At 67.2% G+C, this 225,384-nt stretch carries 201 protein-coding genes and 2 pseudogenes (2 of these 203 running past the window's edge); 105 read left to right on the top strand and 98 right to left on the bottom strand.

Going from position 1 to position 225,384, the window contains the following annotated elements; all coding sequences use genetic code 11:
• On the top strand, positions 1 to 907 hold the 3' portion of the coding sequence (locus AC1DX2_RS06115; RefSeq protein ID WP_477195397.1) for a sensor histidine kinase. 20 nt of this gene lie to the left of the window's left edge; only the last 907 of its 927 coding nucleotides appear in the window; the start codon falls outside the window, past its left edge; it ends in the stop codon at positions 905 to 907.
• 65 nt (positions 908 to 972) lie between these two features.
• Positions 973 to 1,278, top strand: a complete 306-nt coding sequence (locus AC1DX2_RS06110) for an NIPSNAP family protein (protein ID WP_477195765.1) — start codon at positions 973 to 975, stop codon at positions 1,276 to 1,278.
• Positions 1,279 to 1,314: 36 nt separating this feature from the next.
• On the opposite strand, the gene AC1DX2_RS06105 is transcribed toward AC1DX2_RS06110, so the two are convergent.
• Positions 1,315 to 1,629: a putative quinol monooxygenase gene (locus AC1DX2_RS06105; RefSeq protein WP_477195396.1), complete on the bottom strand. Its 315-nt coding sequence runs from the start codon at positions 1,627 to 1,629 to the stop codon at positions 1,315 to 1,317.
• A 135-nt stretch (positions 1,630 to 1,764) separates the two neighbouring features.
• On the opposite strand from AC1DX2_RS06105, the gene AC1DX2_RS06100 reads away from it, so the two are divergent.
• Positions 1,765 to 2,721, top strand: coding sequence for a GlxA family transcriptional regulator (locus tag AC1DX2_RS06100; protein WP_477195395.1), 957 nt, complete (start codon positions 1,765 to 1,767; stop codon positions 2,719 to 2,721).
• Between the two features lie 18 nt (positions 2,722 to 2,739).
• On the opposite strand, the gene AC1DX2_RS06095 is transcribed toward AC1DX2_RS06100, so the two are convergent.
• From AC1DX2_RS06095 to AC1DX2_RS06085, 3 genes are read right to left on the bottom strand one after another with little or no spacing between them, the layout of a single operon-like run.
• A complete protein-coding gene (locus tag AC1DX2_RS06095) occupies positions 2,740 to 3,975 on the bottom strand; it encodes a class I SAM-dependent methyltransferase (RefSeq protein WP_477195394.1) in 1,236 nt (411 codons plus the stop codon).
• Positions 3,972 to 4,778 carry a DUF1365 domain-containing protein gene (locus AC1DX2_RS06090; protein ID WP_477195393.1) on the bottom strand — a complete coding sequence of 269 codons (807 nt, stop codon included), beginning with the start codon at positions 4,776 to 4,778 and terminating at the stop codon, positions 3,972 to 3,974. The genes AC1DX2_RS06095 and AC1DX2_RS06090 overlap by 4 nt, the downstream gene beginning before the upstream one ends.
• Positions 4,775 to 6,163: an NAD(P)/FAD-dependent oxidoreductase gene (locus AC1DX2_RS06085; protein ID WP_477195392.1), complete on the bottom strand. Its 1,389-nt coding sequence runs from the start codon at positions 6,161 to 6,163 to the stop codon at positions 4,775 to 4,777. The genes AC1DX2_RS06090 and AC1DX2_RS06085 overlap by 4 nt, the downstream gene beginning before the upstream one ends.
• Before the next feature lie 99 nt (positions 6,164 to 6,262).
• Here AC1DX2_RS06085 and AC1DX2_RS06080 point away from each other — a divergent pair, with 99 nt between their 5' ends.
• A complete protein-coding gene (locus AC1DX2_RS06080; protein ID WP_477195391.1) occupies positions 6,263 to 6,925 on the top strand; it encodes a sigma-70 family RNA polymerase sigma factor in 663 nt (220 codons plus the stop codon).
• 2 nt (positions 6,926 to 6,927) lie between these two features.
• Positions 6,928 to 7,584: a ChrR family anti-sigma-E factor gene (locus AC1DX2_RS06075; protein WP_477195390.1), complete on the top strand. Its 657-nt coding sequence runs from the start codon at positions 6,928 to 6,930 to the stop codon at positions 7,582 to 7,584.
• Here the strand turns inward: AC1DX2_RS06075 and AC1DX2_RS06070 are convergent.
• From AC1DX2_RS06070 to AC1DX2_RS06055, 4 genes are read right to left on the bottom strand one after another with little or no spacing between them, the layout of a single operon-like run.
• Entirely contained in the window at positions 7,547 to 7,990 is a 444-nt protein-coding gene (locus AC1DX2_RS06070; protein ID WP_477195389.1) for a DUF2177 family protein, read from the bottom strand. The two genes, AC1DX2_RS06075 and AC1DX2_RS06070, sit on opposite strands and share 38 nt — an antisense overlap.
• Positions 7,991 to 7,999: 9 nt before the next feature.
• Entirely contained in the window at positions 8,000 to 8,677 is a 678-nt protein-coding gene (locus AC1DX2_RS06065) for a DUF6134 family protein (protein WP_477195388.1), read from the bottom strand.
• Entirely contained in the window at positions 8,674 to 9,465 is a 792-nt protein-coding gene (locus tag AC1DX2_RS06060) for a DUF1295 domain-containing protein (RefSeq protein WP_477195387.1), read from the bottom strand. Before AC1DX2_RS06060 ends, AC1DX2_RS06065 begins: the two co-directional genes overlap by 4 nt.
• Entirely contained in the window at positions 9,462 to 10,511 is a 1,050-nt protein-coding gene (locus tag AC1DX2_RS06055) for an SAM-dependent methyltransferase (RefSeq protein WP_477195386.1), read from the bottom strand. Before AC1DX2_RS06055 ends, AC1DX2_RS06060 begins: the two co-directional genes overlap by 4 nt.
• Before the next feature lie 121 nt (positions 10,512 to 10,632).
• On the opposite strand from AC1DX2_RS06055, the gene AC1DX2_RS06050 reads away from it, so the two are divergent.
• From AC1DX2_RS06050 to AC1DX2_RS06040, 3 genes are read left to right on the top strand one after another with little or no spacing between them, the layout of a single operon-like run.
• Positions 10,633 to 10,938: an ArsR/SmtB family transcription factor gene (locus AC1DX2_RS06050; protein ID WP_477195385.1), complete on the top strand. Its 306-nt coding sequence runs from the start codon at positions 10,633 to 10,635 to the stop codon at positions 10,936 to 10,938.
• Between the two features lie 19 nt (positions 10,939 to 10,957).
• Positions 10,958 to 12,220: an MFS transporter gene (locus AC1DX2_RS06045; RefSeq protein WP_477195384.1), complete on the top strand. Its 1,263-nt coding sequence runs from the start codon at positions 10,958 to 10,960 to the stop codon at positions 12,218 to 12,220.
• Positions 12,221 to 12,245: 25 nt separating this feature from the next.
• Positions 12,246 to 13,436: a tetratricopeptide repeat protein gene (locus AC1DX2_RS06040; protein WP_477195383.1), complete on the top strand. Its 1,191-nt coding sequence runs from the start codon at positions 12,246 to 12,248 to the stop codon at positions 13,434 to 13,436.
• Here AC1DX2_RS06040 and AC1DX2_RS06035 read toward each other — a convergent pair.
• Positions 13,433 to 14,002 carry a hypothetical protein gene (locus AC1DX2_RS06035; protein WP_477195382.1) on the bottom strand — a complete coding sequence of 190 codons (570 nt, stop codon included), beginning with the start codon at positions 14,000 to 14,002 and terminating at the stop codon, positions 13,433 to 13,435. The genes AC1DX2_RS06040 and AC1DX2_RS06035 overlap by 4 nt on opposite strands.
• A gap of 120 nt (positions 14,003 to 14,122) precedes the next feature.
• On the opposite strand from AC1DX2_RS06035, the gene AC1DX2_RS06030 reads away from it, so the two are divergent.
• Entirely contained in the window at positions 14,123 to 15,313 is a 1,191-nt protein-coding gene (locus AC1DX2_RS06030) for a M20 aminoacylase family protein (RefSeq protein WP_477195381.1), read from the top strand.
• 43 nt (positions 15,314 to 15,356) lie between these two features.
• On the opposite strand, the gene AC1DX2_RS06025 is transcribed toward AC1DX2_RS06030, so the two are convergent.
• Positions 15,357 to 16,094 carry a PEP-CTERM sorting domain-containing protein gene (locus AC1DX2_RS06025; protein WP_477195380.1) on the bottom strand — a complete coding sequence of 246 codons (738 nt, stop codon included), beginning with the start codon at positions 16,092 to 16,094 and terminating at the stop codon, positions 15,357 to 15,359.
• Positions 16,095 to 16,269: 175 nt separating this feature from the next.
• On the opposite strand from AC1DX2_RS06025, the gene AC1DX2_RS06020 reads away from it, so the two are divergent.
• From AC1DX2_RS06020 to AC1DX2_RS06010, 3 genes are all read left to right on the top strand, one after another.
• A complete protein-coding gene (locus tag AC1DX2_RS06020; protein WP_477195379.1) occupies positions 16,270 to 19,200 on the top strand; it encodes an ATP-binding protein in 2,931 nt (976 codons plus the stop codon).
• 76 nt (positions 19,201 to 19,276) lie between these two features.
• Positions 19,277 to 20,803, top strand: a complete 1,527-nt coding sequence (locus tag AC1DX2_RS06015) for a dipeptidase (protein WP_477195378.1) — start codon at positions 19,277 to 19,279, stop codon at positions 20,801 to 20,803.
• A gap of 21 nt (positions 20,804 to 20,824) precedes the next feature.
• Positions 20,825 to 21,238 (top strand): MmcQ/YjbR family DNA-binding protein, encoded by a 414-nt coding sequence (locus tag AC1DX2_RS06010; RefSeq protein WP_477195377.1) that lies wholly within the window; start codon positions 20,825 to 20,827, stop codon positions 21,236 to 21,238.
• Positions 21,239 to 21,254: 16 nt separating this feature from the next.
• Here the strand turns inward: AC1DX2_RS06010 and AC1DX2_RS06005 are convergent, their stop codons facing one another.
• Complete coding sequence (locus AC1DX2_RS06005) at positions 21,255 to 22,067, bottom strand: FKBP-type peptidyl-prolyl cis-trans isomerase (protein ID WP_477195376.1); 813 nt, start codon at positions 22,065 to 22,067, stop codon at positions 21,255 to 21,257.
• A 151-nt stretch (positions 22,068 to 22,218) separates the two neighbouring features.
• Here AC1DX2_RS06005 and AC1DX2_RS06000 point away from each other — a divergent pair, with 151 nt between their 5' ends.
• Together AC1DX2_RS06000 and AC1DX2_RS05995 are read left to right on the top strand one after the other, a co-directional pair.
• On the top strand, positions 22,219 to 23,811 hold the full coding sequence (locus tag AC1DX2_RS06000) for a glycoside hydrolase family 43 protein (RefSeq protein ID WP_477195375.1): 1,593 nt from the start codon (positions 22,219 to 22,221) through the stop codon (positions 23,809 to 23,811).
• Between the two features lie 128 nt (positions 23,812 to 23,939).
• Positions 23,940 to 26,606: a PAS domain S-box protein gene (locus tag AC1DX2_RS05995; protein ID WP_477195374.1), complete on the top strand. Its 2,667-nt coding sequence runs from the start codon at positions 23,940 to 23,942 to the stop codon at positions 26,604 to 26,606.
• A gap of 18 nt (positions 26,607 to 26,624) precedes the next feature.
• On the opposite strand, the gene AC1DX2_RS05990 is transcribed toward AC1DX2_RS05995, so the two are convergent.
• Positions 26,625 to 27,800 (bottom strand): AI-2E family transporter, encoded by a 1,176-nt coding sequence (locus tag AC1DX2_RS05990; protein ID WP_477195373.1) that lies wholly within the window; start codon positions 27,798 to 27,800, stop codon positions 26,625 to 26,627.
• A 192-nt stretch (positions 27,801 to 27,992) separates the two neighbouring features.
• Here AC1DX2_RS05990 and AC1DX2_RS05985 point away from each other — a divergent pair, with 192 nt between their 5' ends.
• Positions 27,993 to 28,796, top strand: coding sequence for an SDR family NAD(P)-dependent oxidoreductase (locus AC1DX2_RS05985; RefSeq protein ID WP_477195372.1), 804 nt, complete (start codon positions 27,993 to 27,995; stop codon positions 28,794 to 28,796).
• A 125-nt stretch (positions 28,797 to 28,921) separates the two neighbouring features.
• On the opposite strand, the gene AC1DX2_RS05980 is transcribed toward AC1DX2_RS05985, so the two are convergent.
• Positions 28,922 to 29,296, bottom strand: coding sequence for a PRC-barrel domain-containing protein (locus AC1DX2_RS05980; RefSeq protein WP_477195371.1), 375 nt, complete (start codon positions 29,294 to 29,296; stop codon positions 28,922 to 28,924).
• 333 nt (positions 29,297 to 29,629) lie between these two features.
• Here AC1DX2_RS05980 and AC1DX2_RS05975 point away from each other — a divergent pair, with 333 nt between their 5' ends.
• The 5 genes from AC1DX2_RS05975 to ku are packed head-to-tail and all read left to right on the top strand — an operon-like array spanning position 29,630 to position 35,910.
• Complete coding sequence (locus AC1DX2_RS05975) at positions 29,630 to 29,986, top strand: BON domain-containing protein (protein ID WP_477195370.1); 357 nt, start codon at positions 29,630 to 29,632, stop codon at positions 29,984 to 29,986.
• Between the two features lie 34 nt (positions 29,987 to 30,020).
• The gene (cls, locus tag AC1DX2_RS05970) at positions 30,021 to 31,409 is read left to right on the top strand and encodes a cardiolipin synthase (protein WP_477195369.1); all 1,389 of its coding nucleotides are present in this window, start codon (positions 30,021 to 30,023) and stop codon (positions 31,407 to 31,409) included.
• Positions 31,406 to 32,281 (top strand): hypothetical protein, encoded by an 876-nt coding sequence (locus AC1DX2_RS05965; RefSeq protein WP_477195368.1) that lies wholly within the window; start codon positions 31,406 to 31,408, stop codon positions 32,279 to 32,281. The genes cls and AC1DX2_RS05965 overlap by 4 nt, the downstream gene beginning before the upstream one ends.
• Positions 32,282 to 32,298: 17 nt before the next feature.
• Entirely contained in the window at positions 32,299 to 34,986 is a 2,688-nt protein-coding gene (ligD, locus tag AC1DX2_RS05960) for a DNA ligase D (protein WP_477195367.1), read from the top strand.
• An 18-nt stretch (positions 34,987 to 35,004) separates the two neighbouring features.
• Positions 35,005 to 35,910: a non-homologous end joining protein Ku gene (gene ku / locus AC1DX2_RS05955; RefSeq protein WP_477195366.1), complete on the top strand. Its 906-nt coding sequence runs from the start codon at positions 35,005 to 35,007 to the stop codon at positions 35,908 to 35,910.
• A 39-nt stretch (positions 35,911 to 35,949) separates the two neighbouring features.
• Here ku and AC1DX2_RS05950 read toward each other — a convergent pair whose 3' ends face one another.
• Together AC1DX2_RS05950 and AC1DX2_RS05945 are read right to left on the bottom strand one after the other, a co-directional pair.
• Complete coding sequence (locus AC1DX2_RS05950) at positions 35,950 to 36,294, bottom strand: hypothetical protein (protein ID WP_477195365.1); 345 nt, start codon at positions 36,292 to 36,294, stop codon at positions 35,950 to 35,952.
• A 36-nt stretch (positions 36,295 to 36,330) separates the two neighbouring features.
• A complete protein-coding gene (locus tag AC1DX2_RS05945) occupies positions 36,331 to 36,483 on the bottom strand; it encodes a DUF3309 family protein (RefSeq protein ID WP_477195364.1) in 153 nt (50 codons plus the stop codon).
• Between the two features lie 195 nt (positions 36,484 to 36,678).
• On the opposite strand from AC1DX2_RS05945, the gene AC1DX2_RS05940 reads away from it, so the two are divergent.
• Complete coding sequence (locus AC1DX2_RS05940) at positions 36,679 to 37,845, top strand: zinc-binding metallopeptidase family protein (RefSeq protein WP_477195363.1); 1,167 nt, start codon at positions 36,679 to 36,681, stop codon at positions 37,843 to 37,845.
• A gap of 46 nt (positions 37,846 to 37,891) precedes the next feature.
• Here AC1DX2_RS05940 and pgm read toward each other — a convergent pair whose 3' ends face one another.
• The 14 genes from pgm to AC1DX2_RS05870 all read right to left on the bottom strand — a co-directional run bounded on the left by pgm (position 37,892) and on the right by AC1DX2_RS05870 (position 55,039).
• Positions 37,892 to 39,655 carry a phosphoglucomutase (alpha-D-glucose-1,6-bisphosphate-dependent) gene (pgm, locus tag AC1DX2_RS05935; protein ID WP_477195362.1) on the bottom strand — a complete coding sequence of 588 codons (1,764 nt, stop codon included), beginning with the start codon at positions 39,653 to 39,655 and terminating at the stop codon, positions 37,892 to 37,894.
• A complete protein-coding gene (tal, locus tag AC1DX2_RS05930) occupies positions 39,652 to 40,737 on the bottom strand; it encodes a transaldolase (RefSeq protein ID WP_477195361.1) in 1,086 nt (361 codons plus the stop codon). Before tal ends, pgm begins: the two co-directional genes overlap by 4 nt.
• 52 nt (positions 40,738 to 40,789) lie before the next feature.
• On the bottom strand, positions 40,790 to 41,815 hold the full coding sequence (gene gnd, locus AC1DX2_RS05925; protein WP_477195360.1) for a phosphogluconate dehydrogenase (NAD(+)-dependent, decarboxylating): 1,026 nt from the start codon (positions 41,813 to 41,815) through the stop codon (positions 40,790 to 40,792).
• A 39-nt stretch (positions 41,816 to 41,854) separates the two neighbouring features.
• On the bottom strand, positions 41,855 to 42,271 hold the full coding sequence (locus AC1DX2_RS05920) for a hypothetical protein (protein WP_477195359.1): 417 nt from the start codon (positions 42,269 to 42,271) through the stop codon (positions 41,855 to 41,857).
• Between the two features lie 128 nt (positions 42,272 to 42,399).
• Entirely contained in the window at positions 42,400 to 43,263 is an 864-nt protein-coding gene (locus tag AC1DX2_RS05915) for a CheR family methyltransferase (RefSeq protein ID WP_477195358.1), read from the bottom strand.
• Positions 43,251 to 49,538 (bottom strand): HAMP domain-containing protein, encoded by a 6,288-nt coding sequence (locus AC1DX2_RS05910; RefSeq protein WP_477195357.1) that lies wholly within the window; start codon positions 49,536 to 49,538, stop codon positions 43,251 to 43,253. The genes AC1DX2_RS05915 and AC1DX2_RS05910 overlap by 13 nt, the downstream gene beginning before the upstream one ends.
• An 80-nt stretch (positions 49,539 to 49,618) precedes the next feature.
• Positions 49,619 to 51,460, bottom strand: a complete 1,842-nt coding sequence (locus AC1DX2_RS05905) for a putative bifunctional diguanylate cyclase/phosphodiesterase (RefSeq protein WP_477195356.1) — start codon at positions 51,458 to 51,460, stop codon at positions 49,619 to 49,621.
• Positions 51,461 to 51,849: 389 nt separating this feature from the next.
• Positions 51,850 to 52,806, bottom strand: coding sequence for an OmpA family protein (locus AC1DX2_RS05900; protein ID WP_477195355.1), 957 nt, complete (start codon positions 52,804 to 52,806; stop codon positions 51,850 to 51,852).
• Positions 52,807 to 52,841: 35 nt separating this feature from the next.
• Positions 52,842 to 53,243, bottom strand: coding sequence for a DUF4398 domain-containing protein (locus tag AC1DX2_RS05895; protein WP_477195354.1), 402 nt, complete (start codon positions 53,241 to 53,243; stop codon positions 52,842 to 52,844).
• Between the two features lie 67 nt (positions 53,244 to 53,310).
• Positions 53,311 to 53,535, bottom strand: coding sequence for a glycine zipper 2TM domain-containing protein (locus tag AC1DX2_RS05890; protein WP_477195353.1), 225 nt, complete (start codon positions 53,533 to 53,535; stop codon positions 53,311 to 53,313).
• A gap of 67 nt (positions 53,536 to 53,602) precedes the next feature.
• The gene (locus AC1DX2_RS05885) at positions 53,603 to 53,929 is read right to left on the bottom strand and encodes a BON domain-containing protein (protein WP_477195352.1); all 327 of its coding nucleotides are present in this window, start codon (positions 53,927 to 53,929) and stop codon (positions 53,603 to 53,605) included.
• Positions 53,930 to 53,956: 27 nt separating this feature from the next.
• Positions 53,957 to 54,106: a lmo0937 family membrane protein gene (locus AC1DX2_RS05880; protein ID WP_477195351.1), complete on the bottom strand. Its 150-nt coding sequence runs from the start codon at positions 54,104 to 54,106 to the stop codon at positions 53,957 to 53,959.
• A 45-nt stretch (positions 54,107 to 54,151) separates the two neighbouring features.
• Positions 54,152 to 54,793: a hypothetical protein gene (locus AC1DX2_RS05875; protein ID WP_477195350.1), complete on the bottom strand. Its 642-nt coding sequence runs from the start codon at positions 54,791 to 54,793 to the stop codon at positions 54,152 to 54,154.
• 24 nt (positions 54,794 to 54,817) lie between these two features.
• Entirely contained in the window at positions 54,818 to 55,039 is a 222-nt protein-coding gene (locus AC1DX2_RS05870; protein ID WP_477195349.1) for a CsbD family protein, read from the bottom strand.
• 172 nt (positions 55,040 to 55,211) lie between these two features.
• Here AC1DX2_RS05870 and AC1DX2_RS05865 point away from each other — a divergent pair, with 172 nt between their 5' ends.
• The 4 genes from AC1DX2_RS05865 to AC1DX2_RS05850 all read left to right on the top strand — a co-directional run bounded on the left by AC1DX2_RS05865 (position 55,212) and on the right by AC1DX2_RS05850 (position 59,965).
• Positions 55,212 to 55,616: a response regulator transcription factor gene (locus AC1DX2_RS05865; RefSeq protein WP_477195348.1), complete on the top strand. Its 405-nt coding sequence runs from the start codon at positions 55,212 to 55,214 to the stop codon at positions 55,614 to 55,616.
• 17 nt (positions 55,617 to 55,633) lie between these two features.
• Complete coding sequence (locus AC1DX2_RS05860; RefSeq protein ID WP_477195347.1) at positions 55,634 to 57,085, top strand: CHASE3 domain-containing protein; 1,452 nt, start codon at positions 55,634 to 55,636, stop codon at positions 57,083 to 57,085.
• A complete protein-coding gene (locus AC1DX2_RS05855) occupies positions 57,082 to 59,343 on the top strand; it encodes a hybrid sensor histidine kinase/response regulator (protein WP_477195346.1) in 2,262 nt (753 codons plus the stop codon). The genes AC1DX2_RS05860 and AC1DX2_RS05855 overlap by 4 nt, the downstream gene beginning before the upstream one ends.
• 169 nt (positions 59,344 to 59,512) lie before the next feature.
• Entirely contained in the window at positions 59,513 to 59,965 is a 453-nt protein-coding gene (locus tag AC1DX2_RS05850) for a BON domain-containing protein (RefSeq protein WP_477195345.1), read from the top strand.
• 127 nt (positions 59,966 to 60,092) lie between these two features.
• Here AC1DX2_RS05850 and AC1DX2_RS05845 read toward each other — a convergent pair whose 3' ends face one another.
• Positions 60,093 to 60,323 carry a hypothetical protein gene (locus AC1DX2_RS05845; RefSeq protein WP_477195344.1) on the bottom strand — a complete coding sequence of 77 codons (231 nt, stop codon included), beginning with the start codon at positions 60,321 to 60,323 and terminating at the stop codon, positions 60,093 to 60,095.
• Between the two features lie 191 nt (positions 60,324 to 60,514).
• On the opposite strand from AC1DX2_RS05845, the gene AC1DX2_RS05840 reads away from it, so the two are divergent.
• Positions 60,515 to 60,820 (top strand): hypothetical protein, encoded by a 306-nt coding sequence (locus AC1DX2_RS05840; protein ID WP_477195343.1) that lies wholly within the window; start codon positions 60,515 to 60,517, stop codon positions 60,818 to 60,820.
• Between the two features lie 41 nt (positions 60,821 to 60,861).
• Here the strand turns inward: AC1DX2_RS05840 and ppk2 are convergent, their stop codons facing one another.
• Both ppk2 and AC1DX2_RS05830 read right to left on the bottom strand, forming a co-directional pair.
• A complete protein-coding gene (ppk2, locus tag AC1DX2_RS05835; protein WP_477195342.1) occupies positions 60,862 to 61,713 on the bottom strand; it encodes a polyphosphate kinase 2 in 852 nt (283 codons plus the stop codon).
• A gap of 35 nt (positions 61,714 to 61,748) precedes the next feature.
• A complete protein-coding gene (locus AC1DX2_RS05830) occupies positions 61,749 to 62,486 on the bottom strand; it encodes a Crp/Fnr family transcriptional regulator (RefSeq protein WP_477195341.1) in 738 nt (245 codons plus the stop codon).
• A gap of 278 nt (positions 62,487 to 62,764) precedes the next feature.
• On the opposite strand from AC1DX2_RS05830, the gene AC1DX2_RS05825 reads away from it, so the two are divergent.
• The 5 genes from AC1DX2_RS05825 to AC1DX2_RS05805 all read left to right on the top strand — a co-directional run bounded on the left by AC1DX2_RS05825 (position 62,765) and on the right by AC1DX2_RS05805 (position 76,007).
• On the top strand, positions 62,765 to 63,022 hold the full coding sequence (locus AC1DX2_RS05825; RefSeq protein ID WP_477195340.1) for a hypothetical protein: 258 nt from the start codon (positions 62,765 to 62,767) through the stop codon (positions 63,020 to 63,022).
• A 25-nt stretch (positions 63,023 to 63,047) separates the two neighbouring features.
• A complete protein-coding gene (locus tag AC1DX2_RS05820; RefSeq protein WP_477195339.1) occupies positions 63,048 to 71,465 on the top strand; it encodes a glycoside hydrolase family 94 protein in 8,418 nt (2,805 codons plus the stop codon).
• An 83-nt stretch (positions 71,466 to 71,548) separates the two neighbouring features.
• Positions 71,549 to 73,462, top strand: coding sequence for a TOL_0244 family TonB-dependent receptor (locus AC1DX2_RS05815; RefSeq protein WP_477195338.1), 1,914 nt, complete (start codon positions 71,549 to 71,551; stop codon positions 73,460 to 73,462).
• Positions 73,459 to 74,040 (top strand): TOL_0243 family YfiR-like periplasmic protein, encoded by a 582-nt coding sequence (locus AC1DX2_RS05810; RefSeq protein ID WP_477195337.1) that lies wholly within the window; start codon positions 73,459 to 73,461, stop codon positions 74,038 to 74,040. Before AC1DX2_RS05815 ends, AC1DX2_RS05810 begins: the two co-directional genes overlap by 4 nt.
• Positions 74,037 to 76,007 carry a sensor histidine kinase, YfiR-like protein-associated gene (locus tag AC1DX2_RS05805; protein ID WP_477195336.1) on the top strand — a complete coding sequence of 657 codons (1,971 nt, stop codon included), beginning with the start codon at positions 74,037 to 74,039 and terminating at the stop codon, positions 76,005 to 76,007. Before AC1DX2_RS05810 ends, AC1DX2_RS05805 begins: the two co-directional genes overlap by 4 nt.
• 18 nt (positions 76,008 to 76,025) lie before the next feature.
• Here the strand turns inward: AC1DX2_RS05805 and AC1DX2_RS05800 are convergent, their stop codons facing one another.
• The 3 genes from AC1DX2_RS05800 to AC1DX2_RS05790 all read right to left on the bottom strand — a co-directional run bounded on the left by AC1DX2_RS05800 (position 76,026) and on the right by AC1DX2_RS05790 (position 77,727).
• Entirely contained in the window at positions 76,026 to 76,703 is a 678-nt protein-coding gene (locus tag AC1DX2_RS05800) for a hypothetical protein (protein ID WP_477195335.1), read from the bottom strand.
• A gap of 95 nt (positions 76,704 to 76,798) precedes the next feature.
• Complete coding sequence (locus tag AC1DX2_RS05795; RefSeq protein WP_477195334.1) at positions 76,799 to 77,350, bottom strand: hypothetical protein; 552 nt, start codon at positions 77,348 to 77,350, stop codon at positions 76,799 to 76,801.
• The gene (locus AC1DX2_RS05790) at positions 77,347 to 77,727 is read right to left on the bottom strand and encodes a hypothetical protein (RefSeq protein WP_477195333.1); all 381 of its coding nucleotides are present in this window, start codon (positions 77,725 to 77,727) and stop codon (positions 77,347 to 77,349) included. Before AC1DX2_RS05790 ends, AC1DX2_RS05795 begins: the two co-directional genes overlap by 4 nt.
• A gap of 395 nt (positions 77,728 to 78,122) precedes the next feature.
• On the opposite strand from AC1DX2_RS05790, the gene AC1DX2_RS05785 reads away from it, so the two are divergent.
• Positions 78,123 to 78,287 carry a hypothetical protein gene (locus AC1DX2_RS05785; RefSeq protein WP_477195332.1) on the top strand — a complete coding sequence of 55 codons (165 nt, stop codon included), beginning with the start codon at positions 78,123 to 78,125 and terminating at the stop codon, positions 78,285 to 78,287.
• 146 nt (positions 78,288 to 78,433) lie between these two features.
• Positions 78,434 to 78,814, top strand: a complete 381-nt coding sequence (locus AC1DX2_RS05780) for a hypothetical protein (protein WP_477195331.1) — start codon at positions 78,434 to 78,436, stop codon at positions 78,812 to 78,814.
• Positions 78,815 to 78,886: 72 nt separating this feature from the next.
• Here the strand turns inward: AC1DX2_RS05780 and AC1DX2_RS05775 are convergent, their stop codons facing one another.
• Together AC1DX2_RS05775 and AC1DX2_RS05770 are read right to left on the bottom strand one after the other, a co-directional pair.
• Positions 78,887 to 79,132 (bottom strand): hypothetical protein, encoded by a 246-nt coding sequence (locus tag AC1DX2_RS05775; protein ID WP_477195330.1) that lies wholly within the window; start codon positions 79,130 to 79,132, stop codon positions 78,887 to 78,889.
• Between the two features lie 8 nt (positions 79,133 to 79,140).
• Positions 79,141 to 79,749, bottom strand: coding sequence for a BON domain-containing protein (locus tag AC1DX2_RS05770; RefSeq protein WP_477195329.1), 609 nt, complete (start codon positions 79,747 to 79,749; stop codon positions 79,141 to 79,143).
• Between the two features lie 177 nt (positions 79,750 to 79,926).
• On the opposite strand from AC1DX2_RS05770, the gene AC1DX2_RS05765 reads away from it, so the two are divergent.
• From AC1DX2_RS05765 to AC1DX2_RS05750, 4 genes are read left to right on the top strand one after another with little or no spacing between them, the layout of a single operon-like run.
• The gene (locus tag AC1DX2_RS05765) at positions 79,927 to 81,051 is read left to right on the top strand and encodes an ABC transporter permease (protein WP_477195328.1); all 1,125 of its coding nucleotides are present in this window, start codon (positions 79,927 to 79,929) and stop codon (positions 81,049 to 81,051) included.
• 1 nt (position 81,052) lies between these two features.
• Positions 81,053 to 81,967: an ABC transporter ATP-binding protein gene (locus AC1DX2_RS05760; RefSeq protein WP_477195327.1), complete on the top strand. Its 915-nt coding sequence runs from the start codon at positions 81,053 to 81,055 to the stop codon at positions 81,965 to 81,967.
• Between the two features lie 23 nt (positions 81,968 to 81,990).
• Complete coding sequence (locus AC1DX2_RS05755) at positions 81,991 to 82,914, top strand: MlaD family protein (protein WP_477195326.1); 924 nt, start codon at positions 81,991 to 81,993, stop codon at positions 82,912 to 82,914.
• 2 nt (positions 82,915 to 82,916) lie between these two features.
• Positions 82,917 to 83,594: an ABC-type transport auxiliary lipoprotein family protein gene (locus AC1DX2_RS05750; protein WP_477195325.1), complete on the top strand. Its 678-nt coding sequence runs from the start codon at positions 82,917 to 82,919 to the stop codon at positions 83,592 to 83,594.
• A 66-nt stretch (positions 83,595 to 83,660) separates the two neighbouring features.
• Here the strand turns inward: AC1DX2_RS05750 and AC1DX2_RS05745 are convergent, their stop codons facing one another.
• Positions 83,661 to 84,065 (bottom strand): hypothetical protein, encoded by a 405-nt coding sequence (locus tag AC1DX2_RS05745; protein WP_477195324.1) that lies wholly within the window; start codon positions 84,063 to 84,065, stop codon positions 83,661 to 83,663.
• Between the two features lie 277 nt (positions 84,066 to 84,342).
• On the opposite strand from AC1DX2_RS05745, the gene AC1DX2_RS05740 reads away from it, so the two are divergent.
• Positions 84,343 to 85,503 (top strand): OmpA family protein, encoded by a 1,161-nt coding sequence (locus AC1DX2_RS05740; RefSeq protein WP_477195323.1) that lies wholly within the window; start codon positions 84,343 to 84,345, stop codon positions 85,501 to 85,503.
• A 148-nt stretch (positions 85,504 to 85,651) separates the two neighbouring features.
• On the opposite strand, the gene AC1DX2_RS05735 is transcribed toward AC1DX2_RS05740, so the two are convergent.
• Positions 85,652 to 86,206, bottom strand: coding sequence for a ferritin-like domain-containing protein (locus AC1DX2_RS05735; protein WP_477195322.1), 555 nt, complete (start codon positions 86,204 to 86,206; stop codon positions 85,652 to 85,654).
• A 184-nt stretch (positions 86,207 to 86,390) separates the two neighbouring features.
• On the bottom strand, positions 86,391 to 87,215 hold the full coding sequence (locus tag AC1DX2_RS05730) for a beta/gamma crystallin-related protein (protein ID WP_477195321.1): 825 nt from the start codon (positions 87,213 to 87,215) through the stop codon (positions 86,391 to 86,393).
• A 304-nt stretch (positions 87,216 to 87,519) separates the two neighbouring features.
• On the opposite strand from AC1DX2_RS05730, the gene AC1DX2_RS05725 reads away from it, so the two are divergent.
• Positions 87,520 to 87,918: a response regulator transcription factor gene (locus AC1DX2_RS05725; protein ID WP_477195320.1), complete on the top strand. Its 399-nt coding sequence runs from the start codon at positions 87,520 to 87,522 to the stop codon at positions 87,916 to 87,918.
• Here AC1DX2_RS05725 and AC1DX2_RS05720 read toward each other — a convergent pair.
• A complete protein-coding gene (locus AC1DX2_RS05720; RefSeq protein WP_477195319.1) occupies positions 87,912 to 88,547 on the bottom strand; it encodes a response regulator in 636 nt (211 codons plus the stop codon). The genes AC1DX2_RS05725 and AC1DX2_RS05720 overlap by 7 nt on opposite strands.
• A gap of 259 nt (positions 88,548 to 88,806) precedes the next feature.
• On the opposite strand from AC1DX2_RS05720, the gene AC1DX2_RS05715 reads away from it, so the two are divergent.
• The 3 genes from AC1DX2_RS05715 (at position 88,807) to AC1DX2_RS05705 (ending at position 90,192) form a co-directional block, all read left to right on the top strand.
• The gene (locus AC1DX2_RS05715) at positions 88,807 to 89,088 is read left to right on the top strand and encodes a hypothetical protein (protein WP_477195318.1); all 282 of its coding nucleotides are present in this window, start codon (positions 88,807 to 88,809) and stop codon (positions 89,086 to 89,088) included.
• A 61-nt stretch (positions 89,089 to 89,149) separates the two neighbouring features.
• Positions 89,150 to 89,554, top strand: a complete 405-nt coding sequence (locus AC1DX2_RS05710) for a hypothetical protein (protein ID WP_477195317.1) — start codon at positions 89,150 to 89,152, stop codon at positions 89,552 to 89,554.
• Positions 89,551 to 90,192, top strand: a complete 642-nt coding sequence (locus AC1DX2_RS05705) for a hypothetical protein (RefSeq protein WP_477195316.1) — start codon at positions 89,551 to 89,553, stop codon at positions 90,190 to 90,192. Before AC1DX2_RS05710 ends, AC1DX2_RS05705 begins: the two co-directional genes overlap by 4 nt.
• Positions 90,193 to 90,199: 7 nt before the next feature.
• Here AC1DX2_RS05705 and AC1DX2_RS05700 read toward each other — a convergent pair whose 3' ends face one another.
• The 3 genes from AC1DX2_RS05700 to AC1DX2_RS05690 form a co-directional block, all read right to left on the bottom strand.
• A complete protein-coding gene (locus AC1DX2_RS05700) occupies positions 90,200 to 92,395 on the bottom strand; it encodes an AsmA family protein (protein WP_477195315.1) in 2,196 nt (731 codons plus the stop codon).
• A gap of 199 nt (positions 92,396 to 92,594) precedes the next feature.
• Positions 92,595 to 94,136, bottom strand: a complete 1,542-nt coding sequence (locus tag AC1DX2_RS05695) for a hybrid sensor histidine kinase/response regulator (RefSeq protein WP_477195314.1) — start codon at positions 94,134 to 94,136, stop codon at positions 92,595 to 92,597.
• Positions 94,126 to 95,643 carry an ATPase domain-containing protein gene (locus AC1DX2_RS05690; RefSeq protein WP_477195313.1) on the bottom strand — a complete coding sequence of 506 codons (1,518 nt, stop codon included), beginning with the start codon at positions 95,641 to 95,643 and terminating at the stop codon, positions 94,126 to 94,128. The genes AC1DX2_RS05695 and AC1DX2_RS05690 overlap by 11 nt, the downstream gene beginning before the upstream one ends.
• A gap of 249 nt (positions 95,644 to 95,892) precedes the next feature.
• On the opposite strand from AC1DX2_RS05690, the gene AC1DX2_RS05685 reads away from it, so the two are divergent.
• The 14 genes from AC1DX2_RS05685 (at position 95,893) to AC1DX2_RS05620 (ending at position 108,339) form a co-directional block, all read left to right on the top strand.
• On the top strand, positions 95,893 to 96,084 hold the full coding sequence (locus AC1DX2_RS05685; RefSeq protein WP_477195312.1) for a hypothetical protein: 192 nt from the start codon (positions 95,893 to 95,895) through the stop codon (positions 96,082 to 96,084).
• A gap of 18 nt (positions 96,085 to 96,102) precedes the next feature.
• Complete coding sequence (locus AC1DX2_RS05680; protein WP_477195311.1) at positions 96,103 to 96,825, top strand: outer membrane beta-barrel protein; 723 nt, start codon at positions 96,103 to 96,105, stop codon at positions 96,823 to 96,825.
• A gap of 70 nt (positions 96,826 to 96,895) precedes the next feature.
• Positions 96,896 to 97,150, top strand: coding sequence for a hypothetical protein (locus AC1DX2_RS05675; RefSeq protein WP_477195310.1), 255 nt, complete (start codon positions 96,896 to 96,898; stop codon positions 97,148 to 97,150).
• Positions 97,151 to 97,465: 315 nt separating this feature from the next.
• On the top strand, positions 97,466 to 97,936 hold the full coding sequence (locus tag AC1DX2_RS05670) for a helix-turn-helix domain-containing protein (RefSeq protein ID WP_477195309.1): 471 nt from the start codon (positions 97,466 to 97,468) through the stop codon (positions 97,934 to 97,936).
• Between the two features lie 36 nt (positions 97,937 to 97,972).
• Positions 97,973 to 98,200, top strand: a complete 228-nt coding sequence (locus AC1DX2_RS05665; RefSeq protein WP_477195308.1) for a hypothetical protein — start codon at positions 97,973 to 97,975, stop codon at positions 98,198 to 98,200.
• A gap of 91 nt (positions 98,201 to 98,291) precedes the next feature.
• Positions 98,292 to 98,477: a hypothetical protein gene (locus AC1DX2_RS05660; RefSeq protein ID WP_477195307.1), complete on the top strand. Its 186-nt coding sequence runs from the start codon at positions 98,292 to 98,294 to the stop codon at positions 98,475 to 98,477.
• A gap of 429 nt (positions 98,478 to 98,906) precedes the next feature.
• Positions 98,907 to 100,610 carry a cation:proton antiporter domain-containing protein gene (locus AC1DX2_RS05655; protein WP_477195306.1) on the top strand — a complete coding sequence of 568 codons (1,704 nt, stop codon included), beginning with the start codon at positions 98,907 to 98,909 and terminating at the stop codon, positions 100,608 to 100,610.
• A 69-nt stretch (positions 100,611 to 100,679) separates the two neighbouring features.
• The gene (locus AC1DX2_RS05650) at positions 100,680 to 101,570 is read left to right on the top strand and encodes a GntR family transcriptional regulator (protein ID WP_477195305.1); all 891 of its coding nucleotides are present in this window, start codon (positions 100,680 to 100,682) and stop codon (positions 101,568 to 101,570) included.
• Between the two features lie 136 nt (positions 101,571 to 101,706).
• Positions 101,707 to 103,029 carry an omega-aminotransferase AptA gene (gene aptA / locus AC1DX2_RS05645; RefSeq protein ID WP_477195304.1) on the top strand — a complete coding sequence of 441 codons (1,323 nt, stop codon included), beginning with the start codon at positions 101,707 to 101,709 and terminating at the stop codon, positions 103,027 to 103,029.
• 13 nt (positions 103,030 to 103,042) lie between these two features.
• The gene (locus tag AC1DX2_RS05640) at positions 103,043 to 104,530 is read left to right on the top strand and encodes an NAD-dependent succinate-semialdehyde dehydrogenase (RefSeq protein WP_477195303.1); all 1,488 of its coding nucleotides are present in this window, start codon (positions 103,043 to 103,045) and stop codon (positions 104,528 to 104,530) included.
• 37 nt (positions 104,531 to 104,567) lie between these two features.
• The gene (locus AC1DX2_RS05635) at positions 104,568 to 105,110 is read left to right on the top strand and encodes a cytochrome b (RefSeq protein ID WP_477195302.1); all 543 of its coding nucleotides are present in this window, start codon (positions 104,568 to 104,570) and stop codon (positions 105,108 to 105,110) included.
• A gap of 32 nt (positions 105,111 to 105,142) precedes the next feature.
• Entirely contained in the window at positions 105,143 to 105,943 is an 801-nt protein-coding gene (locus AC1DX2_RS05630; protein ID WP_477195301.1) for a hypothetical protein, read from the top strand.
• Positions 105,944 to 105,962: 19 nt separating this feature from the next.
• Positions 105,963 to 107,282: a 4-aminobutyrate--2-oxoglutarate transaminase gene (gene gabT, locus AC1DX2_RS05625; protein ID WP_477195300.1), complete on the top strand. Its 1,320-nt coding sequence runs from the start codon at positions 105,963 to 105,965 to the stop codon at positions 107,280 to 107,282.
• 37 nt (positions 107,283 to 107,319) lie between these two features.
• Positions 107,320 to 108,339: an alpha/beta hydrolase family protein gene (locus AC1DX2_RS05620; RefSeq protein ID WP_477195299.1), complete on the top strand. Its 1,020-nt coding sequence runs from the start codon at positions 107,320 to 107,322 to the stop codon at positions 108,337 to 108,339.
• A 51-nt stretch (positions 108,340 to 108,390) separates the two neighbouring features.
• On the opposite strand, the gene AC1DX2_RS05615 is transcribed toward AC1DX2_RS05620, so the two are convergent.
• Positions 108,391 to 109,299: a GntR family transcriptional regulator gene (locus AC1DX2_RS05615; protein ID WP_477195298.1), complete on the bottom strand. Its 909-nt coding sequence runs from the start codon at positions 109,297 to 109,299 to the stop codon at positions 108,391 to 108,393.
• 102 nt (positions 109,300 to 109,401) lie between these two features.
• Positions 109,402 to 110,313: a GntR family transcriptional regulator gene (locus AC1DX2_RS05610; protein WP_477195297.1), complete on the bottom strand. Its 912-nt coding sequence runs from the start codon at positions 110,311 to 110,313 to the stop codon at positions 109,402 to 109,404.
• A 122-nt stretch (positions 110,314 to 110,435) separates the two neighbouring features.
• Here AC1DX2_RS05610 and AC1DX2_RS05605 point away from each other — a divergent pair, with 122 nt between their 5' ends.
• The 6 genes from AC1DX2_RS05605 (at position 110,436) to AC1DX2_RS05580 (ending at position 117,182) form a co-directional block, all read left to right on the top strand.
• On the top strand, positions 110,436 to 112,013 hold the full coding sequence (locus tag AC1DX2_RS05605; RefSeq protein ID WP_477195296.1) for an ABC transporter substrate-binding protein: 1,578 nt from the start codon (positions 110,436 to 110,438) through the stop codon (positions 112,011 to 112,013).
• A gap of 12 nt (positions 112,014 to 112,025) precedes the next feature.
• Complete coding sequence (locus tag AC1DX2_RS05600) at positions 112,026 to 112,985, top strand: ABC transporter permease (RefSeq protein WP_477195295.1); 960 nt, start codon at positions 112,026 to 112,028, stop codon at positions 112,983 to 112,985.
• A gap of 4 nt (positions 112,986 to 112,989) precedes the next feature.
• Positions 112,990 to 113,814: an ABC transporter permease gene (locus AC1DX2_RS05595; protein ID WP_477195294.1), complete on the top strand. Its 825-nt coding sequence runs from the start codon at positions 112,990 to 112,992 to the stop codon at positions 113,812 to 113,814.
• Positions 113,815 to 113,822: 8 nt separating this feature from the next.
• Positions 113,823 to 115,490 carry an ABC transporter ATP-binding protein gene (locus tag AC1DX2_RS05590; RefSeq protein ID WP_477195293.1) on the top strand — a complete coding sequence of 556 codons (1,668 nt, stop codon included), beginning with the start codon at positions 113,823 to 113,825 and terminating at the stop codon, positions 115,488 to 115,490.
• Positions 115,478 to 116,881, top strand: a complete 1,404-nt coding sequence (locus tag AC1DX2_RS05585) for a M20/M25/M40 family metallo-hydrolase (RefSeq protein ID WP_477195292.1) — start codon at positions 115,478 to 115,480, stop codon at positions 116,879 to 116,881. The genes AC1DX2_RS05590 and AC1DX2_RS05585 overlap by 13 nt, the downstream gene beginning before the upstream one ends.
• Positions 116,882 to 116,996: 115 nt before the next feature.
• Positions 116,997 to 117,182, top strand: coding sequence for a hypothetical protein (locus tag AC1DX2_RS05580; RefSeq protein ID WP_477195291.1), 186 nt, complete (start codon positions 116,997 to 116,999; stop codon positions 117,180 to 117,182).
• Between the two features lie 42 nt (positions 117,183 to 117,224).
• On the opposite strand, the gene AC1DX2_RS05575 is transcribed toward AC1DX2_RS05580, so the two are convergent.
• The 9 genes from AC1DX2_RS05575 to AC1DX2_RS05535 form a co-directional block, all read right to left on the bottom strand.
• A complete protein-coding gene (locus tag AC1DX2_RS05575; protein ID WP_477195290.1) occupies positions 117,225 to 117,527 on the bottom strand; it encodes an RNA recognition motif domain-containing protein in 303 nt (100 codons plus the stop codon).
• 81 nt (positions 117,528 to 117,608) lie between these two features.
• Positions 117,609 to 117,875 (bottom strand): translation initiation factor IF-1, encoded by a 267-nt coding sequence (gene infA, locus AC1DX2_RS05570; RefSeq protein ID WP_477195289.1) that lies wholly within the window; start codon positions 117,873 to 117,875, stop codon positions 117,609 to 117,611.
• 270 nt (positions 117,876 to 118,145) lie between these two features.
• Positions 118,146 to 119,399: an MFS transporter gene (locus AC1DX2_RS05565; RefSeq protein WP_477195288.1), complete on the bottom strand. Its 1,254-nt coding sequence runs from the start codon at positions 119,397 to 119,399 to the stop codon at positions 118,146 to 118,148.
• Positions 119,400 to 119,474: 75 nt separating this feature from the next.
• On the bottom strand, positions 119,475 to 119,696 hold the full coding sequence (locus AC1DX2_RS05560; protein ID WP_477195287.1) for a glycine zipper 2TM domain-containing protein: 222 nt from the start codon (positions 119,694 to 119,696) through the stop codon (positions 119,475 to 119,477).
• Positions 119,697 to 119,743: 47 nt separating this feature from the next.
• A complete protein-coding gene (locus AC1DX2_RS05555) occupies positions 119,744 to 120,055 on the bottom strand; it encodes a BON domain-containing protein (protein WP_477195286.1) in 312 nt (103 codons plus the stop codon).
• Positions 120,056 to 120,128: 73 nt separating this feature from the next.
• Complete coding sequence (locus AC1DX2_RS05550) at positions 120,129 to 120,278, bottom strand: lmo0937 family membrane protein (protein ID WP_477195285.1); 150 nt, start codon at positions 120,276 to 120,278, stop codon at positions 120,129 to 120,131.
• Between the two features lie 9 nt (positions 120,279 to 120,287).
• On the bottom strand, positions 120,288 to 120,506 hold the full coding sequence (locus tag AC1DX2_RS05545) for a CsbD family protein (protein WP_477195284.1): 219 nt from the start codon (positions 120,504 to 120,506) through the stop codon (positions 120,288 to 120,290).
• A gap of 160 nt (positions 120,507 to 120,666) precedes the next feature.
• Positions 120,667 to 121,947: an NRAMP family divalent metal transporter gene (locus AC1DX2_RS05540; RefSeq protein ID WP_477195283.1), complete on the bottom strand. Its 1,281-nt coding sequence runs from the start codon at positions 121,945 to 121,947 to the stop codon at positions 120,667 to 120,669.
• A 29-nt stretch (positions 121,948 to 121,976) separates the two neighbouring features.
• Positions 121,977 to 122,795: a beta/gamma crystallin-related protein gene (locus tag AC1DX2_RS05535; RefSeq protein ID WP_477195282.1), complete on the bottom strand. Its 819-nt coding sequence runs from the start codon at positions 122,793 to 122,795 to the stop codon at positions 121,977 to 121,979.
• A 437-nt stretch (positions 122,796 to 123,232) separates the two neighbouring features.
• Here AC1DX2_RS05535 and AC1DX2_RS05530 point away from each other — a divergent pair, with 437 nt between their 5' ends.
• The 3 genes from AC1DX2_RS05530 to AC1DX2_RS05520 are packed head-to-tail and all read left to right on the top strand — an operon-like array spanning position 123,233 to position 126,553.
• Positions 123,233 to 124,945 (top strand): PAS domain-containing hybrid sensor histidine kinase/response regulator, encoded by a 1,713-nt coding sequence (locus AC1DX2_RS05530; protein WP_477195281.1) that lies wholly within the window; start codon positions 123,233 to 123,235, stop codon positions 124,943 to 124,945.
• Positions 124,942 to 125,790, top strand: coding sequence for a response regulator (locus AC1DX2_RS05525; protein WP_477195280.1), 849 nt, complete (start codon positions 124,942 to 124,944; stop codon positions 125,788 to 125,790). Before AC1DX2_RS05530 ends, AC1DX2_RS05525 begins: the two co-directional genes overlap by 4 nt.
• A gap of 16 nt (positions 125,791 to 125,806) precedes the next feature.
• Complete coding sequence (locus tag AC1DX2_RS05520; protein ID WP_477195279.1) at positions 125,807 to 126,553, top strand: Crp/Fnr family transcriptional regulator; 747 nt, start codon at positions 125,807 to 125,809, stop codon at positions 126,551 to 126,553.
• Positions 126,554 to 126,564: 11 nt separating this feature from the next.
• On the opposite strand, the gene AC1DX2_RS05515 is transcribed toward AC1DX2_RS05520, so the two are convergent.
• Positions 126,565 to 127,563 (bottom strand): AraC family transcriptional regulator, encoded by a 999-nt coding sequence (locus AC1DX2_RS05515; RefSeq protein WP_477195278.1) that lies wholly within the window; start codon positions 127,561 to 127,563, stop codon positions 126,565 to 126,567.
• 196 nt (positions 127,564 to 127,759) lie between these two features.
• Here AC1DX2_RS05515 and AC1DX2_RS05510 point away from each other — a divergent pair, with 196 nt between their 5' ends.
• Genes AC1DX2_RS05510 through AC1DX2_RS05500 form a run of 3 tightly spaced genes read left to right on the top strand, consistent with a single transcriptional unit; the run spans position 127,760 to position 130,439 of the window.
• Positions 127,760 to 128,590, top strand: a complete 831-nt coding sequence (locus AC1DX2_RS05510; RefSeq protein WP_477195277.1) for a class I SAM-dependent methyltransferase — start codon at positions 127,760 to 127,762, stop codon at positions 128,588 to 128,590.
• Positions 128,591 to 128,600: 10 nt separating this feature from the next.
• Complete coding sequence (locus AC1DX2_RS05505) at positions 128,601 to 129,161, top strand: DUF3455 domain-containing protein (protein WP_477195276.1); 561 nt, start codon at positions 128,601 to 128,603, stop codon at positions 129,159 to 129,161.
• 54 nt (positions 129,162 to 129,215) lie between these two features.
• The gene (locus tag AC1DX2_RS05500; protein WP_477195275.1) at positions 129,216 to 130,439 is read left to right on the top strand and encodes a vanadium-dependent haloperoxidase; all 1,224 of its coding nucleotides are present in this window, start codon (positions 129,216 to 129,218) and stop codon (positions 130,437 to 130,439) included.
• 28 nt (positions 130,440 to 130,467) lie between these two features.
• Here AC1DX2_RS05500 and AC1DX2_RS05495 read toward each other — a convergent pair whose 3' ends face one another.
• Positions 130,468 to 131,595: a succinylglutamate desuccinylase/aspartoacylase family protein gene (locus AC1DX2_RS05495; RefSeq protein ID WP_477195274.1), complete on the bottom strand. Its 1,128-nt coding sequence runs from the start codon at positions 131,593 to 131,595 to the stop codon at positions 130,468 to 130,470.
• Positions 131,592 to 132,665, bottom strand: a complete 1,074-nt coding sequence (locus AC1DX2_RS05490; RefSeq protein WP_477195273.1) for an ornithine cyclodeaminase — start codon at positions 132,663 to 132,665, stop codon at positions 131,592 to 131,594. Before AC1DX2_RS05490 ends, AC1DX2_RS05495 begins: the two co-directional genes overlap by 4 nt.
• Positions 132,666 to 132,814: 149 nt before the next feature.
• Between AC1DX2_RS05490 and AC1DX2_RS05485 the strand changes: the two genes are divergently transcribed.
• Positions 132,815 to 133,237, top strand: coding sequence for an Lrp/AsnC family transcriptional regulator (locus AC1DX2_RS05485; RefSeq protein WP_477195272.1), 423 nt, complete (start codon positions 132,815 to 132,817; stop codon positions 133,235 to 133,237).
• 40 nt (positions 133,238 to 133,277) lie between these two features.
• Here the strand turns inward: AC1DX2_RS05485 and AC1DX2_RS05480 are convergent, their stop codons facing one another.
• From AC1DX2_RS05480 to AC1DX2_RS05460, 5 genes are all read right to left on the bottom strand, one after another.
• Entirely contained in the window at positions 133,278 to 134,483 is a 1,206-nt protein-coding gene (locus AC1DX2_RS05480; protein WP_477195271.1) for a PepSY-associated TM helix domain-containing protein, read from the bottom strand.
• Positions 134,483 to 136,747, bottom strand: a complete 2,265-nt coding sequence (locus AC1DX2_RS05475; RefSeq protein WP_477195270.1) for a TonB-dependent siderophore receptor — start codon at positions 136,745 to 136,747, stop codon at positions 134,483 to 134,485. Before AC1DX2_RS05475 ends, AC1DX2_RS05480 begins: the two co-directional genes overlap by 1 nt.
• 392 nt (positions 136,748 to 137,139) lie before the next feature.
• Positions 137,140 to 139,800, bottom strand: a complete 2,661-nt coding sequence (gene acnA, locus AC1DX2_RS05470) for an aconitate hydratase AcnA (RefSeq protein ID WP_477195269.1) — start codon at positions 139,798 to 139,800, stop codon at positions 137,140 to 137,142.
• Positions 139,801 to 139,834: 34 nt separating this feature from the next.
• Positions 139,835 to 140,854, bottom strand: a complete 1,020-nt coding sequence (locus AC1DX2_RS05465) for a Bug family tripartite tricarboxylate transporter substrate binding protein (protein WP_477195268.1) — start codon at positions 140,852 to 140,854, stop codon at positions 139,835 to 139,837.
• Positions 140,855 to 140,905: 51 nt separating this feature from the next.
• Positions 140,906 to 141,724: a GDSL-type esterase/lipase family protein gene (locus AC1DX2_RS05460; RefSeq protein ID WP_477195267.1), complete on the bottom strand. Its 819-nt coding sequence runs from the start codon at positions 141,722 to 141,724 to the stop codon at positions 140,906 to 140,908.
• Between the two features lie 156 nt (positions 141,725 to 141,880).
• On the opposite strand from AC1DX2_RS05460, the gene AC1DX2_RS05455 reads away from it, so the two are divergent.
• On the top strand, positions 141,881 to 143,032 hold the full coding sequence (locus AC1DX2_RS05455) for a YncE family protein (RefSeq protein WP_477195266.1): 1,152 nt from the start codon (positions 141,881 to 141,883) through the stop codon (positions 143,030 to 143,032).
• Between the two features lie 76 nt (positions 143,033 to 143,108).
• Here the strand turns inward: AC1DX2_RS05455 and AC1DX2_RS05450 are convergent, their stop codons facing one another.
• The gene (locus tag AC1DX2_RS05450) at positions 143,109 to 143,930 is read right to left on the bottom strand and encodes a hypothetical protein (RefSeq protein WP_477195265.1); all 822 of its coding nucleotides are present in this window, start codon (positions 143,928 to 143,930) and stop codon (positions 143,109 to 143,111) included.
• 167 nt (positions 143,931 to 144,097) lie between these two features.
• Between AC1DX2_RS05450 and AC1DX2_RS05445 the strand changes: the two genes are divergently transcribed.
• On the top strand, positions 144,098 to 145,798 hold the full coding sequence (locus tag AC1DX2_RS05445) for an alpha/beta hydrolase family protein (protein WP_477195264.1): 1,701 nt from the start codon (positions 144,098 to 144,100) through the stop codon (positions 145,796 to 145,798).
• Between the two features lie 14 nt (positions 145,799 to 145,812).
• On the opposite strand, the gene AC1DX2_RS05440 is transcribed toward AC1DX2_RS05445, so the two are convergent.
• Positions 145,813 to 147,303, bottom strand: coding sequence for a serine hydrolase domain-containing protein (locus tag AC1DX2_RS05440; protein WP_477195263.1), 1,491 nt, complete (start codon positions 147,301 to 147,303; stop codon positions 145,813 to 145,815).
• A gap of 327 nt (positions 147,304 to 147,630) precedes the next feature.
• Between AC1DX2_RS05440 and AC1DX2_RS05435 the strand changes: the two genes are divergently transcribed.
• The 4 genes from AC1DX2_RS05435 to AC1DX2_RS05420 are packed head-to-tail and all read left to right on the top strand — an operon-like array spanning position 147,631 to position 151,363.
• Entirely contained in the window at positions 147,631 to 149,001 is a 1,371-nt protein-coding gene (locus AC1DX2_RS05435) for an NAD-dependent succinate-semialdehyde dehydrogenase (RefSeq protein ID WP_477195262.1), read from the top strand.
• 22 nt (positions 149,002 to 149,023) lie between these two features.
• Positions 149,024 to 149,446: a cupin domain-containing protein gene (locus AC1DX2_RS05430; protein WP_477195261.1), complete on the top strand. Its 423-nt coding sequence runs from the start codon at positions 149,024 to 149,026 to the stop codon at positions 149,444 to 149,446.
• 30 nt (positions 149,447 to 149,476) lie between these two features.
• On the top strand, positions 149,477 to 150,553 hold the full coding sequence (locus AC1DX2_RS05425) for an isocitrate/isopropylmalate dehydrogenase family protein (RefSeq protein WP_477195260.1): 1,077 nt from the start codon (positions 149,477 to 149,479) through the stop codon (positions 150,551 to 150,553).
• A gap of 60 nt (positions 150,554 to 150,613) precedes the next feature.
• A complete protein-coding gene (locus AC1DX2_RS05420) occupies positions 150,614 to 151,363 on the top strand; it encodes a hypothetical protein (protein WP_477195259.1) in 750 nt (249 codons plus the stop codon).
• Here AC1DX2_RS05420 and AC1DX2_RS05415 read toward each other — a convergent pair.
• Positions 151,341 to 152,297, bottom strand: a complete 957-nt coding sequence (locus AC1DX2_RS05415) for a LysR family transcriptional regulator (RefSeq protein ID WP_477195258.1) — start codon at positions 152,295 to 152,297, stop codon at positions 151,341 to 151,343. The two genes, AC1DX2_RS05420 and AC1DX2_RS05415, sit on opposite strands and share 23 nt — an antisense overlap.
• Before the next feature lie 119 nt (positions 152,298 to 152,416).
• Between AC1DX2_RS05415 and ald the strand changes: the two genes are divergently transcribed.
• Complete coding sequence (ald, locus tag AC1DX2_RS05410) at positions 152,417 to 153,529, top strand: alanine dehydrogenase (RefSeq protein ID WP_477195257.1); 1,113 nt, start codon at positions 152,417 to 152,419, stop codon at positions 153,527 to 153,529.
• 15 nt (positions 153,530 to 153,544) lie between these two features.
• Here the strand turns inward: ald and AC1DX2_RS05405 are convergent, their stop codons facing one another.
• The 6 genes from AC1DX2_RS05405 to AC1DX2_RS05380 are packed head-to-tail and all read right to left on the bottom strand — an operon-like array spanning position 153,545 to position 160,246.
• Positions 153,545 to 155,374: an AMP-dependent synthetase/ligase gene (locus tag AC1DX2_RS05405; RefSeq protein ID WP_477195256.1), complete on the bottom strand. Its 1,830-nt coding sequence runs from the start codon at positions 155,372 to 155,374 to the stop codon at positions 153,545 to 153,547.
• Entirely contained in the window at positions 155,371 to 156,201 is an 831-nt protein-coding gene (locus AC1DX2_RS05400) for an ABC transporter ATP-binding protein (RefSeq protein WP_477195255.1), read from the bottom strand. Before AC1DX2_RS05400 ends, AC1DX2_RS05405 begins: the two co-directional genes overlap by 4 nt.
• A 6-nt stretch (positions 156,202 to 156,207) precedes the next feature.
• On the bottom strand, positions 156,208 to 157,401 hold the full coding sequence (locus tag AC1DX2_RS05395; protein WP_477195254.1) for an ABC transporter substrate-binding protein: 1,194 nt from the start codon (positions 157,399 to 157,401) through the stop codon (positions 156,208 to 156,210).
• 50 nt (positions 157,402 to 157,451) lie between these two features.
• On the bottom strand, positions 157,452 to 158,489 hold the full coding sequence (locus AC1DX2_RS05390; RefSeq protein ID WP_477195253.1) for a branched-chain amino acid ABC transporter permease: 1,038 nt from the start codon (positions 158,487 to 158,489) through the stop codon (positions 157,452 to 157,454).
• Positions 158,490 to 158,495: 6 nt separating this feature from the next.
• Positions 158,496 to 159,374 carry a branched-chain amino acid ABC transporter permease gene (locus tag AC1DX2_RS05385; RefSeq protein WP_477195252.1) on the bottom strand — a complete coding sequence of 293 codons (879 nt, stop codon included), beginning with the start codon at positions 159,372 to 159,374 and terminating at the stop codon, positions 158,496 to 158,498.
• Positions 159,374 to 160,246, bottom strand: coding sequence for an ABC transporter ATP-binding protein (locus tag AC1DX2_RS05380; RefSeq protein ID WP_477195251.1), 873 nt, complete (start codon positions 160,244 to 160,246; stop codon positions 159,374 to 159,376). Before AC1DX2_RS05380 ends, AC1DX2_RS05385 begins: the two co-directional genes overlap by 1 nt.
• A 113-nt stretch (positions 160,247 to 160,359) precedes the next feature.
• On the opposite strand from AC1DX2_RS05380, the gene AC1DX2_RS05375 reads away from it, so the two are divergent.
• From AC1DX2_RS05375 to AC1DX2_RS05360, 4 genes are all read left to right on the top strand, one after another.
• Entirely contained in the window at positions 160,360 to 161,133 is a 774-nt protein-coding gene (locus AC1DX2_RS05375) for a TetR/AcrR family transcriptional regulator (protein ID WP_477195250.1), read from the top strand.
• A 66-nt stretch (positions 161,134 to 161,199) separates the two neighbouring features.
• Positions 161,200 to 162,189, top strand: coding sequence for a Bug family tripartite tricarboxylate transporter substrate binding protein (locus tag AC1DX2_RS05370; protein ID WP_477195249.1), 990 nt, complete (start codon positions 161,200 to 161,202; stop codon positions 162,187 to 162,189).
• Positions 162,190 to 162,191: 2 nt separating this feature from the next.
• A complete protein-coding gene (locus tag AC1DX2_RS05365) occupies positions 162,192 to 162,596 on the top strand; it encodes a VOC family protein (protein ID WP_477195248.1) in 405 nt (134 codons plus the stop codon).
• A 181-nt stretch (positions 162,597 to 162,777) separates the two neighbouring features.
• Positions 162,778 to 163,458 (top strand): TetR/AcrR family transcriptional regulator, encoded by a 681-nt coding sequence (locus AC1DX2_RS05360; protein WP_477195247.1) that lies wholly within the window; start codon positions 162,778 to 162,780, stop codon positions 163,456 to 163,458.
• A gap of 13 nt (positions 163,459 to 163,471) precedes the next feature.
• Here the strand turns inward: AC1DX2_RS05360 and AC1DX2_RS05355 are convergent, their stop codons facing one another.
• Both AC1DX2_RS05355 and AC1DX2_RS05350 read right to left on the bottom strand, forming a co-directional pair.
• The gene (locus AC1DX2_RS05355) at positions 163,472 to 164,650 is read right to left on the bottom strand and encodes a response regulator (RefSeq protein ID WP_477195246.1); all 1,179 of its coding nucleotides are present in this window, start codon (positions 164,648 to 164,650) and stop codon (positions 163,472 to 163,474) included.
• A gap of 3 nt (positions 164,651 to 164,653) precedes the next feature.
• Complete coding sequence (locus tag AC1DX2_RS05350) at positions 164,654 to 165,880, bottom strand: GGDEF domain-containing protein (RefSeq protein ID WP_477195245.1); 1,227 nt, start codon at positions 165,878 to 165,880, stop codon at positions 164,654 to 164,656.
• Positions 165,881 to 166,163: 283 nt separating this feature from the next.
• Here AC1DX2_RS05350 and AC1DX2_RS05345 point away from each other — a divergent pair, with 283 nt between their 5' ends.
• Entirely contained in the window at positions 166,164 to 166,943 is a 780-nt protein-coding gene (locus AC1DX2_RS05345) for a transporter substrate-binding domain-containing protein (protein ID WP_477195244.1), read from the top strand.
• 65 nt (positions 166,944 to 167,008) lie between these two features.
• Positions 167,009 to 168,013, top strand: a complete 1,005-nt coding sequence (locus tag AC1DX2_RS05340) for a tripartite tricarboxylate transporter substrate binding protein (protein WP_477195243.1) — start codon at positions 167,009 to 167,011, stop codon at positions 168,011 to 168,013.
• Positions 168,014 to 168,073: 60 nt separating this feature from the next.
• Here AC1DX2_RS05340 and AC1DX2_RS05335 read toward each other — a convergent pair whose 3' ends face one another.
• A complete protein-coding gene (locus AC1DX2_RS05335; protein ID WP_477195242.1) occupies positions 168,074 to 171,001 on the bottom strand; it encodes an Ig-like domain-containing protein in 2,928 nt (975 codons plus the stop codon).
• A 140-nt stretch (positions 171,002 to 171,141) separates the two neighbouring features.
• Complete coding sequence (locus AC1DX2_RS05330; protein WP_477195241.1) at positions 171,142 to 172,116, bottom strand: threo-3-hydroxy-L-aspartate ammonia-lyase; 975 nt, start codon at positions 172,114 to 172,116, stop codon at positions 171,142 to 171,144.
• 126 nt (positions 172,117 to 172,242) lie between these two features.
• On the opposite strand from AC1DX2_RS05330, the gene AC1DX2_RS05325 reads away from it, so the two are divergent.
• Positions 172,243 to 173,082 (top strand): fumarylacetoacetate hydrolase family protein, encoded by an 840-nt coding sequence (locus AC1DX2_RS05325; protein ID WP_477195240.1) that lies wholly within the window; start codon positions 172,243 to 172,245, stop codon positions 173,080 to 173,082.
• A 42-nt stretch (positions 173,083 to 173,124) separates the two neighbouring features.
• Here AC1DX2_RS05325 and AC1DX2_RS05320 read toward each other — a convergent pair whose 3' ends face one another.
• The 3 genes from AC1DX2_RS05320 to AC1DX2_RS05310 are packed head-to-tail and all read right to left on the bottom strand — an operon-like array spanning position 173,125 to position 175,930.
• Positions 173,125 to 173,628, bottom strand: a complete 504-nt coding sequence (locus AC1DX2_RS05320) for a cupin domain-containing protein (protein ID WP_477195239.1) — start codon at positions 173,626 to 173,628, stop codon at positions 173,125 to 173,127.
• Between the two features lie 14 nt (positions 173,629 to 173,642).
• A complete protein-coding gene (locus AC1DX2_RS05315) occupies positions 173,643 to 174,881 on the bottom strand; it encodes an MBL fold metallo-hydrolase (protein ID WP_477195238.1) in 1,239 nt (412 codons plus the stop codon).
• Between the two features lie 5 nt (positions 174,882 to 174,886).
• Positions 174,887 to 175,930, bottom strand: coding sequence for a WD40/YVTN/BNR-like repeat-containing protein (locus AC1DX2_RS05310; protein ID WP_477195237.1), 1,044 nt, complete (start codon positions 175,928 to 175,930; stop codon positions 174,887 to 174,889).
• A 160-nt stretch (positions 175,931 to 176,090) separates the two neighbouring features.
• Between AC1DX2_RS05310 and AC1DX2_RS05305 the strand changes: the two genes are divergently transcribed.
• The 3 genes from AC1DX2_RS05305 to AC1DX2_RS05295 all read left to right on the top strand — a co-directional run bounded on the left by AC1DX2_RS05305 (position 176,091) and on the right by AC1DX2_RS05295 (position 178,305).
• Positions 176,091 to 176,582 (top strand): thioesterase family protein, encoded by a 492-nt coding sequence (locus AC1DX2_RS05305; protein ID WP_477195236.1) that lies wholly within the window; start codon positions 176,091 to 176,093, stop codon positions 176,580 to 176,582.
• Positions 176,579 to 176,956 carry a nuclear transport factor 2 family protein gene (locus tag AC1DX2_RS05300; protein WP_477195235.1) on the top strand — a complete coding sequence of 126 codons (378 nt, stop codon included), beginning with the start codon at positions 176,579 to 176,581 and terminating at the stop codon, positions 176,954 to 176,956. Before AC1DX2_RS05305 ends, AC1DX2_RS05300 begins: the two co-directional genes overlap by 4 nt.
• A gap of 128 nt (positions 176,957 to 177,084) precedes the next feature.
• Positions 177,085 to 178,305 carry a YybH family protein gene (locus tag AC1DX2_RS05295; RefSeq protein WP_477195234.1) on the top strand — a complete coding sequence of 407 codons (1,221 nt, stop codon included), beginning with the start codon at positions 177,085 to 177,087 and terminating at the stop codon, positions 178,303 to 178,305.
• A gap of 17 nt (positions 178,306 to 178,322) precedes the next feature.
• On the opposite strand, the gene AC1DX2_RS05290 is transcribed toward AC1DX2_RS05295, so the two are convergent.
• The 7 genes from AC1DX2_RS05290 to AC1DX2_RS05260 form a co-directional block, all read right to left on the bottom strand.
• Positions 178,323 to 179,165, bottom strand: coding sequence for a carbohydrate ABC transporter permease (locus AC1DX2_RS05290; protein WP_477195764.1), 843 nt, complete (start codon positions 179,163 to 179,165; stop codon positions 178,323 to 178,325).
• Positions 179,166 to 179,295: 130 nt separating this feature from the next.
• Positions 179,296 to 180,195: a carbohydrate ABC transporter permease gene (locus AC1DX2_RS05285; protein WP_477195233.1), complete on the bottom strand. Its 900-nt coding sequence runs from the start codon at positions 180,193 to 180,195 to the stop codon at positions 179,296 to 179,298.
• 60 nt (positions 180,196 to 180,255) lie between these two features.
• Entirely contained in the window at positions 180,256 to 181,587 is a 1,332-nt protein-coding gene (locus tag AC1DX2_RS05280; protein WP_477195232.1) for an ABC transporter substrate-binding protein, read from the bottom strand.
• A 76-nt stretch (positions 181,588 to 181,663) separates the two neighbouring features.
• The gene (locus AC1DX2_RS05275; RefSeq protein ID WP_477195231.1) at positions 181,664 to 182,737 is read right to left on the bottom strand and encodes an ABC transporter ATP-binding protein; all 1,074 of its coding nucleotides are present in this window, start codon (positions 182,735 to 182,737) and stop codon (positions 181,664 to 181,666) included.
• A gap of 241 nt (positions 182,738 to 182,978) precedes the next feature.
• Positions 182,979 to 183,734, bottom strand: coding sequence for an SDR family oxidoreductase (locus tag AC1DX2_RS05270; protein WP_477195230.1), 756 nt, complete (start codon positions 183,732 to 183,734; stop codon positions 182,979 to 182,981).
• A 34-nt stretch (positions 183,735 to 183,768) separates the two neighbouring features.
• Entirely contained in the window at positions 183,769 to 184,524 is a 756-nt protein-coding gene (locus tag AC1DX2_RS05265; RefSeq protein WP_477195229.1) for an SDR family oxidoreductase, read from the bottom strand.
• Between the two features lie 40 nt (positions 184,525 to 184,564).
• Positions 184,565 to 186,304: an IlvD/Edd family dehydratase gene (locus tag AC1DX2_RS05260; RefSeq protein WP_477195228.1), complete on the bottom strand. Its 1,740-nt coding sequence runs from the start codon at positions 186,302 to 186,304 to the stop codon at positions 184,565 to 184,567.
• A gap of 124 nt (positions 186,305 to 186,428) precedes the next feature.
• Between AC1DX2_RS05260 and denD the strand changes: the two genes are divergently transcribed.
• Both denD and AC1DX2_RS05250 read left to right on the top strand, forming a co-directional pair.
• Positions 186,429 to 187,442: a D-erythronate dehydrogenase gene (denD, locus tag AC1DX2_RS05255; RefSeq protein WP_477195227.1), complete on the top strand. Its 1,014-nt coding sequence runs from the start codon at positions 186,429 to 186,431 to the stop codon at positions 187,440 to 187,442.
• Positions 187,439 to 188,191 (top strand): SDR family NAD(P)-dependent oxidoreductase, encoded by a 753-nt coding sequence (locus tag AC1DX2_RS05250; RefSeq protein ID WP_477195226.1) that lies wholly within the window; start codon positions 187,439 to 187,441, stop codon positions 188,189 to 188,191. Before denD ends, AC1DX2_RS05250 begins: the two co-directional genes overlap by 4 nt.
• Positions 188,192 to 188,212: 21 nt before the next feature.
• Here AC1DX2_RS05250 and AC1DX2_RS05245 read toward each other — a convergent pair whose 3' ends face one another.
• On the bottom strand, positions 188,213 to 190,417 hold the full coding sequence (locus AC1DX2_RS05245; RefSeq protein WP_477195225.1) for a putative bifunctional diguanylate cyclase/phosphodiesterase: 2,205 nt from the start codon (positions 190,415 to 190,417) through the stop codon (positions 188,213 to 188,215).
• Between the two features lie 250 nt (positions 190,418 to 190,667).
• Between AC1DX2_RS05245 and AC1DX2_RS05240 the strand changes: the two genes are divergently transcribed.
• Positions 190,668 to 192,956 carry a putative bifunctional diguanylate cyclase/phosphodiesterase gene (locus tag AC1DX2_RS05240; protein ID WP_477195224.1) on the top strand — a complete coding sequence of 763 codons (2,289 nt, stop codon included), beginning with the start codon at positions 190,668 to 190,670 and terminating at the stop codon, positions 192,954 to 192,956.
• A gap of 35 nt (positions 192,957 to 192,991) precedes the next feature.
• Here AC1DX2_RS05240 and bla read toward each other — a convergent pair.
• Both bla and blaOXA read right to left on the bottom strand, forming a co-directional pair.
• Positions 192,992 to 193,768, bottom strand: a pseudogene (gene bla / locus AC1DX2_RS05235) (subclass B3 metallo-beta-lactamase); the annotation flags it as partial.
• A gap of 126 nt (positions 193,769 to 193,894) precedes the next feature.
• A pseudogene (gene blaOXA / locus AC1DX2_RS05230) lies at positions 193,895 to 194,710 on the bottom strand (class D beta-lactamase); the annotation flags it as partial.
• Between the two features lie 158 nt (positions 194,711 to 194,868).
• On the opposite strand from blaOXA, the gene AC1DX2_RS05225 reads away from it, so the two are divergent.
• The 6 genes from AC1DX2_RS05225 (at position 194,869) to AC1DX2_RS05200 (ending at position 201,297) form a co-directional block, all read left to right on the top strand.
• Positions 194,869 to 195,738, top strand: a complete 870-nt coding sequence (locus AC1DX2_RS05225; RefSeq protein ID WP_477195223.1) for a LysR family transcriptional regulator — start codon at positions 194,869 to 194,871, stop codon at positions 195,736 to 195,738.
• 114 nt (positions 195,739 to 195,852) lie between these two features.
• Entirely contained in the window at positions 195,853 to 196,374 is a 522-nt protein-coding gene (locus AC1DX2_RS05220) for a GAF domain-containing protein (RefSeq protein WP_477195222.1), read from the top strand.
• Positions 196,375 to 196,548: 174 nt separating this feature from the next.
• Complete coding sequence (locus tag AC1DX2_RS05215) at positions 196,549 to 196,872, top strand: hypothetical protein (protein WP_477195221.1); 324 nt, start codon at positions 196,549 to 196,551, stop codon at positions 196,870 to 196,872.
• A gap of 154 nt (positions 196,873 to 197,026) precedes the next feature.
• Positions 197,027 to 197,449: an ArsR/SmtB family transcription factor gene (locus AC1DX2_RS05210; RefSeq protein WP_477195220.1), complete on the top strand. Its 423-nt coding sequence runs from the start codon at positions 197,027 to 197,029 to the stop codon at positions 197,447 to 197,449.
• Complete coding sequence (locus AC1DX2_RS05205; RefSeq protein WP_477195219.1) at positions 197,446 to 197,934, top strand: SRPBCC family protein; 489 nt, start codon at positions 197,446 to 197,448, stop codon at positions 197,932 to 197,934. Before AC1DX2_RS05210 ends, AC1DX2_RS05205 begins: the two co-directional genes overlap by 4 nt.
• A gap of 231 nt (positions 197,935 to 198,165) precedes the next feature.
• Positions 198,166 to 201,297, top strand: a complete 3,132-nt coding sequence (locus tag AC1DX2_RS05200; RefSeq protein WP_477195218.1) for a diguanylate cyclase domain-containing protein — start codon at positions 198,166 to 198,168, stop codon at positions 201,295 to 201,297.
• Positions 201,298 to 201,325: 28 nt separating this feature from the next.
• On the opposite strand, the gene AC1DX2_RS05195 is transcribed toward AC1DX2_RS05200, so the two are convergent.
• From AC1DX2_RS05195 to AC1DX2_RS05160, 8 genes are all read right to left on the bottom strand, one after another.
• Positions 201,326 to 202,924 carry a DUF5060 domain-containing protein gene (locus AC1DX2_RS05195; RefSeq protein ID WP_477195217.1) on the bottom strand — a complete coding sequence of 533 codons (1,599 nt, stop codon included), beginning with the start codon at positions 202,922 to 202,924 and terminating at the stop codon, positions 201,326 to 201,328.
• 38 nt (positions 202,925 to 202,962) lie between these two features.
• Positions 202,963 to 204,591, bottom strand: coding sequence for a DUF5060 domain-containing protein (locus AC1DX2_RS05190; RefSeq protein ID WP_477195216.1), 1,629 nt, complete (start codon positions 204,589 to 204,591; stop codon positions 202,963 to 202,965).
• Positions 204,592 to 204,608: 17 nt separating this feature from the next.
• Complete coding sequence (locus AC1DX2_RS05185) at positions 204,609 to 206,456, bottom strand: glycoside hydrolase family 28 protein (protein WP_477195215.1); 1,848 nt, start codon at positions 206,454 to 206,456, stop codon at positions 204,609 to 204,611.
• Positions 206,453 to 209,107, bottom strand: coding sequence for a pectinesterase family protein (locus tag AC1DX2_RS05180; RefSeq protein ID WP_477195214.1), 2,655 nt, complete (start codon positions 209,105 to 209,107; stop codon positions 206,453 to 206,455). The genes AC1DX2_RS05185 and AC1DX2_RS05180 overlap by 4 nt, the downstream gene beginning before the upstream one ends.
• Positions 209,108 to 209,198: 91 nt before the next feature.
• Positions 209,199 to 209,984, bottom strand: a complete 786-nt coding sequence (locus AC1DX2_RS05175) for a rhamnogalacturonan acetylesterase (protein ID WP_477195213.1) — start codon at positions 209,982 to 209,984, stop codon at positions 209,199 to 209,201.
• Between the two features lie 10 nt (positions 209,985 to 209,994).
• A complete protein-coding gene (locus tag AC1DX2_RS05170; protein ID WP_477195212.1) occupies positions 209,995 to 211,866 on the bottom strand; it encodes a glycoside hydrolase family 28 protein in 1,872 nt (623 codons plus the stop codon).
• A 93-nt stretch (positions 211,867 to 211,959) separates the two neighbouring features.
• On the bottom strand, positions 211,960 to 214,806 hold the full coding sequence (locus AC1DX2_RS05165) for a TonB-dependent receptor domain-containing protein (protein WP_477195211.1): 2,847 nt from the start codon (positions 214,804 to 214,806) through the stop codon (positions 211,960 to 211,962).
• A 63-nt stretch (positions 214,807 to 214,869) separates the two neighbouring features.
• Positions 214,870 to 215,628: a FadR/GntR family transcriptional regulator gene (locus AC1DX2_RS05160; RefSeq protein ID WP_477195210.1), complete on the bottom strand. Its 759-nt coding sequence runs from the start codon at positions 215,626 to 215,628 to the stop codon at positions 214,870 to 214,872.
• Positions 215,629 to 215,817: 189 nt separating this feature from the next.
• On the opposite strand from AC1DX2_RS05160, the gene AC1DX2_RS05155 reads away from it, so the two are divergent.
• From AC1DX2_RS05155 to AC1DX2_RS05120, 8 genes are all read left to right on the top strand, one after another.
• Entirely contained in the window at positions 215,818 to 216,975 is a 1,158-nt protein-coding gene (locus AC1DX2_RS05155; RefSeq protein WP_477195209.1) for a mandelate racemase family protein, read from the top strand.
• 23 nt (positions 216,976 to 216,998) lie between these two features.
• Positions 216,999 to 218,624 carry an ABC transporter substrate-binding protein gene (locus tag AC1DX2_RS05150; RefSeq protein ID WP_477195208.1) on the top strand — a complete coding sequence of 542 codons (1,626 nt, stop codon included), beginning with the start codon at positions 216,999 to 217,001 and terminating at the stop codon, positions 218,622 to 218,624.
• The gene (locus tag AC1DX2_RS05145; RefSeq protein WP_477195207.1) at positions 218,621 to 219,655 is read left to right on the top strand and encodes an ABC transporter permease; all 1,035 of its coding nucleotides are present in this window, start codon (positions 218,621 to 218,623) and stop codon (positions 219,653 to 219,655) included. The genes AC1DX2_RS05150 and AC1DX2_RS05145 overlap by 4 nt, the downstream gene beginning before the upstream one ends.
• The gene (locus AC1DX2_RS05140; RefSeq protein ID WP_477195206.1) at positions 219,652 to 220,533 is read left to right on the top strand and encodes an ABC transporter permease; all 882 of its coding nucleotides are present in this window, start codon (positions 219,652 to 219,654) and stop codon (positions 220,531 to 220,533) included. The genes AC1DX2_RS05145 and AC1DX2_RS05140 overlap by 4 nt, the downstream gene beginning before the upstream one ends.
• Positions 220,530 to 221,372 (top strand): ABC transporter ATP-binding protein, encoded by an 843-nt coding sequence (locus AC1DX2_RS05135; RefSeq protein WP_477195205.1) that lies wholly within the window; start codon positions 220,530 to 220,532, stop codon positions 221,370 to 221,372. The genes AC1DX2_RS05140 and AC1DX2_RS05135 overlap by 4 nt, the downstream gene beginning before the upstream one ends.
• Positions 221,369 to 222,124, top strand: a complete 756-nt coding sequence (locus AC1DX2_RS05130) for an ABC transporter ATP-binding protein (RefSeq protein WP_477195204.1) — start codon at positions 221,369 to 221,371, stop codon at positions 222,122 to 222,124. The genes AC1DX2_RS05135 and AC1DX2_RS05130 overlap by 4 nt, the downstream gene beginning before the upstream one ends.
• Before the next feature lie 59 nt (positions 222,125 to 222,183).
• Complete coding sequence (locus AC1DX2_RS05125; RefSeq protein WP_477195203.1) at positions 222,184 to 222,390, top strand: hypothetical protein; 207 nt, start codon at positions 222,184 to 222,186, stop codon at positions 222,388 to 222,390.
• Between the two features lie 117 nt (positions 222,391 to 222,507).
• Positions 222,508 to 223,488, top strand: a complete 981-nt coding sequence (locus tag AC1DX2_RS05120) for an MBL fold metallo-hydrolase (protein ID WP_477195202.1) — start codon at positions 222,508 to 222,510, stop codon at positions 223,486 to 223,488.
• Here AC1DX2_RS05120 and AC1DX2_RS05115 read toward each other — a convergent pair.
• On the bottom strand, positions 223,471 to 224,649 hold the full coding sequence (locus AC1DX2_RS05115) for an MFS transporter (protein ID WP_477195201.1): 1,179 nt from the start codon (positions 224,647 to 224,649) through the stop codon (positions 223,471 to 223,473). The two genes, AC1DX2_RS05120 and AC1DX2_RS05115, sit on opposite strands and share 18 nt — an antisense overlap.
• 114 nt (positions 224,650 to 224,763) lie before the next feature.
• Between AC1DX2_RS05115 and AC1DX2_RS05110 the strand changes: the two genes are divergently transcribed.
• Both AC1DX2_RS05110 and AC1DX2_RS05105 read left to right on the top strand, forming a co-directional pair.
• Complete coding sequence (locus tag AC1DX2_RS05110) at positions 224,764 to 225,372, top strand: dioxygenase family protein (RefSeq protein ID WP_477195200.1); 609 nt, start codon at positions 224,764 to 224,766, stop codon at positions 225,370 to 225,372.
• 1 nt (position 225,373) lies between these two features.
• Positions 225,374 to 225,384, top strand: partial view of an ankyrin repeat domain-containing protein gene (locus tag AC1DX2_RS05105; RefSeq protein WP_477195199.1) — the beginning only. 676 nt of this gene lie beyond the right edge of the window; 11 of the gene's 687 nt are visible here — the first part of the coding sequence; it begins with the start codon at positions 225,374 to 225,376; its stop codon lies beyond the right edge, outside the window.

Raw genomic sequence — 225,384 nt, 5'->3', positions numbered from 1 at the left:
GCTGACCCTGGGGCCACCGGCATCGGCCCACGCATTGGTGGACTTGTGGAGTGGCCCGCCCCAGGCGGAGGCGGCGCTGCCGCGCCGGCGCGACACGCTGGAACGCGAGATCGTGCTGCAGCGCCAGGAGCTGGCGCGCTTGCGCCGCAGCCTGCAGCTGAAATGCGAGCAGTTGCGCAGCGTAGAGCAGGTGCTGTGTGCCGCCCAGAGCGACATGGAGCTGGCCGGCCGGATGGCGCAACTGGGCCAGCTGGCCAAGAGCATCACGCATGAGCTGAGCCAACCCCTGAGCGAGATGCGCACACTGGCGCGCAACGCGATGGCCTACTTGAGCAGCGGCAACCCGGACAAGGTCCAGCGCAGCCTGGCGCGCCTGGACGACGCCGGCGAACGCATGACCGCCAGCTTGGCGCGGCTGAAAATGCTGACCCGCCAAAGCAGCGAGGCCGCCAGCCCGCTGGACCTGTGCGACAGCGTGCGTGCCTGCGTGCAACTGCTGCAGACGGATTTTCGCCAGGGCGATGTACGCCTGCTGCTGCAGTTGCATGACGGCCCGGTGCGTGCCTGGGGCCATGGCGCGCGCGTGGCGCAGGTGCTGGTGTGCCTGCTGCGCAATGCGCTGGATGCGGTGCAGGGCGCGTCCAGGCGCCAGGTGCAGGTGGCGGTGCGGCATGAGGGCGACCAGGCGCTGGTCAGCGTGCGCGACAGCGGCCCGGGGTTGAGCGACGACGTGCAGCGGCGCCTGTTCGAACCCTTCTTCACCACCAAGCCCTGGGGCCAGTCGCTGGGCCTGGGCCTGTCGATTGCGCTGGGTGTGGCGCACACCATGCGCGGCACGCTGCAGGGCGGCAACCACGCCGAGGGCGGGGCCGAGTTCAGCTTCAGGCTGCCGCTGCACCCACCCTGAAGTGCCAACGCTACAGGTGGGCGGCACAATGGGCGAATGCAAACCACCCCATGGAACCCTGCACCATGATCACCTGCTACCTGCGCTACATCCTCGACCCCGACAAACTGGCCGAATTTGAAACCTACGGCCGCATGTGGATTCCGTTGGTGGCCAAGTTTGGTGGCACCCACCATGGCTACCTGATGCCCAGCGAAGGCGCCAGCAACGTGGCGCTGGCGTTCTTTTCGTTCGAGTCGCTGGCGGCTTACGAGCGGTACCGCATCGCCGCCGCCAGCGATGCCGAATGCCAGGCTGCGATGGCCTACTACCGGCAGACCAAGTGCTTTCTCAGCTACGAGCGCTCGTTCTTCCGGCCCGTGTTCAGCTGACCGCCGCCACGGGGCGGGCGGCGTTCCCGCTCGCTCTCAGGCGGCAACGGCCTGGTTCTTCAGCCCCAGCACCTCGATGGCCTCGATGCTGGGCGGCTTGGCGAACAGTTCGCCAGCCTTGGCCATCAGCGCCTGGGCGATCGGACCCTTCAGATGCGCCTGGCGCCCTTCTTCGCTGGTGAAGGCGTCGAACACGCCAAAGGTGCTGGGCGACAGCTTCAGCGCGAACCAGATCGGCGTGCTGGCCTCCTGGTTGGCCATGGCCAGACCGGCTTGCAGGAACTGGGCGACGTCGGCCTCCTTGCCGGGCTTGGCTTCGAGACGGGCGAACAGGGCGAGTTGAATGCTCATGAGGACTCCTTGGGTAGACAGATGAAAGTTGCTGTGTGTGACGCCCGGCGACGGGCGACGCAATGGACTTTACAGACGACCCGCCCTCTGGCACAGTGGCACGATTGACAACTTTGATACCAATCAGGACAACCCGTGAAAGTCGCCGTGGTAGCACTGCAAGGCGTGTTTGACACCGGCTTGGCCACCATGCTGGATGCGCTGGGCACCGCCAACGAGCTGGCGCCGCTGCTGGCTTTGCCCGCGCCGTTCGAGGTGGTGGTGGTGGGCGCCAACCGGCGCGTCAGCAGCGCGCAGGGCATGCGCGTGCCGGTGCAGCCGTTTGCCGCCTGCCCCCGGCCAGACTGGGTGCTGGTGCCGGCGCCTGGCTGCAAGATGCCCGACACCTTGGTGCCGGCGCTGGCGCGACCCGATGTGCGGCGCAGCGTGCAGGCGTTGCGCGACTGGTCGGCGCGCAGCGTGCCCATTGCCGCTGCCTGCATAGGCAGCTTCGTGCTGGCCGAGACCGGTTTGCTGGAAGGCCGCGAGGCCACCACCAGCTGGTGGCTGGCGCCACTGTTCCACCAGCGCTATCCCAAAGTGCGGCTGGATGCCGACCGCATGCTGGTGCGCAGCGGTCCGTTCGTCACCGCTGGTGCGGCGCTGGGCCATCTGGACCTGGCGCTGTGGCTGGTGCGCCAGGCCAGCCCCGAGCTGGCGGCGCTGGTGTCGCGCTATCTGATTGTGGATGCGCGGCCGGCGCAGTCAGCCTATGCCATCACCGACCATCTGGCGCACACCGATCCGCTGGTGCAGGGGTTCGACCGCTGGGTGCGTGGCCACATGGCTGGCGCCATCTCGCTGGACGATGCCGCTGCCGCGCTGGCCACCAGCAAGCGCACGCTGGCGCGGCGCGTGCAGCAGGTGCTGGGCAAGACGCCGCTGACCTACATCCAGGACTTGCGCATGGAGCGCGCCGTGCACCTGCTGAAGACCGGCCACCACAGCGTGGACCAGGTGGCCGACAGCGTGGGCTATGCCAACGGCTCCACGCTGCGCACGCTGTTGCGCAAGCGGCTGGGGCGCGGCATTCGCGAGTTGCGGGCGGCTTGACGGCGCCGCAGTGGTCGTTCAGTCCGCGTGGCGCAGCCGGTACAGCCCCACGTCCACCCGCCCACCCAGGAAGCCGGCTTCGCAGTAGCCCAGGTAGTATTCCCACAGCCGCTTGAAGCCCTCGTCAAAACCCAGCGGCGCAATCTGCGGCCAGGCGGCCAGGAAGCGGCGCCGCCACTCGGCCAGCGTGCGCGCGTAGCCGATGCCGAAGCACTGCGTTTCTTCGATCACCAGCCCGGCGCGTGCGGCTTGCTCGTGCAGCGCGCTGGGGCAGGGCAGCATGCCACCGGGGAAGATGCAGCGCTGGATGAAGTCTGCCCCCTGGCGGTAAGACGCGAACTGCGCGTCGTTGATGGTGATGGCCTGCAGCACGGCCACGCCACCAGGCAGCAGCCGTCGGCGCAGCGTGTCAAAGTAGGTGGGCCAATAGGCCTCGCCCACGGCTTCCACCATCTCAATGGAGACGATGCGGTCATATTGACCCTCGATGTCGCGGTAGTCCTGCAGGCGCAGGTCGAGCTTGTCGGCAACACCCCAGGCCTTTGCGCGGTCTTGGGCAAAGGCCAGTTGTTCGCTGGACAGCGTCACGCCGGTCACGTGGGCGTCGAAGCGCTGCGCCAGCGTGGCCGCCAGCGTGCCCCAGCCGCAGCCGATCTCCAGCACCCGGGCGCCGGGCTGCATGTCCATCATCGCCAGGATGCGTTCCAGCCGGCGTGCCTGCGCGGCCTCCAGCGTGTCGTCTGCCGCGTCGCTGTACAGCGCGCTGGAATACAGCATGCTGTCGTCCAGCCAGTGGCGGTAAAAGGCGTTGCCCAGGTCGTAGTGGGCAGATATGTTGTGGCGGCTGCCGCGCCGGGTGTTGGCATTGGCCAGGTGGGCCAGCCGCGCCAGCCAGCGCGCCGGGCCACTGCCGGCCAGCAGTGAGCCCCAGGCGGCCTCGTTGGCCAGGCCAAAGGCCAGCAGCGCGGGCAACTCGGGGCTGTCCCAGTCGCCATCGCGCCAGGCCAGCGCCAGGCCCAGGTCGCCTTCCAGCGCCAGGCGCCACAGTGCGCGCCAGCGGTGCAGGTGCACGCTGGCGTGTGGGCCGGGCTCGCTGCCCGTGGCTTCCAGCCGGCGGCCATCGGGCAACGTCAACGTCAAATGGCCCACGCGGGTGCGCGCCATCAGCTTGTGCAACAGGTTGGCGACGGGGGTGAAGCCAGCGCGCGGCAAGGCCTGTGTTGGAGCGTTCAGGGTAGGGGTGGGCAGGCTCATGGCTTGTCGGTCGTGGAAACAGTGGTCAATTCGTGAGCCGGTGCGGGCGGACGCGGCTGCAGCGGCACGCCCTTGAGCCACAGGCGCAGCGCTTCCCAGTGGATGGCGGCCACCACCTTCAGGGTCAACAGCGGGTGGCTGAGGAAGACGCGCAGCAGCGCGCTGTCTGTCAGCGCTTGGCGCTGTTCATCCAGTCGCGCATTCAGCACTGCGCCCTGCGCGTCATGCACGCTGACGCCCACCGACAACTGCTCGCCCGGCGGCTGGATGCGAAAGCCATAGTGCATCGCCATGCCCAGGAAGGGCGACACGTGCATGGCCTTGTCGCAACGCTGGCTGATGATGGGGCTGGCGGGATCGTCGACGGGCACCAGGTAGCTGTGGCGCTCGCCAAAGGTGTTGTTGACCTCGTAGATGAGGGCTTGCAGTGCGCCTTCGGGCGCATAACAAAACCACACGCTCAGCGGGTTGAACACATGGCCCAGCAGGCGTGGCATGGCCAGCAGGCGTATGGCGCCGCCGGTGGGCAGGCCGGCGGCCCGCTGGCGCGCATTGATTTGCGCGTGCAACGGCGTGCCGCTGCCGTCCCCATGGTCGCCTGGGTAAAAACTGAACAGGTTGAAGCGCCCCAGCGAGAACAGCCGCAGCCGTGCGGCGAGTGTCGGCAACTCGTCGATGTCGATCAACAGGTTGTAGACCCGGTAAGCCAGCCGGTGGCGGCGCGGCCGCAGCCGCTGGTGCATCACCGTGCCCACGTACAGGGCCGATGCCTGCTGCTGAGGTTCTGGCTGGATGCCGCTCATGACGTCGTGGCCTCCGAGTGGCCCGTCAGGTGGATGCGGCCGGACTCGTTGGCCACTTGCCAGGGCCGGCGCTGGCCACCCAGGGCTTCGGCCACGGCCAGTCCGGCCTGCAGTCCGTCTTCGTGGAAGCCGGCGCCGAAGTAGGCACCGCAAAACCAGGTGCGCCGCTGGCCCTGCAGTGACCACAGCTGGCGCTGCGCGGCCATGGCGGCGGCGTCAAACAGCGGGTGCTCGTAGACCTCGGTGCGTATCAGGTGCTCGGGCCGGGGCGGCACCGGCGGGTTCAGCGTCAGGAACAGCGGCCCGGCCGCCGGTCCCTGCGGCAGGTGCGGCTGCAGCCGGTTCATCCAGTAGCTGACGGTGGGTGGCGCGCTGCTGCCGCGCTGGGCCAGGTAGTTCCAGCTTGACCAGACGGCGCGGCGAGCCGGCATCAGCGCAGGGTCGCGGTGCAGCACCGCCAGGTTGCGGCTGTAGGCAAAGGCACCCAGCAGCCGGCGCTCCTCGGCAGAGGGCGCATCCAGCAGCGCCAGCGAGCGGTCGGCATGGGTGGCCAGCACCACGTGGTCAAAGCGCTGCGGCCACCAGCCGTCGCGGGTGCGCAGGCGCACGCCCTCGGGCTCGCGGCGCAGTTCCAGCACCGGTTGGTCCAGCCGCAGCTGGCCGGCAAAGGAGCGGCTGAGCCGGTTCACGTACTCACGGCTGCCGCCGGTCACGGTGCGCCAGATGGGCCGGTCGCTGATCTGCAGCAGGCCGTGGTTCTGGCAGAAACGCACAAAGGCTGCCACCGGGTAGCGGCCCACCTGTGCGGCCGGTGCCGACCAGATGGCCGCGGCCATCGGGTACAGGTGGTCGTCGCGCAAGGCGCGGCCATAGCCGCGCTGGTCCAAATAATCATCGAGTGTTTGATCGCCGGCCAAGGGGGCGTCGCGCGGGGCTTCCTTGTAGAAGCGCAACAGCTCTTGCAGCATGGACCAGAAGCGTGGCCGCAGCAGGTTGCGCTTCTGGGCGAACAGGCCGCGCAGGTCGGTGCCGGCGTATTCCAGCGCGCCGTTGTCCAGGCTGACGGCGAACGACATGTCCGACGCGGATGTGGGCACCTCCAGGTGACGGAACAACGCGCTCAGGTTGGGGTAGGCCGGCTCGTTGTAGACGATGAAGCCGGTGTCCACCGGCAGCAGACCGCGCGCATCGGGCACGTCCACTGTGTTGCTGTGGCCGCCTATGCGCGCATCGCTCTCGAACACGGTCAGCTCATGCCGACCGGCCAGCAGCCAGGCCGCGGACAGGCCGGCGATGCCGGTGCCCACCACGGCGATCCGCAGCCGGGGTGGGGTGCCGTCTGCGGTGTGCGCAGGGCTGCTTTGAGGGGTTTGGAGACGGGGCATGCCGGTATATACGCAGCAGGGCTGGCTTTGGATCGCTGGCGGTAACCCTGCATGACGCGGTTGGGTGATCCAGCCCCGGTTTTTGCGCGTATAAACGGCATGGCTACCCTCAAGCCCCTATTCCAAACCCGCAAGCTGATGGACGACACACCGCCCCGCAACCCCCGTGCGCCGGTGTTGACGGTCGTCTCGGTGGCTGGGGAGCCGCCCGCCCGCCCGGACGCCGAGTGGGTGCAGGCCTTGCGCGCGCTGGCCGAGCGGCAGGACCGCGAGGCCTTTGGGCGGCTGTTTGCCCACTTCGCACCGCGCGTCAAGCGCTACCTGATGCAAGGCGGCAGCCCCGAGGCGCAGGCCGAGGATCTGGCGCAGGAGGCGCTGGCCATTGTCTGGCGCAAGGCCGCGCTGTTCGACCCGGCACAGGCCGCGGCCTCGACCTGGATCTTCACCATTGCCCGCAACCTGCGCACCGACGCGCTGCGCCGCCGCCGGGGTGAGGAGCCCGGGGAAGAGAATTTCGACTTTGACCTGCTGGAAGCGCCGCAACCCGCGCTGGACGACGACTTGCACGCCGCCCGCATGGGCGAGCAACTGCGCGGCGCCATGGCCAAACTGCCTCCCGAGCAGGCGCAGGTGCTGCGCCTGTCCTATTACGACGACGAACCGCATGCGCGCATCGCCGCCCAGTTGGGTATTCCGCTGGGCACGGTGAAGTCACGCATGCGTCTGGCGGTCGCGCAATTGCGCCGCCTGCTGGAATGCTGACCATGGACATTCAATACCACCCCGACGACGACCTGTTGCTGGCCCGTGCCAGCGGCAGCCTGGGGCTGGGCCCCCGGCTGGTGCTCGACAGCCACCTGGAACTGTGCCCACACTGCCGTGAGCGTGCCCGCACGCTGGACACACTGGGCGGCGTGCTGCTGGACGAACTGGCGCCGGCAGAGATGGCTGGCGACGCGCTGGCCCGCACGCTGGCGCGCATCGATGCTGCCGAGGCTGACCAGGCCAACACCCGGCGTGTGCTGAAGGTCAGTGCGCCGCCGCCGTTGCCGCAGGGCGCCAGTTGGCCGCGTGCGCTGGTGCCATACAGCGCCACACCCTGGCGCTGGGTCGCCCCAGGCATGCGCTGGAGCCGGGTCGATGTGCCCGGGGCCAATGTGTTCCTGCTGCGCATCGGCGCCGGCAAGTACCTGCCGCAGCACACCCACAACGGCATGGAGCTGACCCAGGTGCTTTATGGCCGTTTCCACGACGGCCGCGCACTGTTTGGCCCGGGTGACCTGGACACCGCCGACGCCGACATCCACCACCAGCCGGTGGTGCAGGACGGCAGCGAGTGCATCTGCCTGGCCTCGCTGGATGGCCGGCTGCGCTTTGACGGTGTCATTGCCCGCGTGTACGGCGCCCTGGTCGGGATGTAGCCCGCAGGGCGATCCAGGCGGCCACCCCTGCCGAGCTGCCGGTGATGCAGGCACCCCAGAGCAGGTCGATCAGCGTGATGTGCCAGGGCCAGCCGCGCAGTGTGGCCTGGTTGGTCAGATCGTAAGTGGCATACGCCAGCAAGCCCAGCAACGCACCACGCAGCGCCGCGTTGGCGGCGCTTTGGATGGACATGGCTGGCAGCACGGCGAAATACACCACGCCCATCACATAGAGCGGGTAGAACAGCGCCACGGCCAGCCAATCCACCTGGCTGGCCATCAGCGGTCCCAGCGCGGGCTGGTACAGGCGTGCACTGGTGGTGCTGAGCCACAGCGCGTCCAGCGCGAGGAAGCAGACCAGGGCGACGGCATAGGCCAGCAGCAGGCGGCGCGGTGAAGTGTTCATGTTGATGTTTCAGGGTGGTACCGGGCCTGGCCCGGCAGGGGAGGAGGGGGCGGACGGATTGGCAGCGGCGGCAGGCAGCCGGTAGCTGAGCATGCGCCCGCCGGCCGCCACCGCATCCAGCGCGATCCAGCGGCCGCTGGCCGCGGCGTACCACAGCGTGATGCGTTGCTTGTCGGTCAGCAGCCGCCAGCCCTTGGCCGCCACTGGCTGGCCCTGCACGTCCACACTGGCGTCGGGCAGCCGCTCCAGGCGCACCGCCTCGGTGCGGCCGGTCTGCGGGTCCACCAGGCGCTGCTGCGTCAGCAGGCGCGGGTTCCAGTAGGCGAAGCCCATCAGGCAGTCGCCGTCAAAGCGCTGGTCCACCTGGATGGGCTTGCCGTCGTCGTCGGTGCTGGCGCGCAACTCGCGCAGGCAGTCGCCCCGCCAGCGCTCGCGTGCATGGTGGCGGTAGCGGTAGACCGTGAAGCCCAGCAGCCGGACGTCAAACTGCGCCCGGCTGTCCACCGTGCGCTCGGCACCCGTACCGGAACCGGGTCCCGTGCCGCTGACGGTGAAGCGGTGCATGCCTATGGGTCGGCCGTCCAGCGTGACGGCAAAATTCCACTCACCCGCTTCTGCTGTCGCCGGTTCGCCCTGCGCCAGGGCCAGGCCAGTCCACAGCAGCGCTGGCGCCAGCAGCCACCTCATGCCAAGGGACCTTGGCGCGGTGGCCAGGGGAAGAAGGCGCTGGTGCGCGCCATGTAGTCGCGGTAGGCCGGGCGGCGCTCGCCAATGTCCTGCTCCAACAGCGCCACGCCCGATACCTTCAGCAGCAGCCAGGTCATCAGCAGCGGCGAGGCCAGGCACCAGGCCACTGTCCAACCGCCCGCTGCGAAGCCCATGCACCCCAGGCCCCACCACATGCAGGCTTCGCCAAAGTAGTTGGGGTGGCGCGACCAGCGCCACAGGCCCTGATCCATCACGGCGCCTTCAGTGCGCGGTTGGCGGCGGAATTGGGCCAGTTGGGCGTCGGCCACGGTTTCAAACAGCAGCCCCATGGCGGCCAGCAGGGCGCCTGCAGCGTCCAGCATACCCAGCGGTCCTGGGTGGGTCAGCGCCGCCAGCACCGGCAGGCCCACGATCCAGGCCAGAAAGGCCTGCAGGCCGAACACGATGTAGACACTCTTGAGGCCGAAGTTGGGCTGGTTGCGCTGGCGCATGGCGGTGTAGCGGCGGTCTTCGCCATGGCCCCAGTTGCGCCATGTCACATGGAGCCCCAAGCGCAGCGCCCAGGCCAGCAGCAGCTCCAGCGCCAAGGCGCCGCGCGTGTCCACAGTCACTGCCCAGGCGTAGGCCAGCGCGGGTGCGGCGATGAACACCGGCCACCAGCGGTCGGCCAGGCTGGCGTCGCGCAACGGCAGGCTGGCCAGCCACACCGGCAGCGCCAGCAGCAGGGCGACCCCCAGGCCGGTGCCGGCGAGTTGCAGCGTGGTCATGCGCGCGGCTCGAACAGGTAATGGCTGACCCACCATTGGGCGCCCTGGTCATGGCCGAACAGCTCAGCCACCGACAGGAAGAACAGCCGCCAGCGCATCCACCAGATGTCGGCCTGCTCAGCGCCGTACACCTGGGTGAACAGCGGCATCAGCGCGTCGCGCTGCGCGTCCATGCGCGCCAGCCAGGCCTCGGCAGTGCGCTGGTAGTGGCGGCCGTCCCAGCGCCAGCGCTGCAGCAGGCGCAGGTCGTCCTGGCACAGCAGCGCCAGGTCGTCGCTGGGCATCATGCCGCCAGAGAAAAAGTGCCGGCTCATCCAGTCGCTGGCGTCGCGGTCCTCAAACGCATACGGGGCCTCGCGGTGCGCGAACACGTGCATGAAGAAGCGTCCGCCGGGCTGCAACCAGCCGGCCACCTTGGCAAACGCCTGCGGCCAGTTGCGCAGGTGCTCGAACATCTCCACCGACACCACGCGGTCAAAGCGGCGCGCAATGCTGAAGTGGTTGAAGTCGCCGGTCAACACCTCCAGGTTGCGCAGGCCGCGCGCGGAAGCTTGCGCCACGATGTGCGCGCGTTGCGAATGCGAGTTGGACAGCGCGGTGATGCGGCTGTTGGGGTAATGCTCGGCCATCCACAGGCTGAGCGAGCCCCAGCCGCAACCCAGCTCCAACACCCGCTGGCCGTCCGCCAGACCGGCGCGCGCGCAGGTCTCGGCGAGCGCGGCGGCCTCGGCCCCGGCCAGTGTGTCCACGCCCTCGGGCCACCAGCAACTGCTGTATTTGCGGTGGGGGCCCAGCACCGCCTCGAAGAAGGCGGCCGGCACTTCGTAGTGCTGTTCGTTGGCTTTCTCGGGCAGCGGGGCCAGCGGTGCCTGGTGCAGCGCATCAAAGAACTGCTGCGTCAGCGCTGCGCCGGCCTCCACGTCGCCATGGCGCATCTCGGCCAGTCGCTGGCGCAACAGCCGGCGTATGCCCACGCGCACTGCCGCATCGGGCACCAGCCCTTGTTCCACCCAATGGATGGCTGTCGAACTTGCCTGTGCGCCCATGGTGCATGCCTTTGGTTAGCCTTGATCCGTGCTTGTACGCAGACGGCAGCCTGCTGGATCATTGGCGGAATCGTGAAACATATTCCTTGACAGGAATATTCCAATTTGAGAATATATTGCCATGTCCGACATTTACGCCGCCATTGCCGACCCCGTGCGCCGCGACATCCTGGGCCTGCTGCGCGGCGGCGAGCACACGGTGGGCGCGCTGGTGGACCGGCTGACACTGGCGCAGCCCAGTGTGTCCAAGCACCTGGGCACGCTGCGCCAGGCTGGCCTGGTGCGCACGCGGGTGGACGGCCCACGGCGTTACTACAGCCTGGACCTGGCGCCGCTGGCCGAGGTGGATGCCTGGCTGAACGAATACCGCGAGTTCTGGGAGCGCCGGCTGGACGCGCTGAACGAGCACCTGAAACGAACCGGCTGAACAGAGGAAAGGCAACACCATGCGTGGCAAGCTTCATTACGGCTGGGTGGTGGTGGCGGTGGGCGCCCTGATCACCTGCACCGCCATGGGCGCGATGATGGCGCTGCCGGTGCTGTTGTCGCCCATAGGGGCGGACACCGGCTGGTCGCGCGCCGGCATCGGCCTGGCCATCACCTTCAATTTCCTGGCCATGGGCACGGCCTCGTTCGTGTGGGGCAGCCTGAGCGACCGGTTGGGCCCGGCGCGCGTGGTGCTGTGCGGTGTGCTGCTGCTGGGGCTGGGCCTGGCCTGGGCCAGCCGCGCGACCAGCCTGCTGGAGTTCCAGATTTCTTATGGTGTGGTGGTGGGTGTGGCCTCGGGCGCTTTCATGGCGCCGCTGATGGCCACCGTCACGCTGTGGTTTGACGAACATCGCGCGCTGGCGGTCGCGCTGGTGTCGGCGGGCATAGGCGTGGCGCCGATGACGGTGTCGCCCATCGCGGCGTGGCTGATCGAGTCCTACGGCTGGCGCCCCACGCTGCAGATGCTGGCCGGCGCCGTGGTGCTGTTGCTGGTGCCGGCGGCGTTGCTGGTGCGCCGGCCACCGGGCTTCGAAGTGGGGGGCGGCGCCCCTGCCAACGGCGGCCCTGGTGATGCTGTCGTCACCGCCAGCCTGGGCGAGCTGACCAAGCAGGCTTTCCGCTCCAAGCCCTTCATCGTGCTGGCGGCCACCTTCTTCGCCTGCTGCGCCACGCATGCCGGCCCCATCATCCACACCGTCAGCTACGCCATAGGTTGCGGCCTGCCCACCATGACAGCCGTCACCATCTACAGCGTCGAGGGCTTCGCCGGCCTGGTGGGCCGGCTGCTGCTGGGCGTGGCGGCGGACCGCTTTGGCGTCAAGCGCATCATCATCATCGGCCTGTTGGTGCAGGCACTGGCGGCCGGCGCCTACGCGGCGGTGTCGCGGCTGGGCGAGTTTTATGCGGTGGCCTTCATCTTCGGCCTGGCCTATGGCGGTGTGATGCCGCTGTATGCTGCGCTGGTGCGTTCGTACTTTGACCCCCGCATCATGGGCAGCGTGCTCGGTGGCCTGAGCATGATCTCCAGCCTGGGCATGGCCCTGGGGCCGGCCGCGGGCGGCTGGATCTACGACAACTGGCACACCTACAGCTGGATGTACCTGGGCTCGCTGGCGGTCGGGCTGGGCGCGGCGGCCATCGCGCTGGCGCTGCCGCGCGTGGTCCGTCATGGCGACAGTGGCGGTGCTGATGGCACTGGCCCCTCGGCGCAGCCCGCATGAGCCTGGCCGTGCAAGCGAGGGTGTCATGAGCAGCGCGCTGGAGCAGGCGGGCCAGCATTTCCAGCACGGCGTGCAGGCCGCCGAGGCCGGGCGCCTGGATGAAGCGTTGCACAGCTTCGAGGCCGCGCTGGCGCTGGCGCCGGGCCGGCCTTCGGTGCTGGTCAACCTGGGCATCACCTTGTTCCGCCTGGGCTGGCATACAGAGGCGCGGCCAGTGCTGCGGCAGGCTGCGGAGGTTGACGCCGCCAGTGCCGATGCCTGGGCCTACCTGGGGCTGACCGAGGAAGCCTTGGGGCAATGGCAGCCAGCGGTGGACGCACTGCGCCATGCGCTGGACAGGGCGCCGGCGCAGGCCGGATTGTGGTTGTCGCTGGCGCGTTGCCTGCTGCAGCTCGACCAGGTGGCGCAGGCCTTGCAGGCGTTTGACCAGGCGGTCACCGTCGGCCCCGGGTTGGCCTCAGCCTGGAGCGAGCGCGGCAGCCTGCTGCGCGAACTGGGCCGCCTGCCCGAAGCCGCCCAAAGCTTTGAGCAAGCGCTGGCGCTGGGCGCTGACCCGGCGCTGCATGCCTACTACCTGTCTTCGGTGCGCGGCCACGGCGCCCCGGCCAAGCCACCGCGCCAGTATGTGGAAACCTTGTTCGACAGCTATGCGGACGACTTTCAGCAGCACCTGGTGGGCCAGTTGCGCTACCAGGCACACGAGACGTTGGTGCGCCCGCTGCTGCAGATGGGCAAGCGCTACGCCTCTGTGCTGGACCTGGGCTGCGGCTCCGGCCTGTGCGGCCAATTGATCACGCCTTGCGCCGACGCCGTGGACGGCGTGGACCTGTCGCAGGCCATGCTGGCGCAGGCCCGCCGCTCGGGCGTGTACCGCGCGCTGGTGCATGCCGATATCGCTGCCTACCTGGCGCAGGCGCAGCGCAGCGACGACCTGGTGCTGGCCGCCGACGTTTTCATCTACGTTGGCGAGTTGGCAGACACCTTTGCCGCCGTGCGCCGCCTGCTGCGGCCCGGCGGCTGCTTTGCCTTTTCGGTTGAACTGGCAGACGGCGACCCCGGTGTGCAGCTGCGGCCCAGCCTGCGCTACGCGCATTCACAGGCCTATGTGCAAGGCCTGGCGCAGGCGCATGGCTTCGCGGTCAGTGCGCTGCTCACTGCGCCCCTGCGTTACGAGCAGGGCGTGGCGGTGCAGGGGCTGTATGTGTATTTGAATTAGGCGCGCGTCCAGTCCATCAGCCAGTTTTCTTCCCAGCTCTTGCCGTTGTCGCGCGACACCGCCTGGTACCAGCGGCAACTCTTGGGCGTGATGCGGTCCCACACGCCGCGCACGATGGTGGGCTTGCCCGCATCCTCCTCGTCCGAATCCCAGGTGCCCACGCCGTTGACAAAGCTGCCCCAGGCGGGTGGCGGCGTCAACACGCCGCTTTTGCCGTTGACCCAGTGGTCGGCCCACAGCTTCTTGTCCACGTCCAGCAGCCGCAGGCCCATGCCGCTGAACTTGCGCGCCGGGATGCGCAGTTCCTCCACGCTGGCGACGCCGGCCAGGATGCCGCGCACCGTGGCTTCGCCGTCAAACGTGTCCCAGGCGCCGTTCTTGCGCTGGCGGTTCTTGATCTTCCAGTCGCCTGTCAGAAAGTCGAAGTCGCCCGGCTTGCCGGTGGCGGCGGGCTTGGCGGCTGCAGCGCCGGCTGGGGCCGCGCCCAAGGCGCCACCGCCCGCCAGGCCTGCGGCTGCGGCTTGCAACAGGATTCTGCGCTGGGCGTTGGAGGCAAGTGTGGGCATGTGGGGCTCCGGGTGGTTGTTGGGTGGGGGCAATGTAAAGCTGAAATAGGGCAATCTGCGTCCTGTATCGCACCAGCCTGAAACGCCTATAGTGGCGGCTGACCTCTTCAGGACTGCTGCATGCCTCAAGCCACCATGAAACGCTACTGCCAGGTGACCGACCTGGCCGATGCCGAAGAACTGTTGACCGGCATACGCCGCCACATCCACCAGAACCCCGAGCTGTCGTTCAAGGAGGCGGCCACCGCCGAGCTGGTGGCCAAATACCTCGACGAGTGGGGCTACGAGGTGACGCGCAACGTCGGCGGTCACGGCGTGGTGGGCCGCATGCAGGTGGGCGGAGGCGCGCGCAGCGTGGCCGTGCGTGCCGACATGGACGCGCTGCCCATCCTGGAAGAAACGGCTGTGCCGCACGCCAGCCGCAATGCCGGTGTGATGCACGCCTGCGGCCACGATGGCCACACCACCATGCTGCTGGGCGCGGCGCGCCAGCTGGCCAAGACGCGCAACTTCAGCGGCACGCTGAACCTGGTGTTCCAGCCGGCCGAAGAAGCCGGCCGCAACAGCGGCGCGCAGCAGATGATTGACGATGGCCTGTTTGAGCGCTTCCCCTGCGACGCCATCTTCGGCATGCACAACAACCCGGGCGAGCCGGTGGGCACGTTCCTGTTTGGCAGCGGACCCTTCATGTCGGCCAGCGACCAGGTCCACATCACCATCCACGGCAAGGGTGGCCATGCCGCGCGTCCGCACCAGACGGTGGACCCGATACTGATCGCCGGCAGCCTGGTGATGGCGCTGCAAAGCGTGGTGGCGCGCAACGTGGCACCCACCGACACGGCGGTGGTCACCGTGGGCGTGCTCAACGCCGGTTTTGCCGCCAACGTGATCCCCGACAGCGCGCGCATGAGCCTGAGCGTGCGCTCCTTCAGCCATGCGGTGCGCGAGCTGCTGCAGCGGCGCATCACCGACCTCGTCACCGCGCATGTGCAGGGTTATGGCGGCACGGTGGAGATCGACTACGTGCGCGGCACGCCGGTGCTGGTCAACACCGAGGTCGAGACCGCCTTTGCACTGGGCGTGGCGCAGGAACTGGTGGGCGCGCAGCGGGTGATGCACCCGTACGGCCCCGTCACCGGCAGCGAGGACTTTGCCTATTACCTGTTGCACAAGCCCGGCTGCTTCCTGCGCCTGGGCAATGGCGAGGGCTCGGCCATGCTGCACAACCCGAAGTTCGACTTTGCCGATGGCAACCTGACCATTGGCGCGGCGTACTGGACGCGGCTGGTGGAGACCTACCTGCCGGCCTAGTGGGCGGCTGTGCAGGCCCTGAACCGTTCAGGCCCGGGCGGGTTCAGTGCGCGCGGGCGTGCCTGCGGCGCGTCCATGCTGCGGCGGCCAGGGCGCTGCCCAGCAACAGCAGATCCGAAGGCTCGGGCACATCCGTGGGCGGTTCTACCAGGGCCGTGAAGAGCACCTGGGGCGAGGTTTCCGAGTCACAGATGGCATAGTCGAGGTCAAAGGGGCAGCCGAAGACCGGATCGCCCTGCTGGTTGGTGTTGATGGCGCTGGCACGCAGCAGCGCCATGTCGCCCTCGATGGACAAGCCATAGCGGTAGAAGGCATAGCCCGGGTCGACCGGTCCGCCCAGCGTCCCCTGGGGCCGGGCCCAGTTTTCGCTGAACGTGCCACCCCAGTCACCGCCGGCGCTGTCGTAGTGTTGCAGCGAGGTGAAAATGCCGGCGAGGGTGCCGTCCGTGATGATCAGGTCATCCAGGTGCAGGCGCAGCGTGGGCGACATGAAATCCAGCAGCTCGTATTTGTTCTTGTCCGTGAGGTCGTACAGCTTGACGTAGCCGCTGACCATGTGGGCGCTCTGGCACTGGGCGTTGTCCAGGCTGGCGGCGCTCAAGGCCAGGCAGTCGTCGGGCATGTCGATGCGCACCTCGCCCATCCAGCCCAGCCCCGTGAAGCCATGGCCAAACGCCGGGTCATAGGTGCCCACGATGATGCCCGCCTGCGCGGGAACAAGCGTGCTCAAGGCCAGCCAGCAACCGGCGGCGGCAAGCAGTTTCTGGAGTCGTGAATGCATCGCGTGCTGTCCCAACGTGACGGATTGGTCCCTACCGGGGCGATAAGCACAATTCAAGCCACAAACATCATAATATGTAAAGCGTTGACGACAAATGGCTTTTTCGATCCCCGCCGGTGTGTTGGGCCGGGTCGCGGCTGCCACCGTCAAATTTCCCGACACCTGTGATATGCCCATGACCCTCGACGCAGTTGATGACACCGCGGCCCTGTCTGTGGGCACGCAGGTGGGGGATTTTGAAATCATCGCCGTCCTGGCCAGCAGTGTGTGCGGCCCTACCTACCTGGCCATCGACCAGGCGCTGTGCCGGCTGGCGGCATTGCAGGAGTTCGCGCCCCCGAAGCTGGCGGCGCGGGGCACGCAAGGGCAGGTCGAACCGAGATCCGGGCACGCTGCTGCGATCCCTTCTGGCGCTTTCGAGGCGGCGTTGGCGCGTTTCATGCGGCATGCCGAGTTGCTGGCCACGCTGGACCATCCGGCATTGGTCAAGGTCTACCGCGTGTTCCAGGTTCAGGGCACCGCCTATGCCGCCATGCCGTTTGCGATGGCCCGGACGTGGCAGGAAAGCCTGGACGACCTGGGTCACCCGCCAGACCCAGCCTGGCTGCGCCAACGGCTGGCGCCGCTGAGTCACGCGCTGGCCTGTCTGCATGCGCAGCAGCTTCACGGCTGCGCGCTGTCGCCGGCTGCACTGCTGGTGCAACCGGGCAAGCCGTTCGCACAGTTCATGGGGCTGTGGCCGGGTGACGGGGACGCCGCGGCGGACATCCAGGCGCTGGACGCGCTGGCCGGCCAGGCGATGCCAAGGCCGCTGCCCCAGGCGCAGCCCGCATCCGTCGCACAATGGCGCTCGGCGCTGGGTTTTGCCGAGGCGGATGGCGGCAGCCTGGCGCCAGCCGTGGCCAGCCACACGGGCGCAGCCGCCGAGCCGGTGCGTGACAACCTGCCGCAGCACGCCACGGCCTTGCTCGGCCGCGAACAGGAAACGCTGTCCGTGCGCGCCCATCTGGCGCGTGCGCGGCTGGTCACGTTGACCGGCATCGGCGGCGTGGGCAAGACGCGGCTGGCGCTGCAGGTGGGCCAGGACAGCCTGGGCGCGTTCACCGATGGCGTGTGGTTCCTCGACCTGTCCTCGGTGCGCGACCCGCAGCGGGTGGTGCCCCAGGCGGCGCAGGTGCTGGGCGTGCGCGAGGTGCCGGGCCAGACGCTGGTGCAGGCTCTGCTGGCCTTCTTCAAGGGCAGGTACCTGCTGCTGATCGTCGACAACTGCGAGCATCTGATTGCTGCCGCCTCCAGCTTCATCAACCAGGCGGTGCGAGGCTCGCCGGGCCTGCGCGTGCTGGCCTCCAGCCGGGAGGCCCTGCGTGTGCCCGGGGAGGTGGCTTATCCTGTGCTGCCGCTGCCCGTGCCCGACAGCGGTGCAGCGCTGGATGCCCTGCAGGCCTGCAGTTCGGTGCGCCTGTTCGTGGCGCGCGCGCAGGACTACCGCCACAGCTTTCGCCTGACGGAAGACAACCGGCACACCGTTGCCGAACTGGTGCGCCGGCTCGAAGGCATTCCGCTGGCGCTGGAGCTGGCGGCGGCGCGCGTGCGCACCCTCAGCGTGGCCGATATCAACCGCCGGCTGCAAGACCGCTTCCAGCTGCTGACGCGCGGCCCCCACGTGCTGCATGCGCGGCAGCAGACGCTGCGCGCCACCGTGGACTGGTCGTATGAGCTGCTGCACGACGACGAAAAGACGCTGCTCAGCCGCTTGGGCGTCTTCGTCGGCGGTTTGGACCTGGAGGCGGCCGAAGCGGTGTGCGGCACCGCGCCGCTGGACCCCGCTGACGTGATGGATCTGCTGCGCCTGCTGGTTGACAAGTCGCTGGTGATGCTGGATGAGCGCGATGGTGGTACCCGCTACCAGCTGCTGGAGACGCTGCGCGACTATGCATTGGAGAAGCTGCGCGACAGCGGCGGCAGCGAGCCGGTGGCGGCGGCGCACGGCATGCACTACTTTGCGCTGGCCAAGCAGTTGCGCGATGGCCTGCAGGGCAAGGACCAGGGCGAATGGGTACGACGCGGCGAGGCAGACCTCGACAACCTGCGCGCCGCGATGGCGCTGGCATTGGCTGGCGGCATAGACCCCTTCATCAGCGTCAAGATGGCTGTGGCGCTGCAGGGCTTCTGGGGCTTGCGCGGCTACATGACGGAAGGCCGCGCACTGGTGCGCCAGGCGCTGGCGCGCCCCGACGTGCAGGCCGACCCGATGCCCTATGCCCATGCGCTGTATGTGGGCGCTGCGCTGGCGCTGATGCAGGGCGATCTGGATGCCGCGCACGACCAGTTGGTCACCTGCCTGGCGTTGCGCCGCGCGCTGGGCAACCCGGCCGACATCGCCGCCACGCTGTCCACGCTGGCGCACGCGCACATCCACGACACCGTGCAGGCCAGGGCCTGGGCCAACGAGGCGCTGGAGCTGTTGCGGGCGCTGGGCATCAAGCAGCACCAAGCCATCGTGCTGCAGGACCTGGGTCGCATCGCGCAGTTCGACGGCGACCTGGCGCTGGCGCGTGACCACTTCATGCAATCGCTGGCCCTGGCCAGGCAGGTGCGGCACCCTGAAACCGAGGCCGAGTGCGAACGCTTGCTGGGTGAGCTGGCCCTCGAACTGGAAGACCTGACCGCCGCGCAGCAGCACTTGCAAAAATCACGTCAGGTTTGCACGGCCGCTGGCGACATGCGCGGCGAGGCCAGCGCGCGGCTGTGGCTTGGCAAACTGGCCATGGCATCGGGGGACCAGCCCACGGCGGCCGGCCATCTGGCCGCGGCGCTGCAGTTTTTCCAGTCCCACGAGATGCGCGCCGAGTGGCTGGACTGCCTGGCCGCCATCGCCGCACTGGGCGCGCGGCGGCCGGACACAGCCCAGGCCCTGCAACTGCTGCGCGCGGTGGAGGCGCTGGTTCAGCAGTTGCGGCTGGTGCGCCCGCAGCGGGAGGTGGCGTGCAATGCGCGGCTGCTGCAGGCGCTGGCTGGAGGGCAGGCCACCGGTGCCGCCCCTGTGGCCGAACCCTGGAACCTGACGGCCGCCACTGCGGTGGCACTGCAGATGGCCACCGCCTGATAGGCCCAACCGGCCACGCGGGCTGGACGTGCAGCTTGCTCCGTACAATGGCGTTCCCCTGTTAGCCGAGGCCACGATGCGTCCCTTTTCCTCTTTGTTGCTGACCCTTTGCGCGCTGTGCTGTGCCGCCAGCACCCACGCCGCCAACCCCACCCCCAGCGAACCCGCGCAAAAGGCCGCCCGCCATGCGCTGGCCACCTACCAGACCGAGGTGGTTGGCACGCTGGCGCGCATGGTGGCCTTCAACACCGTGGCCACCAGCAAGGTGGCGTTCGAGGCCAACCCACAGTTCATCGGTTTCAAGAAGGTCATCAAGGACGAGGCCGAGCGCCTGGGCCTGGACTTTGCCGACCATGGCTATGTGCTGGTGGTGGGGCTGGGCAAGGGCACGGATCGTCTGGGCATCATCACCCACGGTGATGTGCAACCGGTGGACCCCAGCAAGTGGGCCAAGTCGCCGTTCGAGCTGGACAGCACCAGTGAGCCCGGCAAGCTGCTGGGCCGCGGCACCGAGGACGACAAAGGGCCCATCGCCACCGCGTTGTATGCGATGAAGGCGATCAAGGACCAGGCGATTCCGCTGAAAAAGCGCATCGAACTGTACATCTACCTGGCCGAGGAATCCGACTGGAAGCATCTGGAAGAATTCCTGAAGACGCACCCGGCCCCGGGCATGAACATCACGCTGGACGCCGAATACCCGGTGGTCACGGCCGAGAAGGGCTACAACACCATCAGCGTCACCTTCCCCAAGCAGGCACTGGTGCCGCCGGCCGGCACACCGTATGTGGCCGAGTTTGCCGGCGGCTTCTTCGGCAGCCAGATTCCCGAGGATGCCAAGGCCACCATTGCCAATGCCACCCCGGCGCTGGAGGCGCAGATCAAAGCCCGCGGCGCGCAGCAAAAGGGCATGCGCTACGAGTTCGCTTGGGCTGGCAGCAGCCTGCGCATCACCGCGCGTGGCGTGTCAGCCCACTCCAGCAAGCCCGAGGATGGCGTCAACGCCATCGCCATGCTGGCCGATGCGCTGGCCGTCACCCGCTGGCCGGCCACCACCGCCGGCGCGTTGGTCAACTTCACCAATGACATGATTGGCACCGGCCTGTATGCCGAGAAGTTCGGCGCCATCGCCTACAAAGACGCCTTCATGGGCCCGATGAGCTTCGCGCCCACGGTGATACGCCAGCCGGCCGAAGGCCTGCAGCTCAACATCAACGCCCGCCGCCCGCAGGGCAAGCCCCAACAGCAACTGCGCGACGAGATCAACGCCGCGCTTGCCGCCTGGCAGGCCCGCGCCGATGGCGGCGTGGTGAAGCTGGCCGATATCAAGCTGGTCATCACCGACGCCTGGGTGCAGAAGTCCGCCCCGCAGGTGGACACGCTGCTGGGCGTGTTCTCTCACTACACCGGCATCAAGGACGCCAAGCCGGTGTCGATTGGCGGCAGCACCAACTCGCGCCTGTTTCCGCACGCGGTCAGCTTCGGCCCCAGCATGCCGGGCGAGGTGTACACCGGGCATTCGGAACATGAATTCATCAGCACCAAGCAGTTGCTGTTGAACCTGCAGATGTACACGGCTGTGCTGGTGGAGCTGGCGCGCTGAGGCGCAGGCAGGTCCACACCCATGGCCGCCTCCCACGCCGCCGCGCTGAAAAAGCTCAAGGCCTTTGGCCTGTCGCTGCCCGGCACCCAGCCCAAAAGCCCCTGGCCCGGGCATGAGGACGTGGCCGTCAACGACAAGACCTTCGCTTACCTGGGCACACATGATGGTGGGTTGACCGTGTCCGCCAAGCTGCCGGTCAACGGCCCTGCCGTGCTGGCGGCGCTGCCGCAGGCCAAGCCCACCGCCTACGGCCTGGGCAAGAGCGGTTGGGTGACGGTGGCCTTTGCGCCCGGCGCGGTGGTGCCCTTGGACACCGTGATGCGCTGGATGATGGAGAGTTACCGCGCCCAGGCGCCCAAGCGTCTGCTGAAGGCACTGGAAGAAGCGCAGCCCTGGGTCAAGGCGGGCGAGTTGCCGGACCCGAAACGCCGTTGACAGCTGCCGGCGCGCCTTACTTGCCTGGCGTGCCCGACTGCATCTCGTTCAGCACCTTCCGGGCATTGTCATTGGTCGGGTCCAGCACCAGCGATTTTTCATAGCTGGCCTTCGCCGCGTCACGCTGGCCAGCCTTCAACTGCGCTTCTCCCAGGCTGTCGTGCACATTGCCCGAGTTGGGGAACAGCGCCACCGCCCAATGCAACACGGCCAGCGCCTCGGGCAGCTTGTCCTTGCCCATGTAGCGGTAGCCCAGGCCATTGAGCTGCGATTCAGACACGTAGGCGTCGCCAAACTTGTTGGCCTGCAACACCTTGAAGCGCTGCTGGGCCGCTTCCAGGCTTTCGGCGTCGATGACGTCACCCAGCACGTCGGCCAGGCTGGACGGCTTGACGTCCAGCAGCTCGACATCGAAGCGCAGTGTGGAGTTCGGCGGAATGGGGCCGCGCTGCTTCTCGCCATAGGCCAGTTGCGGCGGGATGATGAAGGTGGCCTTGTCACCCACGCGCAATTGCGCAAAGCCTTCGTCCCAGCCCTTGATGACCTGCTTGCGCCCCAACGTGAAGGCGAACGGCTGGTTGCGCTTGTAGGAGCTGTCGAACTCCTTGCCGTCCTGCAGCGTGCCACGGTAGTGCGCGATGACCACCTGGCCCGGCTGCGGCTGCAGGCCGCTGCCGCGCAGGGTGACGCCGATCTGCAAGCCAGAGGCGAAGGAGGTCAGACCCACCGGCGCGGGCGGTGCCACGGCCAGTGTTTGAGCCTGCACAGGCCCAATGGTCAGGGCCAGCAGCAGGGTTGCGAGGGGAGCGAAAGCCGTGCGTTGTGTCATGGTGTTGGAAAGGACTGCTGCAAATGATAGACCAAGCCACGCGCACCAGCGGCGTCGACTGCCACGGACCTGTCACGCCAGCGGCTTCTGCGACACTTGATCCATGGCGGCGACGACTTCCCGGTGTTTTGAACGCATCACACGAGGCCTGATGCTGGGCCTCGCGCTGTGCACTCAGCAAGCACTGGCCGCCGATCCACCTTGGGTCGCCGACCTGGGTGAGGGCCGCTACCAGAACCCGGTGCTGTTTGCCGACTATTCCGACCCCGACGCCATCCGCGTGGCCGACACCTACTACCTGACGGCCTCCAGTTTCAACAGCGCGCCCGGCTTGCCGTTGCTGACGTCCAAAGACCTGGTGAACTGGACACTGGTAGGCCATGCGCTGCCGCGCCTGGTGCCCGAGGCGCATTTCCGCGTGCCGCGCCACGGCGAGGGCGTGTGGGCGCCGTGCCTGCGTTACCACGACGGCCAATTCTGGATCTTCTACCCCGATCCGGATTTTGGCATCTACGTCATCACCGCCGCGCGCTTTGAAGGCCCGTGGAGCGCGCCGCACCTGCTGCTGCCGGGCAAGGGCATCATCGACCCCACGCCGCTGTGGGACGACGACGGCAAAGCCTACCTGTTGCACGCCTGGGCCAAGAGCCGCGCGGGCATCAACAACCTGCTGACGCTGCGCCGCATGTCGCCCGACGGGCGCCGGCTGCTGGACCTGCAGGGACAAACCGTCATCGACGGCAACAAACTGCCTGGCTACCGCACGCTGGAAGGCCCTAAGCTGTACAAGCACCAGGGCTGGTACTACGTGTTGGCGCCGGCTGGCGGCGTGGAGGAGGGCTGGCAAGCGGTGTTCCGGGCCCGCAGCATCGAAGGCCCGTATGAGGAGCGCATCGTGCTGGAGCAAGGCGACACGCCCACCAACGGGCCGCACCAGGGCGCCTGGGTGCGCGCGCAAGACGGCAGCGACTGGTTCCTGCATTTCCAGGACCGCCAGGCCTATGGTCGCCTGGTGCACCTGCAGCCCATGGCCTGGCAGGACGGCTGGCCGCTGATGGGCCAGCCCGGCACCCGGCCGGGCACCGGCAACCCGGTGCCCAGTTGGCGCAAACCGGTGGCGGGCCAGCCCGTCGTGGTGCCGGCCACCGGTGATGAATTCGAGGCGCCTCAGTTGGGTCTGCAATGGCAGTGGAACGCCAACCCCGGCCCGGCCTGGTATTCGCTGAGCGAGCGCCCCGGCTGGCTGCGCCTGCACACGCAAGCGGTGCCGGAGGCGCGCGGCCAGCTGCGCCTGGCGCCCAACATCCTCAGTCAGAAGCTGCCGGGGCCGGCCTTCACCGTGGACGTGCGCCTGTCCGTGGCAAACGCCACCGAGGGCGATCGCTCAGGCCTGGTGCTGAACGCGTTGAGCCCGGCCTGGCTGGGCCTGCGCCGTCAGGGTGGGCAGCATCAGCTGGTGTATGCCAGCTGCGTGGCCGCCGCTGGGCGGTGCGAGGAACAGGCCGCAGTGTTGCTGGCCGACGCGCCGCCCACGGTGGATTTGCGCCTGCGGGTGCAGGCAGTGAAAGAGGGCGCCCAGGTGCAGTTTTTCTACAGTGTGCAGCCTGGTGCTGTCGTGCCGGCGGCGCCCGCGTTCACGGCCAGCAAAGGCCGCTGGGTGGGCGCGCAGATGGGGCTGTTCAGCGTGGGTGACACCCCTGGTGCCGGTTTTGCGGATGTGGATTACTTTCGCGTTACACATTGAATGTTTCACGCTTGCGCCGACTGCCCCGTCTATCGGTGTAAGCGGCAGGCCGCTGGGCGCGAAATCTTGTTATAACGCGGCAAGACAAACAAAAAACGGGCAGCACCCTTCTTCCAAGAGCTTGGGACATGACCCCTCAGAACCGGGCGAGACGTCATCATTTGCGCGTGTGGCTGTGGGTCACGGCCGCGGTGTTGCTGCTGTCGCTGCTGGCCCTGGTCGCTGCTGCCGTGCGCTTCACGCGTTACGCCGAGCGAGCCGATCTGGAGGCCGCGCGCCAGGCTGAACTCGAGACCAGCGTGCGCCAGCTCCGGGCCGTGCTGCTGCGCCTGGGTGAAGCCGAGACCAGCCAGCGCGGCTACCTGCTGACCGGCCAGCGGGACTACCTGGTGCCATACACCCAGGCCGTGGCACAGATGCCGGCCTTGCTGCAAGGCCTGGACCGCATTCCCGTGGCTGCGGACAAGCTGGCTGGCCGTGCTCAGAGCGTCACCCGGCTGGTGCACCTGAAGTTCGACGAGATGGCTGAGACCCTGCGCCTGCACGACGACGGCCAGCGCGACGCGGCCTTGCGGCTGGTACAGACCGGTACCGGGCGAAGCTTCATGGATGGTGCCCGCAAGGAGTTGGTGTCCCTGCTGGAGCTGGTGCGCGAAGACCGCGATGCCGCCTCCGCCGAGCTGTTGCGCGACAACGCCAGCGCGCGCCAGTCCGCGGTGTGGACCGTTGCGGTGATGAGCGGCTGCGTGCTGCTGGCGGCCTTGCTGCTGGCGCTGCTGGGGCGCGCGCAGCGCCGCCTGGTGGATGACTTGTCCGACAGCGAGCGTCGCCACCGCAACCTGGTGGAAGAGCAGCAGGAACTGGTGTCGCTGGCCGCTGCCGATGGCCGGCTGCTCTATGTCAACCCGGCCTACGCGCGCCACTACCACCGCAGTGTGGAGCAGATGCTGGGCGACAACCTGTTCGACCACGTCGCGCCGGGCGATCTGGAGGCCGTGCGCCGGCATGTCCAGGCCGTGCTGGACAGTGGCGAGCCCGCGCACACCGAGAACCGCATCGTGACCCCCGACGGCAGCGAGCGCTGGCTGGCCTGGACCAACACCATGCAGAAAGACAGCGCCGGCCGGCGGCAGCTGCATTCCGTGGGCCGTGACATCACGCGCCGCAAACACGTAGAGGAGGCGCTGAAGGCCAGCGAGGCCTTCCTGACGCGCACAGGCAGGTTGGCGGGTGTCGGCGGTTGGGAGGTGGACCTGGCCACCAGCCAGGTGCGCTGGTCCGAGCAGGTCGAGCGCACCCTGGAGGCGCCGCCCGGCTTTGTGCCCCAGCTGGACAGCGTCATCGCCTTCTTCGCCCCGGACGTGCGACCGCGGATCGAGGAGGCGGTTCGCCTCAGCCGCGAGCAGGGCCTGGGCTTTGACCTGGAGTTGCCCCTGGTCACCGCCAGCGGGCGCTCGGCCTGCGTGCGTTCGGTGGGCGAGGTGGAGCGCGACGCCCAGGGCCAGCCGGTGCGCCTGGTGGGCGCGCTGCAGGACATCACCGAACGCAAGGCGCTGGAAACCCGCCTGCGTGAACTGACTGACATCCTGGAACACACACCCGACTTCATTGTGCAGACCGACTGGAAGGGCCGGGTGCAGTACATGAACCCGGCGGCGCGCCGTTCGCTGGGATTTGGCGCCGATGAGCCGCTGGATGCGCACAGCTTCACCGCATTCAACACGCCGCAGACCAATGAGCGCTACGCCACGGAGATCATGCCCGCCGTCAAGCGCGACGGCGTGTGGGTGGGTGAAACCACGGTGCTCCGCGCCGGTGGCGAGGTGCTGCAGGTCAGCCACACGGTGATCGCCCACCGGGATGCCGATGGACGGGCCCTGCGCTATTCGGCGGTGATGCGCGACATCAGCCGGCAGGTGGCCGACCGCCAGGCGCTGCGCCGGCAGACCGCTACGCTGGGGGCGGTGGTGGAGGCCATCCCGGCCATGGTGGCGGTGTTCGACGCCGAGCTGAACTACCGACTGGTCAACCGCGCCTTCGAGCGCTGGCGTGGTCTGGACCGCACCGTGCTGACCGGGCACAACGTGGCCGAGTTCATGGAGCCGGCCGAGTACGCCAGCAGCGAGCCCTGGGCGCGGCGCGCGCTGGCCGGCGAAACCGTGCAGTATGAGAAGGACTACACCGAGGCCGGCCACGAACGCCACATCAACGTCAGCTACGTGCCGTTGCGGCTGGACGACGGCACGGTGGACGGCATGATAGGTGTGGCCCAGGACATCACCCTGCACCGACAGGAGACGCGCCGCCTGCTGAACATGGCCGAGCACGACCCGCTGACCGGCGTGCTCAACCGCGCCGGCTTTCACCAGATGCTGTCCAAGACCTGCGGCAACGGCGAGGCGGCCGGCCTGGCCCTGCTGTACATCGACCTGGACCGCTTCAAGCCTGTCAACGACAACCATGGCCACCCGGTGGGCGACGTGCTGCTGCAGCAGTTTGCGCAGCGCCTGCAAGGGCTGGTGCGTCCCAGCGACGCGGTGGCGCGCCTGGGGGGCGACGAGTTTGCCATCGTTCTCAGTGGCCTGCGCAGCCGCGGCAACGCCGACGCGGTGGCCGACAAGGTGGTGGAGGCGGCACGCGCGCCGTTTCAGGTCGGCGAGTTGATGCTGGAGATTGGGGCCAGCGTGGGCGTGGCCTTTGATGCCTCTGACGCACACGGTTGGAAAGGGCTGGTGCAGCGCGCCGACGCGGCGGTGTACCAGGCCAAGGCGGCGGGGCGCGGGCGGCGCGTTTAGCGCTGTGCCGACACGGCTTCAGCCGCCGTCTTCACCCAGCAGTTCGCCCACCGGCTTGAGCCCCTCGACCCGGTCGCACACCGCCTTCACCACCATCAGGATGGGCAGGCCCAGCAGCAGCCCCCAGGGCCCCCACAGCCAGCCCCAGATCAGCACGCCCATGAACACGGCCAGCGGGTTCATCTTGCCGGCGCGGCTGCTCAGCCACGGCGTCAGCACCATGCTCTCGGCCGTGTGGATCAGCACCGAGACGCCGGCCACCAGCAGGCCCATCTGCAGGCTGCCAAATTGCATGAACGCCACCAGCGCCGAGCCGCCCGCCAGCAGCGCGCCGCCCACATACGGCACCAGGTCCAGCACGCCGGCGGCCAGTCCCCACATGCCGGCGTTTTCCACCCCCAGCAGCCAGAAGCACAGCCAGGTGGCCAGACCCACCAGCACGCAGGTCACCAGCTGCACCAGCAGGTAGCGGCGTACGGTGTCGTTCACCTCGTTGAGGGTCTCCAGCGTGATGCGCTTGTGCGTCAAGGTGGGGCCGGCCAGCTTGACCAGCTTGCGCCGGAAGCTGTCCCCAGAGGCCAGCAGGAAAAAACTCAGCAGCGCCACCGCAGTCAGCTGGGTGGCGAAAGCCACCAGGCCCAGCGTGCCGGTCCAGATGTAGTCCTTGATGGCGAAGCGCGGCTTTTCCACCACCACACGCTGCACACCACGTGTGACGGTGGGGGCCGTGCCGCCTGCGGCGGTTTCTTCGGCCACCCGCTCCAGCTGGTTCGCGGCTTTTTGCATCGTGTTCAGCGGGCTGTCACGCTGGCTTTGCGTTGCGCGCACCGCCTCGCCCAGTTTCTCGGCGGCGCGCGGCAGATTGTCCATCAGGCGGGCGGCGTCGTCGCTGAAGGCGTACGCCACCCAACCAATGCCGCCCATGAGGCCCAGCAGCAGGGCGGCAGCTCCCACGAGGCGCGGCAAGTGGTGCGCCTGCAGCCAGTCCACCACCGGCGTCAGTGCGTAGCTGATCAACACGGCCACCAGGATGGGAATGATGATGGGCGCCGCCCAGTGCAGCGCATAGATGCTGGCCAGCACCGCCAGCAGCACCAGCGGGGTTTTCAGGGCATTGGCCGGGTGCGGGGGCGCAGGGTGCAGGTTGCCGGCTTGCGGCGGTGCGCCCGGCCGCCAGGGGTTGGATAAGCGCATCAGGTTTTCCTCGGGTGCTGGCTGAATCTTGCGGCCTGTGCGCTGGCAAGCGTGTAGGACGGCGCTGCGAGACTTTGTAGGACAGCCGGCGGCGTGTCAGCCGTGTACCTATGTCGGGCAGCGCACAGTCAGCGGGCTCTGCGACCAGGAAGATGTTCTCCAACACACCCCAAGCACAACCGGAGCACCCCTATGGACACCACCGATCTGCGCCCGCTTGCCATCGTCACCGGCGCTTCTTCAGGCATCGGCTTTCAGCTGGCGCAGTGCTGCGCCCACGGCGGCTTCGATCTGTTGATTGCCGCCGATGAGCCCGATGTGGAGGAGGCCGCCATCCTGCTGCGCGGTCTTGGCGTGGACGTCAGCACCGTGCAGTGCGACCTGGCCCGCCGCGACGGCGTCGAGCAGCTGTGCCGCAAGCTCGATGGCCGGCCGGTGGCCGCCTTGTTGGCCAATGCCGGCCATGGCCTGGGTGGTGCCTTTCTGGACCAGGAGTACAACGATGCCCAGCATGTGGTGGACACCAACATCAGTGGCACGATTTACCTGGTGCACACGGTAGGGCGCATCATGCGCGCGCAAAAGCGCGGCCGCATCCTGATCACCGGCTCGGTGGCCGGCTTTTTCCCCGGCTCCTTCCAGGCGGTCTACAACGCCAGCAAGGCGTTCATAGATTCCTTTGCCGTCGCGCTGCGCAATGAGTTGAAGGACAGCGGTGTGACGGTCAGCTGCCTGCTGCCCGGCGCAACGGATACCCACTTCTTCGAGCGCGCCGACATGCTGGACACCAGGCTCGGCGTCGACCCCGACAAGGCCGACCCGGCCGAGGTGGCTCGCCTGGGTTACCAGGCCATGATGGACGGCGAGGCCGACGTGGTCACCGGCATCAAGAACAAGCTGGCCGTGGCCATGTTGCGCATCATGCCGGCGCAAATGGCGGCGGAGCAGCACCGTCGCCTGGCCGAGCCGGGCACGGCAACCAGCGCGGCAGGCTGAGTGGCCTGAACCGTCCTGAGCACGGGCTGTCAACAAAAAAGCCGGGCAGAGCCCGGCTTTCCTTTGGCTGGCGGGTGCAAACTTGTAAAAAGTCCGCCGGCCAAAGCTGGCGTGCAGCGCTGTACTCAGTTCTCCCAGTACGGCGTGCGCTTGTAGTAGTTGTAGACCTCGCGGTTCCAGCGTTCATCGGCCATGCTGGGCCAGTGCTGGGGGTCAAAGCCGGGGGCGTTCTTCAGCTCTTCCTTGGACACGTCCAGCACGTACTCGTTGTCCTGCAGGTCGTAGTCCAGTGCCGCATAGGGCACGGCGAACAGCTTTTCGCCCAAACCCAGGAAACCGCCGAAAGAGACCACGGCGTAGGCGATTTTTCCGGTGGTTGGGTCCAGCATCACTTCCTTGATATCGCCCAGGCTGTCGCCCTCGGGGTTCACCACGTCCTTGCCGATGATGTGGGACGCCTTGACGGGGCAGCCGTTGAATTCGTTTGCAGTGAGGGTCATGTCGGTTCTCCATGAATGGGGCATTGAGGGTGAGGGGAAATCCATGGCAATCGCCGTCAGTTGCCATCGGGCGTCATGGGGATTTCATCTTGCCCGCTGTCTGCTGCCGCGTCTGTAGCCGACGGGCTGACTTCCCTGTCGGACGATGGCTATTGCGTTGAACGGGGGCTGCCACAGCATGCAACGGGATATGGGCCTACACGCTTGCGTGCGTCATCGCACCGACCGGCCGTCCTACAGCGGGCACGCTGGCATCAGCGCCATGAGGCATGCCTTCCATGAGATGGCACATGACGCGCAACACTCGTTCAACCATTGAAAAAAGAGATCATCATGAAGAAAAATTCGCGCATCATCATTTCCACGTTCCTGCTGACCAGCGCCTTGGCCTTGGGTCTGGGCACTGCGCAGGCGCAGACCACTTCCGGCGCCAGCACTTCGGCGTCCACCGAAGTCAAGAAGGCCGAGCGCGCCGTGTCTGACAGCTGGATCACCACCAAGGTGAAGTCCGAAATCGCCGCCAACAGCATCTCCAAGGCCTTCAAGGTCAGTGTCAAGACCAAGAAGGGCAATGTGACGCTCAGCGGCAAGCTGCCCAACCAGGACGCCATCGACCTGGTGAAGATGATTGCCGAAAAGGTCAAGGGCGTGAACAGCGTGAACGCCTCCGGCCTGAGCGTGGGCACCTGACCTCTTGACGCACCGGCACGCACAAGCGCACCCCGTGGCCACTTGCACTGCCTTGCGTCGCCTGGGTCGGCTGATTGGCCTGGCGCTGGTTGCCACGTTGGCGGGCGCATGCACTGCGTTACCCGAAGTGAACTACCTCGACACCCGTCTTGCTGCGCCGGCGGCGCCCGCGATGGCCGGGTCGGCCAGCCAGCCGCAGGTGGCACGCTATCGGCTGAGCAGCGCTTGGCGCCAATCCAGCGCCGCCAAGGCCGCGGTGGAAGAGGCCGCCACCGGCAGCCCGCTGATCGCCGGCAACAAGGTGGATCTGCTGTACGACGGTCCGCAGACCATGGCCGCCATGATGGCGGCCATCCGCGAGGCCAAAAGCCACATCAACCTGGAGACCTACATCTTCGACCAGGACGCGCTGGGCCAGCAGTTTGCCAACCTGCTGATGGAGCGTCAGCGCGCCGGCGTGCAGGTCAACATCATCTACGACGGCGTGGGCACGCTGGAGACGCCCAAGGCCTTCTTTGACGACATGGGCCACGCCGGCATACGGCTGCAGGCATACAACCCGGTAGGGCCGCAGACGCTGCTTGCGCCGGCAAGCGCCAATCAGCGCGACCACCGCAAGATACTCGTCGTGGATGGCAAGGTGGCTTTCACCGGCGGCATCAACATCAGCGTGGACTATGCCAGCAGTTCGCCATTTCGTGGGCGCGGCACCAGAACCTCCACCGGCAGCGCCAAGCCTGGCTGGCGCGACACGCATCTGCGCATCGAAGGCCCGGCGGTGGCGGCGTTGCAAGCCGTGTTCCTGGAGACCTGGGCGTTGCTGAGCAAGGACGATCCCGGCGGTGCCCCTTTCTTCCCGCCGCTCAAGAACGTGGGCGACAAGGCCGTGCGCGTGCTGGCCAGCGAGCCGGGGGGCGACTTTGACATCTACAAGGCCTATGTGCTGGCCATCCAGCAGGCCAGCAAGAGCGTGCATATCACCAGCGCCTACTTCGTGCCCGACAAGCAGATCCTGCAGGCGCTGAAGGACGCCGCCGCGCGCGGTGTCGACGTCAAGCTGGTGCTGCCCGGCGTCAGCGACATCGGCATGGTGCTGTATGCCGCACGCTCGTTCTACGCCGAGATGCTGGCCAGCGGCATCCAGATCTACCAGATGAAGGTCACCGTGCTGCACGCCAAGACCGCCGTCATCGACGGCAACTGGGCCACCGTGGGCTCCACCAACATCGACACCCGCAGTTTCCTGCACAACCAGGAGATCAACGTGGTGGTGCTGGGCGAGACCTTCGGCGCCGCCATGGAGAGCGCCTTTGCCGAGGACCTGCGCAACAGCGAGCGCATCACCCCCGACCAATGGGCACAGCGCCCCGCTGGCGACAAGCTGAAGGAATGGTTCGCCCGCCGATTCGAGTACATGCTATGAAGACGTTGCTACTTTCCGCTTTGCTGGCCTTGGCTGCAGTCCTGCCGACGGCCCGGGCGGCTGCGCCCGCCGATGCGCTGCGCGCCCAATACACCGCGTTGGCCCAGCGCCTGGCCGCCAACCAGTTCAGCCGCCCGCTGGTGCTGGATTCGAAAGAGACCCAGGGCCACGTGCAGGGCGACGTCTATGCGGTGGTGGACTACCCGTTCGAGCAGGTCAGCACCAACTTAGGGCAAGCCGAGCGCTGGTGCGACGTGATGTGGCTGCACATCAACACCAAGTACTGCCACCCGGTGCAGGCCCCTGCCAAACCCACCGTGCTGCGCCTGTACGTGGGCAAGAAGACGCCGCAGGAGCTGGCCGATGCGGACCGGCTGGACTTCAACTACCTGCCGCAGGCCGTCAGCCGTGATTATTTCGAGACCGTGCTGGACGCGCCGCAGGGTCCGCTGGGCACCAGCGGCTACCGCATTGTGCTGCGCGCGGTGGCGCTGGACGGCAGCCGCACCTTCCTGCACCTGAGCTATGGCTACGACATGGGCTTTGCCGCCCGCCTGGCCACACGCGCCTACCTGGGCACACTGGGCCGGGACAAGGTGGGCTTCACCCCCACTGGCAGACGAATCAATGGGCAGGATGAGCTGGTGGGCGGCGTGCGCGGCATCGTCGAGCGCAACACCATGCGCTACTACCTGGCGGTGGACGCCTACCTGGCCGCCGCCAACGCCGGCCCTGCCAAGCAGGTGGAGGCCAGTCTGCAGAACTGGTTCAACGCCTCCGAAACCTATGCCCGCCAGTTGCACGAGATGGATCGCGGCCCCTACCTGGCCATGAAGCGCGCCGAATACGCGCGCCAGCAGGCACTGCGCTGACTGCTTGGAAGACCGCCATGCGCAAAGCCAGCGAACGCCCCAGCGCACGTGCCGATGACGCGCTGGCCACCTACCAGGCCAAGCGCAATTTCACAGTGTCGCCCGAACCCAAGGACTCCGGCGCGCGCCGGCGCAGCGCCAAAGGCGCGCTGTCCTTCGTCATCCAGAAGCACTGGGCCAGCCGGCTGCATTACGACTTCCGGCTGGAGCTGGATGGCACCATGAAGAGCTGGGCCGTGCCCAAAGGCCCCAGCTTTGACCCGCATGACAAGCGCCTGGCCGTGCAGGTCGAAGACCACCCCACTTCCTACGCCAGCTTCGAGGGCACGATACCGGCCGGCCAGTACGGCGCCGGCAAGGTGATCGTCTGGGACAAGGGCACCTGGCTGCCGCTGGGCGATGCCCGCGCGGGCTTGCGTGAGGGCAACCTGAAGTTTGAGTTGCAAGGCCACAAACTGCATGGCAAGTGGGCACTGGTGCGCATCAAGAGCAAGGACGGCGACAAGCAGCCGGCCTGGCTGCTGATCAAGGAAAAGGACAGCCTGGCACGCGCTGCCGCTGACTTCAGCGTGGTGGACGAGCTGCCCGACAGTGTGGGCAAGCTGGCGATGCCGGCGGCTGTGGCGGCACGGCCCGTCGTTGCCCAGCCCGCGGCCAAGGCCGGCGCCAAACGGACTTCAAAGGCCAGAGCACCTGCCAAGCCCGTCCCCGCGTCAGACCTCACCAGCCTGGGCCGCAAGGCCAGCCTGCCGCACACGCTGGCGCCGCAATTGGCCACGCTGGTGGATGCGCCGCCGCCCGAGCCGGCGGACTGGCTGTTCGAGATCAAGTACGACGGCTACCGCATCCTGACCCGGGTGGACGGCAGCGACGTGCGCCTGTTCACCCGCACCGGCAAGGACTGGAGCGCCAAGCTCCAGCCCCTGCACCAGGCATTGACCCAGCTGAAGCTGCCCACCGGCTGGTACGACGGCGAGATCATCGTTGCCGATGACCAAGGCCGTCCTGACTTCAGCGCACTGCAAGCCAGTTTCGATGAAGGAAGCGGCAGCAACGTGGTGCTGTACCTGTTCGATCTGCCTTACTGTGCGGGCCGCGACCTGCGGCAGGCGCCGCTGGCGCAACGCCGCGCCCTGTTGCAGCAGTTGCTGGAGCAGGCTGGTGCCGACACGCAAAACGGCCAGGTGCGCTTCAGCGCCGCGTTTGAAGAAGACCCAGCCAGCCTGGTCGCCTCGGCCTGCAAACTGGGGCTGGAAGGGGTCATTGGCAAGCGGCGCGACGGGGCCTACACCGAAGGCCGCTCCAGCGCCTGGATCAAGCTCAAATGCCACCTGCGGCAGGAGTTCGTCATTGGCGGCTACACCGACCCGCAGGGCTCGCGCGTGGGGCTGGGTGCACTGCTGTTGGGCGTCTACGACGACCAGGGCGAACTGCACTACGCCGGCAATGTAGGCACCGGCTTCAACCAGCGCCTGCTGGCCGACCTGAAGAAGCGCCTGCAGGCGGTGGACAGCGCCACCAGCCCCTTCGGCAAGACCCGCATTGCCGGCAAGCCGCACTGGGTCAAGCCCGAACTGGTGGCCGAAGTGGCGTTTCAGGAGTGGACCGCCAGCGGCCATGTGCGCCAGGCGGTGTTCCACGCATTGCGCACCGACAAGCCGGCCACCGCCATCGTGCGCGAGCAGCCGCAGCACCAGCCCAAAGGCCGCGCCACCCAACGAACGCGTGCGTCCAGCGAACCGCTGTCGGCGAACGCCATGGCGCCGGCCGCCGCATCCAAGCTGTCCGCCAAGCACAAGCCCTTGCCCGCCGACTTGCGCGTCACGCACGCCGAGCGCGTCATCGACGCCAAATCGGGCGCCACCAAGCTGGACCTGATCCGCTACTACCACGAAGTCACGGCGCTGATGCTGCCGCACCTGCTGCAGCGACCGCTGTCGGTGGTGCGCGCGCCGGCCGGGGTGGCCGGTGAGCTGTTTTTCCAGAAGCACTTGGGGCTCGGCAAGTTGGAGGGGGTTCGTACAGTGAATGCCGACCGCGCCGCCGGCACCTCGGCCATGGTCGAGGTGGCCGGCGCCGCCGGCCTGCTGTCAGCGGCGCAATGGAACGTCATCGAGTTTCACACGTTGAACGCCCAACTGCCGAAGCTGGCCTGCCCGGACCGCATGGTGTTTGACCTTGACCCCGGCGAGGGCGTGCGCTGGCCGCAGGTGCAGGAGGCCGCGCAGCTGACGCAGGCGTTCCTGGCGCAACTGGGGCTTCAGAGCTTCCTGAAAACCAGTGGCGGCAAGGGCTTGCATGTGGTGGTGCCGTTGCGCCGGCTGTATGGCTGGGAGGCGATGAAGGGTTTCTCGCAAACCATCGTCGAGCATCTCGCGGCCACCATTCCGCAGCGCTTCGTGGCCAAGAGCGGTCCGCGCAACCGCGTGGGCAAGATCTTCATCGATTACCTGCGCAACGGCGCCAGCGCCACCACCGTGTGCGCGTGGTCGGTGCGTGCGCGCCCGGGCTTGGGCGTGTCGGTGCCGGTGACCTGGGACGAGCTGACAACGCTGACCGCCGCCGACCATTGGACGATGGCCAACGTCAGCCGCCGCTTGGCCGTCGGCAACCAGCCCTGGAGCGGCTACACCAAGGCCGCCGCCGCCCTCGGCCCGGCCATGAAGATGTTGGACTACAAGCCGCCTGGCGGCACCAAGCATTAACCCACAGAAGGAGCCCCCATGGCATCCCGCATCATCTGGAAAGGCGCCATCAGCTTCGGCCTGGTGCACGTGCCGGTGGCACTGTACCCGGCGTCCACCGAAACCGGCGTCGACTTCGACTGGCTGGACAAGCGCAGCATGGACCCGGTGGGCTACAAGCGCATCAACAAGCGCACCGGCAAGCTGGTGGAGAAGGACGACATCGTCAAGGGCGTGAAGCTGGACGATGGCGACTACGTGGTGCTGAGCGAGGACGAGATCAAGGCCGCCTACCCGCAGAGCACGCAGACCATAGAGATCGAGGCCTTCGTGCAGGCGGCCGAAGTGGGCTTCATGCTGCTGGAGCGGCCCTACTACCTGGAGCCCATAGGCAAGGGTGAGCACGTGTACGTGCTGCTGCGCGAAGCCATGCGCCAGGCCGGCGTGATCGGCATCGCGCGGCTGGTGATGCACAGCAAGGAGCACCTGGCCGCGCTGGTGGCCACCGACCGCGGGCTGATGGTCAACACGCTGCGCTGGGCGAGCGAAATCCGCGCGGCCGACGATCTGTCGTTGCCGGCTGGTGGCGGTTCGTCCAAGCTCAAACCCAATGAGATGAAGATGGCGCGCCAGCTGATCGCCGAGATGACCACCGAATGGAAGCCCGCAGAGTACGCCGACAGCTTCAGCGACGCCATTCATGCGCTGGTGCGCAAGAAGGCCGCGGCGGGCAAGACCGAGCAGGTGACGCCGGTGGAATCTGCACCTGACACCGCCGCGCCGTCCAATGTGGTGGACCTGACCGAGCTGTTGGCCAAGAGTCTGGCTGGCCGCCGGCCTGCGGCTGGTGCCGCGGGCAAACGGGCGTCGGCAAAGACAGCTGCGAAGGCGTCGTCAAAAACACCGGCACCGGTCAAGCGCGCCGCACGTGCCGCGCGGCACTGAGGCGAAGACACTGAGCCGTCAGCGGCGAACCCTCGGCACTCAGTCGTCCCATTGGCGCACCAGGTCCCTGAGCTGGCTGGCCAGATCGTTCAATTCCGCCATTTGTTCCTGGTGGCGCAGTTGGCGGCGCCGGTCGTGCAGGTGGCGCACCGCGGGCATCATGCGTTCGGGCGGCAGCCCCAACTTCTCGGCGGCGCCGAACAGCACCTCGGGATGCGGGTGGTCCTGCGTGAAGCTGCTGTCGTCCAGCAGGCACATGGCGTACATGTAGATGGCGTCGAACGCCAGTTCGGCGCGGCTGCGGGGTGTCAGAGCGTCATTGCGCGCGTCTTGCAGGTAGGCGTCGCCCAGGTCCCGAAAGGCCTTGGTTCTGTTGGATGTCATGGCATCCTCCCTTCCACTGTGCTGATTTACCGGTGCTCACACATAGCCGGCGAGCATCATCAACAGCAGCGCCAGCAGCAGCAGGCCCAGGCCGCCGCTGGGGTAGTAACCCCATGAGCGGCTGTGGGGCCAGGCGGGGGCGACGCCCACCATCATCAGCAAAAGCAAGATCAGCAGCACGGTTGCCATGGTGTTCCTCCTTGAGGTGTTGTGGTGCCTTCAGCTTAGGCAGTCCGCCCGGCAAATTGGGTGCGAAGCCTCACACAAGGCAGCCCCGGCCGTGACAAGCCGCGCCACTCCTACAGGAACCCGCGCAAGCTTCCTACACCCCGGCGGCGTGGTTGGCGCCATCATCAGGCCCATGGTCTGCACACTTTTCCTGCCATGCCGCCACCGGTGATCTGGCGCATCTTCCATTGCCATTGTGGGCACCCCGTGTTCTTCCGTAATAGCGTGTGCCTGCATTGCGAGCGCGCGCTGGGCTATGACCCGCAGGCGGCCTTGCTGCTGGCGCTGGAGCCAGCAGAGGTGCCGGCCGGGGCAGACGCGCCGCCGCCCGAGCCGCTGAACCAGTGGCGCGTGGCGGGCAGCACGGACGGTACCCTGTACCGCCGCTGCGCCAACAATGCCCAGGCCGCGCGCTGCAACTGGCTGCTGCCGGCTGATGAAGACACCGCGCAGACCTTGTGCCGCTGCTGCCGCCTGAACCGTACCGTGCCCGACCTCAATGACCCAGCCCACGCCGCGCTGTGGGGCCGCGCCGAGATGGCCAAGCGCCGGCTGGTGTCGGCGCTGATCGCGCTGGGCTTGCCGGTGGCCTCGCGCGTCAGCGAAGACACCGAACGCGGCCTGGCCTTCGATCTGTTGATGGACGTGCCCGACGCGCCGCCGGTGATGACCGGCCACCACGACGGCCTCATCACGTTGAACCTGCTGGAGGCTGACGACGCTGCCCGCGAGACGGTGCGCGCGCAGATGCACGAGCCCTACCGCACCGTGCTGGGCCATCTGCGCCATGAATCCGGCCACTACTACTGGAGCCGGCTGTTGGATGGCGGCGCCTGGATGGAGCCGTTTCGCGTGTTGTTTGGCGACGAGCGGGCCGACTACGGCCAGGCGCTGCAAAGGCACCACGCGCAGGGGCCACCGGCCGATTGGCGCGACCGCTTCGTCAGCGCCTACGCCAGCGCCCACCCATGGGAGGACTGGGCCGAGACCTGGGCCCACTACTTGCACATGCTGGACGCGCTGGACACCGCCGCCAGCGCCGGGGTGGACAGCCGCCCCGCTGGCTTGCTGAAAGACCCATTCCCCGCCGACGTGTTGTGCACCGGGTTGCCGGGGGGAGAGGATGGCCAGGCCGAGCAGCAACTGCACGCGCGTGAGCAGGACGATCAAGATTTCCTGGTCTTCGTCAACAACTGGGTGGAGTTGACCAATGTGCTCAACGAGCTGTCACGCAGCATGGGGCTGCCGGATTTCTACCCCTTCGTGCTGAGCCGCCAGGCGGTCACCAAGCTGCACTTCGTGCACCGCTTCATACGGCAGTGATGGGGCGGGCGGCGCGCGCCCGACCGGGACAAGCAGGCTGGCTGCGTCACGGCGCCGCGCGCTGTACGGCTGCGCGCTGGTGCGTGCCGGCCGCCACGCCACCCCGGGCGGGGCGCGCTTCCAACGCGTCGTCCACCATGGTCTGGGCCTGCTCCAGCAGCCGCTCCAGGTGCTGCTCGTCGACGAAACTCTCCGCGTAGATCTTGTAGATGGCCTCGGTGCCCGAGGGCCGCGCCGCGAACCAGCCATTGGCGCTGGTGACCTTGATGCCGCCCATGGGGGCGCCGTTGCCGGGGGCGTTGGTCAGCACCTGGGTGACGGGCTCGCCGGCCAGGCTTCGGATGGTGCCCAGTTGCCGTGCCGTCAGCGCCGCCAGGCGCGCTTTCTGCGCTGGCGTGGCGGGCGCGTCCAGCCGGCGGGTGTGGGGTTGGCCCAGGCTCTGCGTCAGCTCATGGTGCAGCTCGCCCAGGTCGCGCCCGCTGTAGGCGCAGACTTCCGCGGCCAGCAGCGCGGCGGTGATGCCGTCCTTGTCGGTGGTCCAGACCTGGCCATTCCTGCGCAGGAAGCTCGCGCCGGCACTCTCTTCACCGGCAAAGCCCAGTGTGCCGTCCTTCAGCCCAGCCACAAACCACTTGAAGCCCACTGGCACCTCGTACAGGCCGCGGCCCAGGCGCTGGGCCACCCGGTCCAGCAGTTCGGTGGAGACCAGCGTCTTGCCCACGGCTGCATGGGCCGGCCATTGCGGCCGGTTCTGGAACAGGTAATCCACTGCCAGCGGTTGGAACTGCGCCGCGCTCAGCAAACCCATCTGTGGCGTGACGATGCCGTGGCGGTCGTGGTCGGTGTCGCAGGCAAAGGCGATGTCGTAGTTGTCCTTTTGCGCCAGCAGCTTGACCATGGCCCAGGGGGAGGAGGGGTCCATGCGGATCTGGCCGTCCCAGTCCAGCGGCATGAAGGCGAACTGCGGGTCCACCGCGCTGTTGAGCACGCTCAGGCGCAGGTGGTAGCGCTGGGCAATGGCCGGCCAGTAGTGCACGCCGGCGCCACCCATGGGGTCCACAGCCAGGTGCAGATCGGCGTCGCGCAGCACCGCCATGTCGATCACCTGGCCCAGCTCGTCCACATAGGCGTGCAGGAAATCGTGCGCGTGGGTGGTCGGCGCCTTCATTGCCGAAGCCAGTGGCATGCGTTTGACGCCCGCCAGCTTGGTGCGCAAGTAGACATTGGCGGCCTGCTCTATGGCCTGGGTCAGTTGCGGGCCGGCCGGGCCGCCGTGTGGCGGGTTGTACTTGAAGCCGCCATCGCCCGGTGGGTTGTGCGAAGGCGTCATCACAATCCCGTCGGCCATGCGCTCTGTGCGTCCGTGGTTGTGCGCCAGAATGGCATGCGACAGCGCCGGTGTGGGCGTGAACTCCCCACCGGCGGCCAGCATCACCTCCACGCCGTTGGCCGCCAGCACCTGCAGCGCGCTGTCCAGCGCCAGGGCCGACAGTGCATGCGTGTCCATGCCGAGGAACAGCGGACCGGTGACGCCGTCACGCTGGCGCTGGTCGCACACCGCCTGCGTGATCGCCAGCACATGCCATTCGTTGAACGAGCGCGTCAGCGACGAGCCGCGGTGGCCCGATGTGCCGAATGCCACCCGCTGCGCCTCCTCGCGAACGTCGGGCTTGAGCGCATGGTAGGCCTGGCGCAGCGCGTCCAGGTCCACCAGCTGTTCGGGCGCGGCCGGCTGGCCGGCACCCCCGGGGCTGTCAACAGCAGTGGAGGGCGAGGGTGCGTGTGTGGGAGCAAGGTGTTGTATCGTCATGCTGTGAAGGGTTCGGCCAGTTTGTCGCGCAGGCTGGTCAACAGCGAGCGCCAAGACACATTGAAGGCTTCCAGGCCCTCGCGTTGCAGCCGGGCGGCCAGCAGGTTCAGGTTGACACCGGCGTTGCGGAACTGCTGCAGTTGGGCTTCCACATCACCCCCATCGTGTGGCAGCACCGTGCCGGGCTTGCCATGGTCGGCGAAACTCAGCAGCGTTTTCTCCGGCAGGGTGCTGATGGTGCGCGCCGCCACCAGGGCATCGGCGTACAGGGTGTCGGGTGCGTTCTTGTCCTTGGTGCCCATGCTGGCCCACAGCAGGCGCTGCGGGCGGGCGCCGGCTTCGGCCAGGCGTTGCCAGCGCGGGGAGGCCAGCAACTCGCTGTGGCTGCGGTAGGTTTGCCGTGCCACTGCCAGGCCCAGGCGGTTGCGCAGCCGGGGCCCCACCGTGTCGTTGACCGCCGCGTCCCAGCGGCTGACGAACAGCGAAGCCACGCTGGCCACCCGCAGGTCCTGACCGTTGGCCAGCCGCCGTTGCAGGCCGCGCTGGTAGGCATGGGCCGCCACCTCGTACTGCTCGGGCGAGAACAACAGCGTCACGTTGATGGGAATGCCCTCGGCGGTGCACTGCTCGATGGCGCTGGCGCCCTCGGGCGTGCCCGGGATCTTGATGAACACATTGGGTCGCTGCGCCTGCGCATGCAGTTGCCGGGCCATCAGCACGCTGGCGGCAGTGTCCTCGGCCAGTTGGGGCGGCAGTTCCAGCGACACCCAGCCGTCCAGCTGGTCGCTGGCCTCGAAGCAGGGGCGCAGCAAGTCGGCGGCGCGACGCAGGTCCTGCAAGGCCAGCTCGAAGAACAGGGCCTCGCCCTGCAGGCCACGCGCCGCCAGCTCGCGCATGGCGGCGTCGTGGCGGTTGCTGCCGGCAATGGCCTGGGCAAACAACGTCGGGTTGGAGGTCAGGCCGGTGACGTGCAGCTCTTCGATGTAGCGCAGCAGCCAGCCGCCATCGAGCAGCTCGCGGCTGATGGCATCCAGCCAGACGCGCTGGCCCAGGTCATGCAGTGTTTGTGTGGGGTTGTACATGTGGGTCTCCTGGGGGTGTCCTGTGGACCACGGTGTCTGATGTGCCCGGCGCTCACTTGGCCAGCGGAGAGGGTGCTTCGGCGTGGCCGCCGAATTGCCGGCGCGCTGCTGACAGCAGGCGGTTGGCGAAATCAGCCTGGCCGCGCGAGGCAAAGCGCTGGTGCAGCGCAGCGCTGAGCACCGGTGCGGGCACCGCCAGGTCCACGGCGGCCCGCAGCGTCCAGCGGCCTTCGCCGGAGTCGGGCACATGGCCGGTGAAGCTGGCCAGCTCGGGGTCGCGCAACAGCGCCGTGGCTGTCAGGTCCAGCAGCCACGAACTGATGACGCTGCCGCGCCGCCACACCTCTGCAATGTCGGCCACCTTGAAGTCATAGGCATACAACGCGGGCTCACGCAGCGGCATGGTGTCCACCTCCGGCCCCTGGGTGTGGCTGCCCAGGTTGGCGTGGCGCAGCAGGTTCAGCCCCTCGGCATAGGCGGCCATGATGCCGTACTCGATGCCGTTGTGCACCATCTTGACAAAATGGCCGGCACCCGCCGGCCCGCACAGCAGGAAACCGTCTTCGTCGTCACCCTTGGTGCCTTTGCGGCCTGCCGTGCGGGGCGCCGTGGCAGCACCGGGCGCCAGCGCGGCAAACAGGGGGCGCAGGTGCTCGAACACCTGCGGGCTGCCGCCCACCATCAGGCAGTAGCCGCGCTGCGGGCCCAGCACGCCGCCACTGGTGCCCACATCCATGTAGTGAATGCCCCAGGCCTGCAGCCGCTCGGCGCGGCGTATGTCGTCGGGGTAGTGCGAGTTGCCGCCATCCACCACAATGTCGCCGGCCTGCAGCAGGGGTGTGAGCGCATCCACTGTGGCATCGACCGCCGGGGCCGGCAGCATCAGCCACACCACACGCGGCCGGCTCAGTTGCTGCACCAAATCGGCCAGCGAGCCGGCTCGTGCAGCGTCCTCGCGCACCAGCACGTCCGCGGCGGCGGGGTCACGGTCATAGACCACGCAGGCGTGGCCATGGCGCATCAGCCGCCGGGCCATGCCCTGGCCCATGCGGCCCAGCCCCACCATGCCTAGCTGCATTTGTGGCTCGTGAGCATTGTGGGCACAGCGCGCGCGGCTTCAGTTACGCTTCTCGCTGCCCGGGACGATGGTGGTGATGGTCTCGCGCAGAATACCGCCGCCGGCAACACTGCCTTCCTGCAGGCCCTCGCCGCGCGCGCGCGACAGGCAGTCGCGGCGGTCGTCGCCCTCCAGCGCCTCACAGCGTTGGCGGGCGTTGGCGTTCAGGTTGCCACTGGTGTCGAGTCGGCCGCGTTTGTACTCGGCCAGTGCATTGCGCGCTTCGCGCTGGCAGGTGGCCAGGTCCTGGCTGGAACGCCCGGTGTTGCAGACGGACATCTCCTGGCGGAAGCGTGCTTCGGCCTCGGCCAGGCCCTGGCTGGTCACGGGCATGGGCAACGCCATCGCGGCGCTGCCGCACAACAGGCCGAACAAAATCAGTGCGGCGCGCGGGCCGCGGTTGGATGTCTTGGTCATGGTGGCCTCCTAGGTCAATGAATCTTGATCCTAGGCACCGCTCAGTCAGCCATCTGTGCACGAACCCACATAACTGCGTAGGTCAATGCCGCGTGCCAGCCGCTACGTCACCAGGTTTCACACTTGGCTCAGCGCAACCGCTTGTAGACGCCCTGGTTGGCGGCCAGCGGCCGGTAGCTGGCGGCGAACGGTGCCGCTTGCACCGCATGGGCCTCGTCCACGCTGAGCAGGCCGAAGCTGGCCATGCTGTCGTCAAACAGCTGCAGCGTGCGGCGCTGCAGCACCGGGCCAAAATCGGCCAGCACACCACGGCAGACGATGAGCTGGAACTCATTGAACGAGGCATCCGTCACCAGGTTGTGCTGGGCCCAGGCGATGCGCTGGCGCAGGGCGGGCTTGAGGGTGGCGCGGTCCAGCTCGACGTCGAAGTAGCTGCACAAGGTGCCGGTGCCGCCGCAGCGGCCATAGTTTTCCTCGCAACTGGCCAACTCGCCCAGGCTGATGCTGGCGCCCTGCGCCTCGTAGGCCAGCAGCGCATTGGCACCGGTGGCGAAGATCAACGGCGCGCGGCTGGGCAGCTCTTCCTCCATCAGGATGGCCAGCGTCCACGCCACCTGGGCGCTGCCGCATTCGGCCAGCCATACCTTGGGCTCGGGGTAAGACTTCAGGTTGCCGCCCAGCGTCTCGCGCAGCGCGCGCAGGTGCTCGGGGTCGTCGAACAGCTGGCCCTGTGCGCCGCTGGCGATGCGCAGCACCGCTTCGCCCATGCGCTCGTCATGCAGCACCTGTTCCTGCAGCGCAGACACGGTGGGCAGGCCGTGGTCACGCATCAGCGCACGCAGGCGCCGCTTCAAGGGGGCGCGCTGGTAGCCCCGGAAGTCGTAGCCGAAGTGCTGGTAGACGCCCTCCAGCAGCAGGTCGACCTCCAGGTCCTCCAGCGCTTGTGCGCTGCCGCCCATGATGACCACCCTGTCCTGCCTCAGTTCAGCCACACCCGCATCAACGACAGCAGTTGGGCCACGTTGACCGGCTTGGTGATGTAGTCGGACGCGCCAGCGGCAATGCATTTGTCGCGGTCGCCCTTCATGGCCTTGGCGGTCAGCGTGATGATGGGCAGGGATTTGAACTCCGGTATGCGGCGTATCGCCCGCATGGTGTCGTAGCCGTCCATCTCGGGCATCATGATGTCCATCAGCACGATCTCTATGCTGGGGTCCTTCTCCAGCACCTCGATGCCGTCGCGCCCGTTTTCAGCGAACAGCACCTGCATCTGCTGGCGCTCCAGCAGCGACGACAGCGCGAAGATGTTGCGCAGGTCGTCGTCCACGATCAACACCTTGCGGCCGGCCAGCTTGCCCTCGGCCACATGAATGTCGTCCAGCATGGCGCGTTGCGGCTCGGACAGCGAGGCGTGCGAACGGTGCAGGAACAGCGCGGTCTCGTCCAGCAGCCGCTCGGGCGTGCGCGCGTCCTTCAGCACGATGGTCTTGGCCACCCGCTTGAGCTTGGTCACCTCCTTGCGGTTGAGCTCCTTGGCGGTGTAGATCACCACCGGCAGGTCGCGCAGCGTGGCATCCTGGCCAATTTTTTCCAGCAGGTCGAAGCCGCTGATGTCGGGCAGCGTCAGGTCCAGCACCATGCAGTCGAAACGCTCGCCGGCCAGCGCGTCCAGCGCGGCCTGGCCGGTCTCCACCGCCACCACGCGCAGGTCCTTGGAGCCGACCAGGTTCACGATGCTGCTGCGCTGGGCGGCGTCGTCCTCCACGATCAGCAGGCTGCGCTTGCCGCCCACCAGGAATCCCTGGATGCGGTCGAACTCCTCCTGCAGCCGCTCGTTGCTGACCGGCTTTTCCAGGAACGAGATCGCCCCCATGCGCAGCACGCGTTCGCGCTCGTGCAGGCTGGAGATCACGTGCACCGGGATGTGGCGTGTGCCGGGGTCGCGCTTCAGACGCTCCAGTACCGCAAAGCCGTCGATGTCGGGCAGGTCCAGGTCCAGCAGGATGGCCGAGGGCAGGTAGTCGCGCGCCAGGCTCAGCGCCGAATCGCCCTGGGCGGTGATGACGCTCTTGAAGTTGTTCTGGTGGCCGCAGTCCATCAGAATCTGGGCAAAGCGCTTGTCGTCCTCCACAATCAGCACGGAAGGCTCGCCCGGGCTGAGCGACTGGCGGTCGTCATCGCCGACGTAGTCGTAAGGAAACTCGGAGATGTGCGCGTCTTCCTGGACTTCGGGCGCGGCATACACCACCGGTGCGGTGCCGTTGGCGATGCTCATCAGCTTGCGCTCGCCCGCCGGCAGCGACACCGGCTGCGGCCGGTGCACCTCATAGCTGACGAAGCCCGAGCGGTTGTGCGGCAAGTACAGTGTGAAGGCGCTGCCGGTGCCCACCACGCTTTCCACCCGAATTTCGCCGCCCAGCAGGCGTGCCAGTTCGCGGCTGATGGACAGGCCCAGGCCGGTGCCACCGTAGCGCCGCGCGGTGCTGCCGTCGGCCTGCTGGAAGGCCTCGAAGATCAGCTGCAGCTTGTCTGCGGGGATGCCCACGCCGGTGTCGGTGACGCAGAAGGCCAGCACCGCATCGGCCTGGCTCAGGCTGGGCAGTTCGCTGTTCCAGCCGACCTGCACCAGGCTGATGCGCAGCGCCACCTCGCCGCGTGCGGTGAACTTGAAGGCGTTGGACAGCAGGTTCTTCAGCACCTGCTGCAGCCGCGTGGTGTCGGTCATCATGGAGACCGGCAGGCTGGGGTCCAGATCCACCTGGAAGGCCAGGTGCTTGGCTTCGGCCATGTGGCGGAAGGTGCGGTCCACGTAGCTGCGCAGGTTCTGGAAACGGTACTCGCTGACCTCCAGCGTCACCGTGCCGGACTCGATCTTCGACAGGTCCAGGATGTCGTTGATCAGCGTCAGCAAGTCGCTGCCGGAGCCGTGGATGGTCTTGGCGAATTCCACCTGCTTGCCCGACAGGTTGCCCTCGGGGTTGTCGCCCAGTTGCTGGGCCAGGATCAGCAGGCTGTTCAGCGGTGTGCGCAACTCGTGCGACATGTTGGCCAGGAACTCCGACTTGTATTTGGAGGACAGCGCCAATTGCGTGGCTTTTTCTTCCAGCGCCAGCTTGGCCTGTTCCACCTCGCGGTTCTTGCGTTCCACCTCGATGTTCTGCTCGGACAGCAGCCGCGCTTTCTCGGCCAGCTCCAGGTTGGTCTGCTGCAACTCCTGAGCCAGTGATTGCGACTGGGTCAGCAAGCTCTCCGTGCGACTGTTGGCCTCGATCGTGTTGAGCACCACGCCGATCGATTCCATCAGCTGGTCCAGGAAGGACAGGTGGGTCTCGGTGAAGCGGTCCAGCGAGGCGATTTCGATCACCGCCTTCACCTGCTGCTCGAACAGGATGGGCAGCACCACGATGTTGGTCGGCGGCGCCGCGCCCAGGCCGGAAGAGATGGCGATGTAGTCGCGCGGCACATTGGTCAGCCAGATGCGTTGCTTCTCCAGCGCGCATTGCCCGACCAGCCCCTCGCCAGGCAGGAAGGCGGTATGCAGCTTGCGGCTGGAGCGGTAGCCATAAGAGGCGATCAGGCGCAGCCGGCCGCTTTGCTCCACCGAGTCCATCATGTAGAACACACCGTGGTGGGCCGACACCAGCGGCGCCAGCTCGGACAGGATCAGCCCGGTCACCGCCTGCAGGTCGCGCTGGCCCTGCAGCAGCCGGGTGAAGCGCGCCAGGTTGGTCTTCAGCCAATCCTGCTGGGCGTTCTTCTGCGTCGTTTCCTTCAAGTTGCGGATCATCTCGTTGATGTTGTCCTTCAGGTAGGACACCTCGCCACGCGCCTCCACCTGGATGGAGCGCGACAAGTCGCCGCGCGTCACCGCCGTGGCCACCTCGGCAATCGCGCGCACCTGGTTGGTCAGGTTGGCGGCCAGTTGGTTGACGTTCTCGGTCAAGTCTTTCCAGGTGCCGGCCACGCCGGGCACATTGGCCTGACCGCCCAGCTTGCCTTCCACGCCCACCTCGCGCGCCACCGTGGTGGCCTGGTCGGCGAACACGGCCAGCGTGTCGGTCATCTCGTTGATGGTGTTGGCCAGCGCGGCAATTTCGCCCTGGGCGGCCACCGTCAGTTTCTTTTTCAGGTCGCCATTGGCCACGGCCGTCACCACGCCGGCAATACCGCGTACCTGGGCAGTCAGGTTGGCGGCCATGAAGTTGACGTTGTCGGTCAGATCCTTCCAGGTGCCGGCGGCGCCCGGTACATTGGCCTGGCCGCCGAGTTTGCCTTCGGTACCCACCTCGCGCGCCACGCGGGTCACTTCCGAGGCAAATGACGAGAGTTGGTCCACCATCACGTTGATGGTGTCCTTCAGTTCCAGGATTTCACCCTTCACGTCCACCGTGATTTTTTTGGACAAGTCGCCGCGCGCCACAGCCGTGGTCACTGCGGCGATGTTGCGCACCTGGCCGGTCAGATTGGAGGCCATGAAGTTCACGTTGTCGGTCAAATCCTTCCAAGTGCCGGCCACGCCGGGCACATTGGCCTGACCACCCAACCGCCCTTCGGTACCCACCTCGCGCGCCACCCGTGTCACCTCGGAAGCGAAGGCACGCAGTTGGTCCACCATCACGTTGATGGTGTCTTTCAGCTCCAGGATTTCGCCCTTCACGTCCACCGTGATCTTTTTGGACAAGTCGCCATTGGCCACGGCGGTGGTCACGTCGGCGATGTTGCGCACCTGGCCGGTCAGGTTCGACGCCATGAAGTTGACGTTGTCGGTCAAGTCCTTCCAGGTGCCGGCCACACCGGGTACATTGGCCTGGCCGCCCAGCTTGCCCTCGGTACCCACCTCGCGCGCCACCCGCGTCACTTCCGAGGCGAAGGAGTTCAGCTGGTCCACCATCACGTTGATGGTGTCCTTCAGTTCCAGAATTTCACCTTTCACGTCCACGGTGATCTTTTTCGACAAGTCGCCGCGTGCCACGGCAGTGGTCACCTCGGCGATGTTGCGCACCTGGCCGGTGAGGTTGGAGGCCATGAAGTTGACGTTGTCGGTCAAGTCCTTCCAGGTACCGCCCACGCCTTTCACCTGGGCCTGGCCGCCCAGCTTGCCTTCGGTACCCACCTCGCGCGCCACCCGTGTCACCTCGGAGGCGAAGGAGTTCAATTGGTCCACCATCACGTTGATGGTGTTCTTCAGCTCGAAGATCTCGCCCTTCACGTCCACGGTGATCTTCTTGGACAGGTCGCCATTGGCCACCGCGGTGGTCACTTCGGCGATGTTGCGCACCTGGCCGGTCAGGTTGGCGGCCATGGAGTTCACGTTGTCGGTCAAGTCCTTCCAGGTGCCAGCCACACCGGGCACGTTGGCCTGGCCGCCCAGCTTGCCTTCGGTACCCACCTCGCGGGCCACGCGGGTCACTTCCGAGGCAAATGACGAGAGTTGGTCCACCATCACGTTGATGGTGTCCTTCAGTTCCAGGATTTCACCCTTCACGTCCACCGTGATCTTCTTGGACAGGTCGCCCCGTGCCACAGCCGTGGTCACCGCCGCGATGTTGCGCACCTGGCCGGTCAGGTTGGAGGCCATGAAGTTCACGTTGTCGGTCAAGTCCTTCCAGGTGCCACCCACACCGGGCACGTAGGCCTGGCCGCCGAGCTTGCCTTCCGTACCCACCTCGCGCGCCACGCGGGTCACTTCCGATGCAAAGGAGGACAACTGGTCCACCATCACGTTGATGGTGTTCTTCAACTCCAGAATCTCGCCGCGCACGTCCACCGTGATTTTCTTCGACAGGTCGCCGTTGGCCACGGCCGTGGTCACGTCGGCGATGTTGCGCACCTGGCCGGTCAGGTTGGCAGCCATGGAGTTCACGTTGTCGGTCAAGTCCTTCCAGGTGCCGCCAACGCCAGGCACGTTGGCCTGGCCGCCCAGCTTGCCTTCGGTACCCACTTCGCGCGCCACCCGCGTCACTTCCGAGGCGAAGGAATTCAACTGGTCCACCATCACGTTGATGGTGTTCTTCAGCTCCAGGATTTCGCCCTTCACGTCCACGGTGATCTTTTTCGACAAGTCGCCCCGTGCCACGGCGGTGGTCACCTCGGCGATGTTGCGCACCTGGCCGGTGAGGTTGGAGGCCATGAAGTTGACGTTGTCGGTCAAGTCCTTCCAGGTGCCGCCCACGCCGCGCACCTGGGCCTGGCCACCAAGTTTGCCTTCCGTCCCCACCTCACGCGCCACCCGCGTCACCTCCGAGGCAAATGAGGAGAGTTGGTCCACCATCACGTTGATGGTGTTCTTCAATTCCAGAATTTCGCCCTTCACGTCCACGGTGATCTTCTTGGACAGGTCGCCATTGGCCACGGCGGTGGTCACGTCGGCGATGTTGCGCACCTGGCCGGTCAGGTTGGCGGCCATGGAGTTCACGTTGTCGGTCAAATCCTTCCAGGTACCGCCCACACCCGGCACATAGGCCTGGCCGCCGAGTTTGCCCTCGGTGCCCACCTCGCGCGCCACCCGCGTCACCTCGGACGCGAAGGAGCGCAGCTGGTCCACCATCACGTTGATGGTGTCTTTCAGTTGCAGGATTTCGCCGCGCACGTCCACGGTGATCTTCTTCGACAAGTCGCCGTTGGCCACGGCGGTGGTCACCTCGGCGATGTTGCGCACCTGCGAGGTCAGGTTGCCGGCCATGGAGTTCACCGAGTCGGTCAAATCCTTCCAGGTGCCGGCCACGCCTTTCACCTGGGCCTGGCCGCCCAGCTTGCCCTCGGTACCCACTTCGCGCGCCACCCGCGTCACTTCCGAGGCGAAGGACGACAACTGGTCCACCATGGTGTTGGCGGTCATGGCCGCGCGCAGGTATTGGCCCTTCAGCGGGTGGCCGTCCACCTCCAGCTCCATGGTCTGCGACAGGTCGCCCTTGGCCACAGCGCCGATCACGCGCGCCATTTCGGTGGTGGGGCGCACCAGGTCGTCGATCAGCGTGTTGACAGAGTTGACAATGGTGGCCCAGCCGCCAGCCACATTGGGCACCTCGGCACGTTGCGTCAGCCGGCCCTCGCGGCCTACCACCCGGCTGACGGTGGTGACGGACTTGACGATGTGCTGCTTGGTTTCGATGATTTCGTTGACGGTGTCGGCGATCTTGCCGGCCACGCCGGTCCAGTCGGACGGCAGGCGCGCGGTGAAATCGCCCTTTTTCAGCGCGATCAGCGTGGCCAGCAGCAGTTTGGTGTCCAGTTCTTCGATTTGACCGTCGTCGTTCATCACGTTCATGCGAGACTCCATTTGCTCGTTGTTCGTTGGCACAAGGTGGGGGCCGATCCGTTTGCCGGGTTTGGTGGTGGTGTCCATGGCTAGGCGGAGGTGGTGAGGGTGGCAGAAGTGTCCTGGAGCCATTGCTCCAGAGCCGGGGCGGAAAGGGGGGGCGACAGCAGTTCGCCCTGGTAGTCCTGGCAGCCCAGCGTGCGCAGTGTGGCCAGCTGGCGCTCGGTGACAACGCCCTGGGCCACCGAGCGCAGGTTCAGCGCCTGGGCCAGACAGATGACCGCGCCCACCAGCTGGGCATCGCGCGGCTGGTTGTCCATGGCGTGTATCAGTTGCTCGTCCACCTTGAGCACATCCAGTGGCAATGTCTTCAGCAGCGCCAGCGACGAATAGCCGGTGCCGAAGTTGTCCAGGGCCAGCGTGACGCCGGCCTGACGGAACTGGCGCAGCACCTCGGGTGCCTTGACGGCATCGCGCATCAGCAGCGATTCGTCCACCCCGAGTTGCAGCAACATGTGTGCTGCCTTTTGCCGGCGCAGGCTGGCCAGCGTGGTCTGCGGCATTTCATGCGGTATGAAGGGCAGGGCCACGTCGATGGCCAGCGGCAGGCGGGCCAACGGCGAGCCGGCCGCGTCCCAAGCCTTGGCCTGGCGGCACACCGCGGCCAGCATCCACTCGGCCACCTGCATCAATTGCGTGCCTTCGGCCTGGCCTATGAAGTCGCGCCCGGCCATCAGGCCCTGGCGTGGGTGGCGCCAGTAGAGTTGCGCCTGCAGCGCTGTCAGCCGGCCGCTGGCGATCTCGCAGCGCGGCAGGAAGTGCAGCGTCAGCTCGTCGCCTTTCAGTGCCGTCTGCAACTCCTGCTTGAAGCGCTCGCGCTGTTGCTCCAGCAGGTTCAGCTCGTCATGGAAGAACTGTATGCCGCCGTCCTTGTTGCGCTTGGCGTGGTACATGGCCTTGTCGGCCTTGTCCATCAGGCAGCGGGCGCTGACACCGTCTTGCGGGTACAGACCGATGCCAATGCTGGCCGAGGTCTTCACCTCGCGCTCACCCACCTGGTAGGGCAGGGCCAGCGATTGCGCGATCTTGGACGCCACCCGTGCCGCCATGGCGGATGATGACAGGGCCTCGATCAGTACCACGAACTCGTCACCCCCCAGGCGCGCCACCAGGTCAGAGCCGCGTACCGCATCCAGCAGCCGCGCCGCCACCTGCTTGAGCAGCACATCGCCCACCTCGTGGCCCAGCGTGTCATTGATGGATTTGAACTTGTTCAGATCCAGGAACAGCAACGCAAACTGCTCGCGCCGGCGTGCCGCATTGACCACGGTGTGGTCCAGCTGCTCCAGCAGCGAGCGGCGGTTCAGCAGTCCGGTCAGCGGGTCGCGCGTGGCTAGCTCGTGCTCGCGCTGCTGCGCTTTCTTGCGCTCCACCACCTCGGCGGCCAGCTCGGTGTTCAGCCGTTCCAGGTCCTGCACGCGCTGCATGCGCAGGTCCTTGTTCATCAGCGCCAGCGTTTCGGCTTGGTGGCGCAGTTGCAGGTTCAGCTTCTTCAGCTCCACAAACACCGCCACCTTGGCCTGCAGGATCTCCGGGACGACGGGGGTGAACAGATAGTCCACTGCGCCTTTCTGGTAGCCCCGCACGCGGTACATGTCGTCGTCATGGTGCGCGGTGACGAAGATGATGGGGGTGGCAGCGCTGCGCGGGTGGGAGTGGACGGCGGCAGCGGTCTCGAAGCCGTCCATGACTGGCATGCGCACATCCAGAACAATGACGGCGAACTCGGCATGCAGCACCTGGCGCAACGCTTCTTCGCCAGACCGGGCCGTCCGCACCTCGTAGCCCACGCGCTTGGCATGGTGTACCAGCAAGCTCTCCAGAGCCGTCAGGCTGGCCGGGTTGTCATTGACCACCAGCACCTTGGGCATGACCAGGTCGTTGGCGGGTGGAGAAGGGTCTGGCGGCTCTGGGGATATGGCTGCAGGCGGCGCGGCAGGCGTCGCGTCCACTGCTTTGTAGACCGTTTGTTTTGTGCGAGTTTTCTGCAATTGGGCCATGCGATCACCTTATGCTCCCAGCGCCACACTCCCGGCGCGTCAAACAACCAAGACGCCGGCAGACTGTCGTCCACCGGCGCCTATCAGAGCCGTACAGCCGTCGCATGTCAAGTCGCGGCGGTTGCAAACCCTGTCGCCTTCGCGCTTGGCCGGTGATCCAGCCCTGGCGCTTTCCCTGTCAGCGACACCCTGGCAGGGGCGTCGCTGTGCTGACTGTTACAAGTCTTCTTTTTTATCCTTACACGTACATTCGATTCAGGTCAGCGCGAACTGATCACACGGCCATTGGCATCTGACAGCACGATTTCAACCCGGCGGTTCAGCTGACGGTTGGCGGATGTGTCGTTGCTGGCCACCGGGTAGGCTTCGCCGTAACCGCGGGTGATCACACGCTCGCCGGCCACACCCATCTGTTGTAGCGCAATACGCACCGCGCCGGCACGCCGTTCGGACAATTCCTGGTTGTGCGCGTGGCTGCCGGTGCTGTCGGTGAAACCTTCCACCATCACAGTGCGTTGGGGGTTTTGCGTCAGGATCAGCGCCAGCTTCTGCACCGTTGTCATGCCATTGGCCGTCAGTTGCGCCTGGTCCACGTCAAACAGCACATCGCCCAGGGTGATGACGATGCCGCGCACCGTACGTACGGCGGACAGTTCGGCCAACTGGGCTTCCAGCTGCGCGGCCTTGTCCTTGGCTTCTTGCTCGCCGCGTTGGGCAATTGCAGCCTGGGCCTGGGCATTGGCTGCTTGGGCTTGGGCGCTGGCGGCCTGCGCCTGCGCATTCATGGCCTGGGCCTGGGCAGCGTTGGCTTCAGCCTTGGCTTGGTTGGCGTTGGCCACGGCCTGGTTGGCCTCGGCGGTGCGCTGCGCCAGGCGTATCTGGTCGCGCTCGCGGGCGGCGTTGGCGGCATCGGCTTCAGCCAGTTTCTGCTTGGCCACTTCCTGTGCCAAGCCTATTCTCTGGCGCGCCAGATAGGCCAGCTTGTCCACCGATTCGGTGCTCTCGTTCTTGTTGGCGGCGGTATTGGCCTGGTCCATGGCGTCGCCAGCCAGTTTCATCTCCAGTGGCGCATAGGTGGCCACATAGGGGTTGTTCTGGGCTTGGCGGTAGTCCATGCGGGCCTGCTCCAGCAGGCTGGTGACCCGCGGACCGCTGGCGCAGGCGCCAAGCGCCAGTGCCACGGTCAGCAGTAAGGATGTGAGTGACAGCTTTTTCATTTCAGTGCTCGCTTTCGTTGTTGTTGGTACCCAACTTACCGCGGGGTGCTGTTGGCACGTGCCAACTCTTCGCGCAGCACACGTATGTCGTCTTGCAAGGCATTGGCTGCAATCTGGGCCTTGGTGGAATTGGCCTTGCCCTGGGCCAGTTTGGCATCCGCCTGGGCCTGGTTGGCCAGATCGGTTGCACCCTTGTAATCCTTGGCGGCCAGGGCCTGGTTGGCCATGGCCAGCTTGTCGCGCGCCGCGGCCATCTCGGCCGGGGCCAGCTCTGCAGCACCCGCTTGGGTGGCGTTGTCCAGCGTGGCCTTGGTGACCGCGACATCGGCGGTGGCCGGCGCCTTCAGGCTGCTGGTGCAACCGGCGCTGGCGGCCAATGCAAAGGCCGCCAGCAGCGGCAGCCAGGGGGCACGTGAGTGTGTGTTGTTCGTGTTCATGGTGGTTCCTCGTGTGCCGCGGGGCCGGCGGCGCGATTCAACGCGCCGCCGGCCCTGCCTGTTTGGGTTAACGCTTCTTGCCGGCCTGGTCACCGATCACGCCGCCGACGACGGCGCCACCGATGGTGCCGGCAGCACTGCCGTCGGTCAGCACGCTGCCGACCACCGCGCCGGCGCCAGCGCCCAAGGCGGTGTCACGGTCACGGCGGGACATGTCGGCGCAGCCGCCCATGCCCAGCAACAGGGCCACGGCCAGGGAACCGGCGGTCAAACTTTGAATGGTCTTTTTCATGATGCTCTCCTTTGGGGGAAGATGGCCGGACGGACATGCCGTCGTGGCCGGGGTGGGTGCGGCTGAATTACTTCAGCCGCATGTCGTCCTTGACTTCGACCACGCCGGGGACGTTGCGGGCGATGTTCATGGCCGCTGTTTGACGGTCCTGTGAGCTGACGAAACCACTCAGCTGCACACGGCCCTTGAAGGTCTCGACGTTGATTTCCGAGGACTTCAGCGTCGGGTCGTTGAAGATTGCTGCCTTGACGCGTGTGGTGATGACGCTGTCATCCACATACTCGCCCGTGCTTTCGCGGGTAGGGCTGGATGAACAGCCCACCACAGCAACCAGCGCCAGCGCGCCCAGTGCCGAGGTGAAGACAGTTTTGAAAGGGGGAAGGTTCTTGGTCATGGTGTTCTCCTTGAGAAGGGTTGATGCTTACAACGGCGGGCGGCCCTGGATCACGCGCAGCAGCACGGCCACGATGGCGATCGCCAACAGGATGTGGATCAGGCCGCCCAGTGTGTAGGACGTGACAAGGCCCAGCAGCCACAGGATGATGAGAATGACAGCAATGGTGTACAGCATGGTGGTTCCTCTTGTTGTTGGCGTTGGTGGTGGTGATTCAGCGGTTTAGCGCATGCCGTAGCGGGCCTTGGCGTCGCCCAGGCACAGATCCTTGGCACTGCCGGCCAAAACGTCGCACTTGACCTTGGCCACCGCGAAATCGGCTTCGCGCTTGTCGGCGGCGGCGTCCTTGCGGGCTTCAGTGATCTTGTCCATGGCCTTCACATTGGCGTCGGTGGTCTTTTCCACCGCCACCTGGTTGGCGTCGTTGGTCTTCAGCCGGGCCTTGGCGTCGGCCTCGGCGTGCACGCGGGCGGCCTTGGCCTCCTTCACGCAGACGTCCTTGTCGTTGCCGGCGCGGTCATCGCACTTTTGCATCCACACGCCGTAGTCGGCTTCGGCACGCGCCAGGCTCAACTCGTAGCGGTGCTTGGCGCTGGGCTGGTGGCGCAGCTCAAGATCAGCCTTGGCGACGGCGCGCTTGCCCTTGGCCTCGGCCATGCAGATGTCGCGTGTGTTGCCGGAGAAGGAATCGCAACCGTTTTTCGCGGTGTCGTAGTCGGCCGCGATGGCCTTGCTGGCGACCTGGTACTCTTCCTTGCTCAAGGCCTGGGCTTGGGCCAGTGCTGCGCAACAGGCCAGGCCCGACACGGCCACCCAGGCGACCAGGGCCTGGACTTTCAGCGTGGGTTTGTTGTTGTTGCTCATCGCAGTTGCTCCTTGCAGGTCAATTCAGACGCGGGCGTCTTCGCGCTCCTGCTGGGCCTTTTGCCACGCATTGAGCTGGGTTTCAGCTTCGTCGCGCGTCAGGCCATAGACCTCCTGGATCTTGCCGGCCAACTGATCGCGCTGACCTGACAGTTCAGCCAACTGGTCGTCCGTCAGCTTGCCCCATTGCGCCTTCACTGCGCCTTTGAATTGCTTCCAGTTGCCTTCTATGCGGTCCCAGTTCATGTTGTGCTCCTTGACTTGCGTGTGACAGCTTGTGTGTAATCGTTGGACAGAGTATGAAAAAACGGGCCGCCAAGCAGTAGCGGACAGGGGCTGGAAAGCTTGTAGTCGCTGTCCTACATACCCATCGCATATAGTGCGGTTGCCATGGCCTGGTGCCAGGGCAAATACACCCATGCCCGCGTTGCAAACCTTCATCGTCGAGGACAGCCCCGTGATCCGGGACAGCCTGATCGCGACCCTGGAGGAACTGGTGCCCATCGAGGTGGTGGGCATGGCCGAGGAGGAGGCCACTGCCGTCGCCTGGCTGGCTCGCCATGCGCAGGAGGTCGACCTGGCCATCGTCGACATTTTTCTCAAGAGCGGCTCTGGCCTGGGCGTGGTGCGTGCCGCCGCCGGCCAGGCCCGCCATGTGGTGGTGCTGAGCAACTACGCCACGCGCGAAATCCGCCAAAAATGCCTGGAGCTGGGCGCGGACCGCGTGTTCGACAAGTCTACCGAGATCGAAGCGCTCATGCTGTACTGCGAAGCGCTGGCCGCCGGCCGCAGTGGCGACACCGGCACCGTGGGCCTGGGCTGAGTAAAGGGAGAACCCAGATGCCCTCCCGCATGCTCGCCACCCTCAAACGCAGCCCGCTGGCCATCTTCCTGGTCATCGTTGCCGTGGTGGTGATGGTGTATGTCAGTCACAACGCCAACCAGCGGGCCGTGGCGAAGGTGCAGCAACTGGGCTCGCAAGGGCAGGTGCGCATGCAGTTGCAGGCCATTGCCCAGAGCGTGCTGGAGGCGGAATCGGGCCAGCGCGGCTACCTGTTGACCGGGCGCGACGAGTACCTGCGCGCCTACCAGGAAGCCCGGCCCAGGATAGACAGTGGCTTTGTCGCGCTGCGCGGTTTCTACGCCGGCGACAACGCCTCGCTGGTGCGCATCGAGGCGTTGCATGAGCTGACAGAGACCAAATTGTCGGAACTGTTGCTGACCGTGCAGCTGGCGCAAAGCGGCAAGCGCCAGGCCGGCGTGGACTTCGTGCTCAACGGCCTGGGCAACGACTACATGGTTGCGGTGCGCAAACTCAGCGCCGACCTGGTGGCGCTGGAGACCCGCAAGATAGAAGCAACCAGCCAAAGCATCTTCGACACCCTGCTGTTCTCTTGGCTGGCGGTGGCTGCACTCTCGGCCCTGAGCCTGCTGACCATTCTGGTCGGCCTGCGCCAAAGCGCCGCGCTGGAAGCCCATCAAGAGAGCCACAAGCAGTCGCTCAAGGCCGAGCAGGAGCGGCTGGAGCGCGAGGTGGTCCAGCGCACCGCCCAGTTGCGCGAGCTCAACAACCACCTGCAGACCGCGCGCGAGGACGAGCGCCACCGCCTGGCGCGCGACCTGCACGACGAGCTGGGCGCGCTGCTGACCTCTGCCAAGCTGGACGCCGCGCGCATACGCTCGCGCATCGCCGGCACCTCGCCCGAGGCGATTGAGCGGCTCAGCCATCTGGTGGAGACGTTGAACACCGGCATCGCGCTCAAGCGCCGCATCATCGAGGACCTGCGCCCCTCGGCGTTGAGCAACCTGGGCCTGGTGGCCACGCTGGAGATCCTGGCGCGCGAGTTTGCCGAGCGCTCCGGGTTGCAGGTGCACTGCGCGCTGCAGCCGGTGCGCTTGGGCGCCAGCGCCGACCTGGTGGTGTACCGGCTGGTGCAGGAGGCCATCACCAACATCACCAAGTACGCCAAGGCGCATGAGGTGTGGATCACGCTGAGCAGTCAAGGCGGGTGGGTGGACATTTCGGTGCGCGACGACGGCGTCGGTTTCGACCCCGCCCGCGTGGGCGCCACTGCCCACGGCCTGCTGGGCATGCGTTACCGGGTGGAAGCGGAATCGGGCACGCTGGAGCTGTTGTCAACCACCGGTCAGGGCACGCAGATTCACGCGCGGTTGCCACAAGCTGCTGATACCGCTGCAGAGTTGGCCGCTGATTCGGCTGCTGATTCCGCATCTGCTCTCACCGCCGACACTGCCGCCGCCCCCCCGGCCGAGGAAGGTGCCAAGCCATGAACACCCCTGCCGGCGACGAAGCCTCGCGCAATGCCGCCGAGTTGCTGCGTGCGCACCGGCCGGGCGAGGTCGAAGCCAGGGTGGCGCTCGAGCACCAGGGGCGGGAACTGGAGCTGGCGTTGGCGCGCCTGCACGCCACGCTGGACGCCGCCACCGATGGCATTTTGATCACCGACGAGCAGATGCGCGTGACAGACTTCAACGAGCGTTTTGTGCGCATGTGGCAAATGCCCGACAGCGCGCTCAAGCCCCAGCACCATGCGGCGCTGATGGAGGTGATCAGCACACTGCTGCCCGACCCCGAGGAGTACAAGGCCCGGGTGGCTGCCATTTACCGGGACAGCCCGCCCGTCAGCTTTGACGTGCTGCTGCCGCGCGGCGGTCGCGTCATCGAGCGGCAATCGCGCCGCCAGGTGGTGGGGGGCAGGGTGGCAGGCCGGGTCTGGATCTACCGCGACGTCACCGAGCAGCGCCATGCCGAGGAGTCGTTGCGCGACGAGACACGCGCACTCGAACTGCTGAACCGCGTGGGCCGCCAACTGATCGCCACGCTGGACCTGAAGTCCATCGTGCAGGCCGTCACCGATGCCGGCACACAGATCAGCGGTGCGCGTTTCGGTGCCTTTTTCTACAACGCTGACGACGAGCGGGGCGGTCGCCTGCTGGGCTACGCCGTGTCCGGGTTGCCGCGCCAGGCCATGGGGCGGTTTGGCCGGCCGGACACCGCCGACGTGTTCGCGTCCTCCCCGGGTGGCTACCAGCCGGTGCGCAGTGATGACCTGCCGCATGACGCTGCCTTGGGCGCATCCAGTCCGCACCGCCTGCTGCTGGTCACCGACACGCCGGTGCGCAGCTACCTGGCCGTGCCCGTGGTGTCACGCTCGGGCGACATCATCGGCGGGCTGTTCTTCGGCCACCCACGTCCGGGCGTGTTTGGCGAGCGCGGCGAAAAGACGCTGCTGGGCATGGCGGCGCAGGCGGCGGTGGCGATTGACAATGCGCGCCTTTACGAGGCCGCCCAGCAGTCGGCCGAGGAGCGCAAGGTGCTGCTGGAAAACGAGCGCTCGGCGCGCGCCCTGGCCGAGCACATGAGTGCGCTGAAGGACGAGTTCCTGGCCACGTTGTCCCACGAACTGCGCACGCCCTTGAGCGCCATCCTGGGCTGGGTGCATGTGCTGCGCCGCGGCGTCAAGAGCGAGCAGGACCTGCACAACGCGTTGGCCACCATAGAGCGCAATGCGCGCCAGCAGGCGCAGTTGATCGACGATCTGCTGGACATGAACCGCATCGCCTCCGGCAAGGTGCAACTGGACATCCAGCCGGTGGACCCGATACGTTTCATCGAAGCGGCACTGGAAACGGTGCGCCCCGCAGCCGACAGCAAGGAGCTCGTCATCGAGTGCGAGCCCAATTCGACGGTGGTGCCGATACCGGGCGACCCGGGACGGCTGCAGCAGGTCATCAGCAACCTGCTGTCCAACGCCATCAAGTTCACACCGCGCGGTGGCCGCGTGCGGGTGAGCCTGCGCAGTCTGGAGCGCATGCTGGAGATCAAGGTCAGCGACACCGGCGTCGGCATTCGGCCGGACTTTGTCGCCCATGTGTTCGAGCGCTTCCGCCAGGCCGATGCCTCCACCACCCGACAATACGGCGGCTTGGGGCTGGGGCTGTCCATTGTCAAGAACCTGGTCGAGCTGCACGGCGGCCGGGTCTATGCCGCCAGCGCGGGGCTGGGCCAGGGCGCCACGTTTTGCGTGCAGTTGCCGCTGGTGTCAGCCGGTGCTGGCGCTGCCCCGGCGCGCGTCGGGCCGCTGGTGGCCGCGCCCGTGGCCACCGCCTTCACCACCTTGGACCTGTCAGGCCTGACGGTGCTGGTGGTGGACGACGACAACGACGGCCGCGAACTGGTGCGCTGGGTGCTCAGCGAGTGCCAGGCCCAGGTGCTGGTGGCGGCCAATGCGCAGCAGGCGCTGGAACAGTTGGCTGCGGGGCACCCACAGGTGCTGGTCAGCGACATCGGCATGCCGCAGGTCGACGGCTTCGCGCTCTTGAAGCGGGTGCGCGCGTTGCCCCCGGAGCAGGGCGGGGCAGTGCCGGCCATTGCGCTGACCGCCTTTGCCCGGCCCGAGGACCGCGCCCGGGCGCTGCACGCCGGCTTCGCCGCGCACCTGACCAAACCGCTGAACCCAGCGGAACTGCTGGCCACCGTGGCCCGTGTTGCCGGCCGCGACACCCCAGCCAGCCCTGAGACCCCATAAAACTGCGCCGTGTGGCCCCTGTGGGGCTAGGGAGCCACACCCAGTGGTCGACCATGGGGGTCCACAATCTGTACGACATGTCCGACGCCCGCTCGCGCCACTGGACTATAGGAGGCGCCCGGCCGCTTCCTTAAGCTTGCCTCATCGTCAACCACGAAGGAGAGTTGTGATGAAACAAGCTATGAAACAAGCACGCGCACTGCTGCCGGCCACGCTGGTGGCACTGGCGGTGCTGTCCTTGAGCGCCTGTGACCGCCGTACCGATGATGAGCGTACTGCCGGCCAGAAGCTGGATTCCGCCATTGCAACCGCCAAGGAAAAGACCGATCAGGCCACCGCAACCGCCAGCGCCGAGATGGACAAGGCCAAGGTCGCCAGCAACCAGGCCATGGACTCCGCCGGCACCCAGGTGAAGGATGCCGCCATCACCGCCGCCGTCAACGCTGAGCTGGTGAAGGACCCTGGGCTGAGCGCCTTGCAGATCAACGTGGACACGCACAGTGGCCGGGTGGTGTTGCGCGGCAACGCGCCCGACACCTCGTCGCTGGACCGTGCCACCCGCCTGGCGCAAAAGGTGGATGGTGTCGCCAGTGTGGACAACCAGCTGGTCATCCGCAACTGAGTTGCGGCCAGGCAGCTCGTGAAGTAACCGTAGCGAGGGGGTGCAGCCCCCTTGCCGGAAGGCACCGTGACGGTGCCTGGCGTGCCGGAGTGCGTGAGCGCTCCGGCACTTTTTTTGGCGGCGCTTGTCAGTGCCGAGTGCCCGGCAGATCGTCATCCACTTGGCCGACCTGGCCCACCTGGGTTTGCGGGCCATCAGGCAACGCGCCGCCTTCGCCTTCCCAGCGGGTTTCTTCGCGTGGCTTGGCCAGCGGTCTGGCCTGTTGGCGCTGCAACTGGTGCTGTCGCCAGTCGCCGCCCAGCCGCCACAGGGCGTAGCCGGCCAGCAAGGTCATCACGGTTTTGCTCATGGGGTTCATGGCGATCTCCTTGGGTTGAATCACGTCACCCATGCTAGGCCTCGAGACCGTGCAAGCCCAGCCCATGGACACGCAGTCCTGGCGTGGGACAAATCCCACGGCAGCTTGCGCGCAATGCTGATGGGCGCCTGACCACGGTCTGACTAGCATGGGGAGGCCATTCACCCTTCACCCCTCAAGGAGGCTTTTCCATGACATCCCGCAGCAAGAAGTCCGGCACCGGCAAGGACGACAGCCGCAAGGCTGATCCCGCGCAGGCCGGCGGCAATGACCAGATTCAAGGTGAGGGCGATTACCGCTCAGCCCAGCGCTATGACCAGTCGGCTCGCGCCTTTGCCGAGTCGGGCAAGGTGGATGAGGCCGCGCGCAACGCCAAGCCCGCCAATGGCGCGCAAGCGCAGGATTTGCGCGATGCCGAGGCGCAGGGCCTGTCTCACAGCAAGGGCGAGGACCCGGCGTTGCCGCATGCGGCGCGCAGCAAGGAAGACAAGCGCTGACAATTGCCGCCGCCCTCCGGTCACGCCGTCAGCCGGCGTGCCTACAGGCTCAGCGGTGTGAACTCGAACAGCAGGCGGGGGTCGGTGTGCAGCAGCGCCGGCTTCTTGCCCTGGTAGGGCAGGTGTGCCAGCAGATCGCGCATCAGGTTCAGGCGCGCCAGCAGCTTGTTGTCGGTGCGCACGATGCGCCAGGGCGCATGTTCGGTGTGGGTGCGCAACAGCATGGTGTCGCGCGCTGTGCTGTAGGCCTTCCAGTGTTTGACGGCCACCGCGTCTATGGGGCTGATCTTCCATTGCTTCAGCGGGTCGCGCGCACGGTCAGCCAGGCGGCGCTTCTGCTCGTCCTTGCTGATGTCCAGGTAGTATTTGAACAACCGGATGCCGGAGTGGACCAGCAGTTCTTCAAAGCGTGGCACCGTTTGCAGGAAGTCTTCGTATTCGGCATCGCTGCAAAAGCCCATCACGTGCTCCACCCCGGCACGGTTGTACCAACTGCGGTTGAACAGCACCAGCTCCTCGGCGGCCGGCAGGAAGGGCACCCAGCGTTGGAAATACCAGCTGCTGCGGTCGCGCTCTGAAGGCTTGCCCAGTGCCACCACCCGGGTCTCGCGCGGGCTCAGGTGCTCCACGATGCGCTTGATGCTGCCGTCCTTGCCAGCGCCGTCGCGCCCCTCCAGCAACACCAGGATGCGTTCGCCATGGCGTATCGCATGGCGCTGCAGCTTCACCAGCTCGACTTGCAGGTCGTGCAGTTGCGCCTCGTAGTCATCACCGGAGATGTCCGCTGCGCTGTCAGCTGGCGTGGCTGCGTGGTTGAACGACGCGGTGGCTTGTTGGTCCTGTCCACCTTGCTTGCTGCTGTCGCTGGATTTTTTCTTGTGCTTGTTGCCCATAAGCGGACGGCAGGGTCAGGCGACTCAAGCGCCGCTCAAGCCGCCAGGGCCATGGGGGGCACCAGCAGCCGGCTGAAGACCTTCTTGCTGGCGGCGTAGCATTCGCAGGTGCGTTGTTCCAGGCGTTCGCGGTCCAACACCACGATGTGGCCACGGCTGTAGCGGATCAGGCCAGCTTGCTGCAGCTTGTGCGCGGCCACCGTCACGCCTTCGCGGCGCACGCCCAGCAGGTTGGCAGCGCCTTCTTGGGTCAGCTCCATTTCGTCGCTGGGCAGGCGGTCCAGCCCCAGCAGCAGGCGGCGGCACAGTTGCTGGTCGATGGAGTGGTAGCGGTTGCAGACGGCGGTCTGCGCCACCTGGGCGATCACCGCCTGGGCGTAGCGCAGCAGCAGCTTGAGCACCGCGCCGCCGCGTTCCACTTCGGCCTTGATGAACTGGGCGCTCACGCGCAGGCCCTGGCCCGCGCTTTGCACCACGGTTTCGCTGGGCATGGCGTCGCCGCCCAACACCAGCGAAATGCCCACCGCACCGTCGTTGCCGACCACGGCCACTTCGGTGGAACTGCCTTCTTCCGTCAGGTACAGCAGTGAGCAGATCGCCGTGGTGGGAAAGATCACCGACGATGGCGCACGGCCGGGCTCGCTCAGCACCTGGCCTTGGGCCAGCATCACCGGCTCCATCTGTTCCAGCCAGCGTTCCCAGTCGGACGGCTGCAGGGCGGCCAGCAAGTGGTTTTGGCGCGGATCGCAAATGGGGTGGTAGATCGTTTTCATGGGCTCCCTTTGGGCATTGAATGAGCCTTCATGGTCTGCCAGCGCGGGCTTTTGCGCTATCGGCGCGAGCCGCCAATCGCTGTCGGCAGGTTCCTACATGCGAGTGCCCCTTGCCGAAGGTGGTCTCCCCAGTGAAAACCGCCTTTGCACCGCACGGACTCGTCCTACACGGCCCGGCGTCCCTGTCTGACAGATTGCCAGTGTCTGCGCCCGTACCATCGATTCTCACAGGCCGCGGCGGTCCGCTGGCCCACAACATGCTCTCGTGGAGGATTCCGATGAACCCCAATATCAATACTTTCAATTCCTTGCCCTGCTGGAGCACGGCGTCCATAGGTGAGGGCAGTCAGCGGTTGGCCAGCGCGGTCGAATCCCTGGGACTGGGCGACCACTTGAACCAATGCAAGGCCTTGCAGAGCCGCTTCTTCACGCTGCATTGCCTGCTGGAGTCGGCGCACGGCTTCATGGTCACGCATGTGTTCACCTCGGCGGTTCTGGTCACGCTGCTGATCGGCCTGGGTTCGCTGGTCCTCTGAGCCGGCCATCCAACCGGCCTGAATAATGTGGCAACCCGAGTTGCTGCGCCTGCTGCCCCAGTTGTCGCTGGCATCGCGCGACATGCTGGACGGCGCCCGGGGCGCCGTGTTGCCACCGATACGCTCGGAGATATTCGGCCAGCAGCGCTTTGCCCAACATGGTCACAGCCTGGCTGAAACGCACCGCGCCGAGCGCGTGCGCTCGGCCAGGGGGGCCTTCTTTCCGCGCTTGCGCCACAACATCCGCGTGCTGCGCGAGGCGCACCATTACATAGGCGACCAGGCTGGCACCGGCTATGACCTCAGCCCTGCGGCCGAGTGGCTGCTGGACAACTTCCATCTGATAGAAGCCCAGTTGAAGGAAATCCACGACGGCTTGCCGCGCAGCTACTTTCGCACGCTGCCGACGTTGCTGGATGAGCCACTGGCCGGCCTGCCGCGCATCTACGGCGTGGCCTGGGCCTTTGTAGCCCACACCGACAGCGCCTTCGACGAGGACCTGCTGGGCGCCTACCTGGGCGCCTACCAGGAGACCCGCGCGCTGAACCTCAACGAGGTCTGGGCCTTGCCCACGACGCTGCGCGTGGTGCTGGTGGAAAACCTGCGCCGCCTGGCCGAGCGCATGGCCACCAACAAGGCTGCGCGCGAGGTCGCCAACCTGGTGTGCGACGCGCTGGAGCTTTGGAATGAAGAGCTGCTGGACGAGTTGCTGGAGGCGCTGAATGCGCGTGGCGTCGGGCAGGTGCTGCTGGCCCAGATGGGGCAGCGCCTGCTGGACCGCGACACCGGCGTCGACGTCCGGGTGCGCGAATGGCTGGCCGTGCAGGCGCCCGACCTGGCCGCGTTGCAGCGCCAGCAAAGCGCCGACCAGACGGCCGACAACCTGAGTGTCAGCAACGCCGTCACGGCGCTGCGTGCCATTGGGGATGCCGATTGGGCTGATCTGGTGGAGCGCACCAACACGCTGATGCGCGTGCTGCTGACCTCGCCCATGTTCGCCGCCGAGCACGTCCGCACGCGCGACCAGACGCTGCATGACATCGAGCGCCTGGCGCTGCGCAGTGGCCGGGATGAGGTGGCGGTGGCGCAGACGCTGCTGGGCTTGATGCACACCGCCGACAGCGGCCTTGGTGAGCGGGGCGGCACGGACGCAGACGCTTCGGTTGCCAGCCACTGGCTGCGCGGCCCCGGCCGCGCAGCGCTGTTGAAGGCACTGGGCCTGCGCGAGCCGCTGGCCAGTGCCTGGCGCTTTGGCGCGCGTCACATGGTGCTGCCGGCCTACCTGAGTGCGCTGGCGCTGGGCACGGCGCTGCTGATCCTGTGGATCCTGCGCCAGCACGCCGCCAGCTCCGGGCCTTTGGGTGAGGCGGGCGAATCTGCGGCTGCGCTGGCGCTGTGCACATTGCTGATGCTGTTTCCGGCTTCCGAGGCGGTGGTGGCGGTGATCAACCGGCTGATCAGCGAGTCGGCCCGGCCCGAACCACTGCCCCGGCTGGCGCTGGCCGAGGGCATACCGGCCGAGCACCGGGTGCTGGTGGCGGTGCCGGCGATGCTGACCAACGAGGCCGCGGTGCACGAACTGGTGCACCGGCTGGAGCTGCACCACCTGGCCAACCCGGAGCAGCATGCGCAATTTGCGCTGCTGACAGATTGGGCCGATGCCGATGCCGCGCGCATTCCCTCCGACGCGCCGCTGCTGGCCAGCGCGCGGGCGCAGGTGCGGGCACTTGCCGCACGCTACCCGCAGCCGGACGGCATGGCGCCGCGCTTCATCCTGCTGCACCGCGAGCGCCAATGGAGCGACAGCGAGCGGCGCTGGATAGGCTGGGAGCGCAAGCGCGGCAAGCTCGAGCAGCTGGTGGCGGCGCTGGCAACCAACGCACAGCATGGCGGTACCACCTTCATCGATCTGGGCGAGGCCTCGCGCCTGGCGCCCAACACCCCGTACCTGGTGACGCTGGACGCCGACACCCGGTTGCCGCCAGGCAGCCTGCGCGAGCTGGTGGGCGTGGCCGCGCACCCGCACAACCGGCCTCAGCTGGACGAACGCGGCACAACCGTGGTGCACGGCTACGGCATCCTGCAGCCGCGCATTGCTGCGCCGCTGCCGGCGGTGAAGGACTTCACGCTGTTCCATTGGCTGTTTGCCGGCCAGTGCGGCATCGATCCGTACAGTGCCGCCAGTTCCGAGGTTTACCAGGACGTGTTCGGCGAGGGCACCTTCACCGGCAAGGGCCTGCTCAATGTGCAGGCCATGCATGCGGTGTTGCACCGGCGGCTGCCTGAGAGTCAGGTGCTCAGCCACGACCTGCTGGAAGGATCGCTGGCGCGCTGCGCCACCGTGACGGACGTCACGCTGATCGAAGACGCCCCCTTCCATGCCGACGTCGCCGCCTCGCGTGTGCACCGCTGGACGCGCGGTGATTGGCAATTGCTGCCCTTCCTGTTGCAGCCCCACCGCTATGCGCTGCGCGCCATCAACCGCTGGAAGATGTTCGACAACCTGCGCCGCTCGCTGGTGGCGCCGATGTCGCTGGCGCTGCTGTTGCTGGCGTTGGCCGGCCAGGCGGTGTCGCCCTGGGCCGCGCTGGCGCTGGTGCTGGCGGCTTTTTCCGCCGGACCGATGATCGGCGCGTTGGCCGGTTTTTCGCCGGCACGCGGCCCGCTGGCGCTGCACCATTTCTACCACCGCGCCGGGGCCGAGCTGGCACGGGCCTGCTGGGGTGGCCTGTGGCTGCTGCAGCAATTGGTGCAGCAGGCCTTGCTGTCGCTGGACGCCATCGTCCGCGCGCTGTACCGCATGGCGGTAAGCCGGCGCCTGCTGCTGCAATGGACCACCGCCGCCGCCGCCCAGGCCGCCGCCAGCACCCAACTGCGCGTGCTGGCGCAGCGCCACTGGCGCGCGCCGCTGGTTGCGCTGCTGCTGGCGCCGCCTTTGCTGCTGGTCAGCCCGTACCCGCTGTTGGCGGCCCTCTTGCTGGCGGCCTGGGCGTTGACGGCGCTGGGTACCTGGTGGGTCAGCCGGCCGCAGCCAGCGCGTCGGGACGAGGCGCTGTCGGCCGAAGAAACTGCCTACATGCACGCGGTGGCGCACGACACCTGGCGCTGGTTCGAGGCCTGCGTAGGCCCGCAGGACAACCACCTGCCACCCGACAACCTGCAAACCACACCGCATGAGATGCTGGCGCACCGCACCTCGCCCACCAACATCGGGCTGTACCTGCTGGCTGCGGCCTGCGCCCGGCAGTTCGGCTGGATAGACACGGCCGAGCTGCTGGCGCGGCTGGAGGCCACGCTGGCCACTTTGAGCAAGCTGCAACGCCATCGCGGCCACTTCCTGAACTGGTACGACACCCAGAGTTGCGCGCCGCTGTTGCCCATGTACGTCTCCACCGTGGACAGCGGCAACCTCAGCGGCCACCTGCTGGCTGTGGCCCAGGCCTGTCTGGCGCTGGTGCGCGCGCCCGAGCCGCCCAATGCGCCACTGGTGCAGCGCCTGCTGGCGGTGGCGCAGGCGTGCGACCGCCTGGCCTGGGCGCCGGAGTACACCTTCCTGTACCACCGCAAGCGCCAGCTGTTCCACATCGGCTACCGTGTCGCCGAGCAGCAACTGGACGCCAGTTTCTACGACCTGCTGGCCTCCGAGTCGCGCCTGACCAGCATGTTGGCCATTGCCAAGGGCGAGGTCCCGGTGCGTCACTGGGCGTCGCTGGGGCGGCCGTTCTACGCGGTGGGCGCCGGGGCTGGCTTGCGCTCCTGGTCCGGCTCCATGTTCGAATACCTGATGCCCACGCTGGTGCTGGACGAGCCGCATGGCAGCGTGCTGCGCGAGGCTTCGCTGGCGGCGCTGCGCGAGCAGATGGAGTTTGCGCAACTGCAGGACGCGCCCTGGGGCATTTCCGAGTCGGCCTATGCCGCCGCCGACCACACGCTGGCCTACCAGTATGCGCCGCAGGGCGTGCCGCGCCTGGCGTTGCGCCGCACCCCCGCAGACGAGCTGGTGGTGGCGCCTTATGCCACTGGGCTGGCCGCGCAGGTGGCGCCGCACCTGGCGTGCCGCAACCTGCGCACGCTGGAGACCCTGCGCGCGCGCACCCAGTACGGCTTCATCGAGGCGCTGGACTTCTCGCCAGCGCGCCAGCTGGAAAGCAGCACGGACGGCTTCACACCGGTCAATGCCTTCATGGCGCACCACCAGGGCATGATCATCGTCGCGCTGGCCAACGTGCTGCTGGATGGTGCACCGCGCCGCTGGGGCATGGCCAACACCCACATCGAGGCGGTGGCCTCGCTGCTGCATGAGCGCTCGCCGCGCCAGATCCCCACCCTGAACCGGCTCACGACCGGGCCGGTCCCGCCGGCGCAGCAACGCCGCCGTGTGGCGCGCATGCGCACCGAACTCACGCCGGGCACCTTGTCGCCCGAGCCCACCCACCTGCTGTCCAACGGCCGCTACAGCGTGGCCCTGCGCGCCAACGGCGCCGGCTGGAGCCGCTGGGGCGCGGCCGACATCAGCCGCTGGCGTGATGACGCGCTGCGCGATGCCCACGGCAACTTCTTCTACCTGCGCTGGCTGGACGCCAGCCGCGGCACCAGCCAGTTGCGCCCGGTGTCGGTGACCCAGCACCCGGCGCCCGACGCGCAGGCGCGCTACACGGCCGTCTTCCATGCCGACCGCGTGTGTTTCGATGCCAGCTGGCCAGGCGTGCGCGCCCATGTCACCGTGTGGGTCAGCCCCGAGGACGATGTGGAGTTCCGCCGCGTCGAGCTGTACAACCTGAACCAGCATGCCCTGAACCTGGAGCTGACGTCGGCCTTCGAGCCCACGCTGACCGCCGCGCGCGCCGACGAGGCACACCCGGCTTTTTCCAACCTGTTCCTTCAGGCCCAGTGGCAAGGCAGCCACCAGGCGTTGGTGTTCACGCGCAAGCCGCGCCTTGCCGGCGAGCAGACCATGCGCATGGCGCACTTTCTGGCCGACAGCGACAAGCCGGTGGCCAGCCTGCGCGTGCAGGTCGACCGCCAGCGCTGGCTGGGCCGCAACCGCACGCCGGCCCAACCGCTGGCGTTGCTGGAGCAGTTGCCGCAGATGGGGGAGGCCGCCACCGCCGAGCGCACGCTGGACACCGGGCTGGACCCGGTGTGCGCGCTGGCCGCCCACCTGCATCTGGCCGGTGGCGCCAGCATACAGCTGACCTTTGCCACCGCCGCCTGCGACAACGACGGCACGCTGCGCGCCATCATCGACAAATACCGCCAGCGCAGCCATGTGCAGCGCGCCTCGCTGATGTCGGCCACCCTGGCCAGCATCCGGCTGCGCGAGCTGCGCATCAGCGCCGACAATTTCGCCGCCATCCAGACGCTGACCAGCGCGCTGGTGATGAGCCTGGCGCGTCCGCACCCCTACGAGACGCCGGGCGAGCTGGCCGCCGACGACAGCCAGCGGGTGTGCGACCGCAAGCTGCTGTGGCGCCTGGGTATCTCGGGTGACCGGCCCATCGTGCTGGCCTTCGTTGGCCAGTCCCAGGGCCTGGGGTTGCTGCGCTCGCTGGCGCAGGCGTTGCGCCTGTGGTCCTGGGGTGGCGTGGCCTGCGACCTGGTGGTGGTGAACGCCGAGCCCACCTCCTACCTGATGGCCCTGCATCGCGATATCGCCGCCCTGCGCGACCGCCACCTGGCCGACAGCGGCGGCAATCCCGGTGCAGCGCCCACTGGCTTTCACCTGCTTCGTACCGACGAGTTGTCACCCGGTGAGCTCGGCACATTGCAGGCGCAAGCGCGGCTGCGTTTCAATGCCGACGGCCGGCCGCTGCGCCACCATGTGTGGGAGTGGGCCGCCTTGCACCAGCAGGCGCAGGATGCACGCAACGCCACACCCAGCGTGGTGGTGCCGCTGGCCAGTGCCGGGCTGGCCAGCGCACCGGTGCCGCAGGGCCAGTTTGACGACGCCAATGGCGAGTTCCGTTTTGACGTCAGCGGCAAGCTGCGCCCCGCACGCCCCTGGGCCAATGTGCTGTCCAACCCGGGCTTTGGCGCCCAGCTCACCGAGGCCGGTGGCGGCTACACCTGGGCCGTCAACAGCCGGCTGAACCAGCTCACCGCCTGGTCCAACGACCCGGTGGGCGACCCACCGTCGGAGTTGCTGCTGCTGCAGGATCGCAAGAGCGGCCAGGCCTGGAGCCTGACGCCCAACGCCTGGGCCGATGAATCCGCCAGCTACCGCGTGGCACACGGCCAGGGCTACAGCGTGGTCACGCACCGCCAGGGCGAGCTGGAGGTCAGCGTGACCTGGTGCGTGGACCCGCAAAGCGCCGTCAAACAAATGCGCGTGCGCATCAGCAACCGGGGCAGCGCCAGCCGCCAGCTGCGGCTGATCGCGCTGGCCGAATGGGTGATGGGGGCCAACCGCTCGGACCGCGGCAGCGCCGACACCGGCGTGTTGCGCCAGAACCTGCCCGAGCAAAGCGATGGCCAGCCGCGCAAGCTGGTGGCCTTGCTGTGCACGCAGCGCGAGCGCAGCGCCGGGTTTGGTGGCGGCACGGCCTTCCTGGCCCAGGTGGGCCACCTGGCCGAGTCTGAAGACTGGACCTGCGACCGCCGCGAGTGCTTTGACACCCGGGGCAGCCTGGTGCTGCCCGAGCACTTCGGCCGTGCCAGCGGTGCCGGGCTGGACCCCTGCGCCGCGCTGGCGGCGCGCATCTTGCTGGCGCCGGGCGACAGCGTGGAGCGGGTGTTCCTGCTGGGCTATGGCGCCAGCCCACAGGCGGCGCGCGAACTGGCGTTGGCGGCAGCCCAGGTTCCAACCGCGCAGCGGCTGGAGCAGGTGCGCCAGCAGTGGGAGTCGCTGCTGGGCGCCGCGCGGGTGAAGACCCCCGACCCGCTGTTCGACGCGCTGGTCAACCGCTGGCTGCTGTACCAGACCGTCACCTGCCGCATGTGGGCCAAGGCGGGCTTTTACCAGGCCGGCGGCGCCACCGGTTTTCGCGACCAGTTGCAAGACGCCATGGCCCTGGCCTGGGCGCGCCCGCAGTGGCTGCGCGAGCAGATCAAGGTGTGCGCCGCGCGCCAGTTCCGTGAAGGCGACGTTCAGCACTGGTGGCATGCACCCCAGGGCAATGGCGTGCGCACGCACTTCTCGGACGACCTGCTGTGGCTGCCCCACGCCTGCCTGCGCTACCTGGAGGCCACAGGCGACGCCGCGCTGCTGGACGAGCGGGTGCCCTTCCTGGAAGGCGAGGCCATTGCCGAAGGTGCCGAGGACAACTACCACACCCCCACTGTCAGCGCCGACACCGCCACGCTGTACGAGCACGCGGCGCTGGCCATAGACCGCAGTCTGCGCGTGGGCGTGCACGGTCTGCCGCTGATGGGCAGCGGCGACTGGAACGACGGCATGAACCGTGTTGGCATTGAAGGCAAGGGTGAGTCGGTGTGGCTGGCCTGGTTCCTGTGCGCGTTGGTGCGCGGCTTGGCGCCGCTGGCTCAGGCGCGTGGGGACGCCATACGCGCCAAGCGCTGGAACAACGCCCTGGCGGGTTGGCAGTCGGCGCTCGCCAGCCAGGCTTGGGACGGCCAGTGGTTCAAACGCGCCTTCTTTGATGACGGATCACCACTGGGATCACACACCAATGCCGAGGCACGCATTGACCTGATCGCCCAGGCCTGGGCGGTGTTGTCTGACGCCGCAGCACCTGCCATGCAACGCATGGCGATGGCGGCGGTCGAAGAGCACCTGGTGGACGAAGACGCCGGTCTGGTGCGGCTGCTGGACCCGCCACTGCAAGACGCCCAACCCAGTGCCGGTTATATCCAGGCCTACCCGCCGGGCGTGCGCGAAAACGGCGGCCAGTACAACCACGCCACGATCTGGGCGCTGATGGCGCAGGCCGAGTTGGCGCTGCGCGGTGGCGCTGGTGCGGCGGGATCGGCCGACGCCGTGTGGCGCTACTTCTGCGACGTCAGTCCGGCGCACCGCAGCGCCCACCCGCAGCATGGCACTGCCTATGGGCTGGAGCCCTATGTGATGGCCGGCGACATCTACAGCCAACCGCCCTACGTGGGACGCGGCGGCTGGAGCTGGTACACCGGCTCGGCCGCCTGGCTGCATCGCGCGGCCCTCGAGTCCTTGCTGGGCATGCGCCTGCGTGCCGGTCAGCTGAGCTTCCATCCCTGCCTGCCCGCGCATTGGCCGCAGGCCGAGCTGACACTGACGCGCGACGGCCGCAGCCTGAACCTGTTGCTGCTGCGCGCCGCCAGCCTGGGCGCGGCCCAGGCCATCGCCTCGCGCACCGGTGCGCGACTGCTGCGCGAGGACGAGCGCCTGCACTGGGCCAGCCTGCCGCCGAGCAGCAGCTATGTGCTGCCGCTGCTGGCGCACACCCAGGCCCAGCCGTCCACGCCCCAGGTGCCAGAGCCACCGGCCCGTGCCGCCGGGGGCCTGTGAAAGCTCAGTTGCGCGCGCAAGCTGCTGGCTAGAATAAGCCGCACATGCCACGCCATGCCGTCCATTCTTCCTGGGAGCAAGTCATGGGCTTGACGGTGTCCGCACCCGCACTGCGGCGCAGCGCCGTTGGCCTGCTGATGGCAGTTGCCTTCAGCGCCGCGCAAGCCGCGCCCCAGGTTGCAGAACTCACCAGCATGACGCTGGAGCAGCTCAGCCTGGTGCAGATCACTTCCGTGTCGCGCCGCACCGAAACCCTGGCCGGTGCCGCCGGTGCGGTGTACGTGATCAGCGCTGAGGACATACGCCGCAGCGGCGCCACCAGCCTGCCGCAGGCCCTGCGGCTGGCGCCCAACCTGCATGTGGCGCAGGCCGATGCCAACCAATGGGCCATCAGCGCGCGTGGCTTCAACGCCACCACGGCCGACAAGATGCTGGTGATGATCGATGGCCGCACGGTGTATTCACCGCTGTTTTCCGGCGTGTTCTGGGAGGCGCAGGCCGTGATGCTGGCCGATGTGGAGCGCATCGAGGTGATGAGCGGCTCAGGTGGCACCGTGTGGGGCTCCAACGCCGTCAATGGTTTCATCAACATCATCACCCGCGCCGCCCGGGACACCCAGGGCACGCTGCTGACGTTGGGCGGCGGCAATGCCGACAGCCTGGCTGGCATGCGCTTTGGCGGCAAGTTGGGCGACAACGGCTACTACCGCGTGTACGGCCAGCGCAGCCTGCGCGATGCCACGCACAACGCCGCCGGTGGCAGCCTGGGGGACGCTGCGCAATTCACCCAGGGCGGCTTTCGCGCCGACTGGGCTGGCCCGGGTCAGAGCGTCACGCTGCAGGGCGATGTGTATGGCAGCAGCGTCCACCAAGGCGCCGCGCAACCGCCGCGCGAGCTGTCCGGCGGCAACCTGCTGGCCCGGCTGACGCGCGAGTTGGGTAACGGCGCCAGCCTGCGGCTGCAGGCTTATTACGACCGCACCGAGCGTGACCAACCCGGCGCCATCAACGACAAGCTCGACACGCTGGACATGGACGTGCAGCACAGCTTTCAACTGAGTCCCAGCCAGCGCTGGCTGTGGGGCGGCGGCTACCGCTTCCAGTCCGACCAGCTGGTCAACCTGACGCCTGCGCTGGCCTTCACACCCGCCAGCCGTGACCTGCGCCTGGTCAACCTGTTCGCGCAGGACGAGTTCACGCTGGCTCCCAATCTGACGCTGACGCTGGGCCTGAAGCTGGAGCACAACGACTACACCGGGCTGGAAAACTTGCCCAACGCACGCCTGGCCTGGCAGTTATCACCCGAGCAGTTGCTGTGGATGGCGGCCTCGCGCACGGTGCGCATCCCCGCGCGGCTGGACCGCGAACTGGTGCGCCCGGCCAATCCACCCTACACGCTGCTGGCGCCCAATGACAGCTTTCAGTCCGAGGTGTCCAATGTGTTCGAGTTGGGATGGCGTGCCCAGCCCAGCCCGGCGGCTTCGTATGCCATCACGCTGTTCCACCACGAATTCGACCGTCAGCGCTCTGTGCAGCCCACGGCCATCGGCCCCGTCATCGCCAACCAGATCGATGGTGACAGCACCGGTATAGAGGCTTGGGGCAGCCTGCGCATCAGCCCGCATTGGCGCCTGACGGCCGGGGCGATGGTGCAGAACCTGCAGTTGCGGGTCAAGCCCGGTGCGGTGTCCGTGGGTGGCACCGCAGCGCTGGGCAATGACGCCGGGCAGACCTGGCAGCTGGGTACGTCATGGGACTTACCCGGTGGTCTGGAGTTTGACATCAATGCCCGCCATGTGGGCGCATTGCCCAGCCCGGTGGTGCCGGCCTACTTCAGCGTCGACGCCCGGCTGGGCTGGCGCATGTCGGGCGGGCCCGAACTGTCGCTGGTGGCGCGCAACCTGTTTGGGCCCCCCTACGCCGAATGGGGTGTTGCGCCCCAGCGGCCGGTGTACGACCGTGGCGTATTCGCCAACCTGGTGTGGCGGCTGCCATGAGCTCGTTGGCCTGGCGCTGGCTTCGTCGGCTGGGTGCGCCCTGCCTGGCACTGGCCCTGGCGGCAGCGCCTGTGCTGGTGCTGGCGGAGGAGGCGCCGCAGCTGGAGCGGCGCGTCAAGGCGGTGTTCCTGTACAAGTTTGTCGACTATGTGGTCTGGCCAGCCGGCACCTTCTCCCAGCCGGATGCGCCGCTGCTCATCGGCGTGATGGGTGACGACCGCCTGGCCGAGGACCTGGCTGCCGCGCTGTCCACCCGCAGCGTCGGCGGCCGGCCCATCGGCGTTCGCCGCTACCACGAGGGCGAGCCGCTGGGCGGCATGCACATGCTGTTCGTGGCGCGTGGCGAGTCTGCACGGTTGGCGTCGCTGGCCAAGGCCGCCGCCGCCAACGGGCAGCCGCTGCTGCTGGTCAGCGAGAACGAGGACGCGCTGGAGCGCGGCAGCATCATCAATTTCGTCGTCAGTGGCGGTCGGGTGCGTTTTGACATCGCGCTTGACACGGCCGAGGCGCGCGGCCTGAAGCTCAGCTCCGGCCTGCTGGGCGTGGCGCGCAAGTTGCGCCCGGGGTCAGCGCCATGAGCCTGGGCAAATCCCCTCCCGCAAAGAGCCGGCTGGACCGGCCCGGCATGCTGGGCAGCATACGCTTCTCGCTGCGCCGCAAACTGATGTTCGTGGTGCTCAGCACCAGCTTCCTGGCGCTGCTGCTAATGGGCAGCACGCTGCTGATCTACGAACTGCGCACCTACCACCAGTCCTGGATCAACGACATGGTGACCCAGGCCGACCTGATGGGCCGTGCCAGCGCGGCGGCCCTGACCTTCGACGACGACAAGGTGGCGCGAGACAACCTGGCGCTGTTGCGCCTGCGCCCCAAGGTGATCGCCGCCGCCGTGTACACCGCGCAAGGCCGGCTGTTCGCCAGCTATCAGCGCGATGCCGATGGCAGTGCGCCGCCGTTGCCGGCCAGCCCCGAGGGCAGCACCTACCGGATAGAGGCAGGCGAACTGGTGCTGTTCCGGCAGATCTGGAACAACCGCGAGCTGGTCGGCACCATCTACTTCCGCTCCGACTACGAATTGGCGCAGCGCTTGCTGAGCTACCTGGCCATCCTGGGCGCGGTGATGCTGGCCAGCATGGCTGTGGCGGTGATGCTGACCTCGTGGATGCAAAAGGCCATCACCCGGCCCATCGTCGGCATGGCCGACGTGGCGCGCCGCGTGATGACGCGGCGCGATTACTCGCTGCGTGCCAACCGCACCACCGACGACGAGATCGGCTACCTCGTGGATGCCTTCAACGCCATGCTGGCCGAACTGGGCGGGCGCGCCCAGGCGCTGGAGGCCTCCAACAGCTCTCTGGAGCAGGAAATGGGTGTGCGCCGCCAGGCGGAAGCCGCGCTGCGCGCGGCCGACCGGCAGAAGGACCAGTTCCTGGCGACGCTGGCGCATGAGCTGCGCAACCCACTGGCGCCGCTGCTCAATGCACTGGACGTGCTGCGCCTGCCAACTACCGACGCGAGCGCGCGCCAGGCCACCCAGGAGATGATGGAGCGCCAGCTGCGCCAACTGGTGCAACTGGTCAACGACTTGCTGGACGTGTCGCGCATCACCACCGGCAAGATGGTGCTCAAGCGCGAGCGCTGCGAACTGGCCGACGTGGTGCGCATGGCGGTGGAAGCCACGGCGCCGCTGGTGCAGTCACGCGGCCACCACCTGGCGCTGGAGCTGCCGCAAGAGCCGGTGTATCTGCTGGCCGACCCCACCCGCCTGGTGCAGGTGTTCTTGAACCTGCTGAACAATGCCGCCAAGTTCACCGATCCCGGTGGCCGGCTGCGCCTGGCCGCGCAGATCCAGGATGGCAACGTGCAAGTGACGGTGCAGGACAGCGGCATGGGGTTGGACCCAGCCATGTTGCCGGTGATCTTCGGCATGTTCGCCCAGGCCGACCGCTCGTTGGAGCGCGTCCACGCCGGCTTGGGTGTGGGTTTGTCGCTGGCCAAGTTCATCGTTGAGCTGCACGGCGGCAGCATCACCGCGCACAGCGATGGCCCGGGCACCGGCAGCCGCTTCACCGTCACCCTGCCGTTGTTGGCTGGCGCGGCCATGCCCGCGCCAGCCGCGTTGAACACACCCGCGCCGCAGCCACCCGCACCGGCGCCGGCAGCGAGCACGCCGGGCCTGCGCGTGTTGCTGGCCGATGACAACGTGGACTTTGCCGCCAGCCTGGCCATGCTGCTGGAGGCTGAAGGCCACGAAGTGCGTGTGACGCATGACGGCCAAGAGGCCTTGGAGGCGGCTCCGGGCTTCAGACCGCAGGTGTGTTTTCTGGACATCGGCCTGCCCAAGCTGCATGGCTATGAGTTGGCCGTGCGGCTGCGCGCCTTGCCTGAACTCGACGGCGTGCACCTGGTGGCGGTGTCTGGCTGGGGCCAACCCGAAGACAAGCTGCGGGCCCACCAGGCCGGCTTTGACAAGCATCTGGTCAAGCCGGTGGAGTTTGCCCAGGTGCTGGATGTGTTGGACGCCTGGCGCGCAGCGCGGGCCTGAAACGGATGGTCGTGGAGGTCAGCCCGGCAGGCGCAGCGCCACGCCGGCGGGCAGGCGTTCCATGGCCAGCCCGTGCGCATCGGCCAGGGCTTGCACGTCATCCCAGACGATGCGGCGGTAGATGCCCTCATCGGCATGGCTGGCACCGGCACCGCGGCGCAGTTGCAGCGACAGCCAGGTGCCGCTGTCGCCAGATTCCGGCGGCTGAAGCGACAGCGTCAGTTCGTCCAGGTCGCCGGCATCGTCCGCGCAGGCGATCAGCGCGGCCGTCAGCACCTCGCGGGTTGTGGCCTGTGGCAGCGGCAGCTCTTGCCCTTCGCCAATCTGGTTGACCAGTGTGAAGCCGCGAAAGGTGAAGTTGCTGCGCACCAGCTCCAGGCATTCGGCCACACCGGCGGTCAGGCTGACGTTGGCTTCCGGGTCTGGCGCCAGCCAGGACACCACGTCCAGGCAGGAGGCAATGGCCGAGCGCGCAAGCTTGCCGATCTTGCCCACACCGTTGTGAGCGGCGGTGACGGCGTCGGGGCCGCCGGTGGCCAGTTTGCGGTCCGTCACCTCGCAGATCATGCCCATGGGCTGCAGGTGCACCACCATGTGGTGGCGCAGCACTGGCACAAGGCGGCGCAGCAGCGCATAGCGGGCGGCTTCGGCCCGGCCGCTGGATGTGTCTGTGCGGTTGTCAGTAGGGGTGGTCATGCGGACATGGCGGGTGAGGGCGGGTTGACGATGCGCCCTTGTGGCACATCGCCTCTGTCATCTTACTGCACCTTGCTACCACCCTTTTTGCGCTTTCAATTGCCGCCGTAACTGGCCTTGAAGGCCACCGCATAGCTTGTGACCAGGTGGGCATCGTCCGACGCGGGCGATGATTGCAGGGCCGCCACCGGTACCCCGGCCGCTACAGGCAATGGTGACATGGTTGCTGTTAGTACTGGCTTGGGTGCGCGCGGCTGCTGGGCGCCAGCGATCTGCACTGTCGCGGCGGCGGCTGCCGTCGTAGTGCGTTGCGGGGCCAGTCGCGGCGCCGTCGCCGTGGTGGGTGTTGCTTCGTGTTGCTGATTCGCCGCTTGCGCCAGGTACAGGCTCAAGCCGGTAGGCCCCATATCACTTTTGAGTGCGCGGCGCATGGCATCCCGGTTGATGGCGGCTGCGGCGGCGCAAGCACTGCGTGCCTGGGCATTGCCCAGTCCCTTGCAGGTGGCCAGTTCTTCCTGGTAGCGGGCCGAGATCCGTGTCTTGCCGGCACGGTAAGAGGCTTCCTTCAGGCTCATGGTCCGGTCCTGCGCAAAGCTGCTGGCGCACAGGCAGGCCATCGCCAGCATCACGCAAAAAGCTCGTTTCACAGCAGATCCCCATCGGGTGACAGCCAGCCCATCAGGGCGCCGAAGGCACCGCCGATCACGGCGCCCACACCAGCGCCGGTGATCACCGCCACCAGGGGGACAGCCAGTTCCATGCCCAGGCCCGGCACCACCCAACTGCTGCCGCTGGTGGCCCCCAGGGCCACCACCATGCCCAGCGCTCCGCCGACCGCACTGCCGACGCCAGCGCCTTCACCGGCGCGTGCCAGATCGGTGTCGTGCAGTTGCGCTTCCTGTTCCTGCGCCCCATGGGCCGCCAGATCGCCTCGGAGGGGCAGGTTCTTCGTGGCGCTGTCTTGCCGTATCGGAAAGCCTGTGTGCTGCGTGTGGCCGGCGGCGTGGAAGCTGAAATGTCTCATGGTGCGTTCTCCCGTGGTGCCTGCATGAGGCTGGATTGCCGCACGCCAGAGCTGATGGAGCCAGTATCCGAAATTGCCACACGCAAAGCTGTCGGACGCAAGGTGGTTCTCGTCCGCCATTGCGGCGCACGCGTGTGTAGCCGCAGTCCTACAGCGCAAAAGGCCCGGTGGGTTCCGACGCGCGATGTCGGCACCGTCCTACACACAAAGGCGTGCCGTACACCTACAGTGACTCGACCACTTTGTCGCACTTCGTCACTCCATGGTGAGGGCCAGCATGAACCATCCTCCCGTTCCCATCGTTCTCGGTTTCCGGCCGCGCCGCCGCCTGTTCGCGCGCAAGGCCCATTGGTGGGCACGCCTGTGGTGGCTGTTGCGCGATAGGGTCTGACGCCATGACCAGCCGCAAGCCACCTCCGGTGCCCACGCCCGAGCCCGACGAGTTGCTCGTCGACGAGCCGCTGGCAGCCGACGACACGCCGATTGAAGATGGCCTGGTGCCGCCGGCCATCGCCGACGACCCTGAGCACGACCGCCTGGTCGATCCCGAAGACAACTGACGTAGGCACCTCAGGGAGGCCCCATGCACCAAAATCTTGCCGGCTTTTCCGAAGCTCCATCCACGACGCATGCCGGCCGCCACACAGCGGCTTGGCCAGGGCGTTGTGCCCAATTGGAGCAGAAGTGCCAGCAGGACCGGCGCTTCATGGAATTGTTGGGTGCCTACCGCGCCAGCGGTGGATTGGCGCGCGCACAAGAAGTGCGTGCCCTGCATCAGCGCCGTGGTGCCACCGAGCGGCGCGCATTGGCCCGCCGGATTGCCGGGCGCGAGATCATCAGCTTTGAGTGGCAGGCGCAGGCCTGGTTGCCCTTGTTTCAGTTTGCCCGCGATGACATGGGCCTGCTGCCGGGCCTGACCCCGGTGCTGTCCGAGCTGGTGCCGCTGTACGACAGCTGGGAGGTGGCCGAATGGTTTGTGCGCGACGCCCCCGCCTTGCACAACAGCAACCCGCTGGCGTTGCTGCCGCTGGGCTGGGACCAGGTGCTGGATGCCGCACGTATGGAACACTTCATCCTGGCGGCCTGATTCAACGCGATCTGGCCCTGGCTGCCAAAAGCCTTGCGGTCGATGCGACCGCAGCGGCGTGCGCGGGCCGGTTTAATCCGTAGCCCGCCGCCGTGCCAGAGTGGGGGTCGGCCCAGGGACATAGGGCACGCGCAGCGTGCCCTCCCAGTTGCACGGCATGCTGCAGCAGCGGTAGCGGTGCACCAGCATGAAGATGCTGACAAACCGATCCGACAGGCGGCGCGGCACGCGCGCCAGATTGCCCTGGCACACCGGGCAGACTGGGTGATTGCCGTGGTGGCGGTCCAGGGGCATCTTGCCGGAGTCGGATCGTGCCATGAGGGACCTCACTTCTTCAACGACATCTGGTTGTTGACGCTGGCCACGCCGTCGACGTCACGCGTCAGGTTGGTGGCCCGGGTCATCTGGCCAGGGTTGTCAACGAAGCCGCTGAGTTGCACCTCGCCCTTGCGCGTGACCACGGTGATGTCCAGGCCTTTGACCAACGCGTCGGCCAGCAGCGTAGCTTTCACGCGGGCTGTGACGATGGCGTCATCTACCTTGTTGCCGACCGTGGTGGGCGAGGTCTTCAGATCCATGCGGTTATTGACGCCCTGGACGCCTTCGACAGCGCGTGCCAGCTCCAACACATGGTCCACTTGCGCCTGGTTGTCGACGTAGCCGCTGAGCATGACTTCTCCCTTGCGGGTCTCCACTTTGACGTCGAAACTCTTCACCTGCGCGTCGGCCAGCAGCGCAGAGCGCACCTTGGTGCTGATGACGCCGTCGTCTATCACCGTGCCTACGGTGGTGGGCGGCGGTGGCGCGCCGGTGGAGGTGTCAACCATGCGGTCGCATGCGGCCAACAGGGTGGCGGCCAGTCCCAGTGCCAATGACAGCGTCCATGTCCGGTGGCCACGTGACGGCCGGGATGCAAAAACTTGCAATGTGTTCATGATGGATCTCCCTTGTGGTTTGAGTGCTTTCACTGTGCGCCTCGCTTTCAATTTCTTCCGTGCGCTGGCGCACGCATATGCCGACGCGCCACACCTGGGTGCGTTGTCGTACAGACGTCACCCAACCACCCCCATACGCTCGGTTGCACATAGGTACACCCCCGCACGTAACAATTCATGAGCAACCCTGCCGCAGCACCGGCCAGCATTGAACAGACCACCCCCCAGGCCTGGCGCCTGTCGGGCGCCTGGACGGCACGTGCGATGGACGACTTGCCGCAGCGCCTGGCCGCCCTGAAAGCGCAGGCCGGCGGCGGGCTGGCCGCCGACGCCAGCGGCATCCAGGCGCTGGACAGCGTCGGGGCCTGGTTGTTGCAGCAGATGTTGCAGCGCCTGCGCGAGCAGGGCACGCCGGTGGCGTTGAACGGCCTGCGCGCCGAGTTCAATCCCTTGATGGACGCGGTGGCGCTGCAGGCGCAGCAACCGGTGGCACCCGCCGCGCCTCAACCTGGTGTGCTGACGCGCACCGGCCAGGCCACGGTGGAGGCGCTGCAACAGGGGCAGGCCATGCTGGGGTTTGTCGGCGAAACCGCCGTGGCGCTGCTGGCGGTGCTGCGCCGGCCAAGCCAATTGCGCTGGCGCCCGGTGCTTTTCAACCTGCGGCTGGCCGGCGTGGACGCACTGCCCATCGTGGGGCTGCTGTCCTTCCTTCTGGGCGTGGTGGTGGCTTACCAGGGCGCCAGCCAGTTGCGCCAATACGGGGCCAACATCTTCGTCGTGGACCTGGTGGGCCTGTCCATGCTGCGCGAGTTCGCGCCGCTGATCACCGCAATCATCCTGGCCGGGCGGTCCGGCTCGGCCTACGCGGCACAGATCGGCACCATGGCGGTGACGCAGGAAATTGACGCCATGCGCACGCTGGGCATCTCGCCGCAGCAGATGTTGGTGTTGCCCAAACTGATCGCGCTGGTGCTGGCCATGCCGCTGCTCACCGTCTATGCCGATGTGCTGGGCCTGGCCGGCGGCATGCTGATGGCCGGTACCCAGCTGGAGGTGGGCGCTGCCGACTTCATCGATCGTCTCGCCAAGGCGGTGACGGTGACCGACTTCCTGATCGGCGTGGGCAAGGCACCGGTGTTTGCCGCCATCGTGGTGGTGGTGGGTTGCTTCCAGGGCTTCAACACACGTGGTGGCGCTGACGCCGTGGGCCGCCAGACCACCCGCAGCGTGGTGCAGGCCATTTTCCTGGTGATCGTGGCCGACGCGCTGTTCTCCGTGGTGTTCAGCGCCTTGAGGTTGTGACATGGTTGACGCCGGCACCGCACCAGTGACCCCCCTCGAAGCCAGTGCGGCCCGCCCAGCCGCTGCGGACGAGCCGGTCATCCGGCTGCGCGGCGTGTCCACCCGCTTTGGCGACCACGTGGTGCACGACCACATCGACCTGGAGGTGCGGCGGGCTGAAATCTTCGCACTGATAGGCGGTAGCGGCTCGGGCAAGTCCACGCTGCTGCGCGAGATGATCCTGCTGCACAAGCCCGACGAGGGCAGCATTGAGTTGCTGGGCCAGGACTTGAGCCAATTGGATGAGGATGCCGCCAACGTGCTGCGCCAGCGCTGCGGCGTGATGTTCCAGGGTGGCGCACTGTTTGGCTCGCTCACCGTGCTGGAAAACGTCGGCCTGCCGTTGCGCGAGCACACCGCATTGGACAACGCGTTGATCGACCAACTGGCGGCCTGGAAGATCACCATGGCCGGTCTGAAGCCCGAGGCTGGCGCCCAATACCCGGCCGAACTCAGCGGTGGCATGCTCAAGCGTGCGGCGCTGGCCCGCGCGCTGGCGCTGGACCCCGAACTGCTGTTCCTGGACGAGCCCACTGCCGGGCTGGACCCTACCAGCGCTGCCGGCGTGGACGAGCTGGTGTTGAAGCTGCGGGAGTTGTTTGGTTTGACGGTCGTGATCATCACCCACGACCTGGACCTGCTGTGGCAAGTGGCCGACCGCGTGGCCGTGCTGGGCGAAGGCAAATTGCAGGCCGTGGGCAGCATGGAAGAGCTGCAACAACTGGACCTGCCGGCGGTGCGCCAGTTCTTCAGCGGCCCGCGTGCCCGGTCTGCCGCCGCGCAGGCGCAGGAGCCAGGGCATGACAATGGCGCGCCGCTTCACGCAGGCAAGGCCGCCACCGACACCGAACAACAAGACACCGGGAGCGCATCATAGAAACCAAAGTCAATTACCCACTGGTGGGGGCGTTTGTGCTGGCGCTGGGCGCGGCGCTGATCGCCGGCGTGCTGTGGCTGGCCTACGGCGGTTCGTTCAAGAAAAAAATCGACTACTACTGGGCGATAGAAAACGAATCCGTCGCCGGGTTGAATCTGAACGCGCCGGTCAAGTACAACGGTGTCGATGTCGGCCGGGTGCAAACCATAAGGCTGGACCCGGTGAACCCCCAGCGGGTGGAGTTGCTGCTGGCCATGCAGCACGGCACACCCATCAAGACCGACACCGTGGCGGTGTTGAAGACCCAGGGCCTGACCGGCATCGCCTACCTGGAACTCGATGGCGGTGCCGCCAACGCGCCACTGCTGCTGCCGCCCGACGACGACCATTACCCGGTGATCCCTACCAAGCCGTCGCTGACCGCGCGGCTGGAAACCATCCTGAGCAATGTGTTGTCCAAGCTGGACAGCACCTCCAACAACCTCAATGCGCTGCTGAGCGACGAGAACCGCGCCAACATACGCGCCATGCTGGTCGACGCCGCCGCCGTGATGCACACGGTGGCAGCACGCCGCCCAGAGATCGATGCCGGCATCGCCAACGCCAGCCGCACCATGGCCAACAGCGCGCGCCTGAGTGCGCAGGCTGGCCCGGTGCTGGAACGGGTAGGGCGCGGTGCTGACGCCATCGAGAAGATGGGCAACGAGGTCGCCAACACCAGCGCCACCGCCGGCCGCACCGTGGACTCGGTGGGTGCCGACGTCAAGCGCTTCACGGCTGAGACCCTGCCCGAGCTGGAGCGGCTGCTGGGCGAACTCAGCGTGCTGTCGGGCTCGTTGCGGCGCCTGAGTGACCAGACCCAACGTGACCCAGCCGGCCTGCTGTTTGGCCACAAGCCGGTACCACCCGGCCCGGGTGAGACCTTGCCGGAGAAAGCCAAGCCATGACCATGAAACACCTCACCGCCGTGCTGTGCGCTGCTGTGCTCGCCGGTTGCGCCGGCCAGCGCCCGGCCACCACGCCCAATTTCTACCGCTTTGACACCAGCTGGCTGGACAGCCTGCCGGTTGTCGAGCAACAGGCGTCGTCTGCCCCATCGCCGTCTGCCACCCTGGTGGTGCCCCGGCCGACGTTGATCGTCAACCCGGTGCAGGCCGCTGCCGGCTACGACAGCGCCCACATGGTCTACCAGCGCCAGCCCTCGCATCAGGAGCGTTTTGCCTACAGCGAATGGGTGGACACACCCGCGCGCATGCTGACGCCGGCGCTGATGACCCAGCTGGCACGCAGCGGCGCTTTCCGCGCCGTAGTGGGCACGCCCAGTGCGGCGGCTGGCGATTTGCGGCTGGATGTGGAGATTGTGCAACTGACGCAGGACTTCAGCAGCCGGCCCAGCCGCGCACGGCTGGCGCTGCATGCCTATATGGTGGACGACACCAGCCGCCGTGTGCTGGCCTGGCGCGACATACGCACCGAGGCCCCCGCACCCAGCGACGACCCGGCCGGCGGCGTGGCCGCAACCAGCCAGGCGGTGCGCCAGGCCTTGCAGATGCTGTCTGAATTCTGCTCTGAGGCCGCGAGCGGCTGGAAACCCAGCGCGACGGCAACCACCGCACGCGCACGCTGAGCCTGGTGGCCCTGCCAGGGCTTGCCCAACTCGCCCGGCCACCTCAGCTTTGCGATGCTCGGCCGATCAGGCCACGTCCTCAATGGCCAGCAGCCGGTATTTTTCAGCGATGGAGCAGGGCGACTGGCGTATCACCTCCATCGCCTTGTCGGCTTCGGCGTCGCTGCGCGGGTGCACCATCACCGCGCAATGGCCGCTCAGGGCCAGTTCGCGGTAGCGCTCGGTGGTGGCGCTCTCGGTGCCCACCGAAGGCAGTGTGCTGTTGTGCGTGCGGGCGGTGGGCACCACCTGCTCCAGCACAGCCTCGGGCGTCAGGTAAAGCATGTCGGGCTCCTGCATGCCAGCAGCACGCAGATCGCGCTCGAGTTGCTTGGCATCGTCCGCTGTGGGCAGCATCACGAAGGTGTAGCCGGTGGGGTAAAACTCCCCACGCATCGTCAGCATGTCGGATGTGAGTTCAAAGTCTTTCATGTGCTGTTCCTCCTGTGTGGTGGGCTGCGGCCTGTGCTGGCGATGTGCTCTGCCGGCCTTGCCTTGCGTTGGTTATCACATGGGGTTTTGCATTCGTCTGTACGTACACGCACACAAGGCTGCAGTGTTGCTGGCGTGGCACAGCGGGCGCCCAACGTTCGCCAGCGTACAGAGCCAAACGCCACCAGCCTCAAGAATGCCCTACATGCCCGCTGTCCCTAGCACGCGGGCATTCCGATTCACCCGAGTTAGTTAGGAAGGACGAAAGGACAACAACATGAAACACACACACTTGGCACGCATGCTGAGCTTGGCCGGATTGAGTTCGGTCATCGCCGGCGCCACATTGGCGCAGACCCCACAAGAACGTTACTGGTACGGTGGCATCGCCGCCGGCTCGTCGCTGTCGCAGATGGATGACCAGGCCACAGCCCGCAGCCTGCTGGGCGTGGCGCCCGGCATCACCCGCTTCGGCCGCGACGACCGCGACGCTGCGGGAAAGATCTTCGGCGGCTACCAGTTCAACCGCAACATCGGCCTGGAAGCCGGATACTTCAACCTCGGCACTTTCAGCTGGGGTGCCTTCACCACGCCGCCTGGTGGCCTGGTGGGTGAATACAAGATCGATGGCTGGAACATCGACCTGGTGGGCACCATCCCCTTGAGCGAGCGTTGGTCCGCCAGCGCCCGCATCGGCGCGCAATGGGCCAACACCAGCGGCAGCTACCGCGCCAGCGGCGCAGCGACCACCCTGCGTACCGGTGTGGACCAGAACGAAACCAACGCCAAGATCGGCCTGGGTCTGCAGTATGAGATCAGCCGCAACATGCTGCTGCGTGGCGACATTGAGCGCTACCAGGTGAACGACGGACTTGGCAACAAGGGCAACGTCAACACCTACACCGTGGGTCTGGTGTTCCCGCTCGGCCGCAGGGCTCCGGCACCGGCACCTGTGATGGCTGCCGCGCCGGCACCGGCACCGGTTGTCGCCCAGTACGTGGCGCCGCCGCCCCCGCCGCCCCCGCCTCCGCCGCCCCCCCCGCCGCCGGCCCCCCGCCGCGTGACTTTCTCGGCCCAGGAGCTGTTTGACTTCGACAAGGCCGAACTGAAGGCCGACGGCCGCTCCGCGCTGGACAAGTTCTCCAGCGACCTGCGTGGCACCAGCTACGACCTGGTCACCGTGGAGGGCAACACCGACCGCATTGGCTCCACGGCCTACAACCAGGGCCTGTCCGAGCGCCGCGCCGCAGCAGTGAAGAACTACCTGGTCACCAGCGGTGGCGTGCCGTCGGCCAAGATCTCGTCGGTGGGCAAGGGCGAGACCAACCCCGTGACCAAGCCGGGTGATTGCCCCAAGGGTGACAAGCCCAACGCCAAGCTGATCGCCTGCCTGGCGCCTGATCGGCGCGTGGAAGTGGTGGTGACCGGCACCAAGTAAGCCGGTACGCCCAAAGCAAAGGCCCGCGCAAGCGGGCCTTTTTTGTGGCTCAGGCAAGTTGTGGGCTACCCTGCCAACAAAAAAGGCCCGCCAGATCGGCGGGCCTTGTCGTGGCAGTGGGCGAACGACCAGCAGCCGCTGATGCCGCTCAGTGCTTGGTGTTTTCCATCAGCGAGGCCAGGTCGTCAGCGTGCTCCTCTTCCATCGCCAGGATTTCCTTGAGCATGCGCTGGGTGGTGGGGTCGCGCTGGTCCAGGTAGGCGATCATCTCGCGGTAGCTCTCGATGGCGATGCGCTCGGCCACCAGGTTTTCCTTGATCATGCTCTCCAGCGAGTTGCCCTCGATGTACTCGGCGTGGCTGCGCACGGACAGGCCGTCGGGCGAAAAGTTGGGCTCGCCGCCCAGCTCGACGATACGCTTGGCGATCTGGTCGGCGTGTGCCATCTCCTGATCGGCATGCTCCAGGAACTCAGCTTTCACCGATTCGGAGTGGATGCCCTTGGCCATGAAGTAGTGGCGCTTGTAGCGCAGCACGCACACCAGCTCGGTGGCCAGCGCCTCGTTCAGCATGGTCAGCACCACGGGCCGGTCGGCCGCATAGCCGGGCGTGACAGCGCCTTCCTCGATGTTCTTGCGGGCGCGCGCGCGCAGCGTCTTGATGTCGGTCAGCATGGGCTCCAGCAGGGGCTCTTTCATGTTCATGGTTGTCCTCTTTGGGTTTGTTGGCGATGGGATGGGCAATGTGCCAAGCACTTGTCCACCTTAGATGCATGCGCGGGTGCTGTCTGTGCGATGACGTACGCCCGGCCCCGGCCGCACACCCGGAATGTTGCGGGCAGTGCGGCCATGGCCGGGCCTGTGTCGTGGGCGGGCAATCTGCGCGCGGTCAGACGCGCGGCTCACCCAGCGCGTTCACGGTGATGCTGGGGCCGGGAGGCGTGGTCATCTGCACCCGATGCTCCAGCCCGCGGAACACGTACGTCACTTCCCAATAGTCGGGCCTGTCGCTGGCGCTCACATTGGTGCAGCGCTGCACGTTCTGCGTGCTGACCACCTGGCCGTTGTCGCGACCGGCGTTGGCACCGATGGCGGCGCCCGCAGCCACGCCACCGGCGGTAGCCACGTCCTTGCCAAAGCCGCCGCCCACCTGGTGACCCAGGATGCCGCCGATCAGCGCGCCAGCGATGGCGCCACCCACATTGGGCCCGCTTTGCTGGTTCTGCACCACCTGCTGTTGCTCGGTCCAGCAACGTTGTTGCGGCGTGCCCATCACGGCGCGCACATTGGTCACGTTGGCGGTGAAGGTCTGCTCATCCGCGCGGCGGCGGGCGTCATACACCGGCAGCGGTGCGATGGGAGCGTACCGGCTGTCTTCGTAACGCACCCCGCGCGGGATTTCGCGCACCGAGGAGATGCGGTCATTCAAGCCCATGGCAGCCATGGACGGGTAGCGGCCCGGGCGCAGCAGCGTGCAGCGGCCGCCGAAGCGGGCGTCCTCGCACACTTCCCAGCGCTGGTGAATGACTTCCACCGACGAGGCGCGGTCGTTGAAGCCGAAGCGGCGCAAGTCCTCCACCGAGTTGTCGGTGTTGAACGATCGGCCGCCAAAATTCTCGTGTTCGTAGAACACGACCTGGGCCGACGCGGCACCGGCCAGGGCGGCGCCCGCCAGGGCCAGTGCGAGTTTCTTGAAGTGGTTCTTGTTCATCATGTGGTTCTCCTGCCGTGGTTTGCTTGATGCGTGCCGCCGTTCCATCCGCTGTTAAAGCCAAGGTACGACGGCTCCCTTGTCACGGCTTTCAGTATGGGTAATGTGGCTGCATGTTCGTAGCGGACGCCGCCGCCACTGCGCGTAGTCGCGCTCCTACAGTTTGGGGGTGGCCGGTTGCGCCGAAACCTTAAGTGGATGTAACAGATGTAGGACCCTTCCTTCCGAAGAGCGGGTGGGCCACCGATGGCGCGCGTTGTGGTAAGACGCAATACTGGGTGCCAGCGTGCATGCATGCTGCCCCACCATGAACACCTTAAAAACCTACCTCGTCGAGGACAGCCCAGTGATACGCGAAAGCCTGATCGCCACGCTGGAAGAGCTGGGGCCGGTGCTGGTGGTGGGAACGGCCGAGGACGAGGCATCAGCCACCCGCTGGCTCAGCCAGCCGGCCAACCAGGCGGACCTGGTCATCGTCGACATCTTTTTGAAATCAGGTTCGGGACTGGGTGTGCTGAGAGCTGCGCATGCGCAACACGATGCGCGCCATCTGGTGGTGCTGAGCAACTATGCCACGCCCGACATGCAACGCCAATGTCTGGCCCTGGGCGCAGCCAGGGTGTTTGACAAATCCAACGACATCGACGCGTTGATGGATTACTGCACCGACCTGGCCAACAGCATTGGCCCACCTTCAGTTCACTGAATCAAGCCGTTCTTCAGCGCGTAGTAGGTCAGGTCGCTGTTGGAGCTGAGCTTCATCTTCTCCATCACCCGGGTGCGGTAGGTGCTGACGGTCTTGATGCTCAGCGACATGCTGTTGGCCATCTGGCCCACCGCTTCGCCCTTGGCCAGGCGCAGGAAGACTTGCAGTTCGCGCTCGGACAGCTGCTCGTGCAGTGGCTTTTCAGCGCCGCCGCTGCCGAGGCCATCGGCCAGTCGCTCGGCCACTGCGGGGGTGATGTATTTGCGTCCGCGCGTCACCGTGCGTATGGCAGTGACGATGTCCTGCGGGTCACAGTCCTTGTTCAGGTAACCGTTGGCGCCCTGTCGCAACAGTGTGGTGGCGTAGTGCTCCTCGGCGAAGCCGCTGAGTATCAACACCGGCAGATCCGGTGCGCGCGCCTTGATGGCGGCCAACGCGTCGACACCACTCTGGTCGGGCATGGAGATGTCCAGCAGGATCACGTCCACCTCGCCTTGGCGCACGATGTTGAGCGCCTCGCGGCCATTGCTGGCCTCGGCCACCACCTGGAAATCGATCTGGTCGGCGAAGAACTGCCTCAGTCCTGCGCGAACCATGGCATGGTCATCAACAATGGCGATTCGTATCATGAGCGGATGATCCCACATGTGGCGCTCGGGTCAAGCACCCGTTTTTTGGGTGATGTTGGCTAAGTGCTTGTTTTGAAATGGGAAAGCGGTGCTCTGTAGTCATGCTCCTACAAGCGAATCCTCGCTGCGCTGACAGGGGCGCGGCCCGCCAACCGATTCCTGCATAGCGGGCCGCTCCTGACAATGAACCCTGACACGAGCCAAGCACGCTTGTGCATCTTCACCTGAATCGCCACCCGCAACGCAAAAGGAATCCGCCATGAACACCAAGACAGCAATGGAACAAACGACGAACGGCATCGCAGCCCATGTGACCCCCATTGTGGACCGCGTTACGGACCAAGCCACGGCCCTGGCCCAGCGCGGCGTGGATGCCATCAACGACACGTCGCGCCGCCTGCGCGACAAGGCGCTGAACGCCTCTGACAGCACCGTGCAGTACATCCAGACCGAGCCCTACAAGGCGGTGTTGATCGCCGCTGCCACGGGCGCGGCGCTGATGGCGCTGGTCAGCCTGCTCAGCCGTTCACGCTCGCATTGAGCGCGCACGGGACTCACCAACCTGCCACGCGGCCCCCGGGCCGCGTTCGCATTGCCGCACCATGTTCCAAGATCTGATGCACCTGCTGAGTACCCAGCCGCACCTGCTGGCCGGGCATGCGCAGGCCTATGGTGAGTTGGCCGCTGCCGAAGTGGCCGCGCTGGCGTCGCAGTGGCGCCGCCGCTTGGCACTGTTGCTGCTGGCGCTGTGCCTGGGTGGCGTGGCGCTGGCGCTGGCTGGCACCGCGCTGCTGCTGTATGCCGTCACCCCCCCGGGCAACATGCAACAGCCCTGGTTGCTGTGGCTGGTGCCGCTGCTGCCGGCCGCGGCCGCGGCTGCGTGCGTATGGGCGTCGCGCGATGCTGGCGAAGCGGGCGCCAAAGGGCCCTTCGGCGAGTTGCGCGAGCAGGCGCAGGCCGACTTGGCCATGCTGCGCGAGGTCACCCATGCCGGCGGTGCGCCATGAGCGGCACGCCACCAGGCCATGAACCACCGCAACTGACGCCGCGCGAGCGGCTGGTGCTGTCACGTGCGCAACTGCGTGCCGCGCTGCTGGCGCGCCATGCGCCGCCGCCGCCCAGCAGTTCGGCCTGGCGCCAGGCCTCACCCGGTGCTGCCGCGTTGCTCGATGGCTTGAAAGCCTTGCCGGGCATGGGTGTGGTGGCCGAAGCTTTGGGCCACTGGTGGGCGCAACACCCGCTGCGCAGTGTGGTGGTGTTGGCCAACGGCGCATTCCAGGCGGTGGTGACGCCGCTGGCACGGCGCAACCCTTACACACTGGCAGCAGGCGCGTTGGTGGTTGGCGCATTGCTGGCCTGGACCCGTCCCTGGCGTGTGGCACGCCGCCATGGCCTGCTGAACGGCCTGGGTCCGGCGCTGGTGGCCGCTGTCATGGCCCGCGCGCCTTTGCAGGCCTGGTTCACCGGTGTGCTGGCGACATTGATGCAGCAATTGCAAACGATGGCTGCATCGCCGGCACCCGGCCCTGCCGCGGCGGATTCGCAGTCTTCAGCTTCACCGGCTCCCGGTCACACTGCTGCTGCACCCGCAGTGCCGCCGGCTAGCCCATTCCCCACCAGCGCGAACCATCCACCGCAGCACTAGGGCCTGCTTAACGGGGCGCGGTGGTGGCCGCTGTGCCGCGCTGCGCCAGCGCGCGGCAGCCCTGGGCATCGTGCTGGGCGCTGGCGCCATCGCCCGGGTCCAGCAGGGCCAGCAGTGAGGCCAGCGGGTTGATCAGGCCCAACAGCAGCGCGCCCCCCAGCTTGCGGCCCAGCGGCGCCTTCTGGATCGACACCTGCGGGTTGGAAAATGTGCCCTGCACCAGCAGCGGCGTGCGCAGCGTCAGCGGGCTGAAATCCTTGGGGCTGACCACCGCGCGCAAGTCCATGGATTCCTGCGCCAGCGACAGCGAACCATCGACCCAGATGGTTGAATCCCGCGTGTCCACCACCATCACCCGTGGGCGCAGTTGGCCGTTTTTGGCCACCAGGTCGGTCACGGCGCAGGTCATCGGCAGCGCGTCATCGCCCTTGATCAGCAAGCCCAGCCCCTGTGCCAGGTCCAGCCCGGCCATTTCCACCAGCAGGTGCGAGATGCTGCCCTGGGTCAGTTCGCCGTGCACGTTGCCGTCCAGGCTGGCCAACAGGTCGGCGGTGGAGCGGCCCTGGCCGGTGACCTGCGCGCGACCGCTGAGCACGCCGGTGATGTAGGCAGGGGCTTCAGGGCTGGGGCGCTTCAGGTGCAGCCACTGCTCCAGGCGCACGCCGGCAATGCGCAGGTCGGCACGCCATTGGGCCTGGTTGGCGCGGCCATCCAGGCTCACACTGCCATACAGCCGGCCTTGGGCGGTGCGCGCCTCCAGGTTGCTCAAGGTCAGCACGCCGCCGCTTAGGCGCAGGTGGGTGCGCAACGGGCGCAACGGCTCCAGCAGCGTGGTGTTCAAGGCCAACTCGGCCATGTCAATCAGCACATCGGCATCCATGCGGCTCAACGCCCCGAGGTCGAATGGCCTGTTCGGCAGCACCTTGCCGGGCGCCTTCACCATCTTCGGTGGCGGGCCCTTGACCAGCGTGTTCTTCACCGTACCGGGGTTGGCCTGGGTAGCCACCACGGCCGGCCGGACCGCGGGTGCGGCGGGCGCTGACGAAGCGGGCGCTATTGCTGGCGCCGTTGCCGGTGCCGTTGCCGGTGCCGATGCGGGTGTGGCCGAAGGCACTGCACCGCCCAATGCCGGGCCCAGGTCGACCAGCATCAGCCGGCTGCCGCCCAGGCGGCCTGCCAGCAGGGGCACGGCGCGACCACGGTCGTAGGTGAAAGCGCCTTTGAGCCGACTGCTGCCCACCGTGACGTCGTCGGCCACCACGTTCCACACATCGCCCTGCTTCACCACCCAGCCCTGGGCACGAAAGGCGGCAGTGGTGGGCAGTGTCACGCCCACCGGGTCGCCCACGGCAGCCAGTGACGGGCCGATGAGGGTGAATTGACCGCTCAGCTGGCTCAGGTGACGCAGGTCCACCGCCGTGCCGTCAAACGCCAGTGTGGCGCGGCCAACGGTGGCGCTCACCGTCAGCGGGGCTTTCTGGCTGGTGGTGACGGCCTCGTCGGCGATCCAGGGCAGGGCGCCAGAGGTGGTCAGCGCCACTTGCAGCGGCAAATCCCGGAAACGGCCGCCTGCATGGGCCTGCAGGGTTTGCCTCTGGGCTTGCGTGGCGGTCGTGGGTTGCGCCACGGCGCCGGCATTTGGCGGTGGCCCGTCCGTCAGCGACAGTTTGATGGTGACGTCAGCCGCGCGCGGCTCGTCCCGGTAGTGGATGACGCCGCTGGCCACCTGCAGGTTGCCTACACGGGGCGCGGGCGCGTCCTGCGGCTGGTCGGGCTTGCCGAACTGCCAGGAGGCGCGGCCGTCGCTGAGCCGTTCCAGTTGCGCATCCAGCCCCGCCGCCTGCAAGCGCCGCACCTGCACCGGGCGGCCCTGGTGTGCGGCCCACAGGTCGGCATAGCGCATGTCCAAGACCACGTCTTGGGCCTGCAGCAAGTGCGGTGCATTGCTCCACGCTGGCGCGGCCACGCGCAGATGGGCCACGCGCAATTTCACGCTGCCCAACAAATGCACCTGGAACGTGCGATCCTGCGGCGTGGTAGCGCCCGCTGGTGCGTCGAAGCTGACCTCGCGCTGCAAACTGTTGCTCAGGAAGCGCTGCAATGGCTGCTGCAAAAAAGGCCAGCCCATGCTTTCGCACACGGCGGCCAGGCCGACCGCAAACAGCAGCAGTGCAAGCAGCGCCCAGCCAAGGCGGCCTGCCAACTTTCGGCTGTGGACGGGAGCCGGCGTGCCGGGGCCAACCGAGTGGCCCGGTGAGTTCGGTGAGTCCGTCGAAGAGGCGGTGTGTGTGCCGTGCCCTGTAGCCAAAGTAAGTGTCTCCCAACTTGCTTGGGCTCATTGTGGTGGCCAGCAGGCAACGCTACCGTCTGCCAGCGCACATTGCTGGGCGGCCTGACGGGAATCAGCTTGCTGCCTGCGCCAGCCGGGCCAACAGCTTGTCAATGTCCACTGGTTTGACCCAGTGCTCGTCGAAACCGGCCGCCAGCGCGGCGCGGCCATCCTGCTGCTGGCCGTAGCCGGTGACCGCCAGCAGCAGCGCGCCGCGCGCCTCGGGCAACTCGCGCAGCCGGCGCGCCAGCGTGTTGCCGTCCATGTCGGGCAGGCCGATGTCGAGCAGGCACACCTGCGGCGCAAAGGCTTGGGCGCGCTCCAGCGCGCGCGTGCCGGAGTATTCCACCGCCACCTGGTAACCATGGGCCTGCAACAGCGCGTCCAGCATATCGGCCGCGTCGGCGTTGTCGTCCACCACCAGCACCCGTGTGGGTTGAACTGGCGGCTGCGCGCGCGCAAGGCCCAAGGCGGCCGGCGCCGCGGCAGCATCGTCGCGGTGGCGCGGCAGGCTGACGGTGAAACGGCTGCCGCGACCCAGGCCGTCGCTGGCGGCGCTGACCCACCCGCCATGGGAGGTCACCAGCTTGTCCACCAGCGCCAGGCCCAGGCCCAGGCCGCCCTGGGCACGGTCCGACGTGCGCTCGGCCTGTGCGAACATCTCAAACACCCGGCTCACCAGCTCCGCTGTCATGCCGACACCGTTGTCCGCCACTTCCAGCGTCATCTGGTCCGGCGCCAGATGCAGGGTGACACTGATGCGGCCCTGCTCGGGCGTGTACTTGCTGGCGTTGTTCAACAGGTTGCTGAGCACCTGGACCAAGCGTTTGTGGTCCCCCAGCACCATGGCCGGCACCTCCGGCTGCGCCAGCACCAGTTGCTGGCCACGCTGGCGCATCAGCGGCTCGACCTGCTCCAGCGCCTCGGCCAGCACATCGCGCAGGTCGTGCGGCTTCTTCTCCAGCACCACCAGGCCGCGGGTCACGCGGGCCACGTCCAGCAGGTCGTCGATCAAGCCTTTCATGTGCTCGACCTGGCGCGCAATCACCTCGGTGGCACGGCGCAGGCGCGCCTCACCGCTGGGGCCGCCGCCGGCGGGCAATTGCAGCAACTGAATGGCGGCCCCTATGGGGGCCAGTGGGTTGCGCAGCTCATGCGCCAGCATGGCCAGGAACTCGTCCTTGCGCTGGTCAGCGGTGCGCACCTGGTATTGACGAAGCCGCGCGCGCAGTGCCGCCTGCGCGGCACTGACCAGCGTGGGCGCGCGCAAGGGCCGCTCCAGCAGCGTCAGGTTGCCCAGGCGCTGGCGCACCTGCCGCACCCAGGGGGAATTGCCTCCTGGCTTGGTCAGCACCAGCACCGGCAGGTCGGACCAGGTGGGTTGGGTTTGCACATACTCCAGCAGCGGGGTGATGCCGTCCAGCGGCAAGGCCTCCTCCACGCTGAGCAGTGCGGCTGCGCCCGCCTGCAGCTCACGGGCCACTTCGGCCAGGCTGAGGCAGCAATGGCTGTGCAGGTGGGCGCCATGCAGTGCGCCGGCGGCCAGCGCGGCATCGCGGCCAAAGGGTGCATAGATCAGGACCCGTTGTTGTCGTGCGGCCTCATCATCGTTCATTCAGGGCGCTTTCGTTTTCGGACTTGCTGTCGTCATACGTCGGTATGCCCGACAGCACGCCCCTGAATTGCCGCAGCACCGGCCCCACATGGATGCCTTGCGCGTCCATCGAGAACTGGCGCAGCGTGCGCTCATGTCGGCCGGTGCGCTTCTTGAACACCGAGATGGCCTGGCGGATTTCGCCGAAGGCCTCGAAGTAGCGCAGCAAGATCACGTTGTCAGCGACGTAGCTGGCATCTACCGCCGTGCTCATGGCGCTGCCCAGCATGCCCTGTTGCACGCCCACCATCAGGGTGACCACGCCGCGCTGGCCCAGGTAGGTCAGCAACTCGTGCAAACGGGTAGCCAGCAACTTTTCGTCAGGCATGGCGTGCAGGAAGCCGTTCAGGCTGTCGAGCACGATGACCTTGGCGCCGGCATCGGCCTGCGCGCACACCTGGTGCATGAATTCGCCCGGTGTCAGCTCGGCCGGGTCGATCTGGCGCAGCAGCAGCTGGCCGCTTTCGATGTGCGGACGCAGCGGGATGCCCAGGCCGTCACATCGGTTCAGGTAGTTGCGCGCCGATTCCTCGAAGATGAAGGCCGCCGCGCGTCCCCCTGCTTGCACAGCGGTTGATACAAACTGCGCCGCCAGCGAAGACTTGCCGGTGCCCGGCGGCCCGGCAATCAGCGTGCTGGTGCCCACCTCCACGCCGCCGCCCAGCAGTGCATCCAAGGCAGCCAGGCCGGAGGCGAAATTGTCCTGCCGCGCTTGCGTGCGCGTGGTGGCCGACACCAGCCGCGTGTAGACCGAGATGCCGCCGCGCTGTATCTTGTAGTCGTGCAGTCCCTCGCGGAAGGCCACGCCGCGGTATTTGATCAGTTCCAGCCGGCGGCGTATGCCGCCGTATTCGGTGGCCATGCGTTCCATGGAGACCACGCCATGGGCGATGGAGCGGACTTGTAGATCGCCGTTGTCGGCGCTGCCGGTGCGGTCGTCCAGCAGCAACGCGGTGCAGCCTTGGCGGGCAAAGAACAGCTTCAGTGCCAGCACCTGGCGCCTGTAGACGAGAGAGCTGGAGGCCAGCAACTGCAATTCAGACAGCGAGTCCAGCACCACACGCGTGGGTGCCAACCGTTCGACCACGCTCAAGAAGCCCTGCACCGTGGTGCTCAGTTCCACCTCGCTGGGGTGGAAGATGGTGTAGTCCTGCTGCGGGTCCAGCACTTTTTCGGTGGACAACACTTCGTGGATGTGCACACCCTCGATGTTCCAGCCGTGGGCCGTCGCCACCGCGCGCATCTCAGCTGCGGTTTCCGACAGCGTCACATACAACACCGGTTCGCCCCGGCGGGCGCCTTCCAGCAGGAATTGCAGCGCCAGCGTGGTCTTGCCGGAGCCGGGCTCACCCTCCACCAGGTACAGCTGCTTGCTCACGAAGCCGCCACGCAGCACGTCGTCCAGGCCGGGTATGCCGCTGGAGATGGTGTTCGGGGATGATTTGTCGGGGTTGTCTGCTGTGCTCATGCGCGCTATTTCAGTTGGCGTACTCATTGTTGTGATCTGTGCCGGGTTGGCACGTGTGACCCTGGTGGCCTGAGCCTAAAAAACGACCCAGCGGTCGTCTGTGCGTGGTCGCACACAGGCCCTGCCTGCTGGCGCCTTGTCAGACGGCTCCTTCACCAACTGTCGAAGCTCTCCGGCTGACGGCTCTGCAGCCATGCCCGACGATCACTTCCCATGACATCCCTGCTTATCTGACACAGGAGCCGCACCATGAACCACACCACCAACCACTCGCCATCGCACAGCGGCAGCGAGAACGCCCTGCACGGGTGGTCCCAGCGGCTGGGCATGTCGTACGAAGAATACGAGGCCGTGATGTCCGTGGGCCAGTCGCTGGACGACTCGCAGCAGGAAACGCTGCCTTTGTTGACCCCCGACATCGCTGCCGGCTTCGTCTGCTGACAAACGGAGTGCCCGGCCATGCTCGCCACCGCCCACCCGTTGCAGCAAGCGCTGGCGGTGGCGCTGCGGGGGTTGGGCTGCGGTCTGGCCCTGACCATGGGGTTGGCCGGCGGTGCACAGGCACAATCGGGTGCCGCTGCCGTGTCCAGCATGCCCGGCAATTTCTACTTCGGCGGCCTGGCTGCCGGCCAGGCCCAGGCCAGGATGCCGGAGGAGCACAGCACCACCGGTGTCATCGGCGCCGGCCTGTCGGCCTTGTCCACGCTGCGTGATGACCGCGACCTGGCCTACAAGATCTTCGTCGGCTACCGCTTCAACCCCCACTGGGCGGTGGAGGGTGGCTATTTCAACCTGAACAGCTTTCGTTTCACCAGCAGCACCAATGTGGTGGCTGGCGGGCTGGCTGGTGAAATGCGCGCCGCCGGTTTGAACCTGGACCTGGTGGGCAGCCTGCCGCTGGCCGTCAGATTGACCGGCTTGGCCCGCGTGGGCTTGCAGTATGCCCGCACCAGCGATGCTTTCCAGGGCACCGGCGCATTGGCCGCCAACAGCTACAGCCTGAGCCAGCGCAGCACCAACCTGAAGCTCGGCCTGGGCTTGCAATACCAGTTGCGCCCCTGGGTGGCGCTGCGCGGCGAGGTGGAACGCTACCAGCTCGATGACCTGATGGGTGGGCGCGGCGCGGCCAATGTGTTCTCGTTCGGCCTGGTATTCCCATTCGGTAGCGCGGCCGGGCGGTGAGCCCGCTTTTTCCAATGGGACCCGGACCACACCTCACCCTGCAACGCCCGCGCAAGAAAGGAACCACCGCATGATGACTTACACCGGCTACACCCCGCGCCAGATTCCGCGCCTGATGGCGCGCTGGGATGACCTGAACGCAGACTCGATCGACGCCTTCCTCTACGGGGGTGACGGTCCGGTGCCGGTGCCAGAGCCCACCGAGGCGCCGACCAGGGCCCCTGGCATGCCTCCGCCGCAGGTGCTGCCGCCGCTGGACCCGCCGCCGGAGGTGCCCACCGCACCCGTGCAGGAGCCGCCCGTCTACATCCCCCCGGTGCGCTGAAGCGCGCACCTGTGGCCGGCGCTTGCCACATTGTTTGAAAACATGTGTTTATGTGCGGTAGGCCACAGACGGTCCGTGCCGTTTTCCCTAAAGTGGGAACTGGGTTTAGCGAGAACCCCCCTGCCTCAACCTCCCTGGACAGGGCCCGCAAGGGTTTCCACCCGGCCTACGGCCGGGATTTTTTTGGGCGAACGAAAAGTGAGCTGCAAGGAAAATCACCGGCAGAAAGCCGTCAGGCGTCTTACAGCCTTGTCCTACAAACGCATGCGGCGTTGTCTGCTTTGCCGCGAACGGCTGGTTTCCGATGATGACGCCATGGCACCGAGTGGACTGATCACCATGCGCGAGTCCGTAGGACTCTCCGAATCCCAGCTCGCCGAGTTGACGGACTATGAGGAAGAGCGTGTGCGCGCCTGGGAGGCTGGCCGTGTGCCGGTGCCGCTGGCGGTGGCCGAAGTCCTGATACGCCTGGACGAGTACCTGGGCTATGCCGCCAACTGTGTGCTCGATGAGTTTCGGCAGTTTCAGTCCCGTGGCCTGCCGGTGCGCGGCGAGATTTCGCTGCTGGTGTACCGCAGCAACCAGGACCTGTGGCATTACCGCAGCGAGTTCCGTCCATTGCCGGCCACCCTGCATGCGGCGCTGGTGCAGCGCTGCTGCCGGGCGCTGGGCCGGCTGGCCATTGCGGCGCGTCCGGTCTATATGGAGCCGGGGTCGTATGAGCAGTGGCGCAGCGGTCGTGGAGACAGCGAGCGCACGCGGGCCGAGTGGGCCACCTTGCAATAGCCACAGCACCCCAGCACCGATGCCTAAGGAGAAGCCATGCGTTCCACCCAGATCGTGATATGCCGATTGGCCGAGGCCGGTGGCCTGCTGCAGGAATTGCTGGGCCGCTGGTCGCAAAACGGCCCACGCCAACTGCGCGGCATCTGCCGCCAGGCACTGGCCCGAGCCGATCGGCACCTGCTGGAGGGCAGCGGTGGCGCGTTGGTCTTGCCGCTGTACCCGGCCAGGGCAGCGAGGCGTGCGGGCAGCCGCAAGCTGGGCTAGCCAGCCGCGTGCCCTGGGACGAAGCCGCGCCGTACACACACCTGTTTCCCCCTGTCACATTTCCTTGGTCCTTCCACCGGAGAAATCTCTCATGTCTGACAAGCACAAGCCCTGGCACGACGCCCACAGGCAGAAGTCACGCGGTTACAAGGCCGATGACAAGCCCACCGCCAGCCAGGGGGGCGACAAGCCCCGTTATTCCGCCAAGGGCCGTGACCGGCGCCTTGACACCTACCAGGAAGATGACCGTGAAGATGGCAAACCCACCGCGCGCTGAGTTGGCGGCGCAGTCCTGGTTCCGTCGGGCCCGGCCCACGGAACACCCGGACGGCGAGCGCAACGACCACCCCGACCTGGAACGCCGCGGGCGCAGCCCCCACCCGCGTGGCGATGGTGGCAAAGCCGCTTCACGGCGAGCCGAGTCGGGCGAGGCACGGCTAGTCAGTTACCGAGCCTGCTGAACGGCAGGGCCGCGCGCCGTGCGCGACGGCAGTTCACCGAACAAATAGCCGTGCGCCTGGTTGCAGCGGCCGAGGTGGTCAATACCTCTGGTCACTTGGCGCAGCTAGGCTGGTACGCTGGTTGACGGGATAACCCTGCGCGAGGCGCGGGAACCTTGCGCACCGCAGGTTACTCCACCTTGTTGAACAATGGCAGATGCGCGGCATACGCCCTGCACGTCACACAACAAGGAAACCCCGGGCCCATGCTGCACAACACCCCGCTGATCACCACCATCGCCTCCGCCCTGGGTCTGGCCCTGCTGCTGGGCTTTGTGGCCGCGCGGCTCAAGTTGCCAGCGCTGCTGGGTTACCTGGTGGCTGGTGTGTTGATCGGCCCGTTCACGCCCGGCTTCGTGGCCGATTCGAACATGGCCGCTGAACTGGCCGAGATCGGCGTGATGTTGCTGATGTTCGGCGTCGGTCTGCACTTCTCGCTCAATGACTTGCTGGAGGTGCGCAAGATTGCGCTGCCCGGCGCCGTGCTGCAAATCGCCGTGGCCACCGCCTTGGGGGGTGGCCTGGCGTGGTACTGGGGCTGGGGGCTGGGCGGCGCGCTGGTGTTCGGCCTGGCCTTGTCGGTGGCCAGCACGGTTGTGCTGCTGCGCGCGCTGGAGGACAGCGGCGCGCTGGAATCGATGAACGGACGCATCGCCGTCGGTTGGCTGATCGTGGAGGACCTGGCCATGGTGCTGGTGCTGGTGCTGCTGCCACCGCTGGCCGGCTTGTTGGGCGGCACTGCGGCAGAGGGCAGTGGCAGCCTGTGGGCCACGCTGGGCCTGACGCTGCTGAAAGTGTCGGCCTTCATTGCGCTGATGCTGGTGGTGGGCCGGCGCCTGTTCCCGTGGCTGCTGTGGCAGGTGTCGCGTACCGGCTCGCGCGAGCTGTTCACCCTGTGCGTGGTGGCGGCCGCCGTCAGCATTGCCTATGGCGCCACGGCGCTGTTTGGCGTGTCGTTCGCGCTGGGGGCGTTTTTTGCCGGCATGGTGATGCGCGAGTCGCCCTTCAGCCACCGCGCCGCCGAAGAGTCGCTGCCGCTGCGCGAAGCCTTCGCGGTGTTGTTCTTCGTCTCGGTGGGTATGCTGTTCGACCCCATGGTGCTGCTGCAGCGGCCGCTGCAGGTGCTGGCGGTGGTGACCATCATCATTGTTGGCAAGTCGCTGGCGGCGGCTGCGCTGGTGCTGGCGTTCCGCTACCCGCTGCACACCGCGCTCACGGTGTCGGCCAGCCTGGCGCAGATCGGCGAGTTCTCCTTCATCCTGGTGGGTCTGGGGGCGAGCCTGAAGCTGCTGCCGCCCGAGGGGCAGAGCCTGGTGCTGGCTGGCGCCCTGATCTCCATCGCGCTGAACCCGCTGCTGTTTGCAGGCGTCAAGCCGCTGCAGGCCTGGCTGCGCGCGCACCCGGCGCTGGCTGACAAGCTGGCGCACACACTCGCCGGCAAGGACGATCCGCTGGCCGGGCTGCCCGCAGCCACCCCCGACAAATACCTGTCGGGCCAGGTGGTGTTGGTGGGCTACGGCCGGGTGGGCAAGCGCATAGGTGCCACGCTGGCCGAACGCGGCATCCCCTACGTGGTGGCCGAGCAGAACCGCGAGCTGGTGGAGCGCCTGCGTGCCCAGGGCATACAGGCCGTATGGGGCGACGCCTCCGACCCGGCGGTGCTGGTTCAGGCGCACATCGCGCGTGCCAGCATGCTGGTGATTGCCACGCCCGACACGTTTGACGTGCGCCAGATGGTGCACACCGCGCGCACGCTGAACCCCGGCGTGGAGACGGTGGTGCGCACGCACAATGAGCAAGAGGCCGGCCTGCTGGCGCGCGAGGCGACCGGCACCGTCTTCCTGGGTGAGGACGAACTGGCCCGCGGCATGAGCCGGCACGTGCTGGAGCGCTTCGGCAAGCTGTCCTGAGCAGGTGTGGCGGGCGCTTGGCCCCTAGGTGGTCGGGTCAGGTTGATGTACTATTGTCGAATTAAGACAATGAACGCCCGACTGCCCGAAACCACCACCGCCAGCCCGCTGCAGCGCGATTTGGCTCAGCAGATCGCCGCGCTGATTGCCAGCGGCGAGGTGCGCGTGGACGGGCATTTGACCGAGGTCGCGCTGGCCCAGCGCTTGGGCGTGTCGCGCACGCCGGTGCGCGCTGCCTTGAACCTGTTGCAGCAGCAGGGGGTGGTGGAAAAGCGCGGCAGCGCCGGCGTGTTCGTCACCGCGCAGGCACCCAGGTTGGCGGGCGCGCTGCTGGCCGAAGACACCGTCACCGAGGACACGCTGTACCGCGCCATCATTGCCGACCGCGCTGGCAACCTGCTGGGCGACACGCTGTCTGAGAGTGAGCTGATCAGCCGCTACGGTGCTGCCAAGCGGGCCATGGGGCGCGTGTTGCTGCGCCTGAACCGGGAAGGCCTGATTGAGCGGCGCCAGGGCCGGGGCTGGCAGTTCCTGCCGATGCTGGACTCCGACACCGCCAAGGCCGAAAGCTACCGCATACGCCTGGTGCTGGAGTGCGCGTCGCTGCGCGAGCCGACTTTTCGTGTCGACCCCGAGGTGCTGCTACGCGCCAAGCTGGCCCACCAGGACTTTCTGAAGCTCAAGCCCAAGGCGCAAAACCCGTCCGTGTTCTTCGAGATCAGCGCGGGTTTCCACGAGATGCTGGGGCTGTTCTCGGGCAACCGCTTCTTTCATGAGGTCATCAGCAAGCAGAGCAAGCTGCGCCGCTTCGAGGAGTTCGCCTCTTACAACCGCGGCGTCGGCCGGCTGGCCACCGCCGCCCAGGAACACCTGGAGGTGATGAGCGCGCTGGAAGCCGGCGACAAGGTGCTGGCCGAAGCGTTGTTGCACCGCCATTTGTCCGCCGCCAGCGCCCTGTAACCGGCTTGTCCGGGGCTTGGCTGAAGCCGCTTGCGCACGCTGAATGACGCCGCAGGCGCACGCAATAATGTGTATTTTGTCTTGCAAAGTACAAATAATGTACTAAAATCAATTTAGAACATTCTGTGGATCCATCATGCCCTCCGTTGCACAACCCGTCTCCACCGCTGCCCACTGGATGCCGTTCACGTCGAACCGGCGCTACAAGCAAAACCCCATCCTGTTCAGTGGCGCCGAGGGCATGCATTACCTGACGCCCGATGGCCGCAAGGTGCTGGATGGCACTGCCGGCCTGTGGTGCGTCAATGCGGGTCATTGCCGCACGGAGATCAGCGAGGCCATCGCCAACCAGGCGCGCACGCTGGACTACGCCTCGTCCTTCCAGCTCGGCCACCCGCTGGCGTTCGAGTTCGCCGAACGCCTGGCCCAGCTGGCCCCCGGCGACCTGAACCATGTGTTCTTCACCAATTCCGGCTCCGAGGCGGTGGAAACGGCGCTGAAGATCGCGCTGGCTTACCACCAGGCGCGTGGCGAGACCGAGCGGGTGATGGTGGTCGGCCGCGAGCGCGGCTACCACGGTGTCAATTTCGGCGGCATGACCGTGGGTGGCATGCCGGCGCAGCGCAAGCCCTTTCCCAACCTGTTGTCCAGCGTGGACCGGCTGGTCCACACCTATGACCGCAGCCAGACCGCCTTCACGCGCGGCCAACCGGCCTGGGGCGGGCACCTGGCGGATGACCTGTTGCGCATCATCGGCCAGCATGGCGCCGGCAAAATAGCTGCCGTCATCGTCGAGCCGGTGGCGGGCTCCACCGGCGTGTTGCCGCCGCCGGTGGGCTATCTGCAGCGCCTGCGTGAGATTTGCAGCGCGCACGGCATCGTGCTGATCTTCGACGAGGTCATCACCGGCTTTGGCCGCGTCACCCAGGGCTTTGCCGCCAATTACTATGGCGTGCTGCCCGACATCATGACCTGTGCCAAAGGCATCACCAACGGCGCCGTGCCTATGGGCGCGGTGCTCAGTCGCGCGCACATCCACCAGGCCATCGTGCAAGGCCCGCCCAACGCCATCGAGCTGCCGCACGGCTACACCTGCTCAGGCCACCCGCTGGCCTGCGCCGCCGGCATGGCCACGCTGGATGTGCTGGAGCGCGAAGGCCTGATGCAGGGCGACCCAGCCACCGTGCAGTATTTCGAGGATGCCGCCCATGCGTTGAAGGGCACGCGCCATGTGCTGGATATCCGCACCACCGGCTTCCTGGCCGCCTTCGACCTGGCGCCGGTGGCCGACGCGCCGGGCAAGCGCTCGTACGCGGCCCATCTGGGTGCGCTGGCGCGTGGCGTGCTGGTGCGCTCGGCCGGGGACGCCACCGTGATCTCGCCGCCGCTGGTGATCAACCGCGCGCAAATCGACCAGTTGTTTGGCACGCTGGCCGACGTGCTGGCCACGCTGGACTGAAGAGGTGCCCGCCATGCCGCTCGACCAACGCTCCGACGCGTCCCTGGACACGGTGTTCAATGGCGTGGCTGTGCCGCGGCCACTGCTGCTGGTCAACGGCCGCTGGGTTGAGGCCGCCGGCGATGTGGCCGCCGACATCACCGACCCCGCCACCGGTCAGCGTCTGGCCAGCTACGTTTCACCTTCGTCGGGCCAACTGGATGAGGTGCTGGCCGCCGCCGCTGCCGCCTTCCCGCTGTGGCGTGCGACACCGGCGTCGCAGCGCAGCGCCGTCTTGCACACCGCTGCCGCATTGGTGCGCACCCGCGTCGACTACATCGCATTGGTGCTGACCAGCGAGCAGGGCAAGCCGCTGACCGAGGCCCGCGCCGAGGTGCTGGCCACGGCCGACATGTTCGGCTGGTGCGCCGACGAGGCCTTGCGCGTTTACGGCCGCGTGGTGCCCGCACGCACGCCCGACGTGCGCCACCAGGTGCTGAAAGAGCCGGTGGGGCCCGTCGCCGCCTTTGCCGCCTGGAACTTCCCGGCCCGCAATCCCGGCTTCAAGATGGCGGCCGCGCTGGCCGCCGGCTGCAGCTGCATCATCAAGCCGGCCGAAGAAACGCCGCTGACCTGTCTGCTGCTGGGTCGCGCGCTGCAAGATGCCGGCCTGCCGTCCGGTGTGTTGGGCATTGTCTATGGCGACCCGGCCCGCATTTCAGAGCACCTGATCACCAGCCCGGTAGTGCGCAAAGTGTCGTTGACCGGTTCCACCCGCGTCGGCAAGCTGCTGGCCGGCCTGGCCGCCCAGGGGGTAAAGAAGCTGACGCTGGAGTTGGGCGGCCATGCGCCGGTGATCGTGTTTGCCGACGCCGATATCGAGGCCGCCGTGCGCCAGACCGTGGCTTCCAAATTCCGCAATGCCGGCCAGCAGTGCATCGCCCCGACGCGGTTTTATGTGCAGCAGGAGTGCTATGCGCAGTTCGTCGAACAATTCAGCGCGGCTGCGGCGGCGTTGCGGGTGGGCGATGGCCGCGAGGCCAGCACCACCATGGGGCCGGTGGTGTCAGCGCGTCGCCTATCCGCCATCCAGCATCTGATAGACGACGCCCAGGCGCACAAGGCCAAGGTCATCGCCCCGGCGCTGCCGGTCTTCGCGCGCAGTGCCAGCTTCCTGGCGCCCACCGTGCTCAGCGAGGTGCCTGACCAGGCCGCCGTGATGCGCGAAGAGCCTTTCGGCCCTGTGGCGGCCATCACGCCATTTGCCGGCTTCGACGACGTGGTGGCGCGCGCCAACAGCCTGCCCTATGGCCTGGCGGCCTATGCCTTCACCCGCTCGCTGCGCACCGCCAACCGGCTCAGTGATGCGCTGGAGGTGGGCATGCTGGGCATCAACACCTGCAAAGTGTCCGGCGTGGAGCTGCCGTTTGGCGGCGTCAAGGACAGCGGCTATGGCGTTGAAGGCGGCCTGGAGGCATTGGACGCCTACCTGGTCAGCAAGACGGTCAGCACGCAGTACTGATACGCTGAATACTTTCAACGCCTTTGAGCAGACCACCATGCTGACTACCGCACAGATTCCTCCGCAAGCCCAGTACGACAGCCGCACCGTCCTCTACCACTGGCTCAGCGCCGTGCTGGTGCTGGCGCTGTGGGTGGCCGGGCAGACGATTGACTTCTTCCCCCGTGGCACGCCGCGCATCACCGCGCGCAGCCTGCACATCACCTTTGGTGTGATGCTGCTGGTGCTGGTGGCGCTGCGCCTGGCCTGGCGTGTGCGCGGCGGTGTCAGGTTGCCGCCGGTGGCGGGGCTGGCCGGCCGCGTCGCCCCGGTGTACCACAAGGCGCTGTACCTGCTGCTGATCGCCGTGCTGGTGCTGGGCGTAGCCTGCGTGTGGATACGCGGTGACAACATCTTCAACCTGTTCACGGTGCCCTCCATCGCGCCGGACAACAAGGCGCTGCGGCACGACGCGGTGGAACTGCACGGCCTGCTGGCCAACATCCTGCTCGGAGCGGCTGGCCTGCATGCATTGGCCGCGCTGTGGCATCAGTTTGTGCTGAAGGACAGCTTGCTGACGCGCATGCGGCGGCAGGCTTGATGTGTGTTGCCCCTGAAGACGGAGAAGCCCGCGTGATAAAGACCTTGCATGGCTGGCGTACCTTTCTGCGGCTGGTGGCTTGCGGGCTGATGGCTTTGGCACTGACATCAGCGGCCCGGGCTGCCAGCCCCGTTGACAACCCATTCAACAGCGGCATGACCAGCCTGGTCATCGAATACAAGGTGGCGCCGGCCAACCGCCCTGCGCTGCACAGCCACATGCAAGGCGAGGGCCTGGACCAGCTGGAGCGCTGGAAGCGCGAGGGCCGGTTGAAGGGCTACAAGGTCTTGTTCGGCCGCTATGCCGATGCCCCGGTGTGGGACATGCTGTTGCTGGTCAACTTTGCCGACGTGGCCCAGGCCGCCCGCTGGAAGGAGGTCGAGCGCACCCACCCGGCTGGCCTGGCACCCAAGGCGTTGGCGCTGGTCACCGCGGTGGAGAGCAACCCGGTGGACCCATGGTTCGAGGGTGGCGCCAGCAAGGCCAACGGCGTCTACCTGGTGATCCCCTATGACTACCTGGTCAGCACCGATAAATATGTCAGCTACCTGGAAGGCTACCTGCTGCCGCAGCTGAAGGGCTGGCTGGGCCACGGCGCGCTGTCGCACTACAACATGTTCATAGGCCGTTACGCGGTGGCGCGCCACTGGTCGGCGCTGCTGGTGCTGGAATACAACGGCGAAGACGGCATCGCCGCGCGCGAACGCGTCACCCGCGAGGTGCGCGCCACGCTGGCGGGCAAGGACGCGGTGTGGACCGAGTGGAGCAAGGACAAATCGCAGATCCGCAACACCCGCCAATACATCCTGGCCGACGAACTGAAGAAGCCTTGAACTCATCCGAATGCCCACCATGCCCGACACGCTGACCGACCACCCCCCCTTGACCAACGCCGCGCTGCAAGCGCGCAAGCTCTCCGCCACGCCGCGCGGCGTTGGCGTCACCTTTGGCTTCTACGCCGAGCGCGCGCTCAATGCCGAGCTGTGGGACGTGGAGGGCCGCCGCTACATCGACTTTGCCGCCGGCATCGCCGTGCTCAACACCGGCCACCGCCACCCCAAGGTGATGGCCGCCATCGCCGCGCAGCAACAGCGCTTCACGCACACCTGCTACCAGGTGGTGCCATATGAGTCCTATGTGCGGCTGGCCGAGCGCATCAACGCACTGACGCCGGGCACGCATGCCAAGAAGACCGCCTTTTTCTCCAGCGGCGCCGAGGCGGTGGAAAACGCCGTCAAGATCGCCCGCGCCGCCACTGGTCGCACCGCGGTGGTGGCCTTTTCTGGCGCCTTCCACGGTCGCACCATGATGGGCATGGCGCTGACCGGCAAGGTGGCACCCTACAAACTGGGTTTCGGTCCTTTCCCGGCCGAGACCTACCACGTGCCTTTCCCGGTGCCGCTGCACGGCATCAGCACCGACGATGCGCTGCAGGCCTTGCACAACCTGTTCAAGGCCGATGTGGACCCGGCGCGCGTGGCAGCCATCATCATCGAGCCGGTGCAGGGGGAGGGCGGCTTCCACCCGGCGCCGCTCGAGCTGATGCGCGCCTTGCGCGCCCTGTGCGACCAGCACGGCATGCTGCTGATCGCCGACGAGATACAAACCGGCTTTGGCCGCACCGGCAAGCTGTTCGCGATGGAGCACTACGACGTGCTGCCCGACCTGATGACCCTGGCCAAGAGCCTGGCCGGCGGCATGCCGCTGTCGGCCGTGTGCGGCCGCGCCGAGGTGATGGACGCGCCGGCTCCCGGTGGGCTGGGCGGCACGTATGCCGGCAACCCGCTGGCCATTGCCGCCGCCCATGCGGTGCTGGATGTGTTTGCCGAGGAGGACTTGGTCGAGCGGGCCAGCGTGCTGGGCGCCACGCTGAAACAAACGCTGCTGGACCTGCGCGCCCAGGTGCCCCAGATTGCCGAGGTGCGAGGCCCAGGCGCCATGGTGGCGGTGGAGTTTTGCCAGCCTGGCACCCAACAGGCCGACCCCGGGTTCACCAAGCGGGTGCAACAGGCGGCGCTGGACCGTGGCCTGATTCTGCTGACCTGCGGCACCGACGGCAATGTGATCCGTTTCCTGTTCCCGCTGACCATCAGCGACGCGTTGATGGACGAGGCGCTGGCCACGCTTGCCGAGGTGCTGGTGCAATGCGCAGACCCCGCCCGGCCGGCCTGACGATTTCCCCGGACTTTCACCCTTGAAGGAGTTCACCGTGATCCCCTCGCTACCGAAGAAGCTGCTTGGCCTGTTGCTGGCCAGCCTGGCCCTGGCCGGCGCCGCCCACGCACAAGACGGCGCCCCCAAGGAAGGTGCGCTGGACAAGTACATCAACCGCGACGCCAAGGACACCGCCACCAAGCTGGACGTGGTCATACACAGTGTGTACGAGCAGGAGCAGCGCGTCATCGTGCTGAACTTCCAGCTGGAGCATGGCGACCAGGTGCGCATCAAGCGGGTGGCCTTCCCCAGCAAGGACGTGCTGATCCCCGGCTACGTGTTCACGCCGGTGAAGATGGTGGCCGGCAAACGCTACCCGGCCATCGTGATGGTCCACGGCGGCTTCCACGAGCGCTTTGACTGGCGCTGGTTCCAACTGGTGGCGCAGGCCATCGAGAAGGGCTACGTGGTGATGTTCCCCGAATACCGCGGCAGCCGCGGCTACGGCGCCGAGCACTACCGCAACGACTACGGCGTCACCGACACCGCCGACGTCATCGCCTCAGGCGACTACATGGCCAAGCAGTCCTTCGTCGATGCCAATCGCCTCGGCGTGATGGGTCAGAGTCGGGGTGGCATGACCACGCTGCTGGCCATCGCCAAGGCGCCGCAGCGCTTCAAGGCGGCGGTGGACATCGTGGGCCTGGCCGATTTCGTCGCCTACATGGCCTACAAGCCGGAGTACCGCCGCGTGGAAGTGGCCAACGAGAGCGCCTCCTTCAAGGGCCAGCTGCCCAACGACAACCTGGCGGCCTACATGGACGTGTCGCCCGTCAACCACGTGGACAAGATGCAGGCGCCGCTGTTGGTGCTGGCCACCACCGGCGACAAGATCGCGCCGTATGCGCTGCACACCGGTCGCCTGCTGGACCTGCTGAAGGCCAAAGGCAAGACCTTCGAGTCGCACACCTACGACAACGCGCCCGGCGGCCACGTCTTCATGGATGGCGACACCGATGAGCAGCGTGACGCCACGCGGCGCGTGTTTGATTTCTTCAGCCGCTACATGAAGTAAGGGAGGGTGGGGCCTGGGCGCCTGATGGCCCAGGCCTTGGAGCAGCCGGGTTCAAACCTTGGCCTGCAACCCGTCCTCGCGCAGCCGCTCCGCCTGCGAACGCACCAGCGCCGCCTGCTCCAGGTGCTGGCGCATCAGCAGCGCGGCGTGGCCGACGTCACCGGCCTGCAGCAGCTTGAGGATCTGCAGGTGCTCGCGGCAGCTCTGGTCGGCCCGTTCGCGGCCGTGCTTCCAATCGTAGTTGGACAAGCGGCGCAAGCGGTTCATGCGGCGTATCGATTCAAAGAAGAAGCGGTTGCCCGAGGCCTTGACCAGGCCTTCGTGGAAAGCCGCGTTCATCTCGAAAAACGCCACGCCCGAGGCCGCCGTCCACGGCGCATCCAGGAAGGCCTGGTGCTGCGTGGCCATGTCCTGCGCCCAGCCGGGGGGCAGCGCGTAGCCAGGTTCGATGAAGGAAGAGGGCTCCACCAGGATGCGGAAGCGAAAGGCGTCGGCCCGTGCCGCCGCGTCGTACATGCCGTCCAGAAAGCGCCAGCGGTAGCCCAGCTTGCGCTCCACGATGCCCAGCTCAGCCAGCCGGGTCAGCGCCTGCTTGATGGCGGCGCGCGTCAGCTGGTAGGCCTGCATCAGGTCCTGCTCGGACACCTGGTCGGCCAGCCGGCCATCGCGCCGGTCGGAGGCGATGCGCGCCAGCAGCGCGTCCTCCTGCGTGGGTTGGGTCTGTGGCCCGGGCAGCGGCGGCAGGGCCAGCAGTTCCACGCCACGGTGTTGCTGGTAGTCCACAAAACCCTGCTGGGCCAAGCGCGCCAAGGCGGTGCGCACGGGTGTGCGTGACACGCCCAGCTCATCGGCCAGGCGCTTTTCGTTCAGGGTGCTGCCCACCGCCATGCCTTCCTGGTGGATCAGGCGGGCGATCCGGTTACCCAATTCCTGCTGGAAGGCGCTGACGCTGCGCGGCATGGCAAATCCCGAGTTTGGTAATTTTGTGTTTACAAAATACCATTGTCGCACGTTTGCGGGCGCCGACGGAAGGGGCGCACAAGGGCGGTGCGCCCTTGCGGCTCAGGTGGTGCTGAGGCGGCTGGACAGTTCCAGGTGCTGGCGCATCAGCAGCGCGGCATTGCCCACGTTGCCCTCTTTCAGCGAATCCAGGATGCGCAGGTGCTCGCGGCAGCTGACGCTGACGCGGTCCGCGCCGTGCTTCCAGTCGTAGTTGTTCAGCCGGCGCAGGCGGTTCATGCGGCACAGCGCCTCGTGAAAGAAGCGGTTGCCCGAGGCCTTGGCCAGCCCTTCGTGGAAGGCCGCGTTCATCTCGAAAAAGGCCACGCTGGAGGCCTTGGTCCACTTGGCGTTCAGGAAAGCCTGGTGCTGGTCAGCCATGTCGTCGGCCCAGCCCGGCGGCAGCGCGAAACCCGGCTCCAGCAGGCCCGAAGGCTCCACCAGCAGGCGAAAGCGGAAGGCTTCGGATTGCACCGTGGCGTCGTACACCGCGTCGGCGAATTTCCAGCGGTAGCCCAGCTTGCGCTCCACCACACCCAGGTCGGCCAGCCGGGCCAGCGCGTTCTTGATGGCGGCGCGCGACAGGCCGTAGGCCTGCATCAGGTCCTGCTCGGCCACCTGCTCGGCCAGCTTGCCCATGCGCCGGTCAGAGGCGATCTGCACCAGCAGGTCATCCCCCTGGGCGGCGGCGGCTTCCGCCGGTTCGGGCATGGTGGGGATGGCGATCAATTCGGCGCCCTGGTTCTGCTTGCGCTCGACAAAACCCAGGTCCCCCAGGTGGCCCAGCGCGGCGCGCACCGGCGTGCGCGACACCCCCAGCAGCTCTGACAGGCGCTTCTCGTTCAAGCGGGAGCCCACCGGCACCTGCTCGTCATGGATCATGCGCACAATGCGCCGCGCCAGGTCGATGTGCAGGGGGCTGGCGCCCTCAGTGGCGACACCCCTTGCTTTTGTTGTTGCTTTTTTTATGTTCATAAAATACACTTGATGGAAATTCAACGCTGACCCACATTGTGCTGATTGTGACTGGCATCTGCAAACCCGCCGTGCCGGCCCCCGGCGCGGCAGGTTTGGCCCAAGGAACGTACGGGAACCCCATGATGAAAACCACCTTCCTGTCCCTGACGCTGGCCGCGATGGCTGCGCTCGTGGCCCTGGCCGGCGAGCCGGCCGAGGCGGCCACCCCCACCCCCAAAGGCACGTTGCGCGTGCGCCTGAATGGTGACATACGCACCACCGACCCCGGCGTCAACCGCGACGCCAACACCGACGCCGTGGTGGCACACATGGTGGAGGGGCTGGTGGCCTTCAAGGAAGACACCTCGGTGGGTCCGCTGCTGGCCCAGTCCATCGACGTGTCGCCCGACGGCAAGACTTACACCTTCAAGCTGCGCCCGGGGCTGAAGTTCAGCAACGGCGCGCCGCTGACCGCCGACGACGTGGTCTTTTCCTGGAACCGCTACATGCTGCCTGCCACCGGCTGGCGCTGCATCACCGAATTCGACGGCACCGGCCTGACCAAGGTCACCAAGGTGGAGGCCAAGGGCCCGCAAACCGTGGTGTTCACGCTGGACCGGCCCACCGCCCTGTTCCTGACCACCCTGGCGCGCGGCGACTGCGGCGGCACCGGCATCTTCCACAAGAGTTCGCTGGACGCCGCCGGCAAGTGGTTGCAGCCGGTGGGTACCGGCCCGTTCAAGCTGGGCGAGTGGAAGCGCGGGCAGTACATCGAGCTGCTGCGTAACGAGCACTACAGCGCGCTGCCCGGCCAGCGCGACGGCAACACCGGCAACAAGACGCCGCTGGTGGAGAAGGTGCGCTTCGTGCTGATCCCCGACCCGTCGTCGGCCAAGGCGGCGCTGTTCTCCGGCAGCATCGACGTCATGCTGGACGTGCCGGAAGAGGACATGGCCGAGTACAAGGCGCACAAGGACGTGGTGCTGAGCGCCGAGCCCACCATGGACCAGATTGCCATGCTGCTGCAGACCCGCGACCCGCTGCTCAAGGACGTGCGCATCCGCCGCGCCATTGCGCTGTCGCTGGACCTGCCGCAGATCGTGGAGACCGTGACCAACGGCGTCTCCAAGGCCAGCCGCTCGGCCATCCCGCGCCCCAGCAGCTACTACGGCAAGGACCAGGCCAACCTGCCGGCGCGCGACCTGGCGGCGGCCAAGAAGCTGCTGGCCGAGGCCGGCTACCGTGGCCAGACCATCAAGATGCAGACCTCCAAGCGCTATGTGTACATTTTCGCCGTGGCCATGCTGACGCAGGCCATGGCGCAGGAGGCCGGCATCAACATCGAGGTCGAGGTGTTGGACTGGGCCACGCTGCAGGACCGCTACAGCAAGGGTGACTACCAGATGCTGTCCTTCACCTACTCGGCGCGGCTGGATCCGTCGCTGTCGTACGAGATGTTCAGCGGCGTCAAGGAGAAGGAGCCCCGCAAGGCCTGGGACAACCCGCAGGCGCTTGACCTGGTGGCGCAATCCCGCAACGTCGCCGACAAGGCCAAGCGCCAGGTCATCTTCAACCAGCTGGACGCCAAGCTGCGCGAGGACGTGCCGGCCATCTTCATGTACTCGCAGGTGCGCAACACGGCGGTCAAGTCCAACGTCAAGGGCTTTGACGGCTGGCCGCTGGGCCAGGTGCGGGCCTGGGGCATCTCGGTGAACTGACGCGCGCTGGACATGCCTTCTTCCATTCTGGCCTACCTGCTCAAGCGCGTGCTGTGGGCGCTGCCCACACTGCTGCTGGTGGCCGTGCTGGTGTTCGTGATGATCCGCCTGATCCCCGGTGACCCGGCCGTGGTCATCCTGGGCGACAGCGGCACACCGGAGCAGATTGCCGAGTTGCGCGTGCGCCTGGGGCTGGACCAGCCCATCACCACCCAATTCGCGCTGTGGTTCTCCAACGTGCTGCGGGGTGACATGGGCCAGTCCATCACCAGCGGCGAGGCGGTGCTGCCGCTGATCTGGGACCGTTTCCAGGTCAGCGCCATCATTGTGCTGGTGGCGGTGTTCGCCGCCACGCTGGTGGCGGTGCCGGCCGGCCTGCTGGCGGCCTGGAAGCAGAACACGCCCATGGACGCCGCCGTGGTCACCGGCGCCACGCTGTTCCTGTCCATTCCCAGCTTCTGGCTGGGCCTGATGCTGCTGCTGGTGGTGGGGCTGAAGCTGCACTGGGTGCCGGTGATCGGCTACGTGCCCTTCAGCGAGGACTGGCGCGGCGCCATCACCTACCTCTTCTTGCCGGTGTTGACGTTGACCTTGATCGAGATGGGCGTGCTGATCCGCATGGCACGCTCCAGCGCCATCGAGACGCTGCGGCTGGAGTACATCACCCACGCCCGCGCCAAGGGCCTGCGCGAGCGCACGGTGCTGCTGCGCCATGTGCTGCCCAACGCTTTCGGCCCCACGCTGACCATGATAGGCTTGGTGCTGGGCCACCTGCTGGGCGGTATTGCCGTGCTGGAGACCGTGTTCACGCTGCCAGGCCTGGGCCGGCTGATGGTGGACGCCATCTTCGCCCGCGACTACCCGGTGGTGCAGGGCTGCCTGCTGTTTGCCGCCTTCATCTACGTGGTGGTGAACCTGGTCATCGACCTGTGCTATCCGCTGTTCGACCCGCGCGTGGCGGCTGCCGAGTGACCGCATGAAGTCCCGTTTCAAGTTGCGCGCGAACGCGCTGATGGGCAGTGTGCTGGTGGGTACGCTGCTGCTGATGGCCCTGCTCTCCCTGGTCTGGACGCCGTATGACCCGCTGAAGCTGTCGCTGAAGGAACGCCTGGCGGCGCCCTCGGCCATGCACTGGCTGGGCACCGACGAATTTGGCCGCGATATCCTGTCGCGCATCCTGGCCGGCGCCGGCACTAGCATCACCGTGGCGGCGCTCACGGTGGTCGCGGCCGTGCTGCTGGGCACCGCGCTGGGCCTGGTCACCGGCTTCTTCCGCGGCGCGGTGGACCGGGTGCTGATGGTGGTGAACGACGCGCTGCTGGCCTTCCCCGGCATCCTGCTGGCGTTGGGCGTGATGGCGGTGGTGGGGGCCAACAAGTACGGCATCATCGTCGCTTTGGGCATTGCCTACACGCCCAGCTGTGCGCGCCTGGTGCGCGGCACAGTGCTCAGCCTGCGCGAGAAGGAGTTTGTGGAGGCATCGCGCGTCATCGGCAATGGCGAGTTCTACACGCTGGCGCGCCATGTGATGCCCAATTGCGCGGCGCCGCTGGTGGTGTTTGCCACCTCCATGTTCGGCTGGGTGATCCTGGCCGAGAGTTCACTGTCCTTCCTGGGCCTGGGCGTGCCGCCACCAGCACCCACCTGGGGCAACATGCTGTCTGCTGCCCGGCCTTATCTGGAATCCGCCTCCTGGCTGGGCATTGCGCCCGGCGCCTGCATCGCGCTGGCACTGCTGGGCATCAACCTGCTGGGTGACGCGCTGCGCGACTGGCTGGACCCGCGCATGGCGCACCATTGATCCCTTCCATGAGCGAAACCCCTTCAAACCCCCAAGCGTTGCTGCGCGTCAGCGCCCTGAACCTGCGTGGTCCAGGCGGCAACGCCATCCTGGACCAGGTGTCTTTCGCGTTGGCGCCGGGCCAGGTGCTGGCGCTGGTGGGCGAGTCCGGCAGCGGCAAGACCATGGCCGCGCGCGCCGTGCTGCGCCTGCTGCCCAGCGGCGTCACGGTGGCGGGTGGCGACATCCTGTATGAAGGCCAGTCCGTGGGCGGATTGGGCGACGAGGCCATGCGCCGGCTGCGGGGTGCTGCCATCGGCATGGTGTTCCAGGAGCCCATGGTTTCGCTGAACCCGTCGATGACCGTGGGCGCCCAGTTGGTGGAAGGCCTGCTGTTGCACGAGAAGCTCAAGCCCGAGGCGGCCCGAGCGCGTGCCGAGGACATGCTGCGCCGCGTGCAGATTGCCGACCCGGTGGGCTGCATGGCGTCCTACCCGCACCAGTTCTCTGGCGGCATGCGCCAGCGCATCATGCTGGCCTCGGTGATGCTGCTCAAGCCCAAGCTGCTGATCGCCGACGAGCCCACCACCGCGCTGGACTCGCTGAGCCAGCGCGAGGTGATGGAGATCATGGCCGAGCTGACGCGCACCATGGGCACCGCTGTGCTGCTGGTCACGCACGACCTGCACCTGGTGGCGCGCTATGCCGACCAGGTGGTGGTGCTCAAGCGCGGCCAGCTGATCGAGACCGGCCCCACCGCCCAGGTGCTGAACGCGCCGCGCGACGACTACACCCGCGCGCTGATCGACGCGCTGCCGGTGCGGGTCGATCGCCCGCCGGTGCTTGATGCGCCACCGCTGATCGAGGCACGCAACCTGTCCGTGGCCTACGAAGGCAAGGCCGGCATGTTCAAGCGCGGCGCGCTCAAGCTGGCGGTGGACCAGATGTCGCTGGCCATTCGCCCCGGCGAGGTGGTGGCGGTGGTGGGCGGCTCCGGCTCGGGCAAGACCAGCTTTGGCCGCGCGCTGATTGGCCTGCTGGCGCCCAGTGGCGGGGAACTGCTGTTCCGTGGCCGCCCGGTGACCGGCGCGGACGCCGCACACAAGCGTGCCTACCGGCTGGACTGCCAGATGGTGTTCCAGGACCCGTACTCGTCGCTGGACCCACGCCAGCGCGTGGCCGACATCATTGGCGAGCCGCTGCGCCACGCCACCGAGCCGATGTCGGCCGCCGCCAAGCGTGAGCGCGTTGAGCAGATGCTGGCCGAGGTCGGGCTGGAAGGCTTCGGCCAGCGCTTTCCGCACGCGCTGTCCGGCGGCCAGCGCCAGCGCGTGGCGATAGCCCGTGCGCTGATACGCCGGCCCGCACTGGTCGTGGCCGACGAACCGGTGTCGGCGCTGGACGTGACTATCCAGAAGCAGGTGCTGACACTGTTCCAGAAGCTGCAGGCCAGCCATGGCTTTGCCTGCATTTTCATCTCGCACAACCTGGCGGTGGTGTCCGCCGTGGCCGACCGCATCGTGGTGATGCACCAGGGCAAGGTGATCGAGCAGGGCAGCGTGGCCGACATCTTTGACCGCCCGCAGCACGACTACACCAAGGCGCTGCTGGACGCGGCCTTTGGCGCTGGCGCCAACTCCGACCTTGGCGCCAATGCCAAACTCAACGCGGGGGCGGACGCCACATGCGCGGCCTGACATTGATTGCTGCAGCGCTGTTGCCGCTGCTGGCCCACACCGGGGCGTTGGCCCAGGCGCTGAGCCCGGAGACCCAGCGCTTTCGTGACATCTACAAGGAGCTGGTCGAGATCGACAGTTCGCATTCGGGCGGTGGCACGACGTTGGCTGCGCAGGCCATGCAGCGGCGTCTGCTGAGCGCCGGCTTTGTGCCAGCCGATGCCGAGGTGCTGGAGCCCTTTCCCAAGAAAGGCAACCTGGTCGCGCGTTTCAAGGGCACGGGGCAGAAAAAGCCGCTGCTGCTGCTGGCGCACATCGATGTCGTCGAGGCCAAGCGCGAAGACTGGAAGACCGACCCCTTCAAGCTGGAGGAAAAAGACGGCTACTTCATCGCGCGCGGCGTCATCGACGACAAGGCGATGGCGGCGGCCTACATTTCCATCCTCGCGCAGTTGAAGCGCGAGGGCTTTGTGCCCAACCGCGACATCGTGGTTGCGCTGACGGCGGATGAAGAGCGCGGGGGCTCGCCTTTCAATGGCGCGCGCTGGCTGTTGAAGGAGCGCCGCTCGCTGGTGGACGCCGAGTTCGGCATCAACGAAGGCGGCCGGGGTGAGCTCAAGGCCGGCAAGCCGCTGGTGCACATCATGCAGGTGGGTGAAAAAACCTTCCTCGAGTACGAGATGGAAGCCACTGGCCCGGGCGGCCACAGCGCCCGTCCGACGCCAGACAACACCTTGTACGACCTGGCCGAAGCGCTGGTGAGGCTGCGCAACCACCGCTTTCCGGTCGACCTGAACGACACCACGCTGACCTATTTCCGCCGCAGTGCGCCGCAGCAGGAAGACCCGGCGTTGCGGGCCGACTTCCTCGCAGTGGCCGACGGCAAGCCCAGCGCCGAAGTGATAGAGCGCCTGTCGAACCGCTCCAGCATCATCGGGCTGTTGCGCACCACCTGCGTCGCCACCATGGCCCAGGCCGGCCACGCCACCAACGCCTTGCCGCAGAGCGCCAAGGCCACCATCAACTGCCGCGCCCTGCCGGGGCAGGACGTTGCCGCTGTCACCGCCAAGTTGGAGGAAATTGCCGGGCCCAAGCTGAAGCTGAAGGTCACGACGAGCGGCGAGTCCACGCCGGCGTCACCGTTGAACCCCGAGGTGATGCGTGTGGTCGAGGGCATCACCGCCGACATGTGGCCCGGCGTGCCGCTGGTGCCCACGATGGGCGTCAGCACCACCGATGGCCGCAAGTTTCGGGCGGTGGGTATTCCCATCTATGGCATCTCGGGTCTGTTCGTTGACCCGGAGAACACCGGTGTGCACGGCCTGAATGAGCGCATCGGCGTGCGCCAACTCTACGACGGTCGTGAGTTCATGTACCGCATGGTCAAGGCGCTGGCCAGCAGCCCGCCCTGAATCCGGGGCTCTGGAAAAAAGTCTGCCATGGTTGACGGTGCGCGAGGTGCAGGACCAGGTGCTGGCGAATTTGCGGGGGGATTTGTCCGTGCCGGCACTGGCTCCACTAGCGGGCATGAGCGACAGAACGATTGCGCGCGTCTTGCGCAGCGAGACCCGCTGCCTGGCGGAGGAGTCGGACCTGCCAGCCAAACGGCTGGCAGACATGGTGGGTTACGCCAGTGTGGACGGCTTTCGGCGCGCGTTCACACGTCGCCTGGGGGCCAGCCTGGTGGAATACCGCAAGCGTTTCGCCAACTGACAGCGAAGCGCCGGACGCCCTGCGGGGGCGTCCGTCTGCAGATCAGTAGCTGCGGTTGTAACCGCCGCCGCCGCCGCCGGTGCGGGGAGCGCGGGCTTCCATCGGGCGGGCGATGTTGACGGTCATGTCACGGCCGCCGAAGTTCTTGGCGTTCAGGCCTTGGATGGCGGATTCCGCTTCTGCGGCATTGCCCATTTCCACAAAGCCGAAGCCCTTGGAGCGGCCGGTATCACGTTCCATCATCACCTTGGCGGAGCGCACTTCGCCAAATTGAGAAAATTGTTGTTGGAGGTCTTCGTCACGTACCGAATATGCCAGGTTGCCGACGTACAGTTTGCTGCTCATGATTGAGGCTTTCAGGTTGAGCGCCTGCCCAAAAACGGGCATGGCACGGGTTAAAAACGGGTGGTTAAAAAATGGGTGCCGTCAACGACGGGCACCGTGAGCGGGGGAACCGGTGCGGGGCGGGCGGTTCTCAATGTGGCGGAAAGTGATACGGCCCTTGGTCAGGTCGTAGGGCGACATTTCCAACGTGACCTTGTCGCCGGCCAGCACGCGGATGCTGTGCTTGCGCATCTTGCCGCCGCAATAGGCGATCAATTGGTGGCCATTGTCCAGGGTGACGCGGTAACGCATGTCGGGCAGCACCTCATACACCTTGCCCTGCATTTCAATCAGTTCTTCTTTAGCCATCGAGGCTCCTTGCGCAGCTGGCGATGTGCCAAAGCCGCATGCTTGAACGCGGTACGGACGCAGTGCATCCACCGCAATGGTGAAAAGCTTGCCAAATGGAAAAGTGTGACCACCAGAGCGAACCCGGCCAGCGGGGCGGTGGTTGAGGTGTGCAGCCTTGGGGTGCCGCTGCCCTGTCAAACCTTGTTGTGGCGAAGGTAAGCAATCGCCAACAACCGCAGAATTATACCCTTAATTGCCTCCGCCCGCACTAGCGGCCGTTGGCGCGGGTCAGGCCGAGGCCGCCAGGCCTGCGCGGCTGGGCTGCCCCTTGCGCACGCGCCAGTACAGCCAGCTGGCGATGGACAGGTTCAACAGGTTCCAGCCTATGCCGTTGATGAAGGCCGCGTGGTAGCTGCCGGTGATGTCGAACACCCAACCCGACAACCAGCCGCCCAGGGCCATGCCGATCAGGGTGGCCAGGATGACCATGCCGACCTTGGCCCCCGCCTCCTGTGGCGCGAAATGCTCACGCACGATGATGGCGTAGGCCGGCACGATGCCGCCCTGGAACAGGCCAAACATGGCCGAGATCACATACAGCGGCACCAGGCCGTCATAAGGCAGGAACAACAGCAGCGCGATGCCCTGCAGGGCCGATCCCAGCAGCAGCGTTCGGATGCCGCCTATGCGGTCGCAGATCAGCCCGAACACCAGCCGGCTGACGATGCCGCAGGCCAGCATCAGCGACAGCATCTGGGCGCCACGCGCGGCGCCGAAGCCGAGATCGGTGCAATAGGCCACGATGTGCACTTGCGGCATGGACATGGCCACGCAGCAGGCCACGCCGGCCACAAACAACAGGGCCAGCGCGTGCGAGGGCTGCAGGCCAAAAGGGCGGCTGCGGTCGAACACCGGCGCGTCGGCACTGGTGGGCGCGGTGCTGACCATGGGCGGCCTCTGGCGCATGCGCAGCGCCAGCGCAAACATGCCCAGCCCGCACACCAGGCCCAGCAACATGTAGGTGGGGCGCCAGCCAATGGTGGAAATGCCGTGTTGCACGATGGGTGGCCACAGCGCGCCGGCGACGTAGTTGCCGCTGGCGCAAACCGCCACGGCAATGCCGCGCCGCCGGTTCCACCACAGGGCGGTGTCGGCGAGCAAAGGTGCGAAGGTGGAAGAACTGCCGACAAAGCCCATCAACGCATGCGCCAGGCCGAAGGCCCAGATGCTGCCCGACAGGCCGGCGCCGACAAAGCCCGCGCAGACCGCCAGGGCGCCGACCCACAGCACCGGCATCAGGCCATAGCGGTCGGCCAGCTTGCCGGTCAGCAAACCGCCCAAGCCCAGGCAGACCATCATCAGCGTGTAGGGCAGCGAAGCGGTAGCCCGGCCGATGCCGAACTCCACCTGCACCACAGGCAGCACGACCGACACCACGTACATGCTGCTGTTGCCCAGCACCACCAGGCCCAGTGTGGCCAGCAGGCGCCACAGGGCATGGCGGGAATCGATCAGGGAGGGGTCGGCGGGGGATGACTGCACGCGTTTCAGTCTACCCCATGGCCGTTTGCCGGCGCTGTCACGCGCGTTGCGTGCAGGCCGGGCCGGGCGAGACGCTTAACGGCGCTTGTCGACTTCGGAGCCGATGACGCCGCCGACGACGGCACCGCCCACGGTGCCAATTGGGTTGCCGCCCGTCAGCACGGAGCCGGCCACTGCGCCCACGCCGGCGCCGACCGCCGTGTTTTGGTCATGGCGGCTCATGTTGCTGCAGCCGGTGGTGCCCAGCAGGGCGGCCAGGGCCAGGGTGGCCGTGGCCAGGGTGTGTGTGGTGTTCATGAAATAACCTCTTGAAGTGTTGAAGATTGAAGAAACGGCGTAGCGGCTCATTTCAGCCGCATGTCGTCCTTGACAGACGTCACGCCGCCGACAGAGCGGGCCACGCGCAACGCGGTGTTGACGTTGTCTTGCGAGCTGACAAAGCCGCTGAGCTGCACGCGGCCCTTGAAGGTCTCGACATTGATCTCGGCGGACTTCAGTGCCGGTTCGTTGAAGATGGCGGCCTTCACCTTGGTGGTGATGACGGTGTCGTCCACGTATTCGCCGGTGCCCTCTTGCTTGGGGGACGAGGCGCAGGCGGCCAGGCTGGCCAGGGCCAGGGCGGCGACCAGGGTGGTCAGGTGTTTGTAGGTTGTCATGGTGTGTCCAGTTCGGTGTTGAGAAAAAACAAGGTTGAAGGCGTCGCCCGTGGCGATCTGCCAGTGGGCTGCTTTACAGCGGTGAGCGCCCGCTGATCACGCGCAGCAGCACCATCACGATGGCGACCACCAGCAGGATGTGGATGAATCCGCCCATCGTGACGGAGGTGACCAGGCCCAGCAGCCACAGGATGAGCAGGATGACAGCAATGGTGTACAGCATGCTGGCTCCTTACGTCTTGGCGTGCTTGTCTTGCATCGCCTTTTGCCAGTCGGCCATCTGCTTCTCGGCCTCGTCCTTGGTGATGCCGTAGACCTCTTGCAGCTTGCCGGCCAGTTGCTCGCGCTTGCCGCTCAGCTGTTCCAGCTGGTCGTCGGTGAGCTTGCCCCATTGTTCCTTGGCGTTGCCTTTGAATTGCTTCCAGTTGCCTTCGATGCGGTCCCAGTTCATACGTGTCCTTGGTGTTTGGCGTTCGACCAGAGGCAAGAGCTTCACCGGGGTCCACGTCAATGGGCTGAGAATACGCAGGCTGTACCGCGTGGTCTGTCCGCTGACGGACGTAGGCGCGAGATTGGTTGCCGCAAGGCCGCGCCGCAAAGGGCGGCCGGCGTCAGCCGCCCCAGGTCACGACCATGGCCAGCACCACGGCCGCCATCACGGCGGTGGCCAGCCAGCCCAGCACGCGCAGGCGGCGCTTGATGACGAACGGGCCCATGATGTCGGGGCGCACCGCCATCAGCATCATCACCGCCATGATGGGCACGGCGATGACGCCGTTGATCACCGCCGACCAGAACAGCGCCTTGATCGGGTCCACCGGCGTGAAGTTCAACACCACCCCCAGCAGCGTGGCCAGCGCCACAATGGCGTAGAAGCCGCGTGCCTGCATCGGCTGCAGGCCCAGCCCCATGCGCCAGTGGAAGGTCTCGGCCACCGCGTAGGCCGCCGAGCCGGCCAGCACCGGCACCGCCAGCAGGCCGGTGCCGACGATGCCGGCGGTGAACAGTGCAAAGGCGAAGTCCCCCGCCACCGGCCGCAGCGCCTGCGCGGCCTGGGCCGAGGTCTGGATGTCGGTGACCCCGTGCAGGTGCAGCGTCACCACCGCGGTGAGCATGATGAAGAAGGCCACGATGTTGGAAAACGTCATGCCCACATAGGTGTCGAGCTTGATGCGGCGCAGTTGCGCGCGCGCCTCGGCGGGGGATTTGAGCAGGGGCTCTTCACCCGGCGCGGCGCGTTGCTCTTCCACCTCCTGCGAGGCTTGCCAGAAGAACAGGTAGGGGCTGATGGTGGTGCCGAACACCGCCACGATGGCCACCACGTAGTCGGCCTTGAAGGACAGCGCGGGCAGCAGCGTGCCCACGGCCACGTCACCCCACGGCACCTTGACCACGAACACGGTGGCCACATAGGCCAGCAGCGCCAGCGTGAGGAATTTGAGAAGGGGCGCATAGCGCGGAAACGGCACCCAGATTTGCAGCACCACCGACAAGGCGCCAAAGGCCGCCGCGTACCAGTGGGCCGGGCCGCCCATCAGCAGCGTCAATGCCGCGCCCATGGCGCCCACGTCGGCGGCGATGTTGATGGTGTTGGCCACCAGCAGCAAGCCCACCAGGGTGAACAGCAGCCAGCGCGGGTAATGGCGCTGGATGTTGGCGGCCAGCCCTTCGCCGGTGACCCGGCCTATGCGGGCGCTGACCAGTTGTACGCCCACCATCAGCGGCAGCGTGAAGAAGGTGGTCCACAAGATGCCATAGCCAAAGGCCGCGCCCACCTGCGAGTAGGTGGCGATGCCGCTGGGGTCGTCATCGGCCGCGCCGGTGATCAGACCCGGGCCCAGCCGCGCCCACAGCGACTTGGGCGCTGGGGCTGGCGGGGCGGGTGTTTCCATGCTCACACCCTCAAGTGTGCATCAGGTGCTCAGTTGCGCGGCTCGCCCCGGTTGTTGACGGTGATGGTGGCGCCAGGCTGGCTGGTCATCTGCACCTGGTGCTCCTGGCCGCGGAAGTTGTAGCTCACGTCCCAAAACTCGGGGCGCGCCTGGCTGGGGGTGCTGGCGCAGCGCTGAACGTTTTGGGTGCTCACGCTCTGGCCGCTGTCGCGTCCGGCGTTGGCGCCAATTGCCGCACCTGCCACGGCCCCACCGGCGGTGGCGATGTCCTTGCCCGTGCCGCCGCCCACCTGGTGGCCCAGCACGCCGCCGATCAAGGCGCCGGCCAGCGCGCCGCCAATGTTGGGGCCGCGGTCATTGTTCTGCATCACCTGCTGCTGCTCCACCCAGCAGCGCTGGGTCGGCGGGCCCACCACCGCACGCACGGCGGTCACGTTGGCCTGGAACAGCTGCTCACCCTTGCGGCGGCGGTCGTCGTAGGCCGGCAGCGGTGCGTGCGGCGCGTAGCGGCCGTCATCCACCCAGGCGTCACGCTTGACCTCGCGCACCGAAGAGATGCGGTCGTTCATGCCCATGGCGGCCAGCGAGGGGTAGCGGCCCTTGCGCAGCACCATGCAGCGCCCGCCGAAGCGCACGTCTTCGCAGGCTTCCCAGCGCTCGTTCAACACCACCACCGAGGAGGCGCGGTCGTTGAAGCCGCTGCGGCGGAAGTTGTCCACCGAGCCATTGGCGGTGAAATTGCGGCCCTGGAAGTTGTCGTTTTCGTAGAAGACGATCTGTGCCTGCACGGCCTGGGTACCCAGGGCCAGCGCAGCGGCGGCCAGGGTGGTTCGGATCATGGTGTTCATGGTGTTGTCCTGTTGATGTGGGGCGAGTGTGGCCGGCAGGCAAGGCTGGGCTTGGCCTGCTACCGCACATAAGGGCCAAATAGACCGGCCCGTGCCCTGCGGCGGGCTCCGCCGTCAGCTGCCCAGGAACTCTGGTTGCGCACGGCGAGTGCACCGGTGGGCGGCGTGGCAGCGTCGTCCATTGCCGGCTCCTCGACCGGTGGGGGGCTGCGCCAGCAGGCTGGAAAGGTCTGGCGGGCTTGAAGAAACAGGTTGCGTCATGGCGAACTCCTGTTACGCTGGAAGGAAGTTCGCAAGTGTGCGCGGCCGGTGGCGGATGCCAATGTACAGCAGCGTACAGACTGTTTTCGTGCTTGCTTGCGACAATCAAAGCTTGCCAGCGCAGGGACACGGCCAACCCCTGGCCCTTGTCACCTGCCTTACCCGGTACCCATCCCATGCTCCCAGCGGCAACCAGCGCGGCTGTGGCCTCCAAAGGCCAGGCCGCCGACAGCAGCGCCGAACTGCTGCGCCAGAAGGCGCTGCTGAAAGCCGGCGCGCTGCAGAACGCCATTCTGAACAGCGCCAACTTCTCCATCATCGCCACCGATGAGAACGGCATCATCCAGCTCTTCAATGTGGGGGCCGAGCGCATGCTGGGCTACCAGGCGGCCGAGGTGGTGGACCGAATCCGCCCCAGCGACATCCACGACCCGCAGGAGGTGAGCGCGCGCGCCCAGGCGCTGAGCCTGGAACTGGGCACCACCATCGCTCCCGGCTTCGAGGCGCTGGCCTTCAAGGCCTCGCGCGGCATCGAGGACATCTACGAGCTGACCTACATCTGCAAGGACGGCAGCCGCTTTCCGGCGCTGATCTCCATCACCGCGCTGCGGGACGACTCGGGCGCGTTGATCGGCTACCTGCTGATAGGCACCGACAACTCCGTGCGCAAACAGGTGGAGGCCGCCTTGCACGCGGCCATGGCGACCGCCGACAAGGCCAACCAGGCCAAGACCGACTTCCTCTCCGGCATGAGCCACGAGCTGCGCACGCCGCTCAACGCCATCCTGGGTTTCGCGCAGTTGATGGAAAGCGGCGAGCCTACGCCGGCGCAAAAGCGCAACCTGGACCAGATCCTGAAGGCCGGCTGGTACCTGCTGGAGCTGATCAACGAGATCCTGGACCTGTCGCTGATCGAGTCTGGCCGGGTGATGCTGTCGCATGAGCCGGTGGCGCTGATGGAGGTGATGATGGAGTGCCACGCGATGATCGAGCCGCAGGCGCGCCAGCGCGGCATCACGCTGGTGTTCCCGCGCCTGCGTGCGCCCTGGTTCGTGCAGGCGGACCGCACGCGCGTCAAGCAGGTGCTGATCAACCTGCTGTTCAACGCCATCAAATACAACAAGCCTGGCGGCTCTGTGATGCTGGAATATGAGGAAGGCCCGCAGGGCATGGTGCATATCCTGGTGCGGGACACCGGCATAGGCCTGAGTTCGGCGCAGCAGGCGCAGTTGTTCCAGCCGTTCAACCGCCTGGGCCGGGAGACTGGCGCGGAAGAGGGCACCGGCATAGGCTTGGTGGTGACCAAACGGCTGGTGGACCTGATGGATGGCCGCATGGGCGTGGAGAGCAGCGTGGGCGAGGGCAGCACCTTCTGGGTGGATCTGCCGCGCTGCGTGGCGCCGCAACTGGTCGCCGCCACACTGCCGTCCGTCACTTTGGGCGCACCGGGCCGGCATGGCGGCAACGCGCCGCGCCGCCTGCTGTATGTGGAAGACAACCCGGCCAACCTGGAACTGGTGCGCCAGCTGATCGCGCGCCGCCCCGACTTGCAACTGCTGAGCGCGGCCGATGGCCACAGTGGCGTGGAGTTTGCCCGCAGCCACCAGCCCGCGGTGATCCTGATGGACATCCACCTGCCCGGCATCAGCGGCGTGGAGGCCATGAAGATCCTGCGCGCCGGCCCCGACACCGCGCACATCCCCATCATCGCGCTGTCCGCCAACGCCATGCCCCGCAACGTCGAACAGGGCCTGGCGGCAGGCTTTTCTGATTACCTCACCAAGCCCATTCGCGTGAATGAATTCATGGCCGCGCTGGACCACGCGCTGGCCTTCGCGCTGGCCCACCCCGGCCCGGCCAAAATCGAGCCACTGGAGCCCACACCATGATCACCCCCACCGACATCCTGAACGCCAGCATCCTGATCGTGGACGACCAGGATGCCAATGTCATCCTGCTGGAGAGCATGCTGGCCGAGGCCGGCTACACCCACGTGACAAGCACCATGGTTCCCGCCGACGTCTGCGCGATGCACCGGCAGCAGCGGTTCGACCTGATTCTGCTGGACCTGCAAATGCCGGGCATGGACGGTTTTGAGGTGATGCGCGGCCTGCAGCAGGATTTGCACCAGGAGCGGGAAGCCGGCGGCTACATCCCCGTCATCGTGTTCACGGCCCAACCCGCCCACAAGTTGCGCGCGTTGCAGGCCGGCGCCAAGGATTTCGTCAGCAAGCCGTTTGACCTGCTGGAGGTGAAGACCCGCATCCACAACATGCTGGAGGTGCGCCTGCTGTACAAGCAACTTGCGCGGTACAACCAGCGGCTGGCGGACACCGTGGCCGAGCGCACCGCCGAGCTGCGCGAGAGCGAGGCGCGCTACAAGAGCCTGGCCGAGCTGGCGTCTGATTGGTATTGGGAGCAGGATGCATTGGGCAACTTCACCCGGGTGTCGGGCAGTGTGCTGGACATGCTGGGCCTGCGCGTGGACAACCTCAATGTCGATGACACCGCCGCACTGCCCGCCAGTGGTTGGAACGAGGCCGAACGTGCGGCCCTGCGCGCCAAGATCGAGGCCCGCCAGCCGTTTCTGGATTTTCCCTTTGGCCGCGTGAACGCCGACGGCAGCAAGCAGCAGTTCCGCGTCAGCGGTGAACCCATCTTCGATCCGGCCTGCCGCTTCCTGGGCTACCGGGGCATCGGGGTTGAAGTCGTGCCGGCCCCTGCGCAGAGCTGAACTGGGCCAGCCCCTCATGCCCGCCTTGCACCACACCAATCAGAACGAGTTGCTGGCTGCATTGCCGCAGCCGGCCTACGCGCGCCTGGCGCCCGACCTGGAGCTGGTGGCCATGCCGCTGGGCCAGTTGCTGCACGAGCCCGGCAGGGCGATGACGCACATCTACTTTCCCACCACTGCCATCGCGTCGTTGCACTACGTCAACGAGTCCGGCGCCGCCGCCGAGAGTGCCAGCGTGGGTTGTGACGGCATGGTGGGCGTGGCGCAGGTGCTGGGCGCCGGCACCACCGTCAGCACGGCCATGGTGCACACCGCCGGCCACGGCTACCGGCTGGCTTGCGCTGAAATGCTGCGGGAATTCAACGCGCCCGACGGTGACACCCGGCGCCTGCTGCTGCGCTACGCCATGCTGCTGCTCACGCAGTCCATGCTCAGCGCCGCCTGCAACCGCCACCACACGGTGGAGCAGCAGCTGAGCCGATGGCTGCTGTTCACGCTGGACCGCAAGCGTTCGCGCGATCTGGTGGTGACCCAGGAAATGGTGGCCACCATGCTGGGGGTGCGCCGTGGCGGCATCACCGTGGCGGCTGGCGACCTGCGCGACGCGGGCTACATCCGCTACCGGCGCGGCCACATCGAGGTGCTGCAACGCGAAGGCCTGGAAGGCCGGGCCTGCGAGTGCTATGCGATGGCGAAGCAGGAAGCCCTCAGGCTGCTGCCTTCGGTGGTGGTTCGCGCTGACGAGGTCTGCGCGCTGACCTGATCCGCCAGACCTCAGCCAGACTGCGCACGCCGCCAGGCGGCTGGCGGCTGGCCCACCAGCCGCTTGAACGCACGGGCGAAGGCGGCTTCGGAGTCATAGCCCACCTCTTGCGCCACATCGGCCACCTTGGCATGCCCCTTGCGCAGCAGGCCGGCGCCGAGCTGCATGCGCCAGTTGGTCAGGTATTGCATGGGCGGTTGTCCGGTCAGTTCGACAAAGCGCTCATGCAGCGCCGAACGCGACAGCCCAACCTGCCGGCCCAGTTCGTCCACGCTCCACGGCTCTGCGGGCTTCTCGTGCAGCAGGGCGATGGCCTGCCCGACATGGCGGTCGCGCAGCGCGCCCAGCCAGCTGGCAGACCCCGGCGGCAGGGCGTCCAGAAAACGGCGCGCCGCGTCGACGAACACAAACTCACTCACCCGTTCCAGCACGGCGGCGCTGCCGGCTCGATGCTCGCGTGATTCGGCCACCGCCTGGTCAAGCAACTGCACGGTCCACGGCCCCAGATCACCCGCGCGCAGGTGCAGCAGGTTCGGCATGGCGTTGATCAGCGGGTTGAACGGCTTGGTGTCGCAGGCCACAAAGCCGCACACGATGACGGATTGGGCGTCATCGGTCGGCCCCGGCGCGCCGGGGCGCAGCACGCCACGGTGGTAGACCACCGTGATGGGCTTGGGGTCGTTGCGGGTGGTGAAGCGCCAGTCGCTGTCGTCTTCCTTGACGTTCAGGCCCGGCGCGCTGGAGATCACATGGCCGCCGCCGCGCGGAAACATCACGATGTCGCCGGGCGCCAGGCGCACCGGCGGCTCGCCTTCGGTGGCGGCCCAGCCCTCGCCCCGCGCCATCAGGTGGTAGGCGATGACGTGGTCTGCCCCGGGCATCAGCGCGTCCGCCAGCATGGGGGAGGGCGGCGTCTCGGCCGCCCATTCGCCGTCAAAGCTGACGTAATAGAAGATCGCGCCGCGCAGACGCACGCTGCGCAGCACATCGGACAAGGGGTCGTGGCTCATCGACGGGGTCTCTGCAGGTGGAGCTTGGAGCAAACCGTGCGGCGGCTCGGCAAAGACCGGGCCGGTTGGCGCCCATTCCCGGACGCGCGAGCAAATTTAACCGACGCAAGGTGAAGCGTCAACGCCGCCAAGTTTCCACAATCTCCTGTCGTCGCCATTGCGCGCCGCTCACATCAACCCAACAGGAGGAAACCCCGTGAACGCCATTCTTGAGAAAACAGTCACCCCCGACTTCACCGCCATCAAACAGCGCCAGCAGGCCACCTGGGCCAGTGGCGACTACGCCACCATCGGCACCACGCTGCAGATCGTCGGCGAAACGCTGGCCGAAGCCGCCGATGTGCGCGCCGGCCAGGCCGTGCTGGACGTTGCCGCCGGCAACGGCAACGCCTCGCTGGCCGCCGCCCGCCGCAACGCCGACGTCACCTCCACCGACTACGTGCAGGCGCTGCTGGACAAGGGCCGCGCGCGGGCGCAGGCCGAGGGGCTGGCGATGCAGTTCCAGGTCGCCGATGCCGAGGCGCTGCCTTATGCCAATGCCAGCTTCGACGTCGTGCTGTCCACCTTCGGCGTGATGTTCACGCCCAACCACAAGGCCGCCGCCAGCGAGATGCTGCGCGTCGTCCGCCCCGGCGGCCGCATCGCGCTGGCCAACTGGACCCCCAATGGCTTCATCGGCCGTCTGTTCAAGCTGATTGGTGCGCACGTGCCGCCGCCGGCCGGCGTGCAGTCACCCGCGTTGTGGGGCACCGAGCCGCACATTGTTGAGCTGTTTGGCGCCCAGGCCGTCAAGCTGCAGTGCGAACGCCGCATGTTCAATTTCCGTTACCGCTCGGGGGCGCACTGGCTGCAGGTGTTCCGTGAGCTGTACGGCCCGGTGCACAAGGCCTTTGGCGCGCTGGACACGGCAGGCGCGCAGTCGCTGGAACGCGCCATCCTGGCCCTGATTGACGAGTTGAACGTGGCCGGCCCGGGTTCGATGGTGGTGCCCAGCGAGTATCTGGAAATCGTCATCACCAAGCAGTGAGGCACGCACCATGACGACCCTTTCGACTGACAACCCGCCGCTGTGGCCGGGCCTGGCGCTGCTGGCTGGCGCCGCGGTGCTGGCCAGCCTGGCCGCTTGCGCCAGCACCCTGGCCGAGCTGCCCGTGCCGGCCGCGCTGGACGCCGGCCCGCAGGCGCGTGCGCTGGCCACCCTGTCCGCCACCGGCGTGCAGATCTACGAATGCCGCGCCGAGCCCGGCGCCAACGCACCGGCCTGGGCCTTCGTGGCGCCCGAGGCGGACCTGTTTGACCAGCGCGGCCGCCCCGCCGGCAGCCATGGCGCCGGTCCCCACTGGCTCAGCCTGGACGGCAGCCGCATCGTCGGCAGCGTGAAGTCGCGCGCCGATGCGCCGCAGGCCGGTGCCATCCCCTGGCTGCTGCTCACCACACGCAGCACCGCCGGCAGCGGCACCTTCAGCACCGTTACGCAGATCCAGCGCCTGCGCACCGAAGGCGGTGTGGCGCCCACCAGCGGCTGCACGGCCGGCACCCAAGGGCAACGCACCCGCGTGCCATACCGCGCCGACTACCGGCTGTTCACCAGCGCCTGATCACAGGCGCGTTTGTTCAAACCTGGCTCATCACATTCACCACAGGGAGTTCACATGTTCAAGCAAAAATTTCAGAAATTCCGCGCCGCCGGCATCACGGCGCTGAGCGCCGCCATGCTGGCCAGCCAGGCGCTGCCGGCCCGCGCCGACGTCATCACCGACTGGAACCAGCGCAGCGCGCAATTCGTCACCGAGGCGCGCATGGGCACGCCACCGGCCGTGCGCCTGATGGCGCTGGTGCAGACGGCCGCCTACGCCGCTGCCCGTGATGCGGCCACCGCAGCACCCGCGACGCCTCATGCGGTGGATGCCGCCGTCGCCGCCGCCCACCGCGTGGCGCTGACGCAGCTGCTGCCGGCGCAGAAGGCCGCTATCGACAACGCCTACCAGGCCGCGCTGGCCGGTGTGGCCGACGATGCAGCCCGTGCCCGCTTTGTGGCCGTGGGTGAGCGTGCCGCCCAGCGCGTGCTGGAACAGCGCGCCGACGAGATGCCGCGCACCCCTGACACCTACCGCCCACACACCACGGCAGGCAGCTATGTGCCCACCGCATTGCCAGCCGTGACCCAGTGGCCGGCGCGCAAGCCCTGGCTGCTGGAGCGCGGCGACCAGTTCCGCCCGGCGCCGCCACCGGCGCTGGGCAGCGGGTTGTGGACGCGCGACTACAACGAGATCAAGGCGTTGGGCCTGCGCGACAGCAAACAGCGCACCACCGAGCAGACCGACATCGGCCGCTTCTGGGACTACTCGCTGCCGGCCATCTACCACGGCGTGGTGCGTTCGGTGGCGCTGCAGCCCGGGCGAGACGTGGTGGCGAATGCGCGCCTGTTCGCCACCGTGGCGCAGGCCATGGACGACGCGCTGATCGCCGTGATGGACGCCAAGTACAGCTACAACTTTTGGCGTCCGATCACGGCCATCCGCAATGGCGACACCGACGGCAACGACGGTACCGAGTGCGACCCCAGCTGGCTGCCGATGATTGACACGCCCATGCATCCCGAGTACCCGTGCGCCCACTGCATCCTGGGCGCCACCGTGGCCACCGTGGTGAAGGCAGAGGGCCGTACCCGGCCGCTGCCTGTGCTAAGCACCGCCAGCCCCACCGCGCAGGGCGCAGTGCGCAGTTGGGCCACGCCGGACGACTTCATGCGTGAAGTGGCATCGGCACGCGTCTACGGCGGCGTGCACTACCGCAACTCCACCGAGGTCGGCATGGCCATGGGGCAGCGGATTGGCGAGTGGGCGGTCAGCCGCAGCGCGGCGGCGGGGCAGTGAGTGAAAGGCCGCTGCAAGCGGCCTGGCCTCAGGCCCCCAGCAGCTTGCCGCTGCGGATGATCTTGCTGCCCGACACCCGCCCCAGCGGGTCGCCTAGGCGCACGAAGCGCGCATCCTTGCGCATGTAGACCACGCCGGTGGTGTGGGTGGCGATTTCGGTGCGTTCACCGCTGATGGGGTCGACGATGTGGAACAGCACGTCGCCCGCCTGCACCGTGGCGCCCACGTCCACCATGTGCACCAGCACGCCGCTGACGGGCGCAGTGAACTGCTCGCTGCCGGCCAACGGCGTGGCGGGGGCTGACAGTTCAGGCAATGGCGGCGCGCTGCCTTCCATGTCGCCCTGCTGCGTCAGGTAGTGCAGGATGGCGCGGGCGTCTTGCTCGGCCAGCGGGTGGCTGACGTCGCGCTGGCCCCGGTGTTCCACCGTCACGGCCACGCTGCCGTTGGGGATGGGGAAGCGTGCACCGAATTTCTGCTGCAGTTGAACCCAGGTGCAGCTCAGCGCTTCGTCGAAGGACTGCGCGCCCGAGTCCAACGCCAGCAGTGAGGCTCTTGCACCGATGTAGCGTGCCAACGGCTCCACGGCGGGCCACAGGCCGTCGCTGGTGTACAGGTGCATGGCGGCTTCCTTGGAGCAATGCAGGTCCAGCACCACATCGGCATCGTGCGCCAGCAGCATCAGCCGTTTTTGCAGTGCGGCGATGGCGGTGGTCTCGGGCAGCGCCTGCAGGGCATCGTGCCAGGCGCGGCGAATCACCTGCAGGTTGGCAGCGGCGCTGTTGCCCAGCTTTCCTTCCACGGCGCTGGCGATCTGCCCGGCCAGGAAGGGGAAACCCCGGTTGTAGTTCTGCCCGCTGGCCAGCTCAAAACGCCCCTGCGCGTTGCCCAGCACCGCCTGCGCCAGGCCCAGCGGGTTGGCGCAGGTCAGCAATTGCACCTCGGCGCGCAGGTGGCCTGCGGCTTCCAGCCTGGTGAGCTCTTCCTTCAGGGCCACGGCCACCAGCATGGCGGGAACCTCGTCCGCATGCAGGGCCGCCTGGATGTACACCTTGCGCTGGCCGGTCTGGGCGGCCGGCGGGCCGAACTGGAACACCGTCAACTGGTGGCTGGTGCCCGGCGTGGCCGAGGGCAGGGTGTGGTGCTGGGTGTTCATGTCATCTCGCTGAGCAACAGGGGTTCCTCCGCCGGCCACACGCGGGCGGCGTTGGTGGCTGCGATGTGGCCGAACAGGTCTTTTGGGTCGGCCGGGTTGGCCACCAGGTCCACCTGGCGGCCCAGTTCGCGGCTGCGCGCGGCTTGCCACAGGTAGTTCATGGCCGAGAAGTCCTCTAGCGCGAACCCCACGGAGTCGAACACTGTCACCTCCATCGGGTTGCGCCGGCCGGTGGTTTGCTGCGTCAGCACGCGCCACAGCTCGGTCACCGGGAAATCGGCCGGCATCTGCTGCACATCGCCCTCGATGCGGCTTTGCGGCTCGTACTCCACAAACACCGAGGCGCGGCGCAGCACCTCGGGGTGCAACTCGGTCTTGCCGGGGCAGTCGCCGCCGACGGCGTTGATGTGCATGCCGGGTTCCACCATGTCGGGCGTCAGGATGGTGGCGTAGTTCTTGTCGGCCGTCACGGTGGTGACGATGTCCACGCCCGCCACGGCAGCGGCGGTGCTGGCGTACGAGCGTACCTTCAAGCCTGGCACACCGGACAGGTTTTTCACCAGCTTGGCGGTGGCGCTGGGGTCGGTGTCGTAGGCGTGGATGTCGGTGATGCCCATCAGGTGGTGGAAGGCCAGCGCCTGGAATTCGCTTTGCGCGCCATTGCCTATCAGCGCCATGCTGGTGGCACGGGGCCGGGCCAGCGCGCGCGCCGCCACCACCGAGGTGGCGGCGGTGCGCAGGGCGGTGACCACGGTCAGTTCGCTGATCAGCAGCGGGCGCCCGCTGCTGACCTCGGCCAGCACGCCGAAGGCCATCACCGTGGGCAGGCCGGTGCGGGTGTTCCGGGGGTGGCCGTTGACGTACTTGAAGCTGTACATGCTGTCGTCGGCGATGGGCATCAGCTCGATCACGCCATGGGGTGAGTGGTTGGCGACGCGGGCGCTCTTGTCAAACGCGCTCCAGCGCCGGAAGTCGGCCTCGATCCGCAGGGCCAGCTGGCCCAGCACCACGGGCATGCCCTGTGCGGCGACGATTTTGGCGATGTCGACGGTGGTGAGGAGGATGGTCATGGTGGCTGCCTGCAAGTTGTTGTGGGGATGCAGGCATTGTTGAAGTTGGGCGCGTCAATTGGAATTGTATATTTTGTTCACAAAATGCTTTAACATGTGCATTCTGCCACTGCCACCGCGCAAAACGTCAGAAAGCACACGCACACGCCATGGACGCCCTGGACCAACAACTGCTGGCGCTGCTGCGCGCTGACGCCCGCGCCAGCGTGGCCACACTGGCGCACAAGCTGCAGGTGTCGCGCGCCACGGTGAGCAACCGCATCACCCGGCTGGAGGACAGCGGCATCATCGTCGGCTACACGGTGCGCCTGCGGCCCGATGCGCAGCCGCAAGAGATCTACGCCTGGGCCAGCATCGCGGTGGAGGGCAACCAGACCCGCGCCGTGCTGCGCACGCTGCTGGGCGAGCCGGGTGTGGCCTCGCTGCACGACACCAATGGCCGCTGGGACCTGCTGGCCGAGCTGCGCGCCTCCACACTGGCCGACCTGGCCCAGGTGCTGGAACGGATACGGCTGATCAAGGGCATCAGCGCCACCGAGACCAGCATCCACCTGCAGACCTACAAGATGTAGCGAGGACGGGAGGGGCGGCGACGAGCCACCCCGCCGTTGCTCAGCGCGCGGCCTGGCTGGCTGCCATGCGGGCCTTTGCCGCCTGCGGCCGGCGCAACCACCACAGCCAGGTGCCGCTGATGCCGAAACCCAGCAAGGCCAGCCCGCTGACGGTGGTGAAGGCCAGACCCACAGCACCCGCCAACTTGCCGGCGTGCAGCGGGTAGACCCAGGCCAGCGAGCGCTCGGCCGGCGCCAGCGAACGCCACGGGTCGAGCCGGATGATGGTGCCGCTCTGCGGGTGCAACCACACGCTCGTCAGGCCGTTGGGGTGCGGGTCGTCCGCCAGCTTCTGGCGAATGCGTATCGGCTGCTTGCCATTGGCCGGCAGTGTGATGACGCCGGTGCGGCTGTTGGGGAAAGCCGCCTGCGCGGTGGCCAGCATCTGGTCCAACGTGGCGGCGGGTGAGGGGGGTATTGCGGGTGCGGCGGGTGCTGCGGACTCGGCAGGCGGCGTGGCAGCGTTCGCCGTGGCGGCACCGGCGGCCTTGACCTTGCCTTTGCCGGCATCCGCGAGCTTGGGCGCCTCCAGCGTTTGCGTGCCCGTCAGCTGGTTGATCCATTGCAGCGCCGGGCGGTAGGCCAGCAGGCCGCCGGTGGCCACGCTCACCATCACCCACAGGCCCAGCGTGGCGCCGGCCACGCGGTGCAGGTCGAACAGCGCGCGCAGGCGCGGGCCGTTCAACACCACGGTGAAGGCATTGCGCCAGCGCGCCGGCCACCACAGCAGCAGGCCGCTGACCAGCATGAACAGCAGCGACAAAGCGACCCCGCCTAGGATGGATTTGCCGGTCTTGCCCCACAGCAGCGAGCTGTGCAGCTCGAACAGGCCTTCCAGGTTGAACCCATAGCGCGCGCGCCGGCCGGTCTCCTGGCCGGTGTAGGGGTCCAGCCACAGCTTGCCTTCCCAGCCGGTCTCGCCGCGCACCAGCACCTCCATGGCCTGGTTGGGCGCGTCGGTCGGGTACAGCGACAGGCTCTGGCCGGGCAGGGTCGTTCGCAGCGACTGGCGCAATTGCTCCAGCGGCAGCGCAACGGCGCGGGGCTGCACCTGGTGCAGCCCCGTGTTCAGATGTTCATCCAGCGGTTCGGCTGCCAGCATCAGCACACCGGTAAGGGCGTTCAGCACCAGCACAATGCCAGCACTGAACGCGATCCACCGATGAACTTTAAGCAGCGGAGCCCGCCAATTGCGGGGCAGGGGCATCAGAAGTCAAACGTGGCCGAGAAGCGTATGGTACGCGGCAACGCATACGAGATCAGCGGGTTGGCGGTGCTGGTGTCCGCCGCCGACCAGTAACTCTTGTCGGTGGCGTTGTCGATGTTGACCTGGATCACCGTGGGCACGCTGCCCAAGGCCGTCTTGTAGCGCGCGCCCAGCGACAGCGTGGTCACCGCCGGCAGGAACACGTTGTTGGTGTTGGACACCGGGCGTTCGCCGGTGTAGTACAGCGCGGCGTTGATCCCCAGGCCGGGCACCGAGTCGAGGCGGTATTCGCCAAACAGGCTGGCGGTCTGCTTGGCGGTGTTGCCGGGTATCTTGCCCTGCACGTTGCTGGCGCCGGTGGTGGAGTCGCGGGTGATTTTCGGGTCCATCACCATCGCCGAGGCCACGAAGCCGAAGTTCTTGCCGATCTCGCCCGAGGCGGCGAATTCCAGCCCGCGGAACTGCACCTCGCCGTTCTGGGTCTGGATCAGCCAGGTGCTGGGCGCGCTGGTGGGGTTGCCGGGAGGCGCAGTGGAGCCGGGGGGCGCCGGCTCGCTGGTGGTCTGCGCCCGGCGGATGTCGAAGTAGGCCAGCTGGAACAGCGTGCCGCCGGGCAGCTGGATCTTGCCGCCCAACTCGTTCTGCGTCGTCTCGGCCGCTGGCAGCAGCGCGCCCGAGTTGGAGAAGGTGTTGCCCACGTTGGTGCCGGCCTCCAGGCCCTTCAGGCGGCTGGCGTACAGCGACGAATCCGGCGTGGGCTTGAAGATGACCGAGAAATTGGGGCTGTTCTGCGTCGTCTTGTAGCGCGGCGTGGCCACCACCGGGTCGGTCTGTCCGCTGTCGTAGTCGGTGCGGCGCAATCCCACCATCACGTGCCATTGCTGCGACAGGATGATGCGGTCCACCGCGTACATGCCTTCGTCAATGATGGTGGTGACCTGCGGGCCATTGGGTGCCACCTGCAGCTGCAGCGGCACGGGGATGGTGTTGTACAGGTTCTGCGGCACGTTGCGGGTGGACGTAACGGCGCAGGCAGCCGAGATGGCCGAGCAGCCCCAGGACTGCACCAGCGTGCCGCGGGTGTCCTGGGTGCGGGTGTTGCGCGTCCAGCCGAAGCTCAGCTCGTGCGCGATGGGGCCGGTTTCCACGCGGCCCGACACGTCGATGCGGCCGTTGTCATTGTTGTAGGAGGAGCCGCTGTTGAAGTTGCCGAACACGCGGCCCACGCCGGTGGTGTAGCCGCTGATGTCGTTGAAGGCGAACTGCGTGAACTGGCGGTCACGCGTGGCGCGCACCTGGCCGTACTCCATCGTCAGGTTCCAGTTGTCGGCAAAACCCCAGTCCATGCGCAGCAGCGCGTTGTCGGCGATGCCTTCGGTCTGCGCCCATTGGCCGGCCAGGTTGGTGCGGTTGTTGGGCACGGCCGGCAGCACGGTGGCCGTGCCAATCAACTGCACGGCGGCCTGCTCGGTGGCCTTCTTGCTGTAGTGCTCCAGGTCCACCTTGAAGGTCAACGCGTCGGTGGCGCGGAAGTCGAACGCGGCGGCCAGCAGCGAACGCTTGCCCTCATAGTTCAGCAGGCCGGGGGCGTCCTTGCCGTCCAGCACGTTGAAGCGGATGCCGAAGCGGTCGTTGTCGCCGAAGCGGCGGCCCAGGTCCAGGCCCAGCGTGTAGGCACCCCACTGGTTGGCGCTGCCGTACACCGTGGTCACCGGCTTGGGGCCGGCGCGCTTCATCTCGAAGCTGACGATGCCGGCCGGCGGCACCATGCCGTAGTACATGGAGGAGGCGCCCTTGAGCACCTCGACACGTTCCTTGTCTTCCATCGGGATGGGCACCAGCGCGATCAGCGGCAGCGAGCCGTCCAGCCGGTAGGAACTGCGGTTTTCCATCGCAATGCCGCGCACCGCCAGGTTGTCGTAGAAGGAGGAGCCCAGCTGCGCGCGCGTCACGCCGGCGGTGTTGCGCACCGCGTCCATCACCGAGCTGGCGCCCTGGGCGTCCAGCACGTCGCGGGTGATGACGCTGTTGGTCAGCGGCACGTCGGTGGGCTTCTGGTCGCGGAAGGCGCCCACGCCGACCACGTTGGATGCAAAACCGTTGGCGCGCTGGCCGGTTACCACCACGGTGGACAGCTGGCTGACGTCGGATTTCTTCTCAGCGTCGGTGGCGGCTGTGCTTTGTGCATGGGCCAGTGGCAGGCAAGCCAGCAGGCACACGGCCGCTGCGCAGGGGGTCAGGCTGAATGAGCGAGTTGGTTTCATGGGGCACTCCGGGAGGGTGGTTTGTGGACTTGGATGTGGGGAGCAGAAAGGGGGTAATTCAGAGGCAAGGGTTGAATCCGAATTAAGTGTATTATTTATTCACATAAAACACAATCATGAATTTTTCATGATCGGAGCGGAAAAACCCTGAACCGCCGCAGATGCTGGCTGATCAGGTGGATGGCGGCCGGTTTTGGCTGTCTTTCGGGCACCCGCAGGCACACTGTATTCCTCACCCGTTCCCATGCAAGAAGCGGACCCCAGATGGCTTCGCATTGCGCGTGGCTGCGGGGCTGGGCCTTGGCGCCCGCAGGAGCCGGCGTCAGGTGGTTTGGTGATGTTTTTTGGCATCAAAATATGCCGCGAATCGGTCATTGCCGCCAGTGGCAGGTTCAGCAGCCCGGCGCGTCGGCCCGCAGCGCCTGCTGCAGGATCAACGGGATAACACCGCCAGCGCGCAACAGCGTCACTTCCAGTTGCGTCTCCACAGCGGCGCGGGCGCTGAAGGTCTGGCGCTCGCCGTTGGTGCGCAGCACCTGCACGGGCACGGCGCAACGCGGCTGCAGGCCTGCGTCGGGTGCATCCACCGTGATGCGGTCGCCCGGCCGTAACGCCAGGGTCTGTGGCGTGATGCCCTGAGGCAGCAGCAGCGGCAGAATGCCCATGCCCACCAGGTTGCTGCGGTGTATGCGCTCGAAGCTCACCGCCAGAACCGCGCGCACGCCCAGCAGGCGCGGGCCCTTGGCGGCCCAGTCGCGCGAGGAACCGGTGCCGTAGCGCTCGCCCGCCACCAGCACCACGGCTTCGCCCGCCAATGCATGGCGCTGCGCCACCTGCCAAATCGGCAGCACCTCCCCGCTGGGGGCATGCAGCGTGTGCGCCACGGGAAGGTGGGGGGCCAGCAGGTTGCGCAGCGTCTTGCTGTGGAAGGTGGCGCGCAGCATCACCTCCCAGTTGCCGCGCCGCGCCGCGAACACGTTCAGGTCGTCACGCGGCTCGCCTTGCGCCACCAGGAAATCGGCCACCCCACTGTCCGGGGGAATGGCGCTGGCCGGCGAGATGTGGTCGGTGGTGACGTCGTCGCCCAGCACCAGCAGCGGGTAGGCGCTGTAGTGCCCCAGTTGGCTACCGGCTTCGGCGGACACGAAAGGTGGTGGTTTGAGTGTGGTGGAGGCCGGGTTCCACGGGAAGCAGGGCGTGTCCGGTGCCTGCAGGGCCTCCCACTGCGCGTTGTGGCTGGCGAGCCGGAAGGCGCGGCGGTAGTCCGCCGGGTTGGCGGCTTGCCAGGCCAGCGTGTCTATTTCGGCGTCGCTGGGCCACAGCGCCTGCCAGTGCACCGGCTGGCCGTCAGGAGTGTGCTGCACGGGTTCGGCGCTGAGATCCACCTCGGCGTCGCCAGCCAATGCGAACAGCAGCACCAGCGCTGGCGACATCAGGAAGGCCAGCGACACATCCGGGTGCACGCGGCCGGGGAAGTTGCGGTTGCCCGACAGGGCCGCCACCGGCTGGACCGTGCCGGCGGCCTGGGCCAGGCGTATGGCGTCGGTCAACGGCCCGGCATTGCCGATGCAGGTGGTGCAGCCGTAGCCCACGATGTCAAAGCCCAGTGCCGCCAGGTCATCGAGCAGGCCGGCGCGCTGCAGGTAGTCCGCGGCGGCTGGCGAGCCCGGTGCCAGCGATGTCTTCACCCATGGCGGCACGCGCAGGCCCAAGCGCCGCGCCTTGCGCGCCACCAGGCCGGCGGCGATCAGCAGCCGTGGGTCGCTGGTGTTGGTGCAACTGGTGATGGCCGCCACGGCCACCGGGTGGCGTGGCAACGCGGTGGTGGACCCGGGCGCAGGCGGCTGGAAGCCCAGCGCCGCCAGGCTGGCCCTGGCCTGGCCGAAGTGCAGCAGGTCCTGCGGCCGCTGCGGGCCGGCGATGTGCATGCCCACGCGGCCCAAGTCCAGCGCCAGCGTGCGCGTGTAGCGCGCCGCAGCCAGCGGGTCCAGCCACAGGCCGGCATGGCGAGCGAACGCCTCGACCCGTTGCAGCTGGGCCTCGTCCCGCCCGGTGGCGCGCAGGTAGTCCAGCGTGCGCTCATCGATGGGGAAGTAGCCGGTGGTGGCGCCGTATTCGGGCGCCATGTTGGCCAGCACGCAGCGCTGGTTGGCGTCCAGCGCGGCCACGCCGGGGCCGAAGAACTCGACAAAGTCGCCCGCAACGCCCAGGGCGCGCAGTTCTTTCGTCACCACCAGCGCCAGGTCAGTGGCCTGCACACCGGGGTTCAGGCGCCCGCTCAGCCGCACGCCCACCACGTCGGGCAGGCGCAGCATCGTCGGCATGCCGAACATCACCGTCTGCGCCTCCAACCCGCCCACGCCCCAGCCCAACACACCCAGGCCATTGACCATCGGGGTGTGGCTGTCGGTGCCTATCAGCGTGTCGGGCACCAGCCAGCGCTGGCCGCCGCGCTCTTCGCGCGTCACCACGGTGGCCAGTTGCTCCATGTTCAGCGTGTGCATGATGCCGGTGCCCGGCGGGTTGATGTGCACGCCGCGCAGCGTGCCCGAGGCCCAGCGCAGGAAGCGGTAGCGCTCCTGGTTGCGCCGCATTTCGTGCGCCAGGTTGATGGCCGGCGCATCGGCCCGGCCATGCACCTGCACCGCCAGCGAGTGGTCCACCGACACCTCGACCGGCAGGCGCGGGTTCAGCGCCAGCGGGTCAGCGCCGGCCTGGGCCAGCACGTCGCGCATGGCGGCGATGTCCACCAGCGCCGGGGTGCTGGTGGTGTCGTGCATCAGCACGCGGCCGGGCTGGAAAGCCACCTCGGCTTCGCTGCGGCCACTCGCCAGCCAGGCTTGCATGGCTGCCAGGCCGGCACGGCGTTCGTCCCCCTGGGTGCAGCGCAGCAGGTTTTCCAGCAGCACCCGCAACACCAGCGGCAGGCGCGCCAACTCCGGGCCGAAGGCGCCGGCCAGGTCGACCACCCGCAGGGGCTCGCCGGCCACGGTCAACGCGGTGGGCGGAAAGTCCTCAGGGCTGTGGCTGGCGCTGGCGGATTGCGGCTGCATGGCGATGGTTGGGCTGGCTGGGATGGGCAGGGGTTCACTCCAGCTTGATGTTCTTCGCCTTGACCAGCGCCGACCAGCGGCGTGATTCGGCGGCGATGAAGGCGCCGAAGTCTTCTGGCGTGCCGCTGCCGGCCACGTTGCCCAGGCTGGTGATCTTCTCGCGCATGTCGGGTGCGGCCAATGCCTTGTTGAAGGCTTCGTTGAGCTTCTTCACCACCGCCGGCGGCGTGCCCTTGGGCGCCACCACGCCCAGCCAGTTTGACACCACGACCTGCGGCATGCCCAGTTCGGCCATGGTGGGCACGTCGGGCAGGCTGGGCAGGCGCTTGTCGCTGGTGACGGCCAGCGCGCGCGTCTTGCCGGCGCGTATGCCGGGAATGGCGGCATAGGTCTGCTCGAACATCAGGTCCACCTCGCCGGCCAGCAGCGCGGTGCTGGACGGGCCGCCGCCCTTGTAAGGCACGGTCAGCATGCGGATGCCGGCGGCGTCCTGGAACAGCTCGCCGGCCAGGTGGTGGGCGCCACCGACACCGGCGTTGGCCAGGCTCAGCGAATCCGGTTTGGCTTTGGCGGCGGCGACCACATCCTTGATGTTCTTGTATGGTTTTTCAACCCGCGTCACCAGCACCAGCGGCGAGATCTCGATCAACACCACGGGTACGAAGTCCTTGGCCGGGTCGAAGCCCATCTTGGGGTACAGCCAGGGGTTGACTGTCAGCGGCCCCATGGCGCCTATGCCCAGTGTGTAGCCGTCGGGGTTGGCGCGGGCCACGAAGTCATGGCCGATGTTGCCGCTGGCACCGGGCTTGTTGTCCACGATGATGGGCTGGCCCAATGTGTTGCCCACGGTCACGCCCAGCTGGCGCGCGCGCATGTCGTTGTTGCCGCCGGCTGAGAACGACACCACCAGGGAGATCGGCTTGGCGGGGTAGGCCGGCGCCTGCGCCCGGGCGCTGCCCAGGAACAGCGCAGCCAGGCCAGCCACGGCCAGCAGGCCAGCGCGCCGACGCAGGGTGGCGGCAGGTAGAGTGGGGGAAGAGAGTTGTTTCATCATCAGGTGCTCGGTTGGGGGTGAAGATGGGCGGGGGGAATGGCCTGGGTGGCCTCAGCGCAGGCTCAGCTCGGCCAGCGCGGTTTCCACGCGCGGCAGCATCAGCCGGTAGCCTTCGGCATTGGGGTGCAGGCCGTCGGCACTCAGCCGGGCCGGCAGGCTGCCGTCGGCCTCGGCCAGCGCGGCGTGGTAGTCGGCAAAGCGCAGGCCGCGCGCAGTGGCGAACTCGCGCAGCCAGGCGTTGGCGCGGCGCAGCGTGGGCGGGTCGCGCGCCAGCCGGGCGCTGTCGGTGCCCAGCGGCGGCAATGCGCACAGCACCAGCGCGATGCCGCGCGCCTGGGCGATGTCGGCCATGGCGGTGACGTTGCGGCGCAGGCGTGCCAGCACACTGTCGGCGGTGCTGACGGCGGCCGGGTCACCCACATAAACGCGCAGGTCATTGGTGCCGGCCAGCAGCACCACGGCGGTAGGGGCCAGCGCCACCACGTCGTCTTCGAAGCGCAGCAGCATCTGGGTGCTGTTCTGGCCCGGTATGCCTCGGTTCAGCACCAGCTGGTGCTGCGCCGCAGGCAAGGCCTGTTCCGGCCAGTGGAAGGTGATGGAGTCGCCCATCAGCACGATGCGCGCCCGCTTGTCGGTCAGGGCGGCCAGCTTCTGGTTGGCCTCGCGGTAGTGGCCGACATCGGCCAGGTCATCCTGCTGCACCATCCACTTGGCGGCGAAGTCGTGCAGCTTCATGTCGGGCAGGCCGCGCGGCTCGGCGGCCGGCGCGCGCTGCTGCTGAGCCAGCGCGGGTGCCGCCAGCAGCAGCGACAGCAACAGGGCCCTGGCGCCAGCCCAGGGCGGCCGCGTATGCGTGGCAAGCTGTTTCATGCGTGTCTCCTCAATTCAGCGGGGCGGATGTATTTTGGTTCCTGCCGTTCTCCTTGGGTGGAAACTGGCTTGAATATTTTGTGATCATAAAATACACTTTAACTGTAGCACGTTTGGCGTGCCACCACCATCCCCAACGACCAAGGACCCAGTTCTGTGACCCCCACCTTCCCCCTGAAACGCCTGACCCCCTTTGCACTGACTGCACTGGCTGCGCTGCTGGCCTGCCCGGCTGCCCATGCCACCCCCGCAGCAACCAAGCCCGAGGCCAAACCCGCCGCAGGGGAGAGCTATGCGCTGGAGCGCGTGACCCCGGTGCGCAGCAGCAACACCGGCTGGGACTACAACACCATCGACCCCTTGCGCGGCCGCATGTTCATCGCCCACCGCAAAGACGGCCTGCAGGTGTATGACCTGCGCCGTGGCCGCATGATCAAGACGCTGGCCAAATCCGAAGGCACCAACACCTCGGCGCTGGCGCTGAAGCTGGACTTGGGGCTGGCCGGCACCACCGACGGTGAGGTGGTGGTGTTCAAACCCTCCACACTGCAGACGCTGAAGCGCTACAAGAGCAGCACCGGCGGCTTTGACGGCGCCACCTACGACCCGGTCAGCCAGCGCTTCGCCATCGTGGGCGAGGCCGACCATGACAAGCACAGCACACCTGTGCTGTTTTTCGACGCCCGCACCGGCGAGCCGGTGGGCCAGGTGGAGCTGGCCAGCGAGAAGGTGGACGCCCCCCGGCCCGACGACAGCGGCCACATCTTCCTGCCGCTGCGCGACAAGGCCCAGGTGGCGCGCGTGGACACCCGCACGCTGGCGCAGGACGCGCTGTGGCCACTGGCCACTGCCAACTGCGCACAACCGGCCTCGCTGGATGTGGACGTGGCGCAACAGCGCCTGTTCGTGGCCTGCCGCGGTAAGGGCGCCAGCGAACCGGTGCTGCTGGTGCTGGACACCGTCGCTGGCAAACAGGTGGCGCGCGTGCGCATAGGCCGTGGCACTGACGATGTGTTCTTTGATGCGGCACGCAAATCCGTGGTCACCGTGAACGGCGAGGACGCCACCATGACCGTGATCGGCCAGCGCTCGGCCGACGACTACCAGCTGGTGCAGACCGTCAGCACCCGCCCTATGGCGCGCACCGGTGTGCTGGACGAGGCCAGCGGCAAGATACACCTCATCACCGCCCAGTTTGTCCACGTGTACGACACCGCAGGCACGCCGGTGACCACCTTCCAGCCCGACAGCTTCGTGGTGCTCAGCTATGGGCGCAAGAAGCTGGTGGCGGGGGAAGCGGACGACTGAGTAGGCCTGCAAACAAAACGACAAAGGGCGCCCTGGGGCGCCCTTTTCCACTTTGTGGCGAAGGTTGACCTGCGCCTCAGCGCGCGTCCACCGTTTGCGCCACGGTGTTCTCGGTCTCGCTGCGAATGCTGGCCTTGGTCTCATTCAGTTTCTGCCACACCGGGTCGTTGCGCAGGCCCTCACGCACCTTGGCCACCACCTCGTCGCGGCGGCCATAGGCCTGCAGGTCGCGGTATTGGTAGACGAACAGTGCATCCCAGGGTTTGCCTACCGGTGAGCGGTTCATGTAGAAGCGGTAGCTGCTGAGCACGCCTTCCTTCATCCAGCCTTCCACCTGCGGCAGCACATACGCGGCCACATACTTGCGGTATTCACCGGCGGCGTTGTAGTCGTAGGGGATCACGTAGTACACGCTGTCACGGCTGTGGCTGGCCGCGTCGGGCACGGCACCGGACCAGGCCAGGTCGGCCCAGTAGGTGTCCACAGGGCGCGCCAGCTTCAACCCGTTGACGTTCAGGCCACCGGGGCTGGTGCGCTCCAGCGCCAGCCAGCGGCCGACGTCGGCCGAGCGGTTGAAGTTCAGCACCAGCATGGCGTCCCAGGTGTAGGAGCTGTTGAAGACATTGAACAGGATCTGGTAGTCCTTCAGCACGCCTTCCTTCACCCACTGCTCGGGCAGCGTGCGGCCCTCACCCGCCAGCCAGGCGCGGAAGGCTGGGCGGTCGCGTGCCTCGCCGCGGTAGGTGACCAGCAACTGGCGGGCGCCCTTGTCGTCGGCCTCGGCGGCATGGGCGGGCTGGGTGCCCAGCAGCAATTGGGCCAGGAACCAGGCCAGCAGCAGCCAGGCGATCAATGGCGGCAGCAAACGGATGCGGGGGGTCAAGAGGGTGCGGGGCATGGTGCGGGGGCTCCTGGTGGCTGGGCAAGGGATGGCGGGCAATTTGTTGTCGCGAATTGTTGCGGCTAAGTGCATATTGTGATACAAAAAGACAATTTTTGAAACAGGGCAGCTGCAATTTGCAGCACTGCCGCAACGCCGCCGCCTGCCGGCACTGGAAAGGACACATGTTGATACCCCGCACACCTTTGAGCGCACTGGCCTGCCTGGGTCTGGCGCTGGCCTGCAGTGGCAGCGCCGTTCAGGCGCAGCCTGCCACGGGCAGCACGCCTCGCATTGCGCCACCCGATTGCCAGGCGCGCGTGGGCTACGACCGCGACATGGTGCTGTCTGGCTACCTGATCGCCAAGGACGGCAAGCCGGCCGTCTGCGTGCCCTTCACCACCACCGCGTTCAAGCCGCCGGCCGGCTACAGCGGTGATTACTACGTGGACGAGTTCAGCGACGAGAAGCTGCGCGAGCGCTGGGTCGCCTGCAAGGCCGACGCCGCCTGCATAGGCCGGGTTGGCAAGCCGATTGCCAGCCGGGTGCCGCCGAACCGCGAATACCGCATCACCGACGAGCGCAAGCTGTTGCTGCTGGGCCGCCTGAAAGAAGCGGAGGTGCCGGACCTGGCCGTCATCCGCCGCCCGGCCTACTTTGCCCAGGCGCCCTACAACGAGCCCATCGCCGGCGCCGAAGGCGTGACCTACACGGTGGAATTCACCGCGCCGGCCGAACCCTATGAGCGCATCCACCGCAAGCTGACGGCGGACGTGAAGCTGCGCGGCTGGTATCTGCAGGGCAAGGGCGTGGACGATGGCAAGGGCGGACGGGTGCGCGCGCTGGTCATCATGAGTTCCGGCGGCGGCGGCCGCCTGACCGCCATCGACGACCCGGTGGACCACCTGTACCACATCGACGCCAAGACCGGCAACACGGTGCTGAACGATTTCCCCAACGCCACCACCGGCTCGCCCGGCCAGCGCGACTGGCGCCTGCACATCCACCTGCTGCACCAGGCGGGTTTTGACGTGCTGCACTATGACCGCCGGGGCGTGGGCCTGTCCAGCGGCTACAGCGACACCAACACGCTGCAGCAGGGACGGGACATTCTGAACGTCATCGCCGCACTGGGCACCGGTGAAGGCATGCGCGTGCTGACGCCGGCCAAGGAAACGCGCCAAGGGCTGCCCGCCGCGCAGGCGTTGCTGGCCGGTGCCAATGCCGCCACCCGTCCCATCGTGCTGATGGGCAGCTCGCGCGGCACCATGTCCACCGGCTGGGCCATGGCGCGCAACTTCGACAAGGCCTGCGACTACGACCTGCCGGCCATCAGCTGCGGCCCGGCGGTGGGCAACCGCAACATCAAGGGCGCGCTGCTGATCAGCGAGTTCACCAGCGGCGTGGGCTATGTGCCGGCGGACGTTACACCGGTGGACGAGGGGCGCGGCCTGGGGCGCGACCGCCAGCTGTTCATCGCCGGCAGCCAGGTGGAGCACAACATCGTGTTCTTTCCCAGTTCGGCCATCCTGGCCAGCGTGTCCAAATGGCCGGCGGCGTTTTATGCCCGCGGCCTGTGGGACTATGCGGACAGCCTGGAGGGCTCCATCGCCTCGTACGACCGCATTGCGGGCCTGAAGGAACTGGTGGTGGTGCGCGCGCCGCACCCGTTCGAAGTCTGGCCGAAAGAGGAGAAGCGGCGCGTCACCGACCGCATGGTGGCGAACGCCCGGGCCATGGTGCTGGGGCAGACCAGTGTGCCCGGCGGCCGCACCTGGTCCACCATGAAAGAACTGGTGGCCACCGCCAGCGATGTGTGGGAGCCCACCTCGGAGCCCGGCAAGCAGCCCATGCCGCAGGCGGCAGCATCCGCGGCGGGCAAGTAAGCCAGCCGATCAGGTCAGGCCGCGATCAGCGTGCCGGTCAGGTCCGGCAGCTTGCGCAGCCCGGAGTTGATGTTGACGCTGCGCGATAGCGTCAGCGTGTCGCCGTCAAGGCGGCACAGCACAGTGTCGCGAAAGGCGGTCTCGGCGAAGATCCAGGTCAGCTCCAGCGTCTGCGCGTCGCGCCAGCCGGCCGTGGCGACGATGCTGGAGCCGCGCAGCGCATAGCCGTGGTGCAGGTCGCGCCCAGGCATGTAGCCGCGCTGTTCCACCCAGTGCCCCAGGCCGGCTTGCACGCTGTGCTCGCCCTCGGCATCCGTCAGGCGCAAAGTGCACAGACCATCGGCAAAGTCCAGCCGCAGCTGGCTGACGCCGGCAGCGTTGGCCCGCACGGCAAAGCGTTTGCCGTCGATGCGGTCCTGCCATGCCGATGTGCCGCCGGGCGCCGGCATGGGCCGCTGCCAGGCGGCCAGCCGCTGCTGCAACTGGGTGTCGGCAGCGCCACCCTCGGCCACCGGGGCGGCCAGGAAGGCGGCGGGAAAATGTTTCTCGATCTGCGGGAACAGCGTCTGGCTGTTCTCCATCGCACCGATCAGCGCGAAGGTGGCGCCGTACTCGGGGAAGACGATCACCGTCTGCATGAACACGCCGATGGCGCTGAAGGCCTGCGCCGGGCGAATCGCCCAGTGGTAGCCGTAGCGGCTTTCCGGTGGGCCGCCCTGGGGGCGGGTGGCCTGGCGCACCCAGTCCTCGGGCAGCAGGCGCCGGCCTTCCCACACGCCACCCTGGGCGTGCAGGATGCCCAGCTTCAGCAAGTCGGCGGTGGTGGCGGTCAGGCCGTTGCCGCCGGGGTTGATGCCGTCAGGCCCCAGGTCCCAGGTTTCGCCGTGGATGCCCAACGGCTCCAGCAGGCGCGGGCGCAGGTAGTCGTGCAGCGTTTGGCCGGTGGTGCGTGACAGGATGGCCGACAGCATGTAGCTGGCCGCGCTGGTGTAGACGTAGGCGCTGCCGGGGGCGTGCACCACCGGCAGCTTGAAGAACTCGGCGATCCAGCTGCTGCTCAAGCCGCGCCAGATGGCGCCCGAGGTTTCCGAGGCCTGGCCGGTGCGCATGGTCAGCAGGTCTTCCACCGTCATGGCGGCCAGCTTGTCGTCCACCACCGGCGGCAATTCACGCGGGAAGAACGACACCACCTTGTCGCTGAGCTTGAAATGCCCTTCGGCAATCGCCAGCCCGATGGCGCAGGCGGCAAAGCTCTTGGCCGCCGAATGCAGGATGCGCGGCCGGTTGGGGCCGTACGGCCAACGCCAGCCTTCGGCCACCACGTGGCCGTGGCGGTGCAGCATGATGCCGTGCACCTCCAGCTGATGGGTGTCCAGCTCGTCCAGCAGCGCCAGCACGCGCCGGCTGTCCACCCCCATGCTGGCCGGCAGCGCGCGCGCCAGGCCGTCAGCCGCGTGGGTGGGGACGGGGGCCGAGGGGCTGACAAGCTGGGAGAGGTTGGACATGAAGACCGCTGTTTTGTGTGTTGATTTCAGTCGCGGCACCGGGGGAAACACCTGCACCGTGCCGCTTCCCTGTTGCGGGCCGAATTGTTCTTATGCATTTTAAATGAACAAAAGACACATTGCAAGAACTACCGGCTTGCGCGCCATCCCCCATTTGGGGGAAGCCGGCAGTCAAAGGTATGTCCAGCCAGCGCGGTGTGGCATGCCGGGCGGTGGCTTGCCATATCGTCAAATGTTTTTTATACTAACAAAATGCTTTGACGTGGAAAATCCCGAACTCCACGCCCATCCTCTCCCTCTGCAACCTGCACGCCTTCCCCACCCTCCATGATTGCCAGCACCAACCCCGTCAGCAGCGAAGTGATCGCCCGTTTCGATGCCCTGTCCGCCGCGCAGGTGGAGCAGGCCCTGCAGCAGGCGCACAACGCACAGCGTGGCTGGGCGCGCCAGCCGCTGGCGCGGCGGACCGAATTGCTGGGGGCAGTGGCCCAGGTGCTGCGCGCCAGTCGGGAGTCCTACGCGCGCTTGATCACGCTGGAAATGGGCAAGCCGCTGGCCGAGGCGCAGGCCGAAATCGACAAATGCGCCTGGAACTGCGCCTTCTACGCCGAAGCGGCGCCAGACTTCATTGGTGACAAGCCCGTGGCCAGCAATGCCAGCCGCAGCAAGGTGGTGTTCGACCCGCTGGGCCTGGTGTTGGCGGTGATGCCGTGGAACTACCCCTTCTGGCAGGTGCTGCGCTTTGCCGCGCCAGCGCTGGCGGCAGGCAATGGCGCTGTGCTGAAGCACGCCAACAATGTGCCGCAGTGTGCGCTGGCGCTGCAGCAGCTGTTCCGCGAGGCGGGCGCGCCCGAAGGCCTGTTCACCAGCTTGCTGGTGGAGGCTGACCAAGTCAAGCCGCTGATCGAGGACCCGCGCATCGCCGCCGTCACGCTGACCGGTTCCACGCCGGTGGGCAAGCTGGTGGCGTCCCAGGCCGGCGCGGTGCTGAAAAAGCAGGTGCTGGAGCTGGGCGGCTCCGATCCCTTCATCGTGCTGGCCGATGCCGATGTGGCTGCCGCCGCGCAGATGGCCGCCAAGGCGCGCTTCCACAACGCCGGGCAAAGCTGCATCAGCGCCAAACGCTTTATCGTGGAAGAGGCCGTGGCTGACGACTTTGTGCAGGCCTTTTGCGAGGCCAGTCGCCAATGGGTGCTGGGTGACCCGATGGGTGCCGGCGTCACCATGGGCCCGATGGCGCGGCGTAATCTACGCGACGAACTGCACGGCCAGGTGCAGCGCACGCTGGCCGAAGGCGCCGAGCTGCTGCTGGGCGGCATGCTGCCCGAGGGCCGCGGCGCCTTTTACCCCCCCACCGTGCTGGACCATGTGACGCCGCAGATGGCGGCCGGCCGGGAAGAGACTTTCGGCCCGGTGGCGGCGGTGCTGCGCGTGGCAAGCGCGGACCAGGCCATCGCCGTGGCCAATGGCACCGAATTCGGCCTCGGCGCCGCGCTGTGGACGCGTGACCTGGTCCGCGCCGACACGCTGGCGCGCGAACTGGAAGCCGGCTCGGTGTTCATCAACGGCATGGTGGCGTCCGACCCCCGGTTGCCATTTGGCGGCATCAAGCAGTCCGGCTACGGCCGCGAGCTGGGCAGCTTTGGCATGCACGAGTTCACCAACATCAAGACGGTCTGGACCGGCCCAGCGGTATGACGCAACAAGCACGGAGACTTTGATGACCCCACCCGAAGACAATCGCCAGGCCCTGGTGCTGCGGCCCACCGAATTGCCCAGCCACCAGCGCGGTGGCGGCGCCAGCACCACGCCGCTGGTGAATGCGGCGCGCGGCGCCACCGGCTTCATCAACGGCATCACCAGTTTCGAGCCCGGCGCGGCGATTCCCTTCCACAGCCACAACTGCGAGGAGAGTGTGCTGCTGCTGGAAGGCCAGGCGGTGCTGGAGTTTCAAGACGGTCGGCAGATCCCGCTGCAGGCACAGGACGTGACCTGGATACCGCCCAAGCTGCCGCACCGCTTTCGCAACCTGTCGGCCACGCAAGCCATGAAGATCTTCTGGACCTATGCCCGGCTGGACGCCACCCGCACGCTGACCGAGACCGGCGCCACCCGCCTGGTGTCGGCCGAGCACGCGCCCTGACGCCTTTTCCATTCCCACTGTGAGCACCTCATGAACATCCTGGTATTGCCCGGCGACGGCATAGGCCCCGAGATCGTGGACGCGGCCGTCAGCGTGCTGCGCGCGGCCGACGCCCGGCACAAGCTGGTTCTGAACTTTGAATTTGACGACGTCGGCTTTGCCAGCCTGCACAAGCACGGCACCACGCTGCGCCCCGAGCTGCTGGCGCGCGCCCGCGGGTTCGACGGCATCATGCTGGGCACGCAGTCGCATGCCGACTACCCCAAGCCCGAGCAGGGTGGGCGCAATGTGTCGGCGGCCTTCCGTGTCGAGCTGGACCTGTATGCCAATGTGCGCCCGGCGCGCACGCGGCCGTTCCTGGAATCCAACCTGAAGCCGGGCAAGACCATGGACCTGGTGATCATGCGCGAGGCCACCGAGGGCTTCTACCCCGACCGCAACATGGCCCAGGGCTGGGGCGAGATGATGCCCAGCCCGGACATGGCGCTGTCGGTGCGCAAGATCACCCGCCACTGCAGCGAGCGCATCGCCCGCCGCGCCTTCGAGCTGGCGATGAAGCGCCGCAAACTGGTCACCGCCATCCACAAGGCCAACAGCTTCCACATGACCGACGGCCTGTTCCTGCAATGCGTGGCGGATGTGGCCAGGGACTTTCCCGAGGTGCGGCTGGAGCAACTGCTGGTGGACGCCTCCACCGCCCACCTGGTGCGCAACCCCGAACGCTTCGACGTGCTGGTGGCCGAGAATTTTTACGGCGACATCCTGTCCGACCTGGCCAGTGAGCTGTCGGGCAGCCTGGGGTTGGCCGGCTCCATCATGGCCGGTGACGCGCTGTGCTGCGCCCAGGCCCAGCACGGATCGGCGCCCGATATTCAAGGCCAAGACAAGGCCAACCCAGTGTCCATGATCCTGTCCGCCGCCATGCTGCTGAACTGGTTGGGCGAGCACCACGGGCTGGCGAACTTCGTCGCCGCCGCGCGCGACATGGACGGCGCGGTGGACCGTGTGCTGGCGGACCCCGCCAGCCGCACCGCTGACCTGGGCGGCAGCACCGGCTGTGCCGAATTCGGCCGCCGCGTGGCAGCCGCCATCCACAACCCCGTCTGAAACATGAAAGTGATTGCCATGGTCCCCACGCTCTTCAAAACCTTGCTCTCAACTGGCCTGATGGCCGTCGTCGCGCTGGCGCTGGCAACGCACCCGGCCCAGGCCGCGCCGGAAGAAATCCAGGTCTACACGGACGACATCAACGCGCCCGGCGAGTTTGGCCTGGAGCTGCACGTCAACAAGCTGCTGTCCGGCAACGGTCGGCCCGACTACCCCGGTGCGCAGGCGCCGTGGCAGGTGTTGCGCATCACGCCGGAGTTCTCCTACGGTCTGACCAAGGAGATTGAGCTGGGCGCCTACTTCCTGACCTCCATCGACGCGCAAGGCAACGCCACCGTGGACGGCCAGAAGCTGCGCGTCAAGTACATGGCACCCATGCCCGATGGCTCGCCCTGGTACTGGGGTGCCAACCTGGAAGTGGGCCGCGTCAACTACCGGCTGGACCCGAACCCCTGGAACGGCGAGTTGAAGGGCATCCTGGGGTGGCGCAGCCCGCGCTGGAGCTGGGCCGTCAATGCCAGCCTGGGCTTCAAGGTCTCCGGCCCCGAGCCCAGCCCCAGCACCTTGCAGCTGGCCAACCGCGTGGCCTACAAGACGGATGGCGACTATCAGATTGGTCTGGAGAGCTACAACGACCTGGGTGAGCTCGGCAACCTGGGCCGCCTGAACCAGCAAAGCCAACTGCTGTTTGCGGTGGTGGACTTCAGCCTGCGCGGCTGGGACGTCAACCTGGGCTTGGGCCGGGGGCTGACCACCGTGTCCGACCGCTGGGTGCTGAAAGCCATCGTCACCGTGCCTTTCGGGCGCTAGGCGCTTCGCTGCCGGCGTGCGCTTCCAGCAGGCAGTCGTGGAAGGCCAGTGCCAGCCGCTTCGGGGCCGGCGCCTTGCGCCAGATGCACGAGAAGGTGCAGCGGTAGGTCAGCGTGCGCGGCGCCACCGCGCGCATCTGGCCGGCACGAACGAACAGTTCGGCATAGTGGTTGGGCAGAAAGCCCAGGTAGGCGCCTGAGATCACCAGCATGGCCACCGCTTCCTGGTCGGAGGCGGTGGCGCTGCGCTCCAGCCGCTGCCGGTGCGTGAACACCATGTTGGGCGAGTGGTAGTCCAGTCCGGCCAGCGGCTGGCCGCGCAGCGCCGCCCAGCCGCGTTTGGCATCAGGCCCGGTGAACCAGGGGTGGCTGGCGCCGGCATGCAGGTGCATCACCTCGTCAAACAGCGGGTCGTCGGCGAAGGCGCTGGACAAGCGGTGGTCGGGCACGATGCCCAGGTGGTAGCGGCCGTCCATCACGCCGCGTTCAATCATCCCGATGGTGCCCAGGTGCAGGTGCACCGACACCCGGGGCGCCAGTTGCTTGAACAGGCCTATGGCCTGCGCGATGCGCGCCTGCGGGTTGGTGATGGTCTTCTCAAACACCGCCACATGCAGATCGCCGTCCAGGTGCTGGTGGATGTCGTGCACGGTGTCGCGAAAGCCGTTGGTGGCGCCCAGCAGCGCGTCGGCGGCAGCATAGACGCGCTCGCCCTCGGGCGTCAGCTCAAAGCCGGCGCGGCCGCGGCGGCACAGCACCAGGCCCAGGCGCAGTTCCAGGTCCTTCACATGGCGGCTGATGGTGGACATGGCCACGTTCAGCTCCACCTCGGCAGCAGCCATGCCGCCGCAGTCGGCCACCGCCTTGAACACGCGCAGCAGGCGCAGGTCAACGTCGCTCAATTGGCCCAATACAGCAGGTTTCTTCAGTTTCATAAATGCTCAAGTGAACACGCCAATATTGTCATGGATGTTCAGCATGCGCGCCAGCATGATGACGCCTTTCCCGCGTGCCCGCGGTGGGCGCGGCGGCCAACCCCAGATGGAGAGACAGCATGCGCATCGGCGTTCCCAAGGAAATCAAGAACCACGAATACCGGGTCGGGCTGACGCCTGCCAGCGTGCGCGAATTCGTGCAGCAGGGCCACACCGTGGTGGTGCAGCAGGGCGCGGGCGAGGCCATAGGCCTGACGGATGCGCAGTATCTGGCGGCAGGCGCCAGCATCGCCGCCGATGCGGCCACGGTGTTTGACGCCGCCGAGATGGTGGTCAAGGTCAAGGAGCCGCAGCCGGCCGAATGCGCGATGCTGCGCAAGGGCCAGATCCTTTATACCTACCTGCACCTGGCGCCCGACCCGCAGCAGACAGCGGCGCTGGTCAAGTCCGGTGCGGTGTGCTTCGCCTACGAGACCATCACCGGCCCTGGCGGCGGCCTGCCGCTGCTGGCGCCCATGAGCGAAGTGGCCGGCCGCATGGCCATACAGGCCGCCGCCAGCAACCTGGAGAAATCCAAGGGCGGCATGGGCCTGCTGATGGGCGGCGTGCCCGGCGTGGGCGCGGCGCATGTGGTTATCCTCGGCGCCGGCGTGGTGGGCACGCACGCGCTGCAGATGGCGGTGGGCATGGGTGCGCGCGTCACCGTGCTGGACAAGAGTGTGGAGCGGCTGCGCCAGCTGGACCTGGTGTTTGGCAACCGCATCGCTACGCTGTATTCCACCTCTGCCAGCATCGAGGAAGCGGTGCACGGCGCCGATGTGGTGATCGGTGGCGTGCTGCTGCCCGGCGCGGCAGCCCCGAAGTTGGTGACGCGCCAGATGGTGGCGCGCATGAAGCCCGGCAGCGTGGTGGTGGACGTGGCCATCGACCAGGGCGGCTGCTTCGAAACCTCACATGCCACCACCCACGCTGAACCCACCTATGTGGTGGACGGCGTGGTGCACTACTGCGTGGCCAACATGCCCGGCGCGGTGGCGCGCACCTCCACATTCGCGCTGAACAATGCCACGTTGGCTCATGGCCTGGCACTGGCCGGCCTGGGCTGGCGCCATGCTGTTGCGCAAAGCGTACACCTGCGCAACGGCCTGAACGTGTGCCTGGGGCAGGTGACCTGCCAGGCCGTGGCCGAAGCGCTGGGTTACGCGTTCACCGACCCGGTGGCGTTGGCCTGAGGCGCCAGCAGCGCTTCAGGCGTACAGCGCCTCGATCTCCGGCGCGTAGGCCTTGTAGATGCTGCTGCGGCGCACCTTCATGGTGGCGGTGACTTCGCCGTCGTCGTGGTCCAGCTCCTTGGTCAGCAGGTGGAAGCGCCGTATCTGCGACACCGGTGCCAGGCGGTCGTTGCCGCGGCGGATCTCGGCGTCCACCAGTGCGCGCACCTCGGCCAGCTCCACCAGCGAGCGGAAATGGGTGAAGGCCAGGCCACGCGCTTCGGCCCACTTGCCCACAGTCTCGTAGTCGATCTGCACCAGCGCCGAGGCGAACTTGCGCCCCTCGGCCACGACGATGCATTCCTTCACAAAAGGGCTGCCCTTCATGGTGTTCTCGATCTCCGACGGCGTCAGGTTCTTGCCGCCGGCCGTGATCATGATGTCCTTCAGTCGGTCAACGATGCGCACATGGCCCTGCGGCGTCAGCTCCACCACGTCGCCAGTGTGCAACCAGCCGTCGCGGATGGCGCCAGCGGTGGCCTCGGGGTTCTTGTAGTAGCCGGCGAACACCATGTCGCCGTGCACCAGCAGCTCGCCCTGGTCGCCCAGGCGGCATTGGGTGCCGGCTATCGGCGGGCCCACCGTGCCCACCCGCACCTGGTCTAGCGCGTGACCGGTGATCATGCCGGTGGATTCGGTCAGGCCATACACCTCCACCAGCGGCACGCCCAGTGTGCGGAAGAAGCGCACCACATCCGGTGGGATCGGCGCGGCGCCCGTCAGCGCCACCTGGGCGCGGCGCAGGCCGATGAAATTTTGCAGCGCGCGCAGCACCGTCCAATAGGCCAATGCGTAGCGGGCATGCTCTGCCATCGTCCATTCGGCGCGCGGCTTCTCAGCCAGCGGCGCACCGGCCGCCATGGCGCGCTCGAACAGCCAGCGGCGCAGCGGCCCGGTCTCTTGCACCTTGATGCTGATGGCCGCGTGCAGCTTCTCCCAGATGCGCGGCACGCCCAGGAACATGCGCGGCGCCACCTCGCGCAGGTCTTCCTGCACGGTGCGTATGGATTCGCCGAAGTTCACCTGCGAGCCCAGGTACAGCGGCACGAAGTTGGTCAGCATCTGCTCGGCCACGTGGCACAGCGGCAGGTACGACAGGTGGGAGGTCGTGTTGTCCAGCTGCAGCCGCTGCACGATGCCCGGCACCACGCCGCGGATGTTGCGCCAGGTGATCATCGCGCCCTTGGGCGCGCCGGTGGAGCCGGAGGTGTAGATCATCAGCCCCACGTCGTCCAGTGCCTGGCTGCCCAGCGCGTCGCGGACGCGCCCCTCGCCCTCGCTGGCGCGCAGCGCCTGACCGGCGGCTTCCAGGTCGGCAAAGCGGGTGATCAGCGCACGCTCTTCCTCGGCATAGCTGGCCAGGCCCTTGGTCTCCACCATGATGATGCGGCGCAGCCGGGGCAGGGCGGCGCGTGCGGCCAGCAGCTTGTCCACCTGCTCCTGGTCCTCGCACACCACAACCTCCACGTCGGCATGGCCCACCACGTAGGCCACCTCGTTGCTGGGGCTGGTGGGGTACACGCCCACCGTGACGGCGCCAATCAGCCCGGCGCCCATTTGCGCCAGCACCCATTCGACGCGGTTTTCGCTGATCACGCCCACGTGGCTGCCCACGCCCAGGCCAAGCGTGGCGAAACCCAGGCCGACATGCATGGCGCGGCGCTCGTAGTCGGCCCAGCTCAGCGGGTGCCAGATGCCGAAGTCCTTCTGCCGCAATGCCACCCGTTCGGGATGGCGACGCGCCTGCTCGCGCAGCATCTGCGGCAGCGTCTTGGCGGGCAGGTCAAGGCTGGTTTGTGTGCTCATGACAGCCACCTTTTGCGCCGCTTGTAGTGCTTCAGGTCGCGAAAGCTGCGTGTCTGGCCTGCGCCGCCCATGCCGAGGTAGAACTCGCGCACATCCGGGTCGTTGGCCAGGCGTTCGGCACTGCCGTCGATGACGATCTTGCCGTTCTCCATGATGTAGCCGCTGTCGGCCACCGCCAGCGCCACGGCGGCGTTCTGCTCCACCAGCAGCATGGAGACGCCCCGCTCGGCGTTGATGCGGGCGATGATGTTGAAAATCTCTTCCACCAGCTTGGGCGACAGACCCAGCGAGGGCTCGTCCAGCAACATCAGCCGCGGCTGGCCCATCAGCGTGCGGCCTATGGCCAGCATCTGCTGCTCGCCGCCGGACAGGTAGCCGGCCAGGCCCTTGCGACGCTCGTGCAGGCGGGGGAAGTACTCGTACACGCTGTCGAAGTCGGCCTTGCCCGCCTTGCCGCCTGGGCGCGCATAAGTGGCGGCCACCAGGTTTTCTTCCACCGTCAGGTCCTCGAACACGCGCCGGCCCTCCATCACGTGGCCCAGGCCCCGATGTACCAGTTGCTGCGGTGCCAGTTGGGCGGCGCTGGCGCCATCCAACCGGATGTCGCCGGCCACCAGCTCGCCGTCTTCCAGCTGCAGCAGGCCGCAGATGGCCTTCAGCGTGGTGGACTTGCCCGCGCCATTGCTGCCCAGCAGCGCCACGATCTGCCCGCGCGGCACGCGCAGCGACAGGCCGCGCAGCACCTGCACGACCTTGTTGTAGACCACCTCGATGTTGTTCACATCGAGGATGGCCTCTGCCGCTTCGCTCACCGCGCCTGCTGTCATGGGTGTTCAGTTCAGCGCAATCCAGTCCGACGCCGGCACCATCTTCTGCGCCTTCATGTCGGCCTTGTAGACCCGGCCCACGGGGATGGAGTTGCCCTTGATGGTGATGGGCACGCCGATCAGGCCACCGGTGTCGAAGTCCTTGATCGAATTCAGCGCCGCCTTCAGGTTCTTGCCGTCCAGCGGCTTGCCGGCCTCCAGCGTGCGCTTGGCCGCCTCGGTGAACAGCATGGCGGTCAGGAAGCCCTGGATGTAGGCGGTGCTCTGGTACTCGGGCCGCAGCGCGCGTATCTTGTCCAGCATCGGCGACTTGGCCGAGGTGTCGTAATAGTAGCGGTAGGGCATCACACCCATGAAGCCGTCGCCGGCCTCGCCCATCTTCATCACCGTGGAGCTGTCCATGGTCCAGAAGGTGCCCATCCACTTGCTGGTCATGCCCTGGGCCTTGCCCTGCTGCACGAACTCAGGGATGGGTGCCAGCACATAGCCGTGGAAGATGGTGTAGTCGGGCGCGGCGCGGCGCAGCTTGGCGATCTCGGTGGACACATCCACACTGCCGGCCTGCGTCATGATCTTCAGCGCCACATTCAGGCCCAGCTTCTTGGCGGCGGCCTCGCTCTCATCGATCGGGTCGCGGCCGAACTCGGAATCGGAATAGACGAAGGCCACCTTGGCGCCCGGCTTCTCCTTGGCGATGTGGCGCAGCAGGATGCCGAACATCTCGGTGTAATCCGGGCCGACCAGGAACTGGTTGGGGTACTTCTTCGGGTCGTTCAACTCGGTAGCGAAAGAGGCGCCGGCCATCAGGATCTGGCCGTTGCGCTCCAGCTCGGGGTTGATGGTCTTGGAGAATGCGGTGGAGTCGCCGTAGTACAGGTTGACCTTGTTCTGGCTGGTGATCTTCTTGTAGGCCGCCACGGACACGTCCACCTTGTAGCCGGTGTCTTCCGGCACGTAGCGCAGCTTGCGGCCCTTGATGCCGCCGGCGTCGTTGACGATCTTCACGTAGTCGGCCATGCCGGCGTTGATGCCTATGCCGGCGAAGGCGAACACACCGGTCATGGGGATGGAGCCGCCGATCACGATGTCCTCGGCCTGCGCCTGGGCGGTCAGGGGCGCGGCCAGTGCGGCGGCACCAGCCGCGGCGGCCAGCACGATGCTGCGGCGGCGCAGGGAAGGGGCTTGCTTGGAATGTGTCATGGTCTGTCTCCTAGGGTTGTGGGTCAGGGCGAAAAAATCAGTTGCCGGTATCAGTTACGGAACGGCCAGAGGTGGAAGAAGCGGCGGATGCGGCGCCACACCTCGGCCAGGCCGTGCGGCTCGAACACCAGAAAGCCGACGATCAGCAGGCCGAAGACGACGGTGCGCACCGGCGACAGGAACACTGTCATCTCGGTGCCGCCGGGCAGCAGGTTGAACACCACCTTCAGCAGCTCGGGCACCATGGTCATGAACACCGCGCCGAGGATGCCGCCCAGGATGGAGCCCATGCCGCCGACGATGATGGCGGCCAGGAAGAAGATGGACATCTGCAGCGGAAAACTCTCCGGCGTGACAACGCGGAAGAAGTAGGCCCACAGCCCACCGGCCACACCGGCGAAGAACGACGACAGGCCGAAGGACAGCAGCTTGTAGCGCATCAGCGGGATGCCCAGCACCTCGGCCGAGATGTCGCGGTCGCGGATGGCGATGAAGGCTCGGCCCACGCGGGTGCGGAACAGGTTGGCCGTGCCCAGCAGCATCAGCACGGTGACGGGGACGATCAGCCAGTAAAGGCGAAATGACGTGTCCAGCGCCAGCCCGAACAGGCTGGCCGGCGGCATGGACAGGCCGGTGCTGCCGCCGGTGAGCTTCAGGTTGGCGAACAGGAAATGGGCGATGAACGACGCGGCGATGGTGGCAATGGCCAGGTACAGGCCCTTGACGCGCAACGAAGGCACACCCACGATCAGGCCACCCAGCGTGGCCACCGCGCCGCCAGCCAGGAGGTTGACCAAGAAAGGCGTGCCCCAGCGTATCTGCATCACCGCAACCGTGTAGGCGCCCAGCCCCATGAAGGCGGCTTGCCCCAGGCTGACCAGGCCGGTGTAACCGGTCAGGATGTTCAGCCCGCAGGCGCTGGCCACGTTGATGGCCACCAGGCAGGCCAGGTACAGCCAGTAGTCGCTGGCGGCAAACGGGAACAGCAGCAGCGCCGCCGTGCCCACGCCCAGCCAGACCTTCTGCGTGACGGAGTCGAACAGCGCCGCGTCGGCGGTGTAACTTTCCTTCAGCGTGCCTATGCGCATGGTGGGCTACAGCCTTTCGATTTCGTGCGTGCCGAACAGGCCATACGGCCGCACCATCAGCACTGCCACCAGCACCACGAAGGTGGTCAGCAGCTTGTATTCGGCCCCCAGGTAGGCGCCGGCCAGCGCCTCCACCAGGCCCACCAGCAGGCCGGCCACCAGCGCGCCCAGCACGCTGTCCAGTCCACCCACGATGACCACCACCAGCACCGACAGGCCGAACACGCCCATGGACGACGAGATGCCGCCTATGGAGCCCACCACGATGCCCGACACGGCGGCGATCATGCCGGCCGCCACCCAGGCCAGCGAGAACACGCGCGGCACGTTGATGCCCATCATGTAGGCGGCACCCTGGTCCGATGCGGTGGCGCGCAGCGCAACGCCGCCGCGCCAGAAGCGGAACAGCGCCAGCACCAGTGCGATGATGACCGCCGCCAGCAGCGAGCCGTAGGCCACCTTGGGCGACAGCAGCGCGTCGCCAAGCACCACCGGCGTGGTGGGCATGAACTCGGGCAGGCGGCGTTGGTCCGCTGTCCAGATGATCTCCACCATGCCCACCAGGATGGAGGCCAGCCCCACCGTGACCATGAAGGCCGAGATTGGCGGGCGGCCCATCAGCGGGCGGATCATCAGCCGCTCCACCACCGCGCCTAAAGCGCCGGTGCCCAGCATCGCGCCCAGCACGGCGGCCCAGATGGGCGCACCGAATTGCGACGCCAGCGCGAAGAACAGGTAGGCCCCCACCATCAACAGCTCGCCGATGGCGATGTTGACCACCCGCGTGGTCTTGTACACCAGCACGAAGGCCAGGCCGGCCAGCGCATACAGGCCGCCACCGGCCAGGCCGGTGAGGCAGATCTCCAGCAGGTAGCCCCAATCCATCAGGCCACCTCCGCTGTATGGGCGCCGCTGCCGCCACCCCTGAAAGCCTGGCGCAGCTGGCTGAAGTCGCCCGCACCCAGGTAGGCCCGCACCACTTCGGGGTTGGCCTGCACCTGGGCCGGCTTGCCCTGTGCGATGACCTGGCCGAAATTGAGCACCACCACGTGGTCGGACAGGTCCATCACCATGCCCATGTCGTGCTCCACCATCAGCACCGTCACGCCCCATTCGCGCCGCACGTCCAGGATGAAGCGGGCCATGTCCTCGGTCTCTTCGCGGTTCATGCCGGCCACCGGCTCGTCCAGCATCAGCACCTGCGGCTGCATGGCCAGCGCCCGCGCCACCTCGACCCGCTTTTGCAGGCCGTAGGGCAGGGCGGACACCGGCGCGTGGCGGATGTGGTCAATCTCCAGGAAGTCGATGATGCGTTCTTCCACATCACGGCGCAGCTCGGCCTCTTCACGGCGCGCGCGGCCTACGTACAGCACTGCGTCCAGCACGTTGGTCTTCAGGTGGGTGTGGCGGCCCAGCTTGATGTTGTCCAGCACCGTCATGCCGCGAAACAGCGCGATGTTCTGAAAACTGCGTGCCAGCCCCAGCGCCGCGCGCTTCGGCGCCGGCACGCGCGAGATGTCCTGCCCCTTGAACAGCACGCGCCCGCTGGTGGGGCGGTAGAAGCCCGAGATGGCGTTGAACAGCGAGGTCTTGCCGGCGCCGTTCGGGCCGATGACCGCCGTGATGGAGCCTGCCTGCACATCGAAGCCCACGCCGCGCAGCGCCTGCACGCCGCCAAAAGACAGCGTCAGCGCATCCACCTGCAGCAGGGCCTGCGACGGGTGGGGGGCGCCTGGTTCGGCGATGGCGGCGGACATAGGGTTTGCGAGCAAATGGCAGAGGGTTACTTTGGCGTAAAAATATATACTCATCGGTAACATTGCACATACGGACTTTCCCCAGCCTGAGCCGGCGCCCCTCGCACACCCCCATGGCCACCACCCGCGCACCCACTGCCAAAGTGCCCTCACCACGCAGCCCCGCCGCCCGCGCCAAGCCGGCCGGCACCCAGGCTGCCGGGTCCAAAACCGTGCGGGGACGCACCAGCACGTCACCCTGGGCTGCCGGCGGCAAACGCGCCCAGTTGCGCGAATCCAAACGCCAGGCGGTGCTGCAAACGGCGGCGCAGCTGTTCAACGAGCAGGGCTTCCATGCCACCTCGCTGGACGATATCGCGCAGCGGCTGCACGTGACCAAGCCCACGCTGTACTACTACGTGAAAAGCAAGGACGACATCCTGTTGGAGTGCGTGCGCATCGCGCTGGGGATGATGAAGCAGGAGATCGACGCCGTGCGGCGCGACGGCGGCCGCGCGCTGGACCAGCTGATGGCCTGCATGCGCAGCTACCTGACCATCGTCACCCAGGATTTCGGCAGGTGCGTGATACGCATCGGCGAAGACCCGCTGCCGGCGCCCTTGCGCAAGGAGTTGCGCCGGCTGAAGGCCGGCATCGACATGGAGTTCCGCCGCTTGATCGCAGCCGGCATTGAAGAGCAATCCATCGCCCCTTGCGACCCCAAGCTCGCCGCCTTCATGCTGGCCGGCGCCTTGAGCTGGGTGGGCCGCTGGTACCGCAGCGACGGCGATCTGACGCCCGAGCAGATCGCCGATCAGGGCATCGCGCTGCTGCTCAACGGCGTGTTGCGGCAGACGCCACCGCCACTGGCGCCGCGCCGCCCGGCCGCCCGCAAGGCGGCGCACTGACGGGTCGCCGGCGGTGCGGTGCCGGCGCCGAAGATTGGGTAAGCTAGCAGTTCGCATCCGCTGCCGATGAATTCCCAACCTCTTTCCCACCCACCCTGCTCGCGTCGCGATTGGTTGGCGTTGCTGCTGGCCGGTGGCTTGGCGCGCATCGCCAGTGCGGCCGACCAGCCGCCGCTGCGCTTGGTCGTGCCGTTCCCGCCGGCCGGCAGCAGCGACATCCTGGCGCGTGCCATCGCACCCGGCCTGGGGGCCTCTTCGCACCAGACGGTGGTGATAGACAACAAGCCCGGCGCTGGCGGCTCCATAGGCGCCGCCGAGGTGGCGCGCGCTGACGGCGATGGCAACACCTTGCTGATGGCGCATGTGGGCACTTTGGCGGTCAACCCCTGGCTGTACCCCAAGTTGCCTTATGACCCGCTGCGCAGTTTCACCGCTGTCAGCGGCGTGGCGCGCGTGCCCAATGTGCTGGTGGTGACGGCCAGCTCGCCCGCCCGCAGCCTGAAGGAGCTGGTGGCGCTGGCGCACAGTCGCAGCACCTCATTGAGCTACGCCTCCGGCGGCAACGGCAGCGCGGCGCACATCAGCTTCGAGGCGCTGAAGGCGCGCACCGGCATGCCCTTTTTGCATGTGCCCTACAAGGGCACCAACCCTGCGGCCATCGACCTGATGGGCGGCCAGGTGGATGCCACTTTTACCGGCGTCACCGTGTTGCTGCCGCACATCCGCAGCGGGCGACTGCGCGCGCTGGCGGTCTCCAGCAGCCAGCGCCTGGCGGTGCTGCCAGAGGTGCCCACAGTGGCCGAAAGCGGTTACGCCGGCTTCGAGGCTGACCAGTGGTATGGCGTGGTGGTGAATGCCGCCACACCCGCCGCGCGCGTGCGGCGCTTGAGCGATTGGATAGGCCAGGCGCTGGCCCAGCCCGGTGTGGTTCAACAGTTCGCCCAGGAAGGCGCCTTGCCGCTGCGCCTGGGGCCGCAGGAATTCCGCCAGCTGATCGAAGCCGAGCTGCCGCGCTGGGGCGCGGTGGTGCGGGCGGCAGGCGTCAAACTGGACTGAACATGCTCTCTCACATCTGTATCGGTACCAATGACTTCGAGCGCGCGTTGGCCTTTTACCGACCGCTGATGGCGCTGCTCGGTCTGCCCGAGCGCTTTTGCGATCCGTCGCGCCCTTGGGCGGCTTGGCAATCGGTGCCGGGGCCGCGTCCCTTGTTCATCCTGGGCCGGCCGTTCGATGGCCAGGCCCATGTGCCCGGCAATGGCCAGATGCTGGCCTTGCAGGCGGCTTCGCGGGCGGTGGTGGACCAGGCTTACTCCTTGGCCCTGGCCCATGGCGGCGCGGGCGAGGGTGAGCCCGGTCTGCGAGCGCACTACCACGAGCACTATTACGGCGCTTATTTTCGCGACCCGGACAGCAACAAGCTGTGCGTGGTGTGCCACGCGCCAACGCCAGCTGCGCCTTGAGGCGCAGGCGGGTTGACGAAGCCCATGTCGATCTCGCCCTTGCCCTTGGCGCTGATCTTGCCTCGCAATGGCCGGCGCTGGGGTGCATCTGGTCCAGGCTGCAGATAAAGTATGCAAGTATATGTACGTGTATATATTTGCTAGAATCCGGGCATAGTCAGATTCGCCCATCCGAGACCGTATGCCCACCCAAAAGAAGACCGTTCAGGCCTTGCCCGCCGCCCCCGTCCGCCCACGTGTGCGGCGCAACAACAAGGACGACGCCGAGCAACTGCGCCGTGAGCTGATGCAGGCCACGTTGGCGCTGTTCATCGAGGGCGGCCCGCAGGCGGTGACCATGCGTGCTGTGGCTGCGCGAGTCGGGGTCTCGCCCATGAGCACCTACCGTTATTTCGCCGACAAGCAGGAGTTGATGGTTGGCTTGTGGCAGCACATCATTGCGCAGCTGGTGGCCGAGATGACCCAGGCGGTGGCCAAGAAACGTACCGGGCGTGCACGCCACATGGCCTTTGTGGAGGCCTTTCTGACCTACTGGGAGCAGCACCCGGAGCATTACGCGCTGATGTACGGGTTCAGCCGGGTGGATGTCGCAGACGAGCGCGCGGTGGTCACGGCCGAGCCCATCTACACCGGCCTGCTTGAGACAGCCAACGCCATCACGCTGCAATTGGCCGGGGAAATAGGCGCCAGCACGCGCCACCTGCGTCTGGCTTCTGACGTGCGCCTGGCCATGCTGCTGGGCTATCTGCACGGCACGCTGGTGGTTCGGCGCATCGCCTGGTCAGATACTGCGGTGTTGCGCCGTGCCTACCTGGCGCAGGTGCAGCAGGCGGTGGAACGCTGTCTGCTGCAAGGCAGCTGAGTCGCCAGCCGTGTCAGCCTGGCTGGCCCGGCTCGCCGAAGCCCGCCGTGGCGAAATACTCGCGCTTTTGCGCCAGGTCCGACTCGCTGTCGGCATAGGCGATGGCAATGGCGCGTATGGTGTCCTCGATCGCCACAAAGGCTTCCACCACCGTGGGGTCGAAGTGGAAACCCGATGCGCTGGTGATGATCTTCATCGCCTGCTCATGCGTCATCGGCTCCTTGTAGACACGCCGGCAGATCAGCGCGTCGTAGACGTCGGCCACCGCCATCAGCCGCCCCGAGATCGGGATCTGCGCGCCCTTCAGGCCTTGCGGGTAGCCACTGCCGTCCCATTTCTCGTGGTGGGTGTAGGCGATTTCGCGTGCCAGCGTCAGAAAGGGCACGTGCGCGCCCAGCGCTTCCTCACCGCGGGTGATGGCGTCGCTTCCCACCTGGGTGTGGGTCTTCATGACCTCGAATTCCTCCGGCGTGAGTTTGCCCGGCTTGAGCAGGATGCGGTCGGGTATGCCCACCTTGCCCACGTCATGCAGCGGCGCCGATTTGTACAGCAACTGGATGTTGGTGGAGGTCAGGAATTCCGCATAATCCGGGTGGCTGGAGAGCTTTCTCGCCAGCGCCCGCACATAGCCCTGGGTGCGGCGTATGTGGTTGCCGGTGTCGGAATCGCGCGCCTCGGCCAGCGTGGTCAGCACCAGGATGGTGGCGTCCTGGATGGCCACCAGCTCGCGGGTGCGCTTGTCGACCTCCGACTCCAGCAGCAGGTTGCGGTCGCGCATCACGTTGGAGGCGGCCTTCAAGGCCAGGTGCGTCGCCACGCGGGCCAGCAGCACCGGTGGGCTGACCGGTTTGGTGATGTAGTCGACCGCGCCCAGCTCGAAGCCCAGCGTCTCGTCCTCGTCCTCGGTCTTGGCGGTGAGGAAGATCACGGGAATGTCGCGCGTGGCTGGTTCGGCTTTCAACCTTCGGCAGACCTCATAGCCGTCTATGCCCGGCATCATGATGTCCAACAGGATCAGGTCCGGCGGGTGGCCGGAGGCGGCAATCGCCAGGCCGCGTTCGCCATTCAAGGCTGCCATCACCCGGTAGCGCGGCTGCAGCAGGTCTTGCAGCAGGGTCAGGCTGTCGGCGGCGTCGTCCACCACCAGGATCGAGGACTTGATAGGTTTGGCGCTTGCGTTGGCGTCTGTCATGGTTCAGGCGGGCTGCACCATCATACCCGGCATGCTGTGCAGCACCGCCTGGTTGCGGCCGGAGCGCTTGGCCTGGTAGAGCGCCTCATCGGCGCGGTGGATGGTGCTGTTGATGGTGCATGCGCTGGCGGGCCCGTCAGTTGTCGCGGCCTCCTGTGGCTGGTCCGCCACGCCGGCAGACAAGGTGAACCCTACCTGCAGGCCGTCGCCCAGGCGCACCTGCTGGCGCTCTGCCTCGGTGACGATGCGCTGGGCAAACTGGGCCGCCTCCGATGCCGAGCAGTCCCACAACAGCACGCAGAATTCCTCGCCGCCATAGCGCACCGCCAGGTCGCTCAACCGGGTGCTGTGGCCCACCAGGCGCGCGGCATGGGCCAGCACGATGTCGCCGCTGGCGTGGCCGTGGCGGTCGTTGATGGCCTTGAAGTGGTCGATGTCGAACAGCACCACCGCATAACCGCCCTGGGCGGCGCGCGCCGTCATCGCGGGCTGCATGGCGTCGAAGGCGGTGCGGGTGTACAGGCCGGTCAGGCTGTCGCGGCGCAGCGTGTTCAGTGCCTCGTTGCGGTGGTGTTCACCCACCAGTGCCATCACCGCCGTGCACGACAGCACGAACAGCAGCAGCGCCACCAGTGCCACCGCCCATTGCGGCGGCGACAGCGCGGCCGGCCCCTGCACGCCCATCAGCAGGTCGCGCGTGGCCAGCACCACGCGCACCACCGAAATCAGCGCCAGCCCGCCCATGGACACCATGCCCAGCAAGCGCAACGGCCGGCTGAACGGGATCGGGCTGCGGCGCAGCATCAGCACCACGTAACCGTATTCAAAACCGAAAGTGATGCTCAGCGTCAGCACCGCCAGTGCGTAGGGCGCACCGAGGAAGTGCACGCACAACACGCCGCTGAAGCCCAAGGCGGTCAGCGCCGCCACGCGCCGCCAGGGCATGGCCGCGCCCATCAGCCGGGCATACGCCTGCATGCAGCAGGCGCCGCAACACAGCACCAGCAGGTTGGCCAGCACAAAGCTCAAGGCCATGGGCACATGCCCGCGCAGTGCAAACAGCAGGAAGGCGGCGCAACCGAAGTACATGGCGGCACTGCTGTCTTCCAGCCCCAGGCCAGGGGTCAACCGGGCCATCACGCTGGTGATCAGGCCCAGCGCCAACGTGATCAGCGCGGTGGCCAGCAACAGGGTGACGCCATCAAGGGCGGGCAGGCTGATGTCCATCATCAGGGGTAGCGGGTGCGCTCGGGGCGGTGACAGTCAGCCATGCGGTTCCTTCCTGCAGCCGCCGGCAATGGCAGCTGAAACAACAGTGGGCGGGGCGGCCGGCTGGGGAAGTTTGCTTTTGTTTGGCCCTGGCGCGGTCGGGCTCCATCTTAACCCGGCTGGGGCCGGGCGCTGTACCATGGACGCATGGGCCCAGCGGGCGTGCGCTCGCATGGCCCGGGCATCTGTGGGAGCGTGGATGAGCCGTTTGCGTGGTGTTTTCCTTTCTTGGACCTGGGTGGTCTTGCTGCTGGCGACCGTGCCGGCCTGCGGCAGCGCGCCCCTGTCGGGCCCGGCGGACGTTGGCGCGGCCTCGGCCGTCGCCGTGCTGGCGCCGACCGGGGTGCTGCGCGTGGGGGTGTACCCCGGCAGCCCCACGTCGCTGGTGCGCCGGCCCGGCGGGGCCGAGCCGGCTGGCCTGGCGCATGACCTGGGCCTGGCCTTGGGTCGGCAGCTGGGCGTGCCTGTACGTTTGCAGGAGTACAGCAGGGCGGCCCAGGTGCTGGAAGCGCTGAAATCCGGCCAGATCGATGTCACCTTCACCAATGCCAGCCCGCAGCGGGCGCAGGAGGTGGCTTTCGCCCTGCCGCTGGTGCAACTGGAGCTGGGCTACCTGGTGCCAGCAGCGTCCCGCTTGCAGGCCATGGCCCAGATCGACCAGCCCGGCGTTCGCGTGGGCGTGCTGCAGGGCAGCACGTCGCAGTCTTCCCTGGCGCGGCTATACGCCCATGCCGGGGTGGTGCCGGTGGCTTCAGTGGCGGACATACAAGCCCAGCTGCGCAGCGGTGCGCTGGACGCCTACGCCACCAACAAGGGCATCCTCCATGAACTGGCCGACGCCATGCCTGGCAGCCGCGTGCTCGACGGGCGCTGGGGGGCCGAACAGCTGGCGCTGGCCGTGCCCAAGGGACGCGAAGCTGGTCTGCCGGTGCTGGAACAGTTTGCACAAACGCAGCGCGCCAGCGGTGCTTTGCAGCAGGCCATACAGCGCGCTGGCTTGCGCGGCGCGCTGCCGTTGCCCTGATGCCCCGGCGCTGTAGAGGGCGGCACCACCACTTCATCCATCACCATGACTCTATGAGGAACACCATGCAACACGAACCATGGACCCCGCGACAAGCGACACGGGCAGCCCGCTGGCTGGCTGCAGCGGCCTTGGCTTTGGGAGCGCTGGCGCCGACAGGCGCCTGGGCCCAGGCCTACCCGTCCAAGCCGGTGAAGATCGTGGTCGGCTATACCGCCGGCGGCGCGGTGGACATCATCGCCCGCACGCTGGGCACGGTGCTGTCCGCCGGCTGGGGCCAGAGCGTGCTGGTGGACAACCGGCCCGGCGCCGGCACCAACATCGCCGTGCGCTCGGTCATTGACGCGCCGGCTGACGGCTACACGCTGCTGATGGCGGCCAATGCGCTGGCCGCCAACCCGGCGCTGTACAAGCCCGCGCCCTTCAACCCCGAGGCTGATTTGGTGCCCTTGTCGCTGATAGGGCGGGTGCCGGTGGTCATCGCCGCCAACGTGAATGCACCTTATGCCAACCTGGCTGAGCTGCTGAAGGCTGCCAAGGCCAGTCCGGCCAGCATAGGCTATGCCACGCCGGGCAACGGCTCCACGCCGCACATGGCGGTGGAGCTGTTCGCCCGCGCGGCCGGCGTGTCGCTGATGCATGTGCCCTACAAGGGCGGGGCCCAGGCCATCACCGACGTGGTGGGCGGCCAACTGCCGCTGTTGGCGGTCAATGCGCTGGAGGTGTTGCCGCACTTCAAGGCCGGCAAGCTGAAAGTGCTGGCCGTGCTCAGCACGGCGCGCAGCCCCATCTTCCCTGATGCGCCCACGGTGGCCGAGTCCGGCTTCCCCGGCTTCGAGGCCTCGGTGTGGTACGGCCTGCTGGCGCCGGCCAGGACGCCCAAGGCCGTGGTCACCCAGTTGCACGCCGACATCCAGAAGGCTTTGAGGTCGCCCGAGATGCTGGCGCGCATGGCGGCGGTGGGCGGCGAGGTAATCCCCGGCACGGCCGAGCAGTTCGGCGCGCTGATCCGGGCCGACCAGCAACGCTACGACAAACTGGTGCGCGAGGCCAACATCAAACCCGATTGAGCGCCGGCCCCGGCGCGGGCCCGCGGCGCGGCGCGTGGCCCACAGTGCGCGGTTTGGGGCTCACAGGTAGGCCACGCCAGTGGCGGCCAGCCCTGTGAGGTTGACCGCGTTCTGGCAGGCCTCCGACAGTGCCAGGTCCCACAGGTAGTCACCCGGGGGGTCGTTGTCCAGCGCGGCCACGGCGGCCGTCAGCGTGGCGTCGTCGGGCGCCTTGCCATTCAGGCTGGTGAGCAGGTAGCTGGCGATCTGGGTGTTGCTGGCCGTGGCCGCACCACCATTGGCCAAGGCACCCCAGATGGGCAGCGCCATCACGGCGGCGCACAGGTCTTGCAGCGACAGCCCGGTGTCCAGCAGGCTGATGACCGCGCCCACCAGCGCCGGTTGGGTGGGCACAGCCGCCTTGCCCAGCACCGCACCCACCAGCAATGCGGCCTGTCCACCCACCTGCGCGATACCGGTGTCCAGCGCCACGCGCAAGTCGGCAAACTGCAGACGCTCCACATTGCTGAGGCTGTCGGCACCTTCCGAGGCCGTGCTGCTGCGGGTATCGGTGACGCTGGCGGTCAGCGAGGTGCTGCCGGCCGTGATGCCCAGGACGTACAGGTTGCGGGCGCCGGTGTAGAGGGCGGTGTCCAGCCCGTCGTCGCCGTCCAGCGTGTCGTTGCCGCCGCCGCCCTTCAGGGTGTTGCTGCCCTCGTTGCCGGTCAGCACATTGTTCAGGTCGTTGCCGGTGCCCACCAGGTTGCCGGCGGCGCTGGCCAACTCCAGGTTTTCCACGAAGCTGGTCAGCGTGTAGTTGATGCTGGCCACCACCTTGTCCACCGAGCGGCCGACGTCCGGCGAGCCGGGTGTGACGGCGGCATCGTCCACCGCCAGCTCGAGGACGATGGCGCGGGTGTCGCTGACGTAATAGGTGTCCGAGCCGCTGCCGCCCGACAGCGTGTCGGCACCGCCACCGCCTACCAGCACGTCGTCACCCACGCCGCCCACCAGGTTGTCGCGGCCGGCACCGCCGCTGACGATGTCGTTGCCGGCGGCGCCGTCCAGCACGGCGTCGCTGTCGTCGCTGTCCAGCGTGTCGTCGCCTGCGCCGCCGGTCAGGCGGTTGTTGCCCAGCGTGCCGCGCAGGAACTGGCCGCTGCCCAGCGTGAAAAAGTGGTAGCCCAGGCCGACGGCAAAGCTGTTGCCCGCCAGGTCCACAATGCTGCCCGGCAGAATTTGCAACACGTAGCCGGTGCGCAGCGCCAGCGTGGCGGTGGGGTCCAGCGTCAGCGTGTTGCCGCTGATGCTGACGCGCGCGCTGTCGGCGTCGAATTTCTCCACCACCGTGCCGGTCCAGTCGCGCAGGATCAGCGTGCCGGCCAGTGTCACCGGCTCGTTGAAGCTCAGCGCGATGTTGGCGCCCAGTGCCACGCCGACCTTGCCATTGCCGGGGGTGGCGCTGACGAACAGGGGTGCCGTCTTGTCGGTGATGTAGGCTGCCAGCTGCGACGCGCTGCGCTGCGTGTCGGTGAACTGGAATAGCTCCACGCCGGTGATGCTGTCCACGCCATCGCGGTCGGCCTTGGTGTCGCTCAGCGTGAAGCGGCCGCTGAAGGCGTCGTAGCTGATGGTGTAATCCACCAACTTGCCGCGCAGCACGGCTGTGTCGTTGCCGCTGCCGCCGTCCAGCGTGTCGTTGCCGTCGCCGCCCAGCAGCACATCGCCACCACCGGCGCCTTGCAGGTTGTCGTTGCCGCCATCGCCATCCAGCCGGTTGGCACCGGCGTCGCCCTTCAGGGTGTCGCCCGCCACGTAGGAGCCGCGCAGGTTCTCGATGCTGGTCAGCACGTCGCTGCCATCGCCGCCGCTGGCGCTGTTGGCCACCAGGTCCACGCTGACCGGTGTCAAGGCGAAGTAGTAGTCGGCCGTGTCGGTGCCGGCGCCGCCATCCAGCGTGTCGTTGCCCCCGCCACCGTTCAGCACATTGTCGCCGGCGTCGCCGGTCAGCACATCAGCGTAGGCACCGCCGTAGACGCCCTCGATGGACACCAGCTTGTCCACGCCATCGGCACCGCTGACCACGCCGGTGGCCAGGCTCACGCTGACGCTGCCGCTGGCGTGCGTGTACATGGCGGCGTCCTGGCCGGTGCCGCCGTCCAGCGTGTCGTTGCCTGCCTGGCCTTCGAGGAAGTTGGGCCCGGCGTTGCCGGTGAGGGTGTCGGCAAAGTCGGAGCCGCGCACGCTCTCGATGTTGAGCAGCAGGTCGGTGCCGCCCCAGCCGTCGCTGGCCGTGCCGGTGGCCAGATTGACCGACACAGCGGCGGGTGACAGCGAGTAGCTGGCTCTGTCCAGGCCGCCACGGCCGTTGATGGTGTCGTTGCCCGCCATGCCCTCGAAGGACTCGTAAGGGGCGGAGTTGCTGCCCACCAGCACGTCGTTGAACTTGGAGCCGCGCACTTCCTCGATGCCCTGCAACGTGTCGGTGTCGCCAAAGCCGTCCTGCGCCGAGCCGAGCGCGTTGTTGGCGCCGCCCAGGTGCACGCTCACGGCGGCGGGGCTGGTGTCGTAGATCGCCACGTCGAAGCCAGCACCGCCCGCCAGCGTGTCATTGCCGGCGTTGCCGCGAAAGCCTTCGAAACCATCGTAGACGCCCACGCCATTGGCGGGGTTGCCGCCCACCAGCAAGTCCTTGAAGCGCGAGCCATGAATCTGCTCGATGCTGATCAACAGGTCGTTGCCGTCGCCACCGGTGGCGGTGTTGGTGACCAGGCTGACACTGACGGCGGCGTCGGCGGCGGCATAGCTGGCAATGTCCACGCCAGAGCCGCCGTCCAGTGTGTCGTTGCCAGGGCCGCCCTGCAGGCCATCATCGCCTGCGCCGCCCAGCAGCAGGTCGTTGCCGGCCTGGCCGACCATGATGTCGTCACCGCCCAGGCCGCTGATGACGTCGTCCGCCGCCGTTCCCGACAGCGTATCGGCTCCCTCGGTTCCCGCGATGTTCGCCATGCGTTGCCCCTCGCAAAAGTTGCTGCACTGCAGCAGCTACAGCCTGCTCTACAACCTGCTTTACAAACGATTATGAGCGCGATTCGCTGGCCATCACAGCTTTCTGCTGCGGCCTCGCCGCGTGCTGGACCCGGGGCGGGTCAGCCTGCCGTCAGCGCGGAAAAGCGCGCCAGATCGACATTGCCGCCGCTGACGATCACTCCTACACGCCGGCCCTGCAACTGCGCGCGCAACGGCTCCAGCGCGGCCAGCCCCAGGCAACCGGTGGGTTCCAGCACCAGCTTCATGCGGCTGAACGCAAAGCGCATGCAGGCCACCAGCGCGTCGTCAGTCACCGTCAGCACGTCGTCGACGTCACGGCGGATGATGGCAAAGGTCAGTTGCCCCAGGTGCTGCGTCTGCGCGCCGTCGGCAATGGTCTGCGGCGTGGGGATGTGGACGATGGCGCCGCTGCGAAAAGCCTGCTGGCCATCGTTGCCAGCCTCGGGTTCGACGCCATACAGCCTGCACTGCGGCGCCAGTGCGCGCGTGGCCAGCGCCGTGCCCGACAGCAGGCCGCCACCGCCCAGCGGTGTGAACAGCGCATCCAATGGGCCGACCTCTTCGAACAACTCCTTGGCCGCGGTGCCCTGGCCGGCGATGACATCGGCATGGTCATACGGCGGGATCAGTGTCATGCCGTGGCGTTCAGCCAGTTCGCGGGTGATGGCCTCGCGGTCGTCGGTGTAGCGGTTGTACTCGACCACCTGGCCGCCGTAGCCGCGCGTGGCCTCTGCCTTGGCCTTGGGGGCGTCCTGTGGCATCACGATGGTGGCCGGCATGCCCAGTTCCCGCGCGGCCAGTGCAATGGCCTGCGCATGGTTGCCCGATGAGAAGGTGACGACGCCTGCCTGGCGCTGCGCCGGGCTGAAGCGTGACAACGCGTTGAAGGCACCGCGGAACTTGAAGGCACCCATGCGCTGCAGGTTCTCGCACTTGAAGAACACCTCGGCGCCCAGTTGCTGGTTCAGGGTGCGCGATGTCATCACCGGCGTCTTGTGGGCGTGGCCGGCCAGCCGTTGGGCGGCGGCTTGCACGTCGGCATAGGTGGGCAGGATGGGGGGCGTGGCAGTCATGGGTGAATTGTCCATCAGCGCGCATCCACTTGTTTTGACGCCGGCGCGGCTTCCCGGCTATCCTCTGTCTGGGGCCGGCATGGCCTTTTCCAACCACGCAGAACAGCCAGAAAGTGAGAGAGACGCATGAAATTGCTACGTCATGGCCCCTTGGGCGCCGAGAAACCCGGTGCGCTGGATTCGCAGGGCCGCGCCCGCGACCTGTCGCTGCTGGTGCCCGACTTCACGCCCGAGTGGCTGGCGCCGCCTAAGCTGCAGGCGCTGGCGGCCATCGACCTGCACCGCATGCCGTTGGTGCCCGAGGGCACGCGCCTGGGCGCGCCGCTGGCCAGCGTGCGCCAGTTCCTTGCCGTGGGGCTGAACTACCGCAAGCATGCGCAGGAATCCGGCATGGAGATTCCGAAGGAGCCGGTGGTGTTCAACAAGGCGCTGGGCACCATCGCCGGACCCAACGACGACGTGCCGTTGGCCAAGGATTCGCTGGCCAGCGACTGGGAGGTGGAACTGGCCTTCGTCATCGGCACACGCGCCAGCCACGTCAGCGTGGGGGACGCGCTGAAGCATGTGGCCGGCTACTGCCTGTGCAACGACATCTCCGAGCGCGACTGGCAATTGAAGCGCAACGGTCAGTGGGTCAAGGGCAAGAGCTTTGACGGCTACGGCCCCATCGGGCCGTATCTCGTGACCAGCGACGAACTGCCGGACCCGCAGGGCATCGCGCTGTCGCTGACGCTGAACGGCCAGACGCGCCAGAGCAGCAGCACCTCGGACATGATCTTCAGCATCGCCGAGATCGTGGCCTACATGAGCCAGTACATGACGCTGATGCCCGGCGACCTGATCACCACCGGCACGCCCGAGGGTGTGGGCATGGGCGTGAAGCCGACGCCGCAGTACCTGAAGCGCGGCGATGTGATGGCGCTGGACGGTGGCGTGCTGGGCAAGCAGAAGCAGACGGTGGTCTGAGCCGGCGGCCGGCTGCAGGGATCTGGGCCGGTCGGCGCGCTGTCAGGGCTCGCCGTCCCAGTAGTCCAGGCCGGCGCCCTTGCGGTCTATCACATCGAACGGGGTGGGCCGGTCCAGGCTGCCTTCGGCGAGGAATTTGCCGGAATCCGGGTATTCGCAGATCTCCGGCGTTTCCCGGGTGCTGATGGACAGGTATTTCAGCGGCGCATCCGAGGTGTTCAAGATCTGGTGCGGGTATTCCGGCCCAGGGGGGATGAACACCACGTCGCCCGCCTTCAGCGGCAGCATCTCGCCGGCCACGCGCAGCGTGCCGTGGCCTTCCAGGATGACGAACATCTCCTCCTGCGCATGGTGCAGGTGGTAGGGGCAGCTGCGTTTGCCTGGCGCCACGATGTCGATGGAAGCGCCCAGCTTGCTGGCGGCCGTGCCCTTGGCCAGCCGCGCGCTGTGGGCGTCGTACAGTGGCGCGCGCAGCAACTGCGTGAGCGGCACCTCGTTGAAGTTGCGTATCAGCTTGGCGGCAAGCAGGGTGGCGGCGTCGGTCATGGGTGTTGCAGGTGTCAGGTGGGTGGGCAGGCCGGCATGGTGACGCGCTCTGTGGCCACGCCCGCCTGGGTGGCCACAATGGGGCGTTGGCTGGCGGTCAGCCAGGGCGTGGCCGGCCACCAGGGTGGGGTGTCGGGCGTTGTGGCAGGGGTCAGGCCCGGCTCCATGCTCTGGCCGGGGCGTGGCAACAGCAGCTTCGCGCCGCTGCACAGCGCAGCGGCCCGCACGCGCTCGGCCGGCTCGGTCCAGCCATGCGGGGCCAGGTTGATCAAACCCCAGTGCACCGGGATCATGGCGCTGCCGCGCACCAGGTGGTGGGCCTGCACCGCCAGCTCGGGGCCCAGGTGGATGTCGGGCCAGTTGCTGTCGTACTGGCCAGACTCGATCAGTGTCAAGTCGAACGGCCCCAGGCGCTCGCCGATCTGCTTCAAGCCGTCGTGAAAACCCGTGTCGCCGGAGTACCAGACCCGGTGCTTGGCCCCGACCAGCGCGTAGCCGGCCCACAGCACCTTGTTGCTCTTGGTGCCGGTGCGGCCGGTGGCGTGGCGCGCTGGCGTGGCCACCACCTGCAGCGTGCCCACCTGCGTGCTCTGCCACCAGTCCAGCTCGGTGATGCGGTCCTCCGCCACGCCCCAGCGCACCAGGTGCGCGCCCAGGCCCAGGGGTACCACGAAGCGCGTTTTGCCTCTGGCGGCCAGCATGATGATGCTGTGCTGATCCAGGTGGTCGTAGTGGTCGTGCGAGATCACCACCACGTCGATAGTCGGCAGCGCGTTCAGTGCAATCGGCGGCGCGAACCAGCGCTTGGGGCCCAGCCAGCTGAACGGCGACGCGCGCTCGCCCCAGAACGGGTCCACCAGCACCCGGCTGCCGTCGATCTCCACCAGCGTGGCCGAATGGCCAAACCAGGTCACGCGCAGGCCCGAGGCCGGCGCGGTGGCCAGGCTGGCGGGATCGGTACGCACCACGGGCACCGGGTGGGCGTCACTCGGTGCCGCGCCGGCCGGGCCGAACAGCAGCTTGTAGTAGGCGGTGCGCAGGTCCACCCACATGGGCTGCGGGTTGTGGAACTCGCCGTCGTGCCACTGGGGTGACTTTTGCACCCGCGCCAGCCGTTCACCTTCGGGTGCGCCGCCGAAGGCCGCGCAGCCGCTGATCAGTACCGCGCCCGCCAGCAGCACCGCGCCACCCAGGCCGGACCAGGCCAGCAGGCGGCGTCTGGCGTGTTTGCGTGGTGGTGTGGCGGCGGTCATGGGGTTCAAAACCCTGCAAGCCGGGTGATGCGCCCACCCGCACCCACCGCCCAGCCGGCCTTGGCCGAGGCGAACGCCACCGACCAGTAGTTGGCGCCATTGAGCACCGTCCAGCTGCGGCCTTCGTCACGCGTGTACTGCGCCCCGCTGATGCCCACCGCCACCAGCGTGGGCGTGGCGGCGCCGGGCACGTACACCGCGCCCCACACACCCTGCACCTGGGCGGGGCCGGTGCGCGGTGTCCAGGTCTGGCCACCGTCCTCGGTGGCGGCAGCGGCCACGTCGCCCTCAGTCAGCGTGCGGCCACCAGCCAGCACCATGCCATGGCGGTCGTCGCGAAAGGCCACCGTCTGCGGACCGGACTCGGTGCGTGCGGTGATGGGCAGGGCGTTTGCCGTCCAACTGCGGCCATGGTCCGCAGTGCGCAGCAGGCGGGCCTGGCCGGGGCTGCTGACCACCGCCCAGCCCAGGCCACCGGGGCGGGTGATCAGGCAGGTGCCGCTGGCGGCGAAGCTGCCTTCGCCGTTGGGCGCAGCCGGCAAGGCGGCAGCCGGCAGCCGCGCCCAGTGCGCCCCGCCGTCTTCGGTGCGCAGCAGGTCCAGCTTGCCGTCCACCGAGTCGCCGATCACCACCGCCTGGCGTTCGTCCCAGAAGTCGATGCAGTCCAGAAAGGCCTTGGCCTGGTCGTTCACATACTGCTGCTGCCAGCTGGCGCCGCCATCACGCGTCATGTAGATGCGGGACTGCTCACCCGGCCCGATGCTGAGCAACCAGGCCTGCTGGTCGCTGACGGCATGCACGTCGCGGAAATCCAGCTTCTCCGCGCCCGGCACCTGGCCGGTCTGCCAGGTGGCGCCACCGTCAAGGGTGCGCACCCAGGTGCCCTGGGCGCCGCTGGCCCACACCACCCGCTCGTTGACCGGTTTCACGGCCACCAGACGCACCTGGGTGCCGCTGGTCTGCTCGGTTTGCACGATTTGCGCCTGTGCCTGGCCGGCGGCGACAACAAGACACGTAGACAGCAGCAAGGAGGGCGTGAAGCGGTGCATGGCAGGTGGGCTGGTACAGGGCCGGTGGGGAATGTCGGCGCATGGTACATCACCCATTCCCATCTGCAATGACGTTAGCATGTGAAGTGGCCGCGCTGGCGAGTCCCTCCAGCGACAGCGCTGTGGCGGGCCACGCCGGTCGGTTGATTAACATGCGGGCTTGATCAGAAACCTGCTCACCATCCTCCAGGCCCTGCTGAAGCGCGCGACGGGGGACGCCCGCTCCCGGGTGGCCTGCCACTTCTGGGCCACCCCGTTCGACTGCGGGCTGCGGGTGCTCAAGAGCGACAAATACCTGCAGCTGGCCGAAGCGGCGCAGCTTGATTTTTTGATCACCACGCGCTTGATGGGCCCGCTGCTGCGCGCCGGGGTGGCCTTCGTCAACGCATCGCAGTTGGTCAAGTTCACGCGGCCTGTTGTGATGTTCAGCCGCGTGCGGGTGGAAACCGAAATTCTCTACGCCGACAGCAAGTGCGCGTACTTCTCCCACCGATTTTTGGTGGCTGGCAAGCCGCATGGCGAGGTGCTGGTGAAGATGAAGTTCAAGAAAGGGCCGGTGACGGTCAAACCCATCGATGCCATTGGCGCCCACCCGGCGGTGAAACCCCCGCACTTGGCCGCCTGGGACCAGACACTGGAGACCATGTCATGACCCTTGTGGACGCCGACTTCTTCCGCGAGCTGGAACGCGCCCGCACCCGTGCCCTGGTGGAGCGCGACATGCCCCTGGCCTATGAACTGCATGCGCCGGATTACCTGCTGGTCACCCCTTCGGGACGCACCTTCACGCGTGAGCGCTACCTGGGGCTGGTGGCGGACGGCGTGATGGCCTATGGCCTGTGGCAGTTGGGCGAGATCGCCGTGCGCATCAGCCCGCAGATGGCGCTGGTGCGCTACCAGGCCATGCTGGCGTTCTCGTCGGCGCAGGGTTTGGGCGAGCCGTTTGCCTGCTGGCACACGGATTCGTATGAACTGCTGGACGGCCGTTGGCAGGCCGTATGGTCGCAGGCCACCAAGATCACCTGACCGATTGCCGCGCCTTGCGACAGGCGGCGGCTTTGCGGGTTTGAATGGCCCCCGCAGCAGCCGCTGCCCGCCGCACAATGGCTTGCAGTCACCCGCCCGTCGCGGGCTGAACCTGGTTGGAGGCAAGCATGCGTGTTGTTGGTCTGGCAGCTGCAACGCTGTTGGTTTGCATGGGGCTGGCGGCTTGTGCAACATCCCCGCCGAGCACGCCAGCTCCGCCGATCGACCTGGCGGCTGAGCGCGCGCAACTGCTGCAACTGCATGAGCAGGTGATGGCAGCCCACCGCAGCAGCGATGTGGACCTGCTGTTCCGCGCCGAGGCGCCTGACTACCTGCTGGCCAACCGGGGCGAAGTGTCCAACCCGGGCTGGCAGGCCCGCCGTGACCGCTTCGCGGCCTACTTCGCCAGCACCCGCTTTGCCGAATACCTGGACACGGTGCCGCCTGTTGCCCAGGTGGCGGCGGATGGCAGCCTGGGCTGGGTGGTGGCGCAGGTGCGCGGCCGTGGCGAGCGCGGCACCGGCAGTGACGCCAGGGAGCCGGTGGCCTTCGAGTCCGCCTGGATAGAGTTGTACGAGAAGCGGCAGGGCAGCTGGTGGCGGGTGGGCAATGTGTCCAACTTCAGGCCACCGCCGGTGGGCGCCGGTGCGGCGGCTGGCCTCGCAAGCCAGGCCGGGGCGCCAGCCAGCGCGCTGGCCGTGGTGGCCGCGGCCCAGGCGGCGATGGGGGACGTGGCGGCGCTGGCGCGCATCCATGGCATCTCGACCATTGCGGACTGCACCTCGCCCAGCGGCGGCGCTTACCAGACTGAACTGCGCTCCGAGCGGCGCGCGGGTTCCTGGTTCATGTTCCGCCAAACGGGGGCGCAGCGAGCGCCCTTCACGGCCTTCATCAACGGCGCGCGGGCCTGGTCGCGGGACGAGGGCAGTGGGCGCGCAACCGCGCTGGACGCCGCCAGCGCCGCTGCCATTCGCGGCCATGACTTCCAAATGATCGCGCTGGAGCCGTTGCGCCACGCCACGAAATCTGAGTTGCTGCCGCAACCCCAGGCTTTTGCCGGTGCGCCGCATTGGGTGCTGCGCGCCACCGATGACAAGGGCGCCGCCAGCGAGATGTATTTTGACCCCACAACGCACCTGCTGGCCGGCCTGCGCATGCCCAACCCGGCTGGCGCCGCAGGCGACACGGTCACCATCCGCTTCCAGCAGTGGCAACGCTTTGACGGCGTGCTGCTGCCGGTGCAGGTCACGGCCACCGACGCCAAGGGTGATTGGGTGTTTCGCTTCCGCGACCTGCGGCTGAACCAGGTGGAGGCCAGCTTGTTCGCCGTGCCCGACAGCCTGCGCTGAAGTGAGCGACCGTGGGGCTATTCCTTCACTGACCCGGTCATGCCGGATACGTAGTACTCGACGAAGAACGAGTACACAAACGCCACCGGCAGCGAGCCCAGCAGCGCGCCCGCCATCAGCGAGCCCCAGTGGTACACGTCGCCTTCCACCAGCTCGGTGACCACGCCCACCGGCACGGTTTTCACCTCGCTTGAGGAGACGAAGGTCAGCGCGTAGATGAACTCGTTCCAGCTCAGTGTGAAGGCGAAGATGCCGGCCGAGATCAGCCCCGGCACGGCCAGCGGCAGGATGATGCGCACCAGGATCTGCAGGCGGCTGGCACCGTCGATCAGCGCGCACTCTTCCAGCTCGAAGGGGATGGAGCGGAAGTAGCTCATCAGCAGCCAGGTGATGAAGGGCACCAGGAAGGTGGGGTAGGACAAGATCAGCGCCCAGCGGGTGTCAAACAGGCCCAACTGGAAGATGATGGCCGACAACGGAATGAACAGGATGGAGGGCGGCACCAGGTAGGCCAGGAAGATGGCGCCACCGGCCGCCTTGGCACCGGCAAAGCGCAGCCGCTCTATCGCATAGGCCGCCAGCACCGACACCACCAGCGACACGAAGGTGGAGACCACTGACACCACGATGGTGTTCCATACCCAGCCGGGGTATTCGGTCTCGAACAGCAGCTTGTGGAAGTGCGCTAGCGTGGGCGTGATGACCCAGAACGGGTTGCCAGTGCGGGCCAGCAGTTCCTCGTTGGGTTTCACTGAGGTGATGGCCATCCAGTAGAACGGGAACAGCAGCACGAAGACAAAAATGCCCAGCGGGATGTACACCGTGACCCAACGGCGCGGCAGCGACTGCAGGTAGTCCATGCCCTGGCTGTCGCTGGATTTGCCGCTGGCGGCGGGTGTGTTGGCGCCTGCTGCCTCGTCGTCCAGGCTGGCGCTGCGAACGGCGTTCGGGCTGGCTGCGGAAGCGGAGGTGGGTGGGGTGCTCATGGGTTCACTTGTCTCCGCCTTGCTGCCAGGCGCGGCGTTGCAGGCCGAAGTAGCTGAACAGCACCGCCGCCAGCAGGAAGGGCACCATCAGCGTGGCCAGCGCCGCGCCTTCACCGAGGGCCCCGCCCGAGATGGCGCGCTGGAAGCTCAAGGTGGCCATCAGGTGGGTGGCGTTCAGCGGGCCACCGCGCGTCAGCACATAGATCAACTGGAAGTCGGTGAAGGTGAACAGCACCGAGAACGTCATCACCACCGCGATGATGGGCGTCAGCAACGGCAGCGTCACATGGCGGAACTGCTGCCAGGGCGTGGCACCGTCAATGGCGCTGGCCTCGTAATAGGAGGGCGAGATGGTCTGCAGCCCCGCCAACAGCGAAATGGCCACAAACGGCACGCCGCGCCACACATTGGCGGCGATGGTGGAGATGCGGGCGTTCCACGGGTCGCCCAGGAAGTCGATGTACTTGTCTATCCAGCCCAGCTTCACCAAGCCCCAACTGATGATGGAGAACTGCGAATCAAAAATCCACCAGAAGGCGATGGCCGACAGCGCCGTGGGCACGATGAAGGGCAGCAGCACCACCGCACGGAAGAAGCTCTTGAACGGCATGTTCTTGTTCAGGATGATGGCCAGCCACAGCCCCAGCACGAACTTGATGATGCTGGCCACCGTGGTGTAGAACAGCGTGTTGAACAAGGCCAACCGCGTCACGCTGTCGCCTACCAGGAACTGGAAGTTGTCCAGCCCTACCCACTGGCCGACGCGGCCTATCTTGGCGTCGGTGAAGCCCAGCCAGGTGCCCAGGCCCAGCGGGTACGTGAGGAACAGCAGCAACAGCACCGAGGCGGGCAGCATGAAAGCCCAGCCCAGCGCGTTGCGGCTGTTGAGTAACCGTTGCAGCATGGGTGGAGGCTTTGGCTTTCGCTCGGTGCGGGGTTGTCGGGCAGGGTCTCAGGTCTGGCGTCAGACCTTGTAGTAGCGCTCGGCGCGCTTTTGGGCCCGCTCCATCGCTTCCTTGGGGGTCTTGGAGCCGCTGATGGCCTCGGCCACCATGTTGACGACGATGAAGTCCGCCCCGGCGCCAGCCGACGCATAGCCCAGCTTGCCAGCGTAGCCGGCCGGCCGCATGTTCTTCACGGCGTCGCGGTAAGGCGTGTTCTTGGGGTCGGCCGTCCACACGGCGGTCTTCTCATAGGCCCGCAGCGGCTGGGCGATGTAGCCGCCGGCACCGGTCAGCCAGGGGTCAAACTGCTCCTGCTCCATCATGAAGCGCAGGAACTCTTTCGCCGCTTGCGGGTACTTGGTGTACTTCATGATCATCTGGTTGAAGAACAGGTGCGATTCGGTGGCCGTGCCCACCGGCCCCACCGGGAAGGACGCATGCTGGATGTCGGCAGCGATGTCCTTCAGCTTCTGGTCGGGCGAGTTCTTGGCGGCGTAGTAGATCGAGATGCCGTTGTTGGTGACGCTGATCTGGCCGTCCAGGAAGGCCTTGTTGTTGTTCGGGTCCAGCCACGACAGCGTGCCGGGGATGAAGGTGGCGTACAGCTCCTTGCCATACTCCAGCGCCTTTTGCGTCTCGGGGCTGTCGATCACCACTTTGTTGTTCTTGTCCACCAGCATGCCGCCGTGGGACCAGACCAGCCAGTTGCACCACAGGCCGTCACCGGTGGCGTTGCCCAGCGCGAAGCCCACCGGCGTGTTCTTCTCCTTCAGCGCCCGGCACAGCGCCAGGAAGCCGGCCGTGTCCTTGGGGAAGGCGTCAAAGCCGGCGGCCTTGACCTGGCTTTGCCGGTACACCATATAGGAGCCGGCGGCGCCCAGGCCCAGGCCCAGCCACTTCTTGCCGTCCGGGCGCAAGTAAGCTTCCACCGACGGGTACCAGCCGCCGTACTTCTTGCCCAGGTACTCGGCCAGATCGGTCACGTCCAGCAGTTTTTCGGGGTAGAGGTTGGCGTCGTCGTTGGTGGACAGGATGATGTCCGGCCCGGCACCGGTGTTGGCGGCCACGGCGGCCTTGGGACGCACGTCTTCCCAGCCTTCGTTGTCCACCCGCACCTCGATGCCGGTCTTCTCGGTGAACTTCTTCACGTTGACCATGTAGGCGTCGATGTCGCCTTGCACGAAACGGCTCCAGCGCAGCACGCGCAGCTTGGCGCCCTTCTCGGGTTTGAAGGCAATGGTTTGTGCCGAGGCGGGCAGCGCCAGCAGCGAGCCACCCACACCGAGCGTGGTGGCGGCCGCGGCAGCGCCGGCCGATGTTTCCAGGAACTTGCGGCGATTGAAGTCACTCATGGCGTATCTCCTCTGTGTAATTGGTAGATCAACTGGCTAAGCAAACGAACGCGGACTGACCAAGGGAAGACAAAATTCAGGCTGCTAAAAGCTGGCCGCTGCCGGCATCGAACAAATGGGCGCGCTGCAGATCGGGCTGCAGCCGTATGGTGCTGCCTGGCGCGAAGCTGTGGCGCTCGCGAAACACGGCAGACAAATCCACGCCGTGGTGACGGCAAGCCACGAAGGTGTCCATGCCGGTGGGCTCCAGCACCACCACGTCGGCCGGAATGCCGCCGCTGTCGGCCAGCGTCAGGTGCTCGGGCCGGGTGCCATAGACGACAGGCTGGCCGTCCTGGCCACCGGCGTTGCGCGGCGCTGCCAGCAGCGTGCCGTCTTTCAATTCAACCTGTGCACCATCGGCCGTGCGCTTGAGCGTGCCGGGCAGGAAGTTCATCGCCGGAGAGCCAATGAAGCCGGCGACGAACTGGTTGGCCGGGTGGTCATACAGCTCCAGCGGGCTGCCGGTCTGCTCGATGCGGCCGTCGCGCATCACCACGATCTTGTCGCCCATGGTCATGGCTTCGATCTGGTCGTGGGTGACGTAGATGCTGGTGGTCTTGAGCCGCTGGTGCAGCTCCTTGATCTCGCTGCGCATGGCCACGCGCAGCTTGGCATCCAGGTTGGACAGCGGCTCGTCGAACAGGAACACCTGCGGGTCGCGCACGATGGCGCGGCCCATGGCCACGCGCTGGCGCTGGCCGCCTGAGAGCTGGCGCGGGTAGCGGTCGAGCAGGGCGCCCAAGGCCAGGATGTCGGCGGCGCGCGCCACCTTGCTCTCGATCGTGGGCTTGTCCGCCTTGGCCAGCATCAGCGAGAAGGCCATGTTTTGCCGCACGGTCATGTGCGGGTACAGCGCGTAGTTCTGGAACACCATCGCGATGTCGCGTTCCTTGGGCTGCAGGTTGTTGACCAGGCGTTCGCCGATGCGGATCTCGCCGCCGTTGATCTCTTCCAGCCCGGCGATCATGCGCAAGAGCGTGGACTTGCCACAACCCGAAGGCCCCACCAGCACGGTGAAGGAGCCGTCGGCAATGTCGATGTCCACCCCATGCAGGATGGGCACATCGCCGAAGCGCTTGCTGACGGCGGATATCGTGACGCTTGCCATTTGTTGCTCTACCGCTTCCTACTCAAAACACGAAGTTGGACCCGCAAAACACAAGGCAGCCTCATGGCTGTCCGCGCCACTGTAACCGCTACCATCGGGTCGGTACTAGGCGGTAACCCGGTGATTAGGGAAAACACTATCCGCGCTTCCGAACTCAGCCAATCCCGTTCTGGCTGAGCTGTCGAAGCCCTTGCGTTTCAGCTGGCGCCGCACGTCGGGCCAGTGCGGCGAAGCTTGGAAGCTAGTTCGACCATCCGCCATCAATCACCTGCGCCGTGCCGGTGGTGAAGCTGGACTCGTCGCTGGCCAGGTACACCGCCAGCGCGGCGATCTCATCCACCGTACCCAGGCGACCCATGGGTTGGCGGGAAATGAAGCTGGCTTCGGCCTGCGCCAGTGTCTGTCCAGTGCTCTTGGCCAGGGCGGCGATGCGGTCACGCAGCGAGGGCGATTCCACCGTGCCGGGGCAGATGGCGTTGCAACGTATGCCCTTGGTGATGAAATCGGCCGCCACTGCCTTGGTCAGGCCAATGACGGCCGCCTTGGTGGTGCCGTAGACGAAGCGATTCGGCGCGCCCTTGATGCTTCCGGCGACCGACGCCACGTTGATGATGGAGCCGCCCCCGCTGGCCAGCATGCCAGGCAGAAACGCCTTGATGGTGCGGAACTGCGATCGCACGTTCAGGCTGAAGGCGAATTCCCATTCCTCCTCGGTGCAATCCAGCACCGTGCCGGCGTGTACGAAGCCGGCGCCATTGAACAGCACATTGACCTTGCCCGCAGCCTGCGCGGCGGCTTGCACGGCGGCAGCGTTGGTGACGTCCAGCAGTTGCGTGGTGCAGCCGCATTCTTCCTTCAGCGCGGCCAGCGTCTGTGCATTGACGTCGGTGGCGGTCACCGTGGCGCCTTCGCGCACGAAGGCGAGGGCGACGGCGCGGCCAATGCCCTGGCCGGCAGCGGTGACGAAGGCGGTCTTGCCGGCAAGGCGTGCGGACATGGCTTGGCTCCCTGGAAGTATGAAAAAAAACGGCTCAACCGCGCCCGACGAAGGGCATCTTGGTCGCCATCACCGTCATGAACAGCACGTTGGCGCTCAACGGCAGGCGCGCCATGGCCATGAAGGTGTCGGTGACGGCGGCCAGGTCCATGCGCGGCTCGGGCTTGATGCTGCCGTCGGCCTGCGGCACGCCCTTGACCATCTTCTCGGTCATGTCGCTGGCGACGTTGCCGATGTCGATCTGGCCCACCGCAATGTCGAACGGCCGGCCGTCCAGCGCGGCGGTCTTGGTCAGGCCGGTGACGGCGTGCTTGGTGGCGGTGTAGGCAATCGAGCCGGGGCGCGGCGCGTGCGCCGAGATGGAGCCGTTGTTGATGATGCGTCCACCTTGGGGGCTTTGCTCGCGCATCAGTTTGAAGGCGCCGGCCAGGCAGTAGAAGGCGCCGTTCAGGTTGGTGTCCACCGCGCGGCGCCAGGCCTCGCCGTCAAACTCATCGGGCGTCTTGGGTGGCAGCGAGATGCCGGCGTTGTTGAACAGCAGGTCCAGGCGGCCATGGCGCTGGCGCACTTCGTCAAACAGCGCTTTCACCGAGGCCTCGTTGCCGACGTCGCAAGCCACCGCGTGGCCACGGCCGGCGTGTTCGCCGCTGGCGGCGATAGCCGCTTGCAATGCATCGATGCGCCTGCCGGTGAACACCACGTGCCAGCCATCGCGCAGCAGTGCGTGGGCGCAGCCCTGGCCTATGCCGCTGCCAGCGCCGGTGACGAGGGCGATCTTCGGGGAGGTCATGCTCTACAGTCCTTGCTCAGTGGTTGCCCTTGGGCAGATATCAATGGTTGTCCTTCGGTACAAAGGCCCCACGCTGCCCGCGCAGGAAGTCCAGGTCGGCCCCCTCGTCGGCCTGCAGCACGGTGTCGATGTACAGCTTCCAGTAGCCGCTGGTCAATGCCGGCGGCGGCGCCTTCCATTGGCTCAGGCGCTGCGCCATTTCGGCGTCGTCAATGTGCAGGTGCAGCTTGCGGTTGGGCACGTCCAGTGTGATGGTGTCGCCGTTCCTCACCACCGCCAGCGGGCCCCCGGCGGCGGCCTCGGGCGTGGTGTGCAGCACCACGGTGCCATAGGCGGTGCCGCTCATGCGGGCGTCACTGATGCGCACCATGTCGGTGATGCCCTTGCGCAGCACCTTGGGCGGCAGCGGCATGTTGCCCACCTCGGCCATGCCAGGGTAGCCCTTGGGGCCGCAGTTCTTCAGCACCAGGATGCAGTGCTCGTCCACGTCCAGCGCCTCGTCATCGATGCGCTTGTGGAAATCGTCGCTGTCTTCGAACACCACGGCGCGGCCGGTGTGCACCATCAGCGCCGGCGTGGCCGCGCTGGGCTTGATGACGGCGCCGCGCGGCGCCAGGTTGCCGCGCAGGATGGCAATGCCGGCTTTGGCCTTGAAAGGCGCGGCCTCGGTCTTGATGACCTCGGGGTTGTGGTTCTGCGCGTCGGCAATGTTCTCACCCACGGTCTTGCCGTTGGCGGTGACGATGTTCAGGTGCAGGTGGCGCGAGATTTCCTTCATCACCACCGGCAGGCCGCCGGCATAGCAGAAGTCTTCCATCAGGTACTGGCCCGAGGGCTTCAGGTTCAGCAGGCAGGGCAGTTCGCTGCCCAGGCGCTCGAAGTCGTCTATCGTCAGCGGCACGCCCAGGCGCCCGGCAATGGCGATCAGGTGGATCACGGCATTGGTGCTGCCGCCAATCGCGGCCAGCGTGCGGATGGCGTTCTCGAACGCCTCGCGCGTCAGAACGTCGCCGATTTTCTGGTCTTCGTGCACCATGTCCACAATACGCCGGCCAGCGTTGCGGGCAATCACATTGCGCCGGCCGTCCACCGCCGGGTAGGCGGCGTTGCCCGGCAGGCCAATGCCCAGGGCTTCCACCATGCTGGCCATGGTGCTGGCCGTGCCCATGGTCATGCAGTGGCCGTGGCTGCGGTGCATGCAGCTTTCGGCTTCAAAAAAATCAGCCAGCTTCAGCGTGCCGGCACGTACCTGCTCACCCATGCTCCACACGTTGGTGCCCGAGCCCAGCTCCTGGCCGCGCCACTTGCCGTTCAGCATCGGGCCGCCGCTGACGCCAATGGTGGGCAGGTTCACACTGCTGGCGCCCATCAACAGGCTGGGCGTGGTCTTGTCGCAGCCCATCAGCAGCACCACGCCGTCCACCGGGTTGCCGCGAATGCTTTCTTCCACGTCCATGCTGGCCAGGTTGCGGTACAGCATGGCGGTGGGGCGCAACAGCGTCTCGCCCAGCGACATCACGGGGAATTCCAGCGGGAAGCCACCGGCTTCGTAGACGCCGATCTTCACCTGCTCGGCCAGCGTGCGGAAGTGGCTGTTGCAGGGTGTCAGCTCGCTGAAGGTGTTGCAGATGCCGATGACGGGGCGGCCGTCGAACTGGTCGTGCGGCACGCCCTTGCCCTTGACCCAGCTGCGGTAGTTGAAGCCATCGCGGTCCTGACGGCCAAACCATTGCTGGCTGCGCAGCTCGTGCGGCTGCTTTTTCTTCGGAGCAGAACTCATGTCGTGTGCTTCCTCATGTGTGTGCGGCAGGACGCTGACGGTCCTTCACCGTTGTCTCACCCCTATACTACTATGACAAGCACAACGAGGAGATGCCGCGCTCCCGGCGCGGTTCACACAGCGCATGAACATCCTGATCACTGGTGGGGGTGGCTTTCTCGGCGCGCGCCTGGCGCGCACGCTGCTGGCCCAAGGGCAACTCGATGGCCGGGCCATCAGCGGCATGGCACTGGCCGACCAGGTGGCGCCGCCCCCCGACCTGGCCGCCGACCAGCGCGTGCAGGCCTGGGTGGGCCCGTTGCTCAGCCAGGTGGATCAACTGAATGCGCAGCGCTTCGATGCCGTGTTCCATCTTGCCTCCGCCGTCTCCGGCGAGTGCGAGGCCGACTTCGAGCTGGGCCTGCGCTCCAACCTGGACAGCACGCGTGCGCTGCTGGATGCACTGCGCGGCCACGCACAGCGCGGCGCGGTGCCCACGCGGCTGGTGTTCTCCAGCTCGGTGGCGGTGTTCGGGCCGGACCCGGCCGTGCCCATGCCCACCACCGTGGCCGACGACACCCCCACCACGCCGCAAACCAGCTACGGCACCCACAAGCTGGTGTGCGAGCACCTGCTGGCCGACTACACCCGCAAAGGCTATGTCGATGGTCGCGCGGCGCGGTTGATGACGGTCACCGTGCGGCCGGGCCGGCCCAATGGCGCGGCCAGTTCGTTTTTCAGCGGCATCATCCGCGAGCCCTTGGCCGGGGTGGAAGCGGTGTGCCCGGTGGACGCCAGCGTGTCGCACCCGGTGTCCTCACCGCAGCGCACCGTGCAGGGGCTGATCACGGTGTTTGAGGCCACGCGCGAGGCCTTCAACGGCCGCACCGCCTTGAACCTGCCGGCGCTCAACGTCACCGTGGCGCAGATGCTGGCCGCGCTGGAGGAAGTGGCGGGGTCGCAGGTGCGTGCGCGGGTGCGCTTCGAGCACGACGCGCGCATCGCCGGCATCGTGGCCAACTGGCCCAAGGGTGCCTCGGCCAAGCGCGCCGCTGCCTTGGGCCTGCTGCCCGAGAACAGCTTTGCCGACATCATCCGCCAGTACATCGCGGATTGCCAAGCCACCAACCCCGACGCACTCAAAGGATTGAACGCATGAACCAGATCGACCTGAACGGCCGCGCCATCGTGGTCACCGGCGGTGCGCAGGGCATAGGCCTGGCGATCTCGCAGCGCCTGCTGCGCTCGGGCGCCAGCGTGGCGCTGTGGGACATCGACGACAAGCAGCTCGCTGCCGCCGCAGACCAGCTGGGTGCTTTGGGCAAGGTCAGCACGCACCGCGTGGAGCTGACCGATGACGGCGCCGTGGCCGCCGCCTGCGCGCAGACGGTGGCCCAGCAGGGCAAGATCGATGGCCTGGTGAACAACGCCGGCATCACCGGGGGGAACGCCACCACCTGGGAGTTGGATCCGGCCATGTGGCGCCGCACGATAGAGGTGAACCTGATCGCCCCCTACCTGTGCTGCCGCGCCGTGGTGCCGCACATGCTGTCGCGCGGCTCGGGGCGCATCGTCAACATCGCCTCGGTGGCCGGCAAGGAGGGCAACCCCAACGCCTCGCACTACAGCGCCAGCAAGGCCGGGGTGATTGCGCTGACCAAGTCGCTGGCCAAGGAAGTGGCGACCAAGGGCATTCTGGTCAACGCGGTGGCGCCCGCCGTGGCCAAGACCGCCATGTTCGCGCAGATGACGCAACAGCACATCGACTACATGCTGGGCAAGATCCCCATGGGCCGTTTCGTCGAGGTGGAAGAGATCGCCGCCATGGTGGCATGGCTGTGCAGCGACGACTGCTCGTTCAGCACCGGCGCGGTGTTCGACATCACCGGCGGACGCTCCACTTACTGAGCGCCATTTCAGGTCTCGCCCCTACCGCGGGTCGGTGGCATTGCGCGCGAAGCGGGTTTCGTTGGCCGCCGGGCCGCTGTGCGTGGTCTCGGCCCGGTGCTGTTGCAAGAAGGCGGCAAAGGCGGCTGCCGGCAGCGGCTTGCTGAACAGGTAACCCTGCAGCTGGTGGCAGCCGCGCAAGTGCAGGAATTCGGCCTGCGCCACGGTCTCCACCCCTTCGGCCACCAGGTGCAGCTTCAGTGCCTTGCCCATCTGGATGATGGCCTCGGTCAGGCCGCGGTCTTCGCTGTCGTTGGTCAGGTCATGGATGAAGCTGCGGTCTATCTTCAGCGTGTCGATGGGAAAGTGCTTCAGCGTGGACAGCGACGAATACCCGGTGCCGAAATCGTCCACCGCGATGCTGATGCCCAGGGCTTTCAACGCCAGCAGCAGCTTGCGGGCGTTGTCGGCGTCATGCACGATCACGCTTTCGGTGATCTCCAGCTCCAGCCAGCGGCCTTCCATGCCGGTGTCGTGCAGCACGGCGACGATGTCGGACAGCAGGTTCTCGTCCTGGAATTGACGCGGCGACAGGTTCACCGCCACCACCAGGTCCTTCAGACCCAGCAAGCGCCAAGCCTTGGTCTGCAGGCAGGCCTGGCGCAGTACCCACTGGCCTATCGGCACGATCAGCCCGGTTTCCTCGGCCACCGGGATGAAGTGTGCCGGGCTCACCAGGCCCAACTCGGGGTGCTGCCAGCGCAGCAGTGCTTCCATGCCGGTGATGCGGCCGGTGCGGCAGTCCAGCTTGGGTTGGTAGTGCAACTGCAACTCGTCCCGCTCCAGCGCGCCGCGCAGGCTGTTTTCCAGCGCCAGGCGCTCCAGCGTATTGGCGTCGCGCTCGGGTGAATAAAAGGCGAAGCCGTCGCGACCGGATTCCTTCACCTGGTACATGGCGATGTCGGCATGCTTCATCAGCGTCTGTTCGTCTTCGCCGTCGCGCGCGAAGCAGCTCACGCCCACGCTGGCGGTCACGCGCAACTCCTGGCCCTGCATGTGCATGGGCGCGGCAATCGCCGCCAGCACCTTGCGGGCCACCGTCTGCGCGTGGCGGTCGTGCTTCAGCCGCGGCACCAGCACCACGAATTCGTCGCCGCCGAGGCGGGCAATGGTGTCGCTGTCACGCAGCGCGCGGCGCAGCCGCTCGGCCACCTCCACCAGCAAGGCGTCGCCGGCGGCGTGGCCCAGGGTGTCGTTGATCTGCTTGAAGCGGTCCAGGTCGATGAAGAACAGGCCGAACTGTTCCTGGTAGCGCTCGGCGTTGGCGATGGCGCGGCTCAGCACCAGGCTGAATTGCGCCCGGTTGGGCAGGCCGGTGAGGTTGTCGTTGTAGGCCAGGTACTCGATGCGTTTGGCCGCCTCTATCTGCTGCGCCATGCCGTCTTCCAACCGGGCATTGGTCTGGGCCAGCTCGGCATTGCGGTCCTCCAGCGCGGCGCGGCCCTGGCGCAGTTGCCAGCCCATCTCATTGAAGGCCAGGGTCAGGCGGCCCAGTTCGTCGTGCGATTCCACAGGCAGGTCGACGTCGTAGTTGCCGTCAGCGATGCCGGTGGCCGCCTGTTCCAGCCGCGCCAGCGGATGCACCAGTGCGCGCGTCACGCGCAAGCCCAGCAGCCAGCCCAGGCCCACCAGCACCAGAGCGGCCGCGCCTATCAGCAGCGCCGCGTGCCGGGCTTCGGCCATCAGCGTGCCATAGACCTGGGTGTATTCGAACACCACCGCGCCGGCGCCAGCCGGGTTGGCGGAAGCGCTCAGCGGCACCACCACCTGGCGGGCGTCACCGGAATCGGTGATGTCAGGGCCAATGAAAGCACGCGGTTGCCCGCTGCGCATGGCCTCCAGAATGTGTTCGCTATGGTAGACCGTGCCCACCGCACGCGGGTTGGTGGAGGCCGTGACCACGCCGTGGCGGTTGACCACGAACAGATCGCGGTCGAACAGCTTGCCCACCCCAGCCACGTGGTCCTGCACGCCGGCCATGTCCACTTGCTGGCGCCGCTCGAAACCGGCTGCCACCTCGGCGGCCACGTGCTCGGCCTCCAGCACCGCCGCACGCTGGGCGGCGTCGAACAACAGGCCCACGGCCGCCGCCGCCACCAACACCAGGCTGGCCACCAGCAGCAGGAAGGCGCCAAGCAGCTTCCAGCGGATGCTGGCCTGACGCAATGGGAAGGTGGACGTCTGCATGGTGGTCTGCGGTTTTCGAGGGGGTGTGAGGGGCAAAAATGATGTGCCGGGAGTATCGGGCCGCAGCGGGCGCAAACTGTTGCCGGACTGTGTACGCCCGCAGGCTCCCCCTCCGCCGGGCGGCGGGCTCCGTTGGCGCGAAGCGGGCTTTCTGGCCGGTTAACCGGTCTTTTTTCATGCCCAATCTTGTGCCTGCTGTGCGATGATGGGGACGATGTGCCGCCTTCAGTGGCACCAGGAACCCCTGCGCGTGAACCCGACCAGTTACCCGCTGCTGATCGATCTGGCTGTCAACCTGACGGTGGGTTGGGCGCTGCTGTGGCTGTGGCGGCGCAACCCGGTGCACGGTTTTGCGCGCTCCATGGGCTGGGCGCTGTTGTGGGTGCTGCCGCTGATGGCTGCACCGCTGGTCTATGCGGTGGTGGAATTGACGCTGGGGCGTGCCGCACCGGCCGTGCTGCTGTTGTCCGGTGCCGGGTATGGCTGGCTGGTGTTGACCGGGCTGGCGCGCTTGGCCGGTCGCGTGCCGGCCCTGTCGACGCGGGCGCTGTGGCTGGCCCTGGTGGGTGGTGCCAGCCTGCTGCTGGCGCACCGGTTTGAGGCCATGGCGGCGCCAGCGGCGTTGGCCGGGTTGAACCTGGGACTGGGCGTGGCGGCGTTGCTGTGGCCCATGGGCACACGGGCCGGTGGCCGGGGCGTGCTGGCGCTGCTGCTGGGCGCCTTGGGTGCCGCGCAGTTGGCGGTGCTGGCGTCGGGCGACGACATGCTGCCGCTGCAGGCCGGCTTGTCCATCCTGCTGCACGTCAGCCTGTGTCTGGTGCTGGTGTATCGCGCGTTGGAGCGCGAGACGTTGGACGTCAAAGAAGGCCTGCACCGGTTGGAGCAACTGACCGACGGTTCGCGCCAGGCCATCCTGATCCTCAGCCCCAGGCGCGTGCTCTATGCCAATCCGGCGGCGCTGACGCTGCTGCGCGTGCATTCGGCCCAGCAGGTGGCGCCTGACGCATTGGTCGATTTCTTCACTGCCGGCATTGCCCAGTCGCAGCGTGAAGCCCTGCAGCAAGTGCTGCTGGGCCACCAGGACGAGGCCAACCTGGTGGTGGACAGCCTGCAACAGGACGGCAGCATGGTGCGGCTGCACCTGCACGCTTTTCGCACCGACTGGGAAGGCAGCATGGCCACACAGTTGCTGGTCAGCCACGAGGCACCTGCGCCGGTGGTGCAAGATTCGCAGCAAACCCAGCCACTGCTGTTGCCGGTGCTGGCCCAGGCCATCTCCAGCCGCGACCATCTGCTGCGCAGGCTGCTGGCGCGCTGCGAAGACATGGAACAGTTCAACTCCTTCGTGCTGATCCTGCTGGAGGTGGACAGCAGCAAGTTTCTGGCTGACGCCAGCGGCTCGGCCAGCGGCGAAGAGCTGATGCAATCGTTGGCGCGCGCGCTGATGCAAGGCGGCCAGCGCGGCCACGAGTTGATGCGCGTGGGTGAGGACGAATTCGCGCTGCTGTCGGCGCCGGGCGACGCTGTGCGCTCGGCTGCTTCATTTGCCGCCGGTGTGCGCCGCACGCTGAACAAACCCATCGCGGTGGGTGCGCGCCAGTACATGCTGGACGTGTCGCTGGGCATCGCGCTGTACCCGCACAGCGCGGCTGACGCCCACACGCTGCTGGACTCTGCGGCCTCGGCGCTGCACGTGGCCAAGCGCACGCCGGGGTTGTCCTATTTCTTTGCCGAGGGGCGTATGCCGGCGGTGCCGCTGGACTTGCTGGAGCAGGAGCGCCATATGCGCGCCGCCATCCACAACGGCGAGTTCCACCTGGTCTACCAGCCCAAGGTGGATGCGCGCAGCGCTCGCCTGATGGGCTTTGAGGCGCTGGCGCGCTGGAGCCGGCCGGACCATGGCGCCGCCGGTCCGGCAGAGTTCATCGTCACCGCCGAGCAGACCGGCTTGATAGGCGCTTTAGGCAACCACCTGCTGAATGAGGCCTGCCTGCAAATGGCTTTCTGGGAAGCCGAGCTGCACAAGTGCGTGCCGGTGTCGGTCAATGTGTCGGCCTGGCAATTGCTGGACACCGGTTTTCCGCAACTGGTGGAGCGCATGCTGGCCAACGCCGGTGTGCCCCCGCACCTGCTGACGCTGGAGATCGCCGAAAGCTCGGCGCTGGGCAACCTGGCGCAAACCGGCAAGCAGATCCAGCGGCTGCGCGAGCTGGGCGTGGGCGTCACGGTCGACGATTTCGGCAACAGCGTGCCGTTCGAGACCTTTGAGACCGCATTGCCGCTGCGCTCGGTGAAGATTGACCATGCGCTGGTGGAAGACCTGCCCGCAGCACCTGCCGTGGCCGCCGTGCGCGCCATCTGCGAATGGGCACGCGGTGCCAGCCTGAAGGTGATTGGCGCCGGCGTCGAAACCCCCGAGCAGGCCGCCAGCGCGCGCGATGCCGGCTGCGACGAACTGCAAGGTTATTACTATGCCCGCCCCTTGAGCCCCATGGACGCCGGGCGCTGGATGCAAAGGGCGTTGCCGCTGCCGGCTTGAGCCTGGTCTGGGCCGCGGCTCAGCGCCTGGATGCTTCAGCGCTTAGTGCTGCCTTCCTTGGCCACAAACTCATCCAGCCGTCGCGCGGCCTGCGCCGCATAGCGCTGGCAGGCGCCGCTGTCCACCAGCCTCAGGTCACCTGTGCCATCCAGCCGCTGCAGCAGCCGGCTGGCGCTGGGGTGAGGCGTCATCAACACATCGCAGGGCAGGGCCGCCACCGTGGCCAGGCTGGTGCGGAAGGCCGCCAGCACGCCGGGGTGGCTGGCCTCGTCGCTGTAGCGGTAGGCGTCGTCGGTGTAGGCGGTGATGCTGTCGGCATACACCATGCGCAGGCATTGGCCCGTGGTGTCGCAGGATGTCCAGCTCCAGCTGGTGCTGCCGGGGGTGTGACCCGGCGTGGCGTGGGCGGTGATGGCGGTGCCGCCCAGCGCCACGGTCTCGCCATCACGCACCCGGCGCACACCTGGTACGGGGGAGAACTTGTCGGCACTGAGGAACTGCGGGTCCGTGCGGTCACCGCCACCACGCTCCAGCGCATCGGCGTCGGCGCCGCGTGCCACCACGGTGGCGCCGCTGGCCTGCTGCAGCTGGGCGATGCCGCCGGCATGGTCGAAATGCGCGTGCCCGTTCAGGATGTAGCGCACATCTTCCACCTTGAAGCCCAGCTGGCGGATGCCGCTCCGCACCTGGGCTGCGCCGTCGCGCGTACCACCGTCCAGCAGCACGTGGCCTGCCGGCGAGGTGACCAGGATGCTGCTCAAGCCGCAACTGCCCACGTACCAGGTGTTGCCGTGGATGCGGCGCGCAGGCGCCGGGTCGGTCCAGCCGTCGCCAGCGCAGCCACTGGAAGCCTCCTGGCCTGTATCGGCCTTGGCTGTTGAAGCCGGTGCCACCAGTGTCGCTGTTGCCGCGGCTGCATTGGCTGGCTGCGCTGCCAGCAACGCCGGCAAGTCTTTCAGGAACGCCGCGCGCAGCGTCAAGCCCAGCCCCTCGTCCTGCTCGCGGCTGCCCAGGGCCATGCGGGCGAACACGATGCGCCGGCCGTCCTTTTCGGCCCAACCCACGAACCAGCCCAGCGGGCGCTGGTGGTCCGGCTTGCCGTGGCGGTCGCGCAGCCAGCCGCTGCCGGTCTTGCCGTGCACCAGCCAGCCGTCGGCTGCGGCAAAGGCCGGTGCAATGGCACGGGTCAGCGCCATCGCGCGCGGCGACACCGGCAGCTCGTCCTTCAGCAACCGGCGCAGGAAGCTGGCCTGCTCATCGGCCGAGACGGCCAGCGAGCTGCCCAGCCAGGCGTGTGTCAGCCCGTCGTCGCTGCGGCCAGGGCCGCCGCGCACATCGCGGTTGCCGTAGCCCAGCCGGGCCACGTAAGCGGCAAAGCGCGGCGCGCCGAGTTGGCGGGTCAACTGCTGCGAGTACCAGACGATGGATTCGCTTTGCCAGTTGCTGGGGTCGGTGGCATGGCGCTGGCGTGCATAGCCGTTGAATTCGGGCTTGTAGTCCCAGCGCGGCGCATGCTCGTCCGTCAGGATGCCGGCGTCATAGCCCATCAGCGCCAGCGGCAGCTTGAAGGTGGAAAACGGGCTCAGGCGCTGGGCGCAGTCGTCACCGCCGTCGCGGCGCAATGCCTGGCCGCTGGTGTGCTCGACCAGCAGCGTGCAACTGCGCACCCAGTTTGGGCCGGCCACAGCGGCGGTGGCGGCTGGCGACAGCGGGCTCAGCAACGCCAGCAGGCTGGCAGCCGCAGCAGCACGCAATTTGGAAAAGACCATGGTTTTCTTTCGGTTGGGCGGATCACGCGCTGCATGGTATCGGGGTGAGTTAGGAACAACAAACGGTAATATCTGCCCCCAAACCCAAGAAAAACTTGGGTTTTCCCTGTTTTCGCAGCCACGCTTTTCGTCCCGCCATTGCCATGCATCTGCCGCTGAACGCCCTGCGCGCCTTCGAGGTGTCCGCCCGCCACCTGAGCTTCACCCGCGCCGCCGAGGAGCTCAACGTCACCCAGACCGCCGTCAGCCAGCAGGTGCGCAACCTCGAGCAGCGTTTGCGGGTGCAACTGTTTCGCCGCCTGCCGCGCGGCCTGGCGCTGACCGATGAGGGACAGGCCTTGCTGCCGGCGCTGGCCGAGTCCTTCGAGCGCATGGCCCAGCTGCTGGACCGCTTTGACGGCGGGCGTGCGCGCGAGGTGCTGACGCTGGGCGTGGTGGCCACTTTCGCGGTGGGATGGCTGCTGCCGCGCCTGCGCGAGTTCCAGCAGGCCCACCCGTTTGTGGATCTGCGCCTGTTCACCCACAACAACCGGCTGGACCTGGCCGGCGAAGGGTTGGACCTGGGCATACGTTTTGGCGATGGTGCCTGGCACGGCACCCAGGCCGATTTGTTGCTGAGCGCACCGCTCACGCCCATGTGCGCGCCGGCACTGGCCGCGCGCCTGCGGGGCCCGGCCGATCTGGCTGCCCAGCCGTTGCTGCGCTCCTACCGCGCCAGTGAATGGGAGCAATGGTTTCAGGCCGCTGGCGTGGCCGGCCCGCCGGCCATGCGCGGGCCGGTGTTCGACACCTCGCTGGCTTCGGCCGAGGCGGCTGCGCAAGGCGCTGGTGTGGCGCTGCTGCCCGCGCGCATGTTCGCGCGCGAGCTGCAGCAGGGCAGGCTGGCGCGGCCGTTCGAGCTGGAGGTCAGCACCGGCAGCTACTGGTTGACGCGGCTGAAATCGCGCCCGCAGACCAGTGCGATGCAGGCCTTTCGCGGCTGGCTGTTGGCGGCCTGTCAGGCCGCGCGCTGAGCACCGTGCACGCTGGATAACGGCGCTGACCGTCACCTGTTAGCACCAGGCCCACCGGGGACATGGCGCGCGCGTTACCATCGCCAGCTTTCACGCCAACCACGTCGTCACCCCATGAGTGTTGAAACCCCATTGGAGCAGCTGGACATGTCCAGCCCCCAATCCAAGCAGGCCGCCTACGCCACCTTGCTGGCACAAGCACGCGCGCTGTTCGAGGGCGAGTCCGATTGGCTGGCCAACCTGTCGCAGTTTTGCGCGCTGGTCTACAACGCGGTGCCGCAGTTGAACTGGGCCGGCTTCTACCTGGTGGTGGCGGCCCCGCAGGAGCAACTGGTGCTGGGGCCGTTCCAGGGCAAGGTGGCCTGCGTGCGCATTGCATTCAGCCAGGGTGTGTGCGGCGCCTGTGCGCGCACGCGCTCGGTGCAACTGGTGCCCGACGTGCATGCCTTCCCCGGCCATATCGCCTGCGATTCAGCCTCCAACTCCGAGTTGGTGCTGCCGGTGCTGGTCGATGGCCGTCTGCGCGCCGTGTTCGACCTCGACAGCCCACAACTGGGGCGCTTCGATGTCGACGATGCCCAAGGCCTGGCGGCCATGCTGGACGCGCTGTTGGGCGCCACCCGCTGGCCCGGCTGATCCTCGATCAGGCCGGGCATTGCGCTGCCCTTGTAGGAAGCCAGGCAGGCTGGCGGTCAGACAAAAAGACAAGATGCGTATCGCCCGTGCGATAGTCGTAACAAGCTGTGAACCGCGCGTGCGCGCCGCACATTGCCACGCTATGCTGGCCTCCAGAACAGGAGGAAATCCACCATGGCTGTCACACCCAACCCCTCTCGCGCGGTAGCGTCTGCCCATGCTGGTTCCCATACCGGCGCGCAAACTGGCTCAAGCGCCGGTTTCGTGCTGGTGGTCCTGGCTACCCTGCTCGCAGCCCTGGGCGTGATGCAGCTGGAAGTGCATGGCGCGCCTTGGCCGGCACCGCAGCAGCAAACCGGCAATGCGCATTCGGTGCTGGACATGCGCCAGGCCCGGGTGCTGCGCCAGGACGCCAGCAGCGATGCCGTGTTGACCGCTCCTGGCATGACGGACCCGCGTGCCGCTTTGCGCCGAGTTGGCAACGAAGCGGGCAAGTGACACGCTAACGTTGGCGACACGGGTCGCTTCAATCCATGTCCCGGGGCCGCGTTGCGGCCCTTTTCTTTTGTTCACCGGGTTCAGCAGCTTGGCAATGGGTAAGGCCTGGCGGTTGCGTTGTTGACAATCAGTAAGTCATGGCTTACAGTAAGTCATGGCTTACGAAATTGCGCTGACCGCCTTGGCCGATGCCACCCGGCGCGCCGTGTTCGAGCGGCTGCGTGGCGGGCCGCTGGCGGTGGGTGACATTGCCGCCGGGCTGCCGGTCAGCCGACCGGCGGTGTCGCAGCACCTGAAGGTGCTGAAACAGGCCGGCCTGGTGCGCGACCAGGCCCAGGGCACGCGCCGGCTCTACCGGGTGGACGAGAACGGCCTGGGCCAACTGCGCGCCTGGCTGGAGGGCTTCTGGGACCAGTCCTTGCAAGCCTTCCAGGCCGAACTGGAGCGCGGCGCCCACAACGACATCCAGCACAGCCCCACCGCGGCGGCGCCGCCGCGCAAGCCCGGGGCCGCGTCGCGCGTCCGCCCGGCGCCGCCTTCAACCTCACAACCTCGCACAAGGAGATCAAGCGCATGAACAGCACCGTTGCAACTGCCTATGTGGAGCCCGTGGTCAAGACCCTGCGCGTGCGCGCTTCGCCCGCGCGCGCCTTTGAGGTGTTCACCGCCGACATGGGCCGCTGGTGGATGCGCTCGCATTCCATCAACCCCAGTGGCAGCCCGCAGGCCGACGTGGTGATCGAGCCCAGAGCCGGCGGCCGATGGTACGAGCGCGGCGAAGATGGCAGCGAATGCGACTGGGGCCGCGTGGTCAGCTGGGAGCCGCCAGCGCGCATGGTGTTGGCCTGGCAGATCAGCGCGCAATGGCAGTTTGACCCCGAGTTGTACACCGAGGTGGAGGTGCGCTTTCGCGCGCTCGATGCCGAGCACACCGAGGTGACGCTGGAGCACCGCTTGCTGGAGAACTACGGCGAGGCTGCCGCCGGCTTGCGCCAGGGCGTGGATTCTCCCAACGGCTGGGGCGCGCTGCTGGCCGAGTTCGCCAAGGTGGTGCAGGCTTGAGGCGATGGCCGGAGGGTTCGGGGTTGCTAGGAAATTGGCGCCGTGCTGCTGCGGATGCCAGCACAGAAATGAGTAGAAGAGTGTAGGAAAAGCGTCACATTCGCTGTTTGTTGGCGGCTGGAGCGGCGTACCGTTCCGGTATACTTTTTCTCACCTGGGCGGGCTGCTTGCAGCCCAGGTAATGTTCTCGCCTGCATTCCTCTTCGGCCCAGGCCTTTCCGTGACGCACATTTGGCCGCTTCTCCTGTTCGATGGTCTCGCATCCTGGCGCTGGCGCTGAGCGCTGGCCTGGCCCTTGTGGCAATGGCTGGCGGTGTGCCGCCCGCAGGGCAGCGCTGGGCGCAACTGGCCGACACGGTGTTCCAGAATTTCGACCTGGAAAGCGGCCTGCCCAGCCCCGCCGTGCTGTCTCTGGCCATGGATGGCGACGGTTTCCTGTGGGCTGGCACCGAGGACGGCCTGGCCCGCTGGGACGGCTACCGCTTCCGTTCCTACCGTTCAGACCCCGTCGACCCGCATGCGTTGCCAGACAACAGCGTCTTCAAGCTGCACACCGACCCGCGCGGCCGCCTGTGGATAGGCACCAGTGGCGGCGGGCTGGCCCGCTATGACCGCGAGCACGACAATTTCATCCTCTACAGCGCCGGCCCCAAGGGCTTGAGCAGCATGGCCGTGCCAGCGATTGCCGACGACGGCCGCGGTGGCCTGTGGGTGGGCACCGGCAAAGGCCTGGACCACCTGAACCCCGACAGTGGCGAGATCACCCACGAAACCCTGCCCGCCACCATCAACAGCAGCACGCCCCACACCGTCAATGCGGTGCTGCGCGATCGCCAGGGCGTCTTGTGGCTGGGTACCGCCGAAGGCCTGCTGCGCCGAACGCCGGCCGCCTCGCAGTTCAGCGCCGTGCCGTTGCCGGTGGCCAAAAGCGGCGTGGTGGCGGTGTTCGCGCTGTTCGAAGACAGTGCCGGGCGCATCTGGGTGGGAACCCGAAACGATGGCGCTTTCTTCCTTGGTGACGCGGGAGCCGGCGCGGCGGTGGCGGTGCGCGCCAGTGATGCGTCCGGCGCCGACCTGGGTGTGGAGTGGGTGCAAGCCTTTGCCGAGGCCCTGCCCGGGCAGGTGTGGATAGGCACCAATGCCCACGGCATTGCCACTGTCGATGCCAGCAGTGGCCAGGCGCGCTGGGTGCGCCATTCGGCCAGCCGGCCCAGCAGCCTGGCGCACGACACCGTGCATGCGCTGCTGCGCGACCGCGCCGGCCTGATGTGGGTGGGGGGTGTGGGCGGACTGGGTCGTACCGACCCCGGCCAAGGCGCCATCCTCAGCATCTTCGGCGCATCGGGCCGCGCGCGTGGCCTTACCGACAAGGACGTGCATGCCGTGCACACCACGGCCGATGGCCACGTCTGGCTGGGCCTGGTGGCCAACGGCGTGGACGTGCTGGACCCCCATGGCCAACGGCTGACCGAGCTGCGACCGGATGCGGCCCGGCCGCAAGACGCGCTGCCGGTGGGCCGGGTGGTGGCCATCACCAGCTCGCCGGGTGGCGACGTCTTTCTGGGCACCTCGCGCGGGCTGTACCGGACCAACCTGGCAGCGCGTCGCGTCAGCCGCGTTGCCGTGTCGCCCGACCACCCGGACATGCCGGTCTACGGCCTGCACCTGCAGGGCAATACCCTGTGGGTGGGCAGCATCACGCACGGTCTGTGGCGGCTCGATGCCACCGGCAATGGCCCGGGCCAGCGCGTGGCCCAGGGCAAGCTGACCGATGAGCGCATCTGGACCATCGCGCCGGCGCCCAATGGCAACCTGTGGGTGGGCACCTACAACGGGCTCAACCTGGTCTATCCCGACAGCGGTCAGGTCGAGCAGATCCAGGCTGACCCGCGCGACCCGCAGGCGTTGTCGGTCGGCCTGATCCCTTCGCTGCTGACCGACCACAAGGGCCGCCTGTGGGTGGGCACCGTCAATGGCAGCGTGGATGTGCTGGAGGGGCGTGACGCCGCTGGCCGCCCGCGCTTTCGCCGCCTGGCCGCCGGCAAGCCGCTCAAGGGCGCGGCCAACCGCTGGCTGATGGACCCGGCCGGCCGCATCTGGACCAGCACCGACGACGGCCTGGCGGTGTTCGATCCCGAGACCTTTGCGATGCGCATCCTGCACCGCGCCGACGGCGTGGCCATACGCAGCTACTGGGCCAGCGCGGGCGACCTGACGGCGGAAGGCGAAATCCTGTTCGGCGGCCTGGGCGGCCTCACCGTGGTGCGCCCCAAGCGGCTGCAGAACTGGAGCTATGTGGCACCGGTGGTGGTGACCGATGTGCGCCTGGGCGGCAAGCCGGTGCCGCCGGCGCGCTTCAACGGCGCCAACGGCACTGGCCCTGGCTCCGAACCCCTGGTGGTGCAGCCCGATGCCAACAGCCTGGCGGTGGAATTTGCCGCACTGGACTATTCCGACCCGCAGCACAACCGCTACGCCTACAAGCTGCAGGGCTACGACAGCGATTGGGTGCAGACCGACTGGACGCGCCGTGTGGCCGTCTACACCAACCTGGCCCCAGGCGACTACCAGCTGCTGCTGCGAGGCTCCAACCGCGACGGTGTGTGGACCGACAAGCCGCTGGCGCTGCCGGTGCGGGTGCTGCCGGCCTGGTACCAGACGCTGTGGTTCCGCCTGGCGGCGCTGCTGCTGGTGCTGCTGGCCGTGGTGTTGGCCGTGCGCAGCCGCACCGCCTTCCTGCGCCGGCGCCAGGCCTGGCTGGAGAACCAGGTGGCGCAGCGCACCGAGGAACTGGTGGTCGCGCACCGCGAACTGGAACGCATCGCCTACATCGACACGCTGACGCTGCTGCCCAACCGGCGCATGTTCAACGACGCCTTCCACCAGCAACTGGCGCTGGCGCGCCGCCAGGGCCGCCAGTTCGCCTTCGCCTTGATCGACCTGGACCGCTTCAAGGAGATCAACGACACGCGTGGCCACGACGTCGGCGATGCGCTGCTGATCGCCGCCGCCAAGCGGCTGCAGGCGGCGGTGCGCGAGTCCGACATCGTGGCGCGCATCGGCGGTGACGAGTTCGCCATCCTGCTGACCGAGGTGGACGGCCCGCTGCGCGTGGAAACCGTGTGCCGGCGCATTGTGGAGAGTTTCACCGAGCCGGTGCAGTTCAAGAACCAGCGCGTCGGCACCAGTCCCAGCATTGGCCTGTCGCTGTACCCCAAGGACGGCGAAACACAGGAGAGCCTGTTCAAGGCCGCCGACCTGGCGCTGTATGCCGCCAAGCGCGAAGGGCGCAACACCTGGCGCTGGTATTCCAGTGCGCACGAGCCGGAAGGGCCGACGTCCACGCTGCACGGCCCGGTGTGAGGCCGGGCCTTCGGCCAACTCACCCCATTCAGCCCACCTTGGTGAAGCGCACCGCCTGGTAAGGCTGCCCTGTCAGCCGCAGGCGCGCCTTGCCGCTGTGGGTGCCTGCCACCGGGGCCACGGTCATCGCCCAGGGGTCGATCAGCTCGGCGCTGAAGTGGCCCGCCGGCAGCGGGAACTCGTACCAGATGGGCTGGTGGTAGTCCAGGAAATACAGCACTGCGGCCACCGTCTTGCCATCGGCTTGCAGCACCGTGGCATGGGGGTAGTAGGGGTTGGCCGCCGGCTGCAAGCCATGGCGCAGACGGGGACCACCGGAGGCGCCGGCCAGCGTCTGCTGCACGATCTTCTTCAGGAAGGCGATGCGCGGCGGGCTGCTGCCGCGCAGGCTGCCGCCTTGCGACAACCACAGCGTGGAGTTGGACTCCTCGGCGAAGGGCACAGTCGGGTCCATCACGGTTTCGCCATGGCCCACGTAGCTGCCGGCGATGACACCGCGCCAGAAGCGCCAGGTCTGCTCCTCGCCCGACAGGTCGCCCCAGCGCCGGTTCATGTTGCCCTCGTACTGCACCTCGTCCCACACCACCGGCTTGCCCCAGGCGGCCCGGTAGCCGGCGGTCTTCTGGAAATCAAAGCGCTGCAGGCTGGCGTGCGTGGCCCAGTTGCGGGTGTAGTCGTACATAGCCCCGGCGTGGTGGATGGAGCGCAGATGACCATAGGGGTCGTCCTTGGCCACGGTACGGAACAGTGCGTCGAAGTCGGCCGTGCTCTTGGCTTTGATGTAGTCGAACTCATTGGCCAGCGACCACCAGACGTTGCGGTGCGCCGACAGGCGCGCCAGCACGTAGCGCAGGTAGTGGTGGTCGTCCTCGGCCTTCATGCTGTTGAAGCCCCAGCGCTCGTACGGGTGGAACAGGATCAGGTCGGCCTCGATGCCCAGCGCCGCCAGAGCGCTCACCTGCTGCTCCAGGCGGCGGAAGAAGGCCGGGTTGGGGCGGCTGACGTCATGGCCACCACCGGGCGTGCGTTCGAAGGGCCACAGCGGCGGCTCGTTGTGCGCATCGTCGTAGTGCTTGGGGAACACGCACATGCGCAGCTTGTTGAAGGGCGAAGCCGCCAGCGTGGCCAGCGTCTGCCGCTGCAGCGCCTCGCTCTGGTGGTTCCAGGCGTAGCTGGTGGTGCCGAAGGGCAGGAAAGGCGTGCCGTCGGCGTGGGCGAAGTGGTAGGTGTCGCGCACGCCCACCGGCCCATGCACACCGGCGCGCGCGGCCATGCAACGCAGTTGACCGACGCGGCCATTCAGCGCCGCTACATTGCTCAGGGTGCGGTAACGCCAATCACCCGGCTCATCGGGCATGAAGCGCAGCTTGTATTGGCCGGCACCGTCGTAGAAGCCGCGCACCTCCATCTGGCGCTGCTCCAGCGTGAACACCGCCTTCAGCTCCACCTCGCGAAACGGGTTGCCCTGGCTGGGGCCGGGCAGCGTGATCTCGAAGATGTCCCATTGGGGTGTCTGCTCTGGCACAGCAGCAGGCGCGGCCATGGCACCGGGCACGCTGCCGAGCGCCGCCAATGCACCGGCGCTGCCCAGCAGCAAGGCATGGCGGCGGTTCAGGTCAGAGGACATGGTGGTGTGGGTGGGCGGTACATCGGGCTGCATCTTCGTCAGCCCAGGCGCGTGAAGCGCACCGCCTGGTAGGGCCGGCCGGTCAGTTGCAGCTTGGCCTTGCCGCTGAATGGGCCGGAGACCGGCGTGATGCGCATGGCCCAGGGGTCGATCAGCTCGGCGCCAAAGCGCCCCTCGGGCAATGCGAACTCGTACCACACAGGCTGGTGGTAGTCCAGAAAGTACAGTTGGGCCGCCACCGTCTTGCCATCGGCCTGCAGTACCGATGCGCAAGGGTAGTAGGGGTCTTTGACCGCCTGCAGGCCGGGGCGCAGCGCCGGGCCGCCGGGCAACGGCGTCAGCATGCCCTGCAGCAGGGTGCGCAGGAATGCGATGCGCGGCGGGCTGCTGCCGCGCAGTGTGCCGCCGTGCGACCACCACAGCGTGGGCGTGGTGTCTTCGCTCATGGGCGCGTCGGCGTCCAGCAGCGTTTCGCCGTGCGACACATAGGCGCCGGCCACCATGCCGCGCCAGAAGCGCCAGGTTTGCTCGGGGCCGGACAGGTTGCCCCAGCGCCGGTTCAGGTTGCCCTCGTACTGCACCTCGTCATACACCACCGGCTTGCGCCAGGTCTCGAAGTAGCCGGCCGTCTTGCTGAAATCCGTGGTCTGCAGGCTGGCATGGGTGACCGCAGGGTTGCCGGTGTCGTAGGGCGTGCGCGAGTGGTGCACCGAGCGCAGGTGGCTGTACGGGTCCAGCTGCGCGGTCAGCAACAGCAGGCGGTCGAAGTCGGCCACCGTCTTGGCCTTCATCAGGTCGAACTCGTTGGCCAGCGACCACCACACGTTGGCGTGTGCCGACAAGCGGGCCAGCAGGTAGCGCAGGTAATGGTCATCTTCCTGCGCCGACATGCTGGCGTAGCCCCAGCGGTCGTAGGGGTGGAACAGGATCAGGTCAACCTCCACGCCCATGCTGCGCAACTCGGTCAGCCGCGCCTCCAAGTGGCGATAGAAGGCCGGGTTGGGGCGGCTGAAGTCGCTCTTGCCGCTGGCCGCATCACGCTCGAAAGGGTACAGCCCCGGCTCGTTGTGGTTGTACTCGTAGTGCTTGGGAAACACGCACATGCGCAGCTTGTTGAAGGGCGAGGCCGCCAGTGTGGCCAGCGTCTGCCGCTGCAAGGCCTCGCTCTGGTGTAGCCAGGCGTAGCAGGTGGTGCCGAAGGGCAGGTAGGGCGTGCCGTCGGCATGGGCGAAATGCAGCATCTGGTGCACGCCCACCGGACCGTGCATGCCGGGGCGTGGCGGCGTGCACTGGAAGCTGCCGCTATGGCCGTTCAGTGCCGCTGTGGCACTGTGGACCTGGTAGCGCCAGGTGCCGGGCTGGTCCGGCATGAAGCGCAGCTTGTACCGGCCGGCGCCATCGTAGAAACCCGGCACCTCGATCTGGCGCCGGCCTTGCGAAAACACCGCGCGCAAGTCCACCTCGCGAAACGGGTTGCCCGTGTCGGGGCCGGGCAGCGTGAGCTCGAAAATGTCCCACTGGGGTGTGTGGGTGCCTGTGGGCGCAGGCGCGCTGGACGCGCTGTTGTTGGCCGGAGCAGCCTGGGCGGTCGCCGGGCCCGCATGCAGCACGCCAGCGGCACTGGCCGAGGCCAGCGCCAACAGCTTGCGACGGTCCAACAGTGGCATGGTGTCTGAGTCCTGATTCAGGCCGACAGTACGGTGTTGTACAGCTTGCCGTCTATGGTCACGTTGTCCAGTGTGAGGCGGCGCATGTTGTACAGGTACCAGGGCTGGGCCGCGTTGGCCGGGCTGCCGAAATCGCAGTTGGCGATGGTCACGTCCACCACCGGCGGCACGGCCGGCGCAGGCAGCGGGCCGTTGTAGCCGGCCGCCACCGGCCCCAGCACCAGGAAGGCCTGCCAGCAGCTGTGGTTGCCGCGCGCGGGCACATTGCTGACCTTCACGTTCGAGATGTGCACATTGGTCACCACCGGCGGGCGTATGCGCACGCCGTCGGCGGCGGGTGCGTAGTCGCAGTCAAAGGTGATCACCGCGCCGCCCGAGGTGGCCACGCTCTTGGGTGGTATCGGCGAGCCGGGCAGCGGGTTGTAGAAGTTGGGCGTGGTCTGCACGCCGTTGGGCAGCGTGATGTTGCGGACGAAGAAATTGCGCAGGTAGCCGCCGCGGTTCATGTTGGTCTTCAGGCGTATGGCAGTCCACAGCGGGTGCGTGGCCCAGTAGGCGTTGCGGCATTCGATGTTTTGCGCAAACACGTTCTGTATGCCGCCGGCCATTTCGCTGCCCAGGGTGACGCCGCCGTGGCCGCTGTTCATCACGCAATCCTGGATGACGATGTTCTGCGTCGGGCCGTATTGCGTGTCGTTGTTCTTGCCGGCCTTGATGGCGATGCAGTCGTCACCGCTGTGGAAAGTGCAGCCCTCCACCAGCACGGTGTCGCAGGCCTCGGGGTCGAAGCCGTCGCTGTTCGGGCCCATGCTGTTTGCGTGCACGCGGCGCAAAACCAGGTTGCGGCAGTGCACCGGGTGGTGTTGCCAGAACGGCGCGTTGTTGACCTGGTAGCCCTGCAGCAGCACATTGGTGCAGCCAATCAGCTGGATCATGCAGGGCCGCAGGTAGTGGCCCTGGCCGAATACGCGTTTAGCCAGCGGCACCCCGGCTTCGGACAGCGCGGGCAAAAAGGCATTGTCGGTGCGCCAGCGCCCCTTGTTGGCCTGCAGTATCAGGCGCTGCAGGTCGGGGTCGAGGTTGGGGGCCAGCGCCTTCAGGCTGGCCGGGTTCAGCGGGTTCTCCAGGTTTTCGTTCATTGGCGTGCCGCGACCTGATTTGGCTGAGCCTTCGCCCTTCCAGTGCCACCAGCAGTGGCCTTCGTCGTTGAACGGCGTGCCGCCCTGGCCGTTGAGGATGCTGGTCCAGTCCTCGCCGGTCAGCGCCACGTTGTTCTGGCCGTAGGCATACACCATGGGCGCGTAGTTCAGGCAGTCGTTGCTCTGCCAGCGCGAGATCACCAGCCGGCCATTGGCACCGCAGTCGTACGGACCGTACTTGGCATAGTCGGCCGGGTTGGGGCTGAAGTAGATCTGCGCGCCCGCCGCCAGGTGCACATGCACATTGGACAGCAGCACCATGGGCCCGGCGCACAGCCAGTTGCCGGCGGGTACCAACACACGGCCGCCGCCGGCGGCATTGCAGGCCTCTATGGCTGCCCTGATGGCGGCATGGCAATCCACGGCATCCTTGGCCGGGGTGGGAAGCAGGCCGGGCTCATCCTTGGCCACCCAGCCGCTGACCTGCACCACCGCGCAGGGCTTGGCGCCATAGGTGGTGATGTTGAAGTCCTGCTTGGGAAAACGCAGCGGCACCGACAGACGGTCCACAATCGCCTGCGCGTGGCGCCAGGGGTCACCCGGTTCGAACGCGGCCAGGGCCGTGGTGGGCCACAAGGCCTCGCCCAGCGCCAGGCCGGTGGCGCTGGCGCTGCCCAGCAGCAGGCGGCGGCGTTGCGGGTTGGTGGCGTGTGAGGTGTGTGTCATGGCAAGGGGGTGTTGCGGTATTCGGCCAGGAAGGGATCCAGCGCGCGCGGGCTGTGGCCCAGCTGGCGCACCGGGTCCATGCCGGCGGCGCGCAGGTTGGCGGTGAAGCCCTCCATGTCGTACTGCACGGGGCGGTAGGAGGGCGTGCCATTGCGGTTCCAATCCGACCAAGGCTGTACCGGGTTGATGTGCGGGCCCAGGCGCGAATTCAGGATGGCCACCTTGCCCACAGCCTCCAGCGGGCCTCTGGAGATGCTGCCCTTGGGCGCCTGGAAGCCATCGCTGTCGCCGAACGCGCACACATAACCCGCTGGCGTTACCATGCTGGCATAAGGTGTGCAGCGCGCTCCGCGAAACCACTGACGCCCCAGGTGCATCTTGCCGGCCAGCGCGGCCGGGCTGCCGTCGTGGGTGAAGCTGCTGTCGTTGAAGACAAAGCCGTAGCGCGCCAGCACATGGGTGCTGGCGGCGGTGGCCTCGGCATGCTGCACGCGCGCGCCCATGGACCTGATCTCGCTGCGGTAGAAATAGGCCACCGCGTCGCCAAAGATGAAGTCCACATCACCCTGGATGAAACTGCGGTGGAAGAAGCTGCGCGCTGTGGCGCCTGGTGCGCTGGCGCGCAGGTACAGCGTGTCCTGCCAGGCAAGCAGGCGCACGCCTTCAAACTGGACCTTGTCCGCACCATCCAACAGCAGCGCCACCGCCTGGTGCTGGCCGGGCGGCTGAGGTTGCTCATAGTAGGCGTTCTCAAACGTGATGTTCCTGGCCTGGAAGCCGTCCATCTGCACCCACACGGTGGGCGAGCCCATGGTGGACAGGGTGGGCTTGTCCTTCAGCGTGGCCACCATGGCCAGCACCTCGGGCGGCGCATCCTTGAACTGCGCGCCATGCCGATGCCAATAGTCCGCCCCGGTGGTGGCGGCATCCAGCCTGGCGACCACGCGGGTGCGGCTGGCATCGGCATCCCCGCCCAGCAAGGTGATGGCCAGCCTGGGGTGGGCCGGTGCGTACACCAGTTCGTTGTAGGTGCCGGGCTTCACTGCAATCACCACCCGCCGTCGCGGACCGTCTGCCGGCGCGGCGTTGGCTTGCGCGAGCGCGTGGTGGATGGCGGCCTGGATACTGACAAACCGCGTGCGGCCGTCGGGCGTGGCAGCGGCGTCCACGGTGTAGTCGGCTTGCAGCAGCGCAGCGCCGTTGGCCAGTGGGTCGGCCATCGGGTCCCACGGGTCTAGCCGCTCCTGCGCCACGCTGCCGGCGTACTTCAGCACCTCGGTGACGCTGTAGCGTGCGGCCTGTTCGTCGCTCAGCTGCGGGCGGCGGTTGACAGCTTGCGGCTCCGGGAAGGGCACCAGCCGCTGGGCGCATTCCGCCTGGCGCGCGGCACTGACGGTGCGGGCGATGCTGCCTTGCAACGTGGTGAACTCGGCGGGCTTTTCATTGGCGGGCGGGGCGCCGGCAATCGCCACGTCATCCAGCCGCACGGCCAGGGGGTGCGCCTCATCAAAACCGCGCAGCACGGTGCGCCCGGGTGTCAGGCTGTGCACCTGCTGCAAGCTGATGCCGGTGTACTGTGGTATGCGGTCGCCCTTGGCGCCGCGCGTGTAGTAGGTGTCGAACTCTATCGGCGTGGCGACGTTGCGCAGGCACACATCCCGGTAGCTCACCTCGCTGACCAGGCCGCCGCGCGACACGTCGCTCTTGATGCGCAGGCCCGACACGCTGCCTTCCATGGTCAGGTCCTGCACCAGCACGCGGCGCACGCCCCCGTTGGTCTCGCTGCCTATGGACATGCCGTGGCCGTTGTAGAAGCGGTTGTGCAGGATGGAGACGTTCTCGGTTGGGCCCAGGCTGCCGCCCTTGATGGCGATGCTGTCGTCGCCGGTGCGCAGGATGCTGTGGGCGATGGTGACGTTGCGCGACGAGGCCGGGTCTATGCCGTCGGTGTTGCGTGCCTTGGGCGGCGAATCCAGCGTCACGCCCCAGGCCGTGAAGCCGTCGGCCTGCTGCACCCAGACGTGAAAGTTGGGCGAGTTGCGCAGCGTGATGCGGTACAGCGTCAACTCGCGCGCGCCCTTGGAGACGATCAGCCGGGGCACGTTCTGGTAGCCGTTCTCGGCCTGGGCACGGCGCGCCAACTGCCACCAGGTCTCGTCCTGGCCGTCTATGCGCTCGCCGCCCTGGCCGTCGATGGTGCCATCGCCCATCACGCCGCTGCCGCGCGCGTCGTCGGCCACAGTGATCAGCGCCTTGCAGGCCTTGATGTTTTGCCGATCTATCTTGCCGCACTGGCCGCTGCCGTTGTCGAACCACTGCGGGTTGGTGCCGGCGTACAGCGTGGCGCCCTTGTCCACCACCAGCGTCACGCCGCTGGGCAGGGTGAGCGGGCCGGAGACGAAAGCCACCAGTTCATTGGTGGTGGCCAGGTGTACCGCTTGGCCGGCGGGGCAGGCGTCCAGCGCCTTTTGCAGCCGCGCGGTGTCGTTGACGGCGGGCGTCTTCGCGGTGGCGGCGCTGGCCAGCAGCACAGCGCAGGCCTGCCGCGGAATGCTGGGCTCCACCACGGTGCGGCTGTCTTGCGCGAAGGCCGCAGGGGTGTTGACGGCCAGCACCCCCGTCAACAACGCGGTGACAAGCGCGCCCCCCACAGCACCCCCTACCGTGGGGGGCGGTTGCCACGTTACCGGCCTCATGCCGGCCGCGTCCGGTTGCGCGCGACTGCGCTGATGCTGAATATGGTCATCGGGAGGCGTCCTCTGCATGCAGGTACGGCGCCAGTGCGGGCACGCCTGTGCGCAGCAGTTTCGACGTCATGGCGGCAAACAAGTTGGCGCCCTTCGGGCCGACGTGGGTGCGGTCAAAAGCGCTCTTGGCGGTGGTGACGCTCTCCACGCGGTTGAGGTCGGCGGTTGCAGTTGGCACAACCGCTGGCGGCGGTTCCACCGCCAGCGTATCCGCCTCGGCCGGGCCCATGGCCTGCACGGCGGCGGCGCTGGCCGCCAACAGATCGACCAGCATGACCTGCTGGTCGCCCGCCACGCGGCGGGTCGCGTCAGCCCACGGCTGCAGGTCGTTGACCAGCACACCATCTTTAAAGCTGCGCCGCGTTAGCGGCGTCGCCAGCACCGGTGTGCCGCCAGCCGCGCGCACGTCGGCCACGTAGCGCGCCAGGTTGACGGGGAACTCGGTTTTCAGGTCGGTGGAGCGGCCTGGTTTGCCCGGCTGGTCGTTGTGGCCGAACTCGATCAGCACGTAGGTGTCCTTGTACGCGCCACGGTCCGCCAGCTGGGCCAGCACGTTCTGCCACAAGCCTTCGGCGCGGTAGCTGCCTGAGCTGCGGCCGTTTTTGGCCAGGTTGATGCAGCTCACCTGGGGTTTGAAACGCCGGCACAGTGCATCCCCATAGCCGTTGTTGGGCGCCAGCGTGGAGTCACCCACCAGGAGCACGCGGATCGGCGCCAGCTCGGTGGCTGACGGGCTGGCGCAGGCGCCCAGGGCCAGCGCGCAGGCCAGGGCGGGGAGCATGTGCCTCATGTCAGGTCGACAGCGTTTCGTTGTAGACCTTGCCACCGATCTTGACGTTCTTCAGCTTCAGCCCTTTGACGTTGAACAGGTAGATGGGCTTGTCGTTGGCCGGCGTGCCCAGGTCGCAGTCGGTGACGTTGATGTCGGTCACCGGCACGATGGTGGGGGCGGGCAGGGGGCCGTTGTAGTCGGTGGCGATGGGGCCCATGATGACGATGGCCTGGTAGCTGGAGAACTGCCCGTTGGCGGTCGCCACGTTGCCGACCTTCACGTTGGAGATGTGGATGTTGGTGACCACCGGCGGTCGTGTGCGCACGTTGTCCAGGATGGCGTCGTAGCCGCAGTCGATGGTGATGATGCCGCCGGCCGAGGCTGCCACCGTCTTCGTGGGCACCAGCGAGCCGGGCAGGCTGGTGTACAGCCCCGGCGTGGTGCGTATGCCGTTGGGCACCTGGACGTTGCGCACGTGGATGTTGCGCAGGAAGCCGCCGCGCCCCAAGCTGCACTTGAACCGTATGGCCACGTTCAGCGGATCGGTCCTCCAGTGGATGTTCTCGAACAGCAGGTTCTGCGCATAGACGTTCTGGATGCCGCCCGACATGATGCTGCCGAAGGTGAGGCCGCCATGCCCGGTCTGCATGCGGCAGTTCTGCACCACGATGTTTTGCGCCGGGCCGTACTGGATGTCCAGACCCTTGCCGGCGTCGATGGCGATGCAGTCGTCGCCGGTGTTGAAATGGGAATCCTCGATCAGCACGTGGTCGCAGGCCTCCGGGTCGAAGCCGTCGCTGTTCGGCCCCAGGCTGTTGGCGTAGATGCCCTTCACGTGCACGTTGCGGCAGTTCACCGGGTTGTGCTGCCAGAACGGCGCGTGGTTGGTCTGGTAGCCCTGGAACAGCACGTTGGTGCAACTGATGAACTGCACCAGGTGCGGGCGCAGGAAGTGGCCGACACCGAAGACGCGCTTTTCTTTCGGTACACGGGCTTCCGCCAATGCGCGCAGGTAGTCGGCATCGCGCCGCCATTGCTCGCCCTTGTTCTTGCCCTGGATGAACTCCGCCTCGGCCTCGGTCAGGTGCGGCGCCACCTCGCGCAGCGACTTCGGGTTCAGCGGGTTGACGTGCACCTCGGTCTGGCCACTGTTCCTCACGTGCTTGATGGCCACGCCGTGTTCCAGCCGCTCGCGGCCTTTCCAGGACCACCAGCAGTCCGGTCCGTCGGAGAACTGGAGGCCGGCCTGGCCGTCCAGGATGCTGGTCCAGTCCTCGCCGGTCAGCGCGATGTTGGTCTGGCCATACGCATAGACCATCGGCGAATAGTTGAGCAGGTCATTGCCCTCCCAGCGTACCATGGTCAGCTTGCCGTTCTTGCCGCAGTCGAAGTCTCCGTATTTGGCGTAGTCGCCCGGGTTCTGGCTGAAGTAGACATGGGCACCCGCCTTCAGGTGCACGTGCACGTTGGACAGCAGCACGATGGGGCCGGCGCAGTACCAGTCGCCGGCGGGGATTACCACTCGCCCGCCACCTGCGGCGTTGCAGGCGGCGATGGCGGCCTTGATGGCGGCATAGCAGTCCTTGGCGCCTGGTGCGGGTGTGTTGACGGTGGCATCCTTGGCAAAGGATATCCAGGCTGTGACGGGGACCACCTTGCAGGCTTCGGCGCCGTAGGCGGTGATGGGGAAATCCTGGTCGCGGAATGTCAGCGGCTTGGCAAAGCCATCGATGATGGCCTGGGCCTGCTGCCAGGGGTCGCCCGGTGCCAGTGCGGCCACGCTGGCCCCGCTGGCCAATGCCAGGCCGCTGGCGGTGACCGCCTTCAGCAGCGCGCGGCGCTGCGGGCTGGCGATGGAGGTGTCAGCTTGCGGAGTGGTCGGAGTGGTCATGAGCTTGTTGAAAGAATTGCAGCTTGCGCAGCTGTCCCATATGAAGAAGCTTGCCCGCCGCACGGGGCGGCGGGCAAGACGGGGCCTGAACGCTCAGAACTTGTAGTCCGCGGTCAGCACATACGCCCGTCCCAGCACGTCCACAGAGCTGGTGAGGTATCCGCGGTAGCCGTTGTGGTTGGTCATTGGCGGCTGCGCATTGAACAGGTTGCTCACACCCAACGACAGGCCCACGTTCTTGATGCCGGTGTACTTGACCAGCAGGTTGTACTGCGTGTAGGCGGCAACGTCGCGCGGGGACAGCGTTGTGCCGAGGACAGCGGGCAGGTTCTGGTCAACAATCTTGCTCTGGTAGCGCTGCGAGAGTTGCACAAACCAGTCCGTGCCCTTCCAGGCCACGTTGGCCGTGTGGCGCCAGCGGTTGTTCATGCCGCGCGTGGCGTTTGAGATGCCGGCGTTCGGATTGACCGGCACCACGTCGTTGTAGAAGCCCAATGCAGAGACCCAGTTGCCGCCGTTGACACCTTCAGAGCGGGCATCCCATTGGGTCAGGTAGGCCACGTCGATGCCACCGGACAGCGTGCCCCAGTCTTGCCGTTGGGCAACGTAGTTCAGGCTCAGGTCAATACCCGCGCCGCGCACAGCGCCCACATTGGAAGGCGTGTTGATCAAGGCATCCCTCGAACCCAATGCGTTCATGACGCCCAGCGTGCCGTCGGGGTTGCGCAGGAACAGGTTGGTGTAGGCATTGGGGTTGGCCAGCATGTAGTCAATGGCGCGGTTGCCGATGACGTTGTTGATCTCCGTGCGCCAGTAGTCCACTGTCATCGTCAGGCGCTTGACCGGCTCAGCGGCAAAACCGAAGGTCATGCTGCGGGAGGTTTCAGCGCTGACCCCGGCATTGTTGGGCACCTTGGTGATCTGGTTGTAACCCGTGAGGCTGCACACCAGTTCAGGCGCATAGCCTGGCTTTGGCGTGGCGACGCCGTTGACCGTGGGGCACAGCAGCGGGTCGTTGAAGACGGGGATCGACGTCCGCTCGGTTTCCTTGGTGTAGATTTCAGGCAGGCTGGGTGCGCGGTAGCCGGTATTGGCTGAAGCGCGGAACACCAGATTGGCGGCGGGCGACCAGCGCACGCTGAGCTTGGGGTTGACGGTGGTCTCGCCCAGGTCGCTGTACTTGTCGCTGCGCACCGAGGCATTCAGCGTCACCTCCTTGGTGACCGGCGCGTCCAGCTCGGCATACAACGACTTGATGTCGCGGCTGATCTTGATGCTGGTGCTGGAGTTGGCACCGGCGGCGGCGGAGTCACCGCCCAGCAGGTCGATCTGCTTGTTCAGCGCTGCGGAGAGGTCGTTGCTTGCCAGGCCAACGGCCTGCCAGGTGTCGCGGCGCATTTCAGCACCTACGGCCAGCACCATGTCGCCGCCGGACAGCTTCATCAAGGAGCGGGTGAAGGTGGCGTCGACGGCAGAGTTCTCGGCCTTGTGCAGGCGCAGGGTCTGCCCCTCCATCGAGGCCCCGGCCAGCACGGCCAGGCCGGCGGCGTTCTGCAGGCCGAACGGATTGAGCTTGGGATCCAGGAACAGCGTGGTCGCCGTGCCTTGCACGGTGGCGATGCCGCTGACCCGCAGCCAGCCGGCGCCGGCTTTCGTCTCGCGCTCGGAACGGCCGATATTCAGGCCTGCGCGGTAATCCCAGCCGAACACGCCGCCCTCGGCGGTGAGCACGAAACGGTCGTTGGTGTGATTGTCGTCACGGATGCGCGGGCCGGCGTCGGCCACCGACCACAGCACATCGATGGGGCGCCCGGCAAGGTTCAGGCCCGGCACGGCCGGCACGATGCCGTTGCCCGGGTAGTAGGGATGGGTGCTGGTCAAGCGCACGGTTGGCGCCGCAGGGTTGTTGTACTGGTCGACAACGAACTTGCTGTGGTTGAATTCGGCCGTGATCAGGTGGTTGCCGGGAAGTTGGAACTTGCCCTGGGCATAGAAATTGAGGATGTCGTTCTTGTTGTTGAATGCCGTGTACTGCGTGTTGGCATCCAGGAAGCAGGTCTGGCGGCCGCCTGATGTGCTGGGCACCGAGTAGGGGGCCAAGCAACCGGAGGCGTACATCGGGTTCCAGCGCACGGTGCGCTGCGATGACGTCGGGTTGGTCGGGTCGGTGAAATTGCCTGGCGTGGCGTTGGCGCCCAGGCCCGGTGCGGTGCTGATGCCCAGCGCGTTCAGCGCCGAGCCGTCGGTCAGCTCCGGGCGTGCCTCACGCAACAGCACGTCGCGCTTTTGCACATCGAAGGCGGCGTAGACATTCCAGCCTTGCGAATCCAGATCGCCAAGACCGCCGATCAGCCCCAGGGCCTTGGTCGCACCACCGCCGGATCGCTGCGGTTGCATGGTYTCCACCTTGATGCCGCCGCCCTTGTAGCTGTTCAGGGTGTAGTAGGCCTGCACGCCGCCAATGGCGTCGGAGCCGTAGCTGGACGATGCGCCGTCGCGCAGGATGTCCACGCGGCTCAGCGCCATGCGTGGAATCACATTGACGCTGACGTACTGGTCGGTCAGGGGTTCCTTGGCCATGCGCCGGCCATTGAGCAGGGTGAGCGTGCGCATGGGGCCAAAGCCGCGCAGGCTGGTCATGGGGCCGGCCGTGCCTGCATTGCTGCCCAGGGAGTTGGCCTGTGGCAACTCCAGCATGAAATCTTTCAGCTCGGTGTTCATGCGCGCATCCATGTCGGCGGCTCTCACGGTGGTGACGGGCAGGGCGGCTTCGTCCTTGACCGAGCGGCGGATGATGGAGCCGGTGATCTCGACCCGTTCCATGGCTGCCGCGGCCTGTGTGTCCTGCGCGAAAGCCAGCTGCGGCAGGGTGGACAGGGTCAGCAGGGCTCCTGCGATCGCTGTGGGGCGGGCGCCCAATGGGCGGGAATGTCTGCGCATAGTTTGTCTCCGGTGGAATGTTGCTGTTGCGGATGGGGGGATGGGGTGCCGCCGGGCACGGGCTCAGCGGCTGGTGTTCTTCATGCGTTCGCGGCTGTTGTTCAGGTGCATGAACATGGCCGCGCGCGCCATCGCGGCGTCGCCCCTGCGGATGGCTTCCAGCACCGCGCGGTGCTCCTGCGCTGTGATGTCTTTGCCAGAGCGCAGTTGGGGTGACGGGTCGCCGAAGCGTGGTGCCTTGTGGGCGCGCCCGCGGCGGATGGCGCTGATGACCTGGCGCGGAATGGTGGCGCTGCTCATGGCGCGCAACACATGTGCGAAGTACTCGTTGCCGGTGGCCTGGGCCAACAGCTCGTGGAAGCGGAAGTCGGCCTCGGCCGTGCCCTCGCCGGTGCTGTGCTGGATGTCGAAGTCATCCAGCGCGCGTTCCATGGCGGCCAATTGCTCGGGCGTGCGCCGCTGCGCTGCCAGCGCCGCGGCCTCGGGCTCCAGGCTGACGCGCAGTTCCAGCATGGCCAGCTTCTGCTGCAACTTCAGTTCGGCGCCGGGTGCTTCCAGTGGCGGCACCTCCACTTTGGGCGCCAGCACAAAGCTGCCCACGCCCTGGTGGGTGCGCAGGAACCCGCCGGCTTGCAGCCGCGATATCGCTTCGCGCACGACGCTGCGGCTGACGCCATAGGTCTGCATCAGGGCAGGCTCTGTAGGCACCCGTTCGCCGGGCTTGAGCGCGCCGCTGTTGATGCTCTCGCTGACACCGTCAACCACCCGTTGTGACAGGCTGGGGGTGCGGCTGGATGCGGGCTGTGAGGAGGTTGTGCTCATGGTGTGGGGCGTGTGAAGGTCAATGCGTTTTTGGCTCTAATCATCAGACGACGGATGTTAGTATAGGGTTGTAAGCGCCAAGATGTCAGACGACGATGTGGATAAATTATCCTCGTTTTCCCTAAGATGTTGGGGTTTTTAGATTTATTTGTGTACACTCCAAGTCATCAGACGACTGATGTAAATATCATGATCAAAATCGACAGTGTGAAGGCCGTAGAGTTCACTCACCCCACCCGGCGGTCGGTGGATGCAGCTGGCCACTCCCACCCCGGCCCGCTGGGCACGGGGCACCTCGCGTTGCTGACGGTGCGCAGCACCGACGGCGTTGAAGGCCATTGCTTCGCGCCACCGCAGGTGGTGCGGCCCCATGTGCTGGATCAGTTCGTGCGCCGCGTGCTGGTCGGTGGCGATGCCTTGCATCGCGAGAAGCTCTGGTGCGAGCTGGAGCACTGGCAGCGCGGCAGCGCCGGGCAACTGACCGACAGGGCGTTGGGTGCGGTGGACAGCGCGCTGTGGGACCTGGTGGGCCGCACCTTCAGCACACCGGTGTACCAATTGCTGGGCGGTTACCGCGACAAGATCCCGGCCTATGGCAGCACCATGTGCGGTGACGAACTCGAAGGCGGCTTGTCCACGCCTGAAGAGTACGCCGCGTTTGCAGTGCAGCTGGTTGAGCGGGGCTACAAGGCCATCAAGCTGCACACCTGGATGCCGCCCGTGGCTTTCGCGCCTGATCCGGGCATGGACATCAAGGCCTGCACCGCCGTGCGCAAGGCCGTGGGCCCGGACATCGCGCTCATGCTGGATGGCTACCACGAGTACAGCCGCACCGATGCGCTGCGCATTGGCCGCGCGCTGGAGGAGCTGAATTTCGCCTGGTTCGAGGAGATGATGAACGAGCAGAGCACCGCCTCCTACGTCTGGCTGGCCGAGCAGTTGCGCATTCCCGTTCTCGGACCCGAGAGCCTGTCGGGCAAGCACTACGCCCGCGCCGGCTGGGTGACGGCCGGCGCCAGCGACATCCTGCGCGCCGGCGTGGCCGGCTGCGGCGGCATCGGCCCGACCATGAAGGTGGCGCACCTGGCCGAGTCCTTTGGCATGAACTGCGAAGTGCATGGCAATGGCGCACCCAACCTGGCGGTGTGTGGCGCGATCCGCAACTGCACCTGGTACGAGCGCGGGCTGCTGCACCCCTTCCTGGACTACGAAGAGGTGCCGGCTTACCTGAACGCCATCGTCGATCCCATGGATGCCCAGGGCTATGTCGCGCTGCCCCAGGGGTCGGGGCTGGGCGAAGACATCAACTTCGACTACATCGCACGCCACACGGTTGCCACCTACTGACCCTGACGCGCGAAGGCACCTCCATGTTCCCCGGCCTCAACCTGCCACTGCGCCGCCGCCACCTGCCCGGGCTGGCTGCGGCCGCCTGGAGCGCTGCGGCGCATGCCGGCTCCCCGGATGACCAGTTGCTGGTGGGCATGAGCATGAACAACCTGCTGTCGCTGGACCCGGCGGCGGCCACCGGGCTGGACGCCGTCACCATCACCTGCAACCTGTACGACAGCCTGCTGGAGGTGGACGCGGCCGACACCACGCGCTTCAAGCCTAGCCTGGCCCAGGACTGGTCGGTGGACGCCGGTGGCCGCCGACTGAGCTTTCGCCTGCGTGCGGGCCTGCACTTTGCCAGTGGGCGGCCCCTGACCGCAGAGCATGCCGCGTGGTCGTTGCAGCGCGTGGTCAAGCTCAACCTCGCGCTGGCCACGGTCTGGAAGAGCTACGGCTACACCGCTGCCAATGTGGCTGGCGCCATCCGCGCCGCAGACCCGCTGACGCTGGTGATGGACCTGCCCCAGGCCACCGACCCCACGCTGGTGCTGATGACGCTGGCCACCTCCATGAGCGGCTACGTGATCGAGCGCGAAGCGGTGCTGGCGCACGAGGTCAAGGGCGACCTCGCCAACGCCTGGCTCACCACCCATGCGGCGGGCTCGGGCGCTTTCGAGCTGGAGGACTGGCGGCCCAAGGAGTTGCTGACCATGCGCCGCGCAGCCCGCCATTGGCAAGCCCCGGCCAAGCTCAGGCGCGTGGTGGTGCGCCACATGACCGAATCACAGACGCTGCGCCTGATGCTGATGCGCGGCGATCTGGACGTGGCCGGCGGCCTGTCGGCGCCCGATGTGCGGGCGCTGGCAAAGCGTCCCGAGCTGGTGGTGGACGCCGTGCGCCGCGCCACCATGTACTACGTGGCGGTGAACGCGCGCGCGCCGCGCTTTGCCGACGAGCGCGTGCGCCGCGCGGTGTTGCGCCACCTGATTGACTTCCAGGGCGTGGCCAACAGCGTGCTGCCTTACTACGGCGAGTTGCAGATGCGCCCCGTGCCCATGGGCCTGCCCGCCACGCTGGCGCAGCCCGGCTACGGGCTGGATGCGCAGGCGGCCCGCCGCCTGCTGGCCGAAGCGGGCCTGCCCGACGGTTTCGAGACCACCATCCGCGTCGTTGCCGAGGCGCCGTTCACCGGCATCGCCACCAGCCTGCAGGCCACGCTGGCGCTGGCCGGCATCCGCGCCAGCATCCTGCCCGGCACCGGCAACCAGGTGTACGGCTCCATGCGCGACCGTTCCTTCGACATCGTGGTCGGGCGCGGTGGCGGCGGCGCCGAGGCGCACCCGCACTCCAGCCTGCGCGCGCTGGTCTACAACCCCGACAACCGCGACAGCGCACGGCTGACCAACTTCCAGGGCTGGCGCACCGGCTATGCGGACCCGCAGCTGAACCAGCTGATCGAGCAGGCCCTGCTGACGCGCGATGCCGCCGAGCAGACCGCCCTCTACCGCCAGGCGCAGCAGCGCTTTGACCAGACGGTGGGCGCCATCCAGCCCATCGCCCAGATGCTGGACACCCAGGTGCTGCGCCGTGCCGTGCAGGGCTATGTGGGCCACCCCAGTGGGGCGACGCGGTTGCGCGAGGTTTACAAGGCGGCACAGCCATGACGTCCTTCCTGTCACGCCACGCAAGGGCCGGGCGCTGGGTGCGTGGCACCGCCAGCAGCCTGACGGCCTTGCTCGGCCTGCTGCTGTTGACCTTTCTGATCGGCCGCGTCATGCCGTTGGACCCGGTGCTGGCCATCGTCGGCCCCGATGCCGACCGCTCCACCTACGAGCAGGTCTACCGCCAACTGGGGCTGGACCGGCCGCTGTGGGTGCAGTTCTCGCGCTACCTGGGCGACCTGTCGCAGGGCAACCTGGGCCACGCATTGCTCACCGGCCGACCGGTGACCGAAGACCTGGGGCGCGTGCTGCCCGCAACCCTGGAGCTGGCCACGCTGGCCATTGTGCTGGGTGCATTGCTGGGCGTGCCGCTGGGCGTGTGGGCGGCCACGCACCATCGACGGATGCCAGACCACCTGGCCCGCGTGCTCGGCCTGCTGGGCCACTCCACACCGGTGTTCTGGTTCGGCATGATGGGCCTGCTGGTCTTCTACGCCTGGCTGGGTTGGGCCGGTGGCATCGGTCGCATCGACCTGGCCTATGAAGGGCTGGTGCCACGCGTCACCGGCCTGATGCTGGTGGACACGCTGTTGGCTGGCGACACCGCGGCCTTCTGGAACGCGCTGCGCCACCTGCTGCTGCCGGCCTGCGTGCTGGGCCTGCACTCCATGGCCTACCTCAGCCGCATGACGCGCAGCTTCATGCTGGCGCAGATGACGCAGGAATACATCACCACCGCCCGCGTCAAGGGCCTCAGCAGGACGCAGGTGGTGTGGGGCCACGCTTTCCTCAATATCCGCGTGCAGTTGCTCACCATCCTGGCGCTGGCCTACGGCGGCCTGCTCGAAGGCGCGGTGCTGGTGGAAACCGTGTTCGGCTGGCCTGGCTTTGGCAGCTACCTCACCAGCAGCCTGCTGCTGGGCGACATGAACGCGGTGATGGGGTCGGTGCTGGTGGTTGGCGTGCTGTTCGTGGCGCTGAACCTGGCTGCCGACGCCCTGTACCGCGTGTTTGACCCGAGAGCCCGCACATGACGACTTCTGCACTGCCCATGGGTGCCTGGCAGGCCTGGGGCCTGGAAGCCCTGGCCACCGCGCGCAAGCTGTTGCGCAACCCGCTCACAGCCATCGGCGTGGCCGTCATTGCCGTGCTGGTGGCGGTGGCCGCACTGGCGCCGTGGATCGCGCCGCACGACCCCTTGAAGCAGGCGCTGGGCTCGGCCCTGCTGCCGCCTGGCGCGGACCACTGGTTCGGCACCGACGAATTCGGCCGCGACCTGTTCAGCCGCCTGGTGTACGGCACCCGCATCACGCTGTTCATCGTCATGCTGGTCACCGTGGTGGTGGGGCCGCTGGGCATGGCTGTGGGCGTGGTCTCGGGCTATTTCGGCGGCCGGGTGGACGCGGTGTGCATGCGCGTGACCGACGTCTTCCTGTCCTTCCCCAGCCTGGTGCTGGCGCTGGCCTTCGTCGCCGCCCTGGGCCCCGGGCTGGACCATGCGGTCCTGGCCATCGCCATCACCGCCTGGCCCCCCATCGCCCGCCTGGCGCGGGCCGAGGCGATGACGCTGCGGCAGGCCGACTTCATCGTCGCGGCGCAGCTGCAGGGCGCCTCGCACCTGCGCGTGTTGTGGCACCACCTGGCCCCGCTGTGCCTGCCCTCGGTGCTGGTGCGGCTGACCATGAACATGGCGTCGGTGGTGCTCACCGCCGCAGGGCTGGGCTTTCTGGGCCTGGGCGCGCAGCCGCCGCTGCCCGAGTGGGGGTCGATGATCTCCGAGGGCCGGCGCTACATGCTGGACAGCTGGTGGACGGTGGCCGCACCGGGCCTGGCCATCCTGGCGGTCAGCATGGCCTTCAACCTGCTGGGCGACGGCCTCAACGACGCGCTGGACCCGCGCCAGAACACATGAGCCAGCAACCCCTGCTGCACGTCGAGGGCCTGAACGTGGCCTATGGCACCCCCGCCACGCCCGTGCCGGTGGTGCGCGACGTCTCCTTCACGCTGGGCCGCGAAAAGCTGGCCGTGGTCGGCGAGTCCGGTTCGGGCAAGACGACTGTTGGCCGTGCGCTGCTGCGGCTGCTGCCGGGCCAGGCGCGGGTCACGGCCAAGCGGCTGCAGTTCGATGGCACCGACCTGCTGCAAGCCAGCGAGCGCGACATGGAGGCCCTGCGCGGGCGCCGCATGTCGATGATCATGCAGGACCCGAAGTATTCGCTGAACCCGGTGATGGCCATTGGCCGCCAGATTGGCGAAGCCGTGCTGCGCGCCGACGCTGTTTCGCGCGCGGAATGCCAGGACCGGGTGCAAGCCCTGCTGGCGCGCGTGCGCATCCGCGAACCCAGGCGCGTGGCGGCCCAGTACCCGCACGAGCTCTCCGGCGGCATGGGCCAGCGGGTGATGATTGCGATGATGCTGGCGCAGCGCCCGCAGCTGCTGATTGCCGACGAACCCACGTCGGCACTTGACGTCTCGGTGCGCCAGGAAGTGCTGGCGCTGCTGGACGAGTTGGTGGCCGAGCAGGGCCTGTCGCTGCTCTTCATCAGCCACGACCTGAACATGGTGGGGCGCTTTTGCGACCGCGTGCTGGTGATGTACGCCGGCCGCGTGGTCGAAAGCCTCGCGGCGGCCGACCTGGCCCATGCCACCCATCCCTACACGCAAGGGCTGATGGCGGCCATGCCCACGCTGCGGCGGCGCCGGGCCGTGCTGCCGGTGCTGCAGCGCGACGCGGCCTGGAGTGCACCATGAGCACACAGCCTTCCATGCTGTCCGTTGCCGGCCTCACGCTGGCGTTTGGCCAGGGCGAGCAGGCACGCACGGTGTTGCACGGCGTCGATCTGGACGTGCCGCGCGGCCAGGCTTTCGGGCTGGTGGGCGAGTCCGGCTCCGGCAAGACCACGTTGCTGCGCTGCCTGGCCGGCCAGTACCACCACTGGCAGGGGCAGGTGGCGATGGACGGCGTGCCGCTGCGCGGTGAGCGCGGCGCCGCCCATGCACGCCGGGTGCAGATGGTGTTCCAGGACCCCTATGGTTCGCTGCACCCGCGCCACACGGTGCGCACCACGCTTGCCGAGCCCTTGCAGATTCAGGGCATGGACCAGATCGATGAGCGCATCGACGACGTGCTGCAGCAAGTGGGCCTGTCCACCGCTTTCCGCTTCCGCTACCCGCACCAGATCTCGGGTGGCCAACGACAGCGGGTGGCCATTGCCCGCGCCCTCATCCTGCGCCCGCCCCTGGTGCTGCTGGACGAACCCACCTCGGCGCTGGACGTGTCCGTGCAAGCCGAAGTGCTGAATCTGCTGGCCGATCTGCGCCAGCGCCACGGCTTGACCTACCTGTTGCTGAGTCACGACCTGGGCGTGGTGGCACACCTGTGCGAGCGCCTGGCGGTGATGCAAAACGGTGTCATCGTCGAGACCCTGAGCAGTGACGCGCTGTGCCATGGCGACGCCCAACACCCCTATACCCGGGCCCTTGTGGCGGCCAGCGAAGCCTGAATCGGCCCGGTTCACACTTTGGCGACATTTGTGCGGCGAAGGCATGCCATCATCCGCGCATGAAACGGGAACTTGAACTGAGCGTGGAGCCTTTCGCGGTGGCGTGCCCTGCATGCAGGGCCGAGCTGTCGGCGGACATTGACAACGACCCGGGCATCCTGCCCCAGTTCAACAACAGCACTGAGTTGGCCAAGCGTTGCCCGCGCTGCGCTGTGGCCTCGTACTTCACCCGCCGCTCCGATGGCAGGCTGGTGCTGAAGGGCTGACCCGCACGCCAACGGGCGACAAGTGGGCCCTGCCGGCCCACGCCCCATGGGCCCCTTGAGGGACCAGGTGCCGTGCCTATACTGCCGCGCACTTCGACCATTCTCCAAGGAGCCCGCGTGAGAGCCATCACCATTGCCACCCTTCTGGCCTTTTGCATGGGCGTGCCCGCTGTGTGCGGGGCCGCGCCGGTGGATGCGGCGGCGCAGGTGCGGGAGCTGAAAATCACCATCCTTTCGACCATGGTGGCCGACTACGGCACGCGTGGCGAATGGGGCTTCTCCGCGCTGGTGGAGGCGGACGGGCGCAAGCTGCTGGTGGACACGGGTGGTTCCCCTGGCACGGTGCTGGACAACGCCAAGGCGCTGGGCATTGACCTGTCGGACGTGGAGGAGGTGGTGCTGACGCACAACCACGACGACCACACGGCGGGCTTTCTGTCGCTGCGCGAGGCGCTGATGCGCAAGAACCCACGGGCGATGAGCCGCGTGCACCTGGCCTCCGCCACCTTCATGGGCCGGCTGCAGCGCAACGGCAGCGAGGCCAACTACATGGTGCTGCACCGCGCGGAAATGGAGAAGCTGGGCGTCAGCTTCGTCATGCATGACCAGCCCACCCAGCTGCTGCCAGGCGTGTGGTTCAGCGGGCCGGTGCCGCGCAAGTTTCCCGAACGCAACTGGGCCGTGGCCGGGCCGATGGTGCTGAACGGCAAGATGGTGGAAGACACCATCCCCGAAGACTCCTCGCTCGTCATCAACACCGCCCAGGGCACCGTGCTGCTGTCGGGCTGTGGCCATGCGGGCGTGGTCAACACCATGACCTATGTGCAGGAGCTGCTGCCGGGGCGTCCCATCACGGCGCTGGTGGGCGGCTTTCACCTGTTCCCGCTGGATGATGCCCGGCTTGACTGGACCGGCCAGCAGATGCAGGCCTTTGGCGTCAAATGGCTGCTGGGTGCCCACTGCACCGGCTTCGAGGCGGTCTACCGCCTGCGCCGCCAGTTGCAGCTGCCGCGTGAGGCCGCCATCGTGGCGGCCGTCGGGTCGCGCTACAGCCTGAAGGACGGTGTTACGCCAGACGCGTCAGGGTTGACGCGTTGAGGGCTTGGTCCGCAGGGCCGGGGACGCTGCGGCGCTCRGCAACACCAGCGGCAAGCCCAGCCCGAAGGTCCAGCGTATGCCCAGGTGCTCGGCGACAAAACCCAGCAGCGGCGGCCCCAGCAGGAAGCTGATGAACGTGATCTGTGCCAGCGCCGCCACGTTGGTGGCGGCCGGGCGGTCTGTGCGCTGCGCGGCTGCGGACATGGCCAGCGGAAACATCACGCTGGTGCCCACGCCCATCAGCGCGAAGCCCAGCAGTGCCACCGGCAAGCTCGGTGCCAGGGTGACGGTCAAGGTCCCCAGGCCCAGCACCACCAGCAGGATGCGCGCGATGGCGTAGGGGTGGTGGCGCTCGACGAACCGGTCGGCCACATAGCGGGTGACGCCCTGCGCGAAGGCGCCGGTGGCCACCGCCAGCCCGCTGATGAAGGGCGCGGCCCCAAAGACGTCGCGCATGTAAATGGCCGACCAGTCGATGCCGGCCCCTTCCAGGATCAGCCCCGAGAGCGAGAACAGCACCAGCGCGCCGACCGCCAGCGTGGGCCGCGCCATGTGGTGCGCGGGTTCGCTGTTGCTGCCGCCACGGTGCGGCGCGGCTTCAAAACCCCCCAGCAGCAGCAGGATCAGCAGGATGGACATGGGCACCACGCCGGCCAGGTGCCATTGTGGCGAGACGCCCAGGCGGGCCGCCAGCGCACCCAGCAGACCGGCGCCAAAGAAGCCGAAGCTCCAGAACGCGTGGGCGCGGTTCATGATGCGTTTGCCGCCCTGGTGTTCGACGCGGTCGGCCTCCAGGTTGACGACCAGTTCGATGGCGCCTATGCACAGCCCCGCAGGCAGCAGCCACAGGAACAGCGCCAGCGCCCCGCCCGCGTGGGCCGCCAGCGCGTAGAACACCGGAACCAGGGGCATCAGCACCAGCAGGGTGGCGCGGTGGCCCACGCGCTCGATCAGCCGGCCGGCGAACGTCAATGAAAACAGCGTGCCGCAAGCGGTGCCGATCAGGCCCAGGCCCAGTTCACCCTCGCCGATGTTCATGGACCGCTGCAGCTCCGCCAGGCGCGGGAACAGCCCGCCGAGGGTGAAGGCATACAGGAAGAAGGCGGCGAAGACGCGCCGCTGGGGCGTCAATGGCACGTTGAATCGGAGAAGGCTGGACATGGGCATGGAAGATAGCAGGTGCCGCGGCTGGGCACGCACGGGGCACCCTGTTGGAGCCATATTTCCCAAGCAAGGCTGTTGGTGCTTTAATGCATTTTTCAGGCTGGAGCTCCCATGATGGCAGATAGACTGGATGCGTCGCGTCGCCGGCTGATGCGGCAGGCCGTGGCGGGCGCCCGCTGGTTGCCCTTGGCTGGTGTGCCCTGGCTGCTGCCCGGCGGCGTGCTGGCCGCCACCGAGGCCGTGCCGGAGACCGAGAACAACTGGGAAGGGCCGTTCTACAAAGCCGGGGCGCCCGTGCGCTCCGTGCTGTTGGAGCCCGGCATGGCCGGCACACCGCTGACGCTGGCCGGCCGCGTGCTGGACGTGCATGGCCAGCCCCTGCGCGGTGCGCTGCTGGACTTATGGCATGCCGACAACACCGGCGACTACGACAACAAGGGCTTTCGCCTGCGCGGCAAGCTCGCCACCGACGAGCAGGGCCGCTACACACTGCGTACCATCAAGCCGGCGCCCTATGGCGAGCCGAATGACAAGCGCCCGGCGCATATCCACGTGAAAGCCAGCGTTGGCAACGGGCCGGTGCTGACCACGCAGCTGTACTTCAAGGGCGACCCGTGGATACGCCAGGACCCCGGCGTGCGCCCCTCGCTGGTGCTGGCGCCGCGCCGCGCGGCAGATGGGCTGGCGGCGCAGTTTGACTTTGTCATCAAGGTGGCCTGACATGGCCAACAA

It is taken from the genome of Hylemonella sp. P2_B10 (genome assembly GCF_056404875.1).
This window is presented reverse-complemented; position numbering and strand designations above follow the sequence as displayed.

Coding starts and splice junctions, on each gene's coding strand:
- AC1DX2_RS06110 (WP_477195765.1), top strand. CDS start 973: ATGATCACCTGCTACCTGCGCTACATCCTCGACCCCGACAAACTGGCC.
- AC1DX2_RS06105 (WP_477195396.1), bottom strand. CDS start 1,629: ATGAGCATTCAACTCGCCCTGTTCGCCCGTCTCGAAGCCAAGCCCGGC.
- AC1DX2_RS06095 (WP_477195394.1), bottom strand. CDS start 3,975: ATGAGCCTGCCCACCCCTACCCTGAACGCTCCAACACAGGCCTTGCCG.
- AC1DX2_RS06090 (WP_477195393.1), bottom strand. CDS start 4,778: ATGAGCGGCATCCAGCCAGAACCTCAGCAGCAGGCATCGGCCCTGTAC.
- AC1DX2_RS06085 (WP_477195392.1), bottom strand. CDS start 6,163: ATGCCCCGTCTCCAAACCCCTCAAAGCAGCCCTGCGCACACCGCAGAC.
- AC1DX2_RS06080 (WP_477195391.1), top strand. CDS start 6,263: ATGGCTACCCTCAAGCCCCTATTCCAAACCCGCAAGCTGATGGACGAC.
- AC1DX2_RS06075 (WP_477195390.1), top strand. CDS start 6,928: ATGGACATTCAATACCACCCCGACGACGACCTGTTGCTGGCCCGTGCC.
- AC1DX2_RS06070 (WP_477195389.1), bottom strand. CDS start 7,990: ATGAACACTTCACCGCGCCGCCTGCTGCTGGCCTATGCCGTCGCCCTG.
- AC1DX2_RS06065 (WP_477195388.1), bottom strand. CDS start 8,677: ATGAGGTGGCTGCTGGCGCCAGCGCTGCTGTGGACTGGCCTGGCCCTG.
- AC1DX2_RS06060 (WP_477195387.1), bottom strand. CDS start 9,465: ATGACCACGCTGCAACTCGCCGGCACCGGCCTGGGGGTCGCCCTGCTG.
- AC1DX2_RS06055 (WP_477195386.1), bottom strand. CDS start 10,511: ATGGGCGCACAGGCAAGTTCGACAGCCATCCATTGGGTGGAACAAGGG.
- AC1DX2_RS06050 (WP_477195385.1), top strand. CDS start 10,633: ATGTCCGACATTTACGCCGCCATTGCCGACCCCGTGCGCCGCGACATC.
- AC1DX2_RS06045 (WP_477195384.1), top strand. CDS start 10,958: ATGCGTGGCAAGCTTCATTACGGCTGGGTGGTGGTGGCGGTGGGCGCC.
- AC1DX2_RS06040 (WP_477195383.1), top strand. CDS start 12,246: ATGAGCAGCGCGCTGGAGCAGGCGGGCCAGCATTTCCAGCACGGCGTG.
- AC1DX2_RS06035 (WP_477195382.1), bottom strand. CDS start 14,002: ATGCCCACACTTGCCTCCAACGCCCAGCGCAGAATCCTGTTGCAAGCC.
- AC1DX2_RS06030 (WP_477195381.1), top strand. CDS start 14,123: ATGCCTCAAGCCACCATGAAACGCTACTGCCAGGTGACCGACCTGGCC.
- AC1DX2_RS06025 (WP_477195380.1), bottom strand. CDS start 16,094: ATGCATTCACGACTCCAGAAACTGCTTGCCGCCGCCGGTTGCTGGCTG.
- AC1DX2_RS06020 (WP_477195379.1), top strand. CDS start 16,270: ATGACCCTCGACGCAGTTGATGACACCGCGGCCCTGTCTGTGGGCACG.
- AC1DX2_RS06015 (WP_477195378.1), top strand. CDS start 19,277: ATGCGTCCCTTTTCCTCTTTGTTGCTGACCCTTTGCGCGCTGTGCTGT.
- AC1DX2_RS06010 (WP_477195377.1), top strand. CDS start 20,825: ATGGCCGCCTCCCACGCCGCCGCGCTGAAAAAGCTCAAGGCCTTTGGC.
- AC1DX2_RS06005 (WP_477195376.1), bottom strand. CDS start 22,067: ATGACACAACGCACGGCTTTCGCTCCCCTCGCAACCCTGCTGCTGGCC.
- AC1DX2_RS06000 (WP_477195375.1), top strand. CDS start 22,219: ATGCTGGGCCTCGCGCTGTGCACTCAGCAAGCACTGGCCGCCGATCCA.
- AC1DX2_RS05995 (WP_477195374.1), top strand. CDS start 23,940: ATGACCCCTCAGAACCGGGCGAGACGTCATCATTTGCGCGTGTGGCTG.
- AC1DX2_RS05990 (WP_477195373.1), bottom strand. CDS start 27,800: ATGCGCTTATCCAACCCCTGGCGGCCGGGCGCACCGCCGCAAGCCGGC.
- AC1DX2_RS05985 (WP_477195372.1), top strand. CDS start 27,993: ATGGACACCACCGATCTGCGCCCGCTTGCCATCGTCACCGGCGCTTCT.
- AC1DX2_RS05980 (WP_477195371.1), bottom strand. CDS start 29,296: ATGACCCTCACTGCAAACGAATTCAACGGCTGCCCCGTCAAGGCGTCC.
- AC1DX2_RS05975 (WP_477195370.1), top strand. CDS start 29,630: ATGAAGAAAAATTCGCGCATCATCATTTCCACGTTCCTGCTGACCAGC.
- AC1DX2_RS05965 (WP_477195368.1), top strand. CDS start 31,406: ATGAAGACGTTGCTACTTTCCGCTTTGCTGGCCTTGGCTGCAGTCCTG.
- ligD (WP_477195367.1), top strand. CDS start 32,299: ATGCGCAAAGCCAGCGAACGCCCCAGCGCACGTGCCGATGACGCGCTG.
- ku (WP_477195366.1), top strand. CDS start 35,005: ATGGCATCCCGCATCATCTGGAAAGGCGCCATCAGCTTCGGCCTGGTG.
- AC1DX2_RS05950 (WP_477195365.1), bottom strand. CDS start 36,294: ATGACATCCAACAGAACCAAGGCCTTTCGGGACCTGGGCGACGCCTAC.
- AC1DX2_RS05945 (WP_477195364.1), bottom strand. CDS start 36,483: ATGGCAACCGTGCTGCTGATCTTGCTTTTGCTGATGATGGTGGGCGTC.
- AC1DX2_RS05940 (WP_477195363.1), top strand. CDS start 36,679: ATGCCGCCACCGGTGATCTGGCGCATCTTCCATTGCCATTGTGGGCAC.
- pgm (WP_477195362.1), bottom strand. CDS start 39,655: ATGACGATACAACACCTTGCTCCCACACACGCACCCTCGCCCTCCACT.
- tal (WP_477195361.1), bottom strand. CDS start 40,737: ATGTACAACCCCACACAAACACTGCATGACCTGGGCCAGCGCGTCTGG.
- gnd (WP_477195360.1), bottom strand. CDS start 41,815: ATGCAGCTAGGCATGGTGGGGCTGGGCCGCATGGGCCAGGGCATGGCC.
- AC1DX2_RS05920 (WP_477195359.1), bottom strand. CDS start 42,271: ATGACCAAGACATCCAACCGCGGCCCGCGCGCCGCACTGATTTTGTTC.
- AC1DX2_RS05910 (WP_477195357.1), bottom strand. CDS start 49,538: ATGAACGTGATGAACGACGACGGTCAAATCGAAGAACTGGACACCAAA.
- AC1DX2_RS05905 (WP_477195356.1), bottom strand. CDS start 51,460: ATGCCCAAGGTGCTGGTGGTCAATGACAACCCGGCCAGCCTGACGGCT.
- AC1DX2_RS05900 (WP_477195355.1), bottom strand. CDS start 52,806: ATGAAAAAGCTGTCACTCACATCCTTACTGCTGACCGTGGCACTGGCG.
- AC1DX2_RS05895 (WP_477195354.1), bottom strand. CDS start 53,243: ATGAACACGAACAACACACACTCACGTGCCCCCTGGCTGCCGCTGCTG.
- AC1DX2_RS05890 (WP_477195353.1), bottom strand. CDS start 53,535: ATGAAAAAGACCATTCAAAGTTTGACCGCCGGTTCCCTGGCCGTGGCC.
- AC1DX2_RS05885 (WP_477195352.1), bottom strand. CDS start 53,929: ATGACCAAGAACCTTCCCCCTTTCAAAACTGTCTTCACCTCGGCACTG.
- AC1DX2_RS05880 (WP_477195351.1), bottom strand. CDS start 54,106: ATGCTGTACACCATTGCTGTCATTCTCATCATCCTGTGGCTGCTGGGC.
- AC1DX2_RS05875 (WP_477195350.1), bottom strand. CDS start 54,793: ATGAGCAACAACAACAAACCCACGCTGAAAGTCCAGGCCCTGGTCGCC.
- AC1DX2_RS05870 (WP_477195349.1), bottom strand. CDS start 55,039: ATGAACTGGGACCGCATAGAAGGCAACTGGAAGCAATTCAAAGGCGCA.
- AC1DX2_RS05865 (WP_477195348.1), top strand. CDS start 55,212: ATGCCCGCGTTGCAAACCTTCATCGTCGAGGACAGCCCCGTGATCCGG.
- AC1DX2_RS05860 (WP_477195347.1), top strand. CDS start 55,634: ATGCCCTCCCGCATGCTCGCCACCCTCAAACGCAGCCCGCTGGCCATC.
- AC1DX2_RS05855 (WP_477195346.1), top strand. CDS start 57,082: ATGAACACCCCTGCCGGCGACGAAGCCTCGCGCAATGCCGCCGAGTTG.
- AC1DX2_RS05850 (WP_477195345.1), top strand. CDS start 59,513: ATGAAACAAGCTATGAAACAAGCACGCGCACTGCTGCCGGCCACGCTG.
- AC1DX2_RS05845 (WP_477195344.1), bottom strand. CDS start 60,323: ATGAACCCCATGAGCAAAACCGTGATGACCTTGCTGGCCGGCTACGCC.
- AC1DX2_RS05840 (WP_477195343.1), top strand. CDS start 60,515: ATGACATCCCGCAGCAAGAAGTCCGGCACCGGCAAGGACGACAGCCGC.
- ppk2 (WP_477195342.1), bottom strand. CDS start 61,713: ATGGGCAACAAGCACAAGAAAAAATCCAGCGACAGCAGCAAGCAAGGT.
- AC1DX2_RS05830 (WP_477195341.1), bottom strand. CDS start 62,486: ATGAAAACGATCTACCACCCCATTTGCGATCCGCGCCAAAACCACTTG.
- AC1DX2_RS05825 (WP_477195340.1), top strand. CDS start 62,765: ATGAACCCCAATATCAATACTTTCAATTCCTTGCCCTGCTGGAGCACG.
- AC1DX2_RS05820 (WP_477195339.1), top strand. CDS start 63,048: ATGTGGCAACCCGAGTTGCTGCGCCTGCTGCCCCAGTTGTCGCTGGCA.
- AC1DX2_RS05815 (WP_477195338.1), top strand. CDS start 71,549: ATGGGCTTGACGGTGTCCGCACCCGCACTGCGGCGCAGCGCCGTTGGC.
- AC1DX2_RS05810 (WP_477195337.1), top strand. CDS start 73,459: ATGAGCTCGTTGGCCTGGCGCTGGCTTCGTCGGCTGGGTGCGCCCTGC.
- AC1DX2_RS05805 (WP_477195336.1), top strand. CDS start 74,037: ATGAGCCTGGGCAAATCCCCTCCCGCAAAGAGCCGGCTGGACCGGCCC.
- AC1DX2_RS05800 (WP_477195335.1), bottom strand. CDS start 76,703: ATGACCACCCCTACTGACAACCGCACAGACACATCCAGCGGCCGGGCC.
- AC1DX2_RS05790 (WP_477195333.1), bottom strand. CDS start 77,727: ATGAGACATTTCAGCTTCCACGCCGCCGGCCACACGCAGCACACAGGC.
- AC1DX2_RS05785 (WP_477195332.1), top strand. CDS start 78,123: ATGACCAGCCGCAAGCCACCTCCGGTGCCCACGCCCGAGCCCGACGAG.
- AC1DX2_RS05780 (WP_477195331.1), top strand. CDS start 78,434: ATGGAATTGTTGGGTGCCTACCGCGCCAGCGGTGGATTGGCGCGCGCA.
- AC1DX2_RS05775 (WP_477195330.1), bottom strand. CDS start 79,132: ATGGCACGATCCGACTCCGGCAAGATGCCCCTGGACCGCCACCACGGC.
- AC1DX2_RS05770 (WP_477195329.1), bottom strand. CDS start 79,749: ATGAACACATTGCAAGTTTTTGCATCCCGGCCGTCACGTGGCCACCGG.
- AC1DX2_RS05765 (WP_477195328.1), top strand. CDS start 79,927: ATGAGCAACCCTGCCGCAGCACCGGCCAGCATTGAACAGACCACCCCC.
- AC1DX2_RS05760 (WP_477195327.1), top strand. CDS start 81,053: ATGGTTGACGCCGGCACCGCACCAGTGACCCCCCTCGAAGCCAGTGCG.
- AC1DX2_RS05750 (WP_477195325.1), top strand. CDS start 82,917: ATGAAACACCTCACCGCCGTGCTGTGCGCTGCTGTGCTCGCCGGTTGC.
- AC1DX2_RS05745 (WP_477195324.1), bottom strand. CDS start 84,065: ATGAAAGACTTTGAACTCACATCCGACATGCTGACGATGCGTGGGGAG.
- AC1DX2_RS05740 (WP_477195323.1), top strand. CDS start 84,343: ATGAAACACACACACTTGGCACGCATGCTGAGCTTGGCCGGATTGAGT.
- AC1DX2_RS05735 (WP_477195322.1), bottom strand. CDS start 86,206: ATGAACATGAAAGAGCCCCTGCTGGAGCCCATGCTGACCGACATCAAG.
- AC1DX2_RS05730 (WP_477195321.1), bottom strand. CDS start 87,215: ATGATGAACAAGAACCACTTCAAGAAACTCGCACTGGCCCTGGCGGGC.
- AC1DX2_RS05725 (WP_477195320.1), top strand. CDS start 87,520: ATGAACACCTTAAAAACCTACCTCGTCGAGGACAGCCCAGTGATACGC.
- AC1DX2_RS05720 (WP_477195319.1), bottom strand. CDS start 88,547: ATGATACGAATCGCCATTGTTGATGACCATGCCATGGTTCGCGCAGGA.
- AC1DX2_RS05715 (WP_477195318.1), top strand. CDS start 88,807: ATGAACACCAAGACAGCAATGGAACAAACGACGAACGGCATCGCAGCC.
- AC1DX2_RS05710 (WP_477195317.1), top strand. CDS start 89,150: ATGTTCCAAGATCTGATGCACCTGCTGAGTACCCAGCCGCACCTGCTG.
- AC1DX2_RS05705 (WP_477195316.1), top strand. CDS start 89,551: ATGAGCGGCACGCCACCAGGCCATGAACCACCGCAACTGACGCCGCGC.
- AC1DX2_RS05695 (WP_477195314.1), bottom strand. CDS start 94,136: ATGAACGATGATGAGGCCGCACGACAACAACGGGTCCTGATCTATGCA.
- AC1DX2_RS05690 (WP_477195313.1), bottom strand. CDS start 95,643: ATGAGCACAGCAGACAACCCCGACAAATCATCCCCGAACACCATCTCC.
- AC1DX2_RS05685 (WP_477195312.1), top strand. CDS start 95,893: ATGAACCACACCACCAACCACTCGCCATCGCACAGCGGCAGCGAGAAC.
- AC1DX2_RS05680 (WP_477195311.1), top strand. CDS start 96,103: ATGCTCGCCACCGCCCACCCGTTGCAGCAAGCGCTGGCGGTGGCGCTG.
- AC1DX2_RS05675 (WP_477195310.1), top strand. CDS start 96,896: ATGATGACTTACACCGGCTACACCCCGCGCCAGATTCCGCGCCTGATG.
- AC1DX2_RS05670 (WP_477195309.1), top strand. CDS start 97,466: ATGGCACCGAGTGGACTGATCACCATGCGCGAGTCCGTAGGACTCTCC.
- AC1DX2_RS05665 (WP_477195308.1), top strand. CDS start 97,973: ATGCGTTCCACCCAGATCGTGATATGCCGATTGGCCGAGGCCGGTGGC.
- AC1DX2_RS05660 (WP_477195307.1), top strand. CDS start 98,292: ATGTCTGACAAGCACAAGCCCTGGCACGACGCCCACAGGCAGAAGTCA.
- AC1DX2_RS05655 (WP_477195306.1), top strand. CDS start 98,907: ATGCTGCACAACACCCCGCTGATCACCACCATCGCCTCCGCCCTGGGT.
- AC1DX2_RS05650 (WP_477195305.1), top strand. CDS start 100,680: ATGAACGCCCGACTGCCCGAAACCACCACCGCCAGCCCGCTGCAGCGC.
- aptA (WP_477195304.1), top strand. CDS start 101,707: ATGCCCTCCGTTGCACAACCCGTCTCCACCGCTGCCCACTGGATGCCG.
- AC1DX2_RS05640 (WP_477195303.1), top strand. CDS start 103,043: ATGCCGCTCGACCAACGCTCCGACGCGTCCCTGGACACGGTGTTCAAT.
- AC1DX2_RS05635 (WP_477195302.1), top strand. CDS start 104,568: ATGCTGACTACCGCACAGATTCCTCCGCAAGCCCAGTACGACAGCCGC.
- gabT (WP_477195300.1), top strand. CDS start 105,963: ATGCCCGACACGCTGACCGACCACCCCCCCTTGACCAACGCCGCGCTG.
- AC1DX2_RS05615 (WP_477195298.1), bottom strand. CDS start 109,299: ATGCCGCGCAGCGTCAGCGCCTTCCAGCAGGAATTGGGTAACCGGATC.
- AC1DX2_RS05610 (WP_477195297.1), bottom strand. CDS start 110,313: ATGAACATAAAAAAAGCAACAACAAAAGCAAGGGGTGTCGCCACTGAG.
- AC1DX2_RS05605 (WP_477195296.1), top strand. CDS start 110,436: ATGATGAAAACCACCTTCCTGTCCCTGACGCTGGCCGCGATGGCTGCG.
- AC1DX2_RS05600 (WP_477195295.1), top strand. CDS start 112,026: ATGCCTTCTTCCATTCTGGCCTACCTGCTCAAGCGCGTGCTGTGGGCG.
- AC1DX2_RS05595 (WP_477195294.1), top strand. CDS start 112,990: ATGAAGTCCCGTTTCAAGTTGCGCGCGAACGCGCTGATGGGCAGTGTG.
- AC1DX2_RS05590 (WP_477195293.1), top strand. CDS start 113,823: ATGAGCGAAACCCCTTCAAACCCCCAAGCGTTGCTGCGCGTCAGCGCC.
- AC1DX2_RS05585 (WP_477195292.1), top strand. CDS start 115,478: ATGCGCGGCCTGACATTGATTGCTGCAGCGCTGTTGCCGCTGCTGGCC.
- AC1DX2_RS05580 (WP_477195291.1), top strand. CDS start 116,997: ATGAGCGACAGAACGATTGCGCGCGTCTTGCGCAGCGAGACCCGCTGC.
- AC1DX2_RS05575 (WP_477195290.1), bottom strand. CDS start 117,527: ATGAGCAGCAAACTGTACGTCGGCAACCTGGCATATTCGGTACGTGAC.
- infA (WP_477195289.1), bottom strand. CDS start 117,875: ATGGCTAAAGAAGAACTGATTGAAATGCAGGGCAAGGTGTATGAGGTG.
- AC1DX2_RS05560 (WP_477195287.1), bottom strand. CDS start 119,696: ATGAACACCACACACACCCTGGCCACGGCCACCCTGGCCCTGGCCGCC.
- AC1DX2_RS05555 (WP_477195286.1), bottom strand. CDS start 120,055: ATGACAACCTACAAACACCTGACCACCCTGGTCGCCGCCCTGGCCCTG.
- AC1DX2_RS05550 (WP_477195285.1), bottom strand. CDS start 120,278: ATGCTGTACACCATTGCTGTCATCCTGCTCATCCTGTGGCTGCTGGGC.
- AC1DX2_RS05545 (WP_477195284.1), bottom strand. CDS start 120,506: ATGAACTGGGACCGCATCGAAGGCAACTGGAAGCAATTCAAAGGCAAC.
- AC1DX2_RS05540 (WP_477195283.1), bottom strand. CDS start 121,947: ATGGAAACACCCGCCCCGCCAGCCCCAGCGCCCAAGTCGCTGTGGGCG.
- AC1DX2_RS05535 (WP_477195282.1), bottom strand. CDS start 122,795: ATGAACACCATGATCCGAACCACCCTGGCCGCCGCTGCGCTGGCCCTG.
- AC1DX2_RS05530 (WP_477195281.1), top strand. CDS start 123,233: ATGCTCCCAGCGGCAACCAGCGCGGCTGTGGCCTCCAAAGGCCAGGCC.
- AC1DX2_RS05525 (WP_477195280.1), top strand. CDS start 124,942: ATGATCACCCCCACCGACATCCTGAACGCCAGCATCCTGATCGTGGAC.
- AC1DX2_RS05520 (WP_477195279.1), top strand. CDS start 125,807: ATGCCCGCCTTGCACCACACCAATCAGAACGAGTTGCTGGCTGCATTG.
- AC1DX2_RS05515 (WP_477195278.1), bottom strand. CDS start 127,563: ATGAGCCACGACCCCTTGTCCGATGTGCTGCGCAGCGTGCGTCTGCGC.
- AC1DX2_RS05505 (WP_477195276.1), top strand. CDS start 128,601: ATGACGACCCTTTCGACTGACAACCCGCCGCTGTGGCCGGGCCTGGCG.
- AC1DX2_RS05500 (WP_477195275.1), top strand. CDS start 129,216: ATGTTCAAGCAAAAATTTCAGAAATTCCGCGCCGCCGGCATCACGGCG.
- AC1DX2_RS05495 (WP_477195274.1), bottom strand. CDS start 131,595: ATGAACACCCAGCACCACACCCTGCCCTCGGCCACGCCGGGCACCAGC.
- AC1DX2_RS05490 (WP_477195273.1), bottom strand. CDS start 132,665: ATGACCATCCTCCTCACCACCGTCGACATCGCCAAAATCGTCGCCGCA.
- AC1DX2_RS05485 (WP_477195272.1), top strand. CDS start 132,815: ATGGACGCCCTGGACCAACAACTGCTGGCGCTGCTGCGCGCTGACGCC.
- AC1DX2_RS05480 (WP_477195271.1), bottom strand. CDS start 134,483: ATGCCCCTGCCCCGCAATTGGCGGGCTCCGCTGCTTAAAGTTCATCGG.
- AC1DX2_RS05475 (WP_477195270.1), bottom strand. CDS start 136,747: ATGAAACCAACTCGCTCATTCAGCCTGACCCCCTGCGCAGCGGCCGTG.
- acnA (WP_477195269.1), bottom strand. CDS start 139,800: ATGCAGCCGCAATCCGCCAGCGCCAGCCACAGCCCTGAGGACTTTCCG.
- AC1DX2_RS05465 (WP_477195268.1), bottom strand. CDS start 140,854: ATGATGAAACAACTCTCTTCCCCCACTCTACCTGCCGCCACCCTGCGT.
- AC1DX2_RS05460 (WP_477195267.1), bottom strand. CDS start 141,724: ATGAAACAGCTTGCCACGCATACGCGGCCGCCCTGGGCTGGCGCCAGG.
- AC1DX2_RS05450 (WP_477195265.1), bottom strand. CDS start 143,930: ATGCCCCGCACCCTCTTGACCCCCCGCATCCGTTTGCTGCCGCCATTG.
- AC1DX2_RS05445 (WP_477195264.1), top strand. CDS start 144,098: ATGTTGATACCCCGCACACCTTTGAGCGCACTGGCCTGCCTGGGTCTG.
- AC1DX2_RS05440 (WP_477195263.1), bottom strand. CDS start 147,303: ATGTCCAACCTCTCCCAGCTTGTCAGCCCCTCGGCCCCCGTCCCCACC.
- AC1DX2_RS05435 (WP_477195262.1), top strand. CDS start 147,631: ATGATTGCCAGCACCAACCCCGTCAGCAGCGAAGTGATCGCCCGTTTC.
- AC1DX2_RS05430 (WP_477195261.1), top strand. CDS start 149,024: ATGACCCCACCCGAAGACAATCGCCAGGCCCTGGTGCTGCGGCCCACC.
- AC1DX2_RS05425 (WP_477195260.1), top strand. CDS start 149,477: ATGAACATCCTGGTATTGCCCGGCGACGGCATAGGCCCCGAGATCGTG.
- AC1DX2_RS05420 (WP_477195259.1), top strand. CDS start 150,614: ATGGCCGTCGTCGCGCTGGCGCTGGCAACGCACCCGGCCCAGGCCGCG.
- AC1DX2_RS05415 (WP_477195258.1), bottom strand. CDS start 152,297: ATGAAACTGAAGAAACCTGCTGTATTGGGCCAATTGAGCGACGTTGAC.
- ald (WP_477195257.1), top strand. CDS start 152,417: ATGCGCATCGGCGTTCCCAAGGAAATCAAGAACCACGAATACCGGGTC.
- AC1DX2_RS05405 (WP_477195256.1), bottom strand. CDS start 155,374: ATGAGCACACAAACCAGCCTTGACCTGCCCGCCAAGACGCTGCCGCAG.
- AC1DX2_RS05400 (WP_477195255.1), bottom strand. CDS start 156,201: ATGACAGCAGGCGCGGTGAGCGAAGCGGCAGAGGCCATCCTCGATGTG.
- AC1DX2_RS05395 (WP_477195254.1), bottom strand. CDS start 157,401: ATGACACATTCCAAGCAAGCCCCTTCCCTGCGCCGCCGCAGCATCGTG.
- AC1DX2_RS05390 (WP_477195253.1), bottom strand. CDS start 158,489: ATGCGCATAGGCACGCTGAAGGAAAGTTACACCGCCGACGCGGCGCTG.
- AC1DX2_RS05385 (WP_477195252.1), bottom strand. CDS start 159,374: ATGGATTGGGGCTACCTGCTGGAGATCTGCCTCACCGGCCTGGCCGGT.
- AC1DX2_RS05380 (WP_477195251.1), bottom strand. CDS start 160,246: ATGTCCGCCGCCATCGCCGAACCAGGCGCCCCCCACCCGTCGCAGGCC.
- AC1DX2_RS05375 (WP_477195250.1), top strand. CDS start 160,360: ATGGCCACCACCCGCGCACCCACTGCCAAAGTGCCCTCACCACGCAGC.
- AC1DX2_RS05370 (WP_477195249.1), top strand. CDS start 161,200: ATGAATTCCCAACCTCTTTCCCACCCACCCTGCTCGCGTCGCGATTGG.
- AC1DX2_RS05365 (WP_477195248.1), top strand. CDS start 162,192: ATGCTCTCTCACATCTGTATCGGTACCAATGACTTCGAGCGCGCGTTG.
- AC1DX2_RS05360 (WP_477195247.1), top strand. CDS start 162,778: ATGCCCACCCAAAAGAAGACCGTTCAGGCCTTGCCCGCCGCCCCCGTC.
- AC1DX2_RS05355 (WP_477195246.1), bottom strand. CDS start 164,650: ATGACAGACGCCAACGCAAGCGCCAAACCTATCAAGTCCTCGATCCTG.
- AC1DX2_RS05350 (WP_477195245.1), bottom strand. CDS start 165,880: ATGATGGACATCAGCCTGCCCGCCCTTGATGGCGTCACCCTGTTGCTG.
- AC1DX2_RS05340 (WP_477195243.1), top strand. CDS start 167,009: ATGCAACACGAACCATGGACCCCGCGACAAGCGACACGGGCAGCCCGC.
- AC1DX2_RS05335 (WP_477195242.1), bottom strand. CDS start 171,001: ATGGCGAACATCGCGGGAACCGAGGGAGCCGATACGCTGTCGGGAACG.
- AC1DX2_RS05330 (WP_477195241.1), bottom strand. CDS start 172,116: ATGACTGCCACGCCCCCCATCCTGCCCACCTATGCCGACGTGCAAGCC.
- AC1DX2_RS05325 (WP_477195240.1), top strand. CDS start 172,243: ATGAAATTGCTACGTCATGGCCCCTTGGGCGCCGAGAAACCCGGTGCG.
- AC1DX2_RS05320 (WP_477195239.1), bottom strand. CDS start 173,628: ATGACCGACGCCGCCACCCTGCTTGCCGCCAAGCTGATACGCAACTTC.
- AC1DX2_RS05315 (WP_477195238.1), bottom strand. CDS start 174,881: ATGACCGCCGCCACACCACCACGCAAACACGCCAGACGCCGCCTGCTG.
- AC1DX2_RS05310 (WP_477195237.1), bottom strand. CDS start 175,930: ATGCACCGCTTCACGCCCTCCTTGCTGCTGTCTACGTGTCTTGTTGTC.
- AC1DX2_RS05300 (WP_477195235.1), top strand. CDS start 176,579: ATGACCCTTGTGGACGCCGACTTCTTCCGCGAGCTGGAACGCGCCCGC.
- AC1DX2_RS05295 (WP_477195234.1), top strand. CDS start 177,085: ATGCGTGTTGTTGGTCTGGCAGCTGCAACGCTGTTGGTTTGCATGGGG.
- AC1DX2_RS05290 (WP_477195764.1), bottom strand. CDS start 179,165: ATGGACTACCTGCAGTCGCTGCCGCGCCGTTGGGTCACGGTGTACATC.
- AC1DX2_RS05285 (WP_477195233.1), bottom strand. CDS start 180,195: ATGCTGCAACGGTTACTCAACAGCCGCAACGCGCTGGGCTGGGCTTTC.
- AC1DX2_RS05280 (WP_477195232.1), bottom strand. CDS start 181,587: ATGAGTGACTTCAATCGCCGCAAGTTCCTGGAAACATCGGCCGGCGCT.
- AC1DX2_RS05275 (WP_477195231.1), bottom strand. CDS start 182,737: ATGGCAAGCGTCACGATATCCGCCGTCAGCAAGCGCTTCGGCGATGTG.
- AC1DX2_RS05270 (WP_477195230.1), bottom strand. CDS start 183,734: ATGTCCGCACGCCTTGCCGGCAAGACCGCCTTCGTCACCGCTGCCGGC.
- AC1DX2_RS05265 (WP_477195229.1), bottom strand. CDS start 184,524: ATGACCTCCCCGAAGATCGCCCTCGTCACCGGCGCTGGCAGCGGCATA.
- AC1DX2_RS05260 (WP_477195228.1), bottom strand. CDS start 186,304: ATGAGTTCTGCTCCGAAGAAAAAGCAGCCGCACGAGCTGCGCAGCCAG.
- denD (WP_477195227.1), top strand. CDS start 186,429: ATGAACATCCTGATCACTGGTGGGGGTGGCTTTCTCGGCGCGCGCCTG.
- AC1DX2_RS05250 (WP_477195226.1), top strand. CDS start 187,439: ATGAACCAGATCGACCTGAACGGCCGCGCCATCGTGGTCACCGGCGGT.
- AC1DX2_RS05245 (WP_477195225.1), bottom strand. CDS start 190,417: ATGCAGACGTCCACCTTCCCATTGCGTCAGGCCAGCATCCGCTGGAAG.
- AC1DX2_RS05225 (WP_477195223.1), top strand. CDS start 194,869: ATGCATCTGCCGCTGAACGCCCTGCGCGCCTTCGAGGTGTCCGCCCGC.
- AC1DX2_RS05220 (WP_477195222.1), top strand. CDS start 195,853: ATGAGTGTTGAAACCCCATTGGAGCAGCTGGACATGTCCAGCCCCCAA.
- AC1DX2_RS05215 (WP_477195221.1), top strand. CDS start 196,549: ATGGCTGTCACACCCAACCCCTCTCGCGCGGTAGCGTCTGCCCATGCT.
- AC1DX2_RS05210 (WP_477195220.1), top strand. CDS start 197,027: ATGGCTTACGAAATTGCGCTGACCGCCTTGGCCGATGCCACCCGGCGC.
- AC1DX2_RS05205 (WP_477195219.1), top strand. CDS start 197,446: ATGAACAGCACCGTTGCAACTGCCTATGTGGAGCCCGTGGTCAAGACC.
- AC1DX2_RS05195 (WP_477195217.1), bottom strand. CDS start 202,924: ATGTCCTCTGACCTGAACCGCCGCCATGCCTTGCTGCTGGGCAGCGCC.
- AC1DX2_RS05190 (WP_477195216.1), bottom strand. CDS start 204,591: ATGCCACTGTTGGACCGTCGCAAGCTGTTGGCGCTGGCCTCGGCCAGT.
- AC1DX2_RS05185 (WP_477195215.1), bottom strand. CDS start 206,456: ATGACACACACCTCACACGCCACCAACCCGCAACGCCGCCGCCTGCTG.
- AC1DX2_RS05175 (WP_477195213.1), bottom strand. CDS start 209,984: ATGCTCCCCGCCCTGGCCTGCGCGCTGGCCCTGGGCGCCTGCGCCAGC.
- AC1DX2_RS05170 (WP_477195212.1), bottom strand. CDS start 211,866: ATGACCACTCCGACCACTCCGCAAGCTGACACCTCCATCGCCAGCCCG.
- AC1DX2_RS05160 (WP_477195210.1), bottom strand. CDS start 215,628: ATGAGCACAACCTCCTCACAGCCCGCATCCAGCCGCACCCCCAGCCTG.
- AC1DX2_RS05155 (WP_477195209.1), top strand. CDS start 215,818: ATGATCAAAATCGACAGTGTGAAGGCCGTAGAGTTCACTCACCCCACC.
- AC1DX2_RS05150 (WP_477195208.1), top strand. CDS start 216,999: ATGTTCCCCGGCCTCAACCTGCCACTGCGCCGCCGCCACCTGCCCGGG.
- AC1DX2_RS05145 (WP_477195207.1), top strand. CDS start 218,621: ATGACGTCCTTCCTGTCACGCCACGCAAGGGCCGGGCGCTGGGTGCGT.
- AC1DX2_RS05140 (WP_477195206.1), top strand. CDS start 219,652: ATGACGACTTCTGCACTGCCCATGGGTGCCTGGCAGGCCTGGGGCCTG.
- AC1DX2_RS05135 (WP_477195205.1), top strand. CDS start 220,530: ATGAGCCAGCAACCCCTGCTGCACGTCGAGGGCCTGAACGTGGCCTAT.
- AC1DX2_RS05130 (WP_477195204.1), top strand. CDS start 221,369: ATGAGCACACAGCCTTCCATGCTGTCCGTTGCCGGCCTCACGCTGGCG.
- AC1DX2_RS05125 (WP_477195203.1), top strand. CDS start 222,184: ATGAAACGGGAACTTGAACTGAGCGTGGAGCCTTTCGCGGTGGCGTGC.
- AC1DX2_RS05110 (WP_477195200.1), top strand. CDS start 224,764: ATGATGGCAGATAGACTGGATGCGTCGCGTCGCCGGCTGATGCGGCAG.